Source organism: Azospirillum sp. TSH100 (genome assembly GCF_004923295.1).
Taxonomy (GTDB): domain Bacteria; phylum Pseudomonadota; class Alphaproteobacteria; order Azospirillales; family Azospirillaceae; genus Azospirillum.
In genome coordinates this window covers 112,709-339,726 of record NZ_CP039638.1, presented here as the reverse complement: position 1 = coordinate 339,726, position 227,018 = coordinate 112,709, and the positions used below count along the sequence as shown (strand labels likewise).

The following is a 227,018-nucleotide window of genomic DNA, read 5'->3' as shown; positions in this document are numbered from 1 at the left end:
CGAGCGCACCGTGCTGCGCCACCACGCCCTGCCGCAGGCGGTCGCTCCGGTGATGGGAGGCCTGCGCGCCGCCGTGCTGGCGGCGATGGTTGGGTCGGTGGCACTGGAAAGCCTGCTGGATTTGCCGGGGGCGGGCGCGCTCATGATCGATGCCGTCCGTGCCGGATCGGCCGCCGGGGCGGTGCCGGTCCTGGTCGCGCTGGGCGGGCTGACCGCCCTCCTGAACGCGCTGGGGCTTGGGGTGCGCGACTGGATCGACCCGGCCAACCACAGCTCCACGCCCTATGACGGGACGTGACCGCCGCCAACCGCCGCGCCAATCGCCGCCAAGGATCCTGATGGCCGAGTACGACCAAACGCCGCTGTCCCATCCGCTTCCGCCGGAGCCGCCACGTGCCGGCTTCGCCCGTGGATTGTCGGGTGCCGCCGTGCTCGCCGCCCTGGTGCTCGCCTGCGCCGCTGCGCCGCTGATGGCCGATGGCAGCGCGGTGCACCGGCTGGACGCCGACCCGGTCGCGGCTGCCCTGCTCGATGGGCGGGGCAGCCTGTCCTTCGCGCTGCTGGCCGCGGTGCTGGGCGGGGCACTCGGAATCGGCTGGGCGCTGCTGGCCGGACTGCTCGGCACTCTGGTCGGCAGCCGGGTGGAGCGGCGGACCATTGCCGCCGCCCATCGGATGGCGGGCTGGCCGCTCGCCCTGCTGGTTCCGCTCGCCGGCGGGCTGACGGGTCCGGTCTGGCCGCTGGCGCTGGTCACCGCGCTGACCGCCGCCCCCGCGGTCGCCGCCCTCGCCCATGCCGAGCTGTCCGCGCTGATGCGGGCGGAGTTCCTGACCGCTGCCCGCGCCGCCGGCCTGCCGGAGGGTGAGGTGATCCGTCGGCACCTGATTCCGAATCTGACGCGGCCGTTGCTGGCCGCCGGAGTTCTGGCGCTGCCCCGTGTGCTGGCGGCGGAGAGTTTCGCCAGTCTGCTCGGCCTCGGTCTGCCGCCGGGACTGGGCAGCTGGGGCGCGTCGGTCGGGCTGGCGGCACGGCTGGGCGACCCGGTGGCCTTCGCTCCGCCGGCCCTGCTGCTGGCGCTCGCCCTCTGGGCGGCCTGCGCCATCGCCGACGGCATTCAGGCCGGACATCGCAAATCATGAACCATATTTCCGCCCATGCCATTTCCGCCCATGCCATTTCCGCCCATGCCATTTCCGCCCATGCCGCTTCCAAGCCCGCGCCGGTGGAAGCCGAGGCGCTGACCCTGATGCTGGGCGACCGCGTGCTGCTCGACCGCGCCAATCTGCGGGTGGAGCGCGGGCAGGTGCTGGCCGTCACCGGCGGGGCCGGCAGCGGCAAGACCGCCCTGCTGGGCGCGCTCACGGGCCAATTGCCGGCCGGCGTCGATATGGCGGGTGACGCCTGCGTCGAGGGGCATCTGCTGATCGCCCAGGGCGGCCGGCTGGCGCCGCGCCGGCCGCTGGCCTTGCAGGTGGCGGAGGTGGTCGGCCACCATCTGGGGGTGGATCTGCGGTCGGCGCTGCGCCGCATGGCCGACGGGCTTGACCGCATGGGCGTGCCCGCCGCCGCCCGCCGCTTCGACCTGCCGCCCGAACAGCTGCCGGAGTCGCTGCGCTGGGCCTGCCTGTTCGCCATGGCGGTGGCGGTGGGGCCGGCGGTGCTGCTGGCCGATGCGCCGGCCGCCGGGCTTGACCCGACGGTGCGGCTGCGGCTTCTCCACCGGCTGGCCGGCTGGGCGCGGGCCGATGGGGTGGCGCTGGTCCTCGCCGGCCGGCCGGAGGATGGGCTGGCCGGGGTGGCCGATCAGGTGCTGACCCTGCGCCGGAGCCGCCTGCTGCCGCCCAATCCGACGCGAACCGGGCCGCTGACCCCGCTGGAGCCGCCGGGCACCGCCCGCCTGCATGCGCGCGGCGTCGGCATGTCCTATCCGCTGGCCGCCGGTCCCGGGGGGAAGCCACGGTCGCTGGCGGTCCTGCACGGCATCGACCTGGATGTGCGGACGGGCGAGACCCTGGCCCTGCTGGGCGAGACCGGCAGCGCCAAGGCGACGCTCGCCCGCTCGCTGCTGTGCCTGCCGCCGCCGACGGCGGGGGCGGTGGTGTGGATGGGCCGCGACCTGACGGCGACCGCGGCGCCGACGGCCATCGGGAATGCCGGGGGTGACTCCAGGACCGAGGATCCCGATCGCGGCGGCCTGCGCCGTGCCCGGCGCGACCTGCAGCCGCTGTTCCCCGACCCGGCCGCCTCCTTCGACCCGGCGATGACGGTCGGCGACCAGTTCGGCCTCGTGCTGGAAAGCCTGCGTCCGGACATCGCCGCCGACCGCCGCGACCACCGCATCGACGAGGCGCTGGAGGAGGCCGGCCTGCGTCCCGAGGCGGCGCTCCGCTGGCCTTCGGCGCTGAGCGTCGCGGAGGCGGCCCATGCCGGCCTCGCCCGCGCCATCCTGTCAGAGCCGCGCGTGCTGATCGCCGACGAACCGGCCGCCAGCCTGTCGGCGGAGGAGCGCGACACCTTCCTCGACACGTTGATGACGGTGCGCGACCGCCGCCGCCTGACGCTGGTCCTGGCGACCGAGCGCTATGACGAGGGCCTGCGCGATGCCCATCGCGGCATCGTCATGCTGGCCGGCCGGGTGGTGGAGAGCGCCGACGCCGGGACGCTGCGCACGGCGCCGCTGCACCCCTACAGCCGGGCGATGCTGGCCGCGTCCCGCGGCGAGAGTCCGGCGCTGGACGGCGATGCGCCGTCGGCTTTCGCCCAGCCGGCCGGCTGCCCGCTGCGCCGCCGCTGCCCGCTGGCGCGCGAGTTCTGCGCCCAGGCGATCCCGGCGCTTGAGGAGGTGGCGCCCGGCCATCATGTGGCCTGCCACTACTGGGACACGCCGGCGGAGGAGTGAGCGGGGCCCGCTCAACGGTTGGCTGTTTTCATGCCATCGTGTTATCTTTCCGGGACGCATGCTTCCGCATTCTGAATGCCTGCCAGCGGGGAGCCGATGCCGTCCCTGTCCGCCACCATGCCCGATCTGCCGGAACTGGCGTTGCTGGCCGGCCTTTCCACCCCGCTGTGGCTGGCGCGGGCGGAGGATGGCGTCGTCGTCTGGCTGAACGGAGCCGCCCGCGCGCTGCTGGACCCGGATGCGGAGGGCGGCCTGCGGATCGCAGGGGTTGGACGGGGTCCGGCGGATGCGATCGGGCGTACCGTGACCATCCGGGCAGCCGGGGGGACGTCGATCACCCCGACCGTCCGCATCGGGCCGGTGGCCGGGCATGATCTGCTGCTGGTGGAGGCGCCGGCCGACAGTGCCGCGCGGCGGGAAACGGCGCGGCTGAACGAACAGCGGCTTGCCCTGTCGGGCGACGGCGACGGCATGCTGCACGCCGACATCGCCGACCTGAAGGCCCAGGCGCTGGAGCTGGCCGCCGTCAACCGCCGCAAGTCCGACTATGTCCATCACCTGAGCCACGAACTGCGCACACCGCTGACCGCCGTCATCGGTTTCGCCGAGATCCTGCGCGACCGGCTGCTGGGGCCGCCGGACAGCCCGCGCTATGGCGAGGCGGCGGCCCAGATCGTCGCGGCGGGCGACTACATGCTGGAGCTGATCAACAACCTGCTCGACCTCGCCCGCATCGAGGCGGGAGGGCTGGAGCTGCATGAGGAGGATTGCCTGCCCGCCCTGATCGTCGAAGCCACCCTGTCGATGATGGCGGCACGGGCCGGGCGGTCCGGCGTGACCCTGACCGCCCGGCTGCCCGACGATCTGCCGGCGCTGTGGGCCGACCCGTCGCTGGTCCGGCAGATGCTGACCAACCTCGTCGGCAATGCCCTGAAATTCACCGCAGCCGGTGGACACGTGATGGTGTCGGCGGAGCGCGACGGCGAGGGCGGTCTGGCGCTGGTGGTCGCCGACGACGGCTGCGGCATGCCGCCCGACCGCATCCCGCAGGCGTTGACCGCCTTCGCACAGTTGCACGACCCTGCCCGTGATCCGATGACGGCGGCAGAGCACGGCTCCGGCCTCGGCCTGCCGCTGACCGCCGCGCTGGTGGAACTGCATGGCGGCGGCATCGCCATCGACAGCGCACCGGGACGCGGGACGACGGTGCGGCTGCGCTTTCCGCCGGAGCGGGTGGTGGGTTAGACGCCATCCAACCGCAAGGCCCCGGCCAATGCCGGCGCCAGATCGCCGGCACCGGCCACCGTCACCCGCTCCAGCCCCAGCCATCCCGCCAGCCGGCGCAATTCCACCGCCAGGGGCGGGGCGACGGCATCGACGCTGGCATGCGGCTCGGCATGGGCAGCCTGGACCAGCAGGGTGGCGGCCTTGCGGTCGGATTTCAGGTCGACGCGGGCGGCGATGCGCTCGTCCATCAGGAAGGGCAGGACGTAATAGCCATGCTCGCGCTTGTGGGCCGGGGTGTAGATCTCCAGCCGGATGCGGGCGCCGAACAGACGTTCGGTGCGTTGCCGCTCCCAGATCAGCGAATCGAAAGGGGAGAGCAGGGCACGCGCCGGGGCCTTGCGGGGAATGCGCAGGTCGGGGGTGACGTAGGCGGTGCGGTCCCAGCCCTCCACCGTCACCGGCAGAAGCTCCCCCGCTTCCACCAGTTCGGCGATGCGCAGGCGGGCGTCGGCGAGGTCCAGCCGGTGATAGTCGCGCAGGTCGCGCTCGGTCGCCACGCCATGGGCGCGGGCGGCGATGCGCAGCAGGGCACGCTGGGCCTCCGCCTCCTCAGGAGTCGGCGCGTCGAGGATGGCGGCGGGCAGCACCCGCTCCGGCAAATCATAAAGGCGCTCGAAACCGCGGCGGCCGGCGGTGGTGACGAGGCCGGCCCAGAACAGATGCTCCAGCGCCCGCTTGCCGTCGCTCCATCCCCACCAGCCGCCGGCCCCGCGCCCGGCCTCGCTGAGTTCCGACGCGCCCATCGGGCCCCGCGCCGCCACCTCCGCCAGCACCGCGTCGATGTAGGGGCGGCGTTCGGCTGCGAAGCGCGCCAGTTCGCCATAGGTGCCCTCGCCCCGCTCGGCCCGCGCCATGCGCCAGCGGAACAGCGGCTGCTGCTCCACCGGGATCAGCGAGGCCTCGTGGCCCCAATACTCGAACAGCGCCCGCCGCTTGCCGCCATAGGCCAGCCGGTCGAGCAGCGCCGCCTCGTACGGCCCCAGCCGCGAGAAGAGCGGCAGGTAATGGGATCGCACCAGCACATTGACCGAATCGATCTGCACCAGCCCCAGCCGCCCGATCAGGCGCCGGGCATGGCGGGCCTCCACGGGGTCGGCGTCGGGCGTGGCCCCAGCGGCAACGTTTGGGGCGCCATTTGGGGCGCTGTTGGGGAAGCCTTGCGCGGCGATGGCGACGCGGCGCGCCTCGCGCAGGGACAGGCTGTCGGGACGGGGCATGGACCTGACGGGAAATTGGCGGGGACGCCAGCTTGAGAATGCGTTTGATTTTCGTCAAGGCGGCGTGGGGGCACCGGGCGCAGGCTGACGGTCAATCCTGCACTGCAGCACCCGTCTTGCGGAGTTCCTGTCCATGTCCTCCCCCAGTCTTGCCGGCCGCGACGACGGCCCCGCCATCCCGATCCTGTTCCAATATGGCTTCCGCTTCTTCTTCCTGTTCAGCGGCGTCGCCGCCGTCGGGCTGCTCGCCGCCTGGCTGGGCGTGCTGGTGACCGGCGAATGGCCGGAGCATGCGGTCGGCGCCAGTGCGTGGCATGCGCATGAGATGCTGTTCGGCATGGTCATCGCCGCCGTCGCCGGCTTCCTGCTGACCGCGGTGCCGAGCTGGACCGGGACCAAGGCGGTGGCCGGCGCCCCGCTGATGGCGCTCGCTGCCCTTTGGATCGCCGGCCGCGTCGCCGTCTTTCCGTGGACCGGCATGCCGGAACCGGTGGCGGCGGTGATCGACGTCGCCTTCCTGCCTGGGTTGGGCATCGCACTCGCCCGGCCGCTGGTGGCGGCGGGCAAATGGCGGAACAGCGCCTTTCTGATTCTGATCGGGCTGATGACCGCCGCCAACCTGCTGATCCATCTGGACTGGCTCGACCTGCTGGAGGGCGGGACGGATGCCGGCTTCGCGCTCGGGCTCGGCGTCGTGCTGATGATGGTGACGGTGATCGGCGGGCGCATCCTGCCGGCCTTCACGCGCAACGGGCTGGGCAAGGCGGGGTTGGGCGTGCGGTCCTGGCCGATGGTCGAGCGGCCGACGCTGGTCCTGACGCTGGCGCTGATCCCGGCGACGATGGTGGCGCCGGAGTCGATCGTCACCGGGCTGATCGCGCTCGCCGCCGCTGTCGCCCATACGGTGCGGCTGGCCGGCTGGCAGGGCTGGAAGGCCTGGCGCTCGCCGATCCTGTGGATCCTGCATGTCGGCTATCTGTGGGTGCCGGTGGCGTTGAGCCTGCGCGGGCTGCATGCCCTGGCCGGGCTGCCGGCGGCGGCGGGAACCCATGCGCTGACGGTCGGCGCCTTCGCCACGCTGATCCTGGCGGTGATGAGCCGCGCCTCGCTCGGCCACACCGGGCGGCCACTGGTGGTGTCGCGGCTGACGGTCGCCGCCTATGTGCTGCTGACGGTCGCGGCGGCCGGCCGCACCGCCTCGCCGCTGCTGCCGGTGGAGTGGGTGTGGTCGGCGCTGCAATGGTCGGGCTATGCCTGGGTCGCGGCCTTCGCCCTCTATCTGACCGCCTACGCCCCGGTCCTGCTATCACCGCGGGCGGATGGGCGGCCGGGCTGAACAGGGCATGGGGAGCAATGGGGAGTTGTCGGGCGGGGCCTTACGCCCCGCCGCGGAAATAGCGGTCGATGGCATCGGTCATCTCGACCTCGCGGAAGGGCTTGGTCAGGACCGGGCGGTTCTGGTGGTTCTGCGGCAGCCCGGCGGCGCCATGGCCGGTGGTGAAGACGAAGGGGATGCCCCTGGCGCTCAGCGCATCGGCGACGCTGTCGACACGCTCGCCACGCAGGGTGACGTCCAGCAGGGCGGCGTCGATGCCGCCCTTGGCGATCAGGTCCAGCGCCTCCGCCACCGTGCCGGCGGGGCCGACGACGCCGACATTCTGGACTTCCAGCGAATCCTCGATGGCCATGGCCACCAGCGGTTCGTCTTCGACGAGCAGGATGCGCAAGGGTTTGGATCGGTCGGCTTCCATGGGCAGGCGGCTCGCTGCTGGTAAAAGCTGTGGTCGGCGCTCAAATGGGGGTCGTAAACCCATCCGGCAACCGGCGTGAGCTTTTCCGTTCAGCCGTCCGCTTGTCCACCCGGACCTTGGTCATCGCCCCCAGACCGTTGGTCATCGCCCATTGGGCCATTCGCAAGCTCTGGCTGGACTATCACCCCAGATCATCAAGTGCCTGTTGGATGGAGGGGTAGAGCGCCTCGACCAGGGACCCGTCAGGCCGCACCGGCGAGGGCAGGATGTCGGCCCCTTCCAGCGCGCGGGACAGCGGCAGGCCGCCGACCTCGACGAAGCCGCCGCGCTCGCCATACTGGCCGACGATCCAGTCCCTGACCGCCGGATCACCGTCCAGCGCGTTGTTGTGCGAGATCAGCGCATGGGTGCCGTCCTCGGACCGGCGGTACCAGGCGTGGCAGCCGTCGCCCAAATCCATCGGCGCGAATCCGGCAGCAGCCATGGCCTGACGCACCGCCGGGCGCACGCGGTCAGTCCTCGCTCCGGACCGTGTGCCGGTCCGTTGGTCGAGATCGTCTGCAAGGTCGGTCATAGTGCCTCTCAGGTCGTTGTCCTGAAGGAACAACGCGTCAGGGAAGCCTTTGTGCCGTACCGACCTGCCCGAATGTGGAAGCCGGGACTGCCTATTGGTGCCTGCCGGCCAGCCGGGCTATCCGTTCAGACGTTGATCGGCGTTCGGGTGGCGAGGGCGGCGATGGAGCGCTCGAGCAGGTCGTAGAGCCGCTTGTCCTGCTCCAGAACCGCGGCGGCGGGGGCGTGTTCCAGCTCTTTCGCCAGCCGGCCGAGGGCGACGGCGCCGAGATTCAGCGAGGTGCCCTTCAGCGTGTGGGCGGTGCGGTTGTGCGGCTCCCCGGCGCGGGCCTGGGCGATCAGGCTGTCGATGGTCTTGCGGCCATTGTCGGTGAAGCCGGCGATGGAGGCGTTCCAGTCGTCGGCCGTCAGCACCTCCAGCAGCAGCGAGACCTGCTCCTCATCCAGAAGGTCGGCGTCCGGGATATCGGTCATGTCAGCCTCCGGAGACTTGGATTCGGGAGCGGTCGGCTGGGGAGCCGGCATGCCGCCATTGTCGCCGCCGCCCAGCACCGACGCCATTTCGGCGAAGAGCAGGGCGGGGCGCAAGGGCTTGGTGACGAAACCATTCATTCCCGCCGACAGGCATTCCGGCCGCGAACTGCCCGAGGCATGGGCGGTCAGCGCCAGGATGGGGACGCTGCCCTTGGTTCCCGGCAGTTCGCGCACGCGGCGGGTGGCGGTCAGCCCGTCCATTCCCGGCATCTGGATGTCCATCAGCACGAGGTCGAAGGACTGGTCGCGCACCATGCGCACGGCCTCGCCGCCGCTGGCGGCCAGCGCCACGCTGTGGCCGGCCCGTTCCAGAATGCCGCGGACGATGTCGCGGTTCACCTCGATGTCGTCGACCGCCAGCACCCGCAGGGGCGGCAAGGCGGCGATGCGCGCGGCCTCGCCCAGGCTGGTGCCGTGGCCACCATCGATGCGGCGCAGGGCCGACGGGTCGCCGGGACGGGCGACGATGGTGAAGCGGAAGACGCTGCCGCGGCCGGGGGCGGTGTCGACCGCGATGCTGCCGCCCATCAGCAGGCAGAGGTCGCGGCAGATCGCCAGCCCAAGCCCGGTGCCGCCATAGCGCCGGGTGATGGAGCTGTCGGCCTGGGTGAAGCGGTCGAACAGGGTCGGCACCGAGTCGGGCGCGATGCCGATGCCGGTGTCCTCCACCTCGAATTCCAGCAGGAAGGAGTCGGGATGGCCGTAGGAGACGAACTCGGCAGGGTCACGGTCCAGCCGGCGCACCCGCAAGGCGATGTGGCCCTCTTCGGTAAATTTCACCGCGTTGCCGACCAGATTGAACAGGATCTGGCGCAGCCGGGCCGGGTCGGTGACGATCACCTCCGGCACCGACGGCATCAGCCGGGCCGACAGGTCCAGCCCCTTGTCGGTGGCATTCGGACGCAGGACATCAAGCACGCCGTCGATCAGCTGGGGCAGGGCGCAGTCCGCCTCCTCCAGATCGATCCGGCGGGCCTCCAGCTTGGACAGATCCAGGATATCGTCCAGCAGCCGCAGCAGCGTCTCGGCCGACCGCCGGGCGATGTCGGCCAGCCGCTTCTCCGCCGACGGAAGGGAGGCGTCGGCCAGCAGGGTCAGGTTGCCCAGCACGCCGTTCATCGGCGTGCGCAGCTCGTGGCTGACCGTCGCCAGGAATTCGGTCTTCGACCGGCTGGCCGCCTCCGCCTTCTCCTTGGCCTGGATCAGCTGCTCGGCGGCGCGCCGCGGCTCGGTCACGTCGATGCACAGCCACAGCTTGCCGATGGCGGATCCCGCGGCATTCCGCACCGGCACATTGTGCCAGCTGACGATCCGTCCGTCGGTCAGCGTCATCTCCCGCCGTTCGTCGCCATCCACCGCCGACAGCAGCGTATGGTCGGTGTCGCGCGGGGCATTGCCGGCATTGGCCAGCGTCTCGTCCAGCCTTTGGCCGACCGGCGCCCCGGCGATCGCGAACAGGCCGGAGAAGGCGGGGTTGGCATAGGCGATGCGGCCGTCGCCGCCGACGAACAGCACGCCGAAATCCATCGCCGACAAGAGCGCCGACAGGCGGGCGCGCTCCTGCTCCACGTCGCGGGCGAGCGCCTCCTGCTCGTCGAGCGCCACGGTCAGCTGGTCGACGCGCTCCTTGATGGCGTGGGACATGGTGTTGAAGGCGGCGCCAAGCCGGCCGATGTCGTCGTCGCCCTCCGCCAGTTCCGGCGGGCTGTAGTCGCCGGCCGCCACCCGTTCGCTGGCCCGCGCCAATGCCGCCAGATGACGGGTCAGCCACAGGCCGAGCAGGGTGAGCAGTCCGGCCGACAGCAGGATCTCCGACAGGGCGATGGCGATGCCCTGGGTCAGCAGGTCGCGACGCGCCTGGACGATGTGGGACAGATCCAGGCCGAACTGCACGGTGCCCAGCTTCTGTCCGGCCAGGGACACCGGCACCATCACGTCATAACGGGCGACGCCGTCCTTCGCGCCCAGCGTCAGGGCCGGGTCGGGGGCGGGCAGCGCACGGTCCTGCGGCCAGCCGCTGGTCGCCACCAGCTTGCCCTTGCTGTCGCTGACGGCGAGATAGAGCACACCGCCGGTGGAGCGGCTTTCGTCCAGCACCGCCTGAAGGGTCGCATAGTCGCGCTGGGCCAGCGGCGCCACCAGGGCGGCGTTCAGCACCGGCGCCACCTGCTCCGCATGCAGCTGGGCCTGTTCGGCGAGGCTGCCATAGAGCAGGCGCACGCTGTTGGCGACCAGCAGGGTCAGCATGATCGCCTCGACCGCCATGGCGGCGGTCAGCATGCGGCCACGCAGCGTCTTCCAGGGCGCCAGACGGGACAGGATCATTTCCCGGCCTTCAGAACGCTCCGGACCTCGTCGGCGAGTGGCTCCATCGCCTCCAGCTCCGCGTCGGTGACCGGGCGGTAACCGCCCAACTGGTTGGCGTCGAAATAGGTCCTGCCCTCCGCCGTCTCGCCGAAGGCGAACAGGGCCTTGCGCAGCGGTTCGGCCAGGGCCGCCTGCTTGCCGTTCAGCATATAGACGCGGCCGGCCATCGGCTGGCTTTCGGCGATGGTGGACAGCTGGGCCTGCACCTCCGGCGCCAGCTTGGCACGGTTGGCCAGCGACATGAAGCCGGCCGACGCGTCGCCCGCCAGGATCAGCTGCGCTACGCTGTCGGCGGCGCTGACGTAACGGAGCTGGATGTTCGCCAGCTTCTGGTCGGCCAGCCAGTGCTGGCCCCACAAGGTCACCAGCGACGACGGACTGAGTCCCAGCACCGTGGTGCCGGCCAGCGACTGCACCGTCTGGTGCGGGCCCTTGGCAGCGGTAACCAGAACGGCGCGGAAATCCGACTTGTAGGTCAGCAGTGGCAGATAGCCGGCGTCCTTGCGCAGCAGTTCGGCCTGATGGCCGGTGGTGACCGCGATGTCGTATTCCTGGTCGACCGCCCGGCGGGCGAAGGCGGTGAAGTCGGGGGCCGTCATGATTTCCACCGGGCGGCCCAGCGCCGCCTCCACCGCGCGGCGGACGGGTTGATACTGTTCGATGATGACGCGGGCACTGGTGTGCGGGGCGATGCCGATGCGGAACGCCTGCTCGTCCGCCAGGGCCGGGGACGGCGCGCTGGCCGCAAGGCCGCACAGGATGGCCGAACAGAAGGCGGTGAGGCCGGCGAACAGTCGCTTGGTCATGACTTTTGGATCCCCACGCGATGCAGGTGTGACATGCCGGCGCGCAAACGGACAGCATTCGTGACGGCGACGGCCAAGCCCCGGGTCTGGATGGAAATGGTCTAGATCGAAAGATATAACATTCGATAAATACCGCAGATAGGGGCAAGAGCGCGCAGGCGGGTCTTTCCCGCGCATGTCACGGATGAACTCCCGCGGCTTGCGGCGCCTGGGGAACTTCGACCATCACAGCCCGCATCATTCTGCCTGCGGCACGCAACTTTCAGCCGGCGACCGGACAGGATTCAGCGCAGGTCCAAGAAAGATCACGCTTTGGTTGTGGGGCCGTCGGCTATGTGTCGGGGCATCCCCACAGCCGCACAAAAGGACCCCTGCCGTGCCGGAACGAGCTCTCGACCCGCATTCCGCCATCTGCCGCGCCATCCGTCTGCTGCGCGACCATAGCCGCGGTTGCGACAGCGTCGAGACCCGGCGCCTGCTGATCCGCACCGAACGCTGGATGATCTGGATGCTCCGCCGCCAAGAGGGCGAGGATCTGCCGGTGCCGGCTGAACTGGCGGGGTGAGAAGCGCCGGTCGCGATTCAGCTTGGTGGGTTTGCCGTTCCGGCACCCTTTAAAAACACATAATCTGTATTATGGAAATATTTTCCGCCGTTTCACCGTAAAGTAACAAGCGCCGCCCGGCCTTGCGACCGGACGGCGCTTGAAATCCTTCGGCAAAAACGTCTTGGCAATCAGGCCGCGTTCTCGCTCAGCACGCCGCGACGGATCTGGTCGAGTTCGATGGATTCGAACAGGGCCTTGAAGTTGCCCTCGCCGAAGCCCTCGTTGCCGATGCGCTGGATGATCTCGAAGAAGATCGGGCCGATGACGTTCTGGGTGAAGATTTGCAGCAACAGGCCCTGGCCCTCGGTCGGGGCGCCGTCGATCAGGATCCGGTTGGCCTGGAGGCGCTTCAGATCCTGATTGTGGCCGGGTACGCGGCCGTCGACACGCTCGTAATAGGTGTCGGGCGTGTCCTGGAACGGGGTGCCCATGCCGCGCATCAACTCCACCGTGTGGATGATGTCGTTGGTGCCGAGTGCAACGTGCTGGATGCCTTCGCCTTTGTAGTCGCGGAGATATTCGACGATCTGCGACTTGTTGTCGGCGGACTCGTTGATCGGGATGCGGATCTTGCCGCAGGGGCTGGTCATCGCCTTCGACCGCAGGCCGGTCAGCTTGCCTTCGATGTCGAAATAGCGGATCTCGCGGAAGCCGAACAGGCGGGTGTAGAAGTCGGCCCACTCCTCCATCCGCCCGGTGTGGACGTTGTGGGTCAGATGGTCGATGTAGGTCAGGCCGGCGCCCTGCGGATGCTGGTCAACGCCGGGCAGCGGCACGAAATCGACCTCATAGATGCTGCCGCGCCCGCCATAGCGGTCGACGAGATAGATCAGCGAATCGCCGATGCCCTTGATGGCGGGGATATTCAGCTCCATCGCGCCGACGCGGTTCTCCACCCCCCAGGCACCGAGATCGACCGCGCGGCGATAGGCAAAGGCGGCGTCGGCGACGCGGAAGGCGATGGCGCAGATCGACGGGCCATGCTGGGCGGCGAAGTTGCGCGGAAAGCCCGACGGCTCGGCATTGACGATGAAGTTCACGTCACCCTGGCGGTAGAGCGTCACGTCCTTCGACCGGTGGCGGGCGATGGCGGTGAAGCCCAGCTGCTCGAACAGGCGGCCCAGGGCCACGGTGTCCGGGGCGGTGAATTCGATGAACTCGAACCCGTCGGTCTTCATCGGGTTTTCCCACATGTCGGCCATGATCGCCTCTCCCATGGTTCGTTCTGCGATCAGTATGCCTGACTGTCTGCGGAAAGAGCTTTCAAAGTGGGGCAGGCATACCTATGATTTTGGCGGAATTTTCTGTTTTGTCCGCCAGTATCGGAGAATTTTGCCGTTGCCCGCCATATTATCGGAAACCGACATCAGAATCCTGGTCGCCTTGCAGGAGGATTCGCGGCTGACCGTGCAGGAACTGGCCGACCGCGTCGGCACCTCGCCGTCCTCCTGCTGGCGTCGGCTGAAGTCGCTGGAGGAGACCGGAGTGATCCGCCGCTATACGGCGCTGGTCGATCCGAAGGCGGCTTCGGTCGGCGAATGCGTCTTCGCCCATGTGACGCTCGACCACCATTCGGCCGAGACCGCCGCAATCTTCATCGACGCGGTGCGCAAACGGCCGGAGGTGCTGGAATGCTACGCGGTGTCGGGCGATGCGGATTATCTTCTGCGGGTCGCGGTGCGGGCGATCGCCGACTACAACCGCTTCCTCGAAGAGTTCGTCTTCCAGCTGCCCTTCCAGGTCCGCATCCGATCCAACTTCGCCCTGAAGGAAATCAAGTTCGAGACAGCCCTGCCATTGGGAGGGCCATTGGGGGTCGGGGCGTAGCGCCCTCCCCCAAGCTCCTCTCCCCTACCCGGCCACGCGGCGCTTGGCCGGCACGGTGGCGGCAGCGGCGGCCGGATGCGGCCCGGCGATGCGGTCGAGCAGCAGGTCCAGGCCGGTGCGGCTGGTCTCGTAGGCGACGCGGGCGCGGGTCAGCGTCTGGGCCGAGGCGGCGGCGAGCGCCTCGCGATCATCGGCCCAGGCCGCCAGGATCGGAACGGCCGCCTTGACGAAGTTGGCATTCTGCGGCACCAGCCCGTCGGCTGGAATGTCGGAGCCGATGCAGCCGCGCTCATAGGCCAGCACCGGCACGCCGGCGGCCATCGCCTCGAACAGGACCAGCGGCTGCGCTTCGTTGCGGTATTGGGTGGGGAAGACGAAGACGTCGATGTCGCGGTAGAAGGCCTCCTTGGCCTCGCCATGCACCGGGCCGTGATACTCCACCGCCCCGTCGAAGGCCATCAGCCCGGCTGCGATCATCGCATTGTCCCTCGGCTTCAGCCCCGGACCGGCCAGCACCAGCTTCGCGTCCACCCCCTCCAGCTGCAACGCGCGCAGCAGGGTGAACAGCGTGTCCAGCCCCTTGTCGCTGCACAGGTTCGACAGGTGGCCGATGCGCAGGGGGCCGTCGCGCCGCTGGCGCGGAGCGGCATCGGGGGCGGAGAAGATGGCGTTCGACATGGTCATGCAGGTGCGCGCCGCCGGATAGATCGACTGGAAGCGCATCTGCATCGCCGGGCACAGCAGCACATGGGTGCAGTCGGCCCCGGCGATCCGGGTCAGCAGCCGCATCCGCCAGGTCGGTTTGCTGATGGTGGCGAAGGAATGATGGTGCAGCACCTGCTCGTAGCCGAGCAGCCGCGCCGTCCCGGCAAGGGCGGCCGTGTAGAGCGTGCCCCAGCCGGAATCCGCCGGCATGTAGAAGCGGCGGTCGGGCTTGCGCAGCCCGGCGGCGAGCCGGCCCATGGTGCCGAAAACACGCGTCATCTTGCGCAGGTGATAGACGGCGCCGCCACCGTTCCAGCCGGGCGACAGGTCGGCGACCTCCACGCGGCCGCGCCCCCGCATGCGGTCCTTCAGACGCTCCAGCACCAGGGCCGTCACCCGGCTCATCCCATCCACCGGCGGCGGCAGGCGCCCGGAGACGACCACATGGGTGCGCGCGTTCCGTTCCATCGTCAACTCCCGGTCAGTGCCGCTCCGGTCGACCGGCCATGCTGGCCACCCTCCGGGTCGGCGGAATAATCGGACGCATAGTCGGTGTCCGCGCTGCGCTCCGCCTTCGGGCCGCCCAGCGCCACCACGGCCTTCTCCACCGACAGGGCGAAGAAGCTGGCGTCGGCCAACGCCTGGAAGGGCCGCCCGTTCAGGCTCAGACGGCGCCATTCATCCTCGTCCCCCGCCACCGACAGCATGTAGCGCGCCAGCCCCTCGGGGTTGTCCGGCTCCACGATGTGGCCGTTCAGCCCGCTGCGGATCAGCACGTCGCGCGCCCCGCACTGGTCGGACAGGATGGTCGGAACACCCATGGCGAGCGCCTCGTTCACCACCAGCCCGAACTGCTCCTCCAGCGACGGCAGAAGCAGGCAGAGCGTCGATCCGAGAGTCTCGGCGATCCCCTTCTCCTGCAGGAAACCGCGGAAGACGATCGCCCCGTCCAGCCCGCGCCGCGTCACCTCGGCCCGCAGTTCCGCCTCCAGCGGACCGGACCCGCAGAGGTGCAGCGGTCGGGCGGCCGGACCGGCCAGCCGCCGGTAAATGTCGTAGGCTTCGACCGCCCGGAACAAGTTCTTCTTCGGGACGAAACGCGCGATGATGGTGAAGTGGCGGTCGGCGAAGGGTACTCCACCAGGGGCCGGCTCCATCCCGGACAGTCGGCGGATGCGGTCCAGCGACAGCGTGTCATACCCGATATAGAGTCTGTCCTTCGGGAGGCCCAACAGGCGGAAGTAATCCACCGTGCGGTGACTTCCGCCGATCCCGGCCTGATAGGGGGAGTAGAAGACGCTCTTGACCATCTCACGCCACAGCACGCGCGGCTTGTCGTCATACTTCGACGCGTTCATGTTGATGACCTTGCGCCCCATCAGCCGCATGGTCAGGGCGAGCGCGAAGACATCCGGATCCTCGTAATGGCAGAGGAAGACATAGCGCGCGTCGGCACGCCGGCATTCGCGCAGCAGGGCGCGGTAGACCGTGGCCGTCGACAGGTCGGCCTTCGACTGGCCGGGGAACAGGGTGATCTTGCGGAAATTCTGCCCGGTCCCGGTCGAATCCCAGGCGTAGGTGTGCGATTTCGACCCGACCTCCAGCCCGATCACGTCATAGACATGGCCCAGCCGCCGGCCGACCGCTTCCAGCCGGTCCATGTGGTAGGGGCCGAACATCTCCCAACTGAAGACCAGCGCGGGCTTCTTCATGCTGCCTCTCCCAACAGAAGGCGGGCGTAGCGGTCGAGCGCCACGGCGCGGGTGGCGTTCGCCTCCACCCAGGCGCGGCCACGGCGGCCCATGGCGGTGGCGCGGGCAGGGTCCGACAGCAGCGCCGCCACCGCTTCCGCCATTGCGCGCGGCTCCTCCGGCGGGGTGCACAGGAAGGCGCCGACCTGCGCCTCCAGCGTGGCGAGCGCCGATCCCGGCAGGCAGGTGCTGACGAAGGGCCGGCCGGCGGCGAGGATGGTCACCGCCTTGCCGGGCATGGCGAAGGCCGCCCCCTCGGGCCGCTGCGGCACGAGATGGACGTCGCCCTCCGCCATCGCCTCGTTCAGCTGGTCCTTCGGCGCCAGCGGCTGGAAGATCACGTTGCCCAGCCCCATGGCGCGGGCGCGCGACTTCAGCTCCTCCTCCAGGCCGCCCTGCCCGCGCAGCCTGATGCGGGCCTGCGGCATCAGCTCCGCCAGATGACCGGCCATGTCCAGCACCTGCTCCAGCCCCTGCTTGCGGGCGAAGGCACCGCTGTAGAGCGCGGTCGGCGGCTGGTCGGGACGCGGCAGCGGATAGACGGCGTCGGCGTCGACATGGGGCGGGATCACATGGATCGGCCGGGTGACGCCCAGTTCCTCCAGCACGCCGCGCATCGGCTCCGACAGGACGACGATGGCGTCGGCGCTGTTCAGCGCGGCGCGTTCCATGGCGCGGATCGCCTTGACCGCCGCCTTGCCGCCCATGCCCAGAGCGCCGGCAAGGCCGGACTGGATGTCGTGGACGATGGCGATGTGGCGGCCGCCCGGCGCCTTGAAGCGGTTGGCGATGGCCACCGACAGGATCGACGGGCAGAGCGACAGCACCGCGGCATGCCGTCCGACCCGGCCGCGGGCGCGGGCCGCGGCGAAGCCGGCATGCAGCACGCCCTCGTGGATCAGCCGGGCCTTCATGCCGCCGCCGGCCGGCGGGATGGTGTGCAGACGCTCGATCAGCACCCCGTCCACCGTCCTGCTGTCCTGCGACCCGTCGGCATAGCCGTCATAGACCGTGTTGCCGGGATAGTTGGGACGCGCGGTCAGCACCGTCGTCTCCGCCCCGGCCGCCGCGAAGGCAGTGGCGAGGTCGGTCATCATCGGGGCGCTGCCGGCCGGTTCCGGCCAATAGCTCTGCGCCACGAGCAGCAGTTCTTCCGGCACGGGCACGTCCGCCAGGGACGGCGCGCCCGCTGAAGCCTTGGAAGCCGGCCGGTCGAAGACCGGCGGCCGCAGATGGATGGAATCGTCCGGCATCGGGCGTTACTCCGCTGCCTGCCTGGACGCCTGACGGCGCTCGGGTGCCGCATTCTCCAGGAACCAGTCGTAGGTGCAGCGGAGCCCCTCCTCCAGCGACACCTTCGGGCGCCAGCCGGTGGCGAACAGGCGGGACACGTCCATCAGCTTGCGCGGGTGGCCGTCGGGCTTGCTCAGATCGTGGGTCAGCGTGCCGGTGTAACCGACGGTGTCGCGGATCGCGGCGGCGAGGGAGGATATGGCGATGTCGTCGCCGGGGCCGACATTGATGATCTCCTCGCTGTCGTAATGGTCCATCAGATGGATGCAGGCATCGGCCATGTCATCGACATAGAGGAACTCGCGCCGCGGCGTGCCGGTACCCCACAGGGTGACCGTCGGGTCGCCCGCCATCTTGGCGTCATGGAAGCGACGGATCATGCCCGGCAGAGCATGCGAGGTCTCAGGCTCGAAATGGTCGCCGGGGCCATAGAGGTTGGACGGCATGGCGCAGATGGCGTTGAAACCGTACTGGCGCCGGTAGGCCTGGCACATGGTGATGCCGGCGATCTTGGCGACGGCGTAGGGCTTGTTGCTCGGCTCCATCGGGCCGGACAGCAGCGCCTCCTCCTTGATCGGCTGTTCCGCATGCTTCGGATAGAGGCAGGAGGAGCCGAGGAACAGCAGCTTCTTCACGCCGGCGCGCCAGGCGGCGTCGATGACGTTGTTCTGGATCAGCAGGTTGTCGCGGATGAAATCGCCGCCGAACCGGTCATTGGCGAGGATGCCGCCCACCTTCGCCGCGGCCAGGATCACCTGTTCGATGCCCTCGCGGTCGAAGAAGGCGCGCACCGCCGCCTGATCGGTCAGGTCGAGCTGCGACCGGTCGCGGATCACGAGGTCGGTGTGCCCGGCCTCGGTCAACTGCCGCAGAATGGCGGATCCGACGAGTCCCCGGTGGCCGGCGACGAAGATGCGGCTGTTGCGGTCCATGCGGGCCGTCTCCTTAAGATCTTGCAAGCGAACGAATGCCTTATCGGCCGTCATCCCCGCCTTCGCGGAGATGACGGCTGGGACCGTGACTGCGGGTCACGCCCCCCTATTCCGCCGCCTGCCCCATGCGCCCCAGATCGGCCCGTGCACGCTCGGCGTACCACTCCACCACACCGGGCAGGCCGGCGGAGAGCGGGATGCGCGGGGTGAATCCGAGCGCGGTCAGCTTGGCGATGTCGGGGCTGCGACGGTCGGTGCCGCCGGGAGCAGCCGGGCCGGGCAGCACCTGGGCCTCACGGCCGAGGCAGGCGACGGTCTGGCGGGCGAGGTCGGCGATGGTGACCTCCTCCGGGTTGCCGACATGGTAGATGCCGAGATGCGCGCCCTTGCCGATCACCGTCACGATGCCGTCGATGGCGTCGTCGATGTGGACGAAGGCGCGGGTCTGGCGGCCGTCGCCCTGGATCCTGAAGGGCACCGCCCCGCTCGGGTGACCGGCGATCGCCTCCACCGCGCGGCGGGAGAATTCCGGCACCACATGCTCCCAGCCCATGTCCGGGCCGTAGACATTGTGCGGACGGAAGATCGCCACGCGGTCGAAGCCGCTGCGACCCCAGTTCACCGCCAGCAGCTCGGAGATCAGCTTGGAGCCGCCATAGCTGTAGCGGGCGTTCAGCACGTCCGGCACCACCAGCGGCACATCCTCCGGCGTCGGCACCATCGGCGGGGTCTGGTAGGCTTCGGAGGAGGAGGCGACGACCAGATCGCCGACGCCGTCGGCGCGGCAGGCGTCCAGCACGTTCAGCATGCCGCGCACGCCAACGTCCAGCACCACCTCCGGCTTCTCGTAGAAGTGCTTGGTGCCGTTGACGGCGGCCAGATGCAGCACGCCGTCGACGCCGCGCACCGCCCCGCGCACGGCGTCCGCGTCGCGGATGTCGCCCTGGACGAACTCCACGTCGTCAAGCACGCCGGCCAGCCGCCCGGTATGCCCGCGCGAATTGTCGTCCAGCACGCGGACGCGGTGGCCGTCACGGACCAGACGGTGGACCAGGGCGGCGCCGATGAAGCCGCTGCCGCCGGTGACGAGATAGTGTTTCATGTCGGTCAAATTCCTCTTCCCAAACCGCTTGGCCAAACCCCTTCAGGCGCGGATTTCGTCAGGCCACATGCGCGTAGCGGGCGGCGCCATGGCTGCCGAGCGCCACGTAGGCGGTGCCGTCCGGCAGGTCGACATCGCGGCTGTTGAAGTTGTTCCAGAAGTCGTAGATCACGCCCGGACGGTCCATCCGCTGGGCCAGATCCGGCAGCGGCATGGAGGTGAAGACCGGGTGGTTGTTCAGGATCACCGCCAGATTGGCGCCGGACACCGCCTCGGCCATGTTGGCCGCCGGTTCCAGCCCGAAGCTGCGGATGTCGTCGGGGCGCACCACCGCGTCGAAGCCGCGCAGGCGGGCGGTGGGGAAGCGCTGGCGCAGCTCCTCAAGCACCGGCTTGGCCATGGTGCCGCGCAGGTCGTCGGTCGCCGGACGGCCCTTGAAGGCGAGGCCCATCAGGCTGATGGTCGGCGCCTGAGGGAAGCCCTGCATCGAATGGGCGAGCTTGCCGAGGAAGTCGGCGACCTCGACCGGCTGGCTTTCGTTGACCAGACGGCCGGCGGCGGTGATCGCCATGTCGACCCCGACCTCGCGCGCCGCCTCGATCAGGATGTGGGGGTCCTTCTCCAGGCAGGGACCGCCGACCGGGCCGGGAAGCGGCAGGTTGGTGCGCGGATAGCCCAGCTTGCCGGCGCGCGCCACCTCGACCGCCGAGATCTCCATGGCGTTGCACAGCTTCGCGATCTCGTTGGAGAAGGCGAAGGTGACGTCGCGGTAGGTGTTGTCGACCAGCTTGATCAGCTCCGCCGTCTCCAGGGTGGAGACCTTGACGGTGGTCGGCGTCAGGAAGCCGAAGATCTGGGCGGCGCGGGTGGCGACATCCAGGCTCTCCGCCCCGATGATCTGCGGCAGCTGGTTCAGCTCCAGCAGCGCCTGTCCTTCCAGCGTGCGTTCGGGGCAGAAGGCGATGTCGAACTGCTTGCCGGTGCCGCGCAGGATCGGCGCCACGATGTTGCGGGTGGTGCCCAGCTTCACGGTGGAGCGCAGGATGACCAGATCGCCGTCATGCAGGCTGGCGGCGACCTGACGGGTGGCGGCCTCGATCATGTCGGTGCGGACCCGGCCGTCCTTGCTGAGCGGCGTGCCGACCGTGATGATGAAGACGCTGGCCTTGCCGCAATCCTCCTGATTGCGGCTGAAGGTCAGCCGGCCGCGCGCGATGACATGGCGCAGCTTCTCCGTCAGGCCCGGCTCGTGGAAGTGCGGGTTGCCCTGGCCGAGCTTGTCGAGCACGTCCTGCCGCACCTCGACCCCATGCACCTGGAAGCCGGCGTCCGCCATCGCCACCGCCAGCGTCAGGCCGACATAGCCGAGCCCGAGGACGCAGACGTTACGATCGGAAAAAGTCTTGGGAAGCATCGTCGCTCCTGCCGTTTGCTGAGGCCCCGCCACCGGTGGCGGGCTGCCGAAAGTTTGGAGACGCCCCGCGTGCCATGCCCTGTTTCCAAGCATGCAGACGGAGAAACCTCGAAATTCGAAATTGTTTTCTTATTGTGACTTCGCCGTGACGATGAAGTACCTCGTACCCGGCGTTGTGCAGCGCGAAGTGTTTCAGAAATCACCGTCGGATGAAAAGACTATGATTGCTGTTCTCCGCCGTATTAATGGTACTAACCCCCGTCGCGGCTAAATGAATGCTTGGAGGCACCAACAGAGACGTTCGAAAGTGGTGCAATAGGCACATTCTGTTCAGGCTGCCGGTATCCCTCGACCCGGCCTTGCAGAAGTGAGGGTTGAACCATCCGTCCAGCCACGACCCGTCCCTCTCAGGCCGTGGCGCTGGTCAGCCGGCGCAATCTTTTCAAATGGACCAATCCGGTCAGCACGGCGACCACCGCATAGACCGCGACCATCACCACGCTGCCGGCAACGAAATGCACCAGTGCCGGCAACCGGTCGAACAACGGGGCGGCGAACCGGTCGAGCGCAAGCGCCGCGGCGATGGACGCGCCGGCGCACAGCAAAGCCCGCGCGGCGATCCCGGCATACAGTTCCCCGATCACCTGCCGGTGGATCCAGGCGATGGCGACGGTGGCCGCCAGTTCGGCGGTGAAGGTCGCCATCGCGGCGCCCTCGATGCCATAGCGCGGGATCCACCAGATGTTCAGCAGGGCGTTCAGCGCGCCGCCCGACAGCATGGCGACCATGTAGCCGGTCTGCCGATGCCAGACGAGCAGCGGGTTGCCGAGGATCATGTTGGCGTAGACCACCGCCGAGGCCAGCATCAGCAGGCGCAGCGCCAGCGTCGCCGGGGCATAGGCGTCGCCGAACAGCGTGCCGAGGATCGACGGCGCCAGGGCGAAGCCCCCTGCGACGACCAGCCCGCCGACCGCCAGCATGACGCCGGCATAGGCCCGCATCCGGTCGCGCATCGGCCCAAGCTCGCCATAGGCGGCGGCCAGCTGCGGCAGGAAGGCGTTCATCACGATGTTGCCGACCAGATTTGCCAGCGTCTGGATCTTCACCGCCGCGCTGTACCAGCCGACCTCGGTGTGCGGGGCCAGGAAGCCCAGCATCACCACGTCCAGATGGGTGAAGATCGCCCAGGCGAAGACGCCGACCGCCATCGGCGTCGCCGCCGTCAGGATCTCGCGCCACACCTTCAGGTCGACCCGCGGGCGCAGGTGGCCGAAATCGCGGCGGAAGCGGCCGATCATCACCAGCGCGTTGACGGTGATGGAGCCGCCGGTGATGGCGGCCGCGGTGATGGCGTCCTCAGGCCCACGCACCAGCAGGAAGACAAGAAGCATCGAGCCGATCGAGGTGCCGATCTCGCGCGTGGCGATCACCCCCATCTTCTCGGTCGCCTGGTAAACAAAGTCGAGCACCAGGGCGTTCCCAAGAAGCTGGACCGCCTGCACCAGAAGAACCGCCTTCACCTCCATCGGCTTATCCAAGGAGAGGATGAAGGCGGCATAGAGGGCCCCCACCACCAGGGCGAGGACTGTGCGCAGGGTCAGCACATGCTCCGACAGTTCGGCCGCCTGATCGCGATCGCGGGCGATTTCACGGATGGCGTAGGTGGACAGGCCCATGTTCACGAACAGCGCCGCATAGGCCATCAGCGAGGTGCCGAAGCCCAGCACGCCGAAACTGTCCGGTCCCAGAACCCGCGCGGTCCAGGCTGCGGTCACCAGCCCGCTCGCCATCGTCGCCACTTTCGCGGCGGCAAGGGCACGGATGTTCCGGAAGATGCGGTGTCCAGCCGACATTCATGGGCTCTTCGGTGGTTGAAAACATCGTGACGGACGGCGCAAAAGCCCCTCCCGCAGTCGGTCCGGCCAATCGGACCGGCCTTCGGCCGGCCGAGGGCGGGAGGGGAGCTTGTCCTCAGTTCGCGTAGTAGCGGCGGTAGCCGTGATAGCGCCCACTGTCCGGGAACTCGTACTGGGCGTGGCGCCGGGTATCGACCTGACTGAACAGGACCCCCACCACTTCGCCGCCTGCCTCGATCACCTCCTTCAGGCCGGCCATCGCGGTGCCCCGCTTGGTCATGCCCCAGCGGACGATGAAGACGGTCTGGTCGGCAAGCGCCGCCAGCAGCTTGCCTTCCGACACCGCCAGCACCGGCGGCGAATCCAGCACGATGCGGTCATAGTTGACCGACAGGCGCGACAGCAGCTGGTGCATGCCCGACGAGCCCAGCGTGTCCTGCGGCAGCGTGCGGCCATGGCCGGCGGGGATGACGTGCAGGCCGGTGCGCGGATCGACCTGGATCACCTCCTCCAGCGTCGCGGTGCCGGCCAGCACCTCCGACAGGCCCCGGTTGTTGGACATGCCCAGCATCTCGTGCAGGCTTTTCCGCCGCAGGTCGCAATCGACCAGGATCGTCCGCTGTCCGGCGTTGGCGCAGGTGCGGGCGAATGCCGCGGCGACCGAGCTTTTGCCCTCGCCGGGAACCGACGAGCTGAACAGGATCACCCGGTGCCGCCCGTCAGGATTGGCGAGCAGCAGCGAGGTGCGCAGGTTCTGCATCGATTCCGAAAAGGCGGAGATCGGCTTGTCGACCACATAAGCCGCTGGCGAGCCGCCGAAGCGCGGGATGCGCGGCACGATGCCCAGGCTGCGGACGCCGGTCGCCATCTCGAACTGGTGCGGGCTGCGGAAGCCGCTGTCGGCCCGTTCGCGCAGCATGGCCAGCAGCACCCCCAGCGTGCCCGACGCCACCAGGGCCAGCAGCAGGATCAGCTTGCGGTTGGGCTGCGACGGGTCGAGCGGGATCGACGCCTCCGACACGATGCGGGCGTCGGGCTGGCGCATGTCGGTCTGCGCCGCGATCTGCTGGGAGCGGGTGAGCAGCGCCTCGTACATCGACTGGGCGGTGCCGGCGTCGCGCTCCAGCGTGCGCAGGCCGACGGTCGCCTGCTGCTGCTCGTTCTGCTTGGCCTCGGCCTGGTCCAGGCTGGCCTTGAGCGCTTGCTCGCGGCCCTTGGCCAGTTCCACCTCGTTGCTGAGGTTGGAGACGATCTTGCCGACGTCGGTCTTGATCTGGCCTTGCAGGTCGCGCAGCTGGCTCTGCAGCGCCTGGAGCATCGGGTGCTTGGCGCCGTAGCGGTTGGTGGCGTCGGCGATCTGGCGCTGGAGATCGACCTCGCGTTCGCGCAGGGCCTGGATCAGCGGCGAGCCCATCACGTCGCCGACCGCCGAGGCGCCGCGCGGCGAATTGGCCATGGCGGTGACGTCGCGCAGCTTGGCCTCCGCCTCCTGCCGCTTGGTGCGGGCCAGGATATAGTCGGCGTTCAGCTGGCTCAGCTGCTGGCCGACCACCGTGCTCTCGTTGTTGGACGAGGTGGTCAGGCCATGCTGGGTCCGGTACTTCTCGACCGCGTCGCCGGTGGTCTGCGCTTCCTTGCGCAGGTCTGTCAGCCGCTCCTCCAGCCATTGGGTGGCGCGTTTGGACGCCTTGAACTTCTCGTCGAGTTGATCGACCAGATAGAGGTCGGCCATGGTGTTGGCGATCAGGGCCGACTTACGCGGGTCCTCGCTGTCGAAGCTGACGGCGATGACGTAGGAGCGGCCCTGCGGCCGGACCGACGTGTTGTCGAGCACCGCATTGACCACCGAGGTCAGGTGGTTGCGCTCGACCTCCTCCGGCGACAGCGGGACACTGCTCGACTGCTTCCAGCTGTCGGGAATCCAGTTGCGCGGGTTCAGCGCCGACACCCAGCCGGGGGGCAGCGGACGAAGCGAGGCGTTGAATTCCGGATCGTTCATCAGCTTGAGTTTCGCCACCACCTTTTCGGCGAAGGCCGGCGACTTCAGGATCGCCACCTCGCTTTGCAGCGCGCTGATGTCGGGAGTCATGTCGGACACCACGCCCTCGAAATTGAGGACGGTGTTCTTGCGGTGCTCGACCATGATCAGCGTTTCGGCGGTATAGAGCGGCGTCATCCGGAAGGCGACCAGGGCCGCCAACCCGGTGCCGACCACGATCGCCGTACCGATCAGCAGCTTGTGCCGGCGCAACAGCCCGGTGGTCCGACGCACGGCGCTGGCGGCGCTGGCCGACAGGTCATAGGAGATGCCGGGCGACACGGACCCGGGGCCCCGCCGGGACTCAGGGGTGTTGCGTCGGGGGTGTTCCTGAAGTTCCTGGGTGGCCAAAGGGTCCTCCTCGCGTAACGACCAGAAAGCGCGGCCATAGGACCATCCGTTTGCCCGACCCTCCGTTCCGGGCAGCTGATGCTGTCCGGCGGGCAGGCTCGGCGGTTCGTCCGATTGGCTGAAACGCAGTGTTAGTCCAGCCGTTGCATCGGCCATCCAGTGCATGCGGCGAGCAATGGGCGCGCAGTGGGTAGCCTTCCTGACCCTGTTGCAGTGCGGTATGGACCGTCGACGCAGGGCGGGAGATAATGGGGGTTACTCGGAAGGACAGGGTCCATGACGTTCGATCGCACCGGCTGGGCTGCGGACATTCCCGCGATTTTCCCGACACTGGCGAAGCTGGAACCGGACATGGCGGTCCATCTCGGCAACGCCGGGCGGCGGGTGAACGTTCCGCGCGGAACCGTCCTGTTCCGCGCCGGCGACCGTTGTCACACTTTCCTGATGATTTTAGACGGTGCGGTCCGGGTGCAGATGGCATCGGAGACCGGCCGCGAAATCGTGCTGTACCGGGTCGGCCGTGGCGAGACCTGCATCGTCACCACTGCCTGCCTGCTGACCGACAATCCCTACAGCGCCGAAGCGGTTGCGGAGACCGACATCGACGCGGTGGCGCTGGCCGCCGGCCCCTTCCACGATCTGGTGGCGCGCTCCGCTGCTTTCCGCGACTTCGTCTTCACGTCCTTCGGCAATCGGCTGACCGGCATGATGATGCTGATCGAGGAGGTCGCCTTCGGCCGCATCGACCTGCGCCTCGCCCGCTTCCTCGCCGACCGCCGCGACACCGCCGGCGGGCTGGACATCACCCATCAGGCGCTGGCGGTGGAACTGGGCACCGCGCGCGAGGTGGTGAGCCGCCAATTGAAGGAGTTCGAGCGCCGCGGCTTCGTCGCCCTGTCCCGTGGCCGCATCCAGGTGCTCGACCCCGCCGCCCTGCTGACGCTGGACAGCCGGGCACAGGATTCGGGCCTGTGACAAATTGTTCAGTGTGCGAATTTTTATGCTGTAGAGGATAAGAAAAAGGGTATATTACCTCTATGCCTTTTGGACGGAGGTCACACCATGCCGTGCCGTCAGGAATCCGCCACCGTCAGCGCGATCAGACAGATCCGCGATCACAGCCGTGAATGCCACAATCTGCCCGCCCGCGAGGTGCTGCTGCGGATCGAACGGCGAATGATCGAATTTCTTGAAGACGGGTCCGTTATGCCGGCGCATGGGCCGTGGTCGAATTAGGGACAGCGGCAAGTTCCCCCGCGGCAAGTCTCACGGCGACAACTTCCAACGTGACTCAATCACAGACGCGGCAATGGCTGGGGCGTAAAGCGAAGGGCATCGCTCATACAAGAACGGGTGCCGCCATGAATTGCCGCAATTTGGGTCCGGTGGATCGCGCGCTGCGCGCCATCGTCGGGCTGATCCTGATCTCGCTGACCGTCGTCGGGCCGAAGAGTCTGTGGGGACTGGTCGGGCTGGTGCCGCTGCTGACGGCCTTCGTCGGGTTCTGCCCGGCCTATACGCTGCTCGGCATCAAGACCTGCCGCACGGAAGACCACACCGCCTGAGCGGCGCGCCGGCCGAACATCCGAACGGCCCGCTCCCTGTTCGGGGCGGGCCGTTCGCGTTTCCCGATGACTCTCCGGTTCAGGCGCGCGGGGCGTGCTTGTTCAGGATGCGCTGGAGGGTGCGGCGGTGCATCTTCAGACGGCGCGCGGTCTCGGAAACGTTGCGATCGCACTGTTCGAAGACGCGCTGGATGTGTTCCCAGCGCACGCGGTCGGCCGACATCGGGTTTTCCGGCGGCTGCGGCAGCGGCCGGCCATCGGCAAGCAGGGCCGATTCCACCGCGTCGGCGTCGGCCGGCTTCGGCAGGTAATCGACGGCACCGGCCTTCACCGCGGCGACGGCGGTGGCGATGTTGCCGTAACCGGTCAGCATGACGATGCGGGCGTCGGGGCGGGCGTCGCGCAGGGCCGACACCACGTCCAGTCCGTTGCCGTCGCCCAGCCGCAGGTCGACCACCGCGAAGGCGGGGGCGGATTCCTGCGCCACCTCGATGCCGAGCTGGATGCTGTCGACCGCGACGACGTTGAAGCCGCGCTTTTCCATGGCGCGGGCCAGCCGCGTGCGGAAGGGGGCGTCGTCGTCGACGATCAGGAGGCTGCGGGTGACGTCGCCAGTGAAGGTCAGTTTGACGGCATCGCCCGACAGCATGTCATCGGTTGTTTTGAGGGTGTCCACCGTGAAACCTCATTTCTTGGCGTTGATGGTCTTCCAGCGCACGGAAATCCGCGCGCCCGTTCCGCCCTGGGTGGGATGGCCGCCGGCGGTCTGGTCAGCGGGCGGAGTGCTGCTGTCCGGCGGATTGTTGCTGTAGCGCACCGTCGCGCCGGTCTTTTCCAGCAGCGTCTGCGCGATGAAGATGCCCAGCCCCATATGGCCGCCGCCCGTCTGCCCCTTGGGGCCGGAGCGCTCGCCGCGCACCGACAGGTACGGCTCGCCGATGCGGCCCAGCAGATGCGGCGGGAAACCCGGGCCGTCGTCCATCACCGTGATGGTGACGCCGCGTCCGTCCCAGGCGGCGGCGACCGTCACCTTGTGACGGGCGAACTGGTGGGCGTTCTGGATGAAGTTGCCGATGCCGTGGATGATTTCCGGGCTGCGGCGCAGGAAGGGCTCCTCCGCCTCGCCGACCGGGTGCGGCTCCACGGCGAAGTTGATGTGGCCCAGGCGATGCGGGGCGGCGGCGGCCTCGATCAGCGTGGTCAGCGGCAGCCGCTCGAACGGGTCGCCGCCATCGGCCTCCGGCTTGCGCGCCAGATCGGCCAGAATCTCGCGGCAGCGCATCACCTGGCTTTGCAGAAGCTCGACATCCTCGCCATAGGGGCTGTCGGGCGGCAGGTCGCGCGCCAGTTCCTTCGCCACCACGGCGATGGTGCCGAGCGGCGAGCCCAGCTCGTGCGCGGCGGCGGCGGCGAGCGCGCCCAGCGCCCCCAGCCGCTGTTCGCGGGCGAGCGCCACCTGCGAGGCGGCGAGCGCGTCGGCGAAGCGCCGCGCCTCGGCAGCGACGCGGAAGACATAGCCGGCAATGAAGACCGACGACACCGTCAGCGACAGCCAGACGCCGAAGGCGTAGAGCGGCGCCATCGAACGCACCGGCTCCTCCCACGGCAGCGGGAAGTGCCAGAGGGCGAGTGCGGTCAGGCAGATCAGGTTCAGCCCGGTCAGCAGCACCGTGCTGTAGCGCGACAGGATGGCCGCCCCCACGGTCATCGGCGCCAGCAGCAGGATGGCGAAGGGGTTGCTCAGTCCACCGGTCAGATAGAGCAGCAGCGTCAGCTGCAGCATGTCGTAGCTGAGATACAGCGCCGCGTCGCGATCGGCCAGCCGCAGCCGGCCGCCTCGCTGGGCCATCGCCACCACGTTCAGCAGGGCCGACGCGCTGATCGCGGCAATCACCGGCCCGAGCGGCAGCGGGAAACCGAGCCCCAGATTGACGAAGGCCACTGCGGCCAGCTGCCCCAGCACGGCGACCCAGCGGATCAGGATCAGCGTGCGCAACGTGATGCGGCCGTCCGGTTGCGCCCAATGGAGCGGCGCCGGAGAGGGCGGGACCGGTACGGTCAGCGCGCTGGCCATCGTCACCATGATCCTTGTCCCGATGCTTGTCCCTGGGCCGCATGCCCCTGGCGGTTGCGGCGGCTGCCGCCATATTCTGTGCCCATGACCGAGCGACCCATCCCACAGCAGCAGCCAATCGTCCCCGCCATCGCCCCCGCCATCCGGGCCGACGGGCTGACCAAGCGCTTCCCGACCCCGGACGGCCGGGACGTTACGGCGGTCGACGCGATCACCTTCACCGTGCAGCGCGGCAGCGTCACCGGCCTTCTCGGCGGCAACGGCGCGGGCAAGACGACGACCATCTCGATGCTGCTCGGGCTGTTGCTGCCGACGGCCGGGACGGTGGAGATCCTGGGCGTCGACATGGCGCGCCATCGGCATGCCGTGCTTCCGCGCATGAACTTCTCCTCCCCCTACGTCGAGCTGCCCCATCGGCTGACGGTGCGGGAGAACCTTACCGTCTATGCCCACCTCTACGGTTTGACATGCGTCAAAAAGCGCGTCCAAGAATTGGCGGAGCATCTTGACCTGTCGCGTTTTCTGGATCGCCCCTCCGGCGGGCTGTCGGCAGGGCAGAAAACCCGCGTTGCCCTTGCGAAAGCTTTGCTCAACGAGCCCGAGCTTTTGCTGCTGGACGAGCCGACGGCGTCGCTCGACCCCGACACCGCCGACTGGATCCGGACATATCTTGAGCGGTACCGCCTGCGCACCGGCGCCACCATCCTGCTGGCCTCCCACAACATGCTGGAGGTGGAGCGGCTGTGCGACGGCGTGCTGGTGATGCGCCAGGGGCGGATCGTCGACCGCGGCGCGCCGTCGGCCTTGCTTGCTCGCTATGGCCGCCAGACGCTGGAGGAGGTGTTCCTCGACATCGCCCGCGCGTCGGACGACCGCATCCCGACCGGGGAGGCCGCCGATGCCGCCGAGTGACGCCCAGATCCCCCGCGCCATTCCGCGCAACGGCTTCTCGCTGCGCCGGGTCGGCGCCATGGTGCTGCGCTACTGGTATCTGCTGCGCGGGTCCTGGCCACGCATCCTGGAGCTGGCCTATTGGCCGACCATGCAGATGATCCTGTGGGGCTACATCAACCAGTTCATGGCCTCGACCAGCGGCGGCGGCAGCGGCTGGGTGGCGCAGGGGGCCGGCGTGCTGGTCAGCGCGGTGCTGCTGTGGGACGTGCTGTTCCGCGGCCAGCTCGGCGTCTCCATCTCCTTCTTGGAAGAGATGTGGTCACGCAACCTCGGCCATCTGTTCGTCAGCCCCTTGCGCCCCGGCGAATGGGTGACGGCGCTGATGACGATGAGCCTGCTGCGCACCCTGATCGGCGTTCTGCCGGCGGCGGCCTTGGCGATTCCCTTCTTCGGCTATTCGGTCTTCGCGCTGGGCCTGCCGCTCGCCGCCTTCTTCGCCAACCTGATCGTGCTGGGCTGGTCGCTCGGGCTGCTGATCGTGGCGCTGATCCTGCGCTATGGCATGGGGGCGGAGGGGCTGGCCTGGATCGTCGTCTTCATGCTGGCCCCGGTCAGCGCGGTCTATTACCCGGTCTCGGTGCTGCCGGCCTGGCTCCAGCCGGTGGCACTCGCCCTTCCCTCGGCGCATGTGTTCGAGGGCATGCGGGCGCTGGTGTTCGACGGCACCCTGCGCTGGGACCATCTCGCCTGGGCGGTCGGGCTGAACATGCTTTACATGGCGGCCGGCATCGCCGTGTTCCTCCACGCCTTCCATCAGGCGCGGGTGCGCGGCGCGCTGCTGCAAACGGGGGAATAGCGGGTAGAGTGTGCGCCCCGCTTCGTCAGCCAAATCGGAGACAGCCGACATGACCGCGCCCATGCCCCTGGCCACCAGCACCCCCGACCTGTTCGACCGGCTCGTCGCCGGGGCGCGGCCGGACTGGTCGGCCTATGTCGACCACGGCTTCGTGCGCGGGATGGGCGACGGGACGCTGCCGCAGGAGTGTTTCCGGCATTATCTGGTGCAGGATTACCTGTTCCTGATCCATTTCGCCCGTGCCTATGCGCTCGCCATCTACAAGGGCCGCGACCTGCGCGAGATGCGGGCCTCGCTGGCCGGGCTGAAGGCGATCCTCGACGTGGAGATGGACCTGCATGTCGGCCTGTGCGCCGGCTGGGGCCTGTCCGCCGCCGAACTGGAACAGGCGGCGGAATCCAAGGCGACGATGGCCTACACCCGCTATGTGCTGGAGACGGGCTTGCGCGGCGACCTGCTGGACCTGCATGTCGCGCTCAGCCCCTGCGTCATCGGCTATGCCGAGATCGGCCGCCGGCTGGCCGCGCTGCCGGGGGCACTGGACGACTCCAATCCCTACCGGGTCTGGATCGCCGAATATGCCGGCGACGCCTATCAGGAGGTGGCGCGGGCGGCGCGGGAGAATTTGGACCGTCTGGCGGTCGACGGGATGACGGAGGCGCGTTTCCCCCGCTTGGTCACGATCTTCCGGCAGGCCTGCCGGCTGGAGGCGGATTTCTGGGAAATGGGGATGACGCTGGCGGGGTGAGGACGGGAGCCTCGGCGCCCTCTTACCCCAGCGTGTGCTCCAGCAGGATCTTCGCGCCCAGCCCGATCAGCACCACGCCGCCGGCCATCTCGGCCCAGCGCCCCAGATGCGCGCCGGCGGCACGTCCGATCAGCACGCCGCCGAAGGCCACCGCGAAGGTCACCACGCCGATCAGCGCCGAGGTCGTCACCATGTCGACATCGACCAGCGCCAGACCGGCGCCGACGGCGGCGGCGTCGATGCTGGTGGCGACGGCGGTGGTCAGCAGGGCCAGCCATTCGGCACGCACGCTGCGCATCGGGCCGCAATCCTCCTCGCCCTCATCGTCTCCGTCCATGATGGCGTTGCGCAGCATGGCTCCGCCGACGGCCAGCAGCAGGCCGAAGGCGATCCAGTGATCGACCGATTCCACGAGGCTGGCGAAGGCGATGCCAACGCCCCAACCGACCAGCGGCATGGCGAACTGGCAGACGCCGAAGGCGGCGCCGACACGCATCGCTTCCGGCAGACCGGCACGGCGCGAACAGGCACCGCGGCCGAGTGCGGCGGCGAAGCTGTCCATCGAAAGGCTGAAAGCAAGCGCGAGGGACGTGGCGATCATTGGCTATTCCCGGGCCAGACAACACAGTGGAACCGGACGGACTCCGGCTGGCCGCGGAGATGCCCGATCCACTGGTCTCGCCGAGTCGACCCTCCGGTCGCCGTGCGCGCCATGGCGGTAACGGCCGGAGGCCGGAACCATCCAAGTCTGTTGACGCGAACCCCACCGGATCGCTGCCGGCGGGTGGCTACTCCCCAATGACGGCGGAACTCCTACAGGGACTAGGGGTTTGGGTCAAGCTCCTGTTTGCCGCAGGTGCGAATTGCGGCCGCGCAGATAGGTGGCGGCCACCGAGCGGTCGTCACCCAGCGTCACCTGGATGAACAGCTCTTCCTCCAGGTCGCCGTCCACCGCCTTCATGCGATGTCGCATAGCCGGGGTGGCGGCGGGGTCGAGCACGACGAGGTCGGCCCAGCGGCCGGGTTCCAGGCTGCCGATCTCGCCGGCCATGCCCAGCGCCTCGGCGTTTCCGCGGGTCATCCAATGCAAGGCTGCGAGCGCGGGCAGGTTCTGGCGCCGCAGCTGCAACACCTTGTAGGCCTCCGCCGCGGTGCGCAGCATGGAATAGCTGGTGCCGCCGCCGACATCGGTGGCGATGGCGGTGCGCACCGGCCGCTCCGGCTTCGACAGGGCGTCGAGGTCGAACAGGCCACTGCCGATGAACAGGTTGCTGGTCGGGCAGAAGACGGCGACCGACCCGCTGTCCGACAGCCGGCCCATCTCCGCCTCCGACAGATGGATGCAGTGGCCGAACAGCGAGGTCGGCCCCAGCAGCCCGAAACGGTCATAGACGTCGGTGTAGTCGCGGGCGCCGGGGAACAGGCGGCGCACCTCGGCGATCTCGTCGGTGTTCTCCGACAGGTGGGTCTGCATGTGGACGCCGGGATGCTCGCGCAGCAGTGCGCCCGCCGCCTCCAGCTGCGCCTCGGTCGAGGTGATGGCGAAGCGTGGCGTCACGGCGTAGCGCTGCCGCCCCGTCCCGTGCCAGCGGCCGATCAGCGCCTTGCTGTCGCGATAGCTGCTGTCGGCCGTGTCGGTCAGGGCGGCGGGGGCATGGCGGTCCATCATCACCTTGCCGGCGATCAACCCGGCGCCGCGCGCCTCGGCCTCGGCGAACAGGGCGTCGACCGACTGCGGGTGAACCGAGCCATAGACCACCGCCGTCGTCGTGCCGTTGCGCAGCAGCTCGTCCATGAAGAAGGCGGCGTTGGCGGCGGCATGGGCCGGGTTGGCGAAACGCTGCTCCTCGATGAAGGTGTATTTCTCCAGCCAGTCGAGCAGCTGGGCGCCGTAGGAGGCGATGACCTGGGTCTGCGGGAAATGGATGTGGGTGTCGATGAAGCCGGGCAGCACCAGCCTGCCGCTGTGGTCGTCGACCGCCACCCCTTCCGGCAGCCGGCCGCGCAGGGTCGCCCAGTCGCCGACCTCCAGTATCCGCCCGTCGGTCCCGACCAGCAGCAGCCCATCCTCATGATAGGTCAGGCAGTCGAGATCCCCCGGCCCGGCGGGCGCGCGACGGAAGCTGAGCAGGCGCCCACGGATGGCGGCAGAAACGGGGGCGAAGGCTGAAGAGGCGGCGGTCTGGTCGGGCATAGGGTTCCGGTTCGATGGAGCACTGTGAGGGAGGGTTACTTAATGTCCCCGGACCACGCCGCCAACACCGCGCGTTCCTGCGGGGTGATTCCGGTGATGTTGGCGGGAGGCATGGCGCTGCTGTAGCCGGCTTGCAGCCGGATCTGGTCGGCATGGCGGCGGATGCCGTCGCCCTCCAGCACGACGCCGCGCGGCGGGGTGGCGATGCCCTCCCACACCGGCTGGGCGGCGTGGCACATGCTGCACCGGGTGGCGACGATCTCCTCCACCTGATTGAAGCCGACCTTGACCGGAGCCGTGGCGGCATTGGCCGGACCGAAAGTGCTGAGCCAGATGCAGGCCAGCATGCCGGCGGCGGCCACCCCCCAGGTCCACCAGGGCGTCGGCTTGCCGGCATGGCGGCTGTTGAAGAAATGGCGGATCGCCGTACCGACCACCAGAACCAGAGCCACCATCACCCAGTTGTAGCGGGTGGAGCTGACCAGCGGATAATGGTTGGACAGCATCAGGAAGACGACCGGCAGGGTCAGATAGTTGTTGTGCAGCGAGCGCTGCTTCGCCTTCTTGCCCAGCGACGGGTCCGGCGTCTCGCCACGCAGCAGCGCGGCCACGGTCTTGCGCTGGTTGGGGATGATCAGCATGAAGACGTTGCAGGCCATCATCGTCGCCATCAGGGCACCGACCTGCAGCATGGCGCCCCGCCCGCTGAAGATCTTCGTCATGCCCCAGGCGGTCGCCACCAGCATGACGAAGCCGGCGATGGCGAGCGTCCCGTCGTTGCGGCCCAGCGGCGACTTGCACATCAGGTCATAGGCGACCCAGCCCGCCACCAGCGCGCCGGCGCTGATCGCCACCGCCTGCCAGGGGCTGAGCGCCAGCACGTCCTGGTCGATCAGGAACAGGTCGGCACCGCGGTAATACAGCACGCACATCAGGAAGAAGCCGCTGAGCCAGGTCGCGTAGGATTCCCACTTGAACCAGGTCAGCTCCTCCGGCAGCTGCTGCGGCGCGACCATGTATTTGGTCATGTGGTAGAAGCCGCCGCCATGGATCTGCCAGGCGTCGCCCGCCGTCCCGGCCGGCGCCCCCGTCCGCTTGCGCAGCGAGGCGTCGAGATGGATGAAGTAGAAGGACGATCCGATCCAGGCGATGGCGGTGATGACGTGCAGCCACCGCGCCAGGGCGTTGATCCATTCCCACAGGATGGGCTCCATCGCGCGCACGCTCCTTCCGGTCGAGATCGATGGCTTGACTGTAAGGCGAGTGTGCGGGTGCGGAAAACCACTCGTCCATCCCAACAGCTTCAAAAAATGACGAAAGATGGCGGGCTGGTTCCGCGTCCTGTCAGGGGCCGGACAGGAGACCCGCGCCGGCCCCGCCAAACCCATGGACAGAATGACGCACCCAAGCTATACCTCCGCCAGCAAGGTGAGTAAGCACTCACTTATCACAAGCGACTGATCCAGCATCCCCGATGGCCCCCCGCCTCGACAGCCACGCCCGCAAGCGGGCGATCCTCGACGCCGCCTTGCCGCTGTTCGCACGCAAGGGCTTCGCCGCGACCACCACCCGGGAGATCGCCCAGGCCGCCGGCGTGTCGGAAGCGCTGATCTTCAAGCATTTCCCGTCGAAAGCCTCGCTGTACGAAGCGATCTTCCTCAGCTGCATCGATGGCGACCCGGAATATGAACGGCTGGTGGCACTGCCGCCGGGCACCGACACGCTGGTGCAGATCATCCAGGGGCTGGTGCACTATTTCGTGATCGAACTGCCGACCGATCAGAATGAACGTGCCCGCCATCGCCTGTCGATCATCAGCCTGCTGGAGGACGGCGAGTTCATGCGGCAGGTGTTCGAGGGCATCCGCAACCGCTTCCTGCCCTGCGTCGCCTCCTCCATCGAGGCCGCGACCGCCGCCGGCGATCTGGTGGCGGGACCGGTCGATGCGGAAAACGGATTCTGGCTTGCCGAGCATCTGTGCGAGATGATGGCGACCGTCTGCCTGTCCGGCGGAGCCATCGTTCCCTACCCTTGCGGCCGTCCCGACCTTGCGCGCCAGACCATCTGGTTCATCCTGCGAGGGCTCGGCCTGAGCGACACCACCATCGCCGCGCATGAACGCGGCGGGCGCTTTCCCTTCGTACCGCCACCACCGGTGCCGCCTGAGCCGACTTCAGATGGCGGACCCGACAATGACGAACCCACACCCGAGAGACCGGAGTAGCCGATCGTGACCCTGGACCAATCGCCAAAGACCGAGACGTCATTCGGCCACCCGGCGTCCGAGCCGGGCCACGGGACGCCTCCCCCGCCCGCCGCCCCGCCGCCCCGCAAGCCGGTGACGCGCGGACGGCTGACCCTGCGCATCATCATCACGCTCGTGATTCTGGGGCTGCTGGGTGCGGCGCTTTACGGTTTCAACACTTTCCGCGCCAAGGCGATCGCCGACTTCTTCGCCAACAACAAGCCGCCGCCCACCCCGGTGGCGCTGGCCGAGGCGTCGGTGCAGACCATCCCGAAATACCTGTCGGCGATCGGCACGCTCCAGGCGGCGCGTCAGGTGACGGTGGCCCCCGAGGTTGCCGGCCGCGTCGACCGCATCCCCTTCGAATCGGGCACCCGCGTCAAGGCCGGCGACCCGCTGGTGCAGCTGAACGACGCCACCGAACAGGCCGACCTGCTGGCCCAGCGGGCCCAGGCGCGGCTGGCGGAGCTGAACCTGGAGCGCTACCGCGACTTGCGCCGCAGCCAGGCGACGCCGCAGAGCAACGTCGACCAGTATCAGGCGCAGCTCGACGAGATCAACGCGAACATGAAGCGCACCAGCGCGCTGATCGGCCAGAAGCTGATCAAGGCGCCGTTCGACGGCGATCTCGGCATCCGTCAGGTCAATGTCGGCGACTACGTCAATCCCGGCGCCACCATCGTGACGCTGACCGACCTGTCGCAGCTCTACATCAACTTCACCCTGCCGGAGCAGGCGCTGCCGAAGCTGTCGGTCGGCCAGGGCGTGCTGATCAACGTCGACGCCCTGCCCGGCCGCGATTTCGAGGCGAAGATCACCACCATCGAACCGCAGGTCAGCGCCGACACCCGCGCCGTGAAGGTCCAGGCGACCATGGACAACCGCGAACGCCAGCTGCGGCCGGGCATGTTCGCCAATGTCCGCGTCGTCCTGCCGCCGCAGCCCAACACGCTGACCGTTCCGGAAACCGCGGTCGACTACACCGTCTACGGCGACTCCGTCTTCGTCGCGACCCAGCACAAGGGGCAGGACGGCAAGGAGCAGATGGTGGTGGAGCGCAAGGCGGTGAAGGTCGGCGACCGTCTCGCCAACCGGGTGGAAATCCGCAGCGGCCTTAACCCCGGCGACCGCGTCGTGGTGTCCGGCCAGCTTAAGCTCGCCAACGGTGCGGCCGTGGTCCCGGCGGAGGGCAACCCGCTGACCCCGCCGCAGACCCTGCCGCAGAACTGAGGCCGACGCCATGGGCAGTTTCACCGACATCTTCATCCGCCGGCCCGTCCTGTCGCTCGTGGTCAGCCTGCTGCTCCTGCTGGTCGGCGCCCGCGCCCTGCTGGAACTGCCGATCCGGCAGTATCCGCAATTGCAGAACACGGTCATCACCGTGACCACCAGCTATCCCGGCGCCTCGCCGGAGCTGATGCAGGGCTTCATCGCCACGCCGATCGAACAGGCGGTGGCGACGGCGGAGGGGCTCGACTATCTCACCTCCTCCTCCACCCAGGGACAGAGCGTCGTCACCGCCTATGTCAGGCTGAACTTCGACCCCAACGTCGCGATGACCGACGTGATGGCGAAGGTCAATCAGGTCAAATACCAGCTTCCGAAGGAGGCCAACGACCCGATCATCCTGAAATCGACCGGCGAGACGACCTCGATCCTCTATATGGGCTTCTCCAGCCCCGACCTGTCGGGTGCGGCGATCTCCGACTATCTGACCCGCGTGGTGCAGCCGGTGCTGTCAACGGTGGAGGGTGTGGCGCAGGCCAAGATCCTGGGCGGCCAGACCTTCGCCATGCGGCTGTGGCTCGACCCTGCCAAGATGGCGGCGCGCAACATCTCGCCGGCCGACGTGTCGGCGGCCATCGCCGCCAACAACTACCAGTCGGCCCCCGGTCAGGCGAAGGGCGTCTTCGTCGTCTCCAACGTCACCGCCAACACCGGCCTGACCGACGTCGACCAGTTCCGCGACATGGTGGTGAAGGCGAAGGACGGGGCGCTGGTGCGCATGCGCGACATCGCCACGGTCGAACTCAGCTCCAAGAGCTTCGATGCCAGCGTGGCGATGAACGGCCAGCAGGCGATCTTCATCGGCGTCGACGCCACCCCCACCGGCAACCCGCTGAACATCGTCGCCGACATCCGCAAGATGGAGCCGGACCTGCGGCGCAACCTGCCGCCCGGCATGAAGATGGAAATCGTCTATGACAGCACCCGCTTCATCCAGGCATCCATCGACGAGGTGGTGAAGACGCTGGTCGAGGCGGTCGCCATCGTCATCGTCGTCATTTTCCTGTTCCTGGGCTCCTTCCGGTCGGTTCTGATCCCGATCGTCACCATCCCGCTGTCCATCGTCGGCGCCGCCACCTTCATGCTGGCTTTGGGCTTCTCGCTGAACCTGCTGACGCTGCTGGCGATGGTGCTCGCCATCGGCCTCGTGGTCGACGACGCCATCGTGGTGGTGGAGAACATCCACCGGCACATCGAGCATGGAAAATCGGCGGTCGCCGCCTCGCTGATCGGCGCGCGCGAGATCATCGGACCGGTCATCTCGATGACCATCACCCTGGCGGCGGTCTACGCCCCCATCGGCCTGCTGGGCGGCCTGACCGGCGCGCTGTTCCGCGAATTCGCCTTCACGCTCGCCGCATCGGTGATCGTATCGGGCGTGGTGGCGCTGACGCTGTCGCCGATGATGTGCTCCATCATCCTGAAGGAGGGAAAGCCGGGCCGCTTCGCCGCCTTCCTCGACCGCCAGTTCGAGCGGCTGGCCGGATGGTACGAGCGGCGGCTGCACGGCATGCTGGACTATCGTGCCGCGACCCTGCTGTTCGCCGTCGGCATCCTGCTGTCGGTCGGCTACCTGTTCGCCAACACCATGGCGGAACTGGCGCCGGAGGAGGACCAGGGCATCCTGTTCGGCATCTCCAAGGCGCCGCAGTATGCCAACCTCGACTATATCGACAGTTTCGGGAAGCAGATCGACGACACCTTCGCCAGCTTCCCGGAGACCGACACGCGCTTCGTCCTGACCGGCGTGCCGACCCTGAACCAGGGCTTCGCGGGCATGATCCTGAAGCCGTGGGGCGAGCGAGCGCGGTCGGCCAAGCAACTCCAGCCGCTGGCCCAGGCCGAGCTGGGCAAGGTGACCGGCATCAACGTGTTCCTGGTGTCGCCGCCGGCCCTGCCCGGCTCCACCGGCGGCCTGCCGGTACAGATGGTGATCTCCAGCCCCGGCGATTACCGCACCATTTTCGACGCCATCGAGCGGATCAAGGACGCCGCCACCAAAAGCGGCATGTTCATCGTCACCGACACCGACCTGAAATATGACAGCCCGGTCGTCCGGCTGAAGATCGACCGCGCCAAGGCGGCCGACCTCGGCCTGTCGATGAAGTCGGTGGGCGACACGCTGGCGGTGCTGGTCGGCGGCAACTACGTCAACCGCTTCAACCTGAACGGCCGCTCCTACGAGGTCATTCCCCAGGTGCCGCGGGCCGAGCGTCTGACGCCCGAGTCGCTGACCAACTACTACGTCACCTCCGGATCGGGCGCCCAGATCCCACTGTCCACCGTGGTGTCGGTGGAAACGGCGGTGGAGCCCAATGCGCTGAACAAGTACAATCAGCTGCCCTCGGCCACCTTCTCCGCCGTGCCGATGCCGGGCGTCTCCATGGGACAGGTCGTCGACTTCCTGGAGCAGCAGGCGCGCATCCAGTTGCCGGCCGGCTTCAACCACGCCTACCTGTCGGAATCGCGGCAGTTCGTGACGGAGGGCAGCCAGCTGATGGTCACCTTCGCCTTCGCGCTGATCGTGATCTATCTGGTGCTGGCGGCGCAGTTCGAGTCGCTGCGCGACCCGCTGGTGATCCTGGTGTCGGTGCCGATGTCGATCTGCGGGGCGCTGCTGCCGCTGTTCTTCGGCGCCGCCACCATGAACATCTACACCCAGGTCGGTCTGGTGACGCTGATCGGCCTGATCTCCAAGCACGGCATCCTGCTGGTGGAGTTCGCCCGCGAGATGCAGCTCAACGAGGGGGTCGACCGCCGCACCGCGATCGAGCATGCCGCCCGCGTCCGCCTGCGTCCGATCCTGATGACCACCGCGGCGATGGTGGTCGGCCTGCTGCCGCTGCTGACCGCGGCGGGCGCCGGTGCGGCCAGCCGCTTCTCCATCGGTCTGGTCATCGTGTCCGGCATGCTGATCGGCACGCTGTTCACGCTGTTCGTCCTGCCGGCGGTCTACACCCTGCTGGCCAAGGACCATTACGCCGCCTCGCGCTCCGGCCGGGCGGAGCAGCTGCGCAGCATGACCTGACGCGCCGTCGGGCACCCTCAGACAGAACGGGCTCCTTCCGACCGGGAGGGGCCCGTTTTCGTTCAGGGGCACGGCCGGTTGCTGCGGCCGCGTGAATCGAATCAAAGGCGGAACTGACGGCCCGGAACGGGATGTCCGCGACGATCACTCCACTCGCAGCACCGCTCCCGCCCACCGGGCCAGAAACGCATCCGCCGGCCCCGCCGCCAGCACCGGCCTTGCCGCCAGCAGCAGTTGCAGCAGTGCCGTGTGCAGATCGGTGCAGGCGGACAGGTCGATGCGGGGGGCCACCGTCGCCTCCAGCCATTCGGCGAGCGGCAGGGCATCCTCCACCGTGCAGGCGGCCTCGAAGCGGGCAAGGTCGGCGTCATAGCGGATCGGCATCACAACAGCTCCCGCAGATCGAGCACCAGGATCAGCCGGCCATCGCCCAGCACCGCCGTGCCGGCATAGCCGCGCAAGCCCCGCAGAACCCCGCTCATCGGGCGCAGCACCACGTCGGCGCGCTCGCCGACATCGTCCACCGCCACGGCGACCGGCCCGTCGCCCAGTTCGGCCAGAACCACGCAGTCGGCCTCGCGCCCGCGCCCGTCATCGGGCTGGCCCAGCAGGCGGCGCAGACGCACCAGCGGCACCACCCGGTCGCGCAGCACGACGCTTTCCGCCCGCTTCACCGCGCGGATTTCGGTCCGCGCCACCCGCTGGACACCGCCGACCACCGCCACCGGAATGCCGTAGAGCGATCCCGCCGCCTCCACCACCACGACGCGGGTGATGCTGAGCGTCAGCGGCAACGCCAGCCGCACGCGGGTACCGCTGCCGGGAGTCGAGGCGATCTCGACCCGGCCGCCGGCCCGTTCCACCGCCGCGCGCACCGCATCCATGCCGACGCCGCGGCCGGACAGGTCGGACACGCTGCCGGCGGTGCTGAATCCGGGGGCGAAGACCAGCCGCACCGCGTCGGCATCGGTCAGGGCAGCGGCGGCCTCCGGCTCCAGCAGCCCCTTGGCGACGGCGGCGCGGCGCATGGCGGCGGGGTCGATGCCGGCGCCGTCGTCCGACACCTCCACCACCACGCCGCCCTTGTCCTGGAAGGCGCGGAGCCGCAGCGTCCCGCCCGGCGGCTTGCCGGCGGCGGTCCGCCGCTCCGGCGACTCGATGCCATGGTCCAGCGCGTTGCGCACCAGATGCAGCAGCGGCTCGCCCAGCACGTCGAGGATGTCCTTGTCGGCCTCCGTCTCCGCCCCCTCCAGCACCAGCTCGACCGTCTTGTCCAGCCGGCGGGCGGTGTCGCGGACCAGCCGGGGCAGCGGATCGAAAACGCGGGCCAGCGGCAGCAGGCGCAGCCGCAGCGCGGCATGGCGCAGGTCGCCGACCAGACCGTCCAGCCGGGCGGAGAATCCCTTCAGGTCGCGGGCGAGGTCGCCGTCTCCGGCGCGGCGGACCAGCGGCCCCAGCTGTCCCTTCACCACCGACAGTTCGCCGACCAGCGCCATCAGCGCGTCCATCCGCTCCGGCTCCACCCGCAGGGCGCGGCGCGACGCCCAGGAGGCGGTGGAAGCGACGGGGCGCGGTTCGGCGACCGGCTGCCTTTCCGCCGGTCCATCCACAAGGAAGCGGCGCAGCGTCCCGCCATCGATGCAGGCGGCCTCAACGGCGCCACGCTCCATCGGGCGTCCCAGCGCCGTCAGGATCGCGGCGACCGCACGGGCGACGGCGGCGCCGCGGGCCTGCCGCTCGGCGGTGCCGCCGGGCAGATCGAGGATGCGCGCCTGCTCGGCCAGCATGGCCGCCGCCAGCGAGTCCGGCGCCGCGGCGGAAGGCGATGCCACGACAGGGGCCAGCACGACGCTGCCGATCCGCACCTGATCGGGCACGCTGCGGAAGGCCGGCGTCACCGCCTCCATCCCGGCACCGCTCAGCGCGTGGAAGCGCAGGATGCAGCGGTAGGGGTCCATCTGCGCCAGGGGTGGCAGCGGCTCCACCGGCTCGATCCGCAGCAGCCGCAGGTCGGGCACCCGGCGGAACAGCGCCAGCGGGTCGTCACCGGTGAAGAAGCACTCCGGGTCGGGAGTGTAGTCGATGGCGGTCAGCGCGCCATCGCCCACGGCAGTGCGCTCCGCGTCCGTCAACGCCGCCGCCCAGGGAAAAGCGTCCGCCGCCCTGCCATCGACGGCGGCATCCCCGCCCGCCGGTTCACCCGACAGCCCGCGCACCAGCGTCCCCGCCGCTTGCCCGGCATCGCCGGGCAGCGCGCCGGCCTCCTCCAGCGCCGCCACCCAGCGGGCGCACTGGTCGAGCGCGCGGAACAACCGGTCGGCCAGCTCGGGGGTCATGGCGCGCCGGCCGTCGCGCAGCAGCGACAGCGTGTCCTCCCCGGCATGGACCAGCCGGGTGAAGGGCGCCATGTCGAACAGGGCGCTCGCCCCCTTCAGCGTGTGGAAGGCGCGGAACAGCTCGTCCACCGAGGCGCGGTCGGCGGGATCGCGCTCCAGCGCCAGCAGGGCGGCGCCGGCGGTCTCAAGCAGCTCCTGCGCCTCGACGACGAACTGGTCGAACAGCTCGCTCATGGCCTGCCCTCCGCATCGAGAGGACGGCCGGTCAGCAGCCGCGCCGCCTCCACCAGCACCTCCGGGCGCGGCGGCTTGACGATATACCAGTTGGCGCCGGCCAGCAGTGCCTGGTCGCGGTCGCTGTCCTTCGATTCGGTGCTGATCATGATGGCCGGCACGTCGCGCAGGCTCGGGTCGCGCCGCAGCACGCGCAGCATGGTGTAGCCGTCCATCTTGCGCATGTTGACGTCGACGATCACCAGATCGGGCGGGGTGGCCATGGCGCGTTCCAGCCCTTCGATGCCGTTCACCGCCTCGTCCACCACGAAGCCGTCGGCCTCCAGCACGCGGCGGCTGAAGGCGCGCACGGTCACGGCGTCGTCCACCACCAGCACACGCGGCCCGCTCATGCTCCACCTCCATCCACCGGCTTCTGGTAGAGGATGGCGTCGGGGAAGCGGCGCGGAACGAACAGCGAGGACATGCGGCTCATGCTTTCCGAATGGCCGAGACAGACGAAGCCGCCCGGCGCCAGGGCATCGTGGAACATGCTCGCCGCCTCCCGTCGGCCCAGATCGTCGAAATAGATCAGCAGGTTGCGGCAGAAGATCACGTCGATCCCGCGAAAAGCCCGCACCTGCTGCGGGTCGACGATGTTGACCAGCGAGAAATCGACCGAGTCCCGCAGATCCTCGACGATCCGCCAGCGCGGCCCGCCGGCCTCGGCCGGTCCGCGCTGGGGCTGGAAATATTTGGCGCGCAGATGGGCCGGCAGCCCCTGCAAAGCGCGCTCGTCATAGATGCCCTCGCGCGCGCGGTCCAGCACGGCGCTGTCGATGTCCGACGCCAGCAGCTCGATCTCGTAATCGTCCACACGCCGCCAGTTTTCCAGCAGCATGATGGCGATGGAATAGGGCTCCTCCCCGGTGGCGCAACCGGCCGACCAGATGCGCAGACGCGCCCCCTTCGGCCGCCCCCGCACAAGCTCGTCGAGGACGGAGTTCACCAGGCAGTCGAACTGGTACTTCTCGCGGAAGAAATAGGTCTCGTTCACCGTCATCAGGTTGACGAGCCGCTGAAGCTCCTCCCCCGACGCCTGGAAGCGCAGCAGATTCATGTAGGTGCGCAGGTCCGCGGCCCCGACCGCCTGCATGCGGGCGGCGACGCGGCGGTCGACGAAATAGCGCTTGGCCTCGGTGAAGGACAGGCCGGTGCGGTCCCGCAGGAATCCGCAGAGCGTCGCATACTCCTCCGGGGACAGGGCTTGCGGTTCGGTGTCGCTCACCGTCACCCGCCACGAAAACTGGAACGGGCGGTATCGACGGCAAACGCGACGAAAGCATCCTCGGGAAAGCGGCGGGCCAGCGTCTCCAGGCTGGACAGCGCTTCCGGGCTGCCGGCCTCGGCCAGGGCCTCCACGGCGGCGAGGCAGACATTGACGTCGGCGTCACGCTCCATCACCCGGGCCAGCCAGTCGGCCCGGCTGGCATGGAGGAGGCTGCCCAGCCCCTGCACCGCGAAGATGCGCAGGTCGGCGTCGCCATGGTCGAGCAGCGGCAGCAACGCCGGGGCGGCGACCTCGGCCGGCATCTGTTGCAGGCTTTCCAGCGCCGCGTTGCGCAGAGCCGCGTCCTCGCGGTCGAGGAAGGGGACCAGGGCCGCCGCCGCATCCGATGTGGCGATGCGGGCGAGCGCCGTCAGGATGGACTCGCGCACGCCGGCATCCCCCTCCGCCTGAAGCCGGCGGGCCAATGCCGCCTCCGCTCCCGGCGACGGCGCATGACCGAGCGCATGGGCGACATCGCGGCGCATCGCGATGTCGGCATCCTCCAGCGCGGCCAGCGGATCGCGCGCAGCCCCGGTCCCGGCCGGGGGGCCGGCCTGAGCGGCGTCCGGAGCGGCCTTTTTCTTCACCAGTCCCATGGCGTCACTCCCTAGTCCGTGCCGATACGCCGCGCGACGGGCAGCAGCCAGCGGGTCAGCTGGCCGGCGATCCGGTCCGACGGCAGAACGACGCCGGCCCCACCGCGCCGGATCAGCTCCTGCGGCATGCCGAAGACGACGGCGCTGTCCTCCGACTCGGCGATGGTGCGACCGCCGCGGGCATGGAGGTCGGCCATCGACGCCGCCCCGTCACTGCCCATGCCGGTCAGCAGGACGCCCACCAACCGGTCGGGCGGCAGCAGCCGCAGGGCGCTGGTCACCAGCCGGTCGGCATTGGGGTGCCAGGGCCGGTCGGGGGATGCCGGCACGCAGACCGCCTGAAGCCGTCCGCCGCGCCGCGCCAGCTCCACGTCGGCGCCGCCGCGGGCGATGCCGACCATGCCCGGCTCCAGCGCCGTCGCCCGTTCCACCTCCACCACCCGCAGCGCGCACAGCTCGTCCAGCCGGCGCGCCAGCGTCGCGGTGAAGGCGGCCGGCATATGCTGGGCCACCACCACCGGCCAGGGGAAACCGGCGGGCAGCAGCGGCAGGATGTCCTCCAGCGTGCCGGGACCGCCGGTCGACACGCCGACCAGCACCACCCCCCCGCCGTCATCGCCCGCGGCCGCCACTGACGATGCCGCCGCCGGCGCCGGCGCGACGAAATCCTCCCCGGCGATGCGGGCGCGGGCCAGCCGCAGCCGTTCGCGCAGACCGTGGACACGGCGCGGGCGGGAGGATGCGGCGGCGCGCACCGTCTCTACCAGTTCCTCGCCGATGCGGCCGATGGAGCCGGCGGACGGCTTCTGCACCGCCTCCACCGCTCCCAGCCGCAACGCCTCGAGCGTCTCCTCCGCCCCCGCCGCGGTAAGGGCGGAAACCATAACGACCGGCTTGGGATGCTCCACCATGATGCGGGCAAGGCAGGCCAGACCGTCCATGCCCGGCATGGTGACGTCCAGCGTCACCACATCCGGGTCGAGCACCGGCAGGCGCACCAGCGCCTCCTCCCCCGTCGCGGCGGTCTCCACCCGGAAGCCGGCATCAGTCAACAGATCCGCGATGCGCCGGCGCATCAACGCGGAATCGTCCACCACCAGAACCGTCAGCACGCCGCCCCCCATCCAACACTCATTGCGGGGCAAGACGCAGATCGGCCAGCCGGTCCATGTCGAGCAGGCTGTCCGCGTCCATCAGCAGGATCATGCGGGCGCGGGCGCCGTTCCTGCTCCCGCCGTCCTTGCTGCCGTCATCGAGCGTGGCGACCCGGCGGATCAGCCGGCGCTGCGCCGCCGACACCGCCGGAGCCGGACCGATCCGCCCGGCCGGGACGGTCAGCAAGCCGGACAGCCCGTCGACCAGCAGCCCGACCAGCAGCCCGTCGCGCCCGACCACCACCACCCGCCCGCGCTCCGGCCCGGAGGCGGGGTTGGTGGCGGCGGCCGGCAGGTTCAGCAGCCGGCGCTGGTCGATCAGCGGCAAAACCTCGCCGCGCAGGCTCAGGACACCGGCGACGAAGTCGGGAGCATTGGGCAGCGGCGTGATGGCATCGGGCCGGCGCAGCACCTCGCGCACGGCGGAGACCGGCAAACCGTACTCCGCACCGGCGAGGCGGAAGACGACGAAGCGTTCCCCGCCGCCATTCTCCTCCGCAGGCCGCGCCGGCTCCATCCCGCTTCCCTCTCCGCCCGAATCGCCGCCGATCGCAGCACCATGGCGGAACAGCCGCTCCGCCGACAGCACAGACACCAGCCGCCGGACAGCGCCACTTCCGCCATCCGCCCGGGCGATGCCGTCCAGATCCTCGAACTCCGGCTCGCGGGCCAGCAGTGGCGGCACCGGGTCGATCAGCGCCGGGTCGAGCCGCAGGATCTCGCGCACCTCGTCGACCAGCACCCCGACCGGCGCCTGCCCGCCCCCCGCTGTCCCAAGCCCCGCCCGCACCACGACGACGCGGCGCCCGGCCGCCTGTTCGCCGGCCGCATCCAGCCCGAACAGGGCGCGCAACCCCACCAGCGGCAGCAGCCGGTCGCGCACCGCCATCACCCCCAGCAGATGCGCCTTGGCCCGCGCCATGCGGGCGACCTCGCGCGGGGCCGGCAGGACCTCGCGCACCCGGTCCACCGGCAGGGCGAATTCCTGCCCGGCGACCCCGAACACCAGCAGGGCCTGCCGGTCGAACCCGTCGGCCGACGCCGTATTCCCGTCCGGCGCCGCTGCGAACCCGGCCGGCGCCGACGCGGTGCCCCGGTCCGTCCGCTCCGTTTCTGCGCCATCGCCGAATTGGCGGTCGATCAGCACGTCCAGCTTCAGGATGGTGGCCGGGCCGTCGCGCAGCAGACCGTCCAGCAGGACGGGATCGAGCCCCCCCTCCTCCTGCGTCACCGGGTCGATGCGGTCGGGGGCGGTACGCAGGATGCCGGCCATGGCGTCGACCCGCAGCCCGACCGGCTGGCCGCGATGCCCGACCAGCACCACCCGCGTCTCCCGCGTGGCCGGGACATCACCCGGCCGGCCCGACACCCTGGTCCCCAGCGCCGTCCCAAGGTCCAGCACCGGCACCGCCTCGCCATGCCACTGGGCCAACCCGTCCAGGCCGGGCGGCCCCAGCGGGATGCGCACCAGCTCCGGCAGCCGGATCACCGCGCGGACCGCCGCCAGCGGCAGGGCGAGGCGCAGATCGCCGACCGCCACCGTAACGAAGGCGAGGGCGCCGTCGGCCACGGCGGCCGCATCCCCCCCGGCCACGGCGGTCAAACCGCGCCCAGCAGGCTGTCTGCCATCGCCGCGATCTCCTCGATCGCCGACGCCAGCTCCTCGGCCCCCTTCGCCTGCTCACGTGCCGCCTTCGCCGCTTCGGAACCGGCGAGGTTCGCGGCGGCGGCGGCGGCGGCGACCTGTTCCACCCCGACGCGGGTCTCACGCAGGGCGGTGGTGGTCTCGGTGGCGGCGTCCAGGATCTCGCGGCTGCCGGCGGTGACCACCCGCAGCTCCTGCGCCCCGGCGGTCAATGTGACGCCGAAGGCGCGGTGGCGGGCGATCTCCGTCACCGCCGTCGCCGACACCTCCTCGACGTCGCGGCGCACCCGAAGCATCTGGTCCTGAATGTCGCGGACGATGTCCTTCACCCGCTCCGCACTGTCGGCGCTGTCGCCGGCCAGCTTGCGGATGTCGCCGCTGACCACGGTGAAGCCGCGGCCGAATTCCCCCGCCCGCGCCGCCTCGATCGAGCCGCTGACCGCCAGCATGCCGGTCTGGATGGCGACGGTGGCGATGGCATCGACCACCTTGTCGATGCGCCGGCCGATGCGCTCCAGCGCGTCCAGCCGCTCACCGGCCCGGCGGGAGGCGTCCACCGCCTCCAGCATGCCGTCGGCCAGCCGGCCGATGGTCTCGCGCGTTTCGCCCAGCAGCCCTTCCATCGCGGTGCAGCGCTCCACCGACTCGCCGGCACGCCCGGCGGCCAGCGTCGCCGCCGCGTCGATCTCGGCAATCGCCGAGGCCAGCTGGTGGGTGGCGGCACTCTGCGACTGCGCCCCGCCCGAGATCTGGCCGATGGCGGTCATGATCTGGGCCGCGCCCCGGTTGATCTCCTCGATGGCGGCCGACAGCTCCTCCGCTGCGGAGGCCAGCTCGTCGGCGGTGGCGGCGAGGTCGGCGGTGCCCTCCAGTTCCTCGGCCAGTTCGGACAGCTGGCCGGCGGCGCGCTGGCTCTGGGCCAGGGCGACGGCCTGCTCGCCCGCCGTCCTCAGCGCCTCCTCGGCGGCGGCGGACTGCTCCTCGGCACTGGCGGCGATCGTCTCGGCCCCGCGCAGGGCCTCCCGCGCCGCCTGATCGGCCTCGACGGCGGCACGGATCGTCTCCTGCGCGCCCTGGACAATGGTCGTCATGTCCGACCGGACGCCTTCCAGCTGCTGGACGATCCGACGCCCGCGCTCCACCTCCGCCTTGGCGGCATCGGACGAGGCGACGATCCCGGTGGCGATGGCGGCCACCGCCTGCTGGATTTCGCCGACCATCGCCTGGATGTCGTTGGCGCTCCGCTCCGACCGTTCGGCCAGCGCCTGCACCTCGTCGGCGACGACGGCGAAGCCCTTCCCCGCCTCGCCGGCCCGCGCCGCCTCGATGGCGGCGTTCAATGCCAGGAGGTTGGTCTGGTCGGCGATGGCGGCGACGCTCTGCACGATGGCGCCGATCTCCCGCGCCTGGGCCTCCAGATCGCGGACCAGCCGGACCGAGGCCTCCTGCCGCTCGGCGGCGCGGACGATGCCGTCGATGGAGGACAGGATCTGGCCGCTGACATCCTTCAGCGTCGCCTGCAGCGCCTCGACCCGCAGCACCGCCTGTTCCGCCGTGTTGCGCGAGCGGGTCAGCAGTTCGGACGCGCGGCCGATCATGCGCTGGCTTTGCTGGGTGGCGCCGGCCGACTGTTCGGCACCGGCGGCGATCTGGTCCATCGCCCGGCGCAGCTCCTCCGCCGCGGTGGCCGCCTGGGTGACGCCGCTCGCCAGTTCGGTGGAGGCGGCGGCGATGCCGCTGGCGGCTTGGCGGCGGCGCGAATCGGTGCGCGCCCGACGGCGCTGCGGCGCGCTCGGCGTCGCGGCGGCAGGGGCCGGGGTGGGGGGTGTCGTGGCGGCGGCTTCGGCCACGGACCGTTCAGGACCCTCGTCGCCGGGTCTGGTCCGGGCGGTGCGCGCCGTGTCGATCCTGGTCTTCTTGATGAGTGCCATGGTCCTTCCCCGCCCTTCCAGCCGGTTCTTCTTGTTGTCGTTACGCGACCAGCCGCCCGATATAGCGGCCCAGCGTCGCCTGCAAAGCCCCGGCGGAGCCGGCGTCGAGCAGCAGGACCACACGCCCGCCAACCTCGACCCCATCCCCGCCCCCGTCCCCTTCGGACAGGTTGGTGCGCAGGTCGATGTGGAACAGCACGGCGGCACCCTCCGCGGTCGGAACCGTGCCCGAACAGCCCCGCAGGATCTCGTCCGCAGTGCCGCGGAACACCGCCGGCAGCCCGGTCTCGACCGGCTCGCCCAGCAGGTTGGCGACCAGCGCCAGCGCGCTGTTCAGCACGACGTTGCCCAGTTCCGCCAGCACCTCGTCCTCCAGCGCCGGCGCGTCTTCGGCCGCAACGTCGGGGGGCAGGGCGGCACCAACCAGGGGCAGGCTGCCGGCCTGGGGAAAGACCAGCAGGGCACATCCCGCGAACAGGCCGTCCAGCTTTTCCGAGATGCCGACAAGCGGCGGCGTCAGCGCACGGTCCAGCAGCGCGGCCACCGCGTCCGGCGGCACCGTCTCCACCGTCGGGACCGACAGGGTCACCAGCCCGCCCAGCATGCGGCCGAGCGCAGTCGCCGCCCGGCCGATGCCGATGTTGCCCAGTTCGGCCAGCGCGTCGCGTTCCAGATCGCTCAGCATGGCCTGTTCCCGTGATTGGGGGCGCTCACTCCGGCGCGGCCTGGGTGGCGCGGCGCGGCGGCAGGGCGGTGGAGTTCAGGAAGCGGACGACCTGCTCCTCCTCCAGCGGCTTGGGCATGAAGGCGGCACCGACCGCGCGGATGCCAGACACCACCGCGTCCTGGGCATTGGCGGTGATGATGGCGATGTGGACGTTCGGATGGCTGCCGCGCAGCTTGGCGGCGGTGTCCACGCCATTGTCGCCGGGCATGTTGTAATCGATGATCGCAACATCGACCGGCGTGTCCTGCAACGTCCTGAAGAGTTCGTCGCCGTTCGCAGCCTCGACCACCGTCCAGTCCGGCTTGCTGCGCAAGACCATTGCCCGCACATGCATGCGCGAAAGCTTGCTGTCGTCAACGATGATTGCGGTCTTACCCAAGATATACGCCTTTTGGATGGAGATCGGTCAAAGAAGCCGAATTGAGCAAAAGTATACAGATTGAAGAGCGCCATACCAGTCCTCTTAATTGCTTGTGAGATTTTGCCGGGGCGCAATCTGGCGAACTCATGCTATCGAGACGGTGCGTCTCCTCCGATCCGGCCACCGTCCCATGCCGCCCTCCGCCGCATCTGCCCAACTGGCCGCCCGATTGGCCGTCCTGCTGCGCGAGGCGCTGGCCCACCACCGCGCCGGCGATCTGGAGGGGGCGGAGCGCGCCTACCGCGCCATGCTGGCGGCCGACGGAGCGAATGCCGACGCCCTGCACCTGCTGGGGGTTCTGCATCACCAGCGCGGCCTGGATGCCGAGGCCGTCCGCCTGATCGGGCAGGCCATCGCCCGGCGACCGGGCATGGCGGAACAGCACGCCAACCTCGGCCTTGCCCTCCACGCCCTGGGCCGGCTGGCGGAGGCCGAGGCGGAATACCGCCGGGCGCTCGCCCTGCGCGAAGCCTATGCGGAGGCGCACAACAGCCTGGGCAGCGCGCTCCAGGAGCAGGACCGGCTGGCGGAGGCCGCCATCCATTACCGCCGCGCACTGGATCTCGACGGCGGCTATGCCGAGGCCTGGGCCAATCTCGGCACGCTTTTGCGGGCGCAGGACGACTATGCGGAGGCGGAAGCGGCTCTGCGGCATGCCCTGCGGCTCGACCCCGGCCATGCCACCGCCATGACCAACCTCGGCGTCGTGCTGAAGGAGACCGGCCGCGCCGCCGAGGCCGAGGCCACGCATCTTGAAGCCCTGCGGCTCGACCCCGGCGATGCCGAGACGATGGTGAACCTCGCCCTGCTGCGCGAGGCACAGGGCCGCGGCGAGGAGGCTGAGTCGCTCTACGCCAAGGCGCTGATCCACGCCCCCGGCTTCGCGCTGGCCCGCTGGAATCTCGCTCTCCGGCTGCTCGGCCGCGGTCGGCTGGCGGAGGGTTGGAACGAGTATGAGGCCCGTTTCGCCTCGCGCCGGGTGTCGGCCGGGCGCAGCTTCGCCCTTCCGGTCTGGGACGGCAGGCCCGGCCGGCGCCTGCTGGTCTGGCGCGAGCAGGGGCTGGGCGACGAACTGATGTTCGGCACCGCGCTGCCCGACCTCTCCGCGCGCTTCGGGCCGGAGATGCTGGTGGTCGAGGTCGATCCGCGCCTGACCGGGCTGGTCGGCCGCGCCCTGCCGGGTGTCACGGTGCGGGCGCAGACGGCGGACCCTGCCGATGCCAATCCCGGCGACGCCGACGCCCATCTGCCGATGGGATCGCTGCCCCGCCTGCTGCGCCCGACCCTGGCCGATTTCCCCGCCCGGCCGTCCTGGCTGGCCCCCGATGCCATGCTGCTGGCGGAGTGGCGCGAGCGGCTGACGGCGCTGGGGCCCGGCCTGCGCGTCGGCATCTGCTGGGGCAGCCAGAATATGCTGGGGGAGCGCAAGGCCTCCTACACCGCGCTGGCCGACTGGGCGCCACTGCTGACCCTGCCCGGCCTGCTCGCGGTCACGCTGCAGTATGACGGGCGCGAGGCGGAAATCGCCGCGACCGAAGAGCGACTCGGTGTCAGAATCCACCGCTGGCCCGGCACCGACCTGAAGAACGATCTGGAGGGTGTGGCGGCGTTGATCGCCAACCTCGACCTCGTGGTGACGGTGGCGAGTTCGGTGGGCGAGATGGCGGGAGCCTTGGGCGTGCCGGTCTGGCGCTTCGGCCCGGCCGGCGACTGGACGGCGCTCGGCAGCGGCGTGCGGCCCTGGTTCCCCTCCATGCGGCTGTGGAGCGCAATTCCCGGCGAGAGGCTGGCGGACCTGTTGTCCCGTGTCGCAGGCGAATTGCGCCGGCTGATCCCCGCATTGCCTAGCGACGAGTGGCTGGCCGAAGCGCGCGACCTGCACGAGTCCGGCCGCTGGCCGGAAGCGGAAAAGGCTTACCAACGCATCCTCGACCAGAGCGGCGAAATGCCGGCTGCGCTGGAGGGCTATGCCCAGCTCGGCCATCAGGCCGGCCGTCCCGACATCGCCGCCGCCCTGCTGAGCCGCGCCATCGCGGTGGAGCCGACCGCCGACCGCCACAAGCGCCGCGCCCAGGCCCATCAGGAGATGGGTGCCCTGGCCGACGCCGAGGCCGATTGGCTGGCCACCGCCACGCTGGCGCCCGACGATGTCGAGGCGCTCGGCAATCTCGGCGCCCTGCGCCTGTCCCGCGGGGCGGCGCTTGAGGCGGCGGAGGCGACCGGCGCTGCCTTGCGGCTCGCCCCCTTCCATGCCGGGCTGTGGGCGAATGCCGGGCTGGCGCGGCAGGGGGTGGGCGACACCGGGCAACCCTTCCTCCGGCGGGCACTCGCCCTCGACCCGGCACTGACGGAGGCCTGGACCGCCCTGTCGGCGGAAGCCCTGCGCCATCCCGACCATGCCGCCGAGGCGGAGCGCACGGCCAGCCGCGCTCTGCGCCTGCGACCCGGCGACCCGGCGGCCGTCAGCAATCTGGGTCTCTCCGCGCTGGCGCTCGACCGGCCGGCCGAGGCGGTGGCGCATCTGCGCAGTGCGCTCCGGAGCCGTCCCGGTGATCTCGGCACGCTGGGCAACCTCGCTTTGGCGCTGGAACGGGCGGGCGACGGCACAGCCGCCGGACTGGCCTGGTGGCGGGTGATCCTGTTCGCGCCCGGAACCGGTGCCGGCTGGGCCGGGCTGGCCGATCTGCGGCAGCGGCAGGGCCGGCTAGACGCCGCGCTGAAGGGCTGGGGCCGCGCCCTGGCTCTGGAACCCGAACGGGCGGAGTGGCGCTACAATCAAGGCAACGCCCTGCATGCCGCCGGCCGGCCGGCCGAAGCCGATGCGGCCTATCGCCGGGCGGTGGAGGATGACCCGACCCTGACGCTCGCGGCCTTCAACCGCGGTTATGCGGCGCTGGCACGGGGAGAGCTTGCCACCGGCTGGACCGGGCTGGAGGCCCGCTTCGCCGCAGGCCGGGCCCTGCCCGACCGGCGCTTCCGCATGCCCGCCTGGAACGGCGGCGATCTGACCGGGCGGACGGTGCTGGTCTGGCGCGAACAGGGGGTGGGGGACGAGCTGATGCACAGCGCCTGCTTCCCCGACCTGATCGCACGTGCCAACCGGGTCATCATCGAATGCGAGCCGCGATTGGCGGGTCTGTTCGCGCGCTCCTTCCCGCAGGCGACGGTGCGCGGAGCGACGGCGGATCCGGTGGATGCCGATTGCCACGTACCCGCCGGGTCGCTGCCCCTGCGGCTGGGCTGGGGGCTGGGGGGCTTCGCGAAGCGGGGCGGATGGCTGTGCGCGGACGACGCGGCGGTGGAACGGTGGCGGGGATGGGTGGGTGACGACGATCACCGCCTCACCATCGGCCTGTGCTGGCGCAGCGGCCTGCGCGGCGCCTTGCGCGACGCCAACTATGCCCCCCTGACCGATTGGGCGCCGATCCTCACCCTGCCCGGCCTGCGTCTGATCAACCTGCAATATGACGAGTGCGAAGCCGAACTCGCCGACGCCGAACGGCGTTTCGGCATCGCGATCCACCGCCCGCCGATCGACCTTAAGAACGACCTCGACGGTGCGGCGGCCCTGACGGCGGCGCTGGACCTCGTGGTCTCCGCCGGAACGTCCGTGGCGGAAATGGCAGGCGCGCTGGGGGTGCCGGTCTGGCGGATCGGGCCGGCGGGGGACTGGACGGCGCTCGGCACCGGCTGCCGGCCCTGGTATCCGTCGATGCGGCTGTTCGGGCCGCGACCGGGCGGGACGCTCGGCGACGCGCTGGACGCCGCCGGGCGTGCCCTTGCAGATCTCAGAATGCCGGAACCACGGCGCTCTTGAACTTGGTGAGGATGAACTCCTTCACCTCGGGGCTGTTGTAGGCCTTCACCAGCTTGGCAACCCAGGGCTTGTCCTTGTCGGCCTTGCGGACGGCGATGACGTTGGCATAGGGGCTGTCGGCCGACTCGCGCGCGATGGCGTCCTTGACCGGGTCGATGCCGGCCTCCAGCGCGAAGTTGGTGTTGATGGCGGCGGCGGTCACGTCGTCCAGCGAGCGCGGCAGCTGGGCAGCGTCCAGCTCGACGATCTCCAGCTTCTTCGGGTTCTCGACGATGTCGATCGGCGAGGCCTTCAGGGTGCCGCCGTCCTTCAGCTTGATCAATCCCTTGGCCTGAAGCAGCAGCAGGACGCGGCCGCCGTTGGTCGGGTCGTTGGGGATGGCGAACTTGGCCCCCGTCGGCAGCTCTTCCAGGCTCTTCACCTTCTTGGAATAGATGCCGATCGGATAGACCACCGTCTTGCCGACGCTGACCAGATCGAAGCCGCGGTCCTTCACCTGGTTGTCCAGATAGGGCTGGTGCTGGAAGCTGTTGGCGTCGAGGTCACCGCCGGCCAGCGCCTGGTTCGGAATGACATAGTCGGTGAATTCCAGGATCTGGATGTCCAGCCCGTCCTTGGCGGCGATGGGCTTCACCGCTTCCAGGATCTGGGCATGCGGACCGGCGGTGACGCCGACCTTGATGGTCTCGGCGGAAGCACCGAAGGCGATGGCCATGGTGGCGGCGCCGGCCAGCAGGGAAGCCAGCGAACGGAAGCGCAGCATCTCGAACACTCCTCGGGTATTGTTGGTCAGGATTTCAGGATCAGGACTTCAGATTGCGTTTGTTGACCCGGCGGGCGATCAGGTCGCCCGTCGACTGGACGATCTGCACCAGCACGATCAGCACGATCACCACCGCCAGCATCACTTCCGGCAGGAAGCGCTGATAGCCGTAGCGGATGCCGAGATCGCCCAAGCCCCCGCCACCGACGGCGCCGACCATGGCGGAATAGCCGATCAGGCTGACCGCCGACAGGGTCAGGCCGGCGACGATGCCCGGCAGGGCTTCCGGCAGAAGAACCTTGCGGATGATCTGGAACGGCGTGGCGCCCATCGCCTGCGCCGCCTCGACCAGCCCGCGATCCACCTCGCGCACCGCGTTTTCGACGACGCGGGCGATGAAGGGAGCGGCGGCGACGGTCAGCGGCACGATGGCGGCGTTGGTGCCGATGGAGGTGCCGGCGATCAGCCGGGTGAAGGGGATGATCGCCACCACCAGGATGATGAAGGGGGTGGAACGGGTCATGTTGACCACCGCCCCCATCACCTTGTTGAAGGCGAAGTTCTGCAGCAGCTCGCCCCGGCCGGTGACGGCAAGCATCACGCCGATGGGCAGACCGATCAGCGTCCCGATGGCGCCAGACACCGCCACCATGTGCAGCGTATCGATCAGCCCCTTGATCAGCAGGTCAATGATTTGCGGGGAGAGCATGGCCCAACACCTCGACACCCAGATTGTTCTCTTTCACCAGCGCGATGGCCGCATCGACCTGGGCCTGATCGCCCAGCGCCTCCACCACCAGAGTGCCGAAGGGGGCGCCCTGGATCTCGTCGATCTGGCCGTGCCAGATGTTCAGGTCCAGATTCAGCTGGCGGCTGATGGCGCTGATGACCGGGGTGGTCGCCTTCTCGCCGGTGAAGGTGATCCGCAGCACCGGGTTGCTCCCCTGGCCGGGCTCGTGTGACAGCCGGCCGCGCAGGCTGTCGGGGATGCCGCGGTTGATGACGGGATCGACGAAGCTGCGGGTGGTCGGGTGTTGCGGGTGGGCGAAGATGTCGAAGACCGGCCCCTGTTCGATCACCCGGCCGCCCTCCATCACCGCCACCTTGTGGCAGATCTCCTTGATGACGGCGATCTCATGGGTGATCAGCACGATGGTCAGGCCGAGCCGCCGGTTGATGTCGGCCAGCAGATGCAGGATCTGGGTCGTCGTTTCCGGGTCAAGGGCCGAGGTCGCCTCGTCCGACAGCAGGACCTTTGGCTTGCTGGCCAGCGCGCGGGCGATGCCGACGCGCTGCTTCTGTCCGCCCGACAGCTCCGCCGGATAGCGGTCGCGCTTGTCGGCCAGCCCGACGAGGTCGAGCAGCGGTTCCACCGTCTTGCGGATTTCGGCCTTCGGCGTCCCCGCCAGCTCCAGCGGCAGCGCCACATTGTCGAAGACAGTGCGCGAGGACAGCAGGTTGAAGTGTTGGAAGATCATGCCGATGGAATGGCGGGCCTTGCGCAGCTCCACCGCCGACAGGGCGGTCATCTCCACCCCGTCCACCGTGACGCTGCCCGAACTCGGGCTTTCCAGCAGGTTGACCGTGCGCAGCAGGGTGGATTTGCCGGCGCCGGAGCGGCCGATGATCCCGAAGACCTCGCCGCGGGCAATGGACAGGTCGATGTCGGCCAGCGCATGGACCGGAGCCCCGCCGCCGCGCGCCGCATAAGTCTTGTGAATGTTTGTTAGCGTTATCATCATTTATTCGGCAAAAGGGGACGTCCAGCGTCCCCCGGCCTCCCTCACCAAGTCGGAATGATGGAACCGTTGAAGCGCGTCTCGATAAACTGCCGCACTTCGGGCGAACGATACAGCGCAATGAAGCGCTTGATCGTCGGGTCTTCCATGCGATCCTTGCGGACCGCCCACACCAGGTTCCATTTGGACTGGTCATCCTCCAGCAGCAGGGCCTTCTTCGGTTCCAGTCCGGCCAGCACGGCATAGTTGAGGGTGATGACCGACGCATCCACGTCGTCGAGCGAGCGCGGCAGCTGGGCGGCATCCAGCTCCACCAGCTTGATGCCCTTCGGGTTCGTGACGTCGGCGATGGTGGTGTTGAGGCCGGCGCCCTCCTTCAGCCCGATCACGCCGGCCTTGGCCAGCAGGAACAGGGCGCGGGCGCCATTGGTGGGATCGTTGGGGATCGACACCGACGCGCCCGGTTTCAGGTCGGCCAGCGCCTTCACCTTGCTGCTGTAGACGCCCATCGGCACCACGACGCTCTTGGCGACGGAGACGATGTCGTAGCCGCGCTGCTTCACCTGATTGTCGAGGAAGGGCTGGTGCTGGAAATTGTTGGCGTCGATGTCGCCGGCCTGGAGCGCGGCATTCGGCATGTTCCAGTCGGTGAATTCGATCACCTGCGCCTCGATGCCCTCCTTGGCGGCCAGCTTGGCGGTGAACTCCAGGATCTCGCCATAGGGGCCGGCCGACACGCCGAGCTTCAACGGAGCGGCGAAGGCGGAGGTGGCGGCGGTCAGCAGGCCGGCAGCGACGGCAGCGACGGCCACCGACATCAGGATGCGCTTCATCGGGACTTTCCTCAGGGTTTCTTGGCAGCGGGCATTGATCGGGGGTCAGCGGCGGCGGGTGTCGGGCAGCCGGCTGTAATGCTGGTGGGCGGCGCGCTGGGCCTGTCCGACATTGCGGAAGACGCGGCGGTCGAGATCGCGGAAAGCCCAATCGGACACGAAGAAGGTGTAGCCGCCGCGTTCGGCGACGACGATGCCGGCGGAACGGCCCTGGACTTCGATGGCGTAGGCGTTGGCGTGGGTCATGGCGAGAGGCTCCCCTTTGCCGCGGCGAACCCCAGGCACAGCGGGGCGGCGGCGCAAATGCGGTCTTCGGGACTGGCGGCGGAACTGGCGGATGTGCGGGATGGGCGCTGTGTTTCAGGGCCGCAAGGTCAGCGGCAACACAGGCCCGAACGCATCATGCAGGCCGGGGAAGCGGTCCGAAGCACGGATGGGGGAGCGGAAACTCGCAACGTCATTCCGGTCTCTCCTTCTTGAAGAGGTCCACGACCGGTATCGTGGCGCTTTAGCGTTTGGTGACGCGGCGCAAGCTGCAAAAGTCAAATTGCCGCGGGATGCCCCGGCGGGGCGTCCGATGGCTTTTATCTACTCTTTCGATGGAGTTTGGTCAAATCCATTTTTGCATTTTGTGTGAAATTCTCAATTAAGCGGACGAGAATCGTAAAATCTCTGCAGCGCGACAGCGACAGGTGACGGGCGCGTGGAATGTGCTATCTATCGCGGCGATGGTTCATCCGGGGCCCCCACACCGCCCCGGCGAGCGATGCGAGGAGAGTGTTTTGTCCGCCGATACCAGCGCCCTGGGCTTGCCGGCCGCCGAGGTTCCTGTCGACGACCAGCTCGTGCTGGCCCTGCCCAAGGGCCGCATCCTGAAAGAGCTGCGCCCGTTGCTGACCCATGCCGGCATCCATCCGGAGCCGGCCTTCGACGACGACAAAAGCCGGCTTCTGCGCTTCGCCACCAATGTGCCGAACCTCAGCATCATCCGCGTGCGCTCCTTCGACGTGGCGACCTTCGTCGCCTTCGGCGCCGCCCATCTCGGCGTCGCGGGCAACGACGTGCTGATGGAATTCGACTATCCGGAAATCTACGCGCCGCTCGACCTCGGCATCGGCGCCTGCCGCCTGTCGGTCGCCGAACCGGCGGAGATGATGGAAGGCGACGATCCGTCGCGCTGGAGCCATGTGCGCGTCGCCACCAAATACCCCGAGGTGACCAAGCGTCACTTCGCCGCGCGCGGCGTCCAGGCCGAATGCGTCAAGCTGAACGGTGCGATGGAACTGGCGCCGACGCTGGGCCTGTGCCGACGCATCGTCGATCTGGTCTCCACCGGCTCGACCTTGAAGGCCAACGGGCTGGTGGAGGTGGAGCACATCGCCGACGTCACCTCGCGCCTGATCGTCAACCGCGCCGCCTTCAAGACGCGGACGGCCGAAATTTCTCAGTGGATCGACAAGTTCCGGGAGGCGGTGAATGCCCGTCAGGCTTGATATTCTCGACGCGGACTTCGCTGCCGGCTTCGAGGCGCTGCTGCATGCCAAGCGCGAGGCCAGCGAGGATGTCCAGACGCTGGTCGCCGGCGTGATCGAGCAGGTCCGCACCCGCGGCGACGATGCCCTGATCGACTACACCGCCCGCTGGGACCGCCAGACCCTGACCGCCGACACCCTGCGCATCGGCCGGGACGAGATCGACGCCGCCACCGCCAAGTGTTCGGCCGAGACGCTGGAGGCGCTGGACCTCGCCGCGGCGCGGATCGAGGACTTCCACCGCCGCCAGATTCCGGAGGTCACCGATTACCGCGACGCCGCCGGCGTGCGGCTGGGGGCCCGCTGGACGGCGGTCGGCGCCGTCGGCCTCTATGTGCCGGGCGGCACCGCGTCCTATCCCTCGTCGGTGCTGATGAACGCGCTGCCGGCCAAGGTCGCGGGCGTTGAGCGCGTCGTCATGGTGGTGCCGACGCCGGACGGGGCGATCAACCCGCTGGTGCTGGCCGCCGCCAAGCGCTGCGGCATCGACGAGATCTACCGCATCGGCGGCGCCCAGGCGGTCGCGGCGCTGGCCCACGGCACGGCGACGATCCGGCCGGTCGACAAGATCGTCGGCCCGGGCAACGCCTTCGTCGCCGCCGCCAAGCGGCAGGTCTACGGCCTCGTCGGCATCGACAGCATCGCCGGCCCGTCGGAAATCCTGGTGGTCGCCGATGGCCACAACGATCCGGCCTGGATCGCCATGGATCTGCTGTCGCAGGCCGAACACGACACGTCGGCCCAGTCGATCCTGATCACCGACGATGCGGCCTTCGCCGACGCGGTGGCCGCGGCGGTGGAGAAGCATCTGGAGAGGCTGCCGCGCACCGCGATCGCCGCGGAGAGCTGGCGCGAGCATGGCGCCATCGTCCTGGTCGGCGACCTGATGGCCGATGCACCGGCCCTGGTCGACCGGCTGGCGCCCGAGCATCTGGAACTGGCGGTGGCGGATCCGGACGCGCTGGCGGCGAGGATCCGCAATGCCGGCGCCATCTTCCTCGGCCGCTACACGCCGGAGGCGATCGGCGACTATGTGGCCGGGCCGAACCATGTGCTGCCGACGGCGCGCAGCGCCCGCTTCTCCTCCGGCCTCAATGTGCTGGATTTCATGAAGCGGACGACCTTCGTCGCCTGCGACGCCGACAGCCTGCGGGCCATCGGCCCGGCGGCGGTGACGCTGGCGATGGCCGAAGGGCTGGAGGCGCATGCCCGCTCGGTCGCGCAGCGGTTGCCGGGTTATCAGGATTAAGGCGTACAAGGACCAAGGTCGATAAAAACTGATAAAGACTGCGGGGGAGGCGGGGCGTGACGACGGCAAAGGGCAAGCGGCGCATCACCCATGTGACGCTCGACGAGCGGAGTGTCGTCCGCCACAAGCCGGAGGTCGAGCATGAGCGCGCCGTCGCCATCTTCGACCTGCTGGAGGACAACGAGTTCTGCCCCTGCGACTTCGCGGAGGACGGGCCGTACCACCTGCACCTGTCGATCGAGGACAACCGCCTGGTCTTCGACATCCGGCGCGAGGACAACAGCGAACTCGACCGGCTGCTGCTGCCGATCACCGGCTTCCGGTCGATCGTCCGCGATTACTTCCTGATCTGCGAGAGCTACTACGCCGCCATCAAGCGGTCGACGCCCTCGCAGATCGAAGCCATCGACATGGGCCGCCGCGGCCTGCACAACGAGGGGTCCGAGATGCTGCGCGAACGGCTGGCCGGCAAGGTGGAGATGGACCTGCAGACCGCGCGCCGGCTGTTCACGCTGATTTGCGTCCTGCACATTCGCGGCTGACGGCGAAGGGCGGCGCATGGCCATGGCGGCGACCCAGGTCCTCACCCCCCTGCCGGTGACGAGCGTCTTGTTCGCCTGCACCTACAACATGATCCGTTCGCCGATGGCGGCGGCGATGATGCGCCATTACCACGGCGCGCGCGTCTATGTGGATTCGGTCGGCGTCCGCGACGGCGACGAGGTCGACCCCTTCGCCGTCGCGGTGATGGAGGAGATCGGCATCGACATCTCCAAACACCGCTGCCGCACCTTCGAGGATCTCGAAGACACCAATTTCGACCTGATCGTCTCGCTGTCGCCGGAGGCGCAGCACCGCGCCATCGAGATGACGCGCACCATGGCCTGCGACGTCGAGTTCTGGAACACCTTCGACCCCACCCTGGTCGACGGCACCCGCGACGCCATGCTGGAAGCCTACCGTCATGTCCGCGACGGCCTGCTGGCCAAGGTGAAGCAGCGCTTCCCCCTGACCCGCGGGCCGACCGTCTGACACCGACGGTCTGACAGCTTGGCGGTTCAGCGGCCCGGCGGATCAGCGTCCGGCCCGGACCGGCCGCGTCCGCTTCTTCTGCCGCCAGCGCACCACGCCGGTGGCAAGCATCAGCGCCGGCAGCAGACCCGCCACCGCCACCAGGATGCGGCAGCACAGGCCGAAGCACTCGCCATTGTGCAACGGATGCTGCCAGCCGAAGAAGGCGTCGCCAAAGGTCCAGCGGGTGGGATCGCGGACATCCATCACCATGCCGTCGCCGCCGTTCACCCACACGCTGGTCTTGGGAAAGCGCCAGCCGGGCTCGCCGGCCTGGTACAGACGGATATGGTAGGCCCCCCCGGCCTGCCCCGGCACCTCGACCCAGCGCGGTTCAGCCTGCGGGAAGCGGGCGAGCGCCGCGGCCAGCGCCGCGTCGGCGCCGACCACCGTCCCGCCCTGTGCGGACGCGAGGACGGGCGGCGTGGTCATCGGGGACAGCCGCTCCACCACCGGCTTCACCCAGTCAGGCCGCTCCATGACGATGCCCGTGACGATCAGCGGCAGCAGGATGGCGAGGCCATAGACCCCCGCCAGCACATGGATGTCGAACACCTGCCGGACGAAACCGGAGCGCAGGCGGGGCTGCAGGGCCTTGGCCCATTTTCCGGCCGCCGGCCACCACAGATAGACCCCGGTGGCAAGGATCAGCAGACTGCCGACCCCGCCCAGCGCCATCACCAGTTGCCCGCTCTCGCCGGCCAGCAGCAGGTAGTGAAGGTCGTAGGTCCAGGTCATCGCCGTCCGGCCCCAGAAGCGGGAGGACAGCACCTCCCCACTGTAGGGATTCACCGCCACCATCAGCGGGGCGAAGGACTTGCCCGCCGTTTCCTCCGGCTTCATGTAGCGGGCCATGATCGGATGGTCCGCCCCCTGGGGAAGCTCCAGCCGCCAGCCGCCGGGCCGGGCCGGATGGGCCTCGCGCAGGGCCTGCACCACGCGGTCCAGCGGCACCGGATCGGCATGTCCTGCCGGCACCACCAGTTCCGGCGTCAGTATGCGGTCGATCTCCACATAGAAGACCAGCAGGCTGCCCGTCAGCGCGGTCAGGGCCAGCAGCGCGCCCACCACCAGCCCCAGCGTCAGGTGGGCCAGCAGCATGAAGCGGCGCACCCGCTGCCGTGACAGGCCAAGGAAGATGCCGACGCCCCAGCCTGCCGGTGCGGCAATGACCGGACCTGCCGCCGCCGGCCGTGCCGGAGTGATTCTGCGCTCGCTTTCCGTGTGCATGTGGAGGTGTTCCTTGACCTGGGGTCAGCGTAATGCCGGAACCTTCCCCGAAGCACACCCCGGCGGCCTTGACGGCCGTCAAATGCTGGCGAATGCTCCCAAGTATCGGGCGGCCCACCACACGGGATGGTCGGTAACAATTTTGGCATTCTGCAACTTTTTGCGCGGCCTGCTGTTCACTTTGCATCCCCGCCAGTGCTATTGAGCTGTGTCATCGCAACGCGCCGCGCGACGCCCTAGGCTCGGAGGCGTCCACGAACATTCCCCCGCGGAGAGCCCTCCACCCATGCCCGCCGGTCTGATGCCCCGCCTGCTCCGCGCCTTCAGCCCGCGCAGCCTGCGTGCGCGCCTGATGGGCGTGGTGCTGGCCTCGCTGGCGCTGCCGCTGGCAGGTGCGCTCTATCTCGCCGACCAGCAGCTCGACGACCGCATCGACGCCGCGCGCGAACTGGCCCAGCATCTGGCCGACGACGGGGTGGAACGCCAGCACGACCTGATCGGCGAGGCGCGCAACCTGCTCGGTGTGCTATCGCTGGTGCCGGCGATCCGCAACGCCACGCCTGACCACACCGACGCCTGCGTCGCCACCCTGGCGCCAATGCCGCGCCAGCACCGCTGGACCACCGGTGTCTGGCTGACCGACGCCGATGGCAACATCATCTGCGACACCACCGGCCCCGGCGCCGGCATCTCGCTGCGGGATCGCGAGTATTTCCAGCGCGTGCTGGACACCAAAAACTGGGTGGTCAGCGATTTCATCATCGGCAAGCGCTCGCTGAAGCCGCTGATCATCGTCGCCAGCCCGATCATCGAAGACGGCCGGATCATCCGCGTGATGGGCGTGGCGGTGGACCTGACCTGGCTCACCGATCTGGTCAAGGTGCTGAAACAGTCGGACGCCCGCGTCATGGTCCTGGACCGCCACGGCGTGATCGTGGCCCGCCAGCCCGATCCGGAAGGCTGGCTGAACCGCAACATCGCCAACATGCCGCATGTCCGGCAGATGCTGAGGGAGAAGGACGGCACGCTGGACGCAGAAAGCGCCGACGGGCACGGCCGGCTGTGGGCCTTCCGCCATTCGGACGAGACCGACACCGTCTTCGCCGTCGGCATGCCGACCGGCCCGATTCTGGCGGAGGCACGGCGCGACCTGTGGCAGAGCCTGGGCCTGCTGGCCATCGCGGGGCTGGTCAGCGTCACCGCCCTGTGGGTGCTGCTGCGGGCGTCGGTGTTGCGCTGGGTATGGGAACTGGGCAGTGCGGCGACCCGCATCGGCGACGGCGGCGGCGGCACGGTGATCGAGGCCGACCGCGCACCCCATGAATTCCGCGTGGTCTCCCACGCGTTCAACAACATGTCGCGCCGCCTGAAGCAGCGCGAGCAGGAACTGCGCTCCGCCATGGAGGAGGCGCGGGCCGGCAGCCGCGCCAAGGAGGAATTCCTCGCCACCATGAGCCACGAGATCCGCACGCCGATGAACGGCGTGATCGGATTCGCGGAAATGCTGCTGGAAACCCCGCTGACCGCCGAACAGCGGCGCTACGCCTCGCAGGTGCGCGATGCCGGGCGGTCGCTGCTGACCGTCATCAACGACGTGCTCGACCTGTCGAAGCTGGAGGCGGGGCGGCTCGATCTGGTCAGCGTGCCGTTCCGGCTGGACGATCTGGCCGACCGCTGCGTCGCCATCGTCCGGCTGGCCGCCGAACAGAAAGGGCTGGAGTTGCAGACCAGCATCTCCGCGACCGCCCGCGGCTTCGTCATGGGCGACCCCGACCGGCTGCGCCAGATCCTGCTGAACCTGCTGAGCAATGCGGTGAAGTTCACCGACCGCGGTTCGGTCCGCCTGACGGTGAAGGCGGTCGAGGACAGCAGCAAGGGAGGCGGCCGCGTCTGCACCTTCACCGTGACCGACAGCGGGATCGGCATCGCCCCCGAGCGGCAGCGCGACCTGTTCCAGCGCTTCACCCAGTTGGAGCGCGGGCGCGGCGGCACCGGGCTGGGGCTGGCGATCTGCCGCCGGCTGGTGGAACTGATGGGCGGCGAGATCGGCATGGAAAGCCGGATCGGCTCCGGCAGCACCTTCTGGTTCTCGCTGCCGCTGCTGCCGGCCGGCAGCGCCGCGGTCCAGCCCGACAGCGCCATCCTGTCCGGCGCCGAGTCCCGCGCCGTCGGAGCCCGCATCCTGCTGGCGGAGGATCTGGCGATGAACCGCGATCTGGCGGTGACCATGCTGACCAAGGCGGGCCACCATGTCGATGCGGTGAATGACGGTGCCGCCGCGCTGGCCGCGGTACAGGAACAGTCCTATGATATCGTGCTGATGGACGTGCAGATGCCGGTGATGGACGGGCTGGAGGCCACCCGCCGCATCCGGTCCCTGCCCGGCCCGGTGGGCCGCATCCCCATCCTGGCCCTGACCGCCGGCGTGATGCAGATCGAGGTCGAACGCTGCCTGCAGGCGGGCATGAACGCCCATCTGGCCAAACCGCTGGAAAAGACCAAGCTGCTGGCCGCCATCGGCCGCTGGGTGCGCGCGGCACAGCCGGAAGACCAGCATCCCGACGATCTGCTTCTGGACCACGGCCATCCGGACCACGGGCAGGACGACGCCCCGCGCCCACAGTTGATCGCACATCGCTGACGAGTCGGTGCTATAGTGCCTGCACCTGTCCGGCCACGCTCACGCCCGTGGGGCGTGGACGGGCTCGGCTTTCTGCCGGCAGGCCCGGCCGGTCCGCAGCGAAGTGTGTGCCATGAAGGTTGCGCAGCCCCCTCTCGCCCCCGTTCCGGAGCGCAAGCCCGACGTCTCCCCCACGCTTGCCGACGGCACCGCCGGCGAGCCGTCCTTCCGCGACACGCTGGTCCAGACCACCCGGACCGGCTCCGGAACCGCGCCGGTCGGCCGGCCGGCCAATGGCCAGAAGACGCCTCCCCTGCCGACGGCGAAACCGCCGGCCCCGATCCTGCTGAGCGACGGAACCCAGGTCCCGCTGCCGGCGGCCAAGCCGGTCACCCCAATCCGCCTCGCCGACGGCAAGACGGTACCGGTTCCCGCCGCCAAGCCGGAAGCTCCGGCCCTGCTGGCCGCCAACTCCACGGGTGACTCCAGCGCCGACTCCGCATCCGCGGAAACCGCAACCCCGCGTGCGCCCCTGCCGGGGCTGAAGCCGGCGGCACCGGCGCAAACTCCGGAAAAAGCCCCAACGCCTAGCTCCGCCAAGGTGGCGGAAACGGTGAAGGCCGTGGCCGCCGAGGACCCGGCCGCCACGCGGGTGCTGGTCGCCTCGCAGCAGGTCGCCGGCCTGTCGGGCCACAGCTTCACCGCCATCCTGGCCCAGGCCACCCAGGAGAGCGGGCTGGACAGCGCCGCCAAGAACAGCCGCAGTTCCGCCGCCGGCCCCTTCCAGTTCCTCGAATCGACCTGGCTCGACCTGTTCCGCCGCCATGGCGCCGCCTATGGCCAGGGCGAGCTGGCCTCGCACATCCAGGTCCGCAACGGCGTCTCCAGCGTCAAGGATCCGGCGATCCGCCGCCAGATCCTGGAACTGCGCCACGACGTCGACCTGTCGGCCGGCATGGCCGCCCGCTATCTGGCCGAAGGGCGCGAGGCGCTGGAGAAGCGGCTGGGCCGCCCGGCCAGCGAATCGGAAAGCCGCATGGCCTATGTCCTGGGATCCGGCGGGGCGGCGAAGCTGATCCGGGCCGCCGAATCGACGCCGGGCGCCGTCGCCGCCGACCTGTTGCCCAGTGCGGCGAATGCCAATCACAACCTGTTCCACGACCGCTCCAGCGGGCGCGCGCTCACCGCGGCGGAAACCGTCAGCCGCCTGACCCGCCGCATGGAGATCGATCAGCGCGAGATGTTCGCGGCGATCGGCAAGGCGATGGACCAGCCGCGCCGCCTGGAAGAAGGCGGTGCATCGCCGCTCAACCCCTATCAGTCGGTCTGACACGAACGCTCAGCAGCGGTTCCGACGGGCATATCCGGCACGCAACGCGGGGCTGCCCCGCGCGGATGGCTGCGGCCGAACGCACCGGCGGTGGGAATCCCCCTTGACCCGGCGGCTTTGGAAGGTCAGTTATTGCCGCGAAACTTTTAGGACGGACATAAGGGCCTATGGCAAAGGAAGATCTGATCGAGTTTTCCGGGACCGTCGTCGAATTGCTTCCGAACGCGATGTTCCGGGTGAAGCTCGACAACGATCACGAGGTTCTGGCGCACACCTCCGGCAAGATGCGTAAGAACCGGATTCGCGTTCTGGCGGGCGACCGCGTCAATGTTGAAATGACGCCGTACGACCTGACCAAGGGCCGCATCACCTTCCGGTTCAAGTAGCATCCTTGCTGCATCGCGGTTCCCCGTGACGATCCCGTCCAAGGCGCCCAGGCTGGTGCTGGCTTCGGCCTCGCCCCGCCGGCTCGACCTGCTGCGCCAGATCGGCATCGTGCCCGACGCGGTCGATCCCGCCGATCTCGACGAAACGCCGCTGCGCGACGAACTCCCGCCCCAGCACGCTCTGCGTCTGGCGGCGGAAAAGGCGTCGTGCGTCGCCGCACGCCATCCCGATTCGTGGATTCTCGCCGCCGACACCGTGGTCGCCTGCGGCCGCCGCATCCTGCCCAAGGCCGAACGGGAGGAGGAGGCGCGACGCTGCCTGTCCCTGCTGTCCGGCCGGCGGCACCGGGTGATGGGTGGCATCGTCCTGCTGGTGCCCAACCCGGACGGCAGTCCCGAAACACACCGCAGGATCGACAGGCTGGTCCGCACCGACGTCACCTTCAAGGTGCTCGACCGGGCGGAAACCGACGCCTACATCGCGTCGGGCGAATGGAAGGGCAAGGCCGGCGGCTATGCCATCCAGGGCCGGGCGGCGGCGCTGGTGCGCTGGATCGGCGGCTCCTACAGCAATGTCGTCGGGCTGTCGCTGCATGAGGTCGCCGGCATGCTGCACGGCGCCGGTTTCCCGCATCCAGCAGCCTCCGATCCCTCACCCGAACAATGAGCAGGCTTGAGCTGCTGGTCGACCGCGACGGTCCGCTGACGCGGGCGGCGGTGCTGGCCGATGGCCGCCTGACCGACCTGCACGTCGACCATGCCGACCGACCGTCGCTGGTGGGCGCCATCATCCTGGGCCGGGTGGAGCGGATCGCCACCGGCCTGAACGGCGCCTTCGTCGATCTCGGGAACGGCCTTTCCGGTTTGCTTCCCGCCGCCGACGTGCGTCGGCCCATCCTCGACGACGACTCGCCCCAATCGCGCGCCCACCGCCATCCCCAACGCCCGGGCGCCAAGCCGGCGCCGATCGGCGCGCTTCTGCGCACCGGCCAGCCGGTGCTGGTGCAGGTGAAGGCCGATGCCGTCGGCGCCAAGGGACCGTCGCTGACGATGGACCTCACCCTGCCCGGCCGCTTTCTGGTGCACGCCCCGCTCGGCCGTGACATCGCGGTGTCCAAACGCCTCGGTTCCGGGCCGGAACGCGCGGCGCTGGCCCACCGCATCGAACAGCTCGCCACCGGTGCCGGCTGGATCGTGCGTGCCGGCGCCGGCCAGATATCCGACGATCTTCTGGCCGCCGAATCGGAGGCGCTGCACCTGCAATGGCGCGCCATCCGCGACGATGCCCGCGCCGGCTGCGCCCCGCGCCTGCTGCATCCCGGCCCCGACGCCCCGACCCGCGCCCTGATCGAGCAGGGGGCCGCCGCCCCCGCCGCCATCCTGGTCGACGACCCGCCTCCCACCGGCGGGATCAAGATCGGCGAGGGACCGCTGCTGGCAGGCTTGCGCGACTGGTGCGGCCGCCATGCCCCCGACCTGCTGCCGCGACTCGGCGCCCATAGGGACGCGCAGCATCTGTTCGACCTGCGCGACCTCGACTCTGCGATTGCCGAACTTCTCGACGTCCGGGTCCTCTTGCCGCTCGGCGGCTCGCTGGTGATCGAGCGGACGGAGGCGCTGACGGTGGTCGACGTGAATGCCGGGGAGCGCGGCAACCCGCTGGAGGTCAACCTCGATGCCGCGGCGGAGATCGCCCGCCAGCTTCGGCTGCGCAATGTCGGCGGCATCGTGGTGGTGGATTTCGTCAACATGCGCAGCCGCGGCGACGCCGAACGTCTGCTGGCCGCGCTGTCGCAGGCGGTGGAAAGCGACCCGGTGCAGACCCAAATTTACGGCATGTCCAAACTGGGTCTGGTCGAACTGACCCGCGCCCGCCGTGGCACGCCGCTGGCGGCCCTGCTGCGGCCCTGACCACCAGCCTGACCACCAGCCTGACCGCCACAGTCCGTTACGGAGGCTTTCTCTTGTCCGACTCCCCTTCCTCCGGCGCCCCGCAGCGCGCCCACCCCCATGCCGGCGCCAAGGCGGGCACCAACTGCCCGATCTGCGGCCGCCCGACCGAGCCGGCCACCCGCCCCTTCTGTTCCAAGCGTTGCGCCGACGTGGACCTGTCGCGCTGGCTGGGCGGCGTCTACCGCATCGAGAGCCCGGAAACCCCCACCGCGCCCGACGGATCCGAGCCCGATGAGGTGCTATGAGAGAGGTCGAAAATTTTTTGAATTTTCCTCTGGACAGCCCGTCCGAACCTCTCTAAAAAGCGCCCCACACGACGCGCCGCACCGACCGAAACGGTCACCCACCAAGCGGCGCCGGATGCCCAGGTAGCTCAGTTGGTAGAGCAGGGGACTGAAAATCCCCGTGTCGGCGGTTCGACTCCGTCCCTGGGCACCATTCCTTTCCAATGACTTAGGTGCTCTTCTGGAACTGGTCTAAACACCGGTTAGACAGAGGTTAGACAGTCAGGTGTTCGGCGTGTGTTCGCTGGGCACCTCCTGGGTAGCCTGCGGCAGCAGGTGCCGCCAGACTTTCCCCGACTTGATCTGTTCGATCAGCGACCGCGACACCCCATACAGCGCGGCCAGCTTGCGCTGCGACTCCGCGCTCGCTCGAATCGCCAGCACGTCCGCTTCGGTCAGAACCGCGTTCGGCGAACTGCTGCCATTGCGCGGCGCAACCGGTGCGGCAGCGACTTTGACTTTGAACTTGACCGGCTTCGGCGCGGCTTCGGCTCGAATGCCGGCGACCTGCACCATGGGCAGAATCTCGAACGCCGCCTCCAGACGATCGACCGCCGCCACAGCACGCTTGCGCAGGTTTGCCCGGCGCGCATAGTGCTCGGCCATTGCCACGGTCTTGTGGCCGGTGATGGCCTGAATGTCCTTGACGTCGCAGCCGGCCTCGGCGAGCAGCGTCGCCGCAGTGTGGCGCAACCCTTGGAAGGTCAGGCCAGGCCGCACCCACTCTTCCCGCACCAGTTCGCGAATCACCTTGAAGAATCGCGAGCGGAAGCCTGCTTCGGTCAGCTTCTTGCCGCGCGCGCCGACCGCGATGGTGGCGTTGCGCTCGAACAGCGTGACCGAACGGCGAGTCCGTTCAGCATCGAGAATGTCTCGGAGATCGCGGTGTGCCGGAACCCACAACGGATCGCCCGTCTTCAACTGCCGGCTCTCGATCGCCGTTCCGTCGTAGGTCGACCACGGCACGTTCACGGCGTCCCCTTCGCGCAGCCCGGCGTAGGCGCCCAACGCGACCGGAACGCGCAGTTCCGGTGGCAGCGCCATCATGACGATGCGGAACTCGTCGATGGTCCAGGGCCGGTTGGCGGCCGCTTGGCTCTTTGGCCGTTTCAGCTTCGGCACGTCGGAGGCCGGGTTGATGGTGCTGAATCCTCGAGGTTTGCCCCAGTTGAAGACCAGCGACAGAACCTGCACGACATAGTTGGCAAAGCGACGCTTGTGCGCGGCGAACGCCTTGTCACGCAGCGTGATGACCGCCGGCCCGTCGAGCAGCGCGAGAGGCATGTCGTCGATGATCTTGAGGTAATCGAACACAGCCTGATAGTCGGCTTTGGTTGCAATCGCCTTTTCTGCCCATTCCGGTGACCGGCGGTAGGCAACGATCAGGGCGCCCAGAGTGCCGCCGACCGGGGCGTCCGCGCGCTCTGCCATCTTATGGTTCAGCGCCTCCACCTCGCGGACGAACTCGGGTGTGCCGAACTCGGCCCGCAGCCGGGTCCTCGTCGGGCGGTGGTAGTAGTAGACCTTCCCCTTGGACCGGTAGGCCTTAACGTTCTTGAGTTGCATCCGCACAGCCCAGCCTCGCGAGATAATCGTTGGCGGTGGTCGGGACTCCGGTGCGAGCCAGAGAGTCGACCCATTGGTCAAGGGAGGAGCGATCGTACAGCCGGAGCGACCGGACGCGAACCGACGGCAGATCGAGGGCGTCAAGGGTGCCCGTCGACACGCCGATGTAGGCCGCCGCCAGTTCGGGGCGCAGCAGGCGGGGCCATCCCGGCAGTTCGTTGAGGGCTCGTTTCGGGGACGCCATGGTCAGGCCGCTTCTCGGGGACCGTTGATCGTGCGATTGGATCGGAGCAGGACAGATGCCCCGCTCACGGTCCTACTCGATCGCGCAAACGACGGCAGGACGGCGCACGAGAGCGCTCCGGGTCCTTCCGCCTCGCCGTTGGTGGCGAACTCCCACAGTCCGAGCATCCTGCCCCCATTCAGCCGGGGTCCGCCGGACGGAATGTCCGGCTGCTGCCTCGGCTCGGGCCATTTCGGTCCGCCTTTTTTCGGCGTCCCACGGATCGCAGAAAAAAGTGCAGAAAACTGGTGATGAGCCTTCCATGCCCCAGTGGTCTCCCGCTCCGGTCCCGTTCGGCGCCCGGAGGTGACGCGGTGCTCGGCGGAGCGGTACCGTTGGATGTCAGGTCCACGAGGAGAGCTCCCGCCGCGCTCTGCGGGTCCGTCCGGTCGAGCCATCCGACGAAGCAGCCTCATCCCCGACCGGTCAGGGACCGAAGGGATCCTCGATCTCGGAGAAGGGCAGGATGCGGCAGACACCCCGCAATGCGCGCAGGGTCGGCCTCTCGAGTTCGAGCTTGAGACGGTCGACCTGCGCATCGGGCACCGCGGTGACGATTTCCGGCGGCGTTCCGGCGGTCGCCAGGACATCACCGAGGCGGAGCAGAGCCTTGGCGGCCTTGCCGGCGTTGCTCTCGACCTCGTAGAGCCGATGGAGCCGGCCGCCGCGCAGGACGACGACGTCGACCTGGGCGAGACTCCGATCGGCCGCGTCGTCGCCGAGGCTGGGGAGCGTCAGGGTCAGCCGGTTCCGGAGGTCGGGATGCCGGTTGCGGTCGTTCGCCGGAAGATAGACGCCGTCGCTCATCAGCAGGTGGGTGCCGGCCAGCAGCCCCTGAAGGCGTTCATGCCGCGACAGGGGACGGGGAGTGCCGGGAACGGCCATCGGCGCGCCGGTGCCCGCGAGGCTGACCGCGCGGATGAACGAGCCGGGCCGCACCTCGAGGTCGGGATAGACCCCCGACCGGGCCGGCGGCAGCAGCTTGGCGCGCAGCTCATTGGCGATCTGCTGTGTCCGTTTCCCGGCACGGTGAGGGGCGTGGGCGCTGGCCAGAAGCTCGGCGAGGCGGTTGGCATGCAGCCAGATCCCGAGGATGCCCGGATCGCGCAGCAGGGTCAGGGCGTCGCCGACGAGGGACCCGCGCCGGTGGCGGGCGGAAGCATGCGCGGCGGTGGGAGCGAGAGTGGCGGAGTGAAGCATGGCGGTCTCCTGGCCTCCGGCCGGCACGATGCCGGCGGCGGGGCAAGGAGGGCGGGGTGACCGCCGATGCCGTTGTTGTGCCGGATCGTCCCCGCGGATCGCCACCCCGCCGCGCGGCGGCGGCGCGTTCCGGAGCCGTCATGTCTTCCGAAGAACGAACTGAACCATCCCACGCATGCGACGCCATATGTTCGTCAGCCCCTGCTTGACCGCGGCGATCCACCGATCGGCCGCCGTCGTCACGACAGGAGGCCTTCCATGCGAGTCGTCTACATCCATTCCGCAACCGCCGACCTGACGGAGGGGGATGCCGCCGCGATCGCCGGCGCCCGGATCGTGCAGGACACCAGCGTCGACCGGGCCGGCCTCAGCACCCTGCTGGCCCTCCTCGCGGATGGCGACGATCTCCTGGTCCCGGACCTCGGCCATCTCGGAGCCACCGCCCGCGCGGCACTGGCGTCGCTGCGCCGCGCGTCGGAGGCCGGGGTTCGGGTCTTCGTGCTGCGGGGCAGCATGGAAGGCGCCGCCATCCTGCAGGTCGCTGAACTTCTCGAACTCCTTCCGGACGGCGGTGAGGCGGCGGCGCCGGCGCGTCCGGGGAGTCGTCCCTACGGCCGCGCGACCCCGGAAAGCGTCGCCGAGATCCTCGCTCTGTCCGCGGCCGGCGTCGTGGTTCGGGAGATCGCCTCGACTGTCGGGCTGTCGGTCGCCACGGTCATGCGCGTCCGCCGCGAGAATCGAGCTGTTCCCCACACTCTCCAGCCCATCACCGGCCTCGCCGAGTGCCTGGGCAGTGCCGACTGATGCCCTTTCCGGAGGCACGCCCATGAAGCCAAACCGCCACATCCTGATCCATCTCGACGGCCCCCGCTCCCCGAAGACGGTCGCCGTGTCGCTCGAGCGCAGCGTGGTGATTATCAGCCACTTCACGAACGACGGGCTCTTCGACTCCGGCGAGTTGCTCGACCGCCCACCGACCCGCGAGGAGGCGTGCGCGGCCATCTGCGCGGCCCACCGGAGCCCCGACTTCAATCTCCTGCCCCCACAGGACCAGGCGGGCATCCTCTGGCGCCTCGCCCTCGTCGCCGCGGGCCTGCCCAGGGCGGCTGGTCCGTAGGGCCGACGCGGCAAGGTGGAGTGCACCGGACGGCGGGGCCGGCACAGGCGCTGTCCCCGGAGTGGTGGAGTTCGCGCTCGACGCTCGGCCGAGGCTTCCTGACCGGAGCCTTGCGGGGTGGGGGCCGGTGTCTATCTCGGGGGCGCCCCGGCGTCGCCGGGGCCGAAATGCGAAGCGCCCGGGGTCGGACCCGGGCGCTCCATCGGTCGAAACGTGTTGCGCCACGTCCGGCACGATCCAATCGACGAGATAGGCCCGTGCCTGTCGTCGACAAGCCCGGAAGTGGCCCGAGGAGAGGGCACATGGGACGATCCGCGTTGCCGCGGTTCCCGGTCCGGGCGGGGATGCATGGCTGATCTCGAGGAATCCGGCCGCGGTGCCGGCGCGCCGCCCCCACCGCACTACACCGTCGCCCCCCTGCTGCCGGCCGAGGCGCAGGCGATCCTGCGGCAGGAGGCCGCCGTCTGGGCTGCCGCGGCTCTCGCCGGACCGTCCGGGAATGCCCGGACCGTGATCGGCATCCGGGGGGCCGCCGGCCTGGGCAAATCGACGACCCTGCTCGAGGCCGTCCTGCCGCTGCTGCGCGCCGGCCTCCGGGTGGCGTTCTTCGTCCCGCGTCACAACCTCGGGACCGAGCTGGCCGAGAAGACCCTCGCCAACCTCGAAGCCGTCGCCGAGGCCGAGCGTGGGGAGTCCGACCCCCTCGAGTTCTGGGAGCCGCCGGCGCCCCTGCCGCCCGTCGCCGTTCTGCGCGGCCGGGAGGCGATCGACGCCGCCGGTGCGGCGGTCTGCGGTAGGGCCACCCTCGTCAAGGCGCTCCACGCGAAGGGCCTGTCGGCCTACCGCAATCTGTGCGAGCGCATTGCCGTTCAGGACGGGGCGCCGGTCACCCTCTGCTGCCCGATGGCGCACCGCTGCGCTCACTACGACCAGTCGAACGATGCCCGGCCGGGCCTGTACTTCGCGCCGCACGCCTACCTGACGATGCCGGCGCCCAGCGGGCAGCGGAAGCCCGACGCGGTCATCATCGACGAAAGCTGGTGGCAGGTCGCCATCAAGGAGCGCAGCATCACCCTCGAGGACTGGCTGGCCGACCGGGCCTGGCTGGGCGACGCTCCCGTCGACGAAGACGACGTCGCCCTCGGACCGGCCCGTGCCTGGCTGGTCAGGCGCGCCGGCCTCGCCCACCAGCTCATGCTCGCCGGCCTGGCCCCGGCCGACTGGCCCGCCCAGGGGCTGACGGCCGACGACTGCCGGCGGGCCGCCCGGCTGGAGGGAGAGAGCGCCGCGCCGGCCATCGACCCGGCCATGGCGGACACCGCCATCGGCGCCGTCCTGGCGGCCCATACCCCCACGCCGGCCTCCCGCCTCGCCGGCCTGTGGCGCGCCCTCGCCGTGGAGATCGAGACCGCCCGCCCCGCGCTCCACTCCGTGATCCTGGGCAAGGCCGGTCCCGCCGACGCCCGCCGGACCGTCATCGCCTGGTGCAAGCGATCCGACCTGCGCGGCGTCCCGGCCGAGGCTCCGGTCCTGCTGCTGGACGCCTCGCTGGACGTGGGGATCGTCCGTCTCTGGTTCCCGACCATCCGCATCGTCCGGCTGGACGTCGAGCGCAAGGCCTGCGTCGTCGGTCTGGCCGACCGCGCGCTGGGCCGGTCGTCGCTGGTGGAGCTCGCCGACGAGGACGGCGGCTCCGAGGCCGGCCGGACCTTCGCCCGCAACAACCGGCGCGCCCTGGCCGCCCTGTTCGACGTCGTCAGCGCGACCGCCGGGCCGACGCTGCTGGCGACGTACAAGGCTATCCTGCCGGCCCTGCGGGACCACGGGGACACCGCCGACACCATTGCGCGCGCCGTCGCCAAGGGCTCCGCCCTTGGGCATCTGGGCGGCCTGCGCGGCTCGGATGCCTACCGCGACTACGCCGCCGTCATCGTTGCCGGCCGCCTGCAGCCAACCGTCCTCGCCGTTGAAACCATGGCCCGGGCCCTGTTCTTCGACGCCGGCAAGCCGCTGGACTTCCTGGGGGCGAACCGTCTGCCGAAGGTTGAGCGTCGGCGCCGCATGCGGGACGGCTCCGACTCCGTGGCCCTGGTCGAAGCCCACCCCGACTCCCGCATCCAGGCCGTCCTCGAGCAGTGCCGGGAGCGCGAGTTGGAGCAGGTGCTCGACCGCCTCCGCCTGATTCACCGGGACCGCCGCGCCTTGGTGATCGTCGCCTCCTCCGTCGCGCTGGACGTCACGTACGACGCCGTCCTGCCATGGTCCGACCTGATGCCGTCGCGCGCCGTGTCTGCCCTGGTGCGCTTCGGCGTTCTGCCGGCGAACGCGGGACTGCGCGCCGCCGCGTTCCCGGATCTCTGGACCACCGCCGACGCCGCCAAGAAGGACGCCCAGCGATCGGGCCAATTGGGGGACAATCCCCTGTGGAAGCTCATTCAGAGAGCTTTGTCCCCCAATTGCGGCGCGGCGAAGACACTGGCGGTGGACGCGACCTACCGGCGGGCCGGGGTGCGCGGCCTGCCGAGCGCCGCCAAGGTCCTCGCCGGCCTGACGGACGCTGAGATCACGGCGGCGCTGGAGGGGTTCCACGGCGGAGCCATCGCGGGCCTGCGGGTGGAGCGACCGGTCACGGCGGAGGCCGTTCCGAGGGTTCCGGCGGGTGCGCTCGAGCCGGGGCCGGACGCCGCTCCGCCCGCCGTCGGCGGGATCGTCGTTCCCTTCCCGGACGCCAACGCCGGCGCCGGCCGCACCGGTGCTGGATCCAACGGCGGCGTCCGACTCCACGCACGGATTTCCGCCGCGTAGCCGTCCATCGGACTCCCGTCCGCAGCCGATCGCTCCGCCTCGCCGGCGGGGCGACGGGTGATCGACCAGATGCCCTTGGCGTTGGGGCCGGCGCCGATCCGACGCCACGCTCTGGATGCCCTCCCGCCGGCAGTGCCTGGGCTTGGCGCGGAGCGATCACGCCGCCGGTCTCGAGCCCCGCCGCGCGTGCCGCCGGCACTCCGGCTCCGGCCGGGGGGTGGCGGGGGGTGTCCCCCCGCCTCATTCCGGATCGGCTCCGGATCGGCCGCGGCGCCCGGTTCGACCGGCCCGTCCCGGGACCGGAATGGCACTGCGTTCCACCGCCACACGCTGACTCCCAAGTCCGCCCGTCCTCGCCCGTTGCGAAGGAGTCGGCCGCCGCCATCTCCCCGGCCCAGAGCGGGCCGCGGCGGAGGGGTAAGGCGCACTTGTGGGATTAGGCCCTGCGGGACGCCGTGCTGCGCCCGGCTCCTAATCCCCCCGTCCGCCCCAGCCCGCGCCGCTCACAGTTGGGGGAGGGGAAGGATGACCGAGCCGCGGGCCGAAGCGCCCTTCACCTGCTCGGCCTCCTTCATCGGCAAGGAGGGTCACGGTGACGCCGCCGTCGCTGTCGCCAAGGCGCACATCGACTACATCACCCGCGCGTCCGCGCTGACGGAGATCGTCGCCGTCGGCGCGGTCCCGGAGGACGGTGCGCCGGTCGGTCGGTTGCGCGCCTTCGCCAAGGCGGAGATCGACCGCAAGGCGGCCAGCCGGAGCAACGCCCGCGTCATCGACAAGATCGTCGTCGCGATTCCCTACGAGGTCCCGGACACCCGCCGCGGCGAGCTGCTGCGCGCCTTCGTCCTGGAGCTCGCCGGCGTCGACACCGTGGCCGGCCTCGGGGAAGCGGTCGCCCTTGCCGCCATCCACGGCGACCCGGCGAACCCACACGCCCACCTCGCCCTGATGGACGGCAAGGAGCCGAAAGCCGCTGCGCGCCGGCGGGCCAAGGCCTCCGGAGCGCAGCGCGTCAGGCAGCGCGACGTCTTCAGGCTGTCCGAGAAGGATGCCGTGGAGCGCGTCCGGGAGACCTGGGAAGCGGTCGCCAACCGCTTCCTCGAGGACCTCGGCACGCCCGCGCGCATCGACCGCCGCAGCCTGGAGGCCCGCGGGATCGCCCGCCTCCCGACGGCCCATGAGGGGCCGAAGCGCCGCGCCCTCGTCGCGAAGGTCCGCGCGGCCGAAGGGCCTGCGGCCGCCGCCGACATCATTCACGTCGACCCGAGGATGGAGCCCATGCGCGCCAATGCCCTTGCCGCCCGCGCCAACGCGGTTCTTGCCGCGGAGGCGACCCGGATCGCCACCGTTCAGGACGCCGAACGCCGTGCCGCCGCCGCCGAGACCACGGCGGAACGCGAGCGGCGGTCCCGCGCCGAAGCCGAGGCCCGGGCCGAGCGGGAGCGTGCGGTGAAGGACGCCCTGGCCGCGCGCGTCGCCCGTGCGGAGGCCATCCTGCGCGACACCGAGGCGGCGCTCGCGCCGGTCGCCACGGCGGTGGCGGCGCCCATCCTTCCGGCCGACCCGCTGGCCACCAAGGTGCTGGCGACCGCCCGTGCCTCCTACGCGGCCGGCGCCAGGAAGGCCGCCACCAAGGCCGCCGAGCGGGTCGCCAAGGCGACCACCCGCGCCACCAGGGAGGCCGCGCGGGCCGACGGCTGGGAGGCGGAGGCACTGGAGCGCGGGCGGCTGGCCGAGGAGGCGAGCCGCACCGCCAATCGCCTGCGCCATGCACTCGAGGACGAGCGGGAGGCCCGTGCCGATGCCGAGAGCCGCGCCGCCGACGAGGCCGCCGCCCGCGCCGCGGCCGCCGCCCGGGAGGCCGCGGCGGCGACACGCGCCACCGCCACGGAAGCGGGGCTTGAGGCCGCGCGTGCCGACATGGCAGCCGCCCGGCGGCGGGAGGCGTCCCAGCGGGAGCGAAGCGAGCGGCTCAAGGCGCGCCTGACCCACGCGCGGGGCCTCCTCGACGAGATCGACACCCGGATGGCCGGTGTCGAGGCCAGGGAAGGCCTCCGCATCCCGGACTCGGTCCCGCTTCCCGCCCGCGTCGCCCAGATCATCGACGCCGTGCGGCGCGCCGCCTACCGTCGGGGCCTGGCCGAGGGTGCGCGCCGGATGCGCCGGCGGGCCGCCACCATCGCCCGCTGGCTGTGGGAGCGCCTCGTCAAGCGCCGCGAGGAGGCGGAGCAGGCCAGGGCGATCGTCACCGCCATGGCCGCCGGCGAATTGACCGGACGGGGGCCGGACTGGCTCACGCTCCGGGAGTGGCAGCGGGCGCGGGCGCTTTCCAACCTCGTTCGGAACGGTGGGCTCACCGTTCCGGACTCGCCCGGTCCCACCAGGGTCATCCCGTTTCCCCGCCGCAGCCGCGACGATCGGGCCCGCTGACGGCGAGCGACGACGAACAACTGGCGGTTTGGCCGCTTCGGTCGCCGGAACCGACCCCCGACGCGCCCGATCTCGGTGCGTGCGGTCCGCTGCCCGTCACATTCGCAATGTTCCGTACATTCGCAACATTGCGAATGTGACGGGCAGCTTTGGGAATGTTGTGGACAGCCTCGGGAACGGCCCCAACTCCGATCCTGAACACAGACTGAGGAGGCGAGCGTGGCGAACAGGAAAGTGGTGACCCGGGAAGCGGTCGATGAGGCGATTCAAGCGCTCAAGGCGCAGGGGCGCAGCGTGTCCGCGACCGCCATCCAGGGGTTGATCGGCGGAACCCGGGCGACGATCAACGCCGTCCTGAGCGATATCAACGAGGAGAACCGCTGTCGCGCCGTGCCCCAACCCCAAGCGGGCGCGCCGGCCATCATCGACCCGTCGGACGAAAAGCCGGCCGAACTGCCGGCTGTGGTTCTGGCTCAGGCCGACGCCCTGATGGTGTCTCTGGCCGATACCCTGACCGCGACCATTCGCCAGGAGCGGGAGCGCGCCCGCCAGGAACGTGACGCCGAGCGGGAGGTCCATCGGGCCGCTCTGGACTCCGAGCGCTCCGCCGGGGAAGCCCGAGCCAAGGCTCTGCAGGGTGAGATCGATGCCCTTTTGGCGTTGCGCGCCGAGATGAGGGACCAGCTCGCGGAGGCCGGCGCCGAGCAGGAGGCCCTTCAGGAGGCCCTCGAGGCGAAGGACGCGGAACGCCGGGAGATGGAGGTCGCCCTCGATCGGGCCCACGCCCTGCGCGACGAACTGACCGCCTCGTTGGACGTCGAACGCAACCGGGTGAACGAGATGAAGATGGACCTGCTGCGCGCCCAGGCCGACGCCGCCGAACTGCGGGGTCGCTTCGAGCAGCGCGCGGCCGATCTGGAGCAAGTCACGGCCGAGGCCCGCGCCTGCCTGACCCGCGCCGTCCTGGCCGAGGCCAACGCCATCCGCCTCGCCGATGAGCTGAACGAGATGCGGGCCGCCGCCAAGGAGCGGCCCGCCCGCGACCCGGCTCCAAAGTCTAGGAAGGGCGGTGCCGGCAAGGTTCGGCCGCCCGCGCCGACCGCTGCCAAGGAGCGGGATGTCGATGCCGTCGACGCTGTCATGGCCGCGGAGGACAGCCACCCGCCGCTGCCGTTCGGCTCCGCCGGTGGTCCGGTCGGGAGCGCGTGACGTCCGTGTGAAGGCGGCCGGCCCGGACCATGCGTCGGGAAGGCCGCGGTCAGGGGTATACTCCTCCCGCCCCGGACGTCGCGTTCCGCCGCGATTCGACTGGCGGTGACCTTCAACTTATCCCCCAAAGTCGGCGTCGTCGCGGACGGAGTTCCCCGTCCGAACCCGTTGGGGCGGCGCTGGCGGAGCCGACTGCCACCACCGGGCATAGCTCGAGGACGACCCGCCGGCGTGTCCGCGGCCCTCTGGCGCGGGTGAACGCTTGCTCGGCCTCGATGCTCAGCGCCGCGTTCAATGGCTGCGGGAACTGCGGCCATTCGCGTGACGGATACTCCTTCCACATCTCCTCGAGCGCGCCTTCCTGGTGCTATCGTTTGGCAGGTCTCGCGTAACGGCATGCGCTGCATCGGTGTTGGCTACGGGATGCCGCCAGTTCGACCCCAACCGCCGCCGGAGCTCAATACTTGAGAGATGAAGTTCGCAGCTTCTTCCGGGTGATCTGCATGTACTGGCGGGCGAGTCGCGGCGCACCGCCGGTGGGCCGGCGTTCGTCTGTGAGAGTCCGCTGGAATCCAAAATCCATTGCGCTTTGGGCCAAATTGGCCCAAACTTGGATAAATTGCAGGCAGGGAGTCGCATGCTGACCCTGAGCGCGAAAGACGCGAAATATGGTTTCGGACGGTTGATCGACTTGGCCCGCGCGGAACCAGTGATGGTCGCAAAACATGGGCGGCCGGTTGTGGTGGTGATGGCGGTGGAGGAGTACGAACGGCTGAAGGGTTTTGAGATAGACCGCGTCGATAGCGACCCAAGCACGACTACGAAGGCAAAATAATGGCTCAAGCCGCTCCCAGGAAGTTCGCCTCCTGCATTCGCGCCATGGAGCGCAACTTTTTCTTGTGTTCGCAATTGACACCGGGCTGCAGGACCCAATCAGCAGATCCAAAAGGGAGTGAGCCCCCGCGATGGCGATGATCAAACCCGAACGCGATCTTGAAGAGGCTCTTGTCACGAAGCTACGGGACCTCAAGTACGAGTATCGCTCCGACATCCGTGATCGAGCCACGCTTGAAGCAAACTTCAGGGAGAAGTTTGAAGCCCTGAATCGTGTCAAACTTACGGACGGCGAGTTCCAGCGACTCCTCGACGAGATCACCACACCGGATGTATACGAGGCCGCCCGGTCTCTCCGGAACCGGGAAGCGTTCGTCCGCGACGATGGCACACCGCTCAACTACACTCTCGTCAACATCAAGGACTGGTGCAAAAACGCCTTCGAAGTCGTCAATCAGCTCCGCATCAATACGGACAACAGCCACCACCGCTACGACGTCATGCTCCTGATCAACGGCGTCCCCGTCGTTCAGATCGAGCTAAAGACTCTTGGAATCAGCCCGCGGCGGGCGATGGAGCAAATCGTCGACTACAAGAACGACCCAGGTAACGGATACACCAAGACGCTACTCTGCTTCGTCCAGCTCTTCATCGTCAGCAACCGCGCGGAAACCTGGTACTTCGCCAACAACAACGCGCGGCATTTCGCCTTCGACGCGGACGAGCGGTTCCTTCCGGTCTACCAGTTCGCAGCGGAGGACAACACCAAGATCACGCACCTCGACGACTTCGCCGATCGGTTCCTTGCCAAATGCACGCTCGGCCAGATGATCAGCAGGTACATGGTCCTCATCGCGGGTGAGCAGAAGCTCCTGATGATGCGCCCGTACCAGATCTACGCCGTCAAGGCCATCGTCGACTGCATCGAACAGAATTGCGGCAATGGTTATATCTGGCACACGACTGGCTCAGGCAAGACACTGACCTCCTTCAAGGCCTCGACGCTCCTCAAGACCAACGACAGCATCCACAAGTGCCTCTTCGTCGTCGACCGCAAGGACCTCGACCGCCAGACCCGCGAGGAGTTCAACCGGTTTCAGGAGAATTGCGTCGAGGAAAACACCAACACCGCGGCGCTCGTCCGCCGCCTCCTGTCCGACGACCACGCGGACAAGGTCATCGTTACCACCATCCAGAAACTGGGGCTCGCCCTCGACGAGGACAGCAAGCACAACAAGCAGAACCTCGCTCAAGGGCGCTCGACGTTCAAGCGGCGCCTTGAACCGCTCCGCGACAAGCGGATGGTCTTCATCTTCGACGAGTGCCACCGCTCGCAGTTCGGCGCAAATCATACGGCTATCAAGGAGTTCTTCCCGAACTCCCAGCTCTTCGGCTTCACCGGCACCCCGATCTTCGAGGACAATGCGACCGTCAAGCAGATCGAGGGAGATGTTGCTACGCTGCGAACGACCAAAGACCTTTTCCAGAAGGAACTTCACGCCTACACCATCACACACGCGATCGAGGATCGGAACGTCCTGCGCTTCCACGTCGATTACTACAAGCCCAAGGACGCCACCGCCCTCAAGCCGGGCCAATCGCTCACCAAGCAGGCAATTGCCCAGGCCATCCTCGACAAGCACGACGCCGCGACTGGTGGCCGGCGCTTCAACGCATTGTTCGCCACCGCCTCGATCAACGACGCCATCGAATATTATGAGATCTTCAAGACGCTCCAGGCCGAGCGCCAGGCCGCCGACCCCGAGTTCGTCCCCCTCAAGATCGCCACGGTCTTCTCGCCGCCTGCGGAGGGCAGCCCGGACATCCGGCAAATCCAGGAGGACCTCCCCCAGGAGAAGGAGGATAACAAGCAAGATCCCGAGGGCAAGAAGGCCGCGCTCAAGGCGGTCATCGCCGAATACAATCAAAGATATGGCGCGAACTACAACATCAACAACTTCGACCTCTACTATCAGGACGTCCAGCAGCGCATCAAGGATCAGCAGTTCCCCAACCGCGATATGCCGCGCAAGGGCCAGGAGAAGATCGACATCACCATCGTCGTTGACATGCTTCTCACCGGCTTCGACGCCAGATTCCTCAACACGCTCTATGTCGACAAGACGCTCAAGCACCACGGTCTGATCCAGGCTTTCTCCCGCACCAACCGCGTTCTCAATGCAACCAAGCCCCACGGCCACATCCTCGACTTCCGCAACCAGAAGGACAATGTCGACGCCGCCATCACTCTGTTCTCCGGCGTTCAGCTCGACCGCGCCCGCAAGATCTGGCTGGTTGACAAGGCTTCCGCCATCATCGACGACTTCAAGCGGGCCGTCGCCGACCTCGGCGCGTTCATGGCTTCGCAGGGCCTCGAGGCCAAACCCGACCAGGTGAGCAACCTGAGGGGCGACGACGCCCGTGCACAGTTCATCAAGCGGTTCAAGGAGGTTCAGCGCCTCCAGACGCAACTCGACCAGTACACCGACCTCACCGACGAGCAGCGGACGCAGATCGAGCAGGCCCTCCCCAAGAACGACCTCCGCGCCTTCCGCGGCGTCTATCTCGAAACTGCCCAGCGCCTGAAAGAGCAGCAGGGCAAGCCTGGGGAAAACGGCGAACCCGCCAATCCCGAGGTCGACCAACTCGACTTCGAATTCGTCCTCTTCGCCTCCGCCGTCATTGATTATGACTACATCATGACACTGATCACCAAATACTCGGGTCAAGACCCGGGAAAGCTGACGATCAGCCGCGAGCAGCTAATCGGTCTGATCCAATCCGACGCCAAGTTCCTCGACGAGCGGGAGGAGATAACCGAGTATGTCCGCTCGCTTAAGGAGGGTGAAGGCCTCGACGAAGCCGCGATCCGCGCTGGCTACGAGCGGTTCAAGGCCGAAAAGCAGGCCAGGGAGATCGAAGGCCTCGCTCGTGCTCACGGTCTGACGACCGAAGCCCTCGCGGCCTTCGTCGATGCCATCCTCCAGCGCATGATCTTCGACGGCGAGCGGCTCACCGACTTGATGGAACCGCTCGAGCTTGGCTGGCGTGAACGCCGCGAGCGGGAACTTGCCCTGATGACCGACCTCGTTCCGGTACTGAACAAGCGAGCCCACGGCCGGGACATCTCGGGTCTCAACGCCTACGAGCATGGGGGGGCGCGATGACTGCCGACACTCCATCGACGCTTGTGCCGAAGCTCCGCTTCCCTGAGTTCCAGGACGCGCCCGGCTGGCAGCGTCGCTTGATGAGCCGGTATCTGAGCGAAAGCCGGATCAAGGGAAGTGGCGGGCATGAAGCAAAGAAGCTAACCGTGAAGTTGTGGGGAAAAGGCGTCTTTGAAAAGAACGATACCGTGCAGGGTAGCGAGAACACCCAGTACTATCGACGACGCGCCGGGCAGTTCATCTATAGCAAGCTTGACTTTCTAAACCAAGCATTTGGCATAATACCGGAACATTTGGACGGTTTCGAGTCAACCGTTGATCTTCCGTGCTTTGACATCTCTTCTGAGATGAACGCAAAGTTCCTATTGGAGTACGTTCAGCGCGAGCAATTCTATAAGACCCGCGGCGAGATTGCAGACGGTGGCAGGAAGGCGAAGCGCATCCAGGTCGAGACGTTTCTAGAGTGCCCAATCTATGCTCCATCCGAGCGGGAGCAGCAGAAGGTCGCTGATTGTCTCGGCTCGTTGGACAACCTGATCGCGGCGGAGGGCCAAAAGCTCGAAGCCCTGCGGCAGCACAAACAAGGGTTGATGCAGCAGCTCTTTCCCCAAGAAGGTGAAACCGTGCCCAGGCTGCGCTTCCCGGAGTTCCACAACGAGGAAGGGTGGAAACCGCACAAGTTTGGTGACTTCGTTATTAAGTCTTTCTACGGAACGTCTGCATCGACTTCTGAGACAGGACGGTACCCGGTTCTGCGCATGGGCAACATGAGTGATGGCGGGTTGAACTTCTCCAACCTCGTTTATATCGACCTCGAACCCGAAGAATTCGAGTCTTTCCGTTTGCAGAAAGGCGACATCCTGCTGAACAGGACAAACAGTCGTGACTTAGTGGGAAAAATCTCCATCTTCGATCGTGACACGGAGTGCATCACGGCGTCGTACATCGTCTCGTTCCGTCTGGATGAGAAACGCATCGACCCGTGGTTCTGCAACCTGATGCTGAACACGCAGATGCTCCAGTCCCAAATCAAGCTGCTCGCGACGCCGAGCATTAGTCAGTCAAACATCAATCCGACCACATTCAGATCCGGCCTCGATATCGTCATCCCGAAACTCGCTGAGCAGCAACGAATCGCAGTGTGCCTGTCCTCGCTGGACAACGTGTTGGCCGCGCAGTTGCGGAATGTTGAAAGCTTGAAAGCGCATAAACAGGGGCTGTTGCAGCTACTATTTCCCACTTTGGAGGCAGAATGAGTACCATTGAAGATATTGCATGCGAACTACGCGACGACGGTGCCGACGTTCAATTGCTCTACGCCTTTAACTCGGTGGGGAAAACTCGGCTTTCAGTTGCATACAAGAATGCGACCAAAGACAAAGACGGAATACACGCGGGCATTTACTACAACGCTTACAGCGAGGACCTCTTTGTCTGGAATAACGACATCGAGAACCGCGAGGCCAACATCCGACTCTCTATCCTCCCGAGCAGCCTCAGCAGGCTGCACGCCGATCTAACCGAACTCAACATTCATGCGAAGCTAAAGCCGTACAGGCCGAGCTTCGATTTCCGCTTTGTCATGCACAAAGATGCTGAAAAGGGAATCGAGTCGATCTCGTTTTTCCCCACCGGTACGCAGCCCGGTGATGTTCCGCCAATGAAGCTCTCTCGCGGGGAAGAGCGCATCTTTGTCTGGTGCTTCTTTCTCGCAATGATGGAAGTCGAAGGATGGGCTGATAAGCAAACACGGCACATCTTCGTCGATGATCCAGTCTCGAGTCTTGATGACCATAACATCTTCGTGACAGCATCGACGTTGTACGATCTGATCGAGACTTATTTCGGTGAGCGGAAGATTATCATCGCCACTCATCATATCGGGATGTTCTCTATCCTGTACGATTGGTTGAAGAAGGGAGAGAAGAGCAGCAAGTATGCTAGGGGAACAAGAGTCCGTATCCTTAGCGGAAAACAAGGCGCCGTTTCGCTCGAGGCCGAAAAAAATGCTGTTTTTCTCTATCACCTCCGGATCCTTCAAGTTCTGGAGCAAGCACGAAGGGATAATGATGTCCGCGCGCACCACTTTGCTCTGCTCCGTCAGCTTCTGGAGAATGTTTCGTCGTTTCTCGGGGTCGGTCGCATCAGCTATGCACTCGAACGCATTGGGTTCGACGATGCTGAAGATGTAGCACGAATCGTGAACGCCCTCTCTCACAAGAATGTATACTACTTCGAGTCCGACCGTCTTGTGCCGGACAACTTGGAGTTGTTTGAATCGATTTATGAAAAACTGAATGCGCATTACGCTTTCGTCGCACATACGGGCTAATCAATGACAGACAACAACCAGAAGCAGCTCGGCAAGACGCTCTGGGCCATCGCCGACCAGCTCCGGGGGGCGATGAACGCGGATGACTTCCGCGACTACATGCTCGCGTTCCTGTTTCTCCGCTACCTTTCAGACAATTACGAACAGGCCGCGAAGAAGGAACTGGGGCGCGACTACCCTGACCCGAACGCCATCGGTAATGGCGGGCGGTCCTCGCTGTCCGTCTGGTACGAGCAGAACCCCGGGGATGTGCCGGCGTTCGAGAAGCAGATGCGGCTCAAGGCGCATTACGTCATCCGGCCCACGCACCTCTGGGCCGGCATCACCCACATGGCCCGCACCCAGAACGGCGAACTGCTCACCACGCTCCAGGCCGGTTTCAAGTATATCGAGACTGAATCGTTCCAAAGCGCATTCTCCGGCCTCTTCTCGGAAATCAATCTCGGCTCCGAAAAGCTCGGCAAGACCTACGCCGACCGGAACGCGAAGCTCTGCACGATCATCAAGAAGATCGCGGAGGGCCTCGCCGAGTTCTCGATCGATAGGGACGCGCTTGGCGACGCTTACGAGTACCTGATCGGCGAGTTCGCCGCCGGTTCGGGCAAGAAGGCGGGCGAGTTCTACACGCCGCAGCGGATCTCGGACATCCTCTCCGCGATCGTCACGCTCGACAGTCAGGAGCCGAAGACGGGCAAGCGTAAGCACCTCGCCAGCGTGATGGACTTTGCCTGCGGCTCGGGTTCGCTGCTGCTCAATGTGCGCAAGCGCATGGGGCCGCACGGCATCGGCAAGATCTACGGGCAGGAGAAGAACATCACCACATACAACCTCGCGCGAATGAACATGCTGCTGCACGGGGTGAAGGACACCGAATTCGAGATCTACCACGGAGACACGCTGACGAACGACTGGGACATGCTCCGCGAGACGAACCCGGCGAGGAAGCCGTACTTCGACGCCGTGGTCGCCAACCCGCCGTTCAGCTATCGCTGGGACCCGAACGACGCGTTGGGCGAGGACGTGCGCTTCAAGAATCACGGCCTAGCCCCGAAGTCGGCGGCAGACTTCGCGTTCCTGCTGCACGGGTTTCATTACCTCAAGGATGACGGTGTAATGGCGATCATCCTGCCGCACGGCGTGTTGTTTCGCGGCGGCTCGGAGGCGAAGATCCGCCGCAAGCTCCTTGACGACGGGCACATCGACACCGTCATCGGCCTGCCGGCGAACCTGTTCTACTCGACCGGTATCCCGGTCTGCATCCTCGTCCTGAAAAAGTGCAAGAAGCACGATGATGTCCTTTTCATCAACGCGTCCGAGCATTTCGAGAGAGGCAAGCGACAGAACTACCTGTCCGACGAACATATCGCGAAGATCGTCGACACCTATCAGCAGCGTCCGGAGAGGATCGAGCGGTACGCCAGACGCGTTGAGATGACGGAGATTGAGGCCAACGACTTCAACCTGAACATCTCGCGCTATGTCAGCACAGCCAAGCAGGAGGTCGCGATCGATCTTTCGGCCACGCATGACAAATTGGTCGAGATCGAGAAGCAGATTCGGGAGTCAACGGCGAAGCACAATGAGTTCCTGATCGAACTTGGACTGTCCCCATTGCCTGCCCCTCTGGGTCAATGACAGTGGGACGTCTCCCGCCTCGGCCGCCGCACCAGGATCGGCGGCAACCAGCGCAAATCGCTGTGGGCGCTGTTCGAGCGTGCCCAGGCCATCCTGAAGGGGCGCAATGTGGTCACCTGGGCCGAGGCCGTCCCCAGCGTCGCCGAACACCACTGTGGTTGCGAGAAGAAACCCTTCAGCGCCACCTGATCGACGAGGCGCAGGACACAGCATCCCGCAGCTGCGCTTCCTCACCACCCTGGTGCCGAATGGCCCCGACGCCCTGTTCTTTGCCGGCGACCTGGGCCAGCGCATCTTCCAGCAGCCCTGCTCCTGGCTGTCGAAGGGGGTGGACATTCGCGGGCGCTCTTCGGCTCTGAAGGTCAACTACCGCACCTCCCACCAGATCCGCCGGCGGGCCGACCTGCTGCAGCCGGCGCGGGTGCGCGACGTGGACAGCGTCGAGGACCAGCGTAAGGGCACGATCTCCGTCTTCGACGGACCGGAGCCGGACGTCGGCCTGCTCGACACGGCTGAGGACGAGGCCGCCTACGTCGCCGCCTGGATCGCCGGCATCGTCGCCGACGGCGTGGCCCCAGAAGAGGTCGGCATCTTCGTTCGCACGCCCGACGGGCTGGACCGCGCCAAGGCAGCCGCCAAGCAGTCGGGCCATCCCTGGGTCACGCTGCAGGACTGCGGCGACGCGGAGGGCGGTCGCATCGCGATCGGCACCATGCACCTCGTCAAGGGTGCTCGAGTTCAAGCCCATCGCCGTGATGGCCTGCGACGACGAGGTCATGCCGCTTCATGAGCACATCGAGTCGGCATCGGACGAGCCCGAGCAGGACGAGATCTTCGAAACCGAGCGCCACCTGCGCTACGTCGCCTGCACCCGTGTCCTCGACCGCGTCTGCATCACGGGCGTGGAGCCGGGCTCGGAGTTCCTCGCCGACCTGACCGATGTCAGCCATCGATCTCGATCATAGGACTATAACGATGGGAGCACTCCGCTGTTACCAGACTTCACTCTGGCAATTTCATTACGCGTCGAGGTGTGATAAGCGCCTCGTCGTTGTTAGACACTTTGATGGTTTGCCTTGGAATTGCGTGGGGAGTTAGACACTACAAAAGCGGATAAGTTATTGACATAATTACGATAATTGGGGCCTGAAAATCCCCGTGTCGGCGGTTCGACTCCGTCCCTGGGCACCATCCTCCCTTATAAACCAAAGGTGTGGATGGTGCGTGTTGGTCAAACCAACTGACCATTCTCTTCCAAATTATGTTCGAGTTCTTCCGCTGACCTTAAGCGGCTCGGACTCTGGCCACCCTACCCGCCCGATTCCCGGCAGTTTCACGGCAAGGTCCAGCGGGTCGATTCCCACCGTCAGTCCCAACAGATTCAGCTCCACCCCCTCCTCCAGCGCCAGCAGCAGACCGGCGACGCCGAACAGGCTGATCTGCCAGCCGGTGCCGCTCGGCGCCCGCGCGAACAGGCCGGAGCCCAGATAATCCTTGCCCAGCGCGGTCGAGGGCAGGTCGAGCCGCAACTCCGGCACGGCGCGGGCAATCCAGGCGGCGAAGGTGTTGCTGTTCGGGCCGGGCCAGACCCGGTACTCGCCGGCATAGGGATAGCGGGCGGCAGCCTCGGCGATCCTGGGGATGGCTGCCTCAGCAGGGGGGCCGCGCAACTCCTTCAGCAGGGTGGGTTGGGCGCCGAACCAGCGGCCATCGGGATCGCGCTGGCTGACGGCAACCACCGACAGGCCACGGTAGGCGCGCCAGCCGATCACCTCATAGACGGTATAGCTGCGGGCGCCGGCCGGCTTCACGGCGAACCAGGGATGCACGCCGAAGGCACCGCGCCAGGACAGCACGCGGGCGGCATAGACCTGGACAACCGCCTCCGGCGTCGTCGCCGCGTCGGGGGCGAGGCCAACCGGGCTGCGGTCGATGCGGCTCCAGTCGACCGCCGTCGGCACCGCCCCGGAGGCAAGCAGGAACACCGGCCCTGCCAGCAGCAGGACCAGCGTCAACAGAAATGCCAGCAACACCCTCACGGCCCCCGCGCCCTGACCTCGATCCATCTTCCATGTAGTCACTGTGAAGACGGATTTCCGGTGACAGCGAAGGGACAGAGCGCAGAGGAGGCCGCTCAGATGCTGTAATCGCCCTGTTGCAGGCTCTGGTCCATGGTCAGCGCCGGCGCCGGCTCGTCACGGCACCAGCCGACGACCTTGGCGGGCACGCCGGCCACGGTGGCGCAGCCGGGAACGTCCTTCAGAACGACGCTGCCGGCGCCGACCTTGGCGTGGGCGCCGATGGTGATGTTGCCCAGCACCTTGGCCCCGGCCGACAGCAGAACACCGTCGCGCACCTTGGGATGGCGGTCGCCATGCTCCTTGCCGGTGCCGCCCAGCGTGACGTTCTGCAGGATCGACACGTCGTTGCCGATCACCGCCGTCTCGCCGATCACCACGCCGGTGCCATGGTCGATGAACACGCCGCGCCCCACCGGCACCGCCGGGTGGATGTCGACGGCGAAGGCCTCCGACACCCGGCTTTGCAGGAAATGGGCAAGGTCGTGGCGGCCGCCCCGCCACAGCCAATGGGCGACGCGGTGCCATTGCAGGGCGTGGAAGCCCTTGAAATAGAGGAAGGGCGTCAGGCAACCGTCGGCGGCCGGGTCGCGGGCCAGGATGGCGGCGAGGTCGGCGGCGGCCGCATCGACGATGGCCGGGTCGGCCTCCATGGCGTCGCGCACCACGGCGGCCAGCCGGTCCTCCGGCATGGCGCGGTCGGCCAGCTTGCGCACCAGAAGGGCCGCCAGCGCCGGGCCGAAACCGTCACGCGCCAGCACCGCGTCATACAGGAAGGGAGAAAGGCCGCTCTCCTCCTCCGCCACCCGGACGGCATCGGCGCGCAGGCGGCGCCACAGCGACTGTTCGACCGTTTCGGCCGGCTCGCGCATCGTGACGTCCAGGCTGTCCATCGCAACCACCCCTTCCCGCACAGCAAACCGCTCCGCATTCCCAATTGCGGGGCGCATGGCTGTTACTGTGGTGAGCCTGCCCCGCTGCGGTCAAGACCGTTCCCGTCAAGGCTGCTTCCCGTTCCGCCACCACCCGCCGAACCCTCGGCATGCGCCCGGCGGAAGGCCTGCGGCGACCGCCCCTCGCGCTTGGTGAAGAAGCGGGAAAAATAGGCCGGATCCTCGAAGCCCAGGGCATAGCCGATCTCCGCCATGCCATGGCCGGTGTAGATCAGCGAGCGCCGCGCCTCCAGCATCAGCCGGGCATGCACCAGCTGCAAAGTCGACAGGCCGGTGACGCGGCGGCAGGCGGCGTTCAGGCGGTTGGAGGTGACGCCCAGCGCCGCGGCATAGCGCTCCACCGGCCAATGCTGGCTGAACCGCTCGTCGATCATCGGCCGCAACCGGGCGAGCAGCCGGACGTCCGGCGACACCCCCTGCCCGTCCCGCGCCGCGCCGTCGCGCCGCCGGGCGGCCGCCAGCCGCAGCACGGCGACCAGCAGCAACAGCACCTGGGCCGAGATCGCGCTGGCCCGGCCGACATGGTGGGCGCGGAACTCCCGCCTGATCTCGGCGAAACAGCGATTGAGCGCCGCCGCCTCGTCCGATCCCGGCTCCAGGCCCCAAGCCATCGGCAGGGCCGGGGCCTCGCGCAATTCCGCCTCCGGGGCGGCGGCCTGCACACCGGCCAGGAAACCCTCCGACATGGTCAGCACATGCCCGTCGGTGGCGGGTTCGAACTGGAAGCCGTGCACCACCTGCGCCGGCACCACGATCAGCGCTGGAGCGCGGAACATCACCTCCACCCCGTCGGCGGTCAGCCGCCCGCCGCCGTCCGTGACCAGCAGGGCATGGCTCAGCCCGTCGTGGCGGTGGGGACGGACCTCCCAATTGTACAAGCGCATCCGCTCCGGAATCGTCTCGATATGGACGAAGCGCAGCTCCGGCACCGCCGGCGGCTCGCCATACAGCCAATAGCGGGGAATGGGTTCGGTGCTGTGGGCGAGATGGGCGGACATCGCACGGACTCCGGTGGGCTGGCGTTGAAAAGTACAAGCCTTTTTCCGGTTCGTCTATGTCCGGCCCTCCGTTCAATGAATTAGCATGCTCAATAACATTTGGCGCACGAAGCAATCCGGCAGGAGCGGCGCCGCAGCTTTGCCGAAAGGGCGAGAGACATGCACCCCACCAAATCGACCCAGGCCAAATCGACCCGTACCCAGGTCGCCATCATCGGCGCCGGTCCGGCCGGACTGTTCCTGTCCCATCTGCTGCACCGGCAGGGCATCGACTCGATCATTCTCGAAAGCCGCAGCCGCGAGGAGATCGAGGGCACCATCCGCGCCGGCGTGCTGGAGCAGTGGGTGGTCGACCTGATGAACGGGATGGGCCTCGGCGACCGCATGATGCGCGAGGGGCATTTCCATTCCGGCATCACCCTGCGCTTCAACCGCCAGAGCCACCACATCGACATGGCGGAGCTGACCGGCGGCAAGCGCGTCACCGTCTATGCCCAGCACGAGGTGATCCGCGACCTCGTCTCCGCCCGTCTGGAGGATGGCGGCACCATCCTGTTCGGCGTGTCAGACGTGCGGTTCCACGACCTCAACGGCAAGACGCCGCGCGTGCAGTTCCGCCGCGGCCCGGACGGGCCGGTGGAGGAGCTGCGCTGCGACTTCGTCGCCGGCTGCGACGGTTTCCACGGGCCGAGCCGGCAGGCGATCCCCGCCGCCGCGCGGACCGAATACCAGATCGTCTATCCCTTCGGCTGGCTCGGCATCCTGACCGAGGCGCCGCCGTCGCACCCCGAACTGATCTACGCCAACCACGAGCGCGGCTTCGCCCTGCTCAGCACCCGCTCGCCGGAGGTGCAGCGCCTCTACATCCAGGTCGATCCCAAGGACGACATCGCCAACTGGTCCGACGACCGCATCTGGTCCGAACTGCACCGCCGGCTGGAGGACGAGAGCGGCTGGACCCTGAAGGAAGGGCCGATCTTCCAGAAGGGCATCATCGCGATGCGCAGCTTCGTCTGCGATCCGATGCAGCATGGCCGCCTGTTCATCGCCGGCGACGCCGCCCATATCGTGCCGCCGACCGGCGCCAAGGGGCTGAACCTCGCGGTCGCCGACGTGCTGGTGCTGTCGCGCGCCATGACCGCCTACTACAAGTCCGGCAGCACCGAGGGGCTGGACGCCTACAGCGCCACCTGCCTGCGCCGCATCTGGAAGGCGGAGCGCTTCTCCTGGTACATGACCACCATGCTGCACCGGAATGAGCATGAATCGCCCTTCGAGCAGCGGGTGCATCTGGCCGAGCTGGACTATCTGGTCCACTCCCGCGCCGCCATGACGGCGCTGGCGGAGAATTACGTCGGCTTGCCGATGGAGTGAGCGGGACGGGGGGCAACGGCAGCTTCCGCCCCCCGGAATTCCCAAACCGCCCCCTGGCCCTCTCCACCCCGCCGCGCCATCATCCCGTCGACCGACACCCAGGAGGGAAGGCCCGACGCGATGAAGCAGGTGATGTTCGTGGAACTCGGCATGGGGGTGGATCTGCACGGCCAGGACGTGACCAAGGCCGCCATCCGCGCCGTGCGCAACGCCATAGAGCGCAACTCCATGCCCGGGATGCGCGCCCTGGTGGACGGCGACACCAGCAGAATGCAGGTGCGCGTCCACCTCGCCGTGCCGGCCGATGCCGACCGGCTGGACCACGAGGCGGTGAAGGCCGTCTTCCCCTATGGCGCGGTCAGCATCCACGTCACCGGCGGCGGCATGCTGGCGCCGAGCGGCATCTTCCTGGCCGACAAGAACGACCGCAACGAGCAGATCTACGTCGTCAACGCGGCGGTCGAGGTCGGCATCTGACAGGACGAGGGTCAGCCGGCGCGGATGCCGCCGATGAAGCGGTCCATCTGACGGGTCAGCTCCTCCGACTGCATCAGCAGATCCGAGGCGGCCTCCTCCACCTGGCTGGCGCCGCTGCCGGTTTCCCCGGCCATCTTCTGCATGCCCTGGACCCGGCTGACCACCTCCTGGGCGCCGTTGGCCGCCTGCTGCACGTTGCGGGCGATCTCGCGGGTCGCCGCCCCCTGCTCCTCGACAGCCGAGGCGATGGTGGTGGCCGTCTCATTGATGCCGGTGATGATGCCGCTGATGTCGTCGATGGCGCCGACCACCGAGCGGGTGGCGGTCTGGATCGTGCCGATCTGGGCGCTGATCTCCTCGGTGGCCTTCGCCGTCTGGTTGGCAAGGCTCTTCACCTCGCCGGCGACGACGGCGAAGCCCTTGCCGGCCTCGCCGGCGCGCGCCGCCTCGATGGTGGCGTTCAGCGCCAGCAGGTTGGTCTGCGACGCGATGGCGTTGATCAGGTTGACCACGTCGCCGATCTTCCCGGCGGCGGCGGTCAGCCCGGCGACGATCCCGGCGGTGCGCTGGGTTTCGTCCACCGCCTTCTGGCTCATGTCGGCCGACCGGCTGACTTCGGCGCTGATCGCCTGGATCGACGAGGCCAGCTGCTCCGCCGCCGCGGCGACGATCTGCACGCCGCTGCCGGCGTCGGAGGCGGCACGCAGGGAATGCTCCGACTGATCGGATGCGTTGCGGGCGATGTCGGTCAACACGCCGGAGGTCGAACGCAGCTGCGACGCCTGCTGGGCCACGCTGTCGACGATCGTCTTGATCTGGGATTCGAAACCGTTCGCCAGATCCAGCATGCCCTTGCGCCGGTCGGCGACGGCCTGTTCCGCCGCCCTTTCATTGTCTCGGCGCAGGGCCTCCATGGCGATGCCGTTGTCCTTGAAGACCTGGACCGCCTGGGCCATGGCGCCGATCTCGTCGCGCCGCCCGGCGCCGGAGATGGTCACGCCATGGTCGCCATCGGCCAGCCGGCGCATGGCGGCCGACAGCGCGGCGATGGGTCCGGTGATCGCCTTGCCGAGATAGGTCGAGGCGATCAGCATCACCGCCATCACGCCGGCGACCACCGCCAGGGCGCGATAGAGCTTGTCGGCGAAGCTGTTGTCGATGTCATCGACATAGACGCCCGAGGCGATCACCCAGTTCCACGGCGTGAAGGGAGCGTCATAGGAGATCTTGGCGTAGACCTCGCTGCCGCCATTCGGCTTGGTGAAGCGGTAGGTGGTGAAGCCGCCGCCGGCCTGCGCATTGGCGATCTGATGACGCAGGAAGGGGAAGCCGTCGACGTCCTTCTCCTCCAGACGCATCTTGCCCTCAAGCTCCTTGCGGGTGCCGTGGACCTCGGTGACGCCGTTCATGTTGTAGACGAAGAAATAATCGCCTTTGCCGAAGCGCAGCGCACGGATCACGTTCCTGGCGCGCGTCTTCGCCTCCTCCACCGGAAGCGCGCCGCTCATCGCCTCGCGATTGTAATGGTCGGCGACGCTGACCGCGGCTTCCACAATGTTGCGGATCGCCTGCTTGCGATCCTCGATCATCGACTGCTTCAAATTTGTAAAGTTGTAAAAAACAATCGCGAACGAACCCAACAAAGCCAGCGCAACAAGCGCAAGAATCTTTTTGGTGATGCTGAGGTTATTCAACATGAAAGAAAGTCCTTCCCTTCATGGCGTTCGGAAAAACGCCACTCTCTGCTGTTTTCAAAATCGTCATCGTCCTTTTGGCATAGCTGAACGTTCGTTCAAGAAAAATTCCCATACGATATATCAATGGCAGATCCGCACATTTGCAGGGGAATAATCCGGCCGGAATTCGCCCGGCACGTTCGTAAGCGGCCGGCGCCCCGTCCGCCGCGGACGCGAAAATCCCTCCTCCGCCATCCCTGGCCGCCCCAGGCAACCATGCCGGAGCGAGAGGCGAAGCGGCCTCAGGCTCCCCGCATTTTCGCCGGCGACACGCCGAACCAGCGGCGGAAGGCGCGGCTGAAGGCGCTGACCTCCGAATAGCCCAGCAGGGCGCCGATGTCGGCGACGGGAACATGGCGCTGGCGGATATAGACTGCCGCCAGATCGCGCCGCACCCCCTCCACCAGATCGGAAAAGCTCAAGCCCTCGTCGGCCAGCCGGCGCTGCAAAGTCCAGCGGGCGATGCCAAGCCGGTCGGCGATGTCCTCGACATAGGGCGGGCCTTCCGGCAGGCGTGCCCGCACCTCCGCCTTCACGCGGTCAAGCAGCGGCGGCGTCCCGGTGCCACGGGCGATGTCGATCAGCGTACCGCACAACCCGGTCAGCCGCGCCATGTCGCCACCGGGCATGCGGCGGTCGAGCTGGCGGTCGCGCAGCAGGATGGCGTTGGTGCGCTGGCCGAAATGGGCGGGGGCGTCGAACAGCGCCTCGTGCAGGCGCCAGCCCTCCGGCTTCGGATGCTCGAAATGCACCTCCTCCGGCATCCAGTGCGCACCGAGGCAGGCACGCACCACATTGGCGAACATGCCCATGGTCAGCTCGGCATCCTGCCGCCGCTCGACAATGCAGCCGTCGAGGATGCGGTATTCCAGCCGCAGCAACTCGCCATCGCGGACGAAGCGGGTTTCGGTCGCCTGCTGATGGAAGGGGAACAGCCGGGCCAGATGGTCGAGGGCCGCTCCCAGCGTCGGTGCTGCCAGCGCGATGGAACCGATCAGCCCCAGCATCTCCGGCTGGAACTGGCGGCCGAACATCAGGCCGAAATTGTCGTTGCCGGTCTCCGCCGCCGCCACCTCCATCATCGCCACATAGGCGCGCAGGTCGAGCGCCACCGTCGGCTGGCCGAGTGCGCGCTCCTCCACACCGACGCGGTGGAACACCTGATCGGGGCAGCCGCCCTGCGCGGCGATGAAATCCGACACCCCACAGGCCGCGGCGGCCAGGATGTTGTGTTGCACAGATCCTGGGCGGCCCCCGCCAAGCTGGCCGGCAGTCTGCCCAAGAGTCGGTCGGTGCGGCGTCATGACACAGCCCCTCGCAGCCGTTTTGCCGCAACGCAGCAAACATCGTGCCGGACTTCAGGCTGACAGAAATGGTTCGTGCAGGAAATTATACGATTGGCTTACGATCCGGCGGGAGAGCGGCAAGCGGACAGGCCCGTCAGTCCGGCGTCCGCCGGATCGCTTCGTAGGCAGCGTTCAGGCGTTGCAAAACGGACTCCGGGGCCGACGGATCGCAGGGCTCGGCATTCAGATGACGCACACGCAGTTCGCCCATCAACTCTTCCCAGAGGAGAGGACCGCCCTCTTCAAGCAGTTGCGCGCGGATCGACAGCTCTCTGGACGCCGGCGCATGCCGCCGCCCCCAGGCGCCCATCTGGGCCAGCAACGGCACGAGTTGGATCGCCGGTTCGGTCAGGCTGTAGATCGTGCTTTGCCGGTGGCGCGGGTCGTCGGCCTTGGTCAGCAGGCCCGCCGCGAGCAGCCGCTTGAGCCGGTCCGCCAGAACATTGGATGCGATGCCCTCCTCCGAGCGGGTGAGGAGTTCGCGATAGCGGCGCCGGTCGCCGAAAATGATGTCGCGGATGACGATCAGGCTCCAGCGGTCGCCCAGGACTTCAAGCGTCAGGTTGATCGGACACCCCGATCGATGTGCATCCAGCAAGACCGGTCTCCTTCCGCTTGCAAAGTAGGATCAGTCGCGCTAGCGTTCAACTGCTTGCATTTTGCAAGCGGTTGGAGGTGCCCGATGTCGCTGACCCTCTATGCACACCCCTTCTCCTCCTATTCCCAAAAGGTGCTGATCGCGCTTTGGGAAAATGGCATTCCCTTCACCTACCGGAATTTGGAGGATGCCGGCGCGGCGGCCGAACGGGCGGCACTCTGGCCGCTCGGACGCTTTCCGGTGCTGGTGGACGATGGCCGCACGGTCGTGGAATCCAGCATCATCATCGAACATCTGGATCTCCATCACGCCGGGCCGATCCGCTGGCTGCCCGACGGCGGCGACGCCGCCCTGGAGGTCCGGCTGATGGACCGCTTCTTCGACAACTACATCATGACGCCGATGCAGGCGCCGGTGTTCGAATCGCTGCGACCGGACGCGGCGCGGCTGGACGAGGTGAAGGAGAAGACCCGCCGGGATCTCGATGCGGCCTATGCCTGGCTGGAGGAAAGGCTGTCGGGCAGACGCTGGGCAGCCGGAGAGAGCTTCACCATGGCCGACTGCGCCGCGGCCCCCTCGCTCTTCTATGCGGATTGGGTTCACCGGATCGGTCCCGCCTTTCCACGGCTGCGGGACTATCGTTCACGCCTGCTGGCGCGGCCGTCCATCGCGCGTGCGGTCGACGAAGGGCGCCCCTATCGGTCCTATTTCCCGCTCGGCGCGCCGGATCGCGACTGATCGCGGAGATGGAAGGACTCCCGCCGCTCAGTTGGCGCGGCCGAAATCCGATCCACGCGCCGGCTCCTTGAAATAGAACATCTCGCGGTCGAAGGTGACGTCGGTGCGCGGATTCAGCAGGGCCACCTCGGTGGTCAGGCCCTGGGCGTCCAGCACCCGCCACTTGCGCAGCTGGAAGGGACGGTCCTCGAAAACCAGGGTCAGGGTGCCCTTGCCGGGGTCCTTGGTTTCCAGCAGGCTGACCTCGATCACACCGGGGGCCTGGAAGACGTCGGTGACGGTGACGTCGCCCGACAGCCGGATGTTCTTGCGCAGGATGAAGTCGGCGAGCGTCGAGCCGATGGGCGCGCTCGACTGCTGGCGCATCTCGCCGTCCCAATAAAAGACGAAGCTGCCATCGGCGACGATGAAGTCCTTCAGCGGCCGGTCATATTCCAGCCGCATCCGGCCGGGCCGCCACAGATAGAAGATGCCGGTCGCCTGCCGTCCGTTGGGCGCCACCTGCAGGAACTTCGACTGCAAGGTGGTGATGCCGTTCAGATACTCCTCCACCTTGGCGACGACCGCCTGGTCCTGCGCCGACAGCGAGACGGGGGTGGCCGGCGCGGCGGCGGCGGACGTGGCGAAGGCCGCCGGCAGCGGAGCAAGAAGGCTGGCGAACAGCAGGGCGGCGGAAAGGCGGCGAAGCACGGTCTTCATCCTTGGTCGTTCGGAGCCCGACTCCTTAACCGGGCGGTATGGCGGACATAAGGCGTCCGCCCCCCGCTGCCAAGGATTACCGGTGCCGGGTCAAAATGGCTGCTGCTTAAAAATGGCCGGGCTTAAAGTGGCTGCCCCTTGATCATCCGCGGCAGGTCGCCGACCACACCCATCGCATGCTTCATGAAGAAGCGCTTGACCGGCGGCAGCCGGTTGATCACCGCCATGCCCAGGTCGCGCGCCAGCTTCACCGGCGGGATGTTGTTGGAGAACAGATGGACCAGCCCGTCGCACACCGCCGCCAGCAGCACGGTGTCGAAGCGGCGCCAACGCTGGAAGCGCGCCAGCACCTCCGGACCGCCGACATCCAGCCCCAGGCGGTAGGCATCGACCACCACCTCCGCCAGTGCGGCGACGTCGCGCATGCCAAGGTTCAGCCCCTGCCCGGCGATCGGGTGGATGGCGTGCGCCGCCTCGCCCACCAGGGCCAGCCGATCGGCGATGAAGCGGTCGGCCAGCAGGACCGACAGCGGCCAGGCCTCGCGCTTGGTCAGCAGCGTGATCTCGCCGAGATAGCCGCCGGACCGCCGTTGCAACTCGTCGATGAACTGGTCGTCGGGAAGCTTCAGATAGGTGTCGACCAGCGAGGTCTTCTCGCTCCACACGATGGAACAGCGGTTCTCCGTCATCGGCAGCACGGCGAAGGGACCGTTGGGCAGGAAATGCTCGACCGCGACGCCCTTGTTCGGTTCGGTGTGGCGGATGGTGCAGATGATGGCGCTCTGGTCGTAGGACCAGCGCCGCACCCTGATCCCGGCGCTCTCGCGCGCCATCGACCGCCGCCCGTCGGCGCCGACCAGCAGACGGCCGCGCACGGTGCGCCCGTCGGCCAGCCGCACCGAGACGCCGGACCGCTTGCGCTCCACCGTCACCGCCTTGGCCGGCGCCAGATGGACCAGCCCCGGCAGTTCGGCCGCGCGGGCGAACAGGGCGTGGCGGATGTCCTTGTTGTCCAGGATCCAGCCGAAGGGCTGATGCTTGCCCTCCATCGCCAGTTCGGTGTGGTCGTAATGGATGAACAGGGGCGAGAACTGGTCAGCGATGCGGATGTCCAGCATCGGGCCGGCCTTGTCGGCCATGTGGTGCCACACCCCCGCCGCCTCCAGCACCATCTTGGAGGCGTAGGAGATCGCGGTGGTGCGGATATCGAACTCCTGACCGCCCATGCGTTCGGGGCTGTCCTGGTCGATGCAGACCACCGGCACGCCGGCGCTGGCCAGCGCCGCCGCCATGGTCAGCCCGGCCAGACCGCCGCCCAGCACCACGACCTCCGTGGTGATGTCGCCGCCCAGCGGGGGGACGGTCGCGTTGCCCGATTCGGTGCCCGGTACGGCCATGATGCTCGCTGCCCTCTCGCTTTCGTCCATGCGCCACGCGGACCGGCCGGGCCTGACCCTTGCCGGCGCCACGGACGCGATCAGACAATTGTCGCACTGCGGCGTCCTGTCCAGTGTCCAGTCCCCGCCCGACGCGTGCAGACAGCCGGACAGATTGTCGCTGCATGATTTTAGGGCAAATGCCGCCCTTTTGGGCGCCCAATCAACAGGCATATTCCCATCGTTGCAGCGCATTTCAACCGGCACGATTCTTGTAATCGTTGATTTTTGCGGTCGACGCGAACAGGCTTGGGCCATCGGCGGGAGGACGGTACGGTGTCAGGCCGGACTGGTACCGCAACGGGGCGGCCAAAGCCTTACACGCGGCCGGAACAACGCTTTAAGGGGAAGCCACATGAAACTGGTTATGGCCATCATCAAGCCGTTCAAGCTCGACGAAGTGCGCGAGGCGCTGACGTCGCTCGGGATCCAGGGCCTGACCGTCAGCGAGGTCAAGGGCTTCGGCCGCCAGAAGGGCCAGACGGAAATCTACCGCGGCGCCGAGTATTCCGTGAGCTTCCTGCCCAAGGTGAAGGTCGAGGTCGCGGTGTCCGACGACCAGTACGAGCAGGTGGTGGAGGCGATCCAGAAGGCCGCCAACACCGGGCGCATCGGCGACGGCAAGATCTTCGTGCTGGAGATCGCCCAGGCCGTGCGCATCCGCACCGGCGAGACCAACGCCGAGGCGCTGTAAGGCTGCCGGCCAAACGGGGTCCGCTCCTTCCGGCGGGAACGGACCCGGCGGGCGCGCGTCCGCGCGCCTGCCCGCCTGTTCAGCCGCCCTCGCCCGGGCTGACGAAGGCATCCGCCGCCAGCGCTCCGGCATAATCGCGCAGGTCGGCCGGCCAGTCGGCCGTCAGCGCATCGAACCGCGACCGGTCCGCCGCATAAAGCGCCCGAACCGCCTCCTCATAGCCCGGACGGTCACCGGCCAATTCCAGCATGACGCGATAGGCGGCCTCCTGCGCCCGGCGCACGCGGTCCTTCGCCTCGCTCCCCTTGCGCGCCTCGTCCACCAGCTTGCGCAGAGCCACCGACGCCCCGCCCGGCTGGGCGTTCAACCACTCCCAATGACGCGGCAGCAGCGTCACCTCGCGCGCCACCACACCTAGCTTCGGCCGCCCCGGCCCGCGCGGCGGCGGCGATAGACGCCACGCAAGCTCCGCATCGCTTCCCCGCAGATCGAGGTCGATCACCTTTCCCGTGGCATCGTCGAAGACCAGCACGGGCGGCCCGTCCGGTTCCGCGTCGAGCGCTGCACGCACTGCCCGCGCAACGCTCAGCGCATCCCCGGCGGCAAGGCGGCGCTCGCCCCGAAACGCGGTGCAGAGGGTTTCGGCGGTGACGGTCATGGTCGGAGCTCCGGTTGTGATGCGCCTATTTTACCCGGATGAAAATTGGTCGTCAATATTGTCCGGATGAAATGGGGAACCCGCTCTCCCGCCCCGGGAGAGGGACAGCTTCCCTTGCTGTGACCGTTCGGCCACCCGCCACGCCCAAAGGTTCTGGGCGCTTGTGCCCCCGGTGCCCCGCCGATAGGATCGCCCTTCACGAGACGTGGCCGCTTCCCCAGGCCGGGGTGCGGCATCCGGGGTGCGAAGAGGGTTGCGGTCGCCATGGTTCTCACCGATTTCAGCGTCAACAGCGGTGCCGTCTTCAGCGAGGCGATCGGCAACGACCGGCTCGACCTGCTGACCGACTATCCCTTCACCCGGCTGGCCAACCTGCTGGCGCCGATCACCCCGCGCGCCAATGTCGCTCCCATCCTGCTGACGGTCGGCGAACCGCAGCATACCCCGCCCGCAATCATCGAGGAGACGCTGCGCGCCAGCGCCGCAGGCTGGAACAAGTACCCGCCGGTCGGTGGCACGCCGGAGTTCCGCGCCGCGGTCGGCGATTGGCTGACCCGCCGCTACGACCTGCCGGCCGGGCTGCTGCACGCCGACAGCTCGGTCCTGCCGCTGTCCGGCACGCGCGAGGCGCTGTTCATGCTGGCCCTGCTGGCAGTGCCGACGCAGAAGGCCGGACGCCAGCCGGCGGTGCTGATGCCCAATCCCTTCTACGCGCCCTATGAAGGGGCCGCGGTGATGGCGGGGGCGGAGCCGGTGTTCCTGTCGGCGACGCGCGAGACCGGCTTCCTGCCCGACCTCGACGCCCTGACGCCGGAGCTGCTGGAGCGCACGGCGCTGTTCTATCTCTGCACCCCCGCCAACCCGCAGGGGGCCGCGGCGACGCCGGCCTATCTCGCCAAGGCCATCGGGTTGGCCCGGCAGTACGGCTTCGTGCTGGCGGTCGACGAATGCTATGCCGAGATCTGGCTGGACGCCCAGCCGGTCGGCGCGCTCCAGGTCGCGGCCAGCCTGCCGTACGCGGACGGCAAGCCCTGGGCCAATCTGCTGGTCTTCCATTCCCTGTCCAAGCGGTCGAGCGCCGCCGGCATGCGCTCCGGCTTCGTCGCCGGCGACCCGGCGCTGATCGGCCGCTTCTCCCGCCTGCGCAGCTACGGCTGCGCAGGCATGCCGCTGCCGATCCTGGCCGCCAGCACCGCGCTGTGGCGCGACGAGGCGCATGTCGAGGAGAACCGCGCCGCCTACCGCGCCAAGTTCGCCGCGGCGGAGGCGGAGCTGGGCGGCCGCTATGGCTATTACCGCCCGGCCGGCGGCTTCTTCCTGTGGCTGGAGGTCGGCAACGGCGAGGAGGCGGCGAAACGGCTGTGGGCGGAGGGAGCGGTCCGCGTCCTGCCCGGCGCCTATCTGTCGCGCAGCAACCCCGGCGAGCCGAACCCCGGCGACGCCTTCATCCGCGTCGCCCTGGTGCAGGACACCGACACCGTCGCCCAGGCCTGCGCGGCCATCGTCCGCATTCTCGGCTGACCGGCTCCGGCTGGTCCCAGGTTTCGGGTTCCAAAGTTTCAGTTCCGGTTTCTACAGCACGAGGTTTCCGTCCCATGGCCCGACCCGCCGGCCCCTCCTCCGCGCGCCCCCGGCCCACCCTGGGACGGCCCGCCCCCAGCCCGCGCAAGGGGGCACCCCGCGACGGCGTGAAGGAACCGGGCAAGGAGCGCATCCGGCCCGGCCGCGGCCGGCAGGAAAAGCCGCCCTTCTTCTCGCCGGCCATGCGCGCCTTCGTCGTCGCCCGCGCCCGCGAGGCGATGGGCTTCGTGCTGGGCCTGTTCGGCCTGCTGCTGATGGTGCTGCTGGGCAGCTACGACCCGCATGACGCCTCGCTGAACTCGATCCCCGCCACGGCGGGAAGCGCGCGCAACCTGTTCGGCACCCCCGGCGCCTACGCCGCCGACCTGCTGATCCAGTCGCTGGGCTGGGCCGCCTTCGTCATCGCGCTGGTGCCGATGTTCTGGGGCTGGCGCCTCGGCGCCCAGCGCAAGCTCGGCAACCCGCTGTTCCGGACCGTTCTGGCGCTGTGGGGCGTGTTTTTGGTGGCCATGGCGCTGGCCGGCCTGACCGACGCCTCGACCGATCCGCTCGCCCCGCTTCCCGGCGGCAGCATCGGCCAGGTGCTGCTGCGCGGCGTGGGCAACCTGTTCGGAGCCGAGCCGATGGTGGCGACCGCCGCCGCGGTGGGCGGCGGGCTGGTGCTGTTCCTGGCCGCCGGCCTGTCCATCGGCGAGTGGATCGCCAGCTTCCGCGCGCTCGGCCGTGGCATGGTCAATGGCGCCCGCATGGTCCGCCAGGGCGCCCGCAACGGTGTCGACGTCCTGCGCCGCCACGGCCGCAGCGCCGCCCAGGCCGCCTCGGTCGCGGTGGACGACGCGCTGCGTGGCGACGATGCGCCGAAACGCAACCTCCCGCGCTTCGACGAGGCGGTTCAGGTGACCCCGCTGCCGCCGGCCGGCCTGGGTGCTGGCACGGTTCCGCTCTCCGCCGCCCCGAACGCCACTCCGAACGCTGGCGACAAGCCGGTCCGCACCGTCCCCATCGTCGCTCCGCCCAAATCTGCCGCGTCGGAACGCGAAGCGGCGAAAAAGGACCCGCGCCAGAGCCGCCTTCCGCTGGGCGAGGAGGAGGGACCGCAGGGCTACGAGCTGCCGCCGCTGGACCTGCTGCAGATGCCGCCGACCGGCATCCGTGGCGAACAGCTGGACGAGGCGGCGCTCCAGCGCAACGCTGGCCAGCTGGAAGGCGTGCTGTCCGACTTCGGCGTGCGCGGCGAGATCCAGAAGGTCCATCCCGGCCCGGTCGTCACCCTCTACGAGCTGGAACCGGCTCCCGGCACCAAATCCTCGCGCGTCATCGGCCTCGCCGACGACATCGCCCGCTCGATGAGCGCGGTGTCGGTCCGTGTCGCCGTGGTCCCCGGCCGCAACGTCATCGGCGTCGAGCTGCCCAACGCCAAGCGCGAGACCGTTCTGCTGCGCGAGCTGATGGCGGCGGAAGGCTTCGACAAGCATGGCGGCAAGCTGGCGCTGGCGCTCGGCAAGGACATCGGCGGCCAGCCGGTGGTGGCCGACCTCGCCCGCTTCCCCCATCTGCTGGTCGCCGGCACCACCGGGTCGGGCAAGTCGGTGGCGATCAACACGATGATCCTGTCGCTGCTCTACCGGCTGCCGCCGGAGCGCTGCCGCTTCATCATGATCGACCCCAAGATGCTGGAACTGTCGGTCTATGAGGGCATCCCCCACCTGCTGACGCCGGTCGTCACCGACCCCAAGAAGGCGGTGGTCGCCCTGAAATGGACGGTGCGGGAGATGGAGGACCGCTACCGCAACATGTCCAAGCTGGGCGTGCGCAACATCGAGGGCTACAACGCCCGCCTGCGCGAGGCGCGCGAGGGCGGCGAATCGCTGACCCGCCGCGTCCAGACCGGCTTCGACCCCGACACCGGCAAGCCGCTGTTCGAGGAGCAACCGCTCGACCTGACCGAGCTGCCCTACATCGTCGTGATCGTCGACGAGATGGCCGACCTGATGCTGGTCGCCGGCAAGGACATCGAGGCGGCGATCCAGCGCCTTGCCCAGATGGCGCGCGCCGCCGGCATCCACCTGATCATGGCGACGCAGCGCCCCTCGGTCGACGTCATCACCGGCACCATCAAGGCCAACTTCCCGACCCGCATCAGCTTCCAGGTCACCAGCAAGATCGACAGCCGCACCATCCTGGGCGAGCAGGGCGCCGAGCAGCTGCTGGGCCAGGGCGACATGCTTTACATGGCCGGCGGCGGCCGCATCACCCGCGTCCACGGCCCCTTCGTCTCCGACCACGAGGTCGAACAGATCGTCCGATTCCTCAAGGCGCAGGGCGAGCCCAACTATGTCGACGCCATCCTGGAGGACGAGGAGGGCGAGCAGTCCTTCGACGAGGATGCCCTGCCCGGCACCGGCGGCGGATCGGGCGACGACCTCTACGACAAGGCGGTGGCGGTGGTCTGCCGCGAGCGCAAGGCCTCGACCAGCTTCATCCAGCGCCAGCTGCGCATCGGCTACAACTCCGCCGCCCGCCTCATCGAGCGCATGGAAACCGAGGGGGTGGTCAGCAAGCCCAACCACTCCGGAAAGCGCGAAGTTCTGGCACGCAACATCGACGAATAAGTGTTTTCTGGCTGCCCGTTGACAGCGATGGGGTGCCGCACCAATATCGGGGGTAGGCGGGCCGGGGACGCCAATTCCCCGGCCCGCCCGCCCGATCTTAGTGCATCAGAAGGTCAAGCAGCCGCTTGACGATCTCCAGCACCAGGATCAGGAGAGTGAGGATCTTATCCATCCTCCAGCCCTCCCTTGGTACGGCGGCAGTGGCGGCCAGCCCGCCACTGCGTCCGCCGGGGGACTATGACCGAGGCGGTTACGTCCGCAAACGGGAAATCCACGCAAACGTATTCTTTTGCTGATTGCAGACTTCGCCGTCGCGCGCAGCGCTTCGCGTCAACGCCGCAGCGGCACCAGCGATCCCAGCAGGAACAGCGCGGCTGCGGCCACCACCACGCTCGGGCCACCCGGCAGATCCCAGTTCAGCGAGGCCAGTATCCCGGCGATCACCGCCAGGATGCCCAGCACCGATGCCAGCGCCGCCATGCCTTCCGGCGTGCGGGCGAAGCGGCGGGCGGCGGCGGCCGGGATGATCAGCAGCGAGGTGATCAGCAGGATGCCGACGATCTTCATGGCGATGGCGATCACCAGCGCGATCAGCAGCATGAAGGCCAGCCGCAGGGCGTCGACCGGCATGCCCTCCACCCGCGCCAGATCCTCATCCACCGTCACCGCCAGCAGCCGGCGCCACAGCAGCGCCAGACCGGTCAACGCCACCACGCCGCCGCCATAGATCGCCATCAGGTCGCCGTCGGTCACCGACAGGATGTCGCCGAACAGATAGGCCATCAGATCGACGCGCAGCGTCTCCAGAAAGGCCAGCGCCACCAGCCCGAGCGACAGCGAGCCGTGCGACAGGATGCCCAGCAGCGTGTCGGCCGCGAGATGGCGCCGCCGCTGCAGCGCCACCAGCGCCAGCGCCAGCGACACGCAGACCACCATCACGCCGATCATCGGGTTGACGCCCAGCAGGAAGCCCAGCGTCACCCCCAGCAGGGCGGAATGGGACAGCGTGTCGCCGAAATAGGCCATGCGCCGCCACACCACGAAGGATCCCAGCGGCCCGGCCAGCAGGGCGATGCCGCCGCCGGCCAACAGGGCTCGGATCACGAACTCATCCATGGCAGCAGTCCCCGTCATGGTCATGCACGACCTTGCCGTCCTCGGCATGGGCATGGTCGTGGTGGTGGACATAGACGGCGAGGTCGCGGGCATGGCCGCCGAACAGGGCATGATATTCCGGGTGCCGGCTGACATCCTCCGGCCGGCCGGAACAGCAGACATGGCCGTTCAGGCAGATCACCCGGTCGGTGCGCGCCATCACCGTGTGCAGGTCGTGGCTGACCAGCAGCACGCCGCAGCCGCGCCGCTGCCGCACCTGGGCGATGCGGTTGAACAGCTCCGCCTGCCCATGCACGTCAACCGCCTGGTCGGGTTCGTCCAGCACCAGCAGGTCCGGTTCGCCCAGCAGGGCGCGGGCCAGCAGCACCCGCTGCATCTCGCCGCCGGAAATCGTCTGCACCGCCGAGTCGGCAAGCCGCGTCACCCCGGCCTCCTCCAGCGCCGCCGCCACCTGCTCGGCGGTCACCGGCCGCCACAGCGCCAGGAACCGGCGCACGGTCAGCGGCAGCGTCTGGTCGACCGACAGCTTCTGCGGCATGTAGCCGACGCGCAGGTTGGGCCGCCGCAGCACCCGCCCGCCGTCGGGCGCGGTCAGCCCCAGCACGGCGCGCACCAGCGTCGTCTTGCCGGCGCCGTTCGGGCCGATCAGCGTCACCACCTCCCCCGGCTGGACGGCGATGTTGACGCGGTCGAGCACGGTGCGGCGGCCGAAACGGACGGTCAGATCCTCGGTCCAGGCGAGCGGACCGGCGAACAGCGGGGAGGTGTCGCGACTTGGGTGGGGTATTGACATGTTACGTTATAACGTGACACCAAAATGACTGTGGCTTCCCTATGCTCTGAAACCGGCAGCCTGTCCAGCAAGTCGAGAGGATCCCTCCCATGCGCCGCTTCGCGCTGTCCGCCATCCTGACCGGCGCTCTTGTCGCCAGCGCCACCGCTGCCCTGCCGGCCTGGGCCGAAGCGCCGAAGGTGGTGGTGTCGATCAAGCCGATCCACTCCCTGGTCGCGTCCGTGATGCATGGGGTGGGCACGCCGACCCTGCTGGTCCGCGGCGGCGCCTCGCCGCACAGCTACACGATGAAGCCGTCGGACGCGAAGGCACTGTCGGCCGCCGATCTGGTGGTCTGGGTCGGTCCCGAGATGGAAGGCTTCCTGGAAAAGCCGTTGCAGGCCAACGCGCCGAAGGCGACGAAGCTGACCCTGATGGACCTGAAGGGCCTCACCCTGCTGCAAACCCGCGAAGGCGGCGCTTGGGAGGCGCATGACCATGGGCATGAGGGGCACGGCCATGACGGGCATAAGGACCATGACCATGAGGATCATGACGGCCATAAGGATGGCGACGACGACCACGACGAACTGAACACCCACATCTGGCTCGACCCGGCCAATGCCCGCGCCATCGTCACCGCGGCGGCCGACGCCCTGGCCGGCAGGGATCCGGCGAATGCGGAGGCCTACCGCACCAACGCCGACCGCACGCTCCAGGCCATCGACGCGCTGGATGCGGAGCTGAAGGCGACACTGGCGCCGCTAAAGGACAAGCCCTTCGTCGTCTTCCACGACGCCTACCAGTATTTCGAGGCGCGCTACGACCTGTCGGCCGTCGGTTCCATCACCGTCAGCCCCGACCGCCGTCCGTCCGCCAAGCGGTTGTCCGCCATCCGCGCCAAGATCGCCGGGCTGAACGCCGCCTGCGTCTTCGCCGAACCGCAATTCGAACCGACTCTGGTCCGCACCGTGGTCGAGGGCACCAAGGCGAAGACCGGCGTGCTCGATCCCGAGGGCGCCGACCTGCCGGAGGGCGAGGCGCTCTATCCCACCCTGCTGCGCAACCTCGCCGCATCGCTGCGCGGCTGCCTTGGCGCTTAAGCCACGGCCGGGCCTGTGCTAAACCGCTGGGAGGGCGGGAAAGTCCGGCCGGAAGAGCTGAACAGAGGATGGGCGTCATGAAGATCGGTGTCGTCGGGTGCGCGGGGCGCATGGGCCAGATGCTGGTGCGCGAGATCGCGGCGACCGCGGGCTGCACGCTGGCCGGCGGGACCGAGCGGGTTGGCGGCCCGGCTCTGGGCAAGGATCTGGGCATCCTGGCCGGGATCGACCCGCTGGGCGTGACCGCCATCGACGACCCGGTCGCGCTGTTCGCCGACTGCGATGCGGTGATCGACTTCACCAGCCCGGAGTCGACGGAGCGGCATGCGGCGCTGGCCGCCCAATCGGAAACCGTGCTGGTCGTCGGCACCACCGGCCTCAACCCGTCGCAGCAGGCGGCCATCGCCACCGCAGCCACCCACACCGCCATCGTCCAGTCGCCCAACATGTCGCTGGGCGTCAACCTGCTGCTGGCTCTGGTCGAACAGGTCGCCCACGCGCTGGACGACGATTTCGACATCGACATCCTGGAGATGCACCACCGCCGCAAGGTCGATGCGCCGTCGGGCACCGCGCTCGGCCTCGGCCGCGCCGCGGCGGCCGGGCGCGGTGTGGTGCTGGAGGATGTCTGGCAGAAGGTGCGCGACGGCCACACCGGCGCCCGCCCGCGCGGCGAGATCGGCTTCGCAACCCTGCGCGGCGGTGACGTGATCGGCGACCACACCGTGATGTTCGCCAGCGAGGGCGAGCGGATCGAGCTGACCCACAAGGCGTCGGGCCGCGGGATCTACGCCAAGGGCGCCGTCCGCGCCGCCCTGTGGGCGCAGGACAAGACCCCCGGCCTCTACAGCATGCGCGACGTGCTGGGCGTCTGACGCCCAACGGCATTTGCGAACGGGGCGGCGGGACCTATACCCCCGCCCCGTCGCGTTCCAGCACCGCCAGGAAGGCCTCGACCACCCGGGGGTCGAAATGGCTGCCGGATTCGGCGCGCAGCAGGTCCAGCACCTCGCCAATGTCCCACGCCTTCTTGTAGGGGCGGCGGTGCAGCAGCGCGTCGAACACGTCGGCGACGGCGACGATGCGGCCGGCCAGCGGGATGGCGTCGCCCGCCAGTCCACGCGGATAGCCGCTGCCGTCGAACTTCTCGTGATGGCTCTCGGCGATCTCGGCGCCCATCGACAGGTAGCCGCGGCGGTCACCGCCGCCGGCGTCGCGCAGGATGCTGCCGCCGATGGCGGCATGCTCGCGCATCACCGCCATCTCCGCCTCGTCCAACCGGCCCGGCTTGCGCAGGATGGCATCGGGAATGCCGACCTTGCCGACGTCGTGCAGAACGCTGGCCAGCCCGATTGTGTCGCAGAACCAGTCGTCCAGCTCGTCGGCGAAGGCATTGCGGGCGTGGAGTTCGCGGGCGATGGCGGTGGCCCAGCGGCCCAGCCGCCTCACATGGTCGCCGGTGACCTCGTCCTTGTATTCGGCCAGCTTGCCCAGCGCATGGACGGTGGCGATCTGCGCCTGGTTCAGCCGCTCGTAGAGCCGCAGATTGTCCAGCCCGACCGCCGCCTTGGTGCAGAGCAGCTCCACCAGCGGCCGGTCACCCTCGGCGAAGGGGCCGCCGAGCAGGCAGAGTGCCAGCGGCGGGGCATCGCGCCCGTGCAGCACGACGATCCCGCAGCGGGCAGTCCAGCGCGCCCGCCCGTCAGCCAGCGCCGCCCTGATGCCGGCGGCCGCCTCCGGCAGCAGGTCGGTGGGCGCCCCCGCCTCCGCCAGGATCGTCGGTCCGCCATTCTCGCCGACCCCGCACAGCAGGGCGAAGTGGGCGCCGGTCACCAGCGCCGCCGCCCGCCCGACCAGCCCGGCCAGGAACTGCGGGCGCGAGCGCAGCCCGGCCAGATGGTCGGCCGCCTCCATCACCCGCTCCAGCCCCTGCCGGCCGCGCTCGATGGCGGCGATGTGCTGGTAGGAACGCAGGGCCGCGACGGCGGCGGTGTACAGTTTCTGCGCCGTCAGCTCGCTCTTGGACTTGTAGTCATTGATGTCGTAGGCGGCGATCACCTGCCGTTCGGGCGCCTGACCCGGCTGGCCGGTGCGCAGGATGATGCGGACCTGCCGGTTGCCGATCTCCTCGCGGATGTGGCGGACCAGCTTCAGGCCGGCATCGTCGGTCTCCATCACCACGTCCAGCAGGATGGCGGCGATGCCGGGATGCTCGGCCAGCAGCGAGCGCGCCTGCCGCGCGGTGTAGGCGGACAGGAAACGGACCGGCCGTTCCTCGAACATCATTTCGCCCAACACGACGCGGGTGATGGCATGGACCTCGTGGTCGTCGTCGACGATCAGGATCAGCCAGGGCGGGTTGCGCCGCCCACCGTCGGACTCCTCCGCCTCGGCGGCGAATTCCAGGACATCGCCCGGACTCTCCCGCGGGAGGTCCTGCGCCGTGTCGCCCCTTTTGCATCCGTCGGCCATCACCGCCCCCGCGGTTCGATTTGCTTCGGCCGGCTTCAGGAAAGTTACCGGCGCGTGCATCCCCGAATTGCCGACAATTTTCAGTGAAGTTATAATGTTTTGTCAATAAATCGACATGCGCAGGGCGCCGCCGCGCAAGAAGACCGCGTCAGGCCGTCCGCTTCCACGCCACGGTCAACAGCCCGGCCCCCATCAGCAGTGATCCGCCGACCCGGTTGACAGCCCGCTGCACCGACGGGGTCCGCACCGCGCGGCGCGCCGCCGAGGCCAGCAGGGCATAGCCGGCGGCGTTCAGCGTCGCCAGCACCAGGAAGGTCGCCTCCATCACCACCATCTGCCCGGCCAGCGGCCGGCCGGTGTCAAGGAACTGCGGCAGGAAGGCGACGAAGAAGACGATGCTCTTGGGATTCAGCGCGGTGACGGCATAGGTGTGCAGCATCATGCGCCAGGGCCGCACCCCCTGCTCCCCTGCCGATTCGTCGGCCACCGCCTCCGCTTCCCTGACCGGCGCCCGCCACAGCTTGAGGCCGAGATAGACGAGATAGGCGGCACCCACCCATTTCAGCCCGGTGAACAGCGCCGCCGAGGTCGACAGCAGCACCCCCAGTCCCAGCATGGAGGCGGTCATCGCCGTGAAGTCGCCAAGTGCCACCCCCGCGACCGTCGCCATGGCCGATTTCCGCCCGTGGCCCAGCGCATAGGACACGACGATCAGCACCGTCGGCCCCGGAATCATCAGCATGATGGCGGAAGCGGCGGCGAAGGCGAGCCACAGATCGGGCGACATCGATCGGATCTCCGGTACGGCAGCAATCCAGTCATCAATCCACAGCGCGTCTTTCCGCGCAACGGCATTGGCGACGGCCGCCGGATAAGCAGGACGCCCATAGGCGAAACCTTGCCCGGCGCAAGGGCGGAGTGGTAAAGGGTCAGGCCGGAATTTGCCGCGTCAGACCCGCGAAACGGTCACGGGCGGAATAATTCGTCCCGACCTATGTTGGTGTCGGTATCGGCCGGTTCGCGGCGGCATCGCCGAAACGTTCGGTGTGGCACAATCGTTGAATTGTCACAGCCGAACGTCATAGGCCCCGTTGTGGAATCCGGTCCGAAGGTCTAGTCTGTTCGTGTCCCCAACGAATTCCCGAACATGGGAAGGTGCCATCCATGAATCTGCACAGTCTGGCCAGCGACATGGTGCAAACCGTTCTGGCCTGTGAAAAGGCGCTCCCCGGCAGGGCGAACGCCGACGAACATGATCTCGCCCGGCACATCCTGGTCGAACCCGACCACGCCTGGCACGTTTGCGAGACCTACGCCCGCGCGGTCAGCATTCCGGTCGAACAGCTCCCGGTAAGCCAGCTCCGCGGCCTCATCAGCGACATTGTCCTGTCGAAGCTTCCCCGTTACGACTGAGTTTCTCGATCCCAAGGGCCGGCGCCGTATCCGGTCGATGGCCGGAACGATCCGGGTTTTTCAAACCCCGCACTCCAAGTTCCGTGGTGCCACCATGGCGATCGAGCTTCATTCCTTTACCGTAACGCTGGCCGTCGCGGATGCGACCGGTTGCGCCAGCGCCGCCGAACACCGTGCCCGCATCTGGAAGGCCGTGTCCGAACTGTCGGCCGCCGTCCGCAATGCCGGCATGACGACCGAGGCCCGTTTCCGCGGCCAGGACCGCCAGGGCCACGTCCTGTTCGAGGCGACCGACACCGGCGCCGCCTTCCTGCGCGGCCTCCCGGCCATTGCCCGCGTCGACGACGCGCGCATGAACGGCGGGCGCGTCCAGCTTCGTCACTGACGGGCCGGCGGACACGATCCCCGCCGAAAAAGCCAAGGCCCGCCGCTCCGATCCGGGGCGGCGGGCCTTGGCGTTTTCAAAAACCGATTTCAGCGCGCGCGGTGGCGCAGGGGCCGGACGTTGCTTTCGGTCTCGACCTCTTCCTCGGTCGGGCGGACCTTCTTCAACTGGACGATGAAGCGCTCGGCGCCATTCTCCATCACGGCGATGCCGGTCAGGCCATGCGCCCAGTCACAGGGAACGACGTGGATTTCCTTGATGGTGGCGGTGCCGGCGGCAAGCTCGGCACGGTCCAGGACCACGTCCCCGACCCGGAACCCCAAATAGGCGTCGATCAGCATTCTCTTGGGCGTCCGTCTTCCGTTTCAGGCCACGCAACAGGACCGGCATCGCGGCCGGGATCCCTGACGATGGACCATCTTGCCATAGATTGGGCCGTTCGTGACCCTTTCCCAGCGATGACGACGCAGTAAACCGACAGGGAACCCGTTTGTCCCACTCGCCCCAGGCCCGGACGGCAGGCGCGGAAGCGGCCGTTCCCGCACGAGGGAGGAGACGGAAACGGCCGCTTCGGCGGTCCCCGGCCCCCCTTGCGAAAGCCAGGGCGCCGGGACAGGAACGCCAGCCGTCGCACCAGCGGCGACCGGGACGGCGGCGTCCGGCAGGCACAGAATAGTTCGAGGAACGGACCATATGCGCCCCCTACCTTCGTTCAGCGCTGCACAGTTTTTGAGCAACGGCAAGTCCGCCCGTTGTTGGCGGCGGGACCATTGCGATAGGGTCATGGCGTAGCCCCACCCCATGAGGTCCGTCGGTCGTGCAGAGTTGGCTGGTGCTGGCCGTTTCGGCGGCCTATCTGGGGGTTCTGTTCGCCATCGCCTGGTGGGGCGACCGGCGCACCGCCGGGGGCACGCTGCTCTCCGCATCGCCACGGGCGGCCGGCATCCTCTATGCGCTGACGCTGTGCATCTACAACACCAGCTGGAGCTTCTACGGCTCGGTCGGGCGGGCGTCGGCCAGCGGCTTCGATTTCCTGCCGATCTATCTGGCGCCGATGATCCTGCTGCTGGCGGCGCGCCCGGTGCTGACCAAGACCATCGCCATCACCAAGGCGCAGAACGTCACCTCCATCGCCGACTTCATCGGCGCCCGCTATGGCAAGAGCCAGGCGGTGGCGGCACTGGTGACGCTGACGGCCCTGGTCGGCGTGCTGCCCTACATCGCCTTGCAGCTGAAGGCGGTGGCCGCCAGCTTCGACGTGCTGACCTCCCCGTCGCTGGCCGCACCCGCCGCCCTGCCGCCGCCGATCTGGGGCGACACCGCTTTCGCGGTGGCGCTGTCGATGGCGGTCTTCACCATCCTGTTCGGCGTCCGCCACATCAACGCCAGCGAGCATCACCGCGGCCTGATGCTGGCCATTGCGTTTGAGAGCCTGGTGAAGCTGACCGTCTTCCTGGCGGTGGCGGCCTTCATCGTCTGGGGCATGTTCGACGGCTACACCGACCTGATCGCCCGGCCGCAGGCGGAGCCGCTGCTGTCGCCCGACTTCACCGACCCGACCTGGTGGTCGAACACCTCGATCTCGATCATCGCCTTTCTCTGCCTGCCGCAGATGTACCATGTGATGACGGTGGAGAATGACAGCCCCCGCCATCTGCGCGCCGCCGCCTGGATGTACCCGACCTATCTGGTGGCGCTCAGCGCCCTGATGATCCCAATCGCGGTGGCCGGCCTGATCACCTTCGGGCCCAACAGCGGAAGTGACGGCGTCAACCCCGACACCTTCATGATCACCCTGCCCATCGCGGCGGGGGCGAGCGGCTTCAGCCTGCTGTCCTTCATCGGCGGCCTGTCGGCGGCGACCGGCATGGTCATCGTCGCCGCGGTGTCGCTCAGCACCATGCTGTGCAACGACGTGGTGATGCCGCTGCTGCTCAGCCGCCCGCGCTTCGCCGCCCGCGTCGGCCGGCGCGACATGGTCGGCACGCTGCTGCTGGTGCGGCGGCTGTCGGTGCTGGGCATCCTGCTGCTGGCCTATGTCATGCACCGGCTGGTCGACCGCGATTACCCGCTGACGGTCATCGGCCTGCTGTCCTTCGTCGCGGTGGCGCAGTTCGGCCCGGCCTTCTTCGGCGGGCTCTACTGGCGGCGCGCCAACCGGGTGGGGGCGCTGGCCGGTCTGGGGGCAGGCTTCCTGCTGTGGGTCTACACGCTGCTGGTGCCGTCGATGGCGCGCATCGTGCCGGTGCCCGACGCCTTCCTCGATCTCGGCCCCTGGGGCATCGGCTGGCTGCGGCCGCAGGCGCTGTTCGGGATCGAGGGGCTCGACCCCATCTCGCACGCCAGCCTGTGGAGCCTGCTCGCCAACCTGATCGCCTTCGTCGCCGGCTCGCTGCTGGCGCGGCCCAGCGCCGTGGAGCGCACCCAGGCCGTCTTCTACACCACCGCCACCGCCGACCGGGACGAGGACGACACCCCCCAGGCGCTCGCAAAGCTGGCCGACCTGCGCGCACTCGCCATCCGCTTCGTCGGGGCGGAGCGCGGCAACGCCGCCTTCGACGCTTACGCCGCAGGCCGCAAGGGCGAGGCCGGTCCCGCCGACCTCGATGCCGTCCGCTTCACCGAGACGCTGATCGCCGGCGCCATCGGGGCCGCGTCGGCGCGGGTGGTGATGGCCGCCTCGCTCCAGGGCCGCTCGCTGTCGCGCGGCGATGCCATGGCGATGCTGGACGAGGCGTCGGAGGCGCTGCGCTTCAACCGCAAGCTTCTCCAGGCGACGCTGGAGAACATCGGCCAGGGCATCTGCGTGATCGACGCCGACCACCGCATCGCCGCCTGGAACCACCGCTATCTGGAACTGCTCGACCTGCCGGCCGACATGGTGCGGGTCGGCGTGCCCTTCGCCGACCTGATCCGCTTCAACGAGCGGCGCGGCGAATACAACGCCCACGACATGAAGGCGCTGCTGACCAACCGCGACACCGCCACCCAGCAATGGCCCTACCGCTACGAGCGGCGCCGGCCCGACGGCACGGTGCTGGAGATCGTCGCCAACCCGCTGCCGGAAGGTGGTTACGTCTCCACCTATACCGACGTGACCGAGCGCTACCGCGCCGCCGAGGCCCTGCGCGAAGCGAACGAAAGCCTGGAGCACCGCGTGCAGGAACGCACCGACGCCCTGCAACAGGCAAAGGCCGAGGCCGAAGCCGCCAACGCCAGCAAGACCCGCTTCCTCGCCGCCGCCAGCCACGATCTGCTGCAACCGCTGAACGCCGCCCGCCTGTTCGTCTCGGCGCTGGAGGAGAGCATGCGAGGACCGCTGCCGACGCCCGACCAGCGGACGGCGGAATGCGGCATGATCGACAATGCCGCCGCGTCCCTGCGCTCGACCGAGATGCTGCTGGGCGGGCTGCTCGACATCTCCTCGCTGGACGCCGGCAATGTCCGGGTGCAGATGCGCAGCTTCGCCATCGACGAGCTGCTGGGCGGGCTGGGGGTGGAGTTCTCCGCCCTGGCGCAGGAGCGCGGCCTGACGCTGAAGGTGGTCGGCTGCGGGGCCGTGGTGCGCTCCGACCCGCAGCTTCTCCGCCGGGTGTTGCAGAACTTCCTGTCCAACGCCATCCGCTACACGCCGAAGGGCCGCGTCCTGCTCGGCTGCCGGCGCCGCCACGATCCCATGAATGGAGACCGCCTGCGCATCGAGGTGTGGGACACCGGCCCCGGCATCCCCGAGGCCAAGCGCCAGGAGGTGTTCGAGGAATTCCGCCGGCTGGGCGGCGAGAACGGCGGCGGCAACCCGGCCGACAAGGGATTGGGGCTCGGCCTCGCCATCGTCGACCGCATTGCCCGGCTGCTCGGCCATCCCGTCAGCCTGCGCTCGACCGTCGGGCGCGGCACCGGCTTCGCGGTGGAGGTGCCGATGGAGCAGGCGCGTGCCGCCCCGATCGATCGACCGGTCACCGCCCCCGCCGCCCTGTCGGCCGGGCTCCTGGTGCTGTGCATCGACAATGAGGAGCCGATCCTGGCCGGCCTGCGCGCCCTGCTCGGCCAATGGGGCTGCCGGGTGGCGACCGCGTCGGACGTCGCCGGCGCGCTGGCGGCGCTCGTCCCCTTCGACGGGGCGCTTCCGGATGTGGTCTGTGTCGATTATCACGTCGGGGGCGGGCAGACGGGGCTTGCGGTTCTGGAGCGGTTGCGGGAATTGTGGGACCGCCCGGTCAAGGGGCTGCTGCTGACCGCCGACCGCTCGGAAGCGGTGCGGGCGGAGGCGGAGCGGTGCGGCTGCGGCGTGCTCTACAAACCGGTGAAGCCGGCGTCGCTGCGCCGCTTCCTGAACGGGGCGGCGCTTCAGACGGCGGCCGTGGCGGAGCGTTAAGGCCGGAACCGGACAAAAGCCGGGCGGCTGCAAATGGGGGGAGTGCGGAAGCCATGGGCGAGGACAGCGCGGCAGGCGCATCGACAACGGCTGAACAGACGGCGGCTGAACAGACGGCGGCTGAACAGACGGCGGCTGAAGAGATGGCGGCCGGTCAGACCACCATCGTCATCGGCGATGACCATCCGCTGGTGCAGGCCGCCTTGCGCGATGCGCTGGGCAAGGCGATGCCGGAAGTGCGGGTGATCGAATGCCCGGACCTCGATTCGGTGATGACCGCGGTGGGCCGGCGGCCGGACGATATCGACCTCGTGCTGCTCGACCTCAACATGCCCGGTACCCACGGTTTCGCCGGGCTGTTCCTGATGCTGGCCCACCACCCGACGGTGCCGGTCGCCATCTTGTCGGCCTTGCAGGATCCCGACACCATCCGCCGGGCGCTGGCCTATGGCGCCTCGGGCTATATCCCGAAATCGCTGTCGATGCCGGCGATGGCCGACGCCATCCGCGCCATCCTGTCCGGCGAGACCTGGGCGCCGCCGCTCTCCGCCGCGTCATCGGAAGCCGACGAGGCAGAATCCGCCCGCCGCTTCGCCTCGCTGTCGCCGCAGCAGCTGCGCATCTTGACGATGATCGTCGACGGCAAGCTGAACAAGCAGATCGCCGGCGAACTGAACGTGTCGGAGCAGACGGTGAAGGTCCATGTCTCCAGCATCCTGCGCAAATTGAACGTGGTCAGCCGCACCCAGGCCGCCGTCGTCGCCGGCCGTCTGGCGGTGGGCGGGGATGTGCTGCGGTGATGTCAGCCGGCGCTGCTCCGACTCGCTGAACTCACTGCGTGTTCTTCCTTTGTACGCACATGCTGGCGGTTCGCGCGCCCCTTTGCTAAGCTGGCGCCACCATGAACGCGCCCCCGCACAGCGTCTGCCGCGACTGCGCCGCCGCCCCGCCAAGCGCAGGATCGGGGGAGGTGACGCGCTGCCCGAAATGCGGCAGCCGGCGGCTGTTCCGCCATGCCGAGCTGCACAGCCTGCCCATCGGCCACATCGACTGCGACAGCTTCTATGCCACCGTGGAAAAGCGCGACCGGCCGGAGCTGGCCAGCCGGCCGGTGATCGTCGGCGGCGACGACCATCGCGGGGTGGTCGCCGCCTGCTGCTATGTCGCACGGATGTCGGGCGTGCGCTCCGCCATGACGATCCGCGAGGCGCTCGACCGCTGCCCCGACGCCACCATCATCCGCCCCAACATCGCCAAGTATAAGGAGGTCGGCCATCAGGCCCGCGCGATCATGGAGGCCTTCACCCCCCTGGTCGAACCGATCAGCATCGACGAGGCCTATCTCGACCTGACCGGTGTCGAGGACCGCCTCAGCATCAGCCCGGCCCAGGCGCTGGTGGAGATCGTCCGCCGTTTCGAGCGCGAGCTGCGCATCACCGCCTCCATCGGCCTCAGCTACAACAAGCTGCTGGCGAAGATCGCGTCGGACCTCGACAAGCCGCGCGGCTTCTCGGCGCTCGGCCGGGCGGAGGCGGCGGCCTTCCTGGCGCCCAAGCGGGTGACCATCCTGTGGGGCGTCGGCCCGGCGCTGGAGCGCAAGCTGTTCGCCGATGGCATCACCCGCGTCGGCGATCTCCAGGACAAGGAGGAGCATTGGCTGGTGAAGCGCTACGGCGCCATGGGCCGGGTGCTCTACAGCTACGCCCGCGGCGAGGATTCCCGCCGGGTCCATCCCGAGTCGCCGAGCAAGAGCATCTCGTCGGAGGAGACCTTCGACTGGGACGTCACCACCCTGCCCGCCCTGGCGCAGGAGCTGCGCCCGCTGGCCGGCAAGGTCGCCCGCCGGCTGGAACGCGAAGGGCTGCTGGGCCGCAGCGTGGTGCTGAAGCTGAAGACCAAGGACTTCCAGCAGCTGACCCGCTCACGCCGGGTCGAGCCGACCCGCTCGGCCGAGGCGATCCTCGCCGCCGGCATCGCCCTGCTGGAACGCGAGGTCGATGGCCGCGCCTTCCGCCTGATCGGCATCGGCTGCACCGACCTGACCCATCCGGAAACAGCGCCGGACCCGGAACTGGACCTGTTCGGGTGAGGGGGGCGTTCGGGGAAGCAAAGACAAGAAAAGGAGAAAGCACGATGCAGAACGCGGTCTGGTTCCGCGAGACGCTGGAATTCGCCAGGACCCTCCACCACGGTCAGGTCGACAAGGCCGGCGCCCCCTATTGGAAGCATCTGGAACGGGTCGCCCACCGTCTGATCGAGCGGTTCCCCGACGCCACGAAGGCCCAAATCCAGGCCGCCCTGCTCCATGACGCGATCGAGGATGCCGGCGTCAGCGCGGACGATCTGCGGGGCGCCGGCATCGAGGAGGAGGCCATCGCCGCTATCCAACTGGTCAGCCGGAACCTCGATCCCGACGGAACCTACCTGGACTGGATCGGACGGATCGCCGCCAGCGGCAACGTCACGGCGATCCGGGTCAAGCTGGCCGACAATCTGGACAACAGCGATCCCGCCCGTGTCGCCGTCCTCCCCGCAGGGCCGCGGATGGTTGCCGAGAAATACGCACCGGCCAGGGCGATCTTGGAACGGGCGATCCTCGAACAGGCGCCGTAAACAGCCCCGTTTTCAGTCCGCCTGCTCCTCCAGCATCGGCAGGCTGCCCGGGCGCACGACGCTGCGGATGGCGAAGCTCGACTGGATACGGACAACGCCGGGCAGGCGCGACAGCGAGTCCTTGTAGATGCGGTCGTAATCGGCCGGATCCTGCGCCACCACCCGCAGCAGATAGTCGGAACTGCCGGACAGCAGGTAGCATTCCCGCACCTCCGGACAGCGGCGGACGGCGGCGTCGAAGCGGCGCAGATACTCCTCGGTCTGCCGTTCCAGCGTGATCTGGACGATGACCGTCACCGACCGTTCCTCGTCCGCCGTCTCGATGATGGCGGTATAGCCGCGGATGACGCCGGAATGCTCCAGCATGTGCAGGCGGCGCAGGCAGGCCGATGGCGACAGCCCAACCTCCGCCGCCAGCTTGGCGTTGCTCATCCGGCCGTCCTTGCGGAGCAGGCGCAGGATCTTGTGGTCCAGGGCGTCCAGGGCGTGCATGCAACTTTATTCGAAGACGTGGCGGATCGTGCGAAAGCTCCACCACACTATGGGGGATTCATGCAAGGCTTTGCAGAGATTCACCCGCTCCACCGGCCTTATAGTGGCGCATCCGAGACAATCCGCCAGACCGATGGTTTCCGGGGATACCAGATCGGCGTCGACGGGGGTTCGCATCGGGGAGATCTCTCATGGTCACTTCTCGCATGGTCACGCACATCGGCGTTCCCAAGGAAATCAAGAACCACGAGTACCGCGTCGGGCTGACGCCGGCATCGGTCCGCGAACTGACGGCGGACGGCCATTCCCTGCTGGTGCAGAGCGGCGCCGGCGCCGAGATCGGCTTTTCCGACGAGGCCTACCGCGCGGCGGGGGCCGAGATCGCCGGCTCCGCCGAGGAGGTCTTCGCGAAGGCCGAGCTTATCGTGAAGGTCAAGGAGCCGCAGTCGGCGGAATGTCGCAGGCTGCGGCCGGATCAGGTTCTGTTCACCTATCTGCACCTCGCCCCCGATCCCGAACAGGCCCGGCTGCTGATGGAGAGCGGCTGCACCGCCATCGCCTACGAGACGGTCACCGACCGCGCCGGCCGCCTGCCGCTGCTGGCGCCGATGTCGGAGATCGCCGGCCGCATGGCGATCCAGGTCGGCGCCGTCGCCTTGCAGAAGAGCAACGGCGGCTCCGGCATCCTGCTCGGCGGCGTGCCCGGCGTGCTGCCCGGCAAGGTGCTGGTCATCGGCGGCGGCGTGGTCGGCACCAACGCCGCCCGCATGGCGATGGGGCTGGGCGCCGACGTCACCATCGCCGACCGCTCGATGCCGCGGCTGGCCCAGCTCGACGATCTGTTCGGGCCGCGGCTGAAGACCGTCTACGCCTCGGCCGACGCGCTCGACCGGCTGGTCGCCGATGCTGATCTGGTGGTCGGCGCCGTGCTGGTGCCGGGGGCCGCAGCACCAAAGCTGGTGCGCCGCGACCAGCTGGCAGGCATGCGCCGCGGATCGGTGCTGGTGGACGTCGCCATCGACCAGGGCGGCTGTTTCGAGACCAGCCACGCCACCACCCATTCCGACCCGACCTATGTGGTGGACGGGGTGGTGCATTATTGCGTCGCCAACATGCCGGGCGCCGTCGCCCGCACCAGCACCGAGGCGCTGAACCATGCCACCCTGCCCTTCGTCCAGGCGCTGGCCGGCAAGGGCTGGAAAAGGGCGCTGGCCGAGGATCCACACCTGCTGGCCGGGCTGAACGTCCAGGCCGGGCGGCTGACCTATCCGGCGGTCGCCGAGGCTCTTGGGCAGCCCTTCACCGACCCCCGCGGACTGGTCGCGGGATGATGTGAACAGCTGTTGACAAAGAACTGAACGAAATTTCTGCTCTGCCGATATGGACGAAATTTCGTTCGGTTTTTTGTGACGGATGCGCGACGAATGTTGTTTTTTTCCACCGCTGGAAAGAGAGTGTTGCGCACACGGATCAAGTTGCATTACCTGTCTGTCACAAGAAAAAGGGTAACATCCGCAACCGGTGCTTAAGTGCCGGGGCCAAAGACCAAGAACAGTTTTGAACAGGGTAAGGCGCGGCACCTCTTGCCGACTGGTCCGGACCGGGCGGTCATTCCGCCCGAACTGACCCGAGATTCACAACAGGATGTCCGGCAGCGATGCCGGTGGGGACGCCACGGTCTCAAAGCCGTGCCGCGCAAGGGAGAGCTGTTGGCTATGGTCGAACGACGGAATGCCGCCCGGGCGCAGGACCGCGCGCCCGCGACCTTGTTGCGTATCCGGATGATGGATACGCCGTTCCGCCGCCTGATCCGCCATGCGCAGACCCGCCCCACCGACGTCGCCAGCGGCCTTCTGTAACGATTTCGCCCGAAGCCCCGCCGGATTCAGCATCCGGCGGGGCTTCGGCAGTAACCGGGTGCGGCGGCGGGATTCCAAGCGTCCCCTGCCTCGGTCCTGGATGTTCTCCCCCGTTCATCCGGATCGGAACTCCGCTGCCGCACACGGCTTAATTCAGGTTTTCGGCAAAGGTCTCGTGAGCCTGCCTATTCGGTGATCTGGGAGAGTGGGAGAAGCCTGCCTGATGGACTATTTTCTTCAGCAATTGATCAACGGGCTGTCGCTTGGTGCGATTTACGGCCTGATCGCGATTGGCTACACGATGGTGTACGGCATCATCGGCATGATCAACTTCGCCCATGGCGAGATTTACATGATCGGGTCCTTCGTGGCGCTGATCACCTTCCTTGCCATCGGCGCGCTGGGCATCACCTGGGTGCCCTTGGCGCTGCTGATCATGCTGCTCGCCTCCATGCTGTTCACCAGCGTCTATGGCTGGACGGTGGAGCGCATCGCCTACCGGCCGCTGCGCTCCTCGCCGCGGCTGGCGCCGCTGATCTCCGCCATCGGCATGTCGATCTTCCTGCAGAACTACATCCAGATCCTCCAGGGCGCCCGCTCCAAGCCGCTGCAGCCCATCCTGCCCGGCAACCTCACCCTGATGGACGGCGCCGTCTCCGTCAGCTACGTCCGCCTCGCCACCATCATCATCACCCTGGTCCTGATGGTCGGCTTCACCATGCTGATCAACCGCACCTCGCTGGGCCGCGCCCAGCGGGCGTGCGAGCAGGACAAGAAGATGGCCGGGCTGCTCGGCGTCAACGTCGACCGCGTCATCTCGCTGACCTTCGTCATGGGCGCCGCGCTGGCCGCCGTCGCCGGCATGATGGTGCTGCTGATCTATGGCGTCATCGACTTCTACATCGGCTTCCTGGCCGGCGTGAAAAGCTTCACCGCCGCCGTGCTCGGCGGCGTCGGCTCGCTGCCCGGCGCCATGCTCGGCGGCGTCGTCATCGGCCTGATCGAGGCCTTCTGGTCGGGCTATGTCGGCTCCGAATGGAAGGACGTCGCCACCTTCTCCATCCTCGTCCTCGTCCTGATCTTCCGGCCCACCGGCCTGCTCGGCCGGCCCGAGATCGAGAAGGTGTAAGCGCCATGACCACCCCTTCCCACGCGCCGTCGCACCCCCATTACCACATCAACGGCAAGCGCCCCGGCGTCGACTGGGCCGCCACCGTCAAGGACGCCGGCCTCGCCGCCTTCGTGGCATTGCTGCTGACCGTGCCGCTGGTGGGCCTGCGCACGGTGGACCGCCCCACCGGCCTCGGCATCGAGGCCCGGCCGGAGGAGGTCATCGCCTCGCTGCTGCTGGTCTTCCTCGGCCGGCTCGGGCTCGGGCTGATCCGCCAGGGCATGGCGCTGCCGGTGCTGATCCTGGCGCTGGTCTGCGCCGGCGTCGGGCTGGTGCTGCCGATGCCGACCCAGGTGCTGCGCCTGGTGCTGGTGCTGGGCGGCGGCGTCATCGCGCTGCGCGCCGCCATGACGGTGGCCACCGGCCGCTCCAAGCTGTCCCAGGCCGACCGCGACAAGCGCATGGACCGCGTCGCCGCCAAGGTGCAGCACGCCAGCCGCTACATCGGCCCGGTCGCCGTCGCCTTCGCCGCGGTGCTGCCGCTGACCCCGCTGGCCGACCGCATGATCCTGGACATCGGCATCCTGCTGCTGACCTACATCATGCTGGGCTGGGGCCTGAACATCGTGGTGGGCCTCGCCGGCCTGCTCGATCTCGGCTATGTCGCCTTCTACGCCGTCGGCGCCTACAGCTACGCGCTGCTCGCCCATTACTTCGGGCTCAGCTTCTGGCTCTGCCTGCCGCTGGCGGGCCTGCTGGCCGCCTGCTCGGGCGTGCTGCTGGGCTTCCCGGTGCTGCGGCTGCGCGGCGACTATTTCGCCATCGTGACCTTGGGCTTCGGCGAGATCATCCGCATCATCCTGGTCAACTGGTACCAGTTCACCGGCGGCCCCAACGGCATCTCCGGCATCCCGCGCCCGAGCTTCTTCGGCATCGCCGACTTCAGCCGCACGCCGGCCGAGGGCATGGCCGCCTTCCACGAGCTGTTCGGGCTGGAGTTCTCGCCGCTCCACCGCATCATCTTCCTCTACTACCTCATCCTGGCGCTGGCGCTGGTGGTGAACCTGTTCACGCTGCGCGTGCGCAAGCTGCCGCTGGGCCGGGCCTGGGAGGCTCTGCGCGAGGACGACATCGCCTGTGCGTCGCTCGGCATCAACCGCACCAACATGAAGCTGGCGGCCTTCGCCATCGCGGCGATGTTCGGCGGCTTCGCCGGGTCCTTCTTCGCGACGCGCCAGGGCTTCATCAGCCCGGAGAGCTTCACCTTCATCGAGTCGGCGATCATCCTGGCCATCGTGGTGCTGGGCGGCATGGGCAGCCAGATCGGCGTGGTGGTGGCCACGCTGCTGGTGATCGGCCTGCCGGAAGCGTTCCGCGAGCTGGCCGACTACCGCATGCTGGCCTTCGGCGCCGGCATGGTGGTGATCATGCTGTGGCGTCCGCGCGGCCTGCTGGCCCACCGCGACCCGACCATCCTCCTGCATGGCGGCAAGAAAGCCGCCGCGACGGGAGCCGCCAAATGAGCGTCGCGACGATGAATACCGACAAGCCTTTGCTGAGCGTCGAACACCTGACCATGCGCTTCGGCGGCCTGGTGGCGAACAACGACGTGTCGTTCGAGGCGCGGGCGGGCGAGATCACCGCGCTGATCGGCCCGAACGGCGCCGGCAAGACGACGCTGTTCAACTGCGTCACCGGCTTCTACACGCCGACGGTGGGGCGGCTGACGCTGCGCCACCCCGCCGGCAAGGAGTTCCTGCTGGAGCGCATGCCGGGCTACCGCATCGCCCAGCTGGCGGGGGTGGCGCGCACCTTCCAGAACATCCGGCTGTTCGGCGGGATGAGCGTGCTGGAGAACCTGATCGTCGCCCAGCACAACAAGCTGATGCGGGCGTCGGGCTTCGCCATCGCCGGGCTGCTCGGCCTGCCCGGCTTCCGCAAGGCCGAGCATGAGGCGGTTGAGCTGGCGAAATACTGGCTGGACCGGGTCCGCCTGACCGAGTTCGCCGACTGGGAAGCCGGCAACCTGCCCTATGGCGCCCAGCGCCGGCTGGAGATCGCGCGGGCGATGTGCACCGAGCCGGTGCTGCTGTGCCTGGACGAACCGGCGGCCGGCCTGAACCCGCGCGAGTCGGGGGAGCTGGCCGAGATCCTGACCTTCATCCGTGACGTGCAGACGCCGCAGGGCCACCGGACCGGCGTGTTGCTGATCGAGCATGACATGAGCGTGGTGATGCGCATTTCCGACCATGTTGTGGTGCTGGACTATGGCCGGAAGATTTCCGACGGCGATCCGGAGCATGTGAAGAACGACCCGGCGGTGATCCGCGCCTATCTCGGCGAGGACGAGGACGAGGCGCTGCCGCCGGAGGTCGCCGCCGACCTGCACATGCCGCAGAATGCCGGCTCGCAAGCCGCGCAGAAGGGAGCCTGATCCATGCTGAAGGTATCGGGCGTCCACACCTTCTACGGCGCCATCGAGGCGCTGAAGGGCATCGACATCGAGATCGGCGCCGGCGAGATCGTCTCGCTGATCGGCGCCAACGGGGCGGGCAAGTCGACGCTGCTGATGACGATCTGCGGCAGCCCGCGGGCGCGGCAGGGCCGGGTGTTCTTCGAGGGCGAGGACATCACCGACCTGCCGACCCACGAGATCGTGCGGCGCGGCATCGCGCAGTCTCCGGAAGGCCGGCGCATCTTCCCGCGCATGACGGTTCTGGAGAATTTGCAGATGGGCTCGATCGTGGCCCAGCCCGGCAGCTTCGAGCGCGAGTTGGAGCGGGTTCTGACGCTGTTCCCGCGTCTGAAGGAGCGCATCAACCAGCGCGCCGGGACGATGTCGGGCGGCGAGCAGCAGATGCTGGCGATCGGGCGTGCGCTGATGAGCCAGCCGCGGCTTCTGCTGCTGGACGAGCCCAGCCTGGGTCTGGCGCCGCTGATCGTGAAGCAGATCTTCCAGGTGATCCAGGAGATCAACCGGGAACAGAAGATGACGGTGTTCATGGTGGAGCAGAACGCCTTCCATGCGCTGAAGCTGGCGCACCGGGCCTATGTGATGGTGACGGGGAAGATCACGATGACGGGGACGGGGGCGCAGCTTCTGGCCGACCCGGAGGTGCGGTCTGCCTATCTGGAAGGGGGCCACTGAGATGGAAACGATCCTTGGCTCTTCGCTTCCGGTGTTCGTGTTCCTGACGGTTCTGGTGTTCGGCGGCTGCGGGGTGCTGACCGGACAGACGCTGGCCGAGGGGTGGAAGCCGGTCTCCAGCGTGCTGGCCTACTCGCTGCTGCTGGGGGTTGGCGACCGCTTCCTGGCCTGGGGCCTGTTCGGTGAACAGCTGCTGTCCGTGTGGGGCTTCATCGTCCACACGGTGGTGATCGGCCTCATCACGCTGACCGCACACCGCATCGCCATCGCGCGCCGCATGGTCAACCAGTATCCCTGGCTCTATGAGCGCGCTGGGCCGTTCGCCTGGCGGGAGCGCAACCCGGCCCGCGGCTGAGACGTTCCCCTCCTGATGTGGCTTGCCTTCTAAAATAGAGCCAACCCGCATCAGGAGAAAATCAATCAGAAAAAGAAATCAGACCGGACCAATGGTGGTCCCGGCATGGAAAGGCGCCGCTTCGTCACCGCGATGGCGGCGCCTTCACTTTAAGCACGCCCATACAAGACTTTGGGATTGCCGTCGAAATCGGTAATCATCCAAAAGTCAGAGAAGAAGATCATGGCGCAGACCATGACATCCTGTTACAATACCATTTAAATTTTGCAATTCGTTGACGCTTCGACAGCGAACGCCGGTCTTGCCGGCGACTGGATCGTCGTGCCTCCGCGGCCGGCGACGCAGCAGGGCATCCGCACGGGAAGGGACAAGAGCATGGCAGTGGACAAGGCGGCCGCATCCCGGCCGCGGCGGTTCTGGAGCGTCGGCCGCAAGGTGACGGCGGCTTTCGTGGCGGCGATCGTCGGCGGATTCATCGTCATCATGGGGCTGCAGGCCAAGATGCAGTATGACGACGCGGTGCGGCTGGCGACGCACGACGCCCGCGTCAAGACCGACATGCTGGCGAACGCCACCAAGACCAGCTTCGTCGCCGGCGACGGCGCCTCCATCGAGACGGAGTTCATGCCGCTGGCCGGCAGCAACGAGGTCCAGCTCGCCTCGCTGCGCGCTGCGACGGCGGCCGGCACGCTCGCCGACTTCTCCAACCCGCGCTTCACCAAATACGACCTGAAGGCGGACCAGGATCTGATCGAGGCGGTGCTGGCCGGCAAGGGGGCGCAGAGCCGCTCGGCCAACGGGCACATCGTCGTGACGGTGCCGGTGGTGACCGGCAAGAGCAACCGGCTGGTCGGGGCCCTCCAGATCGCCTGGAGTCTGGAGCAGCAGATCGACGCCATCGCCACCCAGATGCGCAACCAGATCGCCATCTGCCTGATCGCGCTGGTGGTGCAGATCGCGCTGCTGAACCTCCTGCTCGGCCGCATCGTCATCCACCCGCTGCGCGCCATGTCAGCGGCGATGGCGCGGCTTGCCGACGGCGACACCGCCATCGAGGTGCCCGGCACCGGCCGCTCCGACGAGATCGGCGCCATGGCCGGATCGGTCACCGTCTTCCGCGACAACGCCCGCGCCATCGAGCGCATGCACGCGGCCCAGACCGAAGCCGACGCCAAGGCGGAACAGGCCAAGCGTGCCGCCCTGCTCGACCTTGCCGACCGCTTCCAGGGCACGGTGAAGCGTCTGGTCGAGGGCATCGCCGAGTCGGCCGCCGGCATGGCCGACAGCGCCGACCGCATGGCGATGGTGGTGGGCGAGGCGTCGAGCCAGACCCGCAACGTCGCCCGCGAATCCGACGACATCCAGTCCAACGTCCGCTCGGCGGCGGCGGCGGCGACCGAACTGGCCAGTTCGATCGGCGGCATCACCGAACAGGTCGGCCATTCCGCCCGCATCGCAGGCGAGGCGGTGTCCCACACCGATCGCACCAACGCCACCGTGCAGGGCCTGATCGCCAACGCCGAACGCATCGGTCAGGTGGTCGGGCTGATCCACGCCATCGCCAAGCAGACCAACCTCTTGGCGCTGAACGCCACCATCGAGGCGGCGCGGGCGGGCGAGGCCGGCAAGGGCTTCGCCGTGGTGGCGACCGAGGTGAAGGGACTGGCTGACCAGACAGCCAAGGCCACCGACGAGATCGCCGCCCAGGTCAACGCCATGCAGTCGGTGACCCGCGAGGCCGCCGACGCCATCGGCGCCATCGGCGCGACCATCACCGAGATCGACGGCATTTCCGGCACCATCACCCAGTCGGTGCAGGAACAGAACTCCGCCACCCAGGAGATCGCGCGGGCGGTGGAGATGGCGGCACTCGGCACCCAGGACGTGTCGGCCACCATCGCCGCCCTGGCTCACACGGCGGAGAGCGCCGGCAGCACCGCGCTTGGCGTGCAGGACGCCGCCCGCGGACTGTCCGGCCAGACCCGCGCTCTGGCGGCGGAGGTCGAACGCTTCCTGACCGAGGTGCGCCAGCAGGCGACGGGCACCTAAAAAACCTCCTCTCCCGCCCTGGGAGAAGGAGGGAAGACCCGGCGTTGCCGGGCGGGAGAGGACAGGACGACTCCGAGCAACCCGCAACCACACCGGTCCTCGGAGCACCCCTCACCCTCCCGCCGTTCCACGGCGGGCCCCTCCCTCTCCCGGGGCGGGAGAGGGCGTTTCACACCCTTAGAAGAACGCCTGGAGGCCCGTCTGCGCCCGGCCCAGGATCAGGGCGTGGACATCGTGGGTGCCTTCGTAGGTGTTCACCGTCTCCAGGTTCACCATGTGGCGGATGACCTGGAATTCTTCGGAGATGCCGTTGCCGCCGTGCATGTCGCGGGCGACGCGGGCGATGTCGAGCGCCTTGCCGCAGTTGTTGCGCTTGATCAGCGAGATGGCTTCCGGCGACCAGCTGCCGTCGTCCATCATGCGGCCGACCCGCAGGCAGGCCTGGAGGCCGAGCGTGATCTCCGTCATCATGTCGGCCAGCTTCTTCTGGACCAGCTGGGTCTGGGCCAGCGGACGGCCGAACTGCTTGCGGTCCAGCGTGTACTGGCGGGCGGCGTGCCAGCAGAACTCCGCAGCCCCCAGCACGCCCCAGGCGATGCCGTAGCGCGCCTTGTTCAGGCAGCCGAACGGACCGCCCAGCCCCGTCACGTTGGGCAGCAGGTTCTCGTCGGGGACGAAGGCCTCGTCCAGCACGATCTCGCCGGTGATCGACGAGCGCAACGACAGCTTGCCCTCGATCTTCGGGGTGGAGAAGCCCTTGGTCCCGCGCTCGACCACGAAGCCCTTGATCTTGTTGTCATGGGCGTCCGACTTCGCCCAGACGACGGCGAGGTCGGCGATCGGGGAGTTGGTGATCCACATCTTCGAGCCGGACAGCAGATAGCCGCCGTCGACCTTGGTGGCGCGGGTCTTCATGCCGCCGGGATCGGAGCCGTGGTCCGGCTCGGTCAGGCCGAAGCAGCCGACCAGCTCGCCGGTGGCCAGACGCGGCAGCCACTTCTTCTTCTGCTCTTCGTTGCCGTAGGAATAGATCGGGTGCATGACCAGCGAGGACTGCACCGACATGGCGGAGCGGTAGCCGCTGTCGACCCGCTCGACCTCGCGGGCGACCAGACCGTAGGCGACGTGGCTGACGCCCGGCCCGCCATACTCCTCCGGGATGGTCGGACCGAGCAGGCCCAGTTCGCCCATCTCGGTCATGATCTCGCGGTCGAACCGCTCCTCGCGGAAGGCGGAGATGACACGGGGTTGCAGCCGGTCCTGGCAGTAGGCGCGGGCGCTGTCGCGCACCAGCTTCTCATCCTCGGTCAGCTGGGATTCAAGGAGGAAGGCGTCGTCCCACTGGATGCTCTGCACGGTGCGTCTCCTGATCGTGTCATGCGGCGGCTCGGCCATTGATTGCCGATTGGCCGGTCATCAATTGGAACGCACTGTGCCGTGCCGGCGTCATAGCTGCAAACACATATTTTCTATCATAGCTATAACGTTTCTATATGGCCCAAAAGAAACAGTCGCTATGTCGCACGGTTCCATAAAAGTTTTAACGTGAAGCTTACCATTTCCTATGCAATTTTGCCGACGGCACCGTAGCCGCCACCTACCCAACGGACACCCCGCCCGTGTTTGCTGCACTGCAACCAATAACCGCTTTCGCTGGTTTTCCCCTGTTGCTGGGCCTTGCTTTGCTTACGCTTCTGCACGAAGACGTTGCAATTGCGGTCGGCGCGAGCCTCGTCAGCGTCGGCACCGTCAGCATCGGCGTTACCGCCATCACGCTGCTGTGTGGGATTGTTATCGGCGATTTGTTCATTTATGTCCTCGGACTATTGTCTCTGCGGATCAGTTGGATCCGCCGGCGGACCGAAGGACCTATGCTTGAACGCTGCCGCGGCGCCTTGCAGAGGAACCTGCTGCCGACGCTGGTGACTTGCCGTCTGGTGCCCGGCGTCTTGTTCCCCACCTATTTCGCCTGCGGTGTGATGCGGGTGCCGCTCCTGCGCTTCGTCGCCATCACGCTCGCCACCGCCGGCGTGCATGTCGGGCTGCTGCTGACGCTGATGACCTCGTCGCTGGAGGCGGCGGCACTGCAGGTCCAGGTGATCGGCATCGGCTGTGCCGCGCTGCTGGTGATCCTGCGCACCAAGCGGGCGCAGTCGATCGCGCGTGCGCTGTTCGGCCGCATCCGGGCGAAGCTGGAGCCGCTGCTGCCCGAGGCATTGCGCGATGCGCTGCACGGCAGCCCGACCCCGCGCGCCATCGCCCTGCCCGGCCTGCCGGTGGTGCCGGCCGGCGCCCGCACCATCGGCTGGGCCGAGCGCATCCCGCCGCTGCTGTTCTATATCCCGCTGGTGGTGCAATGGTTCGCGTTGGGTGTCCGCTACCGCAGCCTGTCCCTGCCGACCGCCGCCAATCCGTCGATCGAGGCGGGCGGGCTGCTGGGCGAATCGAAGATCGCCTGCATGGATCTGATCGGGCCGGAGGCGCGCAAATGGGCCGCCAAATCCGTCGCCCTGGTCAACCGCCCGTCGCTGACCCCGGCCCAGCTCGACTCGCTGGCGTCGGGCGCCGGACTGTCCTTCCCGCTGGTCGCCAAGCCGGACATCGGCTGGCGCGGCATCGGCGTGCGGCTGGTGCGCGACGCCGCCGACCTCTGCGATTATCTGCGCGGCTTCCCGGCCGATGTCCGGCTGATCCTGCAGGAACATGTGCCCTACGCCGGCGAGGCCGGTATCTTCTACGTCCGCAAGCCGGGAGAGCGGCACGGGCGCATCTTCTCGATGACCTTCCGCTATTACCCGCATGTGGTGGGCGACGGCCGCTCCACCCTGCGCCAGCTGATCGCCGCCGATCCGCGCGCCTCCTGGAAGGCCGACCTGCATCACGAGGCGCTGGCCGACCGGCTGGACGAGGTGCCGGAGGCCGGACGCACGGTGCGGCTGTCGCTGGTCGGCAGCAGCCGCGTCGGCGGCCTGTACAAGGATGCCTGCGGCCATGTCACGGCGACGCTGACCGCGCGCTTCGACGAGATCGCCGACCAGATGCCTGGCTTCCATTTCGGCCGTTTCGACGTGCGCTTCGCTTCGGTGGAGCGGCTGGCGGTGGGCGAGGATTTCCGCATCATCGAGGTGAACGGCGCCGGAGCCGAAGCCATCCACATGTGGGATCCGGAGTTCAGGCTGGGCGATGCCTACACCACCCTGTTCCACCAGCAGGCGCTGATGTTCGAGGTCGCCGACGCCTGCCGGGCGGCGGGGGCGCAGCCGCTGACCGCGTTGGAGCTGGTCCGCTACCAGCGCCGCCAGCAGACCTTGCTTCCGCTCTATCCCGCCTCCAACTGAACAGGCGTGCGCATCGCCGCACGCCGTCGGTGGAGACAAGATGCGACGCAGCCTGACCCATCTCCGCAACCGCCCATCGCTGAGCGGAGCGCTGGTGATCGCCCTGCTGGCCGGAGGCGCCGCCGCCGTCTGGCTGCGACCGACGACCGCCCTGCTGATCGGCTGGGATTGCGGCGTCGCCGCCTACATCCTGCTGGCCAGCATCCTGATGAGCCGGGCCACGGTGGCGTCGATGCGCCGGCGGGCCAAGCTGCTCGACCCCGGCAAATGGGGGGTGCTGGCGGGGGCGATGCTGGCCTCGCTGGCGGCGCTGGTCGCCATCGTGGCGGAGCTGGTGTCGGCCAAGGGCTCCCCGCATGAGGGGATGGCGGCGGTCCTGTCGGCGGTGACGGTCCTGCTGTCCTGGGGCTTCCTGCACGTCTTCTTCGCCCAACATTACGCCCACGATTATTGGCTGGACGGCCGGGCGGACCAGCCGCGCAGCCTGGATTTCCCGGGCAACGACGCGCCGGATTACCTGGAGTTCCTCTATTTCAGCTTCACCGTCGGCATGACGGCGCAGGTGTCCGACGTGACCACCCGCGGCGCCGGCATGCGCCGTCTGGTGCTGATGCACGGTGCCCTGTCCTTCCTGTTCAACACCGCGGTGCTGGCGCTGGGCGTCAATCTGGCCGCCGGGCTGGTCAGTTAGGCGCAGGAAAAGATCCCCCTCTCCCCCCGGGAGAGGGAGCCATATGCGGCACCTCCCGACCGGACTCGCAGGAGAGGCTTCCCGGCCGCGCGATCTGCGCTACTCTCCTGGGATTGACCGCCACGCTTCGCGACGCAAGGCCATGCCGACCGCACCGCTCCCCACCAGAGCCTTCCCCTTGCGCCTCCGGTGGCCGATCCGGCTTCGGGCGGTGATGCTGCTGCTTCTGCTGGCGCTGTCGCCGGCCGCACCAGTGCTGGCGGCGGCGCCCCAGACCGCCATACCCGCGCCTGCGCCCCCGGCCGCTCCGCCTCAGGCCGCACCCACCCAGCCCGCCGCTGCCGCCGACACGGCCGACGGCATGATGATGCAGATGCTCAGCGAGGGGCGCGACCGGATGGCCGGGTTCCGCGGCAAGCTCGCCAAGCGGCTGCGCGCCACGCCCCGGATTCCTTCGGCCATCGTCACCACCCTGACCGCCCAGAGCCCGACCGGCGAGCCAGTGTATTTCCTGCGGATCATCGGCCTGACCTTCGCCCTGATGGCGGCCGGCCACGGGGTGCAGCATCTCGTCTATCAACGGCCGGTCGCCCGCCGCCTGCTGCCCCGCCCCACCGAGCCGAGGCCGGGCGGATCGGTGCTGGCCGCCCGCTTTCCCCGTCTGGTGGCCCATGCCCTGCTGACACTCGGCGGCATGCTGCTCGCCACGCTGATCGGCTTCGGGCTCGCCACCGTGGTGATCCCGGACCCGACACCGATGACCGAAAAGACCGTCATCATCGCCGGTGTCGGCTATCTGCTGGTCTGGGCCATCGCCCTGTTCTGGCGGCTGGTGATGCCCCCCGGTGCGGTCGCGGACGCCGGGGTGGCGCCGGCCGTCCGCCGGCTGCGGCGCGACCTGACCGCCAGCGGTGCGGTCGGCGTCGCCCTGATGAGCAGCACCGTCTGGCTTGAGGCGCTGGGGATGCCCTATGACCCGCATGCGGTGCTGGTTGCGCTGTTCGGCCTGCTGACCGTGCTGGCGACGGTCGGAGCCCTCGCCGCCAACCGGCAGACGGTCGAGCGCGCCTTCCTCGCCGGGCGCCCGATTGCGACGGTGGCGCCACTGGAACGGCTGACCTTGCGCCTGTGGTTTCCGGTGGTGGTGGCGTATTTCGCCTATGCCTGGGGGACGCTGGTCAACCGCCTGATCCTGGGCTGGCCGACCGAGCTGCCGCTGCTGATCGGCGCCTATGCGGTCGCCGGGGCGATCCTCGCCGTCTATGCCAGCGTCACCTATGCCACCGAATGGCTGTTCCACCAGCGCCGCACCCTGTGGCGGCCGCTGGAGGAGAGCCCGGAGGGAGCGCCGGACGGCAGCCACCCTGCGGAGGCCCCGCGGCCCGCCACCCTCGACAGCTACGAGGCGCTGGCCCGGCGGGTGGCCGGCATCCTCGCCGCCGCCGCCGGGGTGGCGGTGACCCTGTCGGTGTGGAACGTCCCGCGGATGCACGGCGATGCGGCCGACCGTCTCATCAGCATCATGACGGTCTGCCTGATCGGCTACGTCGCCTATCACGGCGTCCGCATCTGGATCGACCGCCGGATCGCCGAGGAAGGGCCGACCCCCGGCGCCATTCCCGGTGACGAGGGCGGCGGCCACGGCTCAGCCAGCCGGCTGGCGACGCTGCTGCCGCTGGTGCGCAACTTCATCCTGCTGTCGATCATCGGCGCCATCCTGCTCAACGTGCTGATGGATCTGGGCGTCAACATCGCGCCGCTGTTCGCCGGGGCGGGTGTGGCCGGCATCGCCATCGGTTTCGGCGCGCAGACGCTGATCCGCGACATCTTCTCCGGCGCCTTCTTCCTGATCGACGACGCCTTCCGCAAGGGCGAGTACATCGAGATCGGCGCCATCCGCGGCACGGTGGAGAAGATCTCGGTGCGCTCGATGCAGCTGCGCCATCATCGCGGCCCGCTGCACACCGTCCCCTTCGGCGAGATCCACCAGCTGACCAACTATTCGCGCGACTGGGTCATCATGAAGCTGCCGCTGCGCATCACCTACGACACCGATGTCGAGAAGGTGCGCAAGCACATCAAGCAGCTGGGGCAGGCGCTGCTGGACGATCCCGATCTGGGGCCGAAGTTCCTCCAGCCGCTGAAGTCGCAGGGCGTCATCCAGATGGAGGACTCCGCGATGATCCTCCGCGTCAAGTTCATGACCCGGCCCGGCGACCAGTGGGAGATCCGCAAGCGGGTCTATCAGGAACTCCACGCCCTGTTCCGCCGCGAGGGCATCCGCTTCGCCCATCGCGAGGTGACGGTCCGCTTCGCCGGCGAGGCGACGGCGACCAGCGCCGGCGGTGATCCCATAAGCATGCAGATCGGCGACGAGGAACGCACCCTGGCCGCCGGCGCCGTCCTGCACGCACTGGGCGAGGACATGCTGGACGGTGAGGCCGGAGCCGGACGGCGCAACGGCAAGCGGTAGGCGGCAAGCGGTTGGCGCGATCAGGCGCCCTCGCCGCCCCCGTTGCCGCCCTCATTGCCATTGCCGCGCAGGACTTCCAGGAAGCGTTCCAGCACCAGATTCGGCTGGGCGCCCTTCTTCGTCACCACCTGGAACTCCAGGGCATGGCGGTAGGTGCCGGGCAGCAGCGCCCGCATCATGCCGCGCTCGACCCATTGCCGGGCGTAGTGGACAGGCAGGAAGCCGACATAGCAGCCGGTCAGGATCAGGAACGCCACCCCCTCGCGGTCGGTGGCAGTGGCGGTGTTGTTCAGCTCATGGGGAAGCTGCGCCTGGGTCGGCGCCACCGCGTCGGCCGCCTCGACCTCCTCCCCTGTCACTGTGCCGTCGGCCCGGTCGAACAGCGGATGGCCCTCGCCGCAATAGAGCAGCGACTCCTCCTGATAAAGCGGCAGCCCGACCAGCCCCGGCAGCCCCCGGCGGACCGGGACGACGCCGACATGCAGCTGCCCGTCCAGCACGCCGCGCTCGATCTCGTTGGGCGGGATCATGCGGATGTTGACCCGGACCTCCGGCGCCAGCTGTTTGAGGCCGCGCAGCGCGTGGGTCACCCGCATCTGCGGCATGGTGACGAGGTTGTCGGTGATGCCGATGTTCAATTCGCCGCGCAGCCGGCGATGGACCGTGTTGATCTCGCTGCGGAAACTCTCGGTGCTGGCGAGCAGGCGCAGCGTCGCCTCATAGGCCAGCCGCCCCTCCTCCGTCAGCCGGAACCCCGCCCGCCCGCGCCAGCACAGCGTCAGGCCGAGCCGGCGCTCCAGATCGGCCATATGCTGGCTGATCGCGGCGCGGCTGATGTTCAGCTCCACCTCGGCGGCGGAGAAGCCGCCGCACTCCACCACCGTCCGGAACACGCGCAGCAGCCGGATGTCGGCATCGCTGATCGGGGCCATCGACCGGGCCGGCTTGCTCATTCTGGTGCCTGGAGAAGTTAAGCGGGAAAGTTAAGCGGATGGTTACGTGAAGTTCTTCCACTTTGGATTTGATGGCAACCGGGAACCGCTCACACTGACCACCGACAGCAGCCCTGACATATGCGCCCCCCAAACCAAACCGGGAGAACAGCGGATGGCCCCCCTCGACAATGACCACGCCCATTCCCAAGCCCTCGGCACGGCTGCCGGACTGACGCGCGAGGAGCTTGACGCGCACTGGATGCCCTTCACCGCCAACCGCGAGTTCAAGAAGAACCCGCGCATCATGGCGAAGGCGGAGGGCGCCTGGTACTGGGACGCGCAGGGCCGCAAGATCTATGACAGCCTGTCCGGCCTGTGGTGCAGCGGCGCCGGCCATTGTCGCCGCGAGATCGCCGACGCGGTGGCGCAGCAGATCGCCACGCTCGACTACAGCCCGGCCTTCCAGTACGGCCACACCGCCGCCTTCAAGCTGGCGCACAAGCTGGCCTCGATGACGCCGGCCGGGCTCGACCATGTCTTCTTCGTCAATTCCGGGTCGGAGGCCGCCGACACCTCGCTGAAGATGGCGCGGGCCTATTGGCGGATGAAGGGGCAGCCGGCCAAAACCAAGCTGATCGGCCGGGTGAAGGGCTATCACGGCGTCAATTTCGGCGGCACCAGCCTGGGTGGCATCGTCGGCAACCGCAAGCTGTTCGGCATCGGCGTCGATGCCGACCACCTGCCGCACACCCTGCTGCCGCAGAATCTGTTCACCAAGGGCATGCCGGACGAGGGCGCCCATCTGGCCGACGCGCTGGAGGATCTGGTGGCGCTGCACGACGCCTCCAACATCGCCGCGGTGGTGGTGGAGCCGATGGCCGGGTCGGCCGGCGTGCTGCCACCGCCCAAGGGCTATCTCCAGCGCCTGCGCGAGATCTGCACCAGGCACGGCATCCTGCTGATCTTCGACGAGGTCATCACCGGCTTCGGCCGCATGGGCACCGCCTTCGGCGCCGATTATTTCGGCGTCGTCCCCGACATCATGAATGTCGCCAAGGGCCTGACCAACGGTGCGGTGCCGATGGGTGCCGTGGTCGCCAGCCGCGAGATCTACCAGACCTTCATGGACAATGGCGGGCCCGAGTATCTGGTGGAGTTCCCGCACGGCTACACCTATTCCGCCCACCCGGTCGCCTGCGCCGCCGGCCTCGCCGCGCTGGAGCTGTTCGAGCGCGAGAAGCTGGCCGACAAGGCCGCGGCGCTGATGCCGCATTTCGAGGGGCTGATCCACGGGTTGAAGGGGCTGAAGAACGTCGCCGACATCCGCAACTGCGGCCTTGCCGGCGCCGTCACCATCGCGCCCCTGCCGGGCGAGCCGGCCCGCCGTCCCTACGAGATCGCCATGAAGTGCTGGGATGCCGGCTATTACGTGCGCTACGGCGGCGACACCCTCCAGTTCGGCCCGCATTTCATCAGCGAGCGCGAGGATCTCGACCGTCTGTTCAACGTCGTCGCCGACGCGATCCAGGCGACCGCGTAAGGGCCACGGCGTAAGAACCTCCACACGCGACATTCCGGGAAAAGCCCCATGCCCATCGTTCCGCACCTGATCGGCGGCAAGACCGACGCCCCCGCCGGCAGCCGTACCGCCGACATCGTCAACCCCGCCACCGGCGAGATCGCCGGCCAGGTGGCGCTCGCCAGCCGCAAGACGGTCGAGGAGGCGATCGCCGCCGCCGAGGCCGCCTTCCCGGCCTGGCGCGCCACGCCGCCGGCCAAGCGCGCCCGTGTCATGTTCCGCTTCAAGCAGCTGCTGGAGGAAAATGCGCAGCGCGTTTGCGCCCTGATCACGGCCGAGCACGGCAAGGTGCTGGACGACGCCTTCGGCGAGCTGACCCGCGGCATCGAGAATGTCGAATATGCCTGCGGCGTGCCGGAGCTGCTGAAGGGCGAGTTCTCCAAGAATGTCGGTCCCAGCATCGACAGCTGGTCGGAATTCCAGCCGCTGGGTGTCGTCGCCGGCATCACGCCCTTCAACTTCCCGGCGATGGTCCCGCTGTGGATGTACCCGATCGCCATCGCCTGCGGGAACACCTTCATCCTCAAGCCGTCGGAGCGCGACCCCAGTGCGGCCCTCTACGTCGCCCAGCTGGCCGAAGAGGCCGGCCTGCCGCCGGGCGTGCTGAACGTCGTCAACGGCGACAAGGAGGCGGTGGACACGCTGCTGACCGACCCGCGGGTGCAGGGCGTCAGCTTCGTGGGTTCCACCCCGATCGCCGAATACGTCTATGCGACCGCCAGCGCCCACGGCAAGCGGGTGCAGGCACTGGGCGGGGCCAAGAACCACGCCATCGTCATGCCGGACGCCGACCTCGACAACGCGGTCAGCGCGCTGATGGGGGCGGCCTACGGCTCCTGCGGCGAGCGCTGCATGGCGATCTCCGTCGTGGTGGCGGTGGGCGACGAGGTGGCCGACCGGCTGCGGGACAAGCTGTCGGTGGCCCTGCGCGACCTCAAGGTCGGCGCCGGCACGTCCGCCGGCTGCGAGATGGGGCCGCTGGTCACCCGCGCCCATTACGAGAAGGTGAAGGCCTACGTCGACCAGGGCGTCGCCGAGGGCGCCGAGCTGGCGGTGGACGGCCGCGGGCTGGTGGTGCCCGGCCATGAGAACGGCAATTTCCTGGGCGGCTGCCTGTTCGACCGCGTCACCCCCGACATGACCATCTACCGCGAGGAGATCTTCGGCCCGGTCCTCTGCCTCGTCCGGGTCAAGACGATGCAGGAGGGCATGGACCTGATCGACGCCCACGAATACGGCAACGGCACCTGCCTGTTCACCCGCGACGGCGAGGCCGCCCGCTATTTCAGCGACATGATCAAGGTCGGCATGGTCGGCATCAACGTGCCGCTGCCGGTTCCGGTCGCCTATCACAGCTTCGGCGGCTGGAAGCGGTCGCTGTTCGGTGATCTGTCGGCCTATGGCCCGGACGGCGTGCGTTTCTACACGCGGCGCAAGACCGTCACCCAGCGCTGGCCGGCCGGCGGCGTCCGCGAAGGCGCCCAGTTCGCCTTCCCGTCGATGAAGTAAGGACCTGCGAGAATGGGGCGGCGGCGAGGACGGCAGGCCGCCGCCTCGCCGCCGCTTCCAAGCCCACCGTCACGGTTCAGGCCACCCTGCGCCCTGGCCATTGCCGCCACAGCTTGACGGCGCAGACGGCCAGCGGCACCGACAGGGTCGCCCAGCACAGCCAGTCCCAAAAGCCGTCGCCCAGGATGGCAGCGGCCAGCCCGATGACGGACAGCACGGCCAGCGCGGCCGGAATGCGCCAGACTCCGCTCATGCCTTGCTCCCCAGTTTGGCACCGGATGCAGTCCTGTCCGATGCCGACCGCGCCCGCGGCCGTTTCAGCCAGACGACGAAGCCGGTCACCGTCACCACGCCGGTGACGATGGTGAACAGCGCCCAGATGATCTGCAAGGGCAGCCCGCCGTAATCGCCGAAATGGAACGGCCCCGACAGCATCAGCACCGTCATGTACCAGGGCGTGCCGGCCGCCTCGGCGACCACGCCGGTCTCGGCATCGACCAGTGCGACGCTGAGCAGCCTCTGGGTCAGTTCGGTATGACCGCGCACCAGCACGCTGAAATGGCGGCTGCCGGCATATTCGTTGCCGGGATAGGCGATGAAGGCCAGATCCTTGCCGGGAAAGGCCGCCAGCCCGGCCGCGGCCACTTGGTCGATCGACACCGCCGGCCCCGTCATCGGCTCCGGATGGCGGGCGGTCATCGCCGCCAGCTCCGTCTTCTGCCAATAGCCGGTGATCAGCGGCGAGAAGGACAGGATGGCGCCGGTCAGACCGACGACGAAGGCCCAGACCAGAGTCGCGACGCCGAACAGGTTGTGCAGGTCGATGTTGCCGATGCGGGTTCCCCGGCCGAAGCGCAGGATGCCGAAGGCCAGCTTTTTCATGAAGGGGCCGTAGACGACCAGCCCGCTGACCGTGCTGACCACGAACAGCAACCCCATCACCCCGACGAACATCTGGCCGGCGAAACCGGTGAACAGGTCGACATGCAGTTTCAGCAGGAAGCCGACCAGCGTCTCCTCCGGCTGCTTCAGCATCTGGTTGGCCCCGGTGAAGCCGTTCAGCACCACCCAGCGCCCCAGCTCGAAGCCGCGGTCCTCCGGCTTGCTCAGATAGATGTAGTTGACCGCCTTGTCCTCCGCATCAAAGGACAGCAGCTTCGGCACCAGGGCCGGGTCGGCCTTCTGCGCGATGTCGACCAGCGACTGGAGCGGCAGGCGGGCCTGCCCCTCCGCATAGCTGCTGTCGAGCTCCTCCCCCATCAGATGCTGGATCTCGTGGTGGAACACCAGGATCAGCCCAGTGACGCAGAGGATCAGCAGGTTGGCCGAGCAGATCAGGCTGGTCCAGCGGTGGACGAGGCGCCAGCCCCGCAGGCTCGCAGGCGTCATGACGGCTTCCTTTGCCAAGGGGGAAGGAGGGACGGCACGATGCTTACCAGCGGTAGCGCAGGCCGGCGGTCACCGTCCGCCGATAGCCGTAGGCGCACCAGTCGCCGTAATAGCAGGAGGCGACATACTCCTTGTCGAACAGGTTCTTGCCGTTGACGGTGACCTCCGCCCCCTGGAGCTTCGAGGACAGGGCGCCCAGGTCGTAGGACACGGTGGCGTCCACCAGGGTGAAGGACGGCACCTTGAAGGTATTGGCGGTGTTGACCGTGCTGCCGGTGTAGCGCAGGCCGGCGCCGACGCCGAGGCCGGTCAGCGGGGTGCCCTCCGGCATGTGGTACATCGCCCAGGCCGACGCCTGATGGCGCGGCACCGCCGCCAGGCGCTTGCCCTCCAGCCCGCTGTTGTCCTTGGTGTATTTGGTGTCGAGGTAGGTGTAGGCGCCGATCAGCTCCAATTCCTTGGTCACCCCGACCTTGGCCTCCAGCTCGATGCCGCGCGACCGCGCCTCGCCGGTCTGGACGGAAAAGCCGGGGTGGGCGGGGTCGCTGGTCAGCAGGTTGCTGCGGGTCAGGTCGAAGGCCGAGACGGTGAACAGGCTGCTCAGGCCGGGCGGCTGGTACTTCACGCCGACCTCGTACTGGGTGCCCTCCTCCGGCTTGAAGGGGGTGCCGGCGAAATCGACGCCGCTGCTGGGCGTGAAGGATTCGGCATAGCTGACATAGGGGGCGATGCCGTTCTCGAAGACATAGGTCAGGCCGGCGCGGCCGGTCCAGGCCTGATCGGACTGGGTGCTGCTGCCATTGGCGGTGGTCGAGGTGGTCTTCGCCCAGTCGCGACGTCCGGCGACCGTCAGGATGAAGCCGCCCAGCTTCATCTGGTCCTGCAGATAGACGCCGGTCTGCCGCCCGTCGATGTCGGTGCGGCTGACCGCCGGCGGGGTGATGGCGATGCCGTAGACCGGGTTGAACACGTCGAGCGACGGCGCCAGCCCGAAGCCGGCGGTGTAATGGCCGTCCAGCCGCTGGTGGTCGACACCGGCCAGCAGGGTATGGCCGACCGGACCGGTGGAGAAGCGCCCTTCGATCTGATTGTCGAAGGCATAGGCGTTCATCTCCTCCCGCGAGGTGGCGATGCCGCGGTAGAGGGTGCGGTTGTCGGCGTCGAGGCCGTTGGCGTACAGGCTGTCGTAGGCGACCTTGGCGTTCAGCCAGCGCCCGTTCAGCCGCATGGTCCAGACGTCGCTCAGCTTCTTGTCGAAGGCATAGCCGACCGAGGCCTGACGGCGGTCGAACTTCTCGTAATTCGGATCGCCGTCATAGAAATCGACCGGGATCTTGCCCAGCGGGTTGGACAGCACCGTGCCCTGCGGCGGGATGCCGCCATAGGAATTGCCCTTCGGGTCGTGCTGGTAGAAGCCGAGCAGGGTCAGGCTGGTCTCGGCATCCGGCCGCCAGGTGAAGGACGGGGCGACGGCGATGCGCTCGTTCTCCGTCATGCGGATCTGGCCGTCCTCGCTGAGGCCGACGGCGGTCAGCCGGTAGAGGAACTTGCCGTCCTTGTCGATCGGGCCGGAGAAGTCGGCGGTGCCGCGCCAGTGGTTGTCGGTGCCGTATTCGATCCCGACCTCGTTCAGCGCTGTCGCCGTCGGGCGCTTGCTGACCTGATTGATCAGGCCACCGGCCTGCGCCTGCCCGTACAGAACGGAGGTCGGGCCCTTCAGCACCTCCGCCCGCTCCAGCAGATAGGGATCGATCTGCGACGCCGCGTAATAGAGCGACTGGAGCTTCAGCCCGTTCAGATAGGTGTCGGCATCGAAGCCGCGGATCTTCAGCTGGTCATAACGGGTCGCCACCGCGCCGCGGGTCTCCGCCGTGACGCCCGAGGTGTAGCGCACCACCTGATTCAGTGTCTGCGCGTTCTGGTCGCGGATCTGGTCGGACGGAATGACCGAGATCGACTGCGGTGTCTCGATCAGCGGGGTGTCGGTCTTGGTGCCGGTCGCCTGCTGGTTGGCGACATAGCCGGTCACCGGCGACAGCGCCGTCTCCCCCTGCCCGGTCACCGTCACCGCCGGAATCTGCATCGCGGCACCGTCTGCCCCGGCAGCGCTTTGCCCCCCGGCATTCTGCGCTCCCGCCACCTGGGCCACCGCCACTGCCGGCACCATCAGGCCGCCCAGCACCATGACGCCGAACGCCGCCCCTCGCGACATCCGGCCGCCGTTCACTCTTCTCTTCACCTGATTGCCCCCAGCACGAATAAGAATCATTCGCATTTCTGAATCGTCTTAGTGCAAATGATTCTTAAGTGCAACGCCTATTCGAGTATGCGAAGCGACAATCGGATCGAGTTTCTCCTCCCCCTTCGGAAGGGAGGAATACTCCGCCATCTGCCCATCCGAAAAATCCTTCGCCCCCTCCGACGAATCCGCACCGCCGCCCCGTATCAGGGACGGACAGAAAGATCGGGTCGGCCGAACGCGCCGTCCGGTCAAGCGTCGGGGCAAGCGTCGGAACAGGTCATGACGATTCGTTGGAAGCCGGTGGTCACCGGCGTTGTTCTTGCCGGACTGGTCGGCGGCGTCGGCTATGCGGTTCAACAGAAGCTGGCGGCTCCGGCGGCGACGCAATCCGCCGGCCCCGGGGGCCAGCCCCCCAGCCCGCGCGGCGCTGCTCCCGGCGGCCCGCGCAACAGCGTGGTGGCGGTGCAGGCCGGCACGGTGGCGCGCGAGGATGTGCCGATCTGGTTCGACGGCATCGGCACGGTCCAGGCCTTCAACACGGTTACCGTGCGCGCCCGCGTCGATGGCGAGCTTCAGCGCGTCTCGCTCCAGGAGGGCCAGCTGGTCAAGGCCGGCGACCTGCTGGCAACCATCGATTCCCGCCCGCTCCAGGCCCAGCTGGCCCAGGCGGTCGCCAAGAAGGCGCAGGACGAGGCACAGCTCGCCAACGCGCGGCGCGACCTGGAGCGCAACATGGGGCTGAAGGAATTCGCCTCGCGCCAGACGGTGGACACCCAGCGCGCCCTGGTCGCCCAGTACGAGGCGCAGATCCGCGCCGACGAGGCGGCGATCGAGGCGGTGCAGGTCCAGCTGAACTACACCACCGTCACTGCCCCGCTCAGCGGCCGCATCGGCCTGCGCAACGTCGACCAGGGAAACGTGGTGCGCGCCAGCGACCAGAGCGGCATCGCAACCATCACGCAAATCCAGCCGATCGCCGTGCTTTTCACCCTGCCGGAGAAGCAGTTGCAGGCGGTTCTGGCCGCCCAGGCGCAAGGGCCGGTGACGGTGGAGGCGCAGGACCGCGAAGGCCGCCGCGTGCTCGACACCGGCAAGCTGTCGGTGGTGGACAATCTGATCGACACCGGCACCGGCACCATCCGCCTGAAGGCCGAGATGCCCAACGACCCGCAGAAGCTGTGGCCGGGACAGTTCGTCAATGTCCGCCTGCTCTCCACCATCCGCCGCGGCGCCACCACCGTGCCCTCCACTGTGGTGCAGCGCGGACCGCAGGGCACCTATGCCTACGTCATCAAGGACGACCTGACGGTGGAACAGCGCCCGATCAAGGTCGCCCGCCAGGAGGAGAACAAGGCCATCATCGACGAGGGCCTGACCCCCGGCGAGCGGGTGGTGGTGGACGGCCAGTACCGCCTGCAACCCGGCTCGAAGATCCGCATCGTCGAACCCGTCGCCTCTGCGGCTCCCGCCGGCACCACCCCCGTCGCCGCACCGGAAGCCGGCCCCGCCGACCGGCCGCCCAACCAGCCGCATGACCCCGCGGCGCGCGAGGAGCGGCGGCGCGAACGCCAGCAGCAGCGTGAGAACAGCGGAAGCGGCAACGCTCCCGTCCCCTCAGGACCGCGTGAGGGGCGGCAGCCCTCATGAACATCTCCGCCCCCTTCATCCTGCGGCCGGTCGCCACCGGGCTGCTGATGCTGGCGGTGGTGCTGCTGGGCCTGCTGGGCTACAGCACCCTGCCGATCTCCTCGCTGCCGACGGTCGATTTCCCGACGGTGCGCGTCACCACCCAGCTGCCGGGCGCCGCACCGGAGGTGATGGCATCGTCCGTCACCGCTCCGCTGGAACGCCAGCTCGGCCAGATCGCCGGCATCGCGTCGATGGTGTCGACCAGCTCCTTCGGGCTGTCGGTCATCACCCTGCAATTCGACCTGACCCGCGACATCGACGCCGCCTCGCAGGACGTGCAGTCGGCAATCAGCGCCGCATCCGGCACGCTTCCCAAGGGACTGCCCAATCCGCCGGTCTACGACAAGGTCAACCCGGCCGACACGCCGATCATGGTGCTGGCCCTGAGTTCGGAGTCCCTGCGGCTGGAAACCGTCAGCGACGCCGCCGACACGCTGCTGGCGCAGAAGCTGTCCCAGGTCGACGGCGTCGGCTATGTCGGGATCGAGGGGGGCCTGCGCCCCGCCGTCCGCGTGCAGGTCAACCCGGCCGCCGTCGCCGGTCTCGGCCTGACCTTGGAGGATGTGCGGACCACCATCACCCAGGCCAACGTCAACGCGCCGAAGGGCAGCTTCGACGGCCCGCGCCAGTCCTGGTCCATCGGCGTCAACGACCAGATCGAGAATGCCGCCGCCTACCGCCCGATCATCGTCGCCTACAAGAATGGCGGCCCGGTACGGCTGACCGACATCGGCACCGTGGTCGATTCGGTGGAGAACACCCGGCTGGCGGCGTGGCATGACGGCAAGCCGGCGGTGCTGCTGAACGTGCTGCGCCAGCCCGGCGCCAACATCATCGACACGGTGGACCGCATCCGCAAGCTGCTGCCCTCGCTCCAGGCCAGCCTTCCGCCGCAGATCCACATGGCGGTGCTGACCGACCGGACCGAGACCATCCGCGCCTCGGTGGTGGACGTGCAGAAGACGCTGGTGCTGACCGCCGGGCTGGTGGTGCTGGTGATCTTCCTGTTCCTGCGCAAGGCCTGGGCAACGGTGATCCCGGCGGCGGCGCTGCCGCTCTCGCTGATCGGCACCTTCGGCATCATGGCGCTGTGCGGCTTCAGCCTCGACAATCTGTCGCTGATGGCGCTGACCATCGCGTCCGGCTTCGTCGTCGACGACGCCATCGTCATGATCGAGAACATCGTCCGCTACATCGAGGAGGGCGAAAAGCCATTGCAGGCGGCTCTCAAGGGCGCCCGCCAGATCGGCTTCACCGTGGTGTCGCTGACCCTGTCGCTGATCGCGGTGTTCATCCCGCTGCTGTTCATGGGCGGCGTGGTCGGCCGGCTGTTCCGCGAATTCGCCATCACGCTGTCCATCGCCGTGCTGGTGTCGGCGGTGATCTCCCTGACGCTGACGCCGATGATGTGCGCCCGCCTGCTGAAACCCGAAACGGAGACCAAGCCCAACGGCCTGTTCCGCTGGACCGAACAGGGCTTCGACGCGCTGCTGAACGGCTATGCCGCCTCGCTGCGCTTCGTCCTGCGCCACCAGCCGGCGACCCTGCTGGTCACCATCGCCACGCTGGCCGCCACCCTCTACCTCTACACGGTGGTGCCCAAGGGCTTCCTGCCGCAGCAGGACACCGGCGTCATCATCGGCGTCACCGACGCCGCCCCCTCCATCTCGGTCAAGGCGATGGCGGAGCGCCAGCGCGAGGTCGCCGACATCGTCCGCCGCGATCCCGACGTGGCTGGCGTCGCGAGCTTCGTCGGCACCGGCACGGTGAACGCCACCACCAACACCGGCAACCTGACCATCGCGCTGAAGCCGCGCGACCAGCGCACCTCCTCGGCGGAGGAGATCATCGCCCGCCTGCGCGCCGCCACCGGCGACCTCAAGGGCGTGTCGCTGTTCATGCAGGCGGTGCAGGACGTGCAGATCGACAGCCGCGTCAGCCGCACCCAGTACCAGTATGTCCTTCAGGACGCCGACCCGCGCGAGCTGGAGAACTGGACTCCGCGCCTGCTGGAGGCCTTGCGCGCCCGGCCCGAACTGACCGACGTGGCGACCGACCAGCAGCCGGACGGGTTGCAGGTCTACCTCACCATCGATCGCGACGCCGCCAGCCGCCTGCATGTGCTGCCCCAGGCCATCGACGACACGCTGTATGACGCCTTCGGCCAGCGTCAGGTCTCGACCATCTACACCCAGACCAACCAGTACCGCGTGATCCTGGAGGTCGAGCCGTCCTTCCAGATGGACCCGGCCTCCCTGTCGAAGATCTATGTGAAGGCCAGCGGCGGAACCGTCGTGCCGCTGAACGCCATCGTGTCGGTCCAGCGCAGGACAGCACCCCTGGTCATCACCCACCAGGGCCAGTTCCCGTCCGTCACCCTGTCCTTCAACGTGGCGCACGGCGTCTCGCTGGGGGCGGCGGTGGCGGCGATCCAGCAGGCGCGCGACAGCATCGGCATGCCCGACACCGCCACCGCCCGCTTCGCCGGCACGGCGGCCGAATTCCGCGCCTCGCTCGACACCCAGCCCTGGCTGATCCTGGCCGCGGTGGTCGCCGTCTACATCGTGCTGGGCGTGCTGTACGAGAGCACGATCCACCCGATCACCATCCTGTCGACCCTGCCGTCCGCCGGCATCGGCGCGCTGCTGGCGCTGATGGCGACCGGCCACGACCTGTCGCTGATCGCGCTGGTCGGCATCGTGCTGCTGATCGGCATCGTCAAGAAGAACGCCATCATGATGATCGACTTCGCCCTGGAGGCGGAGCGTCACCAGGGCATGGCGCCGGAACGCTCGATCTACGAGGCGTCGCTGCTGCGCTTCCGCCCGATCATGATGACCACCATGGCGGCCCTGCTCGGCGCCCTGCCGCTGGCGCTGGAGAACGGCACCGGCTCGGAGCTGCGCAGGCCGATGGGCATCGCCATCGTCGGCGGGCTGCTGCTCAGTCAGGTGCTGACGCTCTACACCACGCCGGTGGTCTATCTCTACATGGACCGTCTCGGCAACCGGCTGGGCCGCTGGCTGCGTCCCTGGCGCCGGAAGGAGACGGCCGAGCCCGGCAACGACGCCTCCGCCGGCCGGGCGGCGGCGGAGTAGCCGGCCATGCTTCCCGCAAACCTCCTCCCCTCGGCATCCTCGCTCTCCGCCCTGTTCATCAAGCGGCCGGTCGGCACGTCGCTGCTGATGGTCGGGCTGATGATCCTGGGGGCGGTCGCCTACCGCTTCCTGCCGGTGGCGCCGCTGCCGCAGGTGGAATTCCCCACCATCATCGTCACCGCCTCGCTGCCCGGCGCCAGCCCGGAAACCATGGCGGCCTCCGTCGCCACCCCGCTGGAGCGCCGGCTCTCCCGCATCGCCGGCGTGTCGGAGATGACCTCCAACAGCAAGCTCGGCAGCACCACCGTCGTCGTGCAGTTCGACCTGAACCGCAATGTCGAGGCGGCGTCGCGCGACGTGCAGGCGGCCATCAACGCCGCCGGCGGCGACCTGCCGGCCGATCTGCCGAGCCCGCCCCGGATGCGGCGCATCAACCCGGCCGACGCGCCGGTGATGACGCTCGCCATGACCTCGACCACGCTGGCCCCCGCAGACCTCTACAACCTCGCCGACAGCATCATCGGCCAGCGGCTGAGCCAGATCGAGGGGGTGGCCCAGGTCACCATCAACGGGGCGGAGAAGACGGCGGTGCGCGTCCGCGTCAACGCCACCGCCGCCGCCAACATGGGCGTCAGCCTGGACTCGATCCGCACCGTCATCTCCCAGGCCAACGCCAACGGCGCCAAGGGCAGCTTCGACGGCACCCACGAATCCTGGTCCATCGGCGCCAGCGACCAGCTGTTCGGCGCCGACGCCTACCGCAAGCTGATCGTCACCGAGAAGAACGGCGCCACCATCCGGCTCGGCGACGTCGCCGAAGTAATCGAGGCGCCGGAGAACAGATACACCGCGGCTTGGCAGGACGGCCACCGCGCCATCCTGATCAACATCCAGAAGCAGCCGGGCTCCAACGTGGTCGACACCGTCGACCGCATCCGGGCGGAGCTGCCGACCTTGCGCGGCTGGATGCCGCCGGGGGTCACGCTTTCGGTGCGCACCGACCGCACCCCGACCATCCGCGCCTCCATCGACGACGTGCAGAAGACGCTGGCGGTCACCGTGGCGCTGGTGGTGATGGTGATGGCGCTGTTCCTGCGCCGGCTGTGGGCGACGGTGATCCCGGCGGCCTCGGTGCCGCTGTCGCTGGCCGGCACCTGCGGCGTGATGTGGATCGTCGGCTACAGCCTGGACAATTTCTCGCTGATGGCGCTGACCATCTCGGTCGGCTTCGTGGTCGACGACGCCATCGTCGTCATCGAGAACATCGTCCGCCACATCGAAAAGGGCGCCAAGCCCTTCGAGGCGGCGGTGAAGGGCGCGCGTCAGGTCGCCTTCACCGTGGTGTCGATCAGCCTGTCGCTGGTCGCCGTCTTCATCCCCATCCTGTTCATGGGCGGCATCCAGGGCCGGCTGTTCCGCGAATTCGCCGTGGTGCTGTCGGTCGCCATCGCCGTCTCGGCGGTGGTGTCGCTGACCCTGACCCCGATGATGTGCGCCCATCTGCTGGAGCCGGAGGCGGAGCGCGGCCCGCCCGGCCGGCTCGCCCGGGCGCTCGCCTGGATCGGCGACCGGCTGTTCGGGCTCTATGCCGGCGGGCTCGACTGGGTGCTGGCCCACCGCCGCACCATGCTGCTGGCGACCTTCGCGATCATCGGCGTCAGCGTCTGGCTCTACGGGCAGGTGCCGAAGGGCTTCGTACCACAGCAGGACACCGGCCTCCTGATCGGTTTCAGCGACCCGCCGCCGGACATCTCCTTCCGCGCCATGGTCTCGCGCCAGCAGGCCTTGCAGGACGCGGTGGCCGGCGACCCGGCGGTGGACAGCGTCGGCGGCACCATCGGCGGCGGCGGTCCGGGCGGCACCTATTCCGGCCAGATCGTCATCGGGCTGAAGCCGATGGCGGAGCGCGACGACCTCGCCACCGTCACCCAGCGGCTGCGCCAGCGCGCCGGCCGGGTGCCGGGGGTGCAGCTCTACCTGACGCCGGTGCAGGACATCCGCGTCGGCGGCTTCCAGGGGCGCAGCCAGTACCGCTACAGCCTTCAGGATTCCGACATCGGCGCCCTGAACGAGTGGGCACCCAAGCTGGTCGACAAGATGCGCACCCTGCCGGAGCTGGTCGACGTCGCCAACGACCGCCAGAATGGCGGCATCCAGGCCAACGTCATCGTCGACCGCGACGCCGCCACCCGCCTCGGCGTGTCGCTCAGCGCCCTGGAATCGACGCTCTACGACGCCTTCGGCCAGCGGCAGGTCTCGACCATGTATCTGGCGCAGAACCAGCACAAGGTGGTGCTGGAGGTCGAGCCGTCCGAAGCGCTCGGCCCCGACGACCTCAAGCGCATCTATGTTCCGGGCCGCGGCGGCATGGTGCCGTTGTCGGCGGTGTCGCGCGTCGTCATCGGCAACCAGGCGGCCAGCATCCAGCACCAGAGCGGCTTCCCGGTCGCCAACCTGACCTTCGACCTCGCCCCCGGCGTCTCGCTGTCCCAGGCGACCGAGCTGATCCAGCGCGCGGCCGAGGACATCGGCATGCCCGCCAGCATCCGCGCCGGCTTCCAGGGCGACGCGCGCGCCTTCCAACAATCCTCCTCCAGCCAGCCGCTGCTGATCCTGGCGGCGCTGATCACCATCTACATCGTGCTGGGGGTTCTGTACGAAAGCCTGATCCACCCGCTGACCATCCTGTCGACCCTGCCGTCCGCCGGTCTCGGCGCGCTGATCGCGCTGATCCTGACCGGCTACGACCTGTCGATCGTGGCCCTGATCGGCATCATCCTCTTGATCGGCATCGTCAAGAAGAACGCCATCATGATGATCGACTTCGCCCTGGAGGCGGAGCGGACCCGCGGCCTGTCGCCCCTGGAGGCGATCCGCGAGGCCGGCCTTGTCCGCTTCCGCCCGATCATGATGACGACGATGGCGGCGCTGCTGGGCGCGGTTCCCCTGGCCTTCGACTACGGCACCGGCGGCGAGCTCCGCCGCCCGCTCGGCATCGCCATCATCGGCGGCCTGCTGGTCAGCCAGATGCTGACGCTCTACACCACGCCGGTGGTCTATCTGACGCTCGAACGGCTGGCTCTGCGGCGCAACCGCCGCGCCGCCATCGCCGCCCCGGCGGAATAGGGGGCGAGGATGGGTGCGATGCTTCTATTCCACCTGACAAGATCCCCTCTCCCCAGGGGGGAGAGGGAGAATTCGCCGCGCTGGAACCCCCTCGCCCTCTTGGGCATAGTTCTCTCCCACGGCAGGAGCGGAGCCCCGGTGGCGGAGGACAGCGACGACGAACTGATGGGCCGCGTGGCCGGTGGCGACGCCGCCGCCTTCGACCGTCTGGCCGCCCGCCACATGCGCCGTGCCGTAGCACTGGCCCAGCGGATGACCGGCAACCCGTCGGACGCAGACGAGATCGCACAGGAGGCCTTCCTGCGGGTCTGGCAGCATGCCGGCCGCTGGGACGGGGCACGGGCCGCCTTCACCACCTGGCTCTACCGCATCGTCATGAACCTCGCCATCGATCGTGGCCGCCGCCCCGGATGGTCGCCGCTGGAGGAGGCCGGCGATCCGCCGGACGAGACCCCCGACCCGCTGACCCGTATCGCCGAGCGCCAGACCGCCGAGCGGGTCAACCGGGCGCTGGCCGCCTTGCCCGACCGCCAGCGCGCCGCCGTCGTGCTGTTCCACCAGGAAGGCCTCAGCCTGCGGCAGGCCGCCGAGATCCTGACCATGAGCGAAAGCGCCTTCGCCTCGCTGCTGACCCGTGCACGGGCCGCGCTGAAAGCGGCGCTCTCCGCCGATCCCGCGTGAGGGAGGATGCCATGACCGACGACGAGTTCCTCCGCCACCTGGACGATTACGGCGCCTCGCCGGAGCGCTGGCCGCCCGATCTGCGCGCGGATGCCGACACCGCACTCGCCCGCTCTCCCGCACTGCGCGCCGCACTGGAACAGGCGCAGTCGTTCGACCGGCTGCTGGCCAGTCCCGCCCCGGCGATAAACGACGCCCGCGTTGCCCGCCTGCTGACAACCGTCAGTTCCACCGTCCGCGGCAGGCCGCAGGACAGCGTGGTCATGCTCCTGCTCGGCCGGATGCCGCGACGGGCGGTGGCCGGTTTCTGCGTCGCCCTGCTGGCGCTGGGCTGGGTGACCGGGGACTGGTTCGCCGGCCATCTCGCTGGTCCCGCCGTCTTGCGGCAAGGCCAGGAACTGGCCCTTCTGAACGACGAGGTCGTCACCCTGTTCGACGGAGACAGCCGATGAGCGGTTTCGCCGCGCCCCGTCGCCCGCAGCAATCCCTGCTGGCCCGCCTCAGGCAACGGATGACCCTGCGTCGGCTGACGCTGATGTCGCTGGCGCTGAACCTGTTCCTGGCCGCCATCCTCGGCGCCATGCTGGTCGGCGCGACCGGCAAGCCATCGCCTCCGCCCTACCGGCCGATGCCCGACCGCTTCGTCGAGCATATGGCCGCCGGCCTGTCCGACGCCGACGCCACCCGTCTGCGCGCCATCTTCGAGCCGCTGCGCCCGCGCTACGACGCGCTGACCGAAGACTATCGCCAGGAGGGTCAGCGGGTGCGCAGCCTGCTCCAGGGCGAGCCTGTGGATTTCGAGTCCCTCAACGCCGCGATCGCCGCAGCCCGCGCCAAGCGCCGCCTGATCGGTGAACTGACGGAGCAGACCGTGCTGCTGGTGCTGCCCGATCTCTCGCCCGCCGGACGACTGCGGCTGGTCGGCGGCTGGGGAACCGCCGGCGCTCCCGATACGCCCAAAAAATAGGCAAACCCACTCATCCACAGGCCGGATTGGCCGGCCGGAACGGTGCGGATGATTCTGTTCGGAGATTGCGCACACATCTATCCACAGATTCTGTGGAGAAGAAAACCGGCAGAAATTTTATCCACACAAATTCACAAGTTATCATCCCCAAGTTTTATCGCCCGTCTTCCCGACGATCCTTGTATCCACCACCGATCCGGCATATCCAAATAACGTGGATCAGCAAGATTGGTGGGGGATCGTCATGATCGGAGATCCGTTTCATCCAAAGAAGGCGACGATCTCTTTGCGCATTGATCGTCGAATCAAAGATGTCGCCAAGAATTACGCACGCCAGCGGCAGACGCCTTTGGCCGAGGTCATGCGCGACCTCTTGGCCCGCTATGTCGCCGAATGCGCGCGGGAGAATGCCCAGGCCGCCCCGGACCTGTTGAAGGACCGGCCGGCGCAATATGTGGATTTCGCAAAGCTGGAAGGCCTGGTGGGCCAGCGGGAGTAGCCCCACCCGTCTTGAGCGGGCGGATCCGGCCCCATACATCGACGGTGGAACCGCTGCCAGGGGAAGGAGCTCCGCATGCCGCCCACCGCCCAAGCATCAGGTCAGTCATCCACAGGCGCCGACAGCCTTCACATTGCCTGCCCGCATTGCGACACGCTGAACCGCGTGCCCCCGGCCCGTCTGGGCGGCGGCAAATGCGGCCGCTGCGGCAAGGCCCTGTTTGACGGAAGGCCGGTGGCGCTCGACGCCCGCCGCTTCGCCGCCCATGCCGAGCATGGCGACCTGCCCCTGCTGATCGACTTCTGGGCCGATTGGTGCGGCCCCTGCCGCATGATGGCCCCCGTCTTCGCCCAGGCCGCCACCCGGCTCGAACCCCAGGTCCGCCTCGCCAAGATCGACACCGAGGCCTCCCCCGACCTCGCCGGCCGCTTCGGCATCCGCAGCATCCCGTCGCTGGTCCTTGTCCGGCATGGCCGCGAGATCGCCCGCACCGCCGGCGCGATGCCGCTGCCGGCGCTGGTGGCTTGGGTGCGGCAGACACTCCCCTCTCCCACCGGCTCACGCACAGGCTGAGTTGCGCGCGCAGCGGAGGAGAGGGGGGTGTCCTCCCCTCTCACATGTCCAGCACGAACCGGCTGTTCTTCACCGTCAGCGCTTCGAAATAGGGCCGCAGCGTCGCGTCGTCGAAGCCGAAGGCCTGCTGGAAGCGGATGATCAGGTCGCGCTCACCCTGCTCCGCCTCGCCGTCGGCCATGGCGCTGTCGATCATGTTCAGCAGGATGCACAACCGCTGCTGCTGGTTCAGCTTCGGCGTGACCTCGCCCAGGAAGCTGTCGGGCGGGGTGCTGCGCGCGTATTTGAAACAGCGGTCCAACTCCTCCCGCGTCGCCCCGCGGCCGAGGACGGAAATCAGATGGCCGACCTCCTCCGGGTCGATCTCGCCGTCCGATCCCATGCAGTAGATCAGCGACACCACGAGCGCGCGGCGCGGGTTCAGGTCCAGCGGCGCGCTGCCTTTGAACATATCGAACAGACCCATCGTTCGACCTCCCCAATGGTTCAGACGCCCGCCCATTTGGGCCCGTGGCGAAAGCCGTGCAAGATGGGGGGCGGCGCGATTTTTTCGGCGGACGGCGCAGCCGGTTCATGCGACGCAAGACCACAGGAATCACCGGGCTATTGGGACAAACCCCAAGCCCCCTCACGCTCGAATCCCGCATCGGCCCCACCGGATTCGTGATAGTTTGGCGGTGAAGCTTTAATCGGGCCACATCGCGCATCGGCACACAAAAGGGGGATTTGTGGGACGCTTGCTACGGGGCGCGCTGGTGGTGGTCGTCGTGCTGGCCGCATTGGCGGGCAACGCCGCCCACAGGGTCCATTACGATTACCAGGAAACCCAGCAGCGCCGCTTCACCCTGGTCCGGGACATGGCCCGGCTGGTCGACGACCATGTCCGCCGCACGGTGCGCACGGCCGACGTGGCGCTCGACCAGACCGCCGCCATGGTGGCGGAGGCCGGCGGTCCGCAGAAAATCCGCGACCTGAAGCATTGGACCCGCCTGCGCGAATATGCCGCCCAGGCCGAGGGTGCCGACGCCATCTGGATCTACGATGCCGACGGGCGGGCCGTGCTCGAATCGGCCAGCTTCCCCAACCGGATCGCCGGCTTCACCGACCAGGCAGGCCTGGAGGCTCTGCGCGGCGGGATGCGCCTTTACATCGGCGCGGCTCAGCCGGTCCGGACCGGTGCCCAGCCGCTCGTCTTCCCGGTCTCCCGCCCGCTGCACGACGATGAGGGACGCTTCGTCGGGGTGGTTTCCGTGTCGATCCGGGTGAACCACCTGACCGACCTCTACAGCATACCGGGGCTGGAGTTCGATCCGCTGATCGCGATCTACCGGCCGAACGGCGAGGTCGTCGCCCGCCGCCCGGAACCCGAAAGTTCGGCCGGCCGCTCGGCCGCCGCCGGGACGCTGTTCCAATCCAAGCTGGGCGAGGCGCCGGAGGGGCAGTTTCTGTCGCAGTCGCCGCTGGACGGCGTGTCGCGCTTCGCCGCCTACCGGACCGTCCGCGACTATGGGCTGGTGGTGCTGACCGGCATCGGACGGGACGAGGCGATGGCGGAATGGCGCACCCGCACCCTGCACACGGTGATGGAGACCGTCGTCGGGCTGCTGGCCATCCTGGCGATGCTGGCCTGGGGGCTGCGCTATCTCGACCGCGAGCGCGGGGCGCAGGTGGCGCTCGCCGAAGCACGGAACGCGGTGGAACGGACCAGCGCCGAACGCGACGAGAGCGCCCGGCTCGCCGCCGCGCTGGATCAGGCCCGCGACATGGCGGAAACCGCGCGTCAGGCGGCGGAGGCCGCCAACCGGGCCAAGAGCGAGTTTCTGGCCGGGTTGAGCCACGAGTTGCGCACGCCGCTGAACGCCGTCATCGGATTCGCCGACCTGATCGCCCGCGAGGCGGAGGGGCCGGTCGGCACCCCGTCCTACCGGCAATATGCAGCCAATGTCCGCGACAGCGGCCAGCATGTGCTGGAACTGATCAATGAAATCCTCGACCATGCGCGGGTCGAAGCCGGGGCGCTGGGCATCGAGGAGGGACGCTGCGACCTGGAAGCCGCCGCGGATTTCGCCGTGCGCATGCTGACCCCGCGGGCGGAGCGCGCCGGCGTGCTGCTGTCGGCGGTGGTGGCGCCCGCGGTGCGGGGCATCCGGGGCGACGACCGCCGCATCCGCCAGATCCTGCTGAATCTGATTGCCAACGGAGTGAAATACACGCCGTCGGGCGGATCGGTGACCCTGTCCGCCCTGCTGGAGGACGGCATGCCGGTGATCCGCGTCACCGACACCGGGCTGGGCATCCCCGCCGAGGATCTGGACCGCGTGCTGGAGCCTTTCGCCCGGGTGGAGCGTGCCGAGCACCGCGGGGTGGAGGGCGCCGGGCTTGGTCTGCCGCTGACCAAGCGGCTGGTCGAGCTGCATGGCGGCACGCTGGCGCTGCGCAGCACGCTGGACGTCGGTACCACGGTGACGGTGCGGCTGCCCGCCAGCCGCCTGCTGCCGGCGGAGTCCCCCGCGAGGCAGGAGGTGCTGCCGGTCCGGCCGGCCGCCTCCAATGCCGTCCCTCCGTCCATTCAGGCACAGCCCGCACCGGCCGCATCTGCGGCGGCGCCTTCCGGGCCATTGTCGATCCTGCTGGTCGACGACGATCCGACCGTGCGCGACATGGTGGCCGGGCTGCTGCGCGGCTGGGGACATCGGGTGATCGCCGCCGCCAACGCCAACGAGGCGCTTGTGGTGATGGACGGTCCGGAAAAGCTGGATCTGCTGCTCAGCGATGTCGTCATGCCGCCGGGCATGGACGGGACGGAGCTGGCGCGCCACGCCGCCCGCATGCGCCCCGGCCTGCCGGTTCTGCTGGCATCGGGCTTCGCCGCCCATGCCGTCGGCACGCCGGCCGGTTTCGGCCCCGACGTGGCGATGATCGCCAAGCCCTTCTCCATCGACGACCTGCGCCGGCAGCTCGCCCGCATCGCCGGCCGGCGGGCGGAAACGGCCGCACCGGCTGTCCCGGCACCGCCGGCAGCCACTCACGCCGTCCCCGCGCACCCTGTCCCCGCACAGGCCCCTCGTCCTTCCGGACCGCCGCGCCTGCTGATCGCCGAGGATCTGTCGATCAACCGCGAACTGCTGGCGGCGCTGTTCAAGGACAGCGGCTACCGCATCGATCTGGTGGCCGACGGCGCGGCGGCGGTGGAGGCGGTGGCGGCCGGCGACTACGACCTCGTGCTGATGGATGTGCACATGCCGGGGATGGACGGGCTGGAGGCAAGCCGCGCCATCCGCGCCATGCCGCCTCCGCGCGGCGATCTGCCGATCCTGGCGCTGACCGCCGGCTCGTCCGAGGATGAGCGGCGCGAGTGCCGCGATGCCGGAATGACCGGTCATATCGGCAAGCCCTATGATCGCGAGGTCCTGCTGCGTCAGGTCGCCCGCACGCTGGCCGCCGGGCGCAGCCGGACCGGCGTGGCTTAGGCGCCGGCAAGCCCGATCAGGGCTGCTCGAACACCCGCGGGAAATGGGCGAGACGCCGGCCGAACAGGCTTTGCGGCGGCGCCTCCGCGACTGCCGGTGCCGCCTGATTGGCCGGCAGCGGCGCCACGGGCAGCGGTGTCGACGAGAGCGCGCGCGCCGAGGTTGGGCGGGAGCGTCGTTCGGACTTGTCGGGCGGGGCGTAGAAATGCAGGGTCAGCTGGCCGTCGGCTTCCGCCGCATAGGGCAAGCCGGGGGCCGTCCGGCGCTCGGCGCCGGGAAGCACATACTGCTCACCTTGGTCGGTGCGTTCGATATGCGGCATGACCGGTATCCTGTCTCCACCGGACCGATCCTGCCGTTCCCGCCCTTGCGGGTCAAGGCCGCGCTGCGTCACGAAGGGGTTATCCGTTCGCCGCGTGTTCTCTTTGCGGCCTTTCCCCTCCCCGGCGGCCCCGGCGCGCGGTCCGGAACCCCCTTACGGGCGCAGGACGCCCGCCACCAGCAGGTAGGACAGCCACGCGACGATGCCGGAGGCGGGAATCGTCAGCACCCAGGCCCAGACGATTCGGCCCGCCAGCCCCCAGCGCACCGCCGAGGTTCGGCGGGCGGAGCCGACGCCGACGATGGCGCCGGTGATGGTGTGGGTGGTCGAAACCGGGATGCCCAGCCACGTCGCGCCGAACAGCGTGATGGCGCCCGCCGTCTCGGCGCAGAAGCCCTGGTAGGGCTTCAGGTCGGTGATGCGCGAGCCCATGGTGCGGACGATGCGCCAGCCGCCCATCATCGTGCCCAGCCCCATCGCCAGCTGGCAGGCGATGATGACCCAGAAGGGGACGTGGAATGTATCGCCCAGCATGCCCTGGCTGAACAGCAGGACGGCGATGATGCCCATCGTCTTCTGCGCGTCGTTGCCGCCATGGCCCAGGCTGTAGAGGGCCGCCGAGACCAGCTGCCAGTGCCGGAACTGGCGGTCGACGGTGAAGGGGGCCGCCCGCCGCAGCGCCCAGGACAGCACCAGCATCAGGAACAGGGCCAGCAGCAGGCCGATGCCGGGCGACAGCACGATGGCGACCGCGGTCTTGGTGAAGCCGCTGGCGATGATGGCGCCGAAGCCGGCCTTGGCGATGCCCGCCCCGGCGATGCCGCCGACCAGCGCGTGCGACGACGACGACGGCAGCCCGAGATACCAGGTGATCAGGTTCCAGCCGATGGCGCCGATCAGCGCCGCCAGGATCACCGCCGGGTCCATCACCAGCGGATCGACCAGCCCGGTGCCGATGGTGGTGGCGACATGCAGACCGAAGAACAGGAAGGCGATGAAGTTGAAGAAGGCCGCCCACAGGACGGCCAGCTTGGGCGACAGCACGCGGGTCGACACCACGGTGGCGATGGAGTTCGCCGCGTCGTGCAGGCCGTTGATGAAGTCGAAGGCGAGCGCCACCAGAATGATGACGGCGATCGCCGGCAGGCCGAGTTGCAGGGCCTCCATGACCGGAACCGCCTCAGACCTGATCGAGCGTGATGCCCGCGACGAGGTCGCCGACGTCGTCGCAGCGGTCGGTCACCGCCTCCAGCATCTCGTACAGCTCGCGCCGGCCGAGGAAGGCGATCATGTCCGGCTTCTCGGCGATCAGCGATTGCAGGGCGCCGCGCAGGATGTCGTCGGCCTCGTCCTCCAGGTCGGACAGCCGGCCGCAGAGATGCTCGATCCGCTCGGCATTGCGGGCGATGGCGCCCAGGAGCGGCATCAGCTCGACCAGCAGGTCGGCCTGCTGGCGGATCAGGACTACGAAACGGCGCATCGGCTCGTCGAACACCTCGACACCGTAAAGGCCGGCATGGCGCGGCACCTCGTCCATCAGGTCGATGGCGTCGTCCAGCGCGTTGATCAGCGACAGGATGTCCGAGCGGTCGAACGGCGTGATGAAGGCGCGGTGCAGGTCGCGTCCGGCATCCTTGGCGATGCGGTCGGCGTCCTTCTCCACCCGCTTCAGCGCCGCGATCTTCTGCGCACGCTCGTCCGGTCCGGCGTCCATCACCGCTTCCAGCGCGATGGATGCTGCCACGATGTGGCGGGCCTGCTCGACGAACTGGTCGACGAAGCGTTCCTCCTTCGGCATCAGCGAACGGAATGCGCGCAGCAGCATGGGACGGTGACTCGCGTAAACGGGAATGGTTTGGCGCTGCTCTTAGCACGCTTCGCGGTGCGGTGCAGCGGCGGCATGTCATGTAAAGGTCATGAAACAGTCATTTGGTAGCAAAATCGCCACAGGTCGCGGCACAATGCCGCTTTTCCCCGGCAAACCTGTTTGGGAAACCAATTGAGCCCACACCATGGAAAGCGGCCGCCAGCCTTCCCAAATCTCCGGAAAGCCCCTCCCCGACAACAGGGTTCCTCCATGACGTGCCCACCCGCCGCTTTCCGCCGCTTGGCTACGCCGGCGCTTGCCGCCCTGCTGCTGAGCGCCGCCCCGCTGCATGCCCAGACGACTCCGCCCGATGACCCGGCGAACCGGTGCAGCCCAACCGTTTCAGCCGCGCTCGGCGCCTGGGACACCGGTGTCGCGGCGGCGGAGCGCTTCGGCGACAAGGCCGCGGCGGTGGCGCGTGAAAAAGGGCGGGAGTATCTGCTGCCGCTGCTGGGCATCGACCCGAAGACGGTGCCACCCGACGCCAAGGGCGGCGGCACGACCGACGACGTCGGCCGCGCTCTGGAGGAAAGCCGCAACGATCCCAAGCGCCGTGCCGCGCTGTGCGCCGCCATCACCCGCGCGGCGGACGAGGCGAAGAACTCGGCCGGCGCCGGGCTGGACGCGCTGAAGCGGGCACTGGACAACTGGCAGCTGACGCCGCCAGCCGCGCCGGCCCCGGCGCCCAAGGCGACGCCGGAACCGACGAAGCAGGACGGGCTGATCAAGACCTGATCTGGATCAGATCCGCCGAAGCGGACGCCGGGCGCTCCACACCCCGGCCAGGAAGGGCAGCGCCAGCAGGACCTGCAAGGCTGCCCAGCCCAGCGCCTCCCAGTTCGGCCGGGTCCACTCGACCTCGTGCAGCGCCTCCAGGAAGGGCAGCTGGCCGTAGATCAGCGATTCGAGCGGCACGAAGCCCTCGGCCACCACGGTCAGCAGCGCCGCCAGCAGCAGCCCGAAGCCGAGCACCGACTCGACCGGCAGGCGGCGGACGGCACCGCACAGGCCGCGCGGCTCGCCGCCGGCGACGGGGACCGCCGGACGGAACAGGCTGGCGATGCCGAGCGCGCCGCGCCTTTCCGTCCCCACCGGCCGGCGGGCATTGCGGATCAGCCCCAGCGCCGGCAGCGCCACCGCCGGGATCAGCAGATACGGGTTGGGGAAGTCGCGATAGCGGCCGTCGAAGACGATCAGCAGTGACCAGGCCAGCGCCGCGACACCCAGCGCGACGGCGCTCCACCGCCCCACCCGCTCGGTGCGGGTCAAAGCCGGGCGGGCGTGGCGCAGACCGACCAGCGGCTCGCTCGCCAGACCGCCGCTCGCCAGCGTGCGGTGGGCGGTCAGCAGCACCGTCAGCGCCAGCGCCGCGGTCAGCGCCAGCATGACCACCGCCAGCGTGGTGTCCTGCCAGTAATGCTTGCCATGCTCCGCCAGGAAGGCGGCGCGGACATAGAGGGTGGACAGCGCCTGCGCCAGCAGGATCAGCACGACCCAGCCGGTGCCCGGCACCCGGCGGCGCAGCAGCGACAGCCCGCCCACCAGCACCAGCGCCAGCCCGCTCGACGCCGCGAACAGCCAGGGCCACGCCACATTGCCGACGACCGGCCCGGCCAGCGAGAATTTCGGCGTGCGGTCGGCGTTGTACAGGCCCCAATGGCCGCCGACGGTGCCCTCCAGCTTGGCCTTCCATTCCTGATCGAAGGCCTCGATCACGTTGTAGTCGAAGCCCTCCTGCTCGGCCATGCGGACGAAGGCGTTGACGAACTTCGCCTTGTTGACCAGCCCCGGCACGGCGGCCCCGCGCGAGCGGCCCTGCGTCGGCCAGCCGGTCTCGCCGACCAGGATCGGCTTGCCGGGGAAGCGGTGGGCGATGGTGCGGTAGCTCTGACGGATGCGCTCGGTGGCGCCCTCGACGCCGGCCGGCACGTCCTCCCAATAGGGCAACAGGTGGATGGTCAGGTAATCGACGTGGGAGGATATCTGCGGGTATTTCAGCCACCATTCCCAGACGTCGGCATAGGACACCGGCTGCTTCACCGCCGCCTTGACGCGGTCGATGTAGCCGGCGACCTGCTCCGGCGTCAGCTCGCGGCGCAGCAGCACCTCGTTGCCGACGATGACGCGGGTGATGACATCGGGATAGCGGTTGGCGAGGTCGATCAGCGAGGCGATCTCCGCCTCGTTCTTGTCGGTACGCGACGACAGCCACGCCCCCATTGTGACCTGCATGCCATGCTTGCGCGCCAGTTCCGGCACCACCTGCAAGCCCTCCAGCGAGGTGTAGGTGCGGATGCCGGCCACCTGCGGCGCCAGTGCCGCCAAATCCTCCTCGATCTGGGCGGTGGAGGGCAGCACGCCGGTCAGCGGGCTCTGCCCGTCGCGGAAGGGCGCGAAGGACACGCTGCGCAGCTTGCCGCCCGGCGGCGGGTCGAGCGGCACCGGCAGGTTCGGCAGGGACCAGACGGCGAGATTGGCGAGGCCGGCGACGAGAAGCGCGGCAAGGATGAGGATCAGGCGCATGGGCGGGATGTCTACACCAAAGGCTTGACGGTTTGAACGGCGACCGTCGCACCAACAGGCCGGACGCCGATTTTATTCACGGATGCGGACAGAAAATGGGCGCGCCCCCAAAGGAGGCGCGCCCAGTCGGTCAAGGATTGAGTGACGTGCCTTCGTCACGGATCGGTAAACCGGCGGGAGGGGGAGTTTATTCCGTGGGAAATCGGATCCGCCCTCCCCTTGCCGCTCGCCTTACCGTTCGACGAAAGCCTTCTCGATGACAAAGCCGCCCGGCTCGCCGTTGGTGCCCATGACGAAGCCGCGCTTTTCCATCATCGCGGTGGTCTCGGCCAGCATCGCCGGGCTGCCGCAGATCATCACGCGGTCCTTCTCGGCGTCCAGTTCCGGCAGGCCGAGGTCGCTGTAGAGCTTGCCGGTCTCCATCAGGGTGGTCAGGCGGCCCTGGTTGCGGAAGGGCTCGCGCGTCACCGTCGGGTAATAGAGCAGCTTTTCTTTCACCTGCTCGCCGAAGAACTCGTTCTCCGGCAGGCTGTGGTGGATCAGGTCGTCATAGGCCAGCTCCGCCACGGTGCGGGTGCCGTGGGTCAGGATCACCCGGTCGAACTTCTCGTACATCTCCGGGTCCTTGATGATGCTGAGGAACGGCGCCAGGCCGGTGCCGGTGCTCAGCAGATACAGATTCCGCCCGGGAAGCAGGTTGTCGGTGATCAGCGTGCCGGTCGCCTTGCGGTTCACCAGCAGCGTGTCGCCTTCCTTCAGGTGCTGCAGCCGCGAGGTCAGCGGGCCGTCCTGCACCTTGATGCTGAAGAACTCCAGCGTCTCCTCGTAATGCGCGCTGACCAGGCTGTAGGCGCGCAGCAGGGGCCGGCCTTCGACCTCCAGCCCGATCATGGTGAACTGCCCCGGCAGGAAGCGGAAGGACGGATCGCGCGTGGTGGTGAAGCTGAACAGCGTGTCGGTCCAGTGGTGAACGGTCAGCACGCGCTCTTTGATCAAGTTGCTCATGGGGCGTTCCAAAACCTGTCGAGGCCAAGCTCTGTTGGCAATGTTCAATACAGAAGTCCGGGACGCTGCGTTCAGGTGGCCGGTGCGCAAACACGCATGCGGAGCTGCCGCGACGCAACGGCCGAAACCTATCAACAATCCCGACCGAAGGCCACGGATTTATACCAGTCAAATGACGGGCTTTCCGGAAAACAACACTAATATTTTCGTATAACATTGATCCCGGTCAATTCCCGACTTACTCGGCGCTGGGCGGCGCGAACAGGTAGGGCGACAGGCCGCGCAGATTCTCATCGACGATAAGCCGATGATTCAGCGGCGGGAATGCCCGCTGCGAGCAGTCCAGCCGCGGACAGAGCCGGCAATTCACCCCGATCGGCGTGGCGGCATCGGTGTTGGTCAGGTCGAACCCGTCCGCATAGGTGACCTGAGCGGCATGCTGGACGTCGCAGCCCAAAGCCACAGCGAATTGCTGCGGCGGGCTGCGGTGGCCGCCGCCGGCCTTCACCACCGTGCGGGCGATGGAGAAATAGGCGGTGCCGTCCGGCATCTCCGCCATCTGGCTGTGGATCTTGCCCGGCGTGCGGAAGGCCTCATAGACGATCCAGCGCGGACAGCCGCCGCCGAAGCGGGCGAAATGGAAGCCGGCACCGGAAAAGCGCTTCGACACGTTGCCGGCGCTGTCCACCCGCATGAAGAAGAAGGGCACGCCCTTGGACCCCGAGCGGTGCAGCGTGGTCAGCCGGTGGCAGACCTGCTCGAAGGAGGCGTCGAAGCGCCGCCGCAGGATCTCGATGTCGTAGCGCAGCTGGGTCGCCGCCTCGTGGAAGCGGGCGTAGGGCATCAGCACCGCCGCGGCGAAGTAATTGGCCAGCCCGATGCGGGTCAGCCGGCGCGCCTCGTCGTCGGACAGGTTGGCGGCATCGACGATGCCGTTCAGCAGGTCGCGGTGACGCAGCAGCGCGATCTGGCAGGCCAGCTGGAAGGTGCGGCCGGACGGCGCCAGCATCTCCGACAGCAGGATGCGCCGGCTGTGACGGTCGAAGCGGCGCACCGCATAGCCCATCACCTCCGACGGCAGCAGGCGGACGCGCACGCTGTGCTGGGTGTTCAGCCAGTCGACCAGCCCGCGATAGAGGTCGCCGCGCTCCAGCTTGCCGTCCTGCCACAGGCTTTCCGCCGCCGCCTCCAGTTCCGGGAAATGGTTGGAGTGGGTCTGGAACAGGTCGCGCACCTCGTCCTGCGGGAAGCCGGTGGCCTGCACCAGATGCAGCTTCTCGCGGTCGGCCACCCGCTCCGCCAGCGCCTGCAGATCGTCGCGCGCGCCGCGGAAGCCGCGATAGAGCGCCACCACCGCCTGCCCCAGCGTCGGTGCCACCGCCGCCAGTTCGCGGAAATCCTGGTTCTTGATGTCGGAACCGTCGAACAGCGGGTCGGCGAACACCTCGCGCAACCCCGCCACCAGCCGGCTTTCCTCATCCTCGGCGAAGGCCTGGAGATCGACGCCGAACTGCTGGCCCAGCTTCAGCAGCAGCGGCACCGTGACCGGGCGCTGGTTGTGCTCGATCAGGTTCAGATAGCTGGGGGAGATGCCGAGCTGGTCGGCCATCTGCGCCTGGGTCAGCCCCTGGTCGCGGCGCAGGCGGCGGACCTTCGGCCCCAGCATCGCCTTCTTGTCCATGCTCGCCACCGCGCCTCTCCGCTTTACAAGATTTACCGATTTACAGCTTTGTGAAGACGGCAGTTTACAAACGGACCTTTTTACAAACAAGGGCTTATTGCAACGCACTCGGGCCGGGTTTAAGTCTTGATCCACGGCCGCGCTGTAAAGCGCAAGCGGCCCCGAAGACACCGGACGGCAGAGCAAGGGCGGGAGGAAACGCCACTGCCCGCAACCGGTTCCGGGACCGACATAAGGCCCGCCCCGAGACCCCAGTTCCGCCCCGATCGACCGGGCGCACCGGACAAAAGGAACCTGACCCATGTCGCTCGATGAAAAGACCAAGACCGCCATCCACGCCGCCCGTTACGAGGGCATCCGCCGCGACTACACCATGGACGACGTCAAGCGTCTGAGCGGCTCGGTCAAGATCGAGTACACGCTGGCCGAACTGGGTGCGCGCCGCCTGTGGGAGCTGCTGAACACCGAGCCCTACATCAACACCCTGGGTGCTTTGACCGGCAACCAGGCGATGCAGGCGGTCAAGGCCGGCCTGAAGGCCATCTACCTGTCGGGCTGGCAGGTCGCCGGCGACGCCAACACGGCCGGCCAGATGTACCCGGACCAGAGCCTGTATCCGGTGAACTCGGTCCCGGCGGTCGTCGAGCGCATCAACAACACCTTCAAGCGCGCCGACGAGATCCAGACCTCCGAGGGCAAGGGCGACACCTACTGGTTCGCGCCGATCATCGCCGACGCCGAGGCCGGCTTCGGCGGCCCGCTGAACGCCTTCGAGCTGATGAAGGCGATGATCAAGGCGGGTGCGGCCGGCGTGCACTGGGAAGACCAGCTGGCGTCGGAAAAGAAGTGCGGCCATCTCGGCGGCAAGGTCCTGATCCCGACGCAGCAGCACATCCGCACGCTGAACGCCGCCCGTCTGGCCGCCGACGTCTGCGGCACCTCGACCCTGGTGATCGCCCGCACCGACGCGGAGTCGGCGCAGCTCATCACCTCGGACATCGACGAGCGTGACCATCCCTTCATCGATTTCGACAGCGGCCGCACCACCGAGGGCTTCTTCCGCCTGAAGAAGGGCATGGGCGTCGATCACTGCATCGCCCGCGGCCTGTCCTACGCGCCGTACTCCGACTTGATGTGGTGGGAGACCTCCAAGCCGAACCTGGACGAAGCCCGCCGCTTCGCCGAGGCCGTGCACAAGCAGTTCCCGGGCAAGATGCTGGCCTACAACTGCTCGCCGTCCTTCAACTGGAAGGCCAACCTGGACGACGCCACCATCGCCAAGTACCAGCGCGAACTGGGCGCCATGGGCTACAAGTTCCAGTTCGTCACGCTGGCCGGCTTCCACAGCCTGAACTACTCGGCCTTCACGCTCGCCAAGGGTTACGCCGAGCGCGGCATGGCCGCCTACTCCGAACTGCAGCAGGCCGAGTTCGCGGCCGAGAAGGACGGTTACACCGCCACCAAGCACCAGCGCGAAGTCGGCACCGGCTACTTCGACGCGGTCGCCACGGCGATCTCCGGCGGCACCTCCTCGACCACCGCGTACAAGGACTCCACCGAGGCTGACCAGTTCCATTGATCGCAGGTTCCGATCACTGGGATTGGTCCGTGATCCAGTGTGCGAGCTGGATCTTTATCGAACGGCTGATGCTTTGACTTGCCGACGGCCGGGGGCCTTCCCCCCGGCCGCTTTTTTATGTGCGGACCATCCGGTGGCAGTTCTTTGGGAACAATCCGTCGGTAAAGCCACGCCCCTGTGGTATGGCAGCTCTGCGCGACGTCAACCGGTGGTACGGTCCGGTTGGGTCGAAAGTCTTGAACTGGGCTGGAAAATGCAGCCGAATCGACCGTTTCCCACGGATTCCGCAGCGCTGCATGCTTGGGTGCGGCGCGGAATCCCTTGTTGACTTGGAAACGCATCGGGACCAATTAAGTCCGCATGCTGAAAACAAACCGATCCGGGACGTAAGGTCCCACACGCCGGCACCCGACCTCGGGGTCCCGGCGGGCGGAACTGGCCGCCGCGCATTCCCGTGCGCGGCGATGACCGTTTCCCCCCTGCCCCCTGCCCCCGGCGGGTTCTCCCCAGGCAGACATGCCATCGGAGATGCCCTGGCGTTCTTTGGTGAAACGATGAAAGGACAAGACAGTATGGATCAATCGCTCGCAGGAAAGTCCATCGCCATCCTCGTCTCCAACGGCTTCGAAGAAGCGGAGATGACCGAGCCGCAACGCGCCCTGATCAAGACCGGCGCCACGCTGCGTACCATCTCCACCGAGACGGGTCTGGTCAACGGTTGGCACGGCAAGTCCTGGGGCCATTACTTCCCGGTGGACAAGCATCTGAGCGAGGCGCTGGGCGCCGACTTCGACATGCTGCTGCTGCCGGGCGGTGAGCGCAGCGTGGCGAAGCTGCAGCAGTCGGCCCACACCCGCCGCATCGTCGGCCACTTCCTGGATGCCGGCAAGCCGATCGCCGCCATCGACCAGGGCATCCAGCTGCTCGCCATCCCCGGCAAGCTGCGCGGCCGCCTGCTGGCCGCCCCGGAAGCCTACCGCGCCGACCTGACCGCCGCCGGCGGCCGGATCAGCGACGAGGCTCTGGTCGTCGATGACATCACGGTCTCGGCGCTGGGCCAGGACCAGCTGAACGAGTTCGTCGAAGCCGTGGTGAAGCTGTTCACCGAACTGGGTTCCGTTCGCAAGGCCGCCTGATCTCCATCCTCAGCCGGTCCCGAAACGGCCGCCGCACCAGCCGGGTGCGGCGGCCGTTTCGTTTTCAGGCCCAACTGCCGAAATCCCCGCTGTGACCTTTGGCCGATCCGCAGAATTTCCAAGCAATTCACTCACCTTCCGCGTTGATAATTTTAAACATTCGGATTAGTAAGATTAAGGGTCGGACAATACCTTCGGGTGGAAAAGGTCCTTTCCGTAAGTTTGGCGGGGATGCGGGCAATATGGCTAAAATTCAAGCATTCGGGCAGTTGACCATCCGCGCCAAGATCATCATCGCGGTGCTCGGCACTGTGGTGATGGCCGGTGCCTTCGGGCTTTTCACCCTCAGCCGGCTTGAAATCCTAAACAATGCCGCCGAAACCATGCGCAGCCGCTCGCTGCCGGCGACCCAGCTGGCCGGTCAGCTGACCTCTGCCGCCCAGAGCCACCGCATCGCCGAAGCCGCCTATGCGCTCGCCACCAACGAGATGCAGGTGAACCAGGCGGAAAAGGGCTGGACCGACGCGGTGACCGAGGTCGCGGCCCGCCGTCAGGCCGCGGGAGCCCGCTTCACCGGCGGCGAGGGCGCGGCCCGGCTGACCGCCTTCGACGAGGCCTGGACCGCCTATGCCGCCGCGGCCGACCGGGTGCGCAGTCAGGCGCGCGACGGCAACGCCCAATCCGCGGTCAGCGTCTTCAAACGCCCAAGCGCCGTCGCCTTCGCCCGCGTGCAGGAGGCTTTGGACGCGCTGGTCGAAGGCACCATGGCCGATGCCGGCACCGTCGCCGACCAGGGGGCGGAGGTCTACGCCAACGCCCATGGGATGGTGCTGGGCGGGGTGACGCTGTGCACCCTGCTGGCGCTCGGTTTCGGTGCTGTGCTGGTGCGCGGCATCTCCCGCCCGATCCTCGACGTGGCAAGCGCTTTGGAACGGCTGGCAGCACGCGACTTCAGCGCCAGTTTCGAGGAGGGCCGCCGCGACGAGATCGGCCGCATGGCGACCGCCGCCCGGGTCTTCCGCGACACCATGCTCGACACCGAGCGCCTCCAGCAGGAACAGGAACGGCTGAAGACCGCCGCCGCCGAGGAGCGCCGCCGCGAGCTGCGCACCCTGGCCGACGGCTTCGAGGCGACGGTGAAGCGCCTTGTCGAAGCGCTGTCAGCCTCCACCGCCGAGATGGCCGCCGCATCATCCGCCATGGCGGAGGGTGCCGCCGAGACGGCGCGCCATTCCGACGCGGTGTCGTCGGCCGCAGGCCGGGCCTCGGCCAATGTCGACAGCGTCGCCGCCGCCACCGCCGAACTGTCGGCCAGCTTCGCCGGCATCGCCCGTCTGGTCGCCGATTCCGCCGGCATCGCCGCCGACGCCACCCGCGACGCCGAACGCAGCACCGCCGTGATGGGCAGCCTCGCCGAGGCGGCGGAGGAGATCGGCAAGGTGGTCGACATGATTTCCGGCATCGCCGGCCAGACCAACCTGCTGGCGCTGAACGCCACCATCGAGGCCGCCCGCGCCGGCGAGGCCGGCAAGGGCTTCGCCGTCGTGGCGAGCGAGGTGAAGCAACTCGCCGGCCAGACCGCCAAGGCGACCGCCGAGATCCAGGCGCGCATCGCCGAGATCCAGAATGCGTCCGGCACCGCCGTCGACACCATCGGGGCGGTGACCCGCACCATCGCCCGCCTGAACGAAATATCGTCCGAGGTCGCCGCCGCGGTCGAACAGCAGACCGCCGCGGTGGGCGAGATCGCCGCCAACATCCAGGACGCCGCCGACGGCACCCGCAGCGTCTCCGACAACATCGCCGCCGTCACCGCCGCCGCCGCGTCCGCCGAACAGGCCAGCGGCGTGATGGTGCGTTCGGTCGACACGGTGACGGACGATGCCGGGCGGATGCGCCAGGAGGTCGACGGCTTCCTGGGGGCGCTGCGGGCGTCGTAACCGGCAGAACCGAATCCGCAGAGGATTTCCCTCTCTCCCCGCTATCGGCGGACCGCAGGTCTGCCTGTCGCGTCAGCGCAAACGAAGTTTGCGCGAAGGCGGGGGAGTGATGGCTTTAAGCCTGCTTGGCGTCGATGATCCCGCGGCGCACGGCGCGCGTCTTGGTGAAGTGATCCTGCAACTGCTCGCCCTCGCCCCAGCGGATGGAGCGTTGCAGCGCCGTCAGATCCTCGGTGAAGCGCTGCAAAATCTCCAGAACCGCCTCGCGGTTGTTCAGGAAGATGTCGCGCCACATCACCGGATCGCTGGCGGCGATGCGGGTGAAGTCGCGGAAGCCGCCGGCCGAGAACTTGATGACCTCGGACTTGGTGTCCTCCTCCAGGTCCGACGCGGTGCCGACGATGGTGTAGGCGATCAGGTGCGGCAGGTGCGAAGTGATGGCCAGCACCCGGTCATGGTGGCTGGCCTCCATGATCTCCACGGTGGAGCCGACACGGCGCCACAGTTCCGTCACCCGCTCCAGCGCCTGGCGGTCGCTGCCGGTCGGCGGGGTCAGGATGCACCAGCGGCCTTGGAACAGGGTGGCGAAGCCGGCTTCAGGACCGGAATGCTCGGTGCCCGCCACCGGGTGGCCGGGGATCAGAGGAACGCCGTCGGGCAGGTGCGGCCCGATGTCGCGCAGTGCCGCCTGCTTGACCGAGCCGACGTCGGTGACGATGGTTCCCCGCTTCAGCAGCGGCCCGATCGCCTCGCCCACCGCGGCATAGCTGCCGACCGGAGTCGCCAGCACCACCAGATCGGCGCCAGCCAGGACCAGTGCCGGATCGGTCGAGGCCTCCGCCACGATGCCGAGCTCCAGTGCCTTGGCGCAGGCCTCGGCACTGCGGTCGGCGCAGACCACCTGCCGCGCGATGCCATACTCCGCCAGCGCCCGCGCCAGGGAGGAGCCGATCAGGCCGATGCCGATGATGGCGACGCGGTCGAACAGGGGGCCAGGGGCGAAAGCGCTATCAGCAATGGCGGTGGACATGACGCTGTGTGTCCCGGAAAAGGCATGGGCGGGTGAAAAACCGTTCCGTTTAAACCACCTCGCACCCGCAGGACCAAGCGATTCTTTCTCGCCTGCTCCCCGGACAGCCCGCTCAGTCCCCCTTCGGCGCCATCTCCGCCCTCAGCGCCTCGGCCAGCCGCTGGAAGGTCTCCTTCCGTCCCGAGGTCTTCCTCCAGGCCAGCGCGATCCGCCGCCCCGGCCGGTCGGCGGCCAACGGGCGCACCGCCAGATCCAGCCCGCGCAGGATGCCCGAATCGACCGCCATCTGCGGCAGCAGCGTCACCCCCAGCCCGTTCGCCACCATCTGCACGAGCGTGTGCAGGCTGGTGCCCTGGAAGGCGGTGTTGTGCGGCGTGCTGTCCAGGGCGCAGGCGGCCATGGCGTGGTCGCGCAGGCAGTGCCCGTCCTCCAGCAGCAGCAGATCCTCCGACGGCACCGTCACCGGCTGCGCCGGATCGCCGCCGCCCAGCCGATGGCCGGTGGGGCAGACGAAGGAGAAACGGTCCTCCGCGATGTCCTCCGTCTCCAGGTCGCCCATCGGATAGGGCAGGGCCAGCAACGCCGCGTCCAGCTTGCCGGCGTTCAGCTGCTCCAGCAGCCGTGCCGTCTGATCCTCGCGCAGGTAGAGCCGCAGGCGCGGGAAGGTCTCGCGCAGGGCCGGCATGACGCGGGGGATCAGGAAGGGGCCGATGGTCGGGATCACCCCCAGATGCAGGGCACCCGACATCGGGTCGGCGGCCGAGCGGGTGATGTCCACCAGTTCCTCCGCCCCCTTCAGCAATTGCCGCGCCCGCTCCGCGATGTCGCGGCCGAGCGGGGTCGGCAGCACGGAACGGCGCGTGCGCTCCACCAGCGTGGCGCCCAGCAGGTCTTCCAGCTCCTGCAAGCCGGCGCTCAGCGTCGACTGGCTGACGAGGCAGTCCTCCGCCGCCTGCCCGAAATGGCAGCGGTCGACGACGGCGACGAGATAGCGGAGCTGGCGCAGGGTGGGGAGCGGTTTCATGCCCGGTTATGTAATCGGATTTATCGATCAATTCAATTGGTATTTTCTACTTCTCTTGATAACAGATTTCCCGTATTCCTCCACGGGTCAACGGGACACGGGAACATCGCCCCGCTCCCCGGCCACAGGACAGGCCCCCTTGTTCGACCCGGTGCGCCGCACTAAGTCGGGCATGTCACGGCCAGCAGCCGGGGCCAGCGTCCAGGGATTGGGGCGACAACCAACCATCGCACTCCATCGGAGAACACAAATGTCTTTGATCAACAGCGAGATTAAGCCCTTCGCCGCCAAGGCCTTCAAGAATGGCAAGTTCATCGACGTGACCGACGCCGACCTGAAGGGCAAGTGGTCGGTCGTGTTCTTCTACCCGGCCGACTTCACCTTCGTCTGCCCGACGGAGCTGGAAGACCTGGCCGACAACTACGCCGAGTTCCAGAAGCTGGGCGTCGAGATCTACAGCGTCTCGACCGACACCCACTTCTGCCACAAGGCCTGGCACGACACCTCGCCGGCCATCGGCAAGATCCAGTACACCATGCTGGCCGACCCGACGCTGGCGATCAGCCGCAACTTCGAGGTCCTGATCGAGGAAGCCGGTCTGGCCGACCGCGGCACCTTCGTCGTCGACCCGGACGGCAAGATCCAGATCGTCGAGATCACCGCCGGCGGTGTCGGCCGCGACGCCAAGGAGCTGCTGCGCAAGATCAAGGCCGTCCAGTACGTCGCCGCCCACCCGGGCGAGGTCTGCCCGGCCAAGTGGCAGGAAGGCGAGAAGACCCTCGCCCCGTCGCTCGACCTCGTCGGCAAGATCTAAGCTTTCCCCTTAGGGAACTCTCGGATCGGGGGCCGGTTCCGGCCGGCCCCCACCCCGCCCCGGCGGGTTTGCGAACAGTACCCTTGATCGGCCGGACCGGCCGCAAGGCAGGGTTTTGCGGGTCGGCTTTCAAAGCCTCCCCGCTGTCAGGTTACGTCATATCAGGATCCGTCACCGGTTTCCCCATCCCCGCGAAGGCGGGCACCCAGGCGCGCTCTTTGTCGCAGTCTTTTCAAAGCCCTTTCAAAGCCTGGATCCCCGCCTGCGCGGGGAGGACGATGACGTTCGGACCTCTTCGCTGTTTCAAAACCAGACCGCCCGCCCGACCGGCTCTTCCTGCTCGGGCCACCATTTTCTCCGCCCGGACCGCCGCTACGATGCGCAGGCGATCCGCCCCGGACACGAGACGTTGGGAACGAAAGCCATGCTGGACGCCAATCTGAAGACGCAGTTGAAGGCCTATCTGGAGCGCATCACCAACCCGATCACGCTGGTGGCGTCGCTGGACGGCGGGGCGAAGTCGCAGGAGATGCTGGGCCTGCTGGAAGACATCGCGTCGCTGTCGGACAAAATCACGCTCGACCGCAACGGCGCCGACAGCCGCAAGCCCTCCTTCGCCATCATCCGCGACGGCAGCGACATCGGCGTCACCTTCGCCGGCCTGCCGATGGGGCACGAGTTCAACTCGCTGGTCCTGGCCCTGCTCCAGGTCGGCGGCCATCCGTCGAAGGAGTCCGAGGAGCTGCTTGAGCAGATCCGCACCCTGGACGGCGATTTCCGCTTCGAGACCTATTTCTCGCTGACCTGCCAGAACTGCCCCGACGTCGTCCAGGCGCTGAACCTGATGAGCGCGCTGAACCCGCGGATCAAGCATGTCGCCATCGACGGCGCACTGTTCCAGCAGGAGGTCGAGCAGCGCCAGGTGATGGCCGTCCCCACCGTCTTCCTGAACGGCGAGCCCTTCGCCCAGGGCCGGATGGACGTGGCGCAGATCGTCGCCAAGCTGGACACCGGCGCCGTCGCCCGCGCCGCCGAGAAGATCAAGACCAAGGCCCCGTTCGAGGTGCTGGTGATCGGCGGCGGCCCGGCCGGCGCCGCCGCCGCCATCTACGCCGCCCGCAAGGGCATCCGCACCGGCGTGGCGGCCGAGCGGTTCGGCGGTCAGGTGCTCGACACCATGGCGATCGAGAACTTCATCTCGGTCTCCCACACCGAGGGGCCGAAGCTGGCCGCGGCGCTCGAACAGCACGTCAAGGACTATGAGGTCGACGTGATGAACCTGCAGACCGCCACCGCCCTGATCCCGGCCAGCCAGGAAGGCGGCCTGATCGAGGTGAAGCTGGCGAACGGCGCCTCGCTCAAGTCACGCACAGTGGTGCTGTCGACCGGCGCCCGCTGGCGCTCGATGAATGTCCCGGGCGAGTCGGAATACCGCAACAAGGGTGTCGCCTACTGCCCGCACTGCGACGGTCCGCTGTTCAAGGGCAAGCGCGTGGCGGTGATCGGCGGCGGCAACTCCGGTGTCGAGGCGGCGATCGACCTCGCCGGCATCGTCTCGCACGTCACGCTGATCGAGTTCGACAGCCAGCTGCGCGCCGACGCGGTGTTGCAACGCAAGCTGCACAGCCTGCCCAACGTCACCGTCGTCGTCTCGGCCCAGACCACCGAGGTGCATGGCGACGGCAACAAGGTCGTCGGCCTGTCCTACAAGGACCGCGTCGGCGGCGAGCTGAAGCGAGTCGATCTGGAAGGCATCTTCGTGCAGATCGGTCTGGTGCCGAACACCGAATGGCTGAAGGGCACGCTGGCCCTGACCCCGCGCGGCGAGATCGAGGTGGACAACCGCGGCCAGACCTCGCTGCCCGGCGTGTTCGCCGCCGGCGATGCGACGACGGTGCCGTTCAAGCAGATCGTCATCGCCATGGGCGAGGGTGCCAAGGCTGCGCTGGCTGCCTTCGACCACCTGATCCGCACCGTGCCGGCCGAGGAAGCCGCGCCGGCGACCATCGCGGCGGAGTGAACGGTTCGGGATGAAAAAAGCCGGCGGTCCCGCAAGGGGCCGCCGGCCTTTTTTCGTCCGAGCGGTGAGGAACTTACGTCTTCGCCGCCGCCTTTTCCCTGTCCACAACATCCAGAATCCGCTGCAACGCCTCGGTGCTCAGCGCAGAGTCCATCGTCAGGCCGTCACCGAACTTGCGCAGCGCGCCGACGACGCGGCGGCGGGCGACGAAGTCGTCGTCGCCCGGCTCGAACGGCTCGACCACCGGACCCTTGTAGTAGCTGCCGCGGAAGCCCCACTGGCGGCGGCCGTCGGCCCGCCATTCGCTGCCGTCGGACAGCACCATGCAGCGCCCTCCCTCGGTGTAGCGCTCCACCGTGGCGATGGACTGCGGAATGGACTGGCCGCTGCGGATGGTCACGCGGTCGCCGACGCGGAAGCTGGCGGCAGTGAACATGCTGTCTCCCAAATGGCACTTGCTGAATGGCGCCCCACCCTCTCAACCGGGCTGAAGCGCCGCAAAAATCCCGAAGACGCTGTTTTCCACCAGTTGGCCCGGCAAATCCAGCCCTACAGCGCGAAACCCGCCACCACCGGCGCATGGTAGCTGACCGGCGACGGTTCGTCGGCGTGATCGACCTCGTCGGTCAGCGCCTCGTTGTGGATCGCCACGTCGCGCAGCCGCCCGGTCAGACGGGGCGACGCCATCAGATGGTCGAGCAGCACCGGCGTGCCGCCATGCAGCACGGTGTAGCGCCGCTCCTCCGGGATCGCCTGTTCCAGCGGCTCCAGCACGCGGTTCGCAAGATCGGCGTTGCCGGTGAAGTCGGGGGCGGCGCGGATGATGCGGACGGCGGTCTGCTCCAGATCGGCGTTGCAGTCGCCGGCCACCACGATCAGCGCATCGGGATCGGCGTCGAACAGCCGGTCCACCGCCATTCGGGTCTCCAACGCCTGCCCCGCCCGCTTGATCGAGGCGAGATAGAAGCCTTCCGCCCAGCCGGATGCCGTCTTCCAGGTCTGGGCGCCGGCCTTCTGTCCCGGCACCGGAGCGGCGATGGGCGCGCGCAGATGCAGATTGAACACATGCAGGGTGCGGCCGTCCGGCATCCCGATTTCGGCATGCAGGACCGGCCGGTCCCAGCCGACCTCCGTCTCCCCTTCGGGCGCCGGATCGGCGGTGGCGAGGCGGACGCGGGCCGGCGGCACCAGATGGTGGCGCAGCAGCCGCGCCGCCCGGATCGGCCAGCGGCTGACGATCACCGGGTTGTGGCGGTCGGCCGGCGATGGGGCGTCGCCGGCGGTGACGTGATAGCCGGCATAGCGGGTCCCCTCCAGCAGGCGGGTCAGCGCGCGCAGGACACGCGGCTCGCTCTTCACCGGATGCTGGGCATCGACCTCCTGAAGGCAGAGGATGTCGGCCTCCAGCCGCTCCAGCTGTGGGCGCAGCGTGGCGATCCGCGCCTCGAAGGGCGGCTCGTCGGCATCGTCGTCCAGGTTTTCCAGGTTGAAGGTGGCGATCCGGAACAGCGTGTCGGCCATGAAGGGCTCCGCGGAAGGACGGCGGGTGGGAACGCGCCACGAACGGCTGCGCCCCCGGTCGAGCTTATCAGAACAGCTCGACGTCGCCTTCGATCCGCGTCCGGCCCAGATGCTCCATATAGGACGACTCGTTGCGGGCGATGTCGTGCAGCGACTCGTCACCGATCAGCCGGCGCTGGCTGCGGCCGGTGGTGGGGAAGAAGCGCACCGTGCGCGGGCTGGCGCCGCCGACGTCCCAGCTGACGGTGGGAATGCCCTCCGTCGCCAGATAGTCCATGACGAATTCGACGTTGCGCTGGCCGATGTTGGCGGTGCGCAGGGTGTTCAGGTTGACGTTGGCGCCGCCGAACAGCTTGGCGCGCAGCCGGTCGCGCCGGCCGGTGACGGCGAGCAGCCGGTTGATCAGCTGCTCCATCGCCGTGGCGCCATAACGCGACGACAGCGACAACGTGTCGGTTCCGGCATCGGGCAGCAGGAAGTGATTCATCCCGCCGATCTCCGCCACCGGATCATACAGGCAGGCGGCGACGCAGGATCCCAGCGTGGTGGTGATGACGACGTTCGGGTCGTCGGTGACGACGCAGCCTCCGACGACGATGTTGACCACCTCCGCCCCCAGCCGCCGATCGTGGTAGCGATTGGCGGCGACGTCCTGACGTTCCAGCCGTCGGCGCAGGACATTGCGCGCGGGGGAGGTGGCGGAACGGTCTGTCATCATCGGGTCTGGCGCTCTCGCTGCTGAATGCGGACGGATATGGGTCATGCGGGCACGCGATCAATCGACGCAGGCTGACAATTCCACGAATCGGCTGTCCCCCGGATCAACCTGCATCGCATTTTGCCAGATGGCCGATATGCCGTCCTATGACCTATCTCACTCAATAGCCCGCAATCCAGCGTCCCAGGATCTCGTCCTGCGATTTCCGGGCGGCGGCGGCCCAGGCGCGCGCTTCCGCCGGCGTGGCGGTCACCCGGCGGTCGAGCGCCGCGTCCAGCGCCGCCCGCCGCGCCGGATCGGCGATGAACAGGACGAAGCCCAGCCGCCGGCCGCCCGCCGTCGTCAGCAGTCCGGCCAGCCCCTTCACATAGGCCAGCGTGCCCGATTTGGCATGGATGCCGGGGGGCAGCGCCTTGCCGTCCTCCTCCCCCGGCAGCAGATCCCACAAAGTCGGCCCGCCGGCCCGCAGCAGCGCCGCCATCTGCCGCGGCGTGGCGCGCGATCCGGTGCCCAACCCCGAATGGTTGGCAAGCCGAAGCCCGTTCCATCCTGTCCCCTGCCCCGCCCCCTGCCGGGTCAGCCAGCCCTGCACCAGCGTCGCCGAGCGGTCCAGCGTCGCCACCGCCGGGTCCAGCCGCCTTGAGGCCGCCAGCCCGATCACCTCCGCCGACAGGTTGTTGGAGTGGCGCAGCAGTCCGCGCGCCAGTTCGGCCAGCGGCAGGCTGTCCAGCGCCGCCAGCGCCACCACCCCGGCCGGCGCGCTCCCGGCTTGGGGAACCGGCAGTGCGATGCCGGCATCGGCGGCCAGCCGGCGGAACAGCGTGGCGGCGGCAAGCCCCGGCCGCGCCACCGGCACCCAGGCGCTTCCCCCCTCCCCCGCGGCCGGAGGCGCCATCAGCCAGCGGTCGACCCCGTCGGGCAGCAGCGGAAAACCGCCGCCTCCAGCCATCGGCCGTGCCTCGACGCTGTCCAGCGGCTGCCGCCCGGCATCGGCGACCGTCAGCACCTCGGGCCCGGCGGCGCCGCGCCGCCAGCTCAGCAGGGCGCGGTTGTAGTTCAGCGACAACGCCCCGACCCCGGTGTTGTAGGGCGCGGCCCAGGGCTGGCCGGCGTCGATCTCCGCCAGCTCCGGCAGCAGCGCCGTGTCGTACAGGAACCGCCCCTCGACCCGCCGCAGGCCTGCGGCGGCCAGTCGGCCCAGCAACTCCAGCAACCCTTCGGTCGCCAGCGCCGGGTCGCCGCCGCCCTGCAGGATCAGATCGCCGCGCAAGGTCCCGCCCGCCATGGCCCCCGTTGCCAGCAGCCGCGTGGTGAAGCGATGGTCCGGGCCCAGCAGGGCCAGCGCCGCCGCCACCGTCGGCAGCTTCGCCACCGACGCCGGGATGAAGGAGCTGTCCGCCGCCTGCGCTTCCAGCGCGCGGCCGCTGGCCGGATCGAACAGAATGTAGCCGATCGCGGAATTTTCTAAACCACTGGTTGCTTCCGCCATGGCCGGCATCGCCAGTCCCGCCGCCGGCAGGACCAGCGACCCCAGCAGACCGAGGAACGGCCGGCGGCCCAGCGGCAGTCGGTTATCGGCAGGGCTAGCGGAATGAAATTTTGCGGTCAAGGTTCGGGTCTTTCCGCTTCTGATCGAAGGTTTCATAAAGTATTTTAGGGAAAAATCGCTGGGAATCGCGAACAGGGACGTAGCCGGCGGCAGCCAGACAAGGGCTGTCCAGCAGGGGCAGGCCAAGGGGGGCGGGTATGGCGATGTCCAAACGGCGCGAGGCGCGCTTCGAGGTGGTGGTCGAACAGGGCGGCAAGCCCAACATCGACGGCGTCTTCGAGGACGAGAAGTCGGCAACGGAACGTGCCAACTTCCTGCTGCGGCTTGCCAAGTTTCCGGTGGTGCGCGTGGTGAAGGTGACCGGCACCGGACGGGAAGAGACCATCTTCCAGAAGACATCGTCCGGCGGCGCCAAGCTGACCACCATCTCGCCGATCGAAACCGCCAACCTCTGCACCGACGTGTTGCAGGTCTTTTCCTTCGACAGCCGGATGACCCTGCTGCGACTGCTGCGCGGCTATTGGGACGACCAGGGCGTCATTCCGGCGGAACAGCTTCACCGCTACTATCCGTTGCGCTACTTCGAGCGCGAGGCCCTGCTTTTCAACCCGGCGGTCAGCCGGCTCGCCACCCTCCAGGCGCCGATACTGGGACTGAAGCCGCATGAACGCTACGACCAGATCAGCCGCCTGTTCGCGGCGCTGAAGGATCTCGCCCAGAAATCCGACACACTGGCTCCCTTCGATCAGGCGCTGATGCGCGGCGGGATTTCCGGCCTGCTGCTGGCCGCCGTCGACCGCCCGGTGGAGGAACGCGACCGCATCGTCACCCACGCCTTCGGCACCCTGCTGGAACCGCACCGGGAATGGGGCGCCAAGCTGACCGCCGTCCTGCGACTCTACCAGGAGGGCGACGGCGAGAACACCCGGCTGGTGGACGAATTCACCGCGGAGATCGTCGACGGTCGGGAACCGATCCGCGCCCTGATCGGCTATTCGCCCGATCTCGCCTCGGCCCTGCTGGCCCTGCTGGCGGCGCTGCGCGGCGATCTGGACGACCGGCTGCCCCACACCGAAGCCCTGCTGGCGCTGTCGAACGCCCTGGCCTCCGACGGAACGGGGCTCGGGTTCGCCCGCACGCGTCAGGCCCTGCTGAACCGCATCCGCGGCGGACTGGACGGCCTGACGCCGCTGACCCGCAGCGGGGCGGCCAGCGATGCCCGCGCCTTCTCATCCATCGTCGACGCCATGATCGCCTTCGACGGCTATATGGGCGGCGCGGAGATGGCCGAATCGCTGACCCGCCGCGGCAAGACCGTGTGGGCCACCGGCGGCACCGACCTGTCCTTCGAGGAGACGATGACGCGGCTGGCCGGCCGCTTCAACACGGCGGCGGGGCGACTCGGCTATCTGCTCGACCTCGGCGCCAGCCCCTACGGCCACAAGAAGATCAGCGTCGTCATCCAGCGCGTCGCCGACGAGTTCAACCGGGTGAAGACCGCAGCGGAGCTGGCCGCCCCCGGCGCCTCGATCCAGGAGGTGCGCGAAGGGTTGGGCCGCCGCCTGCGCGCCGCCGGCATTCCGCGGGCGCTGGCCGATGGGCTGATCGCCAAGATCGCCACCATTCCCGACGACCAGCGCATGTCGATGACGGGCACCGGCGTGGTGGCCGGACTGCGCCTTGCCTCGATGCCACTCGCCCAGCCGACGGACATGACGGTCGACATGCGGGCGCCGCCGAAGCCGGCCCCCCGCCTGACGCTCAGCTACCAGGGCCGGACGCTGGCGCTGCCCGACGCGGGCGACGATGTGGTGATCGGCCGCGCGGCGGAGTGCGGCATCACGCTGGACCATGCCTCCGCCTCGCGCCGGCATGTGCTGATCCGGCTGCGCGACGGCGCCTTCACGGTGGAGGATCTGAGCCGCAACGGCACCCGGCTGGTGGCGCAGGACGGCGAACAGCGCCTGCTGAAGATGGGCGACGTGGCGCCGCTGTCCGGCCGGGGGGAGATCGTCATCGGTTCCCTCGACCTTGGCGAACATCCGGCGCGCATCGCCTGGACCGTGGCGGCGGGGCGCTGAACGCCGGAAAACAGACGGCCGGGGAGCCAGCGCGCGTCAATCCCCGGCGCAGGCGGCCTCGGCCAGCCGGGACGATTGGGAGGTCCGGCCGGCGGTCGCCCGGTCGTCCAGCAGCGCCACCGCCCACACCACCAGACCGCAGAGCGCCAGCGCGGCGCCGACCCAGCCGGTGGAGGTCCAGCCCCAGCCGGCGGCGATCGCCATGCCGCCCAGCCAGGGGCCGAGGGCGTTGGCGGCGTTGAAGGCACTGTGGTTCAGGGCGGCGGCCAGCGTCTGCGCATCCTCCGCCACATCCATCAGCCGGGCCTGCAACGGCGTGCCGAGCCCGCCACCGCAGCCGATCATGAAGACGACCACCGACACCAGCCAGATATTTCCGGCGGCGAAGGGATAGAGCGCCAGCGACCCGGCGCTCCACAGCAGGACGATGGCGACGGTCGGCATCAGGGCGCGGTCGGCGGCCCAGGCGCTGACCAGGGTGCCGACGGTCATGCCCGACCCGAACACCGCCAGCACGACCGGCACCATCGCGGGCGACACCTGCGTCACCTCCATCAGGGTGGAGGCGACATAGGTGTAGACCGCGAACATGCCGCCGAAGCCGATGGCGCCGATGCCCAGCGTCAGCCAGACCTGCCGCCGCTTCAGGGCGCCCAGCTCGCGCAGCGGGCTGGCATCGGGATGCGGCCGGTCCTTCGGGGCGAAGATCGAGACCAGCAGCACGGTCAGCAGCGCCAGCAGCCCGACGACACCGAAGCCCCAGCGCCAGCCCAGCGCCTGCCCGATCCAGTTGGCCATCGGCACGCCGATGATGGTCGCCACCGTCAGCCCCAGCATGGTCCGCGCCACCGCCTGGGCCCGGCGCTGCGGCGGCACCAGCGAGGCGGCGACCAGGGCCGCCACGCCGAAATAGGCGCCGTGCGGCAGCCCGCTCATGAAGCGGAAGGCCAGCATCCAGCCATAGGAGGGCGAAAAGGCGCTCGCCACGTTGGCGGCGGCGAAGATCGCCATCAGCCCGATCAGCAGGGTCCGCCGCGCCACCCGCGCCGCCAGCACCGCGATCACCGGCGCCCCCACCACCACGCCCAGCGCATAGGCGCTGATGACATGGCCGGCGGTCGGCTCGTCGATGCCCAGGCCGCGGGCGAAATAGGGCAGCAGGCTCATCGTCGCGAATTCGGTCGTCCCGATGGCGAATCCACCCATGGCGAGCGCCAGCAGCACCAGCCCGGGATGGGCCGAGGTCAGCTGCGTCTCCGCACGCAAGTCGCCGTGATGGCCGGCAGACGCCATGGTCGTTTCTCCGCTGTCGCGCTGGGTGGGGAATGGGAGGGGCCGGCGGCGAGGGAATTGGACGCAGCCGGGACAGCCCCAGGATATTTGCCAATCCCCTGCTGAGGCAATCCGCCGCAGGCCGTTAATTTCGCAGATGCGAAATGACCGGCGGGCATGGCTTGAAGAGCGATGGGAACGGAATAAACCCCCTCTCCCGCACCGGGAGAGGACGGCAGAGAGGATTCGCACCCCTGCTTACAGCAGATCCTTGAACAGCGGCATCTCCGCCGCCTTGTCCCGCTTGCGCCCCTTCGCCTTCGGCTTGTCCTTTGCCGTCGAAGGCTGCTCCACCGGCATCTCAGGCGCCGCCATCGGCAACGCGGGCGCGGGCGGTTCGGCAGCGGGCGATTCGGCCGGCGGTTCCGGGGCCGCGATCACCTCCGGCTCCACCGGTTGCTCCACTGGCGGCACGACCTCGGGCGGCAGGCCGGGAGCGATCTCCGGCGCCGCCCCGGCTTCGACGTCCACCTCCGCCTTGGCCTTCCTCCTGCGCGTCGGCCGGCGCGCCGGGACGCCGACGCCGGCCGACGCGCGCTGCTTGGCCTTGTCACGGGCCTGGGCTTCCGGGGCGGCGGGGTCGTCGGTCAGCCATTTGCGACGCTTGATGACCTCGTTCACCCGGCCCTGGTTGACGCCCAGCTGGAAGGCGATCTCCTGCTGGGTCATGTTGGTGGTCTCGTGCAGGTGCAGGATCTCGGCGGCCAGTTCCGGCGTCATCTTGCGCCCGGTCAGGCGCCGCGCCGGCCGGACGCTGCGCTGGGAGCGGTCGCGCGCCCGCAGGGATTCCAGGATCTCCAGCGCGGCCGTGTTGCCCGCCGCCTTCAGCGCGTCCTCGAATTCCTTCAGCGTCGCCATGAATCCATCTCCTGCTGTCCCCTGCCGGCCCCCGCAGCAACCGGCAGGATCACAGATAGTTCATCCCGTGGCGACGGAAAAGCCGCGATGACCATCGGGGTGGATGCCGGCTCAGGCCGGAAAGCGCAGGTCGATCCGCGTGCCGGTGCCATTGACCGAGCCATCGGCGGCATCTGCCGGACCATGGGTCAGCTGACCGGACAGCTGGCTGGCCAGGCTTTGGATGATCTTCCAGCCCAGGCTCGGCAGCCGCTGCGCGTCGAAGCCGTCGGGCAGGCCGACCCCATCGTCCATCACCAGCAGATGCAGCTGGCCGGGCTGGTCCGGATCCTCGCGCAGGTCGATGGTGACGGTGCCGCCGTCGCGACCGGCGAAGGCGTGCTTCAGGCTGTTGGTCAGCGCCTCCACGATCAGCATGGCCAGCGTCAGCAGCCGTTCGGGCGACTGCGGAGCGGCGCGAACCGTCACCCGGCAGTCGACGCCGGGGATGCCGGCCGCCGCCAGCATGTCCCGGCACAGCCCGTCGAGGTGGCTGCCGAAATCGTCGCCGGAGCGTGGGTCGTGCAGGCGGCGGTGCACCCGCGCCATGGTGTCGAGCCGCCGCCCCGCCTCCTCCAGCGCCGCCAGCGCCCCTTCCGGCGTGTGCCCGACCGTCCGCCGCTGCAAATCCAGCAGCGCCGAGACGAACTGCATGTTGTTGGCGACGCGGTGCTGCAATTCATGGAACATGGTGGTCTGCGCCTCCAGCAGAGAGGCGGTGCGGCCGCGCTCCTCCTGCAGGCGGGCCATCGTCACCTGCATGCCATGGATCAGCGCGATGTCCACCGTAACGATCACTGCATAGAAGGCCAGCGCCACCCCGACGGACGAGTTCAGCGTCAGGGTGTCATAGGGCGGAATGAAGAAGTACCAGGCCGCCAGCCCGGACAGCACCGCCGTGACCACCGCCGGCCACAGGCCGGCGATGAAAGTGGTCAGGATCACCGCCGGAAAGAAGGTCAGATAGGGAAAGCCGGTGGGCAGGGCGCCGTCGGCGGCCAGACGCAGCAGAAGCGCCACGACGACCGTCAGCAGGGCCATGCCGAAGCGCGGCATCGGACCGTGCCGCAGCAGGGAAAAACGCGCAAACCACTGCCAGACCGGCCGATCGGACCCCATACCCCCCCAGAACCCCGCAATTTCCGGCACAGACATATGACCGGCACCCCTCGCTTGTAAGGGCGGGGAGTTGTCCGTGCACGTGAAATATCGGGCGACCCCCGTGACCATCGAAGGGCGAAGCCGAACCTCTGCCTTCGCCGCCTGCGCGGCGAAGTTGTCCAAAGCTGTTCACAACTTCACCACAGCCGTTCAAGCCGGGCGGGCACTTTGTTCAATCAACGGAGCGATTGTGACGGCACACGGCGGCCGGAGCCTTCCGCCCCGGCGCCCCTGGAACAAATAAGGCTGAAGGAGCCACGCCCCGTGAAGTCCCATCTGAGCGCGCTCGCCATCGCGGCCACCCTGTCCGTCTCCGCTCTCGCCCTGTCCGGCACGGCCCAGGCCGGCGCCACCTTCGACGGCGTGAAGCAGAAGGGCTATGTCCAGTGCGGCGTCAATCTGGGCCTGTACGGCTTCTCCTCGCCCGACGACAAGGGCAAGTGGTCGGGCCTGGACGTCGACATGTGCCGCGCCGTCGCCGCCGCCATGTTCGGCGATGCGGAAAAGGTGAAGTACACCCCGCTGTCGGCGCAGCAGCGCCTGCCGGCCCTCCAGTCCGGCGAGATCGACATCCTCGCCCGCAACACCACCCGCACCCTGACCCGCGACACCGCCAACGGCCTGAACTTCGCGCCGACCAACTATTATGACGGCCAGGGCTTCATGGTGTCGGCCAAGCTGGGGCTGAAGAGCGCCAAGCAGCTGAACGGCGCCACCGTCTGCGTCCTGCCGGGCACCACCACCGAACAGAACGTGTCGGATTACTTCCGCGCCAACAAGATGACCTTCAAGCCGGTCGTCATCGAGAAAAACGAGGAGCTGAACAAGGCCTTCTTCGCCGGCCGCTGCGACGCCCTGACCTCCGACGCCTCCCAGCTGGCCGCGATCCGCGCCGCCGAGGTGCAGAACCCCAACGACTACGTCATCCTGCCCGAGCTGATCTCCAAGGAGCCGCTGTCCCCGGCCGTCCGCCAGGGCGACGAGGAATGGACCAATCTGGTCACCTGGGTCTTCTACGCCATGGTCCAGGCCGAGGAGAAGGGCCTGACGTCGGAGACCGTCGACGGCGCCATGACCTCCGCCGACCCCGACGTGAAGCGCCTGCTGGGCGTCACCGCCGGCAACGGCAAGGCGCTGGGCGTCGAGGAGAACTGGGCCTTCAACATCATCAAGCAGGTCGGCAATTACGCCCAGAGCTATGAGCGCAATGTCGGCGCCGGCTCCAAGCTGAAGATGCCGCGCGGCCAGAACGCCCTCTACACCGAAGGCGGCCTGATGTACGCCCCGCCGATGAAGTAAGGCCCTCCCCTCTCCCGCCTCTCGCACAAACTTCGTTTGTGCTGACGGCGTCAGGCGGATCGAAGATCCGCTGAGAGCCCCGGGGAGAGGGGAAAGTTTCCCCCGCACGGAGCAACACCATGACAAACCCGGTCCAGGCGCTGAACTCCGCGCGCGTGCGGGGGTGGCTGTATCAGGCGCTGTTCCTGGCCTGCACCCTCGCCGTCGCCTGGTATCTCGTCTCCAACACGCTGACCAATCTCGCCACCCGCGGCGTCGCCACCGGCTTCGGCTTCCTGCACCGCGAGGCCGGCTTCGAGATCGGCGAGAGCCTGCTGTCCTACACCGCGTCGGACACCTATCTGAAGGCGCTGGCCGTCGGCCTGCTGAACACGCTGGCGGTGTCGGCCGCCGGTGTCGTGCTGGCGAGCGTGCTGGGCGTGCTGATCGGCATCGCGCGGCTGTCGTCCAACTGGATGGTGAACCGCTTCGCCACCCTGTATGTCGAGACGGTGCGCAACGTCCCGCTGCTGCTGCAGCTGGTGGTCTGGTACACCATCATGAACCGGCTCCCCAGCCCGCGCGAGGCGCTGGAGATCCTGCCGGGCATCTTCCTCAGCAACCGTGGCATGAAGTTCCCGGTTCTGGTGGAGCATGCCGGCCATGGCTGGGTCCTGCTGGCGCTGGTCGCCGGTATCGCTGCCGCCTTCGCCGTCGTCCGCCATGGCCGCCGCCGGCGCGAGGCCACCGGCAAGCCCTTCCCCACCCTGCCGGCCGCCATCGCCGCGGTGCTGCTGCCGCCGGCCGTCGCCTTCATCGCCACCGGCGCGCCGCTGGCCTTCGACGTGCCAGCATTGGCCGGCTTCAATTTCGAGGGCGGCGGGTCGGTCACTCCGGAATTCACCGCCCTGCTGATCGGCCTGTCGGTCTACACCGCCGGCTTCATCGCCGAGATCGTGCGCTCCGGCATCCTCGCCGTGCCGCACGGCCAGACGGAGGCCGGGCTGGCGCTGGGCCTGTCGCCGGGCAAGATCCTGCGCCTCATCATCCTGCCGCAGGCGCTGCGCGTCATCGTGCCGCCGCTGACCAGCCAGTATCTGAACCTGACCAAGAACAGCTCGCTGGCCGTCGCCATCGGCTATCCGGATCTGGTCAGCGTCTCCAACACGTCTGCCAACCAGACCGGTCAGGTCGTGGAGGCGGTGGCGATGATGATGCTCGTCTACCTCATCATCAGCCTCGCGATCTCCGGCTTCATGAACTGGTACAACCGCCGTGTGGCGCTGGTGACCCGATGATCAAGCACTCCCAGGCCGATCAGGCCCCCATTCCCACCGGTCCCGTTCCCCCCGCCCATTGGGCCGCCTCCTACGAGGAGGAGCCGAGCCAGGCCTCCACTCCGCCGCAGGCCAACGGCATGACGGCGCTGAAGCCCTTCGGCTGGGCGCCCATCAGCTGGACACGCAACAATCTGTTCAACACGCCGCTGAACACGGCGCTGAGCCTCGCCTGCCTCGCCCTCCTGTGGCTGGTGGTGCCGCCGATGGCGAACTGGCTGCTGCTGAACGCCAGCTGGTCCGGCTCGTCGGAGGCCTGCCGCGAGGCGGCCGGCGCCTGCTGGTCGGTGATCGTGGTCAAGCACCGGCTGATCTTCTTCGGGACCTATCCCTATGACGAGCAGTGGCGCCCCTTCCTGGCCTGCGCCCTGTTCGTGGCGATGCTGGGGGCCAGCGGCGTGCGCGCCTTCTGGCGGCCCTGGCTGGCCGGAGCCTGGGCATTGACCCTGGTGGGCATGGGCGTGCTGATGTGGGGTGGCGTCGCCGGCCTCAGCTATGTGCCGAACGACCGCTGGGGCGGGCTGCCGATCACGCTGATGCTGTCGGTCTTCTCCATCGCGCTGGCCTTCCCGCTGTCGATCCTGCTGGCGTTGGGCCGCCAGTCCTCGCTGCCCGCCATCCGCACCTTCTGCGTCGGCTTCATCGAGCTGATGCGCGGCGTGCCGCTGGTCAGCGTGCTGTTCATGGCCTCGGTGATGTTCCCGCTGTTCCTGCCGGAAGGCGTCACGGTGGACAAGCTGCTGCGCGCGCTGGCCGGCATGACCCTGTTCACCGCCGCCTATCTGGCCGAAGCCGTGCGCGGCGGCTTGCAGGCGATCCCGAAGGGCCAGTACGAGGCCGCCGACGCGCTCGGCCTGTCCTACTGGCAGAAGACGATGCTGATCGTCCTGCCGCAGGCGTTGCGCATCGTCATCCCGCCGATCGTCAACCAGTTCATCAGCGCCTTCAAGGACACCTCGCTGGTCACCATCGTCGGCCTGTACGACCTGCTGACCGCCGCCACCGTGGCGACGACCGACCCCGAATGGCGCCCCTATTTCGCCGAGGTCTATGTCTTCGCCGGGCTGATGTTCTGGATCTTCTGCTTCAGCATGTCGCGCTACAGCCAGTGGCTGGAGCGTCTTGCCAACCGCTACACCCGCCGCTGACCGGCCGTCTGGAGACACGTCATGACCGAGAACGCCATCATCGAACTCCGCAAGGTCGGCAAGTGGTACGCCAGCTACCACGCGCTGCGCGACGTCAGCATCAGCATCGGCAAGGGTGAGAAGGTCGTCGTCTGCGGCCCGTCGGGCTCGGGCAAGTCGACGATGATCCGTTGCATCAACCGGCTCGAAGCCCACCAGACCGGCCACATCATCGTCGACGGCATCGAGCTGACCGACGACGTCAAGGCGGTCGAGAAGATCCGCCGCAAGGTCGGCATGGTGTTCCAGAACTTCAACCTGTTCCCGCACCTGACCGTGCTGCAGAACCTGACGCTGGCCCCGATCTGGGTCCGCGGCATGGCGAAGTCCGAGATCGAGGAAATCGCCATGATGTACCTGAAGCGGGTGCGCATCCCCGACCAGGCGCACAAGTTCCCCGGCCAGCTGTCCGGCGGCCAGCAGCAGCGCGTCGCCATCGCCCGCGCGCTGTGCATGCGCCCGGAGATCATGCTGTTCGACGAGCCGACCTCGGCGCTCGACCCCGAAATGGTCAAGGAGGTGCTGGACGTCATGACCGAGCTGGCGGAGGAGGGCATGACCATGGTCTGCGTCACCCACGAAATGGGTTTCGCCCGGCAGGTCGCCGACTCTATTGTCTTCATGGCCGAAGGCTCGATCATCGAGAGCGGGTCGCCGGCCGAATTCTTCGAGAACCCGAAAAGCGAGCGCACCCGCCAGTTCCTGGGCCAGATCCTGGAGCATTGAGGCACAACGGCGCGCTGAGAGGCGGACAAGAGGGCCATGCCGGCGACCATTGCCATCACCGACGACGACGCGGTGACGCGCGAGACGCTGAAGTCCTACCTGACGGATGAGGGCTTCGACGTCCTGCTGGCCCGGAGTGCTGAAGAGCTGAAGGATCTGCTGGCGGCGACGGCGGTGGACCTCGTGCTGCTCGACATCCGGCTGCCGCGCCAGGACGGGCTGACCCTGACCCGCGAGCTGCGCGCGGCGTCGGAGATCGGCATCATCCTGGTCAGCAGCCGGGCGGAGAAGCTGGACCGCATCATCGGGCTGGAGATGGGGGCCGACGATTACATCGCGAAGCCCTTCGAGCCGCGCGAGATCCTGGCCCGGGTGCGGAACCTGCTGCGCCGGCTGAAGGCGCCGGGCGACCAGCGCGACGACCGCAAGCGCTGCTTCTCCGGCTGGACGCTGTGGCTGGACCGCATGCGCCTGACCGATCCGCAGGGCAACCCGGTTCGCCTCACCGGCGCCGAGTTCGAGCTGCTGTCGACCTTCGTCTGCAACCCCGGCCGGGTGATGAACCGCGACTATCTGCTGACGGCGACGACGCGGCGCAAGACGGACGCCACAGACCGCACCATCGACAGCCTCGTCCGCCGCCTGCGCCGCCTGATCGAACCCGACGCCGCCGATCCCCGGCTGATCGTCACCGTCCACGGCACGGGCTACCTGTTCGCCGGCGACGTCACGCAGGACGGCTGAAAGCTCACTCCGGTCTTCCACCGAACCCCGAGCAAACTCCCCCGTCGCCTCAGTCTCGCGGCGGCCACGCGCTCGGCAACCTGGGCCACGGCAACCGCGAATTTTTTTCGCCGGTTCCCGTGGCCCATTTTTTATGCGTTAACGCAGGCAGACAGCCTGTTCCGAAGTCAAACCACCACATCCGGTTGCTTTTTGTCTTGCGCAATTCCTCTCTCGGAAAGTCCTCGACCGCTTCCCCGCCGAAAAAGCCGCCTGTTTCCTTGACCCTGTCATCATCGCTTGTCTCAAATGCAAACGAAAAGACACGAGCTGTTCACAATTGAACGCTAAATCGTTCATAGGGCCCTGCGACGATGTGCGTGTAGCAATCCGTGAAACCGTTTCTGCGGCGGTGGGGGGTTTGGGGCATGACGGCGATCTGGACGAAAACAGACCGGGCAAAAGCGGGCGGCACCACGGACGACGGCGGCGCGCGCCACCGCTTCTGGACCCTGCGCCGCGCCATGGTTTCGGTGGTGGGGGTTCTGGTGGCGGCACTGATCGCCAGCCAGGCCTGGGTGTCGCAACGCTACACCGACTTCGCGCTGACCACCTTCAACAGCAGCGCGGCGGCGACCCTGCGGGTGCTCGCCAACGACCGCATCCGCAAGAACTACACGGAATGGCTCCAGGGCCACGCCAACGAATGGAGCCGCGACGCCTTCCTGGTCGACAGCATCAACCAGAAGGATCCGGCCAAGACGATGCTGGCGCTGAAGAACATCAACGCGCGGCCCGTGGTGGTCGACCGCGAGGTGCGGCTGGTCTCGGTGGCCGTCTATGACGCCGATATGAACCGTATCGCCCTCACCGGCGGGGAGCAGGACAGCGTCGCCACCGTCGCCCCGCTGTTCGAGGCGCTGAAATCCCGCGACATCGCCGACAAGCGCCGCCCGTCCAGCCTGCTGTGGCGCGACGGCCAGGGCCGGCCGCTGTTCAGCATGATCGTCCCGATCGGCGGCTTCCGCGTCCTGGGATTCCTGGAGGTGGTGACCGACCCGCTGCCCGCCCTGTCCAACCTGGGCGCCGTTCTCGACGCCGACATCCGCATCACCGACGCCAAGGGCGGCCTGCTGTTCGAGGCAAAGGGCGGCGAATCGGCCCATGCCCAGCTGTCCACCACCACCGTGTCGCTCGGCGGCGACGGCGGACTGCCCTGGGCGACGGCGGAGATCTCGCGCGACGTGTCGGAGTTCGTCAGCGCGACCGAGGAATTGCGCAACGACGCGCTCAAGATGGTCGGCGCCTTCGCCCTGGCCGTCGCCATCGCCGCCGCCCTGCTGCTGCGCGTCGCCGTCATCGCCAACCTGCGCAAATTCGCCCGCGCCATGGAACAGATCGCCGCCGGCGACCTCTCCATCGAGATCCCCCGCACCGGCCGCGACGAGCTGGCGGTGATGGCCGCCGCGCTCCGCCGCCTGCGCGGCAGCGTCGAGCAGGTGCTGCTGATGAAGCGGATGGTCGACAGCAGCCCGGTGCCCACCGCCCTGCTGCGCACCGACGGTCAGGTGGGATTCGTCAACCCCGCCGCCCGGACCTTCTGCGAGGCGCACGGCATCGACCCCGCCAGCCCCGACCTGCTGGCCCAGGGGCCGGACTTCACCGCCGCCTGCACCGACCCCGCCAGCCCGCCGATCCCGCGCCGCACCCTGACGGTGGACGAGACGACGGTGGAGGCCCATGTCGACACCGTGTTCGACGACCAGGGCAACGTGCTGGGCAAGACGCTGTCCTGGACCGACGTGACCGAGCAGATGCGCTCGGCGGCACTCGCCCGCCAGCTGATGGAGGACGTGCATCAGGTGGCGTCGGGTGTCGCCACCCAGTCGGGCCAGCTGCGCGAGCTGGCCGATGCGCTGCGCCGGGAATCGGCCGGCACCATCGACAGCACGGTCAGCGCCGGCAGCTTCGTCGCCGAGAGCAACCGCAACGCCACCACCTGCAACGACAGCGCCGAGGTGCTGATGGACACCATCGGCAGCGTCTCCAGCCTCGCGACCGAGGCGGCGGGGGTGGTCGGTGCCACGCTGGGCGAGCTGACCGCCGCCCGCGCGGTGGTCGGCCAGCTGGGCGAGAACACCGAGCAGATCCGCCGCATCGTCGACGTCATCACCGGCATCGCCCACCAGACCAAGCTGCTGGCGCTGAACGCCACCATCGAGGCGGCGGCGGCCGGCGTGGCCGGGCGCGGCTTCGCCGTGGTGGCGGCGGAGGTGAAGAAGCTGGCGGAGGAGACCGCCAACGCCACCGTGCAGATCGCCAGCTCGGTCGGCGCCATCAACGGCAGCATCCAGAACACCGTCGGCACCTTCGCCCGCATCTCCGGCTCGGTCGAGCGCATCAACGAGGTGCAGGAGCTGATCGGCGAGGCGGTGGCCCGCCAGACCGCCTCCTCCACCGACATCCGCAGCCGCGTCGGGGTGATCGCCGGCAACACCGGCGAGGTGGCGGCGCTGATCGACGGCGTCAGCGCCCAGGCGTCGCGCACCGGCGACATCGCCGCCTCGCTGACCGAAACGGCGAACACGCTGGCCGAGGAAGCCGCTTCGCTGCATAGTCTGCTCGGCACGCTGCGCGCCGGGCAGGCCGCCTGATCCCGCCCGCCGCGAAAGAGCGGCGGACTGGACGGATCAGGGGATGGGTGTCGGAATGCGGCTGCTGTTGCTTCTGCTGCTGGCGATGGTGTCGGCCTCACCGGCACTCGCCCCGTCGGCCAGGGCCGGCGACGGCGACACGCTGGAGCGCATCCACAGCCGCGGCTTCCTGATCTGCGGCCTGCGCAGCGGCGTCAGCGGCATCTCCTTCTCCGACCCGCAGGGGCATCTCGACGGCTTCCTGGTCGACGTCTGCCGGGTCTTCGCGGCGGCGACTCTCGGCAACGCCCAGGCGATCCGCGTCGTGCGCCTGCCGGAAAAACCGCAGGAATATTCGGCGGTTGAGAAGCACGAGGTCGATGTGGCGCTGACCACCACGACCTGGACCTTCAGCCGCGATCTCTCCTACGACATCGAGTTCCTGATGCCGCTGCTGCACGACGGCCAGGGCTTCGCCATCCACGCGGACGGCACGCCGCCACCACTCGACCGGCTGGGCGCCCGCACCGTCTGCGTCAAGACCGCCACCACCACGGTCCGCAATCTGGAGGACCATATCCGCAAGTCCGACCTGCCCTGGACGATGCGCACCTTCCAGACGCTGGACGAGGCGTTGCAGGCCTTCCTCGCCCATGAATGCGACCTGCTGACCACCGACCGCACCGTGCTGGTGACCTCGCTCGCCGGCTACCGTCAGGCCGGCATGGGCATCTATATCTATCCCGACGTGATCTCGCGCGAGCCGCTGACCCCCTACATCGCGCGCGGCGACCGCAACTGGTACGACATCACCCGCTGGGTGCTCCACGCCATCGTGCTGGCCGACGCCAAGGGCGTCACCTCGGCCGACGTGCAGGCCGGCCGCATTCCCGACGACCCCGAACTGCACCGCATGCTGGGCCACGCCGGCAGCGTCTCCCGCACGCTCGGCCTGCCCGACGACTGGGCCTTGCAGGCGCTGGCGCAGGTGGGGAACTACGGCGAGATCTTCGACCGCAACCTCGGCACCCCCTATGGCATGGACCGCGGCCAGAACAGGCCTTGGACCCAGGGCGGGCTGCTGTACGCGCCGCCGTTCCGGTGACGCGCGCCCCTACGCCGCCAGCGCCACGCCCAGATGCCGCTCCAGCAGCGCCGTATCCGCCTTCGCCTGCGCTGCCGGCCCGGCATGCACCACCCGGCCGCGGTCGAGGAAGACCACGCGATCGGCGAAATCCAGCGCACGGTCGACCTGCTGCTCCACCAGCAGGATCGTCATGTCCAGCTTCGACAGCGCCGTCATCAGCATGTCGCAGATCACCGGCGCCAGCCCTTCCAGCGGTTCGTCCAGCAGCAGCACCGTCGGCTTGCCGAGCAGCGCGCGGGCGACCGACAGCATCTGCTGCTCGCCGCCCGACAGTTCGCCGCCGCCGTTGCGCCGCCGCTCGCCCAGCCGCGGGAACAGCTCGTACGCCTCCTCCAGCGCCGAGCGCGGCCGCCCCTTCAGGCCGGTGACGAGGTTCTCCTCCACCGTCAGCGATTTGAAGATGTCGCGCGTCTGCGGCACATAGCCGAGCCCCGCCGCCGCCCGCGCCGAGCTGCTCATCCCGCCGAGTTCCACCCCGTCAAGCCGGATGCTGCCGCCATGGCGGGTGGTCTGGCCGACCAGCGTCGCCAGCGTCGTCGTCTTGCCCACCCCGTTGCGGCCGAGCAGCGCCAGCCGGCCGCCAGCCGGCACGGCCAGCGATACGCCGTCGAGGATCAGCGTCCTGCCGTAGCCGGCGCACAGATCCATGACCTCGAGAGACCCACGCGGTTCAGTGCGCATCGGCACGGCTCCCCAGATAGACCTCGCGCACGCGCGGGTCGGCGACGATCTCCTTGGCGGTGCCGCTGCACAGCAGCCGCCCCTGCGCCAGCACCACGATGGTTCTGGCGAAGCGGAACACCAGATCCATGTCGTGCTCGATCATCAGCACCGCCAGATCCCTGGGCAGCCGGTCGATGGCGTCGAGGATGCGCTGGCTTTCCGAATGGGGCACGCCGGCCGCCGGCTCGTCGAGAATCAGCACCTTCGGCTTCATGGCGAGCGCCAGCGCGATCTCCAGCAGCCGTTGCTGCCCATAGGCCAGCGAGCCGACCGCCGTGTGCGCCACCGGCGTCAGCCCCATGCTGTCGAGCAGCCCCGCCACCTCGTCGGCCAGCCCGGCCACCTTGGCGACGTTGGCGAACAGGCGGAAGGTGCGGCGGTCACGTTGCAGGACGGCCAGTTCCAGATGCTCGCGCACCGTCATCGACCTGAACAGCCGCGCCACCTGGAAGCTGCGGATCAGCCCCAGCCGAACCCGCTCCGCCGCCGACAGTTTCGTGATGTCGCGGCCGTCAAGCCGGATTGTGCCGGCGCTGGGCGGGATCACTCCGGTGACGAGGTTGACGAAGGTCGTCTTGCCCGCCCCGTTCGGCCCGATCAGGGCGCAGCGGTCGCCGGCCTTCAGCGTCATGGTGATGTCCGACGACACCTGAAGGCCGCCGAAATTCTTGCTGAGGTTCTGGACCTCAAGAAGCTTGGTCATGCCCCGCCCTCTTTCCTGCCCAACAGCCCGCCCAGCCGCTCCACCCCCGAGGCGATGCCGCCGGGCAGGAACAGGACGATGCCGATCAGGAACAGGCCGATGAAGCCCATCCAGTGGAAGGGATCGCTGGCGGCCAGGACATGGTGGATGCCCATGAAGGCCGCCGTGCCGATCACCGCGCCATAGAGCCGCCCGGTGCCGCCCAGCACCAGCATCACCAGCGCCTCCGCCGACCAGGGGAAGCCGGCGCTGTCCAGCCCGACGATGCCGCTGGTCACCGCGGTCAGCGCCCCCGCCACCCCGGCAAACACCCCGGCCACGGCATAGAGCGCCACCAGATAGGATTTCGGCGAGCCGCCGATGGCGGAGATCCGCAGCGGATCCTCCTTCACCCCGCGGCAGGCCAGCCCGAAGGGCGAGCGCACGATCCGCCGCGCCACCAGCAGGCCGATCACCAGCACCGCCAGCGCGAACAGGTAGGCGGTGTGGCCGAACATGTCGAAACGGAACAGCCCCAGCACCGGCGCAGGGTCGATGCCGGACAGGCCGTCGCTGCCGCCGGTCCAGTCGCGCGCCTTGTTGGCGACCTCCTGCACGATCTGTCCGACCGCGATGGTCAGCATCAGCAGGGTCAGCCCGCGCGCATGCAGGATCAGCGCCCCGGTGACCAGCGCGACCAGCCCGCCGGCCAGCCCGCCTGCCGCCAGCATGACGAAGGGGTCGTTGTTCCAGTTCACCGCGACGATGCCGGCGGCATAGGCGCCGGTGCCGAACATCGCCGCCTGCCCCAGCGTGGCGATCCCGCCATAGCCGAGCACGAGGTCGAGCGACAGCACGAACAGGGCCGAGGCGGCGATGCGGGTCAGCAGGGCCAGATCGTCCGGCAGCAGCCAATAGGCGGCCAGCCCGGCCGCCGCGACCAGCGGAATGCCGATCCAGCCGAGATCGCGGCGCCGGCCGGGGGGAAGTGGTCGGGTCACGGCGGCAGCCTTTCCGTCACGCTCGGCGACGCTCGTCATGCCGTCCTCCCTTTGAAGAAACCGTGGGGCCAGCGGAACAGGATCAGGATCAGCGCGGCATAGAAGAAGAACTCGCCGAAATTCGGGATCAGGTATTTGCCGGCGGTGTCGATGATGCCCAACGCCAGCGCCGCCGCCGCCGATCCGAAGATGCTTCCGGCCCCGCCGACCGCCACCACCGCCAAAAACAGCACGATGTAGCGGATGGCGTAATAGGGCTCCAGCGGCAGCAGTTCCGCCCCCAGCACGCCGCCGAGCGCCGCCAGCCCGGTGCCGAGCGCGAAGGTCGCCAGATAGAGCCGCTCGGTGCGGATGCCCAGCGCCGCCGCCATGGCGGGATCATCGACCGCGGCGCGCAGCCGGATGCCGAAATCGGTGCGCTCCAGCAGCCACCACAGCCCAACCAGCGTCGCCGCCCCGGCGCCGATCACGAAGGCGCGGTGGGTCGGGATCGCTTTCGGCCCCAGCGCCACCGTGCCGGTCAGCAGGTCGGGCAGTGGAATGCGCTTCAGCGTCGGGCCGAACAGGTAATTGATGCCGGCGACGATGACGAAGGTCAGCCCGATGGTCAGCAGCACCTGCGACAGCTCGTTGGCTGAGCCATAGATGCGGCGGTAGAGCAGCCGTTCCAGCGGCAGGGTGGCCAGCACGGTCAGCGCCACCGCGACGATCAGCGCCGCCACATAGGGCAGACCCACGCTTTGCGCGGCATAGGAGGCGACATAGCCGCCGAGCATGGCGAAGGCGCCATGCGCCAGATTGACCACCCGCATCAGCCCCAGCGTCACCGACAGCCCGACCGAGATGATGAAGAGGATCATCCCATAGGCGATGCCGTCGACGGCGATCCCGAAGATGCTTTCCATGATGTCTCTCCACCTCCCCGTCTCCCTCTCCCCCCGGGAAGAGGGTCGGGGTGAGGGGGAAGCACCGCGTGCCTTACCCGATAATCCTGCCGCGCCCCCTCCTAACCCTCTCCCCGCTTTCGGCGGACCTATGGTCCGCCTGTCGCGTCAGCGCAAACCAAGTTTGCGCGAGAACAGGGGGAGAGGGGGACACCCCCCTCACTTCGCCAGCTTGTACCCATAGTCCGGCTGCTTCTCGAACGCCGCCTTCTCGACATTCTCCAGCCGGCCGCCGACCTTCTCGACGGTGCGCAGATAGATCGTCTGGGTGACATGGCGGCTGTCGGGATCGATGGTCACCGGCCCACGCGGGCTTTCCCAGCTCATGCCCTTCACCGACTCCACCGCCTTGGCGCCATCGATCTTGCCGCCGCCGGCATTCTTGATCATCTGATAGATGACATGCGTGCCGTCATAGGCACCAACCGTGGTGAAGGTGGCGGTGTCGTCGTTGCCGAACAGTTCCTTGTGCTTGGCGAGGAATGCCTTGTTCACCGCCGAGTCGTGGGCGCGGCTGTAATGGAAGCTGGTGGTCATGCCCAGCACCGCGTCGCCCAGCGCCGGCAGATCCGGTTCCTGGGTGATGTCGCCGGGGCCGAACAGCCTGACGCCCTTGTCCTTCAGCCCGTTGTCGGCGAAGGCCTTGGCGAAGGCCAGCGTGGTCGGACCGGCGGGCAGGAAGGCATAGACCGCCTCGGCGCCGGTGTCCTTGATGCGCTGCATGAAGGGGGCGAAGTCGGTCGATTTCAGCGGCATGCGGATGGCGTCGGCCACCTTGCCGCCATTCTTCTCGAAGGTCGCCTTGAAGGCGGCCTCGCCGTCCAGGCCGGGGCCATAGTCGCTGACCGCCGTCACCGCCGTCCTGATCCCCTGCTTGGCCATATGCTCGGCCAGCGGAACCGTATTCTGCCACAGGGTGAAGGAGGTGCGGACGAAGCGCGGCGACTTCTCGGTGATGGCGGAGGTGGCGGCGTTGAAGACCACCGCCGGAATGTTCGCCTCGTCGATCAGCGGGGCGACCGCCAGCGCATCGGGCGTGAAGGTGAAACCGGCCAGGAAGGACACCCGCTCCTTCACGATCAGTTCCTGCGCCAGCGCCTTGGCCTGGGCCGGGTTGGCCTGCTCCAGGTCGCGATAGACGAACTCCACCGTGTCGGCGCCGACCGTCTGGCCATGCTCCGCCTGATACTGGGCGATGCCGTCCTTGAAGGTCTTGCCGAACATCGCGAACGGTCCGGAGAAGGGGGCGATGACGCCGACCTTGATGGTGGCGGCCCCGGCCGGACCGGCCGCCAGCGCCAGACCGAACGCCGCACCGAGCAGCGCGTTGCGCAGAGTCCTCGTCATCGTCCCTCCCATATGTGACCATGTGCCGGCGCCGGGACTCCCGCTTTCAGGTCCGGATCCCGGCCATTGACTGTTCCGTCAACCGTACTGAGGGACAGGCCAACCGTCAAGTGCGATACCTGATAGAGTGTTCTATAATCGCACAAAACATAGTTCACAGCCAAGCGCTTGCAAATACGGATTTTTTCTCGAAATCCGCCCTGAAAGCACCCAACGACTCTCATGTTGCGCCGCAATATGTTCGATTAACGCCCGTGAGGTGCATTTTTCGCCCTTGACAGCCGAAGGTCTCTCCCGCCATTCTGTGCGTAAAGCTGAATATTTGTGCGGTTTCCGCACATACGGGAGGTCATATGGCGAAGATCACGCCCCTGCGCGAGGCGGTGGCAAGCCTCGTGCACGATGGCGACACGGTCGCCCTGGAAGGGTTCACCCACCTGATTCCGCATGCCGCCGGGCATGAGATCATCCGGCAGGGCCGGCGCGACCTGACCCTGGTGCGCATGACGCCGGACCTGATCTATGACCAGATGATCGGCATGGGCTGCGCCGCGAAGCTGATCTTCTCCTGGGGCGGCAATCCCGGCGTCGGTTCCCTCCACCGCTTCCGCGACGCGGTCGAGCAGGGCTGGCCGCACCGGCTGGAGACGGAGGAGCACAGCCACGCCGGCATGGCGAACGCCTATGTCGCCGGCGCCTCCAACCTGCCCTTCGCGCTGCTGCGCGGCTACACCGGCTCCGACCTGCCGAAGGTCAACCCGAACATCCGCTTCGTCGAGTGCCCCTTCACCGGCGAGAAGCTGGCCGCCATCCCGTCCGTCCGCCCGGACGTGACGGTGATCCACGCCCAGAAGGCCGACCGCCGCGGCAATGTCCTGCTCTGGGGCATCCTCGGCGTCCAGAAGGAGGCGGTTCTGGCCGCCAAGCGCTCCATCATCACGGTCGAGGAGATCGTCGACGATCTGGAGGCGCCGCCGAACGCCTGCGTGCTGCCCTATTGGGCGGTTTCCGCCGTCTGCCCGGTTCCCGGCGGCGCCTATCCGTCCTACGCCCAGGGCTATTCGGAGCGCGACAACCGCTTCTACAAGGCGTGGGATCCGATCGCCCGCTCACGCGAGACCTTCCAGGACTGGATGCAGCGCCATGTGCTGGACACCGACGATTTCGCCGGCTTCCGCCGCGTGCTGGCCGAAAGCATGAAGGAGGTTGCGTGATGAGCAGCACCGAGACCACCACCGCGACCGCCGATTTCACCGCGACCGAGATCATGACGGTGGCGGCCAGCCGCCTGCTGAAGGACGGCACCGTCTGCTTCGTCGGCATCGGCCTGCCCTCCACCGCCGCCAACCTCGCCCGGCTGACCCATGCGCCAGAGGTGGTGCTGATCTATGAATCCGGCCCGATCGGCGCCAAGCCGACGGTGCTGCCGCTGTCGATCGGCGACGGCGACCTCGCGCTCACCGCCGACACCGTGGTCAGCACGCCGGAAATCTTCCGCTACTGGCTGCAGGGCGGGCGGATCGACGTCGGTTTCCTGGGGGCGGCCCAGGTCGACCGCTTCGCCAACATCAACACCACCGTCATCGGTCCCTACGACACGCCCAAGGTGCGGCTGCCCGGTGCCGGTGGCGCGCCGGAGATCGCCTCCCAGGCCAAGGAGGTGTTCATCGTCCTGAAGCAGAGCCCGAAGGCCTTCGTCGCCAAGCTGCCCTTCGTCACCTCGGCCGGCTATCTCGACGGTGGAGACGCGCGGGCCAAGGCCGGCATCCCCGGCGCCGGGCCGACCGCGGTCATCACCGACCTCGGCATCCTCACCCCCGATCCGGTGACCAAGGAACTGACCCTGACCAGCATCCATCCCGGCGTGACGGTGGAGCAGGTCAAGGCGGCCACCGGCTGGGATCTGAAAATCTCGCCCGACCTGAAGACCACCGAAATCCCGGACGCCGGCGCGCTCGCCGCCCTGCGCGACCTCCAGGCCCGCACCGCCGCCGCCCACGGCCAAGCCGGCGGCGGGGAAGGATAAGACCATGCGTGACGCCTATATCTGCGACGCCATCCGCACCCCCATCGGCCGCTATGCAGGATCCCTGTCGTCGGTGCGCGCCGACGATCTCGGCGCCGTGCCGATCCGCGCCCTGATGCAGCGGAATCCCTCGGTCGACTGGGCCGCGGTGGACGACGTCATCTATGGCTGCGCCAACCAGGCGGGCGAGGACAACCGCAACGTCGCCCGCATGTCGGCGCTGCTGGCGGGATTGCCCGACGCGGTGCCGGGCACGACGATGAACCGTCTCTGCGGCTCCGGCCTCGACGCCGTCGCCACCGCCGCCCGCGCCATCAAGGCGGGCGAGGCCGAGCTGATGATCGCCGGCGGGGTGGAGAGCATGAGCCGCGCCCCCTTCGTCATGGGCAAGGCCGACGCTCCCTTCTCACGGTCCGCCGAGATCTTCGACACCACCATCGGCTGGCGCTTCGTCAACCCGGCGATGAAGGCGGCCTACGGCGTCGATTCGATGCCGGAGACGGCGGAGAATGTCGCCGACGACTGGAAGATCAGCCGCGCCGACCAGGACGCCTTCGCCCTGCGCAGCCAGGAGCGGGCCGCCCGGGCCATCGCCGACGGCAGCCTCGCTCGCGAGATCGTCCCCGTCACCATCCGCAGCCGCAAGGGCGAGACGGTGGTGACGACCGACGAGCACCCCCGCGCCACCACCATCGAGGCGCTGTCGGCCCTGAAGCCGATCGTCCGCCCCGGCGGCACCATCACCGCCGGCAACGCGTCCGGCGTCAATGACGGCTCCGCCGCCCTGCTGATCGCGTCGGAAGCGGCGGTGAAGCGCTTCGGCCTGACCCCGCGCGCCCGCATCGTCGGCGGCGCCACCGCCGGCGTGCCGCCGCGCGTCATGGGCATCGGCCCGGCCCCGGCCACCCGCAAGCTGCTGGAACGTCTCGGCCACCGCATCGCCGACATCGACCTGATCGAGCTGAACGAGGCCTTCGCCGCCCAGGGTCTGGCGGTGATGCGCGAGCTTGGCCTGCCGGACGACGCCGCCCATGTGAACCCGCAAGGCGGCGCCATCGCGCTCGGCCACCCTCTGGGGGCCAGCGGCGCCCGTCTGGCGACCACCGCGCTCTACCAGCTGGAACAGTCCGGCGGCCGGACCGCGCTCTGCACCATGTGCATCGGCGTCGGCCAGGGCATCGCGGTGATGATCGAGCGGGTGTAGCCTCGGGTTCCGACCGCGCCCGCACCACAACAAGCGAAGGCAGTCTCCATGCCCTTCATCGAAACCGCCGGCATCACCCAGCACTATGACCTGACCGGCCCGGCGGATGCGCCGGTTCTGCTGTTCGCCAACTCCATCGGCACCAGCCTTCATATCTGGGATGCCGTGGTGCCGCACCTGTCGCAGCGTTACCGCGTGCTGCGCTACGACATGCGCGGCCACGGCCTGACCCAGGTGACGCCGGTCACCGAAGAGGCCGGCTACAGCATGGACCTGCTCGCCGACGATGCCGCCGGCCTGCTCGACGCGCTCGGCATCGCACGCGCCCATGTCTGCGGCCTGTCCATCGGCGGCATGATGGCCCAGCGCCTCGCCGTCAAGGCGCCGGACCGCGTGCATGGGCTGATCCTGTGCGACACCGCCGGCGTCATCGGCCCCCCCTCGGTCTGGGCCGACCGCATCGCCGCCATCCGCGCCCGCGGCATGGGCGCCATCGCCGATGGGGTGATGGCGCGCTGGTTCACCCAATCCTTCCGCGACAGCCGGCCCGAGCAGATCCGCGGCTACACCGCCATGGTCGCCCGCACCACCGAGGACGGCTATGTCGGCTGCTCGATGGCGATCCGCGACGCCGACCTGCGCGCCGCCAACGCCGCCATCGCCGCCCCCACCCTGGTGATCTGCGGCGCGGAGGACGTGGCAACCCCGCCCGAGGTCGCGCGCGAGCTGGCCGCCGGCATCCCCGGCGCCCGGTTCGAGCTGCTGCCCGGCGCCGCCCACATCCCCGGCGTCGAGAAGCCGGCCGAGCTGGCCGCCCTGATCGACGGCTTCCTGAGGACTCTCTAATGGACGACAAGGACTTGTACGATCGCGGCATGGTGGTGCGCCGCTCGGTCCTCGGCGACGCCCATGTCGACCGCTCGCTGGAGCGCGCCACCGACTTCGACGCCGATTTCCAGGAGTTCATCACCAAGACCGCCTGGGGCCAGATCTGGACCCGGCCGGGGCTGGACATCCGGACGCGCAGCATGCTGACCATCGGCATGCTGGCGGCGCTGGGCAAGGACGGCGAGTTGAAGCTGCACATCCGCGCCACCCGCAACACCGGCGTCACCCGCGACGAGGTGAAGGAAATCCTGATGCAGGCCGCCGTCTACGCCGGCATCCCCGCCGCCAACCACGCCATAGCACTGGCCCGCGCCGTCTATGCCGAGATGGACGAAGAGGACGGGAAACAGGGATGACCGCCACCCACCACGCCGACCCTCTCCTCGACCCGCTCTTCACCAGCGACGCGGCGGCCGACGCCTTCTCGGCCACGGCAAGGCTGCAAGCCATGCTGGAGTTCGAGGCGGCGCTGGCACGGGCGGAGGCGGCGGTCGGTGTCATCCCCGCCCATGCCGTCCCGGCCATCGAAGCGGCCTGCAAGGCGGAGCTTTACGATCTGGGCGCGCTGGGGGCGGAGGCGGCGCTGGCCGGCAACACCGCCATCCCGATGGTCAAGCACCTGACCCGCGTGGTGAAGGCCGCCGACGAGGAGTCTTCCCGCTACGTCCATTGGGGCGCCACCAGCCAGGACGCGATGGACAGCGGCCTGATGCTGCAACTGCGCCGCTTCCTCGACGGGCTGGACGCCGATCTGGCGGCACTCGCCGACGGGCTGGCCGACCTCGCCGACCGTCACCGGGCGACGCCGATGGTCGCCCGCACCTGGCTTCAGCATGCCCTGCCGACCAGCTTCGGGCTGAAGGCCGCCGGCTGGCTCGACGCGCTCGGCCGCGACCGCCAGCGCATCGCCGCCGCCCGCAAGCGCCTCGCCCTGCAATTCGGCGGCGCCGCCGGCACGCTGGCGGCACTCGGCGACGCCGGCCCGGCGGTGGCGGAGGCCCTGGCGAAGGATCTTGACCTGCCCCTGCCCGCCCTGCCCTGGCATGCCAGCCGCGACCGCGTCACCGAACCGGCCTCGGCCCTCGGCATCCTCGCCGGCACGCTGGGCACGCTCGGCCGCGACATCTCGCTGATGATGCAGATGGAGGTCGGCGAAGCCTTCGAGCCCGGCGGCCCCGGCCGTGGCGGTTCCTCCACCATGCCGCACAAGCGCAACCCGGTGTCCTGCGCCGTGCTGCTCTCCACCGCCATCCGCGCCCCGGCCCTGGTCGGCGGGCTGCTGGCCGCCCAGGTGCAGGAACATGAGCGCGGCCTCGGCGGCTGGCATGCCGAGTGGCAGGCGCTGCCCGACCTCTGCCGCCTCGTCGCCGGCGCCGCCCGCCATGCCCGCGAGACCGTCGCCGGCCTGACCATCGACGCGGAGCGCATGCGCGCCAACCTCGACCTGACCCGCGGCCTGATCCTGGCGGAGGCGGTGACCATGGCGCTGGGCGACCGCATGGGCCGCATGGCCGCCCATTCCCGCGTGGCGGAGGCCAGCCGCCGAGCCGCCGAAGCCGCCCGCCCGTTGCGCGACGTGCTGGCCGAGGATGCCGAGGTGATGCAGGCGCTGGGCGCCGAGGCGCTCGACCGCCTGTTCGACCCGCTGCGCTACACCGGTTCCGCCGCCCATTTCATCGACCGCGTGCTGGACGATCACAAAAACACACCTGGCCACAATTCCCAACAGCGTCAGCACAACTGACCGCCGCCAAGGAGGACACCCGCAATGGACACAGCCGTTCACCAGCCGGAGGGCGATTTCCGCCCGCGCGATTGGGCGCAACACCCGCCCTACCTGTCGCCGCTCTACAAATCGACGGTGCTGCGCTCGCCGTCCAAGCCGCTGATCCCGATGAAGCAGGCGCTGTCGGTCCGCACCGGCCCGGTGTTCGGCCATGACAGCCTGGCGCCGCTGGACAGCGACCTGACCAAGAACGGCCGCGTCAACGGCGAGCCCATCGGCGAGCGCATCATCGTCACCGGCCGCGTGCTGGACGAGGACGGCCGACCGGTGCCGCACACGCTGCTGGAGATCTGGCAGGCCAACGCCTGCGGTCGCTACGTCCACCGCTGGGACCAGCATGACGCGCCGCTCGACCCCAACTTCTTCGGCGCCGGCCGCTGCATCACCGATGCGGAGGGGCGCTACCGCTTCACCACGATCAAGCCCGGCGCCTATCCCTGGGGCAACCACCACAATGCCTGGCGTCCGGCGCACATCCATTTCTCGCTGTTCGGGCCGTCCTTCCTGACCCGTCTGGTCACCCAGATGTATTTCCCGGGCGATCCGCTGCTGCCGCTCGACCCCATCTACAACGGCGTGCCGGAGGGAGCGCGCGAGCTGCTGATCTCCCGCTTCTCCATCGACGTGACCGAGCCGGTGTGGGCGCTCGGCTATGAATTCGACATCGTCCTGCGCGGACGCCAAGCCACGCCGATGGAGGGCTGATTCCCATGAGCCAGTTGCTGAAACAGACCCCGTCCCAGACCGTCGGCCCCTATTTCGCCTATGCCTGGACGCCGGAACTCTACGGCCGCCGCCCGCTGGCGACCAACCGGCTGGCCAGCCGCGACACCCCCGGCGAGCACATCCGCATCGAAGGCGTGGTCACCGATGGCGAGGGCGCCCCGATCCGCGACTGCGTTGTGGAGATCTGGCAGGCCGGCGCCGACGGCCGCCATGCCCCCGGTGCGGCCGGCTTCGGCCGCTGCGGCACCAACGACGAGGGCTATTTCTTCTTCGACACGGTGAAGCCCGGCGCCTGCGACGAAGGCCATGCTCCGCACATCGCGGTGACGGTGTTCGCCCGCGGCATGCTGAGCCACGCCTTCACCCGCCTGCATTTCTCCGACGAGGCGGCGGCGAACGGGTCCGACCCGGTGCTGGCGAGCGTCCCGGCCGACCGCCGCGACACCCTGATCGCAACGCGCACCGAACTGGCGGGCGGGGTGGTCTACCGCTTCGACATCCGCCTGCAGGGCGACAGGGAGACGGTGTTCTTCGACTGCTGAGCAGGAGGGAGTCGCCGACCGGCGACTCCCCCACTCCCCTCACCCCTCGCGGATCGTCGCCACGAAGCGCTGCACCTCGCCGCGCAGCTGGGCAGACTGGTGCGACAGCGTGTCGGCCGCCGCGCGGGCCTGGGCAGCCATGCTGCCGGTCTCGCTGGCGGCACGGGTGACGCCATCGATGTTGGTCGACACCTCGCGGGTGCCGGTGGCGGCCTGCTGGACGTTGCGGCTGATCTCGCGGGTCGCCGCCCCCTGCTCCTCCGCGGCGGCGGCGACGGCGGTGACCGTCTCGCTGATGCCGAGGATGGTCTGGCCGATGGCCTGGATGGCGCCGACGGCATTGCCGCTGACCGCCTGGATTTCACCGATCTGGGCAGCGATCTCCTCGGTCGCCTTGGCCGTCTGGCTGGCGAGATTCTTCACCTCCGACGCCACGACGGCGAAGCCCTTGCCGGCCTCCCCCGCCCGTGCCGCCTCGATGGTGGCGTTCAGCGCCAGCAGGTTGGTCTGGCCGGCGATCGACTGGATCAGATTCACCACATCGCCGATCTTCTGCGCCGCTTCGGCCAGACCGGCCACCGTGCCGTTCGTCTTCTCGACCTCGCCCACCGCGTCGTTCGCCATGCGGGACGAGGCGGCGATGCGCTGGTTGATCTCCTCGATCGAATGGGCCAGCTCCTCCGCTGCGGCGGCCACCGTCTGCACATTGCCGCTGGCGATGTCGGCGGCGCTGGCGACGGCGGAAGCCTGGGCGTTGGTCTGCTCGGCGATCGCCGACAGCCCCTCCGAATCGGTGCGGATCGCCTCGGCCTGCCGGGCTACATTGGCGACGACGTCGCCGACCGTACCCTCGAAGCGGTCGGCCAGCCGGGCCAGCTCCTGTTTGCGCTGTTCGGCGGCGCGCTGCTCGTCCAGGCGGCGCTGCTCCTCCATCTCGGCGACGCGGCCGGCATTCTCCTTGAACAGCTGGAGCGCCTGGTTGATGGCGCCGATCTCGTCGGCGCGGTCGCGGTCGGCCACCTCCACGTCACGCCGGCCGGCGGTCAGCGCCTGGATCGTGGCGATGATCCGGCGCAGAGGCTGGCCGATCACGACGCGGCTGGTCACCCACAGAGCCAGCAGCAGCGCAGCGGTCAGCAGCACCGCGCCGATGGCGATGAAATGCGTCAGCTCCCGCTTCGGCACTTCCACCTGATTCATCGGCAGATTGATCAGCACAGACCAGGGCGTGCCGGTGTTTCCGACCATGACGGGCTGGAACAGCTGCTTGACCTCGGTGTTCAGGCTCGCCGACATCGAGAAATGGGCGAAAGCCTTGCCCTCGCGGATTGCCGGCATCGCCGCCTGCAGGCGCTGGTTGGTCTGGAGGATCGGCTTGCCCAGATGGTCGGCGTTGCTGTAGCCCGCCCACAGCCCGCCGTTGGAAATCAGGAAGACCGACCCCGTCCCGAAGGGCCTGGCGGTCTTCAACTCGCTCCAGATCTCGTCGGTGGCGATGTCGACACCGGCGACACCGATCACCTTGCCGCTCTCGACGATGGGCACCACCAGCGAAACCATCAGGACATTCTTGCCGGCAACCATATAGCTGTAGGGCTCGACGATCACCTCCCTGCCGGTTCGCTTGGCCTGCTGGTAGTAAAGCCCTGCCGGTCCCGGATTGTCGTAATCGGTCATCGGCTCCAGATGGATCTGGCCGCCACCACGGTTCCAATAGGAGATGAAGCGGCCGGTGGCATCGGAGCCGGGACTGTTGACGAAGGCGGCGTCCTTGCCGTCCAGCGCATTCGGCTCCATCCCGATCCAAACGGCGAGCAGATTCTCGTTGGCCTCCAGCGTCGCCTTCAGCCAGTCGTTCAACGTGGCGCGATCGACGACACCGCTTCGCTTCAGGCTTAACAGAGTGGTCCTCATCTGTCGGCTGACGTCCAGGGAGTCTTCCAGCCGGCGTTCGACGACCGCGGCATGGTACTTGCCCACCTCATCTCCAACCTTGAAGGACAACGCGTCGGTGTCGGCCCCACTCTTGGAGGAGATCACAACCGTTCCAACCCCAAGCCCGACAGCCAGAACCAGACCGATCGCCAGCACCAGCTTGCTGACCAACGGCAACTTTTTGAACATCACCGACTCCGAATATAATCCAACAGGTGATATATCTATTGCTTAGGACTGACGCATAGGTCCACGCAAAACGCCCTTAAGTTCCAAAAAATTCCACAAACATGTAACAATATATCCTTATGATTGAAACACTGAACTTTTCAACCGATACCAAGGCGTGACCGGTTTTCAGACCACAGGTCTTCCCGCCCCCGCCATCTGGGATCTCCACGGCCCCATCGCGCGCGAACGCGAAGGGGGCGGACCAGTCTCCCGGTCCACCCCCTTGACTTACATCGTTTTTTTGTCGCCGCGCTTACTTGCGGGCGGCGGCGATGGCCGCCTGCAAATCCTTCAGCACCTCGGCGCCGCCGTCGGCGGCGTACTTGTCGAAGGCGGGCTTGACCATCTCGCGCATGCGCTCCAGCTCGGCCGGGCTCAGCTCGTTGATCTGCATGCCCTTTTCCTTCAGATAGGCCACGCTCTGGGCCGAGGCCTCGCGGCTATCCTTGCGCTCGAACTCGCGCGAGGCGACGGCGGCGTCCTGCAGGATCTTCTTCTCGTCAGCCGACAGGCCGTCCCACCAGCGCTTGCTGGCCATCATGATCCACGGGCTGTAGACGTGGCGGGAAATGGTCAGATACTTCTGAACTTCATAGAACTTGGACGACTGGATGGTGGTGACCGGGTTCTCCTGGCCATCGACCGTGCCGGTCTCCATCGCGGTGAACAGTTCGGAGAAGGCCAGCGGCACCGCGTTGGCGCCGAAGCGGTTGAACATGTCGATGTAGACCGGGTTCTGCATCACGCGCAGCTTGATGCCGCCCATGTCCTCGACCTTGGTGATCGGCCGCTTGCTGTTGGTCAGGTTGCGGAAGCCGTTCTCCCAATAGACCAGCCCGACCAGCCCCTTGTCGCTCAGCGACTTCATCAGCTTCTCGCCGAACGGGCCGTCCAGGACGGCATCGGCCTCCTTCTCGTTGTTGAACAGGAAGGGCAGGTCGTAGACGCCGAAATCCTTGACCACGCCGACCAGGGTGGCGGTGGAGCCCACCATCATTTCCTGCGCGCCGCCGATCAGCGTGTTCTGCATCTGCATGTCGCTGCCCAGGCTGCTGTCGCCGAAGCCCTTCACCTTCAGCTTGCCGCCGCTGCGCTTGGAGACTTCCTCGGCGAAGAACTTGACGGCACGGCCCTGGTTGCTGTTCTCCGACAGGCCGTAGCCGAAGCGGATGATGCGGGACTTCACGTCCTGGGCGGCGGCAGTCGTGAGACCGGCGACCGGAGCCAGCAGGGCGGCGGCGATGCCGGTGGCGAGAAGCAGTTTGCGGAACATGGTGTCGGTCTCCCTTAACCGTCTGGTGTTTCGTTGTGTTTGGTTTTCAGGCGTCAGTGGAAGATGTGCAGCGGCACGGTGACGATCTCCGGCACGGCGATCAGCAGCCCCACCAGCACGATGTAGGTCAGCAGGAAGGGCCAGATGCCCTTGGTGGCGCTTTCCAGCGAGATGCGGGCGACGCCGCACACCACGTTCAGCACCGTGCAGACCGGCGGATGGATCAGGCCCAGCGTGCCGATCAGGACGAACATCACGCCGAAATAGGTCGGGTCGATGCCCGCCTTGATCGCCAGCGGGGTCAGTACCGGGCCCAGCACCAGGATGGTCGGCGTCAGGTCCATCACCGTGCCGACGGCCAGCAGAAGCAGGGCGATGGCGAGCATCAGCATCTTCGGATGGCTCATCAGCGGGGCGAGCAGCTCCGTCATCTGCTGCGGCAGGTCGGCCAGCGTCACCATGTAGGACGACACCAGGGCGGCGGCACACAGGAACATCACCGTGGCAGTGGTGCGCGCCGCCTGGACCAGCAGCGGCACCAGCTGCGGCAGCGTGACCTGACGGTAGACGAACAGCGCCACCAGCAGCGAATAGACGGCGGCGACCACCGCGGCCTCGGTCGGCGTGAAGATGCCGCCGCGCAGGCCGCCGATGATGATGACCGGCAGGGCCAGCGCCCAGACCCCGTCGGTCAGCGCCTTCACCCGCTCCCGCCCGCTCGCCTTCGGTTGCAGCTTCACCGTCATGTCGCGGACGACGAACACCCAGGCGCCGATCAGGCCCAGCCCCATCAGAAGGCCGGGGACGATGCCGCCCATGAACAGGGCGCTGATCGAGGTGTTGGTGGTCACGCCGAAGATGATGAAGGGCATGCTGGGCGGGATGATCGGGGCGATGATGCCGCCCGACGCGATCAGGCCCGCCGCGCGCGGCACCGGATAGCCGTGGTCGCGCATCATCGGGATCAGCAGCGTGGCGAGTGCGGCCGTGTCGGCGATGGCCGAACCGGACAGGCTGGCCAGCATCACCGACGCGCCGATGGTGACGTATCCCAGCCCGCCCTTGATGTGGCCGACCAGGCTGACCGCCAGGTTGATGATGCGCTGGGAGATGCCACCGGCATTCATCAATTCGCCGGCCAGGATGAAGAAGGGCACCGCCATCAGCGGATAATTGTCGGCGCCGTTCAGCATGTTCTGGGCGACGAGCTGGGCGTCGAAGAAGTCGAGATGGACCATCAGCGCGACGCCGGTCAGCATCAGCGCGAAGGCGATGGGCATGCCGAGCAGCATGAAGCCGAACAGCGAGCCCAGGAAAATGGTGAGCGTCATGGCGGCGTCTCCGTCCGCAAAAGGGTCTTCCGGGCCTGACTCAATGTTCGAGGCTCAGTGCTTGACGGCGGCAGCGCCATGGCTGGGCGCCGGCGGAGCCACGGCGGGGCCGTGCGACTCCGGATGGTCCATCATCGTGTCGGGGTTGCCGGGGATGCGGGCGCCGGGCTGGTTGGTGACGATGCGCCACAGGTTCGCCAGCACGATCAGCGCCATGGCGATGGCCGGGAAGAAGCCGGCCGCGGCGTAGATCGCCATCGGGAAGCGCAGGACGGTGGAGAAGGTCTCCATGCCGATCAGCAGCTGGATCCAGCTGCCCTGCACGAACAGATAGAGCGCGTAGAGGATCATCAGGTGCGAGATCACCGCGCAGGCCCGGCGCACCTTGAACGGCAACCGGCTCTGCAGGATCTCCAGCCCGAGATGGCGCTGGTGGCGCAGCGCCACGGTGGCGCCCAGGAACACCAGCCAGACGAACATCAGCCGCGCGATCTCCTCCGCAGCGACGATGCCGCTGCTGAAGATATAGCGCAGGACGACGTTGCTGAAGACGAGACCGACCATGATCGCCAGCATCGCCGCCATGATCCATTCGGTGATCCGCTCCAGCAGATCCGCCACGCTCTTCATGCGCTCCTCCCGGCGGCCAAACCGCCATTATTTTGCGCGGCGGCTTTGCCGCCATTGTCAGGACTTGCTTTGTCGGCTTCGCCGCCGCTCAGACGGGCACAGGCATCGGCGACGATGGCATCGGCCGGCAGCGTCACCTCGTAGGACAACACCGCCTCGTCGGCCGCAGGACTCTCAAGATCGGCGAACTGGCTGTCGAGCAGGGCGGTGGGCATGAAATGGGCGGTCCGCGCCCCCATGCGAGAGGAAATCAGCGCCTTGTCGCCATGCAGATGCAGGAAGACCACCCGCCCGCACCCGCCGCGCAGCCGGTCGCGGTAGCGCCGCTTCAACGCCGAACAGGCGACCACCAGCCCGCGCCCGTCACGGTCCGCCTCGGCGATGAAGCCGGCCAGCGTGCCAAGCCAACCGTCACGGTCGGCGTCGTTCAGCGGAATGCCGGAGGACATCTTGGCGATGTTGGCAGGCGGATGGTGCGCATCGCCCTCGACGAAGCCAAGGCCAAGCGCCAACGCCAGGGTCTGCCCGACACTGGACTTGCCGCAGCCGGCCACCCCCATCACCACGATGATCGGCGGGATGGGGGGCGGCGCGATGGAGGGACCGTTCATGAGCCTGTGTTCCCGCAGGGATCTATGTTAGCGCTGTCATATATCAGTCGTCTCGGTTACGATCAGCCGGTGTCCGCAGCCACGGGAGCCGGTTTGTACGGATGAGGTCGAGACGGGATGCCGCTACTGTTAGCGCTAACCTGGATGCGCGTAAAGAGATTTGTTTGAGTTACTGACAAACTTGCCCGCGGGAGCGGCAGCCGGAGGACGAAGGGTCCGTGAAGCAGACCTCCGCGAACGGCGGCTCTGCGGGACTGGCGGCTCCGGCCGGCCGTGCTACACACTACCACCCGGCCATCCCGTGCGCCTCCTGGCCGCGGCGGCCGGCATCGGAAGGACATTTCCCCTGTGACGACGCATGGCGATGATCGGGCTGCACCTTCGGCGATCAAGACGCGCAAGCCGCGCTCCTCGCGCACCGGGCGCGCGACGATGGCGGATGTGGCGGAGCGCGTGGGCATCAGCGCCATCACGGTGTCGCGTGCCTTCAAGCGGCCGGAGCTGGTGGCGCCGGATCTCCGCCAGCGCATCCTCGACACTGCGCAGTCGATGGGCTACGTGCCGAATCAGGCCGCCAGCGCCCTGGCCTCGGCGCGGTCGATGACGGTGGCGGTGCTGATCCCGTCGATGACCAACATGGTCTTCGTCGAGACGCTGGCCGGCATCCACGACATGCTGCTGCCGCGCGGCTACCGCGCCCTGATCGGCGTCACCCATTACTCGCCGGAGGAGGAGGAGCGGCTGATCCGCACCTACCTCCAGTTCCAGCCCGACGGCCTGCTGCTGACCGGCACCGACCACACCGCGGTCGCCCGCACCTACCTGTCGGCGCTGTCCAGCCCGACCGTCCACATGATGGAGCTGCTGGACGACCCCGACAGCCACAGCGTCGGCTGTTCCCAGGAGGAGGGCGGCCGGCTGATGACCACCCACCTGCTGGCGCGCGGCTATCGCCGAATCGGCTTCGTCGCGGTACAGCTCGATCCCCGCACGCTCTCCCGCCTCGACGGCTACCGCCACGCGCTGGAGGAGGCCGGGCTCTATGACGAGACGCGCGTCTGGCGCCTGCCCGACCGGTCCTCGATCCAACTCGGTGCGGCGATGATCGACCGGCTGATGGCGGAGAACAGCGACTGCGACGCCGTCTTCTTCTGCAACGACGATCTGGCGCAGGGAGCCCTGTTCCAATGCCAGCGCCGCGGCATCCGCGTGCCGGAGCAGCTGGCCGTCGCCGGCTTCAACGACCTGCCGGCCTCGGCCTGGACGACACCGACCCTGACCACCGTCGCCACGCCGCGCTACGCCATCGGCCGGCACGCCGCGGCGATGCTGCTCGACCTGATGGACGGCAAGGAGCCGCCGCAGCGGCGCCTCGACCTCGGGCTGACCTTCATCGCGCGGGAGAGCACGTGAGGAAGCACACCCCCTCCGTCCCGCCAATGATCCGGATCAACCGCAAGGCGTAAGGGCCGGCATGGCTGACGCGCAGGCTCGGCGACGCTGACGCGCCGGGCCGGCGTTAGACTGTACGCATGCTGACGCTTCGACATCTGGCGATCGACACCGTCCGGGAGAACGTCGCCTTCCTCAACCGCCGCTGCACCCGCTACCATGTCGAGGATTTCCTCGGGCTCGGCCGGGTGGAGGTGCGGAATGACGGCCGCTCCCTGCTGGCGGTGCTGAACATCGTCGACGACCCCGCAATCGTCGGCCCCGACGAGATCGGCCTGTCCGATCCCGCCTTCGGCCAGCTGGGACTGGCGGAGGGCTCCGCCGTCCATCTCGTCCCGCCCACCCCGCCGGAAAGCTTCGAGCTGGTTCGTGCCAAGGTCGGCGGTGCCGCCCTGACCGACGACCAGCTCGCCGCGATCATCCGCGACGTCACCGACCAGCGTTACTCCAAGATCGAGATCGCCGCCTTCCTGATCGCCTGCGCCAGCTTCATGACGACGGCGGAGGTGCTGGGCCTGACCCGCGCCATGATCGCCGCCGGCACCCGGCTGCACTGGCAGGATTTGGGAACCATCGCCGACAAGCACTGCATCGGCGGCATCCCCGGCAACCGCACCTCGATGATCGTGGTGCCCATCGTCGCCGCCCATGGCCTGCCGATTCCCAAGACCTCGTCGCGCGCCATCACGTCGCCCGCCGGCACCGCCGACACCATGGAGGTGCTGGCCAACGTCGACATGCCGGTGGAACGCATGCAGGCCCTGGTGCGCGAGGCCAAGGGCTGTCTGGTCTGGGGCGGCCATGTCCGGCTGTCGCCGGCCGACGACATCCTGATCTCGGTCGAGCGCCCCCTCGCCATCGACACCCGCGAGCAGCTGGTCGCCTCCATCCTGTCGAAGAAGGTGGCGGCCGGCTCCACCCATCTGCTGATCGACATCCCCGTCGGCCCCAGCGCGAAGATCCGCACGGCGGGCGAGGCGGTGCGCCTGCGCAAGCTGTTCGAGCATGTCGGCGACCGCTTGGGCCTGACGCTGGAGGTGGCGATCACCGACGGTTCGCAGCCGGTCGGGCGCGGCATCGGCCCGGTGCTGGAGGCGCGCGACGTGATGGCGGTGCTGCGCAACGATCCGGCCGGGCCCGCCGACCTGAGGGAGCGCGCCCTGCTGCTGTCCGGCCGCATCCTGGAATTCGACCCCGCCGTCCGCGGCGGCAGCGGCAACCGCCGGGCGCGCGAGCTGCTGGAGTCGGGAGCCGCGCTGGCCGCAATGGAACGCATCATCGCGATGCAGGGGCCGCCGCCCGCGGTGGCGACCCTCGGCTCGCTGGTGGCGGAGGTCGCATCGCCAGCCGAGGGGATCGTGTCGTCGCTCGACTGCTACCGCCTCGCCCGCATCGCCCGACTTGCCGGCGCGCCGACCGACAAGGGCGCCGGCATCGATCTTCTCCGCAAGGTCGGCGAGCGCGTGCGCCGGGGCGAACCGCTGTACCGCATCCACGCCAGCACCAACGCCGACTTCACCTTCGCCCAGGCCTTTGCGGCGGAGAACAGCGGGGTGGCGGTGGGGTGACGGTGGGGTGACAAAAAATGCCCTCTTCCGGGGCGGGAGAGGGAGAACTCAACAAGGAGCCGACCAATGTCCCTGTCGCTGACCTTCCATGGCGCCGCCGGAACGGTGACCGGTTCCTGCTTCCGCCTGTCCACGCCCGAAGGCGACGTGCTGATCGATTGCGGGATGTTCCAGGGCACCAAGACGATCCGGGAACTGAACTACCGCCCCTTCCCCTTCGATCCGGCCGCCATAAAAGCCGTCCTGCTGACCCACGCCCACATCGACCATTCCGGTCTGCTGCCCAAGCTGACGCGGCTGGGCTTTCGCGGCCGCATCTACGCCACCGGCGGCACGGTCGACCTGCTGGAATACATGCTGCCCGACAGCGGCTACATCCAGGAAGGCGAGGTCGAGCGCCTCAACCGCCGCAACCGCCAGCGCGGCCGTCCGCCGGTGCAGGCGATCTACACCCAGGACGACGCCATCCGCAGCCTGCGCCGGCTGCGCCGCGTCGAGTACGACCGCTGGACCGAGATCCTGCCCGGCCTGCGCGCCCGCTTCTGGCAGGCCGGCCACATCCTGGGCTCCGCCTCCATCGAGGTCGAGGCCGCAAATGGCACCGGCGCCCCCACCCGCCTGCTGTTCTCCGGCGACCTCGGCCCCGGCGGCAAGAGCTTCCACGCCGATGCCGACGGGCCGGAGCGGCCGGACTGGATGGTGCTGGAGACCACCTACGGCGACCGCGAGCGCACCGACCTCGACGAGGCCGGCCGGCAGGCGGTGCTGCGCGCCGAGGTGTCCGCGGCTCTGGCGGCCGGCGGCGTCCTGCTGATCCCGGTCTTCGCGGTGGAGCGCACGCAGGAACTGCTCTACGACCTCGACCGCCTGTTCGACAGCGGCCAGCTGCCGGCGGTGGACGTCTTCCTCGATTCGCCGCTGGCCGACGCGGTGACCGGCGTCTTCCGCCGCCATCTCGCCGATCTGGAGACCGACGGCGACCCCTTCACCCGCGCCAATTTCCACCATGTCCGCAGCGTGCCCGAAAGCCAGCGCCTGAACAGCATTTCCGGCGGCGCCATCATCATGGCGGCCAGCGGCATGTGCGACGCCGGCCGCATCCGCCACCACCTGAAGAACCGCCTGTGGCGCCCGCAGGACACCGTGCTGCTGGTCGGCTACCAGGCTCCCGGCACACTCGGCCGCCTGTTGCAGGAGGGTACGCCCCGCGTCCGCATCCACGGCGAGGAGATCGCCATCAAGGCGAAGGTCCGCTCCATCGACGTCTATTCCGGCCATGCCGACCGCAGCGCCCTGCTGGACTGGGTGGCGGCCCGCCACGGCGTCGGCCACGGCCTGTTCCTGGTCCATGGCGAGGAACCCGCCCGCGCCGCCATCCGCCAGACCCTGCTCGACAAGGGCTGGGCGGCGGAGCGCATCGCCCAGCCGGCGCTGGACGACCGCGTCGACCTCGCCACCCCCTGCCCGCTGGCCCCGGCCGACCGCCATCCGCGCCTCGCCCCGGCCGACCTTGCCGCCGGCCTCGACTGGCACAATCACTATGCCGAGGCGCTGCTGGCGCTGCGCCGCACGCTGGACGCCGCCCCCGACGATGCCGCGCGCACCCGCATCCTCGCCGGCGTGATGGGCGCTCTCGACCATAACGAGAAAGCCGGGAAAGGAACCCAGCCATGACTCTGAAACGACTCCTCATTGCCGTCGCCCTGCTGGCGATCCTCGGCACCGGGGCCGCCTATGGCTGGCGGGCGATGCAGGGCAACCGCCTGCCGGCCGGCTTCGCCTCCGGCAACGGCCGGATCGAGGCGAACGAGATCGACATCGCCACCAAATACGCCGCCCGCGTCCTGACCATCCCGGTCGAGGAAGGCGATCTGGTGGAGGCCGGCGCCGTCATCGCCACGCTCGACACCCGCGACCTGGAGGCCCAGCTCCGCTCCGCCGAGGCCCAGCTGCGCCAGACCCGCCGCGCGCGGGAGGAAGCCACCGCCCTGGTCGCCCAGCGCGTCAGCGAGGCCGATTTTGCCGCCAAGGAGATGGAGCGGGCGCTGATCCTGTTCGGCAAGGGCCATGTCGCCGAACAGCGGGTCGATCAGGCCCGCAACAGCCGCCGCACCGCCGACGCGGCGCTGGAGGCCGCCAAGAGCCACCTCGCCAGCGCCGAGGAGGCCATCGCCGCCGCGGCCGGCGACGTCGACCGGCTGGCCGATCTGGTCGCCGACGGCGTGCTGAAGGCGCCGCGCAAGGCCCGCGTGCTCTACCGCCTGTCCGAACCCGGCGAGGTGCTGGCGGCCGGCGGCAAGGCGGCGACCCTGCTCGATCTGTCGAACGTCTACATGACCGTCTTCCTGCCGACCGACACGGCGGGGAACCTCGCCTTGGGCGCCGAGGCCCGCATCCTGCTGGACGCGGTTCCCGACACCGCGATTCCCGCCACCGTCACCTTCGTCGCCCCGCGCGCCCAGTTCACGCCGAAGCAGGTGGAGACCAAGTCCGAACGCGACCGCATGATGTTCCGCGTCAAGGCCCGCGTCCCGGAAGCGCTGGTGACCCGCTATATCGAGCGGGTGAAGACCGGCCTGACCGGCATGGCCTATGTGAAGCTGGACGACAAGGCGGTCTGGCCCGACTGGCTGGAGTCGAAACTGACGCGGGAAACGACCTCTCCCCCCCAGAATCCTCCCTCTCCCCCCCGGGGAGAGGGGCGGGGTGAGGGGGACGCACTGCGTGACTTCGCCGAGAATGCTGCACGCTCTGATCAGGCTTCAGTCATCCCTCAATCCACCCCACGCTCCCCCCTCACCCTCTCCCCCTCCCCGGGGGGGAGAGGGAACATCCCTGCCGGCGAAAGATCATGACGCCCGCCCCCGCCGTCTCGCTGTCGGGCGTGCGGCACCGCTATGGCGGGACGGTGGCGCTGGAGGACGCCTCGCTCGACATCGCCGCCGGCGCCAGCGTCGCCATCATCGGCCCGGACGGCGTCGGCAAATCGACCCTGCTCGGCCTGATCTCCACCGCGAAGAAGGTGCAAGACGGCAGCGTCCGCGTGCTCGGCACCGACGTTTCCGACCGGCGTGGCCGCGCCGCCCTCCAGCCGCGCATCGCCTATATGCCGCAGGGCCTGGGCCGCAACCTCTACGCCGACCTCAGCGTCGCCGAGAATCTCCAGTTCTTCGGCCGGCTCTTCGGCCTCGACGCCGCCGAGCGCCGGCGCCGCATCGCCGACCTCTTGGAGTCCACCGGCCTCGCCCCCTTCCCCGACCGCCCGGCCGGCAAGCTGTCGGGCGGCATGAAGCAAAAGCTCGGCCTGTGCTGCGCCCTGCTGCACGATCCCGACCTGCTGATCCTCGACGAGCCGACGACCGGCGTCGATCCGCTGTCCCGCCGGCAGTTCTGGGACCTGATCGCCCGCATCCGCACCGGCCGGCCCGGCATGACCGTGCTGGTCGCCACCTCCTACATGGACGAGGCGGAGCGGTTCGACCAAGTCGTCATGATGAACGCCGGCCGCCTGCTCGCCCACGACACCCCCGCCGCGATCAAGGCTCAGACCGGGGCCGCCGATCTGGAGGAGGCCTTCGTCGCCCTGCTGCCGGAGGATGCCCGGCGCGGCCACCAACGCCTGACCGTCCCGCCCCGCCCGCCCGAGCCCGCCGGCGCCGAACCCGCCATCGAGGCGATCGGCCTGACCCGCCGCTTCGGCGATTTCACCGCGGTGTCGGACATCAGCTTCCGCATCGGCCGCGGCGAGATCTTCGGCTTTCTCGGTTCCAACGGCTGCGGCAAGACCACCACGATGAAGATGCTGACCGGCCTGCTGCCCGCCACGGCGGGAGAGGCGCGGCTGTTCGGCAAACCGGTGGACGCCACCGATCTGGAGAGCCGCCGCCGCGTCGGCTACATGGCGCAGGCCTTCTCGCTCTATGGCGAGCTGACGGTGCGCCAGAACCTCGACCTGCACGCCCGCCTGTTCGACCTGACCGATGCCGACGCCCGGCTGGCGGCGCTGGTCGAGCGCTTCGGCCTGTCCCCCTACATCGACGCGGTGGCCGACCGGCTGCCCTTGGGCGTGCGGCAGCGGCTGTCGCTGGCCGTCGCCATCCTGCATGGGCCGGAACTGCTGATCCTCGACGAGCCGACCTCCGGCGTCGATCCGGTGGCGCGCGACCAGTTCTGGCGCGACCTGATCGCGCTGTCGCGCGACCAGGGCGTGACGATCTTCGTCTCCACCCACTTCATGAACGAGGCGGCGCGCTGCGACCGCGTGGCCTTCATGAACGCCGGCCGCGTCATCGCCGCCGGCCCCCCTGACGACCTGCGCCACCAGCAGCGGGCCGAAACGCTGGACGATGCCTTCATCGGGTTCATGGAGCAGGCGGAGAATGCTCGACTCGACACCCCGAAGAACCTCCCTCTCCCCCCCGGGGAGAGGGTCGGGGTGAGGGGGACGCACAGCGAGGATTCTAGGGAAAGTGCCGCAGCGCATCCCCCTCACCCTAACCCTCTCCCCGCTTTCGGCGGACCGGAGGTCCGCCTGTCGCGTCAGCGCAAACTTCGTTTGCGCGTGAGCGGGGGGGAGAGGAGACCTCACTCCTCCCCCCTCTCCCGCCGCCGCCTGCTCGCCTACGCCTGGCGCGAGACGCTCGAACTGCGCCGCGACCCGGTCCGCCTGACCGTCGCCCTCCTCGGCACCGTCCTGCTGATGCTGGTCTTCGGCTTCGGCATCACCATGGATGTCGAGAATCTGACCTTCGCCGTCCTCGACCACGACCGTTCGCCCGAAAGCCGCGCCTATGTCGAGCAGTTCGACGGCTCCCGCAGCTTCCGCGCCACCCCGCCGGCCATCGACGCGCATGACCTCGCGCTCCGCCTGCAACGCGGCGAGGCATCGCTGACCATCGAGATCCCCGAAGGCTTCGGCCGCGATCTCCGCCGTGGCCGCATCCCGGAGGTGGCGGTGCGCATCGACGGCGCCATGCCGTTCCGCGCCGAGACCATCCAGGGCTACGTCTCCGGCCTGCACCAGCGCTTCATCCAGGATGCCGCCACCGCCTCCGGTGTCACCCTGCCCGCCTCAGCCGCGACGCTGGAGATGCGTTACCGGTACAACCAGGCCTTCCGCAGCCTGGACGCCATGGTCCCCGCCACCATCGGCCTGCTGCTGGTCTTCATCCCCGCCATCCTCGCCGCCCTCGGCGTGGTGCGGGAGAAGGAACTGGGCTCCATCACCAACCTCTACGTCACCCCGGTGACGCGGCTGGAATTCCTGCTGGGCAAGCAGTTGCCCTATATCGGGCTGGCCGCCTTCAACCTGCTGCTGATGGTGGTCATGGCCGTCACCCTGTTCGGCGTGCCGGTGAAGGGCAGCCTGTTGGGGCTTCTGCTCGGCGGGCTGGTCTATGTGGTGGCGACCACGGCGCTCGGCCTGCTGATCTCCGTCTTCACCGCGACGCAGACGGCGGCGGTGTTCGGCACCGCCATCCTCACCATGCTGCCGGCCACGCAGTTCTCCGGCATGCTGCAACCGGTTTCCACCCTGGAAGGCGGGGCGTGGCTGTTCGGCACGCTGTTTCCCACCACCCACTTCCTGAAACTCTCGGTCGGCGCCTTCACCAAGGGCCTCGCCTTTCCGGAACTCATCCCCTTCATCCTGGCGACCGCCGCCTTCATCCCCGTCTTCCTGGCGCTCGGCGTCGCCTTCCTGCCGAAACAGGAGCGCTGAGCCATGATGCGCTTCCTCCGCAACAGCCTGACACTGGCGCGCAAGGAGTGGATCAGCCTTCTGCGCGACGTCTTCATGCTGGGCTTCGTCGTCTATTCCTTCACTTTCTCCGTCTACTCCCAGGCCACCGGCATCTCGCACGAGCTGCGCAACGCCGCCATCGCCATCGTCGACGAAGACCGCTCGACCCTGTCGCAGCGGCTGGCCTCCAGCTTCCACGGCCCCGAGTTCCAGACCCCGGCGACGATCGGCCATGCCGAGGTCGATCCGGCGATGGATTCCGCCCGCTACACCTTCGTCCTCGACATCCCGCCCAACTTCCAGGCCGACGTGCTGGCCGGCCGCGGCCCGGCGATCCAGCTGCTGATCGACGCCACCGCGATGATGCAGGCCGGCATCGGCGCCGGCACCATCCAGGGCATCGTCGACGACGAGGTCGGCCGCTTCGTCCGCCGCGAGGCCGACGGCAGCGCCGCCCCGGTCAGTCTGCAGGTCCGCGTCGCCTACAACGAGGCGCTGGACACGAAATGGTTCACCGGCACCATGTCGGTGGTCAGCAACGTCACCATGCTGGCGGTTCTGCTGGCCGGCGCCGCCCTGATCCGCGAGCGCGAACACGGCACGCTGGAGCATCTGCTGGTGATGCCGGTCCGCCCGGCCGAGATCATGGCCGCCAAGGTGCTGGCGAACGGCGCGGTGATCCTGGGTCTGACGCTGGTGGCGCTCTATGCCGTGCTGCGCGGCCTGCTGTCGGTGCCGCTGGCCGGATCGGTCCCGCTGTTCCTGGCCGGGACGGCGCTCTACCTGTTCTTCGCGACCGCCCTCGGCATCTTCCTCGGCACGGTGGCGCGCTCGATGCCGCAGCTGGGCCTGCTGTTCATCCTGATCGTGCTGCCGATGAACATGCTGTCCGGCGGCTTCACCCCGCTGGAAAGCGAGCCGGAGTGGCTGCAAACAGCGATGCAGCTGTCACCCTCGACCCATTACGTCGCCTTCGCCCAGGCGATCCTGTTCCGGGGGGCAGGGTTCGACGTCGTGTGGCCGCGCTTTGCCGCGACGGCCGGAATCGGTGCCTTGTTCTTCGCTTGGAGCCTGGCCCGGTTCCGGCGGCATCTGGCGAGTTTCAGATAAAAAAGGGGGACGCCGTCAGCCGGCGCCCCCACCGTCACTTTACCTCAGTGCGCCGACCCGCCGCCCTCGAAGGACGGCGCCGACAGCCCCGAAGCCACCAGTTGCTCGATCAGCGCGCCCTTCAGCCGCTCCAGCCCGTCATGGCTGTAGGACTCGGCGCGGGCCACCAGCACGTCCTGGGTGTTGGACGCGCGCAGCAGCCACCAGCCGTCGTTGGTCGTCACGCGGACGCCGTCGATGTCGTTGACCTTGGCGCCCGACGCCTTGACGCGGCCCTTGACCTCCTCGACCACGGCGAACTTGCGTTCCTCGTCGATCTGGAAGCGGGTCTCCGGCGTGTTGACCATGTCCGGCAGGCCGTCGCGCAATGCTGCCAGCGTGGTGTCCAGCTTGCTGACCAGCCCGACCAGCCGCACGCCGCAATAGAGCGCATCGTCGAAGCCGTACCACTTGTCGGCGAAGAAGATGTGGCCCGACATCTCGCCGGCCAGCGGCGAGCCGGTCTCCGCCATCTTGGCCTTCAGCAGCGAATGGCCGGTCTTCCACATCAGCGGGTTGCCGCCATGCTTGGCGATCTCGTCGAACAGGGCCTGGCTGGCCTTGACGTCAGCGATGATGGTGGCGCCCGGATGGCTCTTCAGCACGTCGGCGGCATAGAGCGCGACCAGCTGGTCGCCCCACACCACGCGGCCCTTGTGGTCGATGGCGCCGATGCGGTCGCCGTCGCCATCGAAGCCGATGCCGATGTCGCAGCCATGCTCCGCCACCGCCTTCTTCAGGTCGACCAGATTGGCCTCGACCGTCGGATCCGGGTGATGGTTGGGGAAGTTGCCGTCGATCTCGTCGAACAGCAGGACATGCTTGCCCGGCAGCTTGGCGGTCAGGCGGCGCAGGATCTCGCCCGACGCGCCGTTGCCGGCGTCCCAGGCGATCTTCAGGTCGCGGGTGCCGTCATAGTCCTTCAGCAGACGGGTGACATACTCGTCCTGGACGTCGATCTTCTCCGACGAGCCCTGGCCCTGCTCCCAGTCGGCCTTCGCCGCCATGGTGCCGAGTTCCAGGATCTGCTGGCCATAGACCGGACCCTTGCCCAGCATCATCTTGATGCCGTTGTAGTCCGGCGGGTTGTGCGAGCCGGTGATCATGATGCCGGCCGCCGCCTCGCGGTCGCGGGTGGCGAAATACAGCATCGGCGTGGGGCCGAGCCCGATGCGCAGGACATGCAGGCCGGTGGAAACCAGCCCCTCGACCAGCGCCTCCTCCAGCTCCGGCGAGGACAGACGGCCGTCGTAGCCGACGCAGACCGTCTTGCCGCCCTTGCGCACCACCACGGTGCCGAAGGAGCGGCCGACCGCGCGGGCGTCCGCCGGGGTCAGCGTCTTGCCGACGATGCCGCGGATGTCGTACTCGCGCAGCACCGTGGGGTGGAAGGTATGGGCTTCGCTCATCGTCTCGTTAGTCCTCTGTTGGACGCCGTCTTTGGACCTTAGCCGCGGTCCATCCCGCCGGCCGGCGACGGCCGGCCGATGGAGGTATAGGTGAAGCCGGCCTTCGCCATGTCGTCGGGGTTGTAGATGTTGCGCAGATCGATCATCACCGGCCGCTTCAGCATCGACTTCACCCGACGCAGGTCGAGCGCGCGGAATTCGTTCCACTCCGTGAGAATAGCGACGCAATCGGCCCCTTCCAAGGTGCCGTAGGCGTCCTTCGCCCATTCCACGCCGGGAAGCAGCTTTTCGGCCTCATGCATCGCCGCCGGATCGAAGGCGCGCACCTTGGCCCCCGCCGCCTGCAACGCCGGGACGATGTCCAGCGACGGGCTGTCGCGCATGTCGTCGGTGTTCGGCTTGAAGGCGACGCCCAGCACCGCGACGGTCTTGCCGTCCACCGACCCGCCGCAGGCGGCGATGATACGCTCGGCCATCTGCTTCTTGCGCTTGTCGTTGATGTCGACGACCGTCTCGATGATGCGCAGCGGGCTGCCGACCTGCTGGGCGGTGCGGACCAGCGCCAGCGTGTCCTTCGGGAAGCAGGATCCGCCGTAACCCGGACCGGGATGCAGGAACTTCTTGCCGATGCGGCCGTCCAGGCCGATGCCGCGGGCGACGTCATGGACGTTGGCGCCGACCTTCTCGCAGAGATCGGCGATCTCGTTGATGAAGGTGATCTTGGCGGCCAGGAAGGTGTTGGCGGCGTATTTGGTCAGCTCCGCCGTCTCCAGCGAGGTCACCACGATCGGCGTCTCGATCAGGTAGAGCGGCCGGTAGAGCCGGCGCATCACCTCGCCCGCGCGGTCGGACGTGGCGCCGATGACGACGCGGTCTGGCCGCATGAAGTCGCCGATGGCCGAGCCTTCGCGCAGGAATTCCGGGTTGGAGGCGACGTCGAACTCGGCGTCCGGCCGCACGCGGCGGATGATCGCCTCGACCTCGCGTCCCGTCCCGACCGGAACGGTCGATTTGGTCACCACCACCGTGTAGTGGTCGAGGTTCTGGGCGATCTCCTCGGCGGCGCCATAGACGTAGGACAGGTCGGCATGGCCGTCGCCGCGGCGCGACGGGGTGCCCACCGCGATGAACACGGCGTCGACGCCCTGCATCGCCTCCTTCAAATCCAGGGTGAAGGACAGGCGGCCGGCGGCGACGTTGCGGGCGACGAGGTCGTCCAGGCCGGGCTCGTAGATCGGAATCTCGCCGTTCTTCAACCGTTCGATCTTGCCGGCGTCCTTGTCGACGCAGGTGACGTGCACGCCGAATTCGGAAAAGCAGGCGCCGGAGACCAGGCCGACATAGCCCGTGCCGATCATCGCAATGCGCATCGCGTCCCCCTCATGTCCTTGAAGACAGGAAAACCTGTATGTTTCTGGGATGCCCTTGCGGGCCTTCGCCGCGAGGCGTTCCTCACGGCCGGCCTTGTTGATTCCGGCCGGCTCTTGTCGAACTGCAGTCCAAACGCATGCGCCCGCCACCGTCCGGATCAGGGGACGGGGGCGGGCACCGCGTCATGCGTGCTGCCCGTCGGTCAGCAATATTTGCGCAGCATGGCACGCACCTTGTCGGCCATGTCCGGCCGGTTCAGCGCGTGGGCGAGCGTCGCCTCGATGAAGCCGACCTTGTCGCCGCAGTCGTAGCGGGTGCCTTCGAAGCGCAGGCCGTGGAAGGGCTGGTTGCCGATCAGCTTGGCCATGGCGTCGGTCAGCTGGATCTCGTTGCCGGCGCCGCGCTGCTGCTTTTCCAGATGGTCGAAGATTTCCGGCTGCAGGATGTAGCGGCCGATGATCGACAGGGTCGACGGCGCCTCTTCCGGCTTCGGCTTCTCGACGAGGCCGCGGACGGTGGCCAGACGGCCGTCATCCTTCTCGACGTCCAGGATGCCGTAGCTGCTGGTCTTTTCGCGCGGCACGTCGACGACGGCGACGATGTTGCCGCCGACCTCCTCGTAGGCCTCGACCATCTGCTTCAGGCAGGGGGTCTTGCCCTGGACGAAGTCGTCGGGCAGCACGATGGCGAACGGGTCGTTGCCGATCAGGGCACGGGCGCACCACACGGCGTGGCCGAGGCCCAGCGGAACCTGCTGGCGGGTGTAGAAGCAGCGGCCGGGGGCGATCTCGCTGTGGCGGACCTCCTCCAGCGCGTCCATCTTGCCGCGCTCTTCAAGCGTGCGGTTCAGTTCGGTGTCGGCGTCGAAATGGTCTTCGATGGCGCGCTTGGAACGGCCGGTGACGAAAACGAAATCCTCGATGCCGGCGGCGCGCGCCTCTTCGACGGCGTGCTGCAGCAGGGGGCGGTCGACCAGGGGCAGCATCTCTTTCGGGATGGCCTTGGTGGCCGGCAGGAAGCGCGTGCCGAGACCGGCGACCGGGAACACCACCTTGCGCACGGGTTTCCGCATTGGACGTCTCTTGTGGTTGAGGCGAAGTCAAATCCATGGTTCCACGGCGGCACCCGACCGCAAGCGAAGCCTGCGGAAGCACGACCGTGGTTCCGGCTTTCTGCCACGCCTTCCGTCACTGCGCAACAAACCTTCCGAGACCGGGCAAAAGGCTAGTCCCTGAGGCCGAAATCAAATGAAAACCGGCCGAAACTCCTCAATCAAGCCGATCTTTATCCGTTAGGTCCGAATGGGGACCGGACCTTTCTCATAGGCGGGAACGCTTGAAAAAGCGGCAGAAACCGCCGGCGCGACACCGTGCCGCTGCCTGTCCGCCGTCATTGCTGACTTTCCTGACTTTCCGTATGACGTTTTATTGCGAATACTTGCGCAAACAGCCCGGCGACGGCCATGGTGCCGCGCATGATCCCCGACTCGCCCCTCCCCGACTCGCTTACCCCCAACGGGCCCGTTCCGGAAACCCTCACCGCGGACCAGCTGCGCGCCCGTATCCTGCACCGGGACGAGCAATGCTTCGTCATCGACAAGCCGGCCGGTCTGGCCGTCCACAAGGCCGGCCGCATCACCGACCATTTGGAACTGTACCTGCCACACCTGTCGGAGCCCGGCGGAGAGCCACCTAAGCTTGCCCACCGGCTGGACCGCGACACCGCCGGCTGCCTGATCCTGGGCCGTACCCCCTGGGCGCTGAAGCGCTTCGGCCAGATGTTCGCCGCCGGCCATGTCGAGAAGACCTATTGGGCGGTGGCCGAGGGCATCCCGGAGAGGGAAACCGGCGTCATCGACCTGCCCCTGCTGAAAAAGATCGAACCGGGAGCGGCGCGTTCCTCCTGGACCATCCTGCCCGATCCGTCCGGCCAGCCGGCGGTCACCGAGTACCGGGTTCTCGGCAGCGGAAACGGCCGCTCCTGGCTGGAGCTTCGCCCGCGCACCGGCCGTACCCACCAGATCCGCGTCCATTGCGCCGCCATCGGCTGCCCGCTGGTGGGGGAGCCCTTCTACGGCCCCGAGCGCCGCCCGCCCGGTACCCTGCATCTGCTGGCCCGCTCCGTCGCCTTCCGCATGGCCTTCGAGCATGCCCCGGTCAGCACCATCGCCCCGGCGCCGGAGCATATGCGGGACGCGCTGTCCGCCTGCGGCTGGCAGGGGGAGTGAACACGGTTTCCGCGAAAAAGGGGGAACTGCCGTAGCGTCCGCCGCATCCCACTTGTTGAAGGGTGAGTGTCCACCACAGACGGAGCGCCCAGCATGGCACAGGCGGTCACCGACAACCGCGCGATGAACCGGTTCGAACTGGCGGTCGGCAGCCAGACGGCGTTCGCCAACTACCGCCGCGACGGCCAGACCCTGGTGATTTCCTATGTCGAGGCCCCACCGTCGCTGCGCGGCACCGGCGCCGCCGGCCGCCTGATGGAAGGCGTGGTGGAAACCGCCCGCACCGAGGGCCTGAAGATCATCCCCCTGTGCAGCTACGCCGCGCTGTGGATCCGGCGCAACCGGCACGACGATTTGCTGGCGTGAGGTAGGACAGCAGGCGCTACTTGAAATCCCTGAAGACCCAGGACGAGGGTATTCGCATGATGATTGTCAGGCGGCTCCTCCCGAATGATGCAGAGGCGTGCCGCGCGCTTCGCCTCGAAGCCCTGCACCGGCATCCGGAGGCGTTCGGATCGGGCCATGCCGAGGAGTGCTTCCGCCCCCTCTCCAGCTTTGCGGACAGGATCGCAGGGGGATACATCGCCGGCGGCTTCGCCGACGGGCAGTTGGACGCCATGGCCGGGTTGCTGATTCCCACACAGGCCAAGTCACGGCACAAGGGCATGCTTTGGGGCGTCTATGCCCGCGAGAACCGGCGGGGCAGCGGTCTGGCCGATGCGGTCATGACCGCCCTGCTCGCCCATGCGGCGGAGCATGTCGAACAGATCCATCTCTCCGTCGCAGCGACCAACGAACGGGCCATCGGCTTTTACGAACGCCTGGGCTTCGAGCCGTACGGAACGGAGCCGCGGGCGCTGAAGGTGGACGGTGTCTACATCGACGAGCTTCTGATGGTGAAGTTCATGCGTTGATCGGCCCTCACCCCAACTCGAAGCTCGTCACCCCGAATAGCCGCCCCAGATCGGTCGCCGGCGCCGGCCCGAGATACATCCGTGCCGTCTCGAACTGCGGCGTCAGCCCCAAACCCTCCGCCAGCCGCACCCCCGCCGCGTTCGGTTCCGGCACGTCGAGGAACACCGGCCCGGTGCCGGCCGCCCGCCCCAGCGCCAGCACCAGATCCCGCGCGATGCCCCCATTGGCCGCATAGAGCGGACCGATCTTGAAGCCGCTGTGGCACGGCCGGATCACCCCGAAGCCGGCCACCGCGCCATCCTTTACCGCTGCCAGCGCCGTGGCGCCCGGCAGAGCGATCCAGTTGGCGAGAAACCCTGGGCGCGGTGCCGGGAACAGCTCGGCATCCAGCGTGGTCAGCCGGTCGAACGGTACTGTCCGCGCATCCACCAGAGCGGTTCCACTCATCTCCTCATCCGGAACGCTGCCGCCGAAACGGATGTTGCGATGGGACAGGACGAAACCGGATTTGCGGTAGTTGTCCTGCTGGGCGACCACGCCGTCGAGACCGACGGTGCAGCCCTCAAGATGCCTCAGCCCCTCCTGCCACAGCCGCCAGCCATAGCCCCGCCCGCGAGCCTCCGGCCGCACGATGTAG

Annotated in this window: 193 protein-coding genes, 1 tRNA gene and 1 riboswitch (2 of these 195 running past the window's edge); of the genes, 106 read left to right on the top strand and 88 right to left on the bottom strand. The window is 68.5% G+C overall.

Annotated features, from left to right (window positions below; translation table 11 throughout):
• From E6C72_RS26900 to E6C72_RS26885, 4 genes are all read left to right on the top strand, one after another.
• On the top strand, nt 1–298 hold the final stretch of the coding sequence (locus E6C72_RS26900) for an ABC transporter permease subunit (protein WP_109084401.1). It extends 467 nt beyond the left edge of the window; only the last 298 of its 765 coding nucleotides appear in the window; its start codon lies off the left edge, out of view; it ends in the stop codon at nt 296–298.
• A 40-nt stretch (nt 299–338) separates the two neighbouring features.
• Nucleotides 339–1,139, top strand: coding sequence for an ABC transporter permease subunit (locus tag E6C72_RS26895; protein WP_109084400.1), 801 nt, complete (start codon nt 339–341; stop codon nt 1,137–1,139).
• On the top strand, nt 1,136–2,899 hold the full coding sequence (locus E6C72_RS26890) for an ABC transporter ATP-binding protein (protein ID WP_109084399.1): 1,764 nt from the start codon (nt 1,136–1,138) through the stop codon (nt 2,897–2,899). Before E6C72_RS26895 ends, E6C72_RS26890 begins: the two co-directional genes overlap by 4 nt.
• A gap of 96 nt (nt 2,900–2,995) precedes the next feature.
• Nucleotides 2,996–4,144 (top strand): sensor histidine kinase KdpD, encoded by a 1,149-nt coding sequence (locus E6C72_RS26885; RefSeq protein WP_158280116.1) that lies wholly within the window; start codon nt 2,996–2,998, stop codon nt 4,142–4,144.
• Here E6C72_RS26885 and E6C72_RS26880 read toward each other — a convergent pair.
• The gene (locus E6C72_RS26880; protein ID WP_109084397.1) at nt 4,141–5,403 is read right to left on the bottom strand and encodes a winged helix-turn-helix domain-containing protein; all 1,263 of its coding nucleotides are present in this window, start codon (nt 5,401–5,403) and stop codon (nt 4,141–4,143) included. The two genes, E6C72_RS26885 and E6C72_RS26880, sit on opposite strands and share 4 nt — an antisense overlap.
• A 133-nt stretch (nt 5,404–5,536) precedes the next feature.
• Here E6C72_RS26880 and E6C72_RS26875 point away from each other — a divergent pair, with 133 nt between their 5' ends.
• Nucleotides 5,537–6,739: an NnrS family protein gene (locus tag E6C72_RS26875; RefSeq protein ID WP_109084396.1), complete on the top strand. Its 1,203-nt coding sequence runs from the start codon at nt 5,537–5,539 to the stop codon at nt 6,737–6,739.
• Nucleotides 6,740–6,779: 40 nt separating this feature from the next.
• Here the strand turns inward: E6C72_RS26875 and E6C72_RS26870 are convergent, their stop codons facing one another.
• From E6C72_RS26870 to E6C72_RS26855, 4 genes are all read right to left on the bottom strand, one after another.
• The gene (locus tag E6C72_RS26870; protein WP_109084395.1) at nt 6,780–7,154 is read right to left on the bottom strand and encodes a response regulator; all 375 of its coding nucleotides are present in this window, start codon (nt 7,152–7,154) and stop codon (nt 6,780–6,782) included.
• A 181-nt stretch (nt 7,155–7,335) separates the two neighbouring features.
• Entirely contained in the window at nt 7,336–7,728 is a 393-nt protein-coding gene (locus tag E6C72_RS26865; RefSeq protein WP_109084394.1) for a hypothetical protein, read from the bottom strand.
• 125 nt (nt 7,729–7,853) lie between these two features.
• Nucleotides 7,854–10,586 (bottom strand): response regulator, encoded by a 2,733-nt coding sequence (locus E6C72_RS26860; protein ID WP_109084393.1) that lies wholly within the window; start codon nt 10,584–10,586, stop codon nt 7,854–7,856.
• The gene (locus tag E6C72_RS26855) at nt 10,583–11,434 is read right to left on the bottom strand and encodes a phosphate/phosphite/phosphonate ABC transporter substrate-binding protein (protein ID WP_109084392.1); all 852 of its coding nucleotides are present in this window, start codon (nt 11,432–11,434) and stop codon (nt 10,583–10,585) included. The genes E6C72_RS26860 and E6C72_RS26855 overlap by 4 nt, the downstream gene beginning before the upstream one ends.
• Nucleotides 11,435–11,810: 376 nt before the next feature.
• On the opposite strand from E6C72_RS26855, the gene E6C72_RS26850 reads away from it, so the two are divergent.
• The gene (locus E6C72_RS26850; protein WP_109084391.1) at nt 11,811–11,999 is read left to right on the top strand and encodes a hypothetical protein; all 189 of its coding nucleotides are present in this window, start codon (nt 11,811–11,813) and stop codon (nt 11,997–11,999) included.
• Nucleotides 12,000–12,169: 170 nt separating this feature from the next.
• Here E6C72_RS26850 and hppD read toward each other — a convergent pair whose 3' ends face one another.
• A complete protein-coding gene (gene hppD, locus E6C72_RS26845; protein ID WP_109084434.1) occupies nt 12,170–13,243 on the bottom strand; it encodes a 4-hydroxyphenylpyruvate dioxygenase in 1,074 nt (357 codons plus the stop codon).
• A gap of 136 nt (nt 13,244–13,379) precedes the next feature.
• On the opposite strand from hppD, the gene E6C72_RS26840 reads away from it, so the two are divergent.
• The gene (locus tag E6C72_RS26840; protein WP_109084390.1) at nt 13,380–13,868 is read left to right on the top strand and encodes an Lrp/AsnC family transcriptional regulator; all 489 of its coding nucleotides are present in this window, start codon (nt 13,380–13,382) and stop codon (nt 13,866–13,868) included.
• A gap of 24 nt (nt 13,869–13,892) precedes the next feature.
• Here the strand turns inward: E6C72_RS26840 and E6C72_RS26835 are convergent, their stop codons facing one another.
• From E6C72_RS26835 to E6C72_RS26800, 8 genes are all read right to left on the bottom strand, one after another.
• Nucleotides 13,893–15,041: a glycosyltransferase family 4 protein gene (locus E6C72_RS26835; RefSeq protein ID WP_109084389.1), complete on the bottom strand. Its 1,149-nt coding sequence runs from the start codon at nt 15,039–15,041 to the stop codon at nt 13,893–13,895.
• 2 nt (nt 15,042–15,043) lie between these two features.
• Complete coding sequence (locus tag E6C72_RS26830) at nt 15,044–16,285, bottom strand: glycosyltransferase family 4 protein (protein ID WP_109084388.1); 1,242 nt, start codon at nt 16,283–16,285, stop codon at nt 15,044–15,046.
• Nucleotides 16,282–17,577, bottom strand: a complete 1,296-nt coding sequence (locus tag E6C72_RS26825; protein ID WP_109084387.1) for a glycosyltransferase family 4 protein — start codon at nt 17,575–17,577, stop codon at nt 16,282–16,284. The genes E6C72_RS26830 and E6C72_RS26825 overlap by 4 nt, the downstream gene beginning before the upstream one ends.
• A gap of 6 nt (nt 17,578–17,583) precedes the next feature.
• Nucleotides 17,584–18,549, bottom strand: a complete 966-nt coding sequence (locus E6C72_RS26820; RefSeq protein ID WP_109084386.1) for a GDP-L-fucose synthase — start codon at nt 18,547–18,549, stop codon at nt 17,584–17,586.
• Nucleotides 18,550–18,655: 106 nt separating this feature from the next.
• On the bottom strand, nt 18,656–19,651 hold the full coding sequence (locus tag E6C72_RS26815) for an NAD(P)-dependent oxidoreductase (RefSeq protein ID WP_109084385.1): 996 nt from the start codon (nt 19,649–19,651) through the stop codon (nt 18,656–18,658).
• 58 nt (nt 19,652–19,709) lie between these two features.
• The gene (locus E6C72_RS26810) at nt 19,710–21,065 is read right to left on the bottom strand and encodes a nucleotide sugar dehydrogenase (RefSeq protein WP_109084384.1); all 1,356 of its coding nucleotides are present in this window, start codon (nt 21,063–21,065) and stop codon (nt 19,710–19,712) included.
• Between the two features lie 407 nt (nt 21,066–21,472).
• Complete coding sequence (locus tag E6C72_RS26805; RefSeq protein ID WP_109084383.1) at nt 21,473–22,918, bottom strand: flippase; 1,446 nt, start codon at nt 22,916–22,918, stop codon at nt 21,473–21,475.
• A 118-nt stretch (nt 22,919–23,036) separates the two neighbouring features.
• On the bottom strand, nt 23,037–25,241 hold the full coding sequence (locus E6C72_RS26800) for a Wzz/FepE/Etk N-terminal domain-containing protein (protein ID WP_247875501.1): 2,205 nt from the start codon (nt 25,239–25,241) through the stop codon (nt 23,037–23,039).
• A gap of 345 nt (nt 25,242–25,586) precedes the next feature.
• Between E6C72_RS26800 and E6C72_RS26795 the strand changes: the two genes are divergently transcribed.
• From E6C72_RS26795 to E6C72_RS26790, 3 genes are all read left to right on the top strand, one after another.
• Nucleotides 25,587–26,285, top strand: coding sequence for a Crp/Fnr family transcriptional regulator (locus E6C72_RS26795; RefSeq protein WP_109084381.1), 699 nt, complete (start codon nt 25,587–25,589; stop codon nt 26,283–26,285).
• A gap of 87 nt (nt 26,286–26,372) precedes the next feature.
• Complete coding sequence (locus tag E6C72_RS31880; RefSeq protein WP_169055305.1) at nt 26,373–26,546, top strand: hypothetical protein; 174 nt, start codon at nt 26,373–26,375, stop codon at nt 26,544–26,546.
• A gap of 125 nt (nt 26,547–26,671) precedes the next feature.
• On the top strand, nt 26,672–26,875 hold the full coding sequence (locus E6C72_RS26790; protein WP_109084380.1) for a DUF2892 domain-containing protein: 204 nt from the start codon (nt 26,672–26,674) through the stop codon (nt 26,873–26,875).
• 79 nt (nt 26,876–26,954) lie between these two features.
• Here the strand turns inward: E6C72_RS26790 and E6C72_RS26785 are convergent, their stop codons facing one another.
• Nucleotides 26,955–27,524, bottom strand: a complete 570-nt coding sequence (locus tag E6C72_RS26785; RefSeq protein WP_083897251.1) for an ActR/PrrA/RegA family redox response regulator transcription factor — start codon at nt 27,522–27,524, stop codon at nt 26,955–26,957.
• Between the two features lie 36 nt (nt 27,525–27,560).
• Nucleotides 27,561–28,958, bottom strand: coding sequence for an ActS/PrrB/RegB family redox-sensitive histidine kinase (locus tag E6C72_RS26780; RefSeq protein WP_109084379.1), 1,398 nt, complete (start codon nt 28,956–28,958; stop codon nt 27,561–27,563).
• A 75-nt stretch (nt 28,959–29,033) separates the two neighbouring features.
• Here E6C72_RS26780 and E6C72_RS26775 point away from each other — a divergent pair, with 75 nt between their 5' ends.
• Genes E6C72_RS26775 through tenA form a run of 3 tightly spaced genes read left to right on the top strand, consistent with a single transcriptional unit; the run spans nt 29,034 to nt 31,447 of the window.
• Nucleotides 29,034–29,861, top strand: coding sequence for an ABC transporter ATP-binding protein (locus E6C72_RS26775; RefSeq protein WP_109084378.1), 828 nt, complete (start codon nt 29,034–29,036; stop codon nt 29,859–29,861).
• Complete coding sequence (locus E6C72_RS26770) at nt 29,848–30,699, top strand: ABC transporter permease (RefSeq protein WP_109084377.1); 852 nt, start codon at nt 29,848–29,850, stop codon at nt 30,697–30,699. Before E6C72_RS26775 ends, E6C72_RS26770 begins: the two co-directional genes overlap by 14 nt.
• A 49-nt stretch (nt 30,700–30,748) precedes the next feature.
• Complete coding sequence (gene tenA, locus E6C72_RS26765) at nt 30,749–31,447, top strand: thiaminase II (RefSeq protein WP_199228682.1); 699 nt, start codon at nt 30,749–30,751, stop codon at nt 31,445–31,447.
• 22 nt (nt 31,448–31,469) lie between these two features.
• Here tenA and E6C72_RS26760 read toward each other — a convergent pair whose 3' ends face one another.
• The 3 genes from E6C72_RS26760 to E6C72_RS26750 form a co-directional block, all read right to left on the bottom strand.
• The gene (locus tag E6C72_RS26760; RefSeq protein WP_109084376.1) at nt 31,470–32,048 is read right to left on the bottom strand and encodes a manganese efflux pump MntP family protein; all 579 of its coding nucleotides are present in this window, start codon (nt 32,046–32,048) and stop codon (nt 31,470–31,472) included.
• Nucleotides 32,049–32,132: 84 nt separating this feature from the next.
• Nucleotides 32,133–32,256: riboswitch (yybP-ykoY riboswitch) on the bottom strand.
• A gap of 26 nt (nt 32,257–32,282) precedes the next feature.
• Nucleotides 32,283–33,641 (bottom strand): guanine deaminase, encoded by a 1,359-nt coding sequence (guaD, locus tag E6C72_RS26755; RefSeq protein ID WP_109084375.1) that lies wholly within the window; start codon nt 33,639–33,641, stop codon nt 32,283–32,285.
• Between the two features lie 35 nt (nt 33,642–33,676).
• On the bottom strand, nt 33,677–34,855 hold the full coding sequence (locus E6C72_RS26750) for a urate hydroxylase PuuD (protein ID WP_109084374.1): 1,179 nt from the start codon (nt 34,853–34,855) through the stop codon (nt 33,677–33,679).
• Between the two features lie 260 nt (nt 34,856–35,115).
• Between E6C72_RS26750 and E6C72_RS26745 the strand changes: the two genes are divergently transcribed.
• Genes E6C72_RS26745 through E6C72_RS26735 form a run of 3 tightly spaced genes read left to right on the top strand, consistent with a single transcriptional unit; the run spans nt 35,116 to nt 40,201 of the window.
• Entirely contained in the window at nt 35,116–35,865 is a 750-nt protein-coding gene (locus tag E6C72_RS26745; protein ID WP_109084373.1) for a TetR/AcrR family transcriptional regulator, read from the top strand.
• A gap of 6 nt (nt 35,866–35,871) precedes the next feature.
• The gene (locus E6C72_RS26740; protein ID WP_247875500.1) at nt 35,872–37,116 is read left to right on the top strand and encodes an efflux RND transporter periplasmic adaptor subunit; all 1,245 of its coding nucleotides are present in this window, start codon (nt 35,872–35,874) and stop codon (nt 37,114–37,116) included.
• A gap of 10 nt (nt 37,117–37,126) precedes the next feature.
• On the top strand, nt 37,127–40,201 hold the full coding sequence (locus E6C72_RS26735) for a multidrug efflux RND transporter permease subunit (protein WP_109084372.1): 3,075 nt from the start codon (nt 37,127–37,129) through the stop codon (nt 40,199–40,201).
• A 144-nt stretch (nt 40,202–40,345) separates the two neighbouring features.
• Here the strand turns inward: E6C72_RS26735 and E6C72_RS26730 are convergent, their stop codons facing one another.
• From E6C72_RS26730 to E6C72_RS26685, 10 genes are read right to left on the bottom strand one after another with little or no spacing between them, the layout of a single operon-like run.
• Nucleotides 40,346–40,585, bottom strand: coding sequence for a hypothetical protein (locus tag E6C72_RS26730; protein WP_109084371.1), 240 nt, complete (start codon nt 40,583–40,585; stop codon nt 40,346–40,348).
• Nucleotides 40,585–42,771, bottom strand: coding sequence for a chemotaxis protein CheA (locus tag E6C72_RS26725; protein ID WP_109084370.1), 2,187 nt, complete (start codon nt 42,769–42,771; stop codon nt 40,585–40,587). Before E6C72_RS26725 ends, E6C72_RS26730 begins: the two co-directional genes overlap by 1 nt.
• Nucleotides 42,768–43,163: a response regulator gene (locus E6C72_RS26720; protein ID WP_109084369.1), complete on the bottom strand. Its 396-nt coding sequence runs from the start codon at nt 43,161–43,163 to the stop codon at nt 42,768–42,770. The genes E6C72_RS26725 and E6C72_RS26720 overlap by 4 nt, the downstream gene beginning before the upstream one ends.
• Nucleotides 43,160–44,038 (bottom strand): protein-glutamate O-methyltransferase CheR, encoded by an 879-nt coding sequence (locus tag E6C72_RS26715; protein ID WP_109084431.1) that lies wholly within the window; start codon nt 44,036–44,038, stop codon nt 43,160–43,162. The genes E6C72_RS26720 and E6C72_RS26715 overlap by 4 nt, the downstream gene beginning before the upstream one ends.
• Nucleotides 44,039–44,040: 2 nt before the next feature.
• Nucleotides 44,041–44,676: a HEAT repeat domain-containing protein gene (locus E6C72_RS26710; RefSeq protein WP_109084368.1), complete on the bottom strand. Its 636-nt coding sequence runs from the start codon at nt 44,674–44,676 to the stop codon at nt 44,041–44,043.
• Between the two features lie 11 nt (nt 44,677–44,687).
• Nucleotides 44,688–45,788 (bottom strand): chemotaxis-specific protein-glutamate methyltransferase CheB, encoded by a 1,101-nt coding sequence (gene cheB / locus E6C72_RS26705; protein ID WP_247882177.1) that lies wholly within the window; start codon nt 45,786–45,788, stop codon nt 44,688–44,690.
• Nucleotides 45,789–45,807: 19 nt separating this feature from the next.
• On the bottom strand, nt 45,808–47,400 hold the full coding sequence (locus E6C72_RS26700) for a chemotaxis protein CheW (protein WP_247875499.1): 1,593 nt from the start codon (nt 47,398–47,400) through the stop codon (nt 45,808–45,810).
• Nucleotides 47,401–47,429: 29 nt separating this feature from the next.
• Entirely contained in the window at nt 47,430–49,406 is a 1,977-nt protein-coding gene (locus tag E6C72_RS26695; RefSeq protein ID WP_109084365.1) for a methyl-accepting chemotaxis protein, read from the bottom strand.
• Nucleotides 49,407–49,446: 40 nt separating this feature from the next.
• Nucleotides 49,447–50,091 carry a chemotaxis protein CheC gene (locus E6C72_RS26690; protein WP_109084364.1) on the bottom strand — a complete coding sequence of 215 codons (645 nt, stop codon included), beginning with the start codon at nt 50,089–50,091 and terminating at the stop codon, nt 49,447–49,449.
• Nucleotides 50,092–50,116: 25 nt separating this feature from the next.
• Entirely contained in the window at nt 50,117–50,512 is a 396-nt protein-coding gene (locus tag E6C72_RS26685; protein ID WP_109084363.1) for a response regulator transcription factor, read from the bottom strand.
• A 172-nt stretch (nt 50,513–50,684) separates the two neighbouring features.
• On the opposite strand from E6C72_RS26685, the gene E6C72_RS26680 reads away from it, so the two are divergent.
• Nucleotides 50,685–54,371, top strand: a complete 3,687-nt coding sequence (locus E6C72_RS26680) for a tetratricopeptide repeat protein (RefSeq protein WP_109084362.1) — start codon at nt 50,685–50,687, stop codon at nt 54,369–54,371.
• Here the strand turns inward: E6C72_RS26680 and E6C72_RS26675 are convergent.
• The 5 genes from E6C72_RS26675 to E6C72_RS26655 are packed head-to-tail and all read right to left on the bottom strand — an operon-like array spanning nt 54,343 to nt 57,952.
• The gene (locus E6C72_RS26675) at nt 54,343–55,134 is read right to left on the bottom strand and encodes a MetQ/NlpA family ABC transporter substrate-binding protein (protein WP_109084361.1); all 792 of its coding nucleotides are present in this window, start codon (nt 55,132–55,134) and stop codon (nt 54,343–54,345) included. The two genes, E6C72_RS26680 and E6C72_RS26675, sit on opposite strands and share 29 nt — an antisense overlap.
• Nucleotides 55,135–55,174: 40 nt before the next feature.
• The gene (locus E6C72_RS26670) at nt 55,175–55,843 is read right to left on the bottom strand and encodes a methionine ABC transporter permease (protein WP_108548565.1); all 669 of its coding nucleotides are present in this window, start codon (nt 55,841–55,843) and stop codon (nt 55,175–55,177) included.
• The gene (locus E6C72_RS26665) at nt 55,821–56,873 is read right to left on the bottom strand and encodes a methionine ABC transporter ATP-binding protein (RefSeq protein WP_109084430.1); all 1,053 of its coding nucleotides are present in this window, start codon (nt 56,871–56,873) and stop codon (nt 55,821–55,823) included. The genes E6C72_RS26670 and E6C72_RS26665 overlap by 23 nt, the downstream gene beginning before the upstream one ends.
• A 44-nt stretch (nt 56,874–56,917) precedes the next feature.
• Nucleotides 56,918–57,706 carry a MetQ/NlpA family ABC transporter substrate-binding protein gene (locus tag E6C72_RS26660; protein WP_109084360.1) on the bottom strand — a complete coding sequence of 263 codons (789 nt, stop codon included), beginning with the start codon at nt 57,704–57,706 and terminating at the stop codon, nt 56,918–56,920.
• Between the two features lie 45 nt (nt 57,707–57,751).
• Nucleotides 57,752–57,952 carry a hypothetical protein gene (locus tag E6C72_RS26655; protein WP_042695120.1) on the bottom strand — a complete coding sequence of 67 codons (201 nt, stop codon included), beginning with the start codon at nt 57,950–57,952 and terminating at the stop codon, nt 57,752–57,754.
• 482 nt (nt 57,953–58,434) lie between these two features.
• Here E6C72_RS26655 and hisG point away from each other — a divergent pair, with 482 nt between their 5' ends.
• Genes hisG through E6C72_RS26635 form a run of 4 tightly spaced genes read left to right on the top strand, consistent with a single transcriptional unit; the run spans nt 58,435 to nt 61,519 of the window.
• The gene (gene hisG, locus E6C72_RS26650) at nt 58,435–59,199 is read left to right on the top strand and encodes an ATP phosphoribosyltransferase (RefSeq protein ID WP_244433787.1); all 765 of its coding nucleotides are present in this window, start codon (nt 58,435–58,437) and stop codon (nt 59,197–59,199) included.
• Nucleotides 59,183–60,487, top strand: a complete 1,305-nt coding sequence (hisD, locus tag E6C72_RS26645; RefSeq protein WP_109084359.1) for a histidinol dehydrogenase — start codon at nt 59,183–59,185, stop codon at nt 60,485–60,487. The genes hisG and hisD overlap by 17 nt, the downstream gene beginning before the upstream one ends.
• Before the next feature lie 56 nt (nt 60,488–60,543).
• Entirely contained in the window at nt 60,544–61,029 is a 486-nt protein-coding gene (locus tag E6C72_RS26640; protein WP_109084358.1) for a UPF0262 family protein, read from the top strand.
• A 16-nt stretch (nt 61,030–61,045) separates the two neighbouring features.
• Nucleotides 61,046–61,519, top strand: a complete 474-nt coding sequence (locus tag E6C72_RS26635) for a low molecular weight phosphatase family protein (RefSeq protein ID WP_109084357.1) — start codon at nt 61,046–61,048, stop codon at nt 61,517–61,519.
• 42 nt (nt 61,520–61,561) lie between these two features.
• Here the strand turns inward: E6C72_RS26635 and E6C72_RS26630 are convergent, their stop codons facing one another.
• Nucleotides 61,562–62,788, bottom strand: a complete 1,227-nt coding sequence (locus E6C72_RS26630) for a PepSY domain-containing protein (protein ID WP_247875498.1) — start codon at nt 62,786–62,788, stop codon at nt 61,562–61,564.
• Between the two features lie 286 nt (nt 62,789–63,074).
• Here E6C72_RS26630 and E6C72_RS26625 point away from each other — a divergent pair, with 286 nt between their 5' ends.
• The 7 genes from E6C72_RS26625 (at nt 63,075) to E6C72_RS26595 (ending at nt 69,515) form a co-directional block, all read left to right on the top strand.
• Nucleotides 63,075–65,429 carry an ATP-binding protein gene (locus E6C72_RS26625; RefSeq protein WP_109084356.1) on the top strand — a complete coding sequence of 785 codons (2,355 nt, stop codon included), beginning with the start codon at nt 63,075–63,077 and terminating at the stop codon, nt 65,427–65,429.
• A 112-nt stretch (nt 65,430–65,541) separates the two neighbouring features.
• On the top strand, nt 65,542–66,738 hold the full coding sequence (locus tag E6C72_RS26620) for a lytic transglycosylase domain-containing protein (protein ID WP_109084355.1): 1,197 nt from the start codon (nt 65,542–65,544) through the stop codon (nt 66,736–66,738).
• Between the two features lie 167 nt (nt 66,739–66,905).
• A complete protein-coding gene (infA, locus tag E6C72_RS26615) occupies nt 66,906–67,124 on the top strand; it encodes a translation initiation factor IF-1 (RefSeq protein ID WP_012977999.1) in 219 nt (72 codons plus the stop codon).
• Nucleotides 67,125–67,149: 25 nt separating this feature from the next.
• Entirely contained in the window at nt 67,150–67,791 is a 642-nt protein-coding gene (locus tag E6C72_RS26610; protein WP_109084354.1) for a nucleoside triphosphate pyrophosphatase, read from the top strand.
• On the top strand, nt 67,788–69,035 hold the full coding sequence (locus E6C72_RS26605; RefSeq protein ID WP_109084353.1) for a ribonuclease E/G: 1,248 nt from the start codon (nt 67,788–67,790) through the stop codon (nt 69,033–69,035). Before E6C72_RS26610 ends, E6C72_RS26605 begins: the two co-directional genes overlap by 4 nt.
• 53 nt (nt 69,036–69,088) lie before the next feature.
• Complete coding sequence (locus E6C72_RS26600) at nt 69,089–69,322, top strand: DNA gyrase inhibitor YacG (protein WP_109084352.1); 234 nt, start codon at nt 69,089–69,091, stop codon at nt 69,320–69,322.
• 117 nt (nt 69,323–69,439) lie between these two features.
• A tRNA-Phe gene (locus E6C72_RS26595) sits at nt 69,440–69,515 on the top strand.
• Between the two features lie 68 nt (nt 69,516–69,583).
• Here E6C72_RS26595 and E6C72_RS26590 read toward each other — a convergent pair.
• Both E6C72_RS26590 and E6C72_RS26585 read right to left on the bottom strand, forming a co-directional pair.
• Nucleotides 69,584–70,927 carry a tyrosine-type recombinase/integrase gene (locus tag E6C72_RS26590; protein ID WP_109084351.1) on the bottom strand — a complete coding sequence of 448 codons (1,344 nt, stop codon included), beginning with the start codon at nt 70,925–70,927 and terminating at the stop codon, nt 69,584–69,586.
• Nucleotides 70,928–71,636: 709 nt separating this feature from the next.
• Nucleotides 71,637–72,410 carry a hypothetical protein gene (locus tag E6C72_RS26585; protein ID WP_109084350.1) on the bottom strand — a complete coding sequence of 258 codons (774 nt, stop codon included), beginning with the start codon at nt 72,408–72,410 and terminating at the stop codon, nt 71,637–71,639.
• A 258-nt stretch (nt 72,411–72,668) separates the two neighbouring features.
• Here E6C72_RS26585 and E6C72_RS26580 point away from each other — a divergent pair, with 258 nt between their 5' ends.
• From E6C72_RS26580 to E6C72_RS26525, 12 genes are all read left to right on the top strand, one after another.
• Complete coding sequence (locus E6C72_RS26580) at nt 72,669–73,214, top strand: hypothetical protein (protein ID WP_109084349.1); 546 nt, start codon at nt 72,669–72,671, stop codon at nt 73,212–73,214.
• 22 nt (nt 73,215–73,236) lie between these two features.
• On the top strand, nt 73,237–73,527 hold the full coding sequence (locus tag E6C72_RS26575) for a hypothetical protein (protein ID WP_109084348.1): 291 nt from the start codon (nt 73,237–73,239) through the stop codon (nt 73,525–73,527).
• Nucleotides 73,528–73,875: 348 nt separating this feature from the next.
• Complete coding sequence (locus E6C72_RS31875) at nt 73,876–76,332, top strand: hypothetical protein (RefSeq protein WP_109084347.1); 2,457 nt, start codon at nt 73,876–73,878, stop codon at nt 76,330–76,332.
• Nucleotides 76,333–76,857: 525 nt separating this feature from the next.
• A complete protein-coding gene (locus E6C72_RS26565; RefSeq protein WP_169055304.1) occupies nt 76,858–78,762 on the top strand; it encodes a MobA/MobL family protein in 1,905 nt (634 codons plus the stop codon).
• A gap of 219 nt (nt 78,763–78,981) precedes the next feature.
• Nucleotides 78,982–79,971 carry a DNA-binding protein gene (locus E6C72_RS26560; RefSeq protein WP_136700855.1) on the top strand — a complete coding sequence of 330 codons (990 nt, stop codon included), beginning with the start codon at nt 78,982–78,984 and terminating at the stop codon, nt 79,969–79,971.
• A gap of 637 nt (nt 79,972–80,608) precedes the next feature.
• The gene (locus tag E6C72_RS26555) at nt 80,609–80,806 is read left to right on the top strand and encodes a type II toxin-antitoxin system Phd/YefM family antitoxin (protein WP_109444017.1); all 198 of its coding nucleotides are present in this window, start codon (nt 80,609–80,611) and stop codon (nt 80,804–80,806) included.
• A 130-nt stretch (nt 80,807–80,936) separates the two neighbouring features.
• Nucleotides 80,937–83,972: a type I restriction endonuclease subunit R gene (locus E6C72_RS26550; RefSeq protein ID WP_109444016.1), complete on the top strand. Its 3,036-nt coding sequence runs from the start codon at nt 80,937–80,939 to the stop codon at nt 83,970–83,972.
• Nucleotides 83,969–85,228: a restriction endonuclease subunit S gene (locus E6C72_RS26545; RefSeq protein WP_109444015.1), complete on the top strand. Its 1,260-nt coding sequence runs from the start codon at nt 83,969–83,971 to the stop codon at nt 85,226–85,228. The genes E6C72_RS26550 and E6C72_RS26545 overlap by 4 nt, the downstream gene beginning before the upstream one ends.
• The gene (locus tag E6C72_RS26540; protein ID WP_109444014.1) at nt 85,225–86,304 is read left to right on the top strand and encodes an AAA family ATPase; all 1,080 of its coding nucleotides are present in this window, start codon (nt 85,225–85,227) and stop codon (nt 86,302–86,304) included. Before E6C72_RS26545 ends, E6C72_RS26540 begins: the two co-directional genes overlap by 4 nt.
• A gap of 3 nt (nt 86,305–86,307) precedes the next feature.
• On the top strand, nt 86,308–87,939 hold the full coding sequence (locus E6C72_RS26535) for a type I restriction-modification system subunit M (RefSeq protein WP_109444013.1): 1,632 nt from the start codon (nt 86,308–86,310) through the stop codon (nt 87,937–87,939).
• Between the two features lie 241 nt (nt 87,940–88,180).
• On the top strand, nt 88,181–88,729 hold the full coding sequence (locus tag E6C72_RS26530; RefSeq protein WP_109444012.1) for a hypothetical protein: 549 nt from the start codon (nt 88,181–88,183) through the stop codon (nt 88,727–88,729).
• Nucleotides 88,716–88,904, top strand: a complete 189-nt coding sequence (locus tag E6C72_RS26525; RefSeq protein WP_136700854.1) for a hypothetical protein — start codon at nt 88,716–88,718, stop codon at nt 88,902–88,904. The genes E6C72_RS26530 and E6C72_RS26525 overlap by 14 nt, the downstream gene beginning before the upstream one ends.
• A 294-nt stretch (nt 88,905–89,198) precedes the next feature.
• Here E6C72_RS26525 and E6C72_RS26520 read toward each other — a convergent pair whose 3' ends face one another.
• The 3 genes from E6C72_RS26520 to E6C72_RS26510 all read right to left on the bottom strand — a co-directional run bounded on the left by E6C72_RS26520 (nt 89,199) and on the right by E6C72_RS26510 (nt 91,968).
• Nucleotides 89,199–89,969, bottom strand: coding sequence for a DUF3750 domain-containing protein (locus tag E6C72_RS26520; RefSeq protein ID WP_247882181.1), 771 nt, complete (start codon nt 89,967–89,969; stop codon nt 89,199–89,201).
• A 104-nt stretch (nt 89,970–90,073) separates the two neighbouring features.
• Nucleotides 90,074–90,910: a serine O-acetyltransferase gene (gene cysE / locus E6C72_RS26515; RefSeq protein ID WP_247876058.1), complete on the bottom strand. Its 837-nt coding sequence runs from the start codon at nt 90,908–90,910 to the stop codon at nt 90,074–90,076.
• A gap of 62 nt (nt 90,911–90,972) precedes the next feature.
• A complete protein-coding gene (locus tag E6C72_RS26510; RefSeq protein ID WP_109444009.1) occupies nt 90,973–91,968 on the bottom strand; it encodes a helix-turn-helix domain-containing protein in 996 nt (331 codons plus the stop codon).
• Nucleotides 91,969–92,127: 159 nt separating this feature from the next.
• On the opposite strand from E6C72_RS26510, the gene pobA reads away from it, so the two are divergent.
• A complete protein-coding gene (gene pobA / locus E6C72_RS26505) occupies nt 92,128–93,342 on the top strand; it encodes a 4-hydroxybenzoate 3-monooxygenase (protein WP_109444008.1) in 1,215 nt (404 codons plus the stop codon).
• A 120-nt stretch (nt 93,343–93,462) separates the two neighbouring features.
• Nucleotides 93,463–93,819: a Lin0512 family protein gene (locus E6C72_RS26500; protein ID WP_109444007.1), complete on the top strand. Its 357-nt coding sequence runs from the start codon at nt 93,463–93,465 to the stop codon at nt 93,817–93,819.
• An 11-nt stretch (nt 93,820–93,830) separates the two neighbouring features.
• On the opposite strand, the gene E6C72_RS26495 is transcribed toward E6C72_RS26500, so the two are convergent.
• From E6C72_RS26495 to E6C72_RS26485, 3 genes are all read right to left on the bottom strand, one after another.
• Nucleotides 93,831–95,408 carry a methyl-accepting chemotaxis protein gene (locus E6C72_RS26495; protein ID WP_136700853.1) on the bottom strand — a complete coding sequence of 526 codons (1,578 nt, stop codon included), beginning with the start codon at nt 95,406–95,408 and terminating at the stop codon, nt 93,831–93,833.
• A 389-nt stretch (nt 95,409–95,797) separates the two neighbouring features.
• Nucleotides 95,798–96,793 (bottom strand): AraC family transcriptional regulator, encoded by a 996-nt coding sequence (locus tag E6C72_RS26490; protein WP_109085141.1) that lies wholly within the window; start codon nt 96,791–96,793, stop codon nt 95,798–95,800.
• Nucleotides 96,794–96,995: 202 nt separating this feature from the next.
• Nucleotides 96,996–97,499 (bottom strand): helix-turn-helix domain-containing protein, encoded by a 504-nt coding sequence (locus tag E6C72_RS26485; protein ID WP_109085142.1) that lies wholly within the window; start codon nt 97,497–97,499, stop codon nt 96,996–96,998.
• An 84-nt stretch (nt 97,500–97,583) separates the two neighbouring features.
• On the opposite strand from E6C72_RS26485, the gene E6C72_RS26480 reads away from it, so the two are divergent.
• Nucleotides 97,584–98,237, top strand: coding sequence for a glutathione S-transferase family protein (locus E6C72_RS26480; RefSeq protein ID WP_109085143.1), 654 nt, complete (start codon nt 97,584–97,586; stop codon nt 98,235–98,237).
• A 27-nt stretch (nt 98,238–98,264) separates the two neighbouring features.
• Here the strand turns inward: E6C72_RS26480 and E6C72_RS26475 are convergent, their stop codons facing one another.
• On the bottom strand, nt 98,265–98,936 hold the full coding sequence (locus tag E6C72_RS26475) for an outer membrane lipoprotein carrier protein LolA (RefSeq protein WP_109085144.1): 672 nt from the start codon (nt 98,934–98,936) through the stop codon (nt 98,265–98,267).
• A 122-nt stretch (nt 98,937–99,058) separates the two neighbouring features.
• Entirely contained in the window at nt 99,059–100,333 is a 1,275-nt protein-coding gene (locus E6C72_RS26470) for a UbiH/UbiF/VisC/COQ6 family ubiquinone biosynthesis hydroxylase (RefSeq protein WP_109085153.1), read from the bottom strand.
• 394 nt (nt 100,334–100,727) lie between these two features.
• Here E6C72_RS26470 and glnK point away from each other — a divergent pair, with 394 nt between their 5' ends.
• On the top strand, nt 100,728–101,066 hold the full coding sequence (gene glnK / locus E6C72_RS26465; RefSeq protein ID WP_012977707.1) for a P-II family nitrogen regulator: 339 nt from the start codon (nt 100,728–100,730) through the stop codon (nt 101,064–101,066).
• A gap of 79 nt (nt 101,067–101,145) precedes the next feature.
• Here glnK and E6C72_RS26460 read toward each other — a convergent pair whose 3' ends face one another.
• Complete coding sequence (locus E6C72_RS26460; RefSeq protein ID WP_109085145.1) at nt 101,146–101,724, bottom strand: DUF2239 family protein; 579 nt, start codon at nt 101,722–101,724, stop codon at nt 101,146–101,148.
• Between the two features lie 264 nt (nt 101,725–101,988).
• Between E6C72_RS26460 and E6C72_RS26455 the strand changes: the two genes are divergently transcribed.
• Together E6C72_RS26455 and E6C72_RS26450 are read left to right on the top strand one after the other, a co-directional pair.
• Nucleotides 101,989–103,245, top strand: coding sequence for an aminotransferase class I/II-fold pyridoxal phosphate-dependent enzyme (locus E6C72_RS26455; RefSeq protein ID WP_109085146.1), 1,257 nt, complete (start codon nt 101,989–101,991; stop codon nt 103,243–103,245).
• Nucleotides 103,246–103,319: 74 nt separating this feature from the next.
• Nucleotides 103,320–105,917, top strand: coding sequence for a DNA translocase FtsK (locus E6C72_RS26450; protein ID WP_247875610.1), 2,598 nt, complete (start codon nt 103,320–103,322; stop codon nt 105,915–105,917).
• Nucleotides 105,918–106,247: 330 nt separating this feature from the next.
• Here E6C72_RS26450 and znuB read toward each other — a convergent pair whose 3' ends face one another.
• Nucleotides 106,248–107,033, bottom strand: coding sequence for a zinc ABC transporter permease subunit ZnuB (gene znuB / locus E6C72_RS26445; protein WP_109085147.1), 786 nt, complete (start codon nt 107,031–107,033; stop codon nt 106,248–106,250).
• Nucleotides 107,026–107,826 (bottom strand): zinc ABC transporter ATP-binding protein ZnuC, encoded by an 801-nt coding sequence (znuC, locus tag E6C72_RS26440; protein ID WP_199228717.1) that lies wholly within the window; start codon nt 107,824–107,826, stop codon nt 107,026–107,028. Before znuC ends, znuB begins: the two co-directional genes overlap by 8 nt.
• 89 nt (nt 107,827–107,915) lie before the next feature.
• Between znuC and znuA the strand changes: the two genes are divergently transcribed.
• Both znuA and dapB read left to right on the top strand, forming a co-directional pair.
• A complete protein-coding gene (gene znuA, locus E6C72_RS26435) occupies nt 107,916–108,908 on the top strand; it encodes a zinc ABC transporter substrate-binding protein ZnuA (RefSeq protein WP_109085148.1) in 993 nt (330 codons plus the stop codon).
• Nucleotides 108,909–108,985: 77 nt separating this feature from the next.
• Nucleotides 108,986–109,783, top strand: a complete 798-nt coding sequence (gene dapB / locus E6C72_RS26430; protein WP_109085149.1) for a 4-hydroxy-tetrahydrodipicolinate reductase — start codon at nt 108,986–108,988, stop codon at nt 109,781–109,783.
• 34 nt (nt 109,784–109,817) lie between these two features.
• On the opposite strand, the gene E6C72_RS26425 is transcribed toward dapB, so the two are convergent.
• Together E6C72_RS26425 and E6C72_RS26420 are read right to left on the bottom strand one after the other, a co-directional pair.
• Entirely contained in the window at nt 109,818–111,380 is a 1,563-nt protein-coding gene (locus E6C72_RS26425) for a response regulator (RefSeq protein WP_109085150.1), read from the bottom strand.
• A 148-nt stretch (nt 111,381–111,528) separates the two neighbouring features.
• Nucleotides 111,529–112,167: a LysE family translocator gene (locus E6C72_RS26420; RefSeq protein ID WP_109085151.1), complete on the bottom strand. Its 639-nt coding sequence runs from the start codon at nt 112,165–112,167 to the stop codon at nt 111,529–111,531.
• Nucleotides 112,168–112,544: 377 nt separating this feature from the next.
• Here E6C72_RS26420 and E6C72_RS26415 point away from each other — a divergent pair, with 377 nt between their 5' ends.
• Entirely contained in the window at nt 112,545–112,793 is a 249-nt protein-coding gene (locus E6C72_RS26415; protein ID WP_109085152.1) for a hypothetical protein, read from the top strand.
• Between the two features lie 94 nt (nt 112,794–112,887).
• Nucleotides 112,888–113,178 carry a hypothetical protein gene (locus E6C72_RS26410; protein WP_109085156.1) on the top strand — a complete coding sequence of 97 codons (291 nt, stop codon included), beginning with the start codon at nt 112,888–112,890 and terminating at the stop codon, nt 113,176–113,178.
• 89 nt (nt 113,179–113,267) lie between these two features.
• Here E6C72_RS26410 and E6C72_RS26405 read toward each other — a convergent pair whose 3' ends face one another.
• Nucleotides 113,268–113,519 carry a hypothetical protein gene (locus E6C72_RS26405; protein WP_109048879.1) on the bottom strand — a complete coding sequence of 84 codons (252 nt, stop codon included), beginning with the start codon at nt 113,517–113,519 and terminating at the stop codon, nt 113,268–113,270.
• Between the two features lie 476 nt (nt 113,520–113,995).
• Between E6C72_RS26405 and E6C72_RS26400 the strand changes: the two genes are divergently transcribed.
• From E6C72_RS26400 to E6C72_RS26385, 4 genes are all read left to right on the top strand, one after another.
• Nucleotides 113,996–117,553 carry a NahK/ErcS family hybrid sensor histidine kinase/response regulator gene (locus E6C72_RS26400; protein WP_109865268.1) on the top strand — a complete coding sequence of 1,186 codons (3,558 nt, stop codon included), beginning with the start codon at nt 113,996–113,998 and terminating at the stop codon, nt 117,551–117,553.
• Between the two features lie 53 nt (nt 117,554–117,606).
• Complete coding sequence (locus tag E6C72_RS26395; protein WP_109865269.1) at nt 117,607–118,353, top strand: response regulator transcription factor; 747 nt, start codon at nt 117,607–117,609, stop codon at nt 118,351–118,353.
• Nucleotides 118,354–118,454: 101 nt separating this feature from the next.
• A complete protein-coding gene (locus E6C72_RS26390) occupies nt 118,455–119,642 on the top strand; it encodes a DNA polymerase IV (RefSeq protein WP_109865270.1) in 1,188 nt (395 codons plus the stop codon).
• A 44-nt stretch (nt 119,643–119,686) separates the two neighbouring features.
• Nucleotides 119,687–120,166, top strand: a complete 480-nt coding sequence (locus tag E6C72_RS26385; protein WP_109865271.1) for an HD domain-containing protein — start codon at nt 119,687–119,689, stop codon at nt 120,164–120,166.
• A gap of 12 nt (nt 120,167–120,178) precedes the next feature.
• On the opposite strand, the gene E6C72_RS26380 is transcribed toward E6C72_RS26385, so the two are convergent.
• Nucleotides 120,179–120,658 carry an Lrp/AsnC family transcriptional regulator gene (locus E6C72_RS26380; RefSeq protein ID WP_109865272.1) on the bottom strand — a complete coding sequence of 160 codons (480 nt, stop codon included), beginning with the start codon at nt 120,656–120,658 and terminating at the stop codon, nt 120,179–120,181.
• A gap of 206 nt (nt 120,659–120,864) precedes the next feature.
• Between E6C72_RS26380 and ald the strand changes: the two genes are divergently transcribed.
• The gene (gene ald / locus E6C72_RS26375) at nt 120,865–121,989 is read left to right on the top strand and encodes an alanine dehydrogenase (protein ID WP_109865273.1); all 1,125 of its coding nucleotides are present in this window, start codon (nt 120,865–120,867) and stop codon (nt 121,987–121,989) included.
• A gap of 303 nt (nt 121,990–122,292) precedes the next feature.
• On the opposite strand, the gene E6C72_RS26370 is transcribed toward ald, so the two are convergent.
• Entirely contained in the window at nt 122,293–122,550 is a 258-nt protein-coding gene (locus E6C72_RS26370; RefSeq protein WP_136700852.1) for a hypothetical protein, read from the bottom strand.
• A 190-nt stretch (nt 122,551–122,740) separates the two neighbouring features.
• Between E6C72_RS26370 and E6C72_RS26365 the strand changes: the two genes are divergently transcribed.
• The 6 genes from E6C72_RS26365 (at nt 122,741) to E6C72_RS26340 (ending at nt 129,180) form a co-directional block, all read left to right on the top strand.
• Nucleotides 122,741–123,646, top strand: coding sequence for a branched-chain amino acid ABC transporter permease LivH (locus E6C72_RS26365; RefSeq protein ID WP_109865420.1), 906 nt, complete (start codon nt 122,741–122,743; stop codon nt 123,644–123,646).
• Between the two features lie 5 nt (nt 123,647–123,651).
• Entirely contained in the window at nt 123,652–125,151 is a 1,500-nt protein-coding gene (livM, locus tag E6C72_RS26360) for a high-affinity branched-chain amino acid ABC transporter permease LivM (protein WP_109865421.1), read from the top strand.
• The gene (locus tag E6C72_RS26355) at nt 125,148–126,062 is read left to right on the top strand and encodes an ABC transporter ATP-binding protein (protein ID WP_247876159.1); all 915 of its coding nucleotides are present in this window, start codon (nt 125,148–125,150) and stop codon (nt 126,060–126,062) included. The genes livM and E6C72_RS26355 overlap by 4 nt, the downstream gene beginning before the upstream one ends.
• A gap of 3 nt (nt 126,063–126,065) precedes the next feature.
• Nucleotides 126,066–126,776: an ABC transporter ATP-binding protein gene (locus E6C72_RS26350; protein ID WP_012978041.1), complete on the top strand. Its 711-nt coding sequence runs from the start codon at nt 126,066–126,068 to the stop codon at nt 126,774–126,776.
• A gap of 1 nt (nt 126,777) precedes the next feature.
• Nucleotides 126,778–127,131, top strand: a complete 354-nt coding sequence (locus E6C72_RS26345) for a DUF6867 family protein (RefSeq protein WP_136700851.1) — start codon at nt 126,778–126,780, stop codon at nt 127,129–127,131.
• A gap of 375 nt (nt 127,132–127,506) precedes the next feature.
• Nucleotides 127,507–129,180 carry a methyl-accepting chemotaxis protein gene (locus tag E6C72_RS26340; RefSeq protein ID WP_109865424.1) on the top strand — a complete coding sequence of 558 codons (1,674 nt, stop codon included), beginning with the start codon at nt 127,507–127,509 and terminating at the stop codon, nt 129,178–129,180.
• A gap of 177 nt (nt 129,181–129,357) precedes the next feature.
• Here E6C72_RS26340 and E6C72_RS26335 read toward each other — a convergent pair whose 3' ends face one another.
• Nucleotides 129,358–130,536, bottom strand: a complete 1,179-nt coding sequence (locus E6C72_RS26335) for an acyl-CoA dehydrogenase (RefSeq protein ID WP_109443978.1) — start codon at nt 130,534–130,536, stop codon at nt 129,358–129,360.
• A gap of 263 nt (nt 130,537–130,799) precedes the next feature.
• Between E6C72_RS26335 and E6C72_RS26325 the strand changes: the two genes are divergently transcribed.
• The 3 genes from E6C72_RS26325 to E6C72_RS26315 all read left to right on the top strand — a co-directional run bounded on the left by E6C72_RS26325 (nt 130,800) and on the right by E6C72_RS26315 (nt 135,682).
• Complete coding sequence (locus tag E6C72_RS26325; protein WP_109443977.1) at nt 130,800–132,518, top strand: VTT domain-containing protein; 1,719 nt, start codon at nt 130,800–130,802, stop codon at nt 132,516–132,518.
• A 40-nt stretch (nt 132,519–132,558) separates the two neighbouring features.
• Entirely contained in the window at nt 132,559–133,209 is a 651-nt protein-coding gene (locus E6C72_RS26320; RefSeq protein WP_109443976.1) for a DUF1345 domain-containing protein, read from the top strand.
• A gap of 214 nt (nt 133,210–133,423) precedes the next feature.
• Complete coding sequence (locus tag E6C72_RS26315) at nt 133,424–135,682, top strand: mechanosensitive ion channel domain-containing protein (RefSeq protein ID WP_247876053.1); 2,259 nt, start codon at nt 133,424–133,426, stop codon at nt 135,680–135,682.
• A 20-nt stretch (nt 135,683–135,702) separates the two neighbouring features.
• Here E6C72_RS26315 and E6C72_RS26310 read toward each other — a convergent pair whose 3' ends face one another.
• Nucleotides 135,703–136,635, bottom strand: coding sequence for a LysR family transcriptional regulator (locus E6C72_RS26310; protein ID WP_109443974.1), 933 nt, complete (start codon nt 136,633–136,635; stop codon nt 135,703–135,705).
• Between the two features lie 154 nt (nt 136,636–136,789).
• Between E6C72_RS26310 and E6C72_RS26305 the strand changes: the two genes are divergently transcribed.
• Nucleotides 136,790–138,157 carry an aspartate aminotransferase family protein gene (locus E6C72_RS26305; protein WP_109443973.1) on the top strand — a complete coding sequence of 456 codons (1,368 nt, stop codon included), beginning with the start codon at nt 136,790–136,792 and terminating at the stop codon, nt 138,155–138,157.
• 48 nt (nt 138,158–138,205) lie between these two features.
• Nucleotides 138,206–139,705 carry a CoA-acylating methylmalonate-semialdehyde dehydrogenase gene (locus E6C72_RS26300; protein WP_109443972.1) on the top strand — a complete coding sequence of 500 codons (1,500 nt, stop codon included), beginning with the start codon at nt 138,206–138,208 and terminating at the stop codon, nt 139,703–139,705.
• A gap of 76 nt (nt 139,706–139,781) precedes the next feature.
• Here E6C72_RS26300 and E6C72_RS31870 read toward each other — a convergent pair whose 3' ends face one another.
• From E6C72_RS31870 to E6C72_RS26290, 3 genes are read right to left on the bottom strand one after another with little or no spacing between them, the layout of a single operon-like run.
• Nucleotides 139,782–139,958, bottom strand: coding sequence for a hypothetical protein (locus E6C72_RS31870; protein ID WP_169055302.1), 177 nt, complete (start codon nt 139,956–139,958; stop codon nt 139,782–139,784).
• On the bottom strand, nt 139,955–141,094 hold the full coding sequence (locus E6C72_RS26295) for a PepSY domain-containing protein (RefSeq protein ID WP_109443971.1): 1,140 nt from the start codon (nt 141,092–141,094) through the stop codon (nt 139,955–139,957). The genes E6C72_RS31870 and E6C72_RS26295 overlap by 4 nt, the downstream gene beginning before the upstream one ends.
• Before the next feature lie 43 nt (nt 141,095–141,137).
• Nucleotides 141,138–143,333: a TonB-dependent siderophore receptor gene (locus tag E6C72_RS26290; RefSeq protein ID WP_247876052.1), complete on the bottom strand. Its 2,196-nt coding sequence runs from the start codon at nt 143,331–143,333 to the stop codon at nt 141,138–141,140.
• A gap of 282 nt (nt 143,334–143,615) precedes the next feature.
• Between E6C72_RS26290 and E6C72_RS26285 the strand changes: the two genes are divergently transcribed.
• The 8 genes from E6C72_RS26285 to trxC all read left to right on the top strand — a co-directional run bounded on the left by E6C72_RS26285 (nt 143,616) and on the right by trxC (nt 153,969).
• Nucleotides 143,616–144,983, top strand: coding sequence for an efflux RND transporter periplasmic adaptor subunit (locus E6C72_RS26285; protein WP_109443969.1), 1,368 nt, complete (start codon nt 143,616–143,618; stop codon nt 144,981–144,983).
• Nucleotides 144,980–148,123 (top strand): multidrug efflux RND transporter permease subunit, encoded by a 3,144-nt coding sequence (locus tag E6C72_RS26280; RefSeq protein WP_109443968.1) that lies wholly within the window; start codon nt 144,980–144,982, stop codon nt 148,121–148,123. The genes E6C72_RS26285 and E6C72_RS26280 overlap by 4 nt, the downstream gene beginning before the upstream one ends.
• A 6-nt stretch (nt 148,124–148,129) precedes the next feature.
• Nucleotides 148,130–151,249, top strand: coding sequence for an efflux RND transporter permease subunit (locus tag E6C72_RS26275; RefSeq protein ID WP_109443967.1), 3,120 nt, complete (start codon nt 148,130–148,132; stop codon nt 151,247–151,249).
• A gap of 138 nt (nt 151,250–151,387) precedes the next feature.
• Nucleotides 151,388–151,930 carry an RNA polymerase sigma factor gene (locus E6C72_RS26270; protein ID WP_247876051.1) on the top strand — a complete coding sequence of 181 codons (543 nt, stop codon included), beginning with the start codon at nt 151,388–151,390 and terminating at the stop codon, nt 151,928–151,930.
• 11 nt (nt 151,931–151,941) lie between these two features.
• On the top strand, nt 151,942–152,382 hold the full coding sequence (locus tag E6C72_RS26265; RefSeq protein WP_247876050.1) for a hypothetical protein: 441 nt from the start codon (nt 151,942–151,944) through the stop codon (nt 152,380–152,382).
• Nucleotides 152,379–152,897, top strand: coding sequence for a periplasmic heavy metal sensor (locus tag E6C72_RS26260; protein ID WP_109443964.1), 519 nt, complete (start codon nt 152,379–152,381; stop codon nt 152,895–152,897). The genes E6C72_RS26265 and E6C72_RS26260 overlap by 4 nt, the downstream gene beginning before the upstream one ends.
• Before the next feature lie 244 nt (nt 152,898–153,141).
• Nucleotides 153,142–153,396, top strand: a complete 255-nt coding sequence (locus E6C72_RS26255; RefSeq protein ID WP_109443963.1) for a hypothetical protein — start codon at nt 153,142–153,144, stop codon at nt 153,394–153,396.
• A gap of 75 nt (nt 153,397–153,471) precedes the next feature.
• The gene (gene trxC, locus E6C72_RS26250) at nt 153,472–153,969 is read left to right on the top strand and encodes a thioredoxin TrxC (RefSeq protein ID WP_109443962.1); all 498 of its coding nucleotides are present in this window, start codon (nt 153,472–153,474) and stop codon (nt 153,967–153,969) included.
• Between the two features lie 40 nt (nt 153,970–154,009).
• Here the strand turns inward: trxC and E6C72_RS26245 are convergent, their stop codons facing one another.
• Nucleotides 154,010–154,435: a TerB family tellurite resistance protein gene (locus tag E6C72_RS26245; protein ID WP_199228931.1), complete on the bottom strand. Its 426-nt coding sequence runs from the start codon at nt 154,433–154,435 to the stop codon at nt 154,010–154,012.
• Between the two features lie 262 nt (nt 154,436–154,697).
• On the opposite strand from E6C72_RS26245, the gene E6C72_RS26240 reads away from it, so the two are divergent.
• The gene (locus E6C72_RS26240) at nt 154,698–157,439 is read left to right on the top strand and encodes a response regulator (RefSeq protein ID WP_109443961.1); all 2,742 of its coding nucleotides are present in this window, start codon (nt 154,698–154,700) and stop codon (nt 157,437–157,439) included.
• Between the two features lie 16 nt (nt 157,440–157,455).
• Here E6C72_RS26240 and E6C72_RS26235 read toward each other — a convergent pair whose 3' ends face one another.
• The 3 genes from E6C72_RS26235 to E6C72_RS26225 all read right to left on the bottom strand — a co-directional run bounded on the left by E6C72_RS26235 (nt 157,456) and on the right by E6C72_RS26225 (nt 159,586).
• Nucleotides 157,456–157,761, bottom strand: coding sequence for a hypothetical protein (locus E6C72_RS26235; RefSeq protein ID WP_109443960.1), 306 nt, complete (start codon nt 157,759–157,761; stop codon nt 157,456–157,458).
• A 153-nt stretch (nt 157,762–157,914) separates the two neighbouring features.
• Nucleotides 157,915–158,928 carry an inorganic phosphate transporter gene (locus E6C72_RS26230; RefSeq protein ID WP_109443959.1) on the bottom strand — a complete coding sequence of 338 codons (1,014 nt, stop codon included), beginning with the start codon at nt 158,926–158,928 and terminating at the stop codon, nt 157,915–157,917.
• Between the two features lie 13 nt (nt 158,929–158,941).
• Nucleotides 158,942–159,586, bottom strand: coding sequence for a DUF47 domain-containing protein (locus tag E6C72_RS26225; RefSeq protein WP_109443958.1), 645 nt, complete (start codon nt 159,584–159,586; stop codon nt 158,942–158,944).
• 252 nt (nt 159,587–159,838) lie between these two features.
• Between E6C72_RS26225 and E6C72_RS26220 the strand changes: the two genes are divergently transcribed.
• Complete coding sequence (locus E6C72_RS26220) at nt 159,839–160,363, top strand: hypothetical protein (RefSeq protein ID WP_109443957.1); 525 nt, start codon at nt 159,839–159,841, stop codon at nt 160,361–160,363.
• A 6-nt stretch (nt 160,364–160,369) separates the two neighbouring features.
• On the opposite strand, the gene E6C72_RS26215 is transcribed toward E6C72_RS26220, so the two are convergent.
• The 3 genes from E6C72_RS26215 to E6C72_RS26205 all read right to left on the bottom strand — a co-directional run bounded on the left by E6C72_RS26215 (nt 160,370) and on the right by E6C72_RS26205 (nt 164,837).
• Entirely contained in the window at nt 160,370–162,151 is a 1,782-nt protein-coding gene (locus E6C72_RS26215; RefSeq protein WP_109443956.1) for a glycosyl hydrolase family 17 protein, read from the bottom strand.
• 231 nt (nt 162,152–162,382) lie between these two features.
• Nucleotides 162,383–163,156, bottom strand: a complete 774-nt coding sequence (locus tag E6C72_RS26210) for a ferredoxin--NADP reductase (protein WP_109443955.1) — start codon at nt 163,154–163,156, stop codon at nt 162,383–162,385.
• A gap of 238 nt (nt 163,157–163,394) precedes the next feature.
• Nucleotides 163,395–164,837, bottom strand: coding sequence for a short-chain fatty acyl-CoA regulator family protein (locus E6C72_RS26205; protein ID WP_109443954.1), 1,443 nt, complete (start codon nt 164,835–164,837; stop codon nt 163,395–163,397).
• Between the two features lie 301 nt (nt 164,838–165,138).
• On the opposite strand from E6C72_RS26205, the gene aceA reads away from it, so the two are divergent.
• From aceA to E6C72_RS26190, 3 genes are all read left to right on the top strand, one after another.
• Nucleotides 165,139–166,416, top strand: a complete 1,278-nt coding sequence (gene aceA, locus E6C72_RS26200) for an isocitrate lyase (protein ID WP_042697577.1) — start codon at nt 165,139–165,141, stop codon at nt 166,414–166,416.
• A 572-nt stretch (nt 166,417–166,988) separates the two neighbouring features.
• Nucleotides 166,989–167,552, top strand: coding sequence for a DJ-1/PfpI family protein (locus tag E6C72_RS26195; RefSeq protein ID WP_042697580.1), 564 nt, complete (start codon nt 166,989–166,991; stop codon nt 167,550–167,552).
• 242 nt (nt 167,553–167,794) lie between these two features.
• Complete coding sequence (locus E6C72_RS26190) at nt 167,795–169,492, top strand: methyl-accepting chemotaxis protein (protein ID WP_109443953.1); 1,698 nt, start codon at nt 167,795–167,797, stop codon at nt 169,490–169,492.
• Between the two features lie 115 nt (nt 169,493–169,607).
• Here E6C72_RS26190 and E6C72_RS26185 read toward each other — a convergent pair whose 3' ends face one another.
• A complete protein-coding gene (locus E6C72_RS26185) occupies nt 169,608–170,522 on the bottom strand; it encodes a prephenate/arogenate dehydrogenase family protein (protein WP_109443952.1) in 915 nt (304 codons plus the stop codon).
• A 112-nt stretch (nt 170,523–170,634) separates the two neighbouring features.
• Nucleotides 170,635–171,546, bottom strand: a complete 912-nt coding sequence (locus E6C72_RS26180) for a hydrogen peroxide-inducible genes activator (protein WP_109443951.1) — start codon at nt 171,544–171,546, stop codon at nt 170,635–170,637.
• Nucleotides 171,547–171,796: 250 nt separating this feature from the next.
• On the opposite strand from E6C72_RS26180, the gene ahpC reads away from it, so the two are divergent.
• Nucleotides 171,797–172,360, top strand: a complete 564-nt coding sequence (gene ahpC, locus E6C72_RS26175) for an alkyl hydroperoxide reductase subunit C (RefSeq protein ID WP_109443950.1) — start codon at nt 171,797–171,799, stop codon at nt 172,358–172,360.
• A gap of 424 nt (nt 172,361–172,784) precedes the next feature.
• Nucleotides 172,785–174,380, top strand: coding sequence for an alkyl hydroperoxide reductase subunit F (ahpF, locus tag E6C72_RS26170; RefSeq protein ID WP_109443949.1), 1,596 nt, complete (start codon nt 172,785–172,787; stop codon nt 174,378–174,380).
• Nucleotides 174,381–174,453: 73 nt separating this feature from the next.
• On the opposite strand, the gene E6C72_RS26165 is transcribed toward ahpF, so the two are convergent.
• From E6C72_RS26165 to E6C72_RS26150, 4 genes are all read right to left on the bottom strand, one after another.
• Nucleotides 174,454–174,816 (bottom strand): hypothetical protein, encoded by a 363-nt coding sequence (locus E6C72_RS26165; RefSeq protein ID WP_109443948.1) that lies wholly within the window; start codon nt 174,814–174,816, stop codon nt 174,454–174,456.
• A gap of 113 nt (nt 174,817–174,929) precedes the next feature.
• Nucleotides 174,930–175,901: an endonuclease/exonuclease/phosphatase family protein gene (locus E6C72_RS26160; RefSeq protein ID WP_109443947.1), complete on the bottom strand. Its 972-nt coding sequence runs from the start codon at nt 175,899–175,901 to the stop codon at nt 174,930–174,932.
• Nucleotides 175,902–175,968: 67 nt separating this feature from the next.
• Nucleotides 175,969–176,619, bottom strand: coding sequence for a chemotaxis protein (locus E6C72_RS26155; RefSeq protein WP_109443946.1), 651 nt, complete (start codon nt 176,617–176,619; stop codon nt 175,969–175,971).
• Between the two features lie 160 nt (nt 176,620–176,779).
• Complete coding sequence (locus E6C72_RS26150; protein ID WP_247876049.1) at nt 176,780–178,228, bottom strand: D-alanyl-D-alanine carboxypeptidase/D-alanyl-D-alanine-endopeptidase; 1,449 nt, start codon at nt 178,226–178,228, stop codon at nt 176,780–176,782.
• A 137-nt stretch (nt 178,229–178,365) separates the two neighbouring features.
• Here E6C72_RS26150 and E6C72_RS26145 point away from each other — a divergent pair, with 137 nt between their 5' ends.
• Complete coding sequence (locus tag E6C72_RS26145; RefSeq protein ID WP_109443944.1) at nt 178,366–180,249, top strand: FHA domain-containing protein; 1,884 nt, start codon at nt 178,366–178,368, stop codon at nt 180,247–180,249.
• Nucleotides 180,250–180,285: 36 nt separating this feature from the next.
• Here the strand turns inward: E6C72_RS26145 and E6C72_RS26140 are convergent, their stop codons facing one another.
• From E6C72_RS26140 to E6C72_RS26130, 3 genes are all read right to left on the bottom strand, one after another.
• On the bottom strand, nt 180,286–181,542 hold the full coding sequence (locus tag E6C72_RS26140) for an MFS transporter (RefSeq protein ID WP_109443943.1): 1,257 nt from the start codon (nt 181,540–181,542) through the stop codon (nt 180,286–180,288).
• A gap of 237 nt (nt 181,543–181,779) precedes the next feature.
• On the bottom strand, nt 181,780–182,439 hold the full coding sequence (locus E6C72_RS32655; RefSeq protein ID WP_109443942.1) for a hypothetical protein: 660 nt from the start codon (nt 182,437–182,439) through the stop codon (nt 181,780–181,782).
• Between the two features lie 111 nt (nt 182,440–182,550).
• Nucleotides 182,551–183,534, bottom strand: a complete 984-nt coding sequence (locus tag E6C72_RS26130) for a sensor histidine kinase (protein WP_247876048.1) — start codon at nt 183,532–183,534, stop codon at nt 182,551–182,553.
• Nucleotides 183,535–183,903: 369 nt separating this feature from the next.
• On the opposite strand from E6C72_RS26130, the gene E6C72_RS26125 reads away from it, so the two are divergent.
• The 7 genes from E6C72_RS26125 (at nt 183,904) to E6C72_RS26095 (ending at nt 192,628) form a co-directional block, all read left to right on the top strand.
• Nucleotides 183,904–184,938: an amino acid ABC transporter substrate-binding protein gene (locus E6C72_RS26125; RefSeq protein ID WP_109443940.1), complete on the top strand. Its 1,035-nt coding sequence runs from the start codon at nt 183,904–183,906 to the stop codon at nt 184,936–184,938.
• A 119-nt stretch (nt 184,939–185,057) separates the two neighbouring features.
• Entirely contained in the window at nt 185,058–186,215 is a 1,158-nt protein-coding gene (locus tag E6C72_RS26120; protein ID WP_109443939.1) for an amino acid ABC transporter permease, read from the top strand.
• Nucleotides 186,212–187,402 (top strand): amino acid ABC transporter permease, encoded by a 1,191-nt coding sequence (locus E6C72_RS26115; RefSeq protein WP_109443938.1) that lies wholly within the window; start codon nt 186,212–186,214, stop codon nt 187,400–187,402. Before E6C72_RS26120 ends, E6C72_RS26115 begins: the two co-directional genes overlap by 4 nt.
• Nucleotides 187,403–187,423: 21 nt before the next feature.
• The gene (locus E6C72_RS26110; RefSeq protein ID WP_109443937.1) at nt 187,424–188,167 is read left to right on the top strand and encodes an amino acid ABC transporter ATP-binding protein; all 744 of its coding nucleotides are present in this window, start codon (nt 187,424–187,426) and stop codon (nt 188,165–188,167) included.
• A gap of 36 nt (nt 188,168–188,203) precedes the next feature.
• Nucleotides 188,204–188,911, top strand: coding sequence for a response regulator (locus tag E6C72_RS26105; protein ID WP_109443936.1), 708 nt, complete (start codon nt 188,204–188,206; stop codon nt 188,909–188,911).
• A gap of 407 nt (nt 188,912–189,318) precedes the next feature.
• On the top strand, nt 189,319–191,544 hold the full coding sequence (locus E6C72_RS26100; RefSeq protein WP_109443935.1) for a methyl-accepting chemotaxis protein: 2,226 nt from the start codon (nt 189,319–189,321) through the stop codon (nt 191,542–191,544).
• Between the two features lie 43 nt (nt 191,545–191,587).
• Nucleotides 191,588–192,628, top strand: a complete 1,041-nt coding sequence (locus tag E6C72_RS26095; protein ID WP_109443934.1) for an amino acid ABC transporter substrate-binding protein — start codon at nt 191,588–191,590, stop codon at nt 192,626–192,628.
• Nucleotides 192,629–192,637: 9 nt separating this feature from the next.
• On the opposite strand, the gene E6C72_RS26090 is transcribed toward E6C72_RS26095, so the two are convergent.
• From E6C72_RS26090 to E6C72_RS26065, 5 genes are all read right to left on the bottom strand, one after another.
• A complete protein-coding gene (locus tag E6C72_RS26090) occupies nt 192,638–193,351 on the bottom strand; it encodes an ABC transporter ATP-binding protein (protein WP_109443933.1) in 714 nt (237 codons plus the stop codon).
• Complete coding sequence (locus tag E6C72_RS26085) at nt 193,341–194,096, bottom strand: ABC transporter ATP-binding protein (RefSeq protein WP_109443932.1); 756 nt, start codon at nt 194,094–194,096, stop codon at nt 193,341–193,343. The genes E6C72_RS26090 and E6C72_RS26085 overlap by 11 nt, the downstream gene beginning before the upstream one ends.
• Entirely contained in the window at nt 194,093–195,115 is a 1,023-nt protein-coding gene (locus E6C72_RS26080) for a branched-chain amino acid ABC transporter permease (protein ID WP_109443931.1), read from the bottom strand. Before E6C72_RS26080 ends, E6C72_RS26085 begins: the two co-directional genes overlap by 4 nt.
• On the bottom strand, nt 195,112–195,981 hold the full coding sequence (locus E6C72_RS26075) for a branched-chain amino acid ABC transporter permease (RefSeq protein WP_109443930.1): 870 nt from the start codon (nt 195,979–195,981) through the stop codon (nt 195,112–195,114). The genes E6C72_RS26080 and E6C72_RS26075 overlap by 4 nt, the downstream gene beginning before the upstream one ends.
• Nucleotides 195,982–196,179: 198 nt before the next feature.
• Entirely contained in the window at nt 196,180–197,367 is a 1,188-nt protein-coding gene (locus E6C72_RS26065) for an ABC transporter substrate-binding protein (protein WP_109443928.1), read from the bottom strand.
• A gap of 353 nt (nt 197,368–197,720) precedes the next feature.
• Here E6C72_RS26065 and E6C72_RS26060 point away from each other — a divergent pair, with 353 nt between their 5' ends.
• From E6C72_RS26060 to pcaG, 8 genes are read left to right on the top strand one after another with little or no spacing between them, the layout of a single operon-like run.
• A complete protein-coding gene (locus tag E6C72_RS26060) occupies nt 197,721–198,581 on the top strand; it encodes a CoA transferase subunit A (RefSeq protein ID WP_109443927.1) in 861 nt (286 codons plus the stop codon).
• Complete coding sequence (locus E6C72_RS26055) at nt 198,581–199,393, top strand: CoA-transferase subunit beta (protein ID WP_109443926.1); 813 nt, start codon at nt 198,581–198,583, stop codon at nt 199,391–199,393. Before E6C72_RS26060 ends, E6C72_RS26055 begins: the two co-directional genes overlap by 1 nt.
• A 4-nt stretch (nt 199,394–199,397) precedes the next feature.
• On the top strand, nt 199,398–200,597 hold the full coding sequence (gene pcaF / locus E6C72_RS26050; RefSeq protein ID WP_109443925.1) for a 3-oxoadipyl-CoA thiolase: 1,200 nt from the start codon (nt 199,398–199,400) through the stop codon (nt 200,595–200,597).
• A 48-nt stretch (nt 200,598–200,645) separates the two neighbouring features.
• Nucleotides 200,646–201,443: a 3-oxoadipate enol-lactonase gene (gene pcaD, locus E6C72_RS26045; protein WP_109443924.1), complete on the top strand. Its 798-nt coding sequence runs from the start codon at nt 200,646–200,648 to the stop codon at nt 201,441–201,443.
• The gene (gene pcaC / locus E6C72_RS26040; protein WP_109443923.1) at nt 201,443–201,841 is read left to right on the top strand and encodes a 4-carboxymuconolactone decarboxylase; all 399 of its coding nucleotides are present in this window, start codon (nt 201,443–201,445) and stop codon (nt 201,839–201,841) included. The genes pcaD and pcaC overlap by 1 nt, the downstream gene beginning before the upstream one ends.
• Nucleotides 201,838–203,229, top strand: coding sequence for a 3-carboxy-cis,cis-muconate cycloisomerase (locus E6C72_RS26035; protein ID WP_109443922.1), 1,392 nt, complete (start codon nt 201,838–201,840; stop codon nt 203,227–203,229). The genes pcaC and E6C72_RS26035 overlap by 4 nt, the downstream gene beginning before the upstream one ends.
• A gap of 24 nt (nt 203,230–203,253) precedes the next feature.
• Nucleotides 203,254–203,976 (top strand): protocatechuate 3,4-dioxygenase subunit beta, encoded by a 723-nt coding sequence (gene pcaH / locus E6C72_RS26030; RefSeq protein WP_109443921.1) that lies wholly within the window; start codon nt 203,254–203,256, stop codon nt 203,974–203,976.
• Nucleotides 203,977–203,981: 5 nt separating this feature from the next.
• A complete protein-coding gene (pcaG, locus tag E6C72_RS26025) occupies nt 203,982–204,539 on the top strand; it encodes a protocatechuate 3,4-dioxygenase subunit alpha (RefSeq protein ID WP_109443920.1) in 558 nt (185 codons plus the stop codon).
• Between the two features lie 39 nt (nt 204,540–204,578).
• On the opposite strand, the gene E6C72_RS26020 is transcribed toward pcaG, so the two are convergent.
• The 5 genes from E6C72_RS26020 to E6C72_RS26000 all read right to left on the bottom strand — a co-directional run bounded on the left by E6C72_RS26020 (nt 204,579) and on the right by E6C72_RS26000 (nt 210,550).
• Nucleotides 204,579–206,663, bottom strand: a complete 2,085-nt coding sequence (locus E6C72_RS26020) for a methyl-accepting chemotaxis protein (RefSeq protein WP_109443919.1) — start codon at nt 206,661–206,663, stop codon at nt 204,579–204,581.
• 295 nt (nt 206,664–206,958) lie between these two features.
• Nucleotides 206,959–207,978: a TRAP transporter substrate-binding protein gene (locus E6C72_RS26015; protein ID WP_109443918.1), complete on the bottom strand. Its 1,020-nt coding sequence runs from the start codon at nt 207,976–207,978 to the stop codon at nt 206,959–206,961.
• Nucleotides 207,979–208,031: 53 nt separating this feature from the next.
• Nucleotides 208,032–209,309, bottom strand: coding sequence for a TRAP transporter large permease (locus E6C72_RS26010; protein ID WP_109443917.1), 1,278 nt, complete (start codon nt 209,307–209,309; stop codon nt 208,032–208,034).
• Between the two features lie 54 nt (nt 209,310–209,363).
• Nucleotides 209,364–209,939, bottom strand: coding sequence for a TRAP transporter small permease (locus E6C72_RS26005; RefSeq protein ID WP_109443916.1), 576 nt, complete (start codon nt 209,937–209,939; stop codon nt 209,364–209,366).
• Nucleotides 209,936–210,550: a gluconokinase gene (locus tag E6C72_RS26000; RefSeq protein ID WP_109443915.1), complete on the bottom strand. Its 615-nt coding sequence runs from the start codon at nt 210,548–210,550 to the stop codon at nt 209,936–209,938. Before E6C72_RS26000 ends, E6C72_RS26005 begins: the two co-directional genes overlap by 4 nt.
• A 348-nt stretch (nt 210,551–210,898) precedes the next feature.
• Here E6C72_RS26000 and E6C72_RS25995 point away from each other — a divergent pair, with 348 nt between their 5' ends.
• The 6 genes from E6C72_RS25995 (at nt 210,899) to E6C72_RS25970 (ending at nt 220,420) form a co-directional block, all read left to right on the top strand.
• Nucleotides 210,899–211,963, top strand: coding sequence for a LacI family DNA-binding transcriptional regulator (locus E6C72_RS25995; protein WP_247876047.1), 1,065 nt, complete (start codon nt 210,899–210,901; stop codon nt 211,961–211,963).
• A gap of 119 nt (nt 211,964–212,082) precedes the next feature.
• A complete protein-coding gene (locus E6C72_RS25990; protein ID WP_109443914.1) occupies nt 212,083–213,570 on the top strand; it encodes a thymidine phosphorylase family protein in 1,488 nt (495 codons plus the stop codon).
• Between the two features lie 66 nt (nt 213,571–213,636).
• Nucleotides 213,637–215,244 (top strand): MBL fold metallo-hydrolase, encoded by a 1,608-nt coding sequence (locus tag E6C72_RS25985; RefSeq protein ID WP_109443913.1) that lies wholly within the window; start codon nt 213,637–213,639, stop codon nt 215,242–215,244.
• Nucleotides 215,241–216,425, top strand: coding sequence for an HlyD family secretion protein (locus tag E6C72_RS25980; protein WP_109443912.1), 1,185 nt, complete (start codon nt 215,241–215,243; stop codon nt 216,423–216,425). The genes E6C72_RS25985 and E6C72_RS25980 overlap by 4 nt, the downstream gene beginning before the upstream one ends.
• Nucleotides 216,422–219,289: a ribosome-associated ATPase/putative transporter RbbA gene (gene rbbA / locus E6C72_RS25975; RefSeq protein WP_109443911.1), complete on the top strand. Its 2,868-nt coding sequence runs from the start codon at nt 216,422–216,424 to the stop codon at nt 219,287–219,289. The genes E6C72_RS25980 and rbbA overlap by 4 nt, the downstream gene beginning before the upstream one ends.
• A gap of 3 nt (nt 219,290–219,292) precedes the next feature.
• Nucleotides 219,293–220,420 carry an ABC transporter permease gene (locus E6C72_RS25970; protein WP_199228930.1) on the top strand — a complete coding sequence of 376 codons (1,128 nt, stop codon included), beginning with the start codon at nt 219,293–219,295 and terminating at the stop codon, nt 220,418–220,420.
• A 44-nt stretch (nt 220,421–220,464) separates the two neighbouring features.
• Here E6C72_RS25970 and pgmG read toward each other — a convergent pair whose 3' ends face one another.
• The 3 genes from pgmG to galU form a co-directional block, all read right to left on the bottom strand.
• Nucleotides 220,465–221,868: a phosphoglucomutase/phosphomannomutase PgmG gene (pgmG, locus tag E6C72_RS25965; RefSeq protein ID WP_109443910.1), complete on the bottom strand. Its 1,404-nt coding sequence runs from the start codon at nt 221,866–221,868 to the stop codon at nt 220,465–220,467.
• A 38-nt stretch (nt 221,869–221,906) separates the two neighbouring features.
• Nucleotides 221,907–223,238 carry a UDP-glucose/GDP-mannose dehydrogenase family protein gene (locus tag E6C72_RS25960; protein ID WP_109443909.1) on the bottom strand — a complete coding sequence of 444 codons (1,332 nt, stop codon included), beginning with the start codon at nt 223,236–223,238 and terminating at the stop codon, nt 221,907–221,909.
• A gap of 203 nt (nt 223,239–223,441) precedes the next feature.
• Nucleotides 223,442–224,311, bottom strand: coding sequence for a UTP--glucose-1-phosphate uridylyltransferase GalU (gene galU, locus E6C72_RS25955; protein WP_109443908.1), 870 nt, complete (start codon nt 224,309–224,311; stop codon nt 223,442–223,444).
• 402 nt (nt 224,312–224,713) lie between these two features.
• Between galU and E6C72_RS25950 the strand changes: the two genes are divergently transcribed.
• From E6C72_RS25950 to E6C72_RS25940, 3 genes are all read left to right on the top strand, one after another.
• Nucleotides 224,714–225,466: an RluA family pseudouridine synthase gene (locus E6C72_RS25950; protein WP_109443980.1), complete on the top strand. Its 753-nt coding sequence runs from the start codon at nt 224,714–224,716 to the stop codon at nt 225,464–225,466.
• Between the two features lie 93 nt (nt 225,467–225,559).
• Nucleotides 225,560–225,832 (top strand): GNAT family N-acetyltransferase, encoded by a 273-nt coding sequence (locus tag E6C72_RS25945; RefSeq protein ID WP_109443907.1) that lies wholly within the window; start codon nt 225,560–225,562, stop codon nt 225,830–225,832.
• A 56-nt stretch (nt 225,833–225,888) separates the two neighbouring features.
• Complete coding sequence (locus E6C72_RS25940) at nt 225,889–226,380, top strand: GNAT family N-acetyltransferase (RefSeq protein WP_109443979.1); 492 nt, start codon at nt 225,889–225,891, stop codon at nt 226,378–226,380.
• 7 nt (nt 226,381–226,387) lie between these two features.
• Here the strand turns inward: E6C72_RS25940 and E6C72_RS25935 are convergent, their stop codons facing one another.
• Nucleotides 226,388–227,018, bottom strand: partial view of a GNAT family N-acetyltransferase gene (locus E6C72_RS25935; protein ID WP_109443906.1) — the 3' portion only. Its footprint extends 236 nt past the window's final position; the window shows 631 of its 867 coding nt (coding positions 237–867); the start codon falls outside the window, past its right edge; its stop codon occupies nt 226,388–226,390.

What these genes read in the sequence shown, in the direction of transcription:
- E6C72_RS26895 (WP_109084400.1), top strand. Translation starts at nt 339, where the DNA reads ATGGCCGAGTACGACCAAACGCCGCTGTCCCATCCGCTTCCGCCGGAG.
- E6C72_RS26890 (WP_109084399.1), top strand. Translation starts at nt 1,136, where the DNA reads ATGAACCATATTTCCGCCCATGCCATTTCCGCCCATGCCATTTCCGCC.
- E6C72_RS26885 (WP_158280116.1), top strand. Translation starts at nt 2,996, where the DNA reads ATGCCGTCCCTGTCCGCCACCATGCCCGATCTGCCGGAACTGGCGTTG.
- E6C72_RS26880 (WP_109084397.1), bottom strand. Translation starts at nt 5,403, where the DNA reads ATGCCCCGTCCCGACAGCCTGTCCCTGCGCGAGGCGCGCCGCGTCGCC.
- E6C72_RS26875 (WP_109084396.1), top strand. Translation starts at nt 5,537, where the DNA reads ATGTCCTCCCCCAGTCTTGCCGGCCGCGACGACGGCCCCGCCATCCCG.
- E6C72_RS26870 (WP_109084395.1), bottom strand. Translation starts at nt 7,154, where the DNA reads ATGGAAGCCGACCGATCCAAACCCTTGCGCATCCTGCTCGTCGAAGAC.
- E6C72_RS26865 (WP_109084394.1), bottom strand. Translation starts at nt 7,728, where the DNA reads ATGACCGACCTTGCAGACGATCTCGACCAACGGACCGGCACACGGTCC.
- E6C72_RS26860 (WP_109084393.1), bottom strand. Translation starts at nt 10,586, where the DNA reads ATGATCCTGTCCCGTCTGGCGCCCTGGAAGACGCTGCGTGGCCGCATG.
- E6C72_RS26855 (WP_109084392.1), bottom strand. Translation starts at nt 11,434, where the DNA reads ATGACCAAGCGACTGTTCGCCGGCCTCACCGCCTTCTGTTCGGCCATC.
- hppD (WP_109084434.1), bottom strand. Translation starts at nt 13,243, where the DNA reads ATGGCCGACATGTGGGAAAACCCGATGAAGACCGACGGGTTCGAGTTC.
- E6C72_RS26835 (WP_109084389.1), bottom strand. Translation starts at nt 15,041, where the DNA reads ATGGAACGGAACGCGCGCACCCATGTGGTCGTCTCCGGGCGCCTGCCG.
- E6C72_RS26830 (WP_109084388.1), bottom strand. Translation starts at nt 16,285, where the DNA reads ATGAAGAAGCCCGCGCTGGTCTTCAGTTGGGAGATGTTCGGCCCCTAC.
- E6C72_RS26825 (WP_109084387.1), bottom strand. Translation starts at nt 17,577, where the DNA reads ATGCCGGACGATTCCATCCATCTGCGGCCGCCGGTCTTCGACCGGCCG.
- E6C72_RS26820 (WP_109084386.1), bottom strand. Translation starts at nt 18,549, where the DNA reads ATGGACCGCAACAGCCGCATCTTCGTCGCCGGCCACCGGGGACTCGTC.
- E6C72_RS26815 (WP_109084385.1), bottom strand. Translation starts at nt 19,651, where the DNA reads ATGAAACACTATCTCGTCACCGGCGGCAGCGGCTTCATCGGCGCCGCC.
- E6C72_RS26810 (WP_109084384.1), bottom strand. Translation starts at nt 21,065, where the DNA reads ATGCTTCCCAAGACTTTTTCCGATCGTAACGTCTGCGTCCTCGGGCTC.
- E6C72_RS26805 (WP_109084383.1), bottom strand. Translation starts at nt 22,918, where the DNA reads ATGTCGGCTGGACACCGCATCTTCCGGAACATCCGTGCCCTTGCCGCC.
- E6C72_RS26795 (WP_109084381.1), top strand. Translation starts at nt 25,587, where the DNA reads ATGACGTTCGATCGCACCGGCTGGGCTGCGGACATTCCCGCGATTTTC.
- E6C72_RS31880 (WP_169055305.1), top strand. Translation starts at nt 26,373, where the DNA reads ATGCCGTGCCGTCAGGAATCCGCCACCGTCAGCGCGATCAGACAGATC.
- E6C72_RS26790 (WP_109084380.1), top strand. Translation starts at nt 26,672, where the DNA reads ATGAATTGCCGCAATTTGGGTCCGGTGGATCGCGCGCTGCGCGCCATC.
- E6C72_RS26785 (WP_083897251.1), bottom strand. Translation starts at nt 27,524, where the DNA reads ATGCTGTCGGGCGATGCCGTCAAACTGACCTTCACTGGCGACGTCACC.
- E6C72_RS26780 (WP_109084379.1), bottom strand. Translation starts at nt 28,958, where the DNA reads ATGGTGACGATGGCCAGCGCGCTGACCGTACCGGTCCCGCCCTCTCCG.
- E6C72_RS26775 (WP_109084378.1), top strand. Translation starts at nt 29,034, where the DNA reads ATGACCGAGCGACCCATCCCACAGCAGCAGCCAATCGTCCCCGCCATC.
- E6C72_RS26770 (WP_109084377.1), top strand. Translation starts at nt 29,848, where the DNA reads ATGCCGCCGAGTGACGCCCAGATCCCCCGCGCCATTCCGCGCAACGGC.
- tenA (WP_199228682.1), top strand. Translation starts at nt 30,749, where the DNA reads ATGACCGCGCCCATGCCCCTGGCCACCAGCACCCCCGACCTGTTCGAC.
- E6C72_RS26760 (WP_109084376.1), bottom strand. Translation starts at nt 32,048, where the DNA reads ATGATCGCCACGTCCCTCGCGCTTGCTTTCAGCCTTTCGATGGACAGC.
- guaD (WP_109084375.1), bottom strand. Translation starts at nt 33,641, where the DNA reads ATGCCCGACCAGACCGCCGCCTCTTCAGCCTTCGCCCCCGTTTCTGCC.
- E6C72_RS26750 (WP_109084374.1), bottom strand. Translation starts at nt 34,855, where the DNA reads ATGGAGCCCATCCTGTGGGAATGGATCAACGCCCTGGCGCGGTGGCTG.
- E6C72_RS26745 (WP_109084373.1), top strand. Translation starts at nt 35,116, where the DNA reads ATGGCCCCCCGCCTCGACAGCCACGCCCGCAAGCGGGCGATCCTCGAC.
- E6C72_RS26735 (WP_109084372.1), top strand. Translation starts at nt 37,127, where the DNA reads ATGGGCAGTTTCACCGACATCTTCATCCGCCGGCCCGTCCTGTCGCTC.
- E6C72_RS26730 (WP_109084371.1), bottom strand. Translation starts at nt 40,585, where the DNA reads ATGCCGATCCGCTATGACGCCGACCTTGCCCGCTTCGAGGCCGCCTGC.
- E6C72_RS26725 (WP_109084370.1), bottom strand. Translation starts at nt 42,771, where the DNA reads ATGAGCGAGCTGTTCGACCAGTTCGTCGTCGAGGCGCAGGAGCTGCTT.
- E6C72_RS26720 (WP_109084369.1), bottom strand. Translation starts at nt 43,163, where the DNA reads ATGAGCGGGCCGCGTGTGCTGGTGGTGGACGACGCCGTGACCGTGCGC.
- E6C72_RS26710 (WP_109084368.1), bottom strand. Translation starts at nt 44,676, where the DNA reads ATGGGACTGGTGAAGAAAAAGGCCGCTCCGGACGCCGCTCAGGCCGGC.
- E6C72_RS26695 (WP_109084365.1), bottom strand. Translation starts at nt 49,406, where the DNA reads ATGGCACTCATCAAGAAGACCAGGATCGACACGGCGCGCACCGCCCGG.
- E6C72_RS26690 (WP_109084364.1), bottom strand. Translation starts at nt 50,091, where the DNA reads ATGCTGAGCGATCTGGAACGCGACGCGCTGGCCGAACTGGGCAACATC.
- E6C72_RS26680 (WP_109084362.1), top strand. Translation starts at nt 50,685, where the DNA reads ATGCCGCCCTCCGCCGCATCTGCCCAACTGGCCGCCCGATTGGCCGTC.
- E6C72_RS26675 (WP_109084361.1), bottom strand. Translation starts at nt 55,134, where the DNA reads ATGCTGCGCTTCCGTTCGCTGGCTTCCCTGCTGGCCGGCGCCGCCACC.
- E6C72_RS26670 (WP_108548565.1), bottom strand. Translation starts at nt 55,843, where the DNA reads ATGCTCTCCCCGCAAATCATTGACCTGCTGATCAAGGGGCTGATCGAT.
- E6C72_RS26665 (WP_109084430.1), bottom strand. Translation starts at nt 56,873, where the DNA reads ATGATAACGCTAACAAACATTCACAAGACTTATGCGGCGCGCGGCGGC.
- E6C72_RS26660 (WP_109084360.1), bottom strand. Translation starts at nt 57,706, where the DNA reads ATGAAGCGCATCCTGATGTCGGTGGCCGTCGCTGCCGTCGCTGCCGGC.
- E6C72_RS26655 (WP_042695120.1), bottom strand. Translation starts at nt 57,952, where the DNA reads ATGACCCACGCCAACGCCTACGCCATCGAAGTCCAGGGCCGTTCCGCC.
- hisG (WP_244433787.1), top strand. Translation starts at nt 58,435, where the DNA reads ATGGTTCATCCGGGGCCCCCACACCGCCCCGGCGAGCGATGCGAGGAG.
- hisD (WP_109084359.1), top strand. Translation starts at nt 59,183, where the DNA reads ATGCCCGTCAGGCTTGATATTCTCGACGCGGACTTCGCTGCCGGCTTC.
- E6C72_RS26635 (WP_109084357.1), top strand. Translation starts at nt 61,046, where the DNA reads ATGGCCATGGCGGCGACCCAGGTCCTCACCCCCCTGCCGGTGACGAGC.
- E6C72_RS26630 (WP_247875498.1), bottom strand. Translation starts at nt 62,788, where the DNA reads ATGCACACGGAAAGCGAGCGCAGAATCACTCCGGCACGGCCGGCGGCG.
- E6C72_RS26625 (WP_109084356.1), top strand. Translation starts at nt 63,075, where the DNA reads ATGCCCGCCGGTCTGATGCCCCGCCTGCTCCGCGCCTTCAGCCCGCGC.
- E6C72_RS26620 (WP_109084355.1), top strand. Translation starts at nt 65,542, where the DNA reads ATGAAGGTTGCGCAGCCCCCTCTCGCCCCCGTTCCGGAGCGCAAGCCC.
- infA (WP_012977999.1), top strand. Translation starts at nt 66,906, where the DNA reads ATGGCAAAGGAAGATCTGATCGAGTTTTCCGGGACCGTCGTCGAATTG.
- E6C72_RS26605 (WP_109084353.1), top strand. Translation starts at nt 67,788, where the DNA reads ATGAGCAGGCTTGAGCTGCTGGTCGACCGCGACGGTCCGCTGACGCGG.
- E6C72_RS26590 (WP_109084351.1), bottom strand. Translation starts at nt 70,927, where the DNA reads ATGCAACTCAAGAACGTTAAGGCCTACCGGTCCAAGGGGAAGGTCTAC.
- E6C72_RS26585 (WP_109084350.1), bottom strand. Translation starts at nt 72,410, where the DNA reads ATGCTTCACTCCGCCACTCTCGCTCCCACCGCCGCGCATGCTTCCGCC.
- E6C72_RS26580 (WP_109084349.1), top strand. Translation starts at nt 72,669, where the DNA reads ATGCGAGTCGTCTACATCCATTCCGCAACCGCCGACCTGACGGAGGGG.
- E6C72_RS26575 (WP_109084348.1), top strand. Translation starts at nt 73,237, where the DNA reads ATGAAGCCAAACCGCCACATCCTGATCCATCTCGACGGCCCCCGCTCC.
- E6C72_RS31875 (WP_109084347.1), top strand. Translation starts at nt 73,876, where the DNA reads ATGGCTGATCTCGAGGAATCCGGCCGCGGTGCCGGCGCGCCGCCCCCA.
- E6C72_RS26565 (WP_169055304.1), top strand. Translation starts at nt 76,858, where the DNA reads ATGACCGAGCCGCGGGCCGAAGCGCCCTTCACCTGCTCGGCCTCCTTC.
- E6C72_RS26555 (WP_109444017.1), top strand. Translation starts at nt 80,609, where the DNA reads ATGCTGACCCTGAGCGCGAAAGACGCGAAATATGGTTTCGGACGGTTG.
- E6C72_RS26550 (WP_109444016.1), top strand. Translation starts at nt 80,937, where the DNA reads ATGGCGATGATCAAACCCGAACGCGATCTTGAAGAGGCTCTTGTCACG.
- E6C72_RS26545 (WP_109444015.1), top strand. Translation starts at nt 83,969, where the DNA reads ATGACTGCCGACACTCCATCGACGCTTGTGCCGAAGCTCCGCTTCCCT.
- E6C72_RS26540 (WP_109444014.1), top strand. Translation starts at nt 85,225, where the DNA reads ATGAGTACCATTGAAGATATTGCATGCGAACTACGCGACGACGGTGCC.
- E6C72_RS26535 (WP_109444013.1), top strand. Translation starts at nt 86,308, where the DNA reads ATGACAGACAACAACCAGAAGCAGCTCGGCAAGACGCTCTGGGCCATC.
- E6C72_RS26525 (WP_136700854.1), top strand. Translation starts at nt 88,716, where the DNA reads ATGCCGCTTCATGAGCACATCGAGTCGGCATCGGACGAGCCCGAGCAG.
- cysE (WP_247876058.1), bottom strand. Translation starts at nt 90,910, where the DNA reads ATGGACAGCCTGGACGTCACGATGCGCGAGCCGGCCGAAACGGTCGAA.
- E6C72_RS26510 (WP_109444009.1), bottom strand. Translation starts at nt 91,968, where the DNA reads ATGTCCGCCCATCTCGCCCACAGCACCGAACCCATTCCCCGCTATTGG.
- pobA (WP_109444008.1), top strand. Translation starts at nt 92,128, where the DNA reads ATGCACCCCACCAAATCGACCCAGGCCAAATCGACCCGTACCCAGGTC.
- E6C72_RS26500 (WP_109444007.1), top strand. Translation starts at nt 93,463, where the DNA reads ATGAAGCAGGTGATGTTCGTGGAACTCGGCATGGGGGTGGATCTGCAC.
- E6C72_RS26495 (WP_136700853.1), bottom strand. Translation starts at nt 95,408, where the DNA reads ATGATCGAGGATCGCAAGCAGGCGATCCGCAACATTGTGGAAGCCGCG.
- E6C72_RS26480 (WP_109085143.1), top strand. Translation starts at nt 97,584, where the DNA reads ATGTCGCTGACCCTCTATGCACACCCCTTCTCCTCCTATTCCCAAAAG.
- E6C72_RS26475 (WP_109085144.1), bottom strand. Translation starts at nt 98,936, where the DNA reads ATGAAGACCGTGCTTCGCCGCCTTTCCGCCGCCCTGCTGTTCGCCAGC.
- E6C72_RS26470 (WP_109085153.1), bottom strand. Translation starts at nt 100,333, where the DNA reads ATGGCCGTACCGGGCACCGAATCGGGCAACGCGACCGTCCCCCCGCTG.
- glnK (WP_012977707.1), top strand. Translation starts at nt 100,728, where the DNA reads ATGAAACTGGTTATGGCCATCATCAAGCCGTTCAAGCTCGACGAAGTG.
- E6C72_RS26460 (WP_109085145.1), bottom strand. Translation starts at nt 101,724, where the DNA reads ATGACCGTCACCGCCGAAACCCTCTGCACCGCGTTTCGGGGCGAGCGC.
- E6C72_RS26455 (WP_109085146.1), top strand. Translation starts at nt 101,989, where the DNA reads ATGGTTCTCACCGATTTCAGCGTCAACAGCGGTGCCGTCTTCAGCGAG.
- E6C72_RS26450 (WP_247875610.1), top strand. Translation starts at nt 103,320, where the DNA reads ATGGCCCGACCCGCCGGCCCCTCCTCCGCGCGCCCCCGGCCCACCCTG.
- znuB (WP_109085147.1), bottom strand. Translation starts at nt 107,033, where the DNA reads ATGGATGAGTTCGTGATCCGAGCCCTGTTGGCCGGCGGCGGCATCGCC.
- znuC (WP_199228717.1), bottom strand. Translation starts at nt 107,826, where the DNA reads ATGTCAATACCCCACCCAAGTCGCGACACCTCCCCGCTGTTCGCCGGT.
- znuA (WP_109085148.1), top strand. Translation starts at nt 107,916, where the DNA reads ATGCGCCGCTTCGCGCTGTCCGCCATCCTGACCGGCGCTCTTGTCGCC.
- dapB (WP_109085149.1), top strand. Translation starts at nt 108,986, where the DNA reads ATGAAGATCGGTGTCGTCGGGTGCGCGGGGCGCATGGGCCAGATGCTG.
- E6C72_RS26425 (WP_109085150.1), bottom strand. Translation starts at nt 111,380, where the DNA reads ATGGCCGACGGATGCAAAAGGGGCGACACGGCGCAGGACCTCCCGCGG.
- E6C72_RS26420 (WP_109085151.1), bottom strand. Translation starts at nt 112,167, where the DNA reads ATGTCGCCCGATCTGTGGCTCGCCTTCGCCGCCGCTTCCGCCATCATG.
- E6C72_RS26415 (WP_109085152.1), top strand. Translation starts at nt 112,545, where the DNA reads ATGAATCTGCACAGTCTGGCCAGCGACATGGTGCAAACCGTTCTGGCC.
- E6C72_RS26410 (WP_109085156.1), top strand. Translation starts at nt 112,888, where the DNA reads ATGGCGATCGAGCTTCATTCCTTTACCGTAACGCTGGCCGTCGCGGAT.
- E6C72_RS26405 (WP_109048879.1), bottom strand. Translation starts at nt 113,519, where the DNA reads ATGCTGATCGACGCCTATTTGGGGTTCCGGGTCGGGGACGTGGTCCTG.
- E6C72_RS26395 (WP_109865269.1), top strand. Translation starts at nt 117,607, where the DNA reads ATGGGCGAGGACAGCGCGGCAGGCGCATCGACAACGGCTGAACAGACG.
- E6C72_RS26390 (WP_109865270.1), top strand. Translation starts at nt 118,455, where the DNA reads ATGAACGCGCCCCCGCACAGCGTCTGCCGCGACTGCGCCGCCGCCCCG.
- E6C72_RS26385 (WP_109865271.1), top strand. Translation starts at nt 119,687, where the DNA reads ATGCAGAACGCGGTCTGGTTCCGCGAGACGCTGGAATTCGCCAGGACC.
- E6C72_RS26380 (WP_109865272.1), bottom strand. Translation starts at nt 120,658, where the DNA reads ATGCACGCCCTGGACGCCCTGGACCACAAGATCCTGCGCCTGCTCCGC.
- ald (WP_109865273.1), top strand. Translation starts at nt 120,865, where the DNA reads ATGGTCACGCACATCGGCGTTCCCAAGGAAATCAAGAACCACGAGTAC.
- E6C72_RS26370 (WP_136700852.1), bottom strand. Translation starts at nt 122,550, where the DNA reads ATGCTGAATCCGGCGGGGCTTCGGGCGAAATCGTTACAGAAGGCCGCT.
- E6C72_RS26365 (WP_109865420.1), top strand. Translation starts at nt 122,741, where the DNA reads ATGGACTATTTTCTTCAGCAATTGATCAACGGGCTGTCGCTTGGTGCG.
- livM (WP_109865421.1), top strand. Translation starts at nt 123,652, where the DNA reads ATGACCACCCCTTCCCACGCGCCGTCGCACCCCCATTACCACATCAAC.
- E6C72_RS26355 (WP_247876159.1), top strand. Translation starts at nt 125,148, where the DNA reads ATGAGCGTCGCGACGATGAATACCGACAAGCCTTTGCTGAGCGTCGAA.
- E6C72_RS26350 (WP_012978041.1), top strand. Translation starts at nt 126,066, where the DNA reads ATGCTGAAGGTATCGGGCGTCCACACCTTCTACGGCGCCATCGAGGCG.
- E6C72_RS26345 (WP_136700851.1), top strand. Translation starts at nt 126,778, where the DNA reads ATGGAAACGATCCTTGGCTCTTCGCTTCCGGTGTTCGTGTTCCTGACG.
- E6C72_RS26340 (WP_109865424.1), top strand. Translation starts at nt 127,507, where the DNA reads ATGGCAGTGGACAAGGCGGCCGCATCCCGGCCGCGGCGGTTCTGGAGC.
- E6C72_RS26320 (WP_109443976.1), top strand. Translation starts at nt 132,559, where the DNA reads ATGCGACGCAGCCTGACCCATCTCCGCAACCGCCCATCGCTGAGCGGA.
- E6C72_RS26315 (WP_247876053.1), top strand. Translation starts at nt 133,424, where the DNA reads ATGCTGCTGCTTCTGCTGGCGCTGTCGCCGGCCGCACCAGTGCTGGCG.
- E6C72_RS26310 (WP_109443974.1), bottom strand. Translation starts at nt 136,635, where the DNA reads ATGAGCAAGCCGGCCCGGTCGATGGCCCCGATCAGCGATGCCGACATC.
- E6C72_RS26305 (WP_109443973.1), top strand. Translation starts at nt 136,790, where the DNA reads ATGGCCCCCCTCGACAATGACCACGCCCATTCCCAAGCCCTCGGCACG.
- E6C72_RS26300 (WP_109443972.1), top strand. Translation starts at nt 138,206, where the DNA reads ATGCCCATCGTTCCGCACCTGATCGGCGGCAAGACCGACGCCCCCGCC.
- E6C72_RS31870 (WP_169055302.1), bottom strand. Translation starts at nt 139,958, where the DNA reads ATGAGCGGAGTCTGGCGCATTCCGGCCGCGCTGGCCGTGCTGTCCGTC.
- E6C72_RS26295 (WP_109443971.1), bottom strand. Translation starts at nt 141,094, where the DNA reads ATGACGCCTGCGAGCCTGCGGGGCTGGCGCCTCGTCCACCGCTGGACC.
- E6C72_RS26285 (WP_109443969.1), top strand. Translation starts at nt 143,616, where the DNA reads ATGACGATTCGTTGGAAGCCGGTGGTCACCGGCGTTGTTCTTGCCGGA.
- E6C72_RS26280 (WP_109443968.1), top strand. Translation starts at nt 144,980, where the DNA reads ATGAACATCTCCGCCCCCTTCATCCTGCGGCCGGTCGCCACCGGGCTG.
- E6C72_RS26275 (WP_109443967.1), top strand. Translation starts at nt 148,130, where the DNA reads ATGCTTCCCGCAAACCTCCTCCCCTCGGCATCCTCGCTCTCCGCCCTG.
- E6C72_RS26265 (WP_247876050.1), top strand. Translation starts at nt 151,942, where the DNA reads ATGACCGACGACGAGTTCCTCCGCCACCTGGACGATTACGGCGCCTCG.
- E6C72_RS26260 (WP_109443964.1), top strand. Translation starts at nt 152,379, where the DNA reads ATGAGCGGTTTCGCCGCGCCCCGTCGCCCGCAGCAATCCCTGCTGGCC.
- E6C72_RS26255 (WP_109443963.1), top strand. Translation starts at nt 153,142, where the DNA reads ATGATCGGAGATCCGTTTCATCCAAAGAAGGCGACGATCTCTTTGCGC.
- trxC (WP_109443962.1), top strand. Translation starts at nt 153,472, where the DNA reads ATGCCGCCCACCGCCCAAGCATCAGGTCAGTCATCCACAGGCGCCGAC.
- E6C72_RS26245 (WP_199228931.1), bottom strand. Translation starts at nt 154,435, where the DNA reads ATGGGTCTGTTCGATATGTTCAAAGGCAGCGCGCCGCTGGACCTGAAC.
- E6C72_RS26235 (WP_109443960.1), bottom strand. Translation starts at nt 157,761, where the DNA reads ATGCCGCATATCGAACGCACCGACCAAGGTGAGCAGTATGTGCTTCCC.
- E6C72_RS26230 (WP_109443959.1), bottom strand. Translation starts at nt 158,928, where the DNA reads ATGGAGGCCCTGCAACTCGGCCTGCCGGCGATCGCCGTCATCATTCTG.
- E6C72_RS26225 (WP_109443958.1), bottom strand. Translation starts at nt 159,586, where the DNA reads ATGCTGCTGCGCGCATTCCGTTCGCTGATGCCGAAGGAGGAACGCTTC.
- E6C72_RS26220 (WP_109443957.1), top strand. Translation starts at nt 159,839, where the DNA reads ATGACGTGCCCACCCGCCGCTTTCCGCCGCTTGGCTACGCCGGCGCTT.
- E6C72_RS26215 (WP_109443956.1), bottom strand. Translation starts at nt 162,151, where the DNA reads ATGCGCCTGATCCTCATCCTTGCCGCGCTTCTCGTCGCCGGCCTCGCC.
- E6C72_RS26210 (WP_109443955.1), bottom strand. Translation starts at nt 163,156, where the DNA reads ATGAGCAACTTGATCAAAGAGCGCGTGCTGACCGTTCACCACTGGACC.
- E6C72_RS26205 (WP_109443954.1), bottom strand. Translation starts at nt 164,837, where the DNA reads ATGGACAAGAAGGCGATGCTGGGGCCGAAGGTCCGCCGCCTGCGCCGC.
- aceA (WP_042697577.1), top strand. Translation starts at nt 165,139, where the DNA reads ATGTCGCTCGATGAAAAGACCAAGACCGCCATCCACGCCGCCCGTTAC.
- E6C72_RS26195 (WP_042697580.1), top strand. Translation starts at nt 166,989, where the DNA reads ATGGATCAATCGCTCGCAGGAAAGTCCATCGCCATCCTCGTCTCCAAC.
- E6C72_RS26190 (WP_109443953.1), top strand. Translation starts at nt 167,795, where the DNA reads ATGGCTAAAATTCAAGCATTCGGGCAGTTGACCATCCGCGCCAAGATC.
- E6C72_RS26185 (WP_109443952.1), bottom strand. Translation starts at nt 170,522, where the DNA reads ATGTCCACCGCCATTGCTGATAGCGCTTTCGCCCCTGGCCCCCTGTTC.
- E6C72_RS26180 (WP_109443951.1), bottom strand. Translation starts at nt 171,546, where the DNA reads ATGAAACCGCTCCCCACCCTGCGCCAGCTCCGCTATCTCGTCGCCGTC.
- ahpC (WP_109443950.1), top strand. Translation starts at nt 171,797, where the DNA reads ATGTCTTTGATCAACAGCGAGATTAAGCCCTTCGCCGCCAAGGCCTTC.
- ahpF (WP_109443949.1), top strand. Translation starts at nt 172,785, where the DNA reads ATGCTGGACGCCAATCTGAAGACGCAGTTGAAGGCCTATCTGGAGCGC.
- E6C72_RS26165 (WP_109443948.1), bottom strand. Translation starts at nt 174,816, where the DNA reads ATGTTCACTGCCGCCAGCTTCCGCGTCGGCGACCGCGTGACCATCCGC.
- E6C72_RS26160 (WP_109443947.1), bottom strand. Translation starts at nt 175,901, where the DNA reads ATGGCCGACACGCTGTTCCGGATCGCCACCTTCAACCTGGAAAACCTG.
- E6C72_RS26155 (WP_109443946.1), bottom strand. Translation starts at nt 176,619, where the DNA reads ATGATGACAGACCGTTCCGCCACCTCCCCCGCGCGCAATGTCCTGCGC.
- E6C72_RS26145 (WP_109443944.1), top strand. Translation starts at nt 178,366, where the DNA reads ATGGCGATGTCCAAACGGCGCGAGGCGCGCTTCGAGGTGGTGGTCGAA.
- E6C72_RS26140 (WP_109443943.1), bottom strand. Translation starts at nt 181,542, where the DNA reads ATGGCGTCTGCCGGCCATCACGGCGACTTGCGTGCGGAGACGCAGCTG.
- E6C72_RS32655 (WP_109443942.1), bottom strand. Translation starts at nt 182,439, where the DNA reads ATGGCGACGCTGAAGGAATTCGAGGACGCGCTGAAGGCGGCGGGCAAC.
- E6C72_RS26130 (WP_247876048.1), bottom strand. Translation starts at nt 183,534, where the DNA reads ATGCCGCGCTTCGGCATGGCCCTGCTGACGGTCGTCGTGGCGCTTCTG.
- E6C72_RS26120 (WP_109443939.1), top strand. Translation starts at nt 185,058, where the DNA reads ATGACAAACCCGGTCCAGGCGCTGAACTCCGCGCGCGTGCGGGGGTGG.
- E6C72_RS26115 (WP_109443938.1), top strand. Translation starts at nt 186,212, where the DNA reads ATGATCAAGCACTCCCAGGCCGATCAGGCCCCCATTCCCACCGGTCCC.
- E6C72_RS26110 (WP_109443937.1), top strand. Translation starts at nt 187,424, where the DNA reads ATGACCGAGAACGCCATCATCGAACTCCGCAAGGTCGGCAAGTGGTAC.
- E6C72_RS26105 (WP_109443936.1), top strand. Translation starts at nt 188,204, where the DNA reads ATGCCGGCGACCATTGCCATCACCGACGACGACGCGGTGACGCGCGAG.
- E6C72_RS26100 (WP_109443935.1), top strand. Translation starts at nt 189,319, where the DNA reads ATGACGGCGATCTGGACGAAAACAGACCGGGCAAAAGCGGGCGGCACC.
- E6C72_RS26095 (WP_109443934.1), top strand. Translation starts at nt 191,588, where the DNA reads ATGGGTGTCGGAATGCGGCTGCTGTTGCTTCTGCTGCTGGCGATGGTG.
- E6C72_RS26090 (WP_109443933.1), bottom strand. Translation starts at nt 193,351, where the DNA reads ATGCGCACTGAACCGCGTGGGTCTCTCGAGGTCATGGATCTGTGCGCC.
- E6C72_RS26085 (WP_109443932.1), bottom strand. Translation starts at nt 194,096, where the DNA reads ATGACCAAGCTTCTTGAGGTCCAGAACCTCAGCAAGAATTTCGGCGGC.
- E6C72_RS26080 (WP_109443931.1), bottom strand. Translation starts at nt 195,115, where the DNA reads ATGACGAGCGTCGCCGAGCGTGACGGAAAGGCTGCCGCCGTGACCCGA.
- E6C72_RS26075 (WP_109443930.1), bottom strand. Translation starts at nt 195,981, where the DNA reads ATGGAAAGCATCTTCGGGATCGCCGTCGACGGCATCGCCTATGGGATG.
- E6C72_RS26065 (WP_109443928.1), bottom strand. Translation starts at nt 197,367, where the DNA reads ATGACGAGGACTCTGCGCAACGCGCTGCTCGGTGCGGCGTTCGGTCTG.
- E6C72_RS26060 (WP_109443927.1), top strand. Translation starts at nt 197,721, where the DNA reads ATGGCGAAGATCACGCCCCTGCGCGAGGCGGTGGCAAGCCTCGTGCAC.
- E6C72_RS26055 (WP_109443926.1), top strand. Translation starts at nt 198,581, where the DNA reads ATGAGCAGCACCGAGACCACCACCGCGACCGCCGATTTCACCGCGACC.
- pcaF (WP_109443925.1), top strand. Translation starts at nt 199,398, where the DNA reads ATGCGTGACGCCTATATCTGCGACGCCATCCGCACCCCCATCGGCCGC.
- pcaD (WP_109443924.1), top strand. Translation starts at nt 200,646, where the DNA reads ATGCCCTTCATCGAAACCGCCGGCATCACCCAGCACTATGACCTGACC.
- pcaC (WP_109443923.1), top strand. Translation starts at nt 201,443, where the DNA reads ATGGACGACAAGGACTTGTACGATCGCGGCATGGTGGTGCGCCGCTCG.
- E6C72_RS26035 (WP_109443922.1), top strand. Translation starts at nt 201,838, where the DNA reads ATGACCGCCACCCACCACGCCGACCCTCTCCTCGACCCGCTCTTCACC.
- pcaH (WP_109443921.1), top strand. Translation starts at nt 203,254, where the DNA reads ATGGACACAGCCGTTCACCAGCCGGAGGGCGATTTCCGCCCGCGCGAT.
- pcaG (WP_109443920.1), top strand. Translation starts at nt 203,982, where the DNA reads ATGAGCCAGTTGCTGAAACAGACCCCGTCCCAGACCGTCGGCCCCTAT.
- E6C72_RS26020 (WP_109443919.1), bottom strand. Translation starts at nt 206,663, where the DNA reads ATGTTCAAAAAGTTGCCGTTGGTCAGCAAGCTGGTGCTGGCGATCGGT.
- E6C72_RS26015 (WP_109443918.1), bottom strand. Translation starts at nt 207,978, where the DNA reads ATGTTCCGCAAACTGCTTCTCGCCACCGGCATCGCCGCCGCCCTGCTG.
- E6C72_RS26010 (WP_109443917.1), bottom strand. Translation starts at nt 209,309, where the DNA reads ATGACGCTCACCATTTTCCTGGGCTCGCTGTTCGGCTTCATGCTGCTC.
- E6C72_RS26005 (WP_109443916.1), bottom strand. Translation starts at nt 209,939, where the DNA reads ATGAAGAGCGTGGCGGATCTGCTGGAGCGGATCACCGAATGGATCATG.
- E6C72_RS26000 (WP_109443915.1), bottom strand. Translation starts at nt 210,550, where the DNA reads ATGAACGGTCCCTCCATCGCGCCGCCCCCCATCCCGCCGATCATCGTG.
- E6C72_RS25990 (WP_109443914.1), top strand. Translation starts at nt 212,083, where the DNA reads ATGCTGACGCTTCGACATCTGGCGATCGACACCGTCCGGGAGAACGTC.
- E6C72_RS25985 (WP_109443913.1), top strand. Translation starts at nt 213,637, where the DNA reads ATGTCCCTGTCGCTGACCTTCCATGGCGCCGCCGGAACGGTGACCGGT.
- E6C72_RS25980 (WP_109443912.1), top strand. Translation starts at nt 215,241, where the DNA reads ATGACTCTGAAACGACTCCTCATTGCCGTCGCCCTGCTGGCGATCCTC.
- rbbA (WP_109443911.1), top strand. Translation starts at nt 216,422, where the DNA reads ATGACGCCCGCCCCCGCCGTCTCGCTGTCGGGCGTGCGGCACCGCTAT.
- E6C72_RS25970 (WP_199228930.1), top strand. Translation starts at nt 219,293, where the DNA reads ATGATGCGCTTCCTCCGCAACAGCCTGACACTGGCGCGCAAGGAGTGG.
- pgmG (WP_109443910.1), bottom strand. Translation starts at nt 221,868, where the DNA reads ATGAGCGAAGCCCATACCTTCCACCCCACGGTGCTGCGCGAGTACGAC.
- E6C72_RS25960 (WP_109443909.1), bottom strand. Translation starts at nt 223,238, where the DNA reads ATGCGCATTGCGATGATCGGCACGGGCTATGTCGGCCTGGTCTCCGGC.
- galU (WP_109443908.1), bottom strand. Translation starts at nt 224,311, where the DNA reads ATGCGGAAACCCGTGCGCAAGGTGGTGTTCCCGGTCGCCGGTCTCGGC.
- E6C72_RS25950 (WP_109443980.1), top strand. Translation starts at nt 224,714, where the DNA reads ATGATCCCCGACTCGCCCCTCCCCGACTCGCTTACCCCCAACGGGCCC.
- E6C72_RS25945 (WP_109443907.1), top strand. Translation starts at nt 225,560, where the DNA reads ATGGCACAGGCGGTCACCGACAACCGCGCGATGAACCGGTTCGAACTG.
- E6C72_RS25940 (WP_109443979.1), top strand. Translation starts at nt 225,889, where the DNA reads ATGATGATTGTCAGGCGGCTCCTCCCGAATGATGCAGAGGCGTGCCGC.